157 protein-coding genes and 4 pseudogenes (1 of these 161 running past the window's edge) are annotated in these 205459 nt (G+C 70.3%); 83 read left to right on the top strand and 78 right to left on the bottom strand.

The features are described from left to right. Together AB0O48_RS17480 and AB0O48_RS17475 are read left to right on the top strand one after the other, a co-directional pair. Positions 1–1311 (top strand): arabinofuranosidase catalytic domain-containing protein (locus AB0O48_RS17480; RefSeq protein ID WP_365066674.1); only part of this gene is annotated, 1311 nt, incomplete at its 5' end. Between the two features lie 64 nt (positions 1312–1375). Further along, entirely contained in the window at positions 1376–1906 is a 531-nt protein-coding gene (locus AB0O48_RS17475; RefSeq protein ID WP_365066672.1) for a hypothetical protein, read from the top strand. A gap of 34 nt (positions 1907–1940) precedes the next feature. Here the strand turns inward: AB0O48_RS17475 and AB0O48_RS17470 are convergent, their stop codons facing one another. Both AB0O48_RS17470 and AB0O48_RS17465 read right to left on the bottom strand, forming a co-directional pair. After that, positions 1941–2894 carry an NAD(P)-dependent alcohol dehydrogenase gene (locus AB0O48_RS17470; RefSeq protein ID WP_365066669.1) on the bottom strand — a complete coding sequence of 318 codons (954 nt, stop codon included), beginning with the start codon at positions 2892–2894 and terminating at the stop codon, positions 1941–1943. A gap of 594 nt (positions 2895–3488) precedes the next feature. After that, entirely contained in the window at positions 3489–4676 is a 1188-nt protein-coding gene (locus tag AB0O48_RS17465; protein ID WP_357256191.1) for a phosphatidylinositol-specific phospholipase C1-like protein, read from the bottom strand. Positions 4677–6075: 1399 nt separating this feature from the next. Between AB0O48_RS17465 and AB0O48_RS17460 the strand changes: the two genes are divergently transcribed. From AB0O48_RS17460 to AB0O48_RS17430, 7 genes are all read left to right on the top strand, one after another. Continuing rightward, the gene (locus tag AB0O48_RS17460) at positions 6076–6327 is read left to right on the top strand and encodes a hypothetical protein (protein ID WP_365066666.1); all 252 of its coding nucleotides are present in this window, start codon (positions 6076–6078) and stop codon (positions 6325–6327) included. Next, entirely contained in the window at positions 6327–6782 is a 456-nt protein-coding gene (locus tag AB0O48_RS17455; protein WP_365066664.1) for a hypothetical protein, read from the top strand. Before AB0O48_RS17460 ends, AB0O48_RS17455 begins: the two co-directional genes overlap by 1 nt. After that, positions 6746–7207 carry a hypothetical protein gene (locus AB0O48_RS17450; protein WP_365066661.1) on the top strand — a complete coding sequence of 154 codons (462 nt, stop codon included), beginning with the start codon at positions 6746–6748 and terminating at the stop codon, positions 7205–7207. The genes AB0O48_RS17455 and AB0O48_RS17450 overlap by 37 nt, the downstream gene beginning before the upstream one ends. Positions 7208–7867: 660 nt before the next feature. Continuing rightward, positions 7868–15151 carry a LamG-like jellyroll fold domain-containing protein gene (locus AB0O48_RS17445; protein WP_365066658.1) on the top strand — a complete coding sequence of 2428 codons (7284 nt, stop codon included), beginning with the start codon at positions 7868–7870 and terminating at the stop codon, positions 15149–15151. A gap of 62 nt (positions 15152–15213) precedes the next feature. After that, a complete protein-coding gene (locus AB0O48_RS17440) occupies positions 15214–15840 on the top strand; it encodes a hypothetical protein (RefSeq protein ID WP_357256181.1) in 627 nt (208 codons plus the stop codon). Continuing rightward, a complete protein-coding gene (locus AB0O48_RS17435; RefSeq protein WP_357256179.1) occupies positions 15816–16400 on the top strand; it encodes a hypothetical protein in 585 nt (194 codons plus the stop codon). The genes AB0O48_RS17440 and AB0O48_RS17435 overlap by 25 nt, the downstream gene beginning before the upstream one ends. A gap of 793 nt (positions 16401–17193) precedes the next feature. After that, a complete protein-coding gene (locus AB0O48_RS17430) occupies positions 17194–17502 on the top strand; it encodes a hypothetical protein (RefSeq protein ID WP_365066654.1) in 309 nt (102 codons plus the stop codon). 52 nt (positions 17503–17554) lie between these two features. On the opposite strand, the gene AB0O48_RS17425 is transcribed toward AB0O48_RS17430, so the two are convergent. The 3 genes from AB0O48_RS17425 to AB0O48_RS17415 all read right to left on the bottom strand — a co-directional run bounded on the left by AB0O48_RS17425 (position 17555) and on the right by AB0O48_RS17415 (position 20099). Then, the gene (locus AB0O48_RS17425; protein ID WP_357570506.1) at positions 17555–18364 is read right to left on the bottom strand and encodes a MerR family transcriptional regulator; all 810 of its coding nucleotides are present in this window, start codon (positions 18362–18364) and stop codon (positions 17555–17557) included. Further along, positions 18357–18902, bottom strand: coding sequence for a hypothetical protein (locus AB0O48_RS17420; RefSeq protein ID WP_365066650.1), 546 nt, complete (start codon positions 18900–18902; stop codon positions 18357–18359). The genes AB0O48_RS17425 and AB0O48_RS17420 overlap by 8 nt, the downstream gene beginning before the upstream one ends. 429 nt (positions 18903–19331) lie before the next feature. Continuing rightward, entirely contained in the window at positions 19332–20099 is a 768-nt protein-coding gene (locus tag AB0O48_RS17415) for an SDR family oxidoreductase (protein WP_365066648.1), read from the bottom strand. 141 nt (positions 20100–20240) lie between these two features. Between AB0O48_RS17415 and AB0O48_RS17410 the strand changes: the two genes are divergently transcribed. Continuing rightward, complete coding sequence (locus tag AB0O48_RS17410; RefSeq protein ID WP_365066645.1) at positions 20241–20798, top strand: TetR/AcrR family transcriptional regulator; 558 nt, start codon at positions 20241–20243, stop codon at positions 20796–20798. A 60-nt stretch (positions 20799–20858) separates the two neighbouring features. Here AB0O48_RS17410 and AB0O48_RS17405 read toward each other — a convergent pair whose 3' ends face one another. Further along, positions 20859–21491, bottom strand: a complete 633-nt coding sequence (locus tag AB0O48_RS17405) for a tyrosine-type recombinase/integrase (protein ID WP_365066643.1) — start codon at positions 21489–21491, stop codon at positions 20859–20861. A 13-nt stretch (positions 21492–21504) separates the two neighbouring features. Next, positions 21505–21807 (bottom strand): annotated as a pseudogene (locus tag AB0O48_RS17400) (hypothetical protein); the annotation flags it as partial. A 251-nt stretch (positions 21808–22058) separates the two neighbouring features. Here AB0O48_RS17400 and AB0O48_RS17395 point away from each other — a divergent pair. Next, a complete protein-coding gene (locus AB0O48_RS17395) occupies positions 22059–22430 on the top strand; it encodes a hypothetical protein (RefSeq protein ID WP_131309512.1) in 372 nt (123 codons plus the stop codon). A gap of 295 nt (positions 22431–22725) precedes the next feature. Here the strand turns inward: AB0O48_RS17395 and AB0O48_RS17390 are convergent, their stop codons facing one another. Beyond that, entirely contained in the window at positions 22726–23199 is a 474-nt protein-coding gene (locus AB0O48_RS17390; RefSeq protein ID WP_357240610.1) for a MarR family transcriptional regulator, read from the bottom strand. A 224-nt stretch (positions 23200–23423) separates the two neighbouring features. Here AB0O48_RS17390 and AB0O48_RS17385 point away from each other — a divergent pair, with 224 nt between their 5' ends. Further along, positions 23424–24356, top strand: a complete 933-nt coding sequence (locus AB0O48_RS17385; RefSeq protein ID WP_365066638.1) for an NADP-dependent oxidoreductase — start codon at positions 23424–23426, stop codon at positions 24354–24356. Positions 24357–25660: 1304 nt separating this feature from the next. Here the strand turns inward: AB0O48_RS17385 and AB0O48_RS17380 are convergent. Together AB0O48_RS17380 and AB0O48_RS17375 are read right to left on the bottom strand one after the other, a co-directional pair. Further along, positions 25661–25978: a hypothetical protein gene (locus AB0O48_RS17380; protein WP_365066634.1), complete on the bottom strand. Its 318-nt coding sequence runs from the start codon at positions 25976–25978 to the stop codon at positions 25661–25663. A 598-nt stretch (positions 25979–26576) separates the two neighbouring features. Further along, positions 26577–26984 carry a lipoyl domain-containing protein gene (locus tag AB0O48_RS17375; protein WP_357570502.1) on the bottom strand — a complete coding sequence of 136 codons (408 nt, stop codon included), beginning with the start codon at positions 26982–26984 and terminating at the stop codon, positions 26577–26579. A 371-nt stretch (positions 26985–27355) separates the two neighbouring features. On the opposite strand from AB0O48_RS17375, the pseudogene AB0O48_RS17370 reads away from it, so the two are divergent. Then, positions 27356–27520 (top strand): annotated as a pseudogene (locus tag AB0O48_RS17370) (PadR family transcriptional regulator); the annotation flags it as partial. A 110-nt stretch (positions 27521–27630) separates the two neighbouring features. On the opposite strand, the gene AB0O48_RS17365 reads toward AB0O48_RS17370, so the two are convergent. From AB0O48_RS17365 to AB0O48_RS17345, 5 genes are read right to left on the bottom strand one after another with little or no spacing between them, the layout of a single operon-like run. Then, entirely contained in the window at positions 27631–30024 is a 2394-nt protein-coding gene (locus AB0O48_RS17365) for an SDR family NAD(P)-dependent oxidoreductase (RefSeq protein WP_365066630.1), read from the bottom strand. After that, positions 30021–31418 (bottom strand): cytochrome P450, encoded by a 1398-nt coding sequence (locus tag AB0O48_RS17360; protein WP_357570501.1) that lies wholly within the window; start codon positions 31416–31418, stop codon positions 30021–30023. The genes AB0O48_RS17365 and AB0O48_RS17360 overlap by 4 nt, the downstream gene beginning before the upstream one ends. Positions 31419–31445: 27 nt before the next feature. After that, positions 31446–34265 (bottom strand): SDR family NAD(P)-dependent oxidoreductase, encoded by a 2820-nt coding sequence (locus tag AB0O48_RS17355; protein WP_365066626.1) that lies wholly within the window; start codon positions 34263–34265, stop codon positions 31446–31448. After that, a complete protein-coding gene (locus tag AB0O48_RS17350; RefSeq protein ID WP_365066624.1) occupies positions 34262–37351 on the bottom strand; it encodes an SDR family oxidoreductase in 3090 nt (1029 codons plus the stop codon). Before AB0O48_RS17350 ends, AB0O48_RS17355 begins: the two co-directional genes overlap by 4 nt. Beyond that, entirely contained in the window at positions 37348–38721 is a 1374-nt protein-coding gene (locus tag AB0O48_RS17345) for an acyltransferase domain-containing protein (RefSeq protein WP_365066621.1), read from the bottom strand. The genes AB0O48_RS17350 and AB0O48_RS17345 overlap by 4 nt, the downstream gene beginning before the upstream one ends. Before the next feature lie 595 nt (positions 38722–39316). Here AB0O48_RS17345 and AB0O48_RS17340 point away from each other — a divergent pair. The 3 genes from AB0O48_RS17340 (at position 39317) to AB0O48_RS17330 (ending at position 41953) form a co-directional block, all read left to right on the top strand. Continuing rightward, positions 39317–39997, top strand: a complete 681-nt coding sequence (locus AB0O48_RS17340) for a class I SAM-dependent methyltransferase (protein ID WP_357570497.1) — start codon at positions 39317–39319, stop codon at positions 39995–39997. Between the two features lie 223 nt (positions 39998–40220). Further along, positions 40221–41153: an ABC transporter ATP-binding protein gene (locus AB0O48_RS17335; RefSeq protein ID WP_365066617.1), complete on the top strand. Its 933-nt coding sequence runs from the start codon at positions 40221–40223 to the stop codon at positions 41151–41153. Then, the gene (locus AB0O48_RS17330; protein ID WP_365066614.1) at positions 41150–41953 is read left to right on the top strand and encodes an ABC transporter permease; all 804 of its coding nucleotides are present in this window, start codon (positions 41150–41152) and stop codon (positions 41951–41953) included. The genes AB0O48_RS17335 and AB0O48_RS17330 overlap by 4 nt, the downstream gene beginning before the upstream one ends. Before the next feature lie 206 nt (positions 41954–42159). Here the strand turns inward: AB0O48_RS17330 and AB0O48_RS17325 are convergent, their stop codons facing one another. After that, complete coding sequence (locus AB0O48_RS17325) at positions 42160–42534, bottom strand: VOC family protein (protein WP_365066611.1); 375 nt, start codon at positions 42532–42534, stop codon at positions 42160–42162. Between the two features lie 125 nt (positions 42535–42659). Further along, the gene (locus AB0O48_RS17320) at positions 42660–44480 is read right to left on the bottom strand and encodes a bifunctional metallophosphatase/5'-nucleotidase (protein ID WP_365066609.1); all 1821 of its coding nucleotides are present in this window, start codon (positions 44478–44480) and stop codon (positions 42660–42662) included. 567 nt (positions 44481–45047) lie between these two features. On the opposite strand from AB0O48_RS17320, the gene AB0O48_RS17315 reads away from it, so the two are divergent. From AB0O48_RS17315 to AB0O48_RS17260, 12 genes are all read left to right on the top strand, one after another. Continuing rightward, complete coding sequence (locus AB0O48_RS17315) at positions 45048–47243, top strand: glycosyl hydrolase family 28 protein (RefSeq protein ID WP_365066606.1); 2196 nt, start codon at positions 45048–45050, stop codon at positions 47241–47243. Positions 47244–47914: 671 nt separating this feature from the next. Next, on the top strand, positions 47915–51427 hold the full coding sequence (locus tag AB0O48_RS17310) for an AMP-binding protein (RefSeq protein ID WP_365066604.1): 3513 nt from the start codon (positions 47915–47917) through the stop codon (positions 51425–51427). Then, the gene (locus AB0O48_RS17305) at positions 51424–54507 is read left to right on the top strand and encodes a thioesterase domain-containing protein (protein ID WP_365066601.1); all 3084 of its coding nucleotides are present in this window, start codon (positions 51424–51426) and stop codon (positions 54505–54507) included. The genes AB0O48_RS17310 and AB0O48_RS17305 overlap by 4 nt, the downstream gene beginning before the upstream one ends. Before the next feature lie 149 nt (positions 54508–54656). Then, on the top strand, positions 54657–58178 hold the full coding sequence (locus AB0O48_RS17300) for an amino acid adenylation domain-containing protein (protein ID WP_357570490.1): 3522 nt from the start codon (positions 54657–54659) through the stop codon (positions 58176–58178). Between the two features lie 14 nt (positions 58179–58192). Beyond that, positions 58193–63664, top strand: a complete 5472-nt coding sequence (locus AB0O48_RS17295) for an SDR family NAD(P)-dependent oxidoreductase (RefSeq protein WP_365066597.1) — start codon at positions 58193–58195, stop codon at positions 63662–63664. A gap of 22 nt (positions 63665–63686) precedes the next feature. After that, a complete protein-coding gene (locus AB0O48_RS17290; protein ID WP_365066594.1) occupies positions 63687–64640 on the top strand; it encodes a TauD/TfdA family dioxygenase in 954 nt (317 codons plus the stop codon). Further along, on the top strand, positions 64640–64828 hold the full coding sequence (locus AB0O48_RS17285) for an MbtH family NRPS accessory protein (protein ID WP_357240545.1): 189 nt from the start codon (positions 64640–64642) through the stop codon (positions 64826–64828). The genes AB0O48_RS17290 and AB0O48_RS17285 overlap by 1 nt, the downstream gene beginning before the upstream one ends. A gap of 55 nt (positions 64829–64883) precedes the next feature. Next, entirely contained in the window at positions 64884–67997 is a 3114-nt protein-coding gene (locus AB0O48_RS17280; protein ID WP_357570488.1) for an amino acid adenylation domain-containing protein, read from the top strand. After that, a complete protein-coding gene (locus AB0O48_RS17275) occupies positions 67997–73561 on the top strand; it encodes an amino acid adenylation domain-containing protein (RefSeq protein ID WP_357570487.1) in 5565 nt (1854 codons plus the stop codon). The genes AB0O48_RS17280 and AB0O48_RS17275 overlap by 1 nt, the downstream gene beginning before the upstream one ends. A gap of 272 nt (positions 73562–73833) precedes the next feature. After that, positions 73834–78753: a caspase family protein gene (locus AB0O48_RS17270; RefSeq protein ID WP_365066588.1), complete on the top strand. Its 4920-nt coding sequence runs from the start codon at positions 73834–73836 to the stop codon at positions 78751–78753. Further along, positions 78743–79054, top strand: a complete 312-nt coding sequence (locus AB0O48_RS17265; RefSeq protein WP_365066585.1) for a hypothetical protein — start codon at positions 78743–78745, stop codon at positions 79052–79054. Before AB0O48_RS17270 ends, AB0O48_RS17265 begins: the two co-directional genes overlap by 11 nt. After that, positions 79051–79644, top strand: coding sequence for a hypothetical protein (locus tag AB0O48_RS17260; RefSeq protein WP_365066582.1), 594 nt, complete (start codon positions 79051–79053; stop codon positions 79642–79644). Before AB0O48_RS17265 ends, AB0O48_RS17260 begins: the two co-directional genes overlap by 4 nt. 33 nt (positions 79645–79677) lie before the next feature. Here the strand turns inward: AB0O48_RS17260 and AB0O48_RS17255 are convergent, their stop codons facing one another. Genes AB0O48_RS17255 through eccCa form a run of 3 tightly spaced genes read right to left on the bottom strand, consistent with a single transcriptional unit; the run spans position 79678 to position 84284 of the window. Continuing rightward, complete coding sequence (locus AB0O48_RS17255) at positions 79678–79959, bottom strand: WXG100 family type VII secretion target (RefSeq protein WP_365066579.1); 282 nt, start codon at positions 79957–79959, stop codon at positions 79678–79680. Continuing rightward, entirely contained in the window at positions 79956–80288 is a 333-nt protein-coding gene (locus AB0O48_RS17250) for a WXG100 family type VII secretion target (protein WP_365066577.1), read from the bottom strand. Before AB0O48_RS17250 ends, AB0O48_RS17255 begins: the two co-directional genes overlap by 4 nt. Positions 80289–80345: 57 nt before the next feature. After that, positions 80346–84284 carry a type VII secretion protein EccCa gene (eccCa, locus tag AB0O48_RS17245; RefSeq protein ID WP_365066574.1) on the bottom strand — a complete coding sequence of 1313 codons (3939 nt, stop codon included), beginning with the start codon at positions 84282–84284 and terminating at the stop codon, positions 80346–80348. A gap of 162 nt (positions 84285–84446) precedes the next feature. Between eccCa and eccD the strand changes: the two genes are divergently transcribed. The 6 genes from eccD to AB0O48_RS17215 all read left to right on the top strand — a co-directional run bounded on the left by eccD (position 84447) and on the right by AB0O48_RS17215 (position 90783). Then, on the top strand, positions 84447–85844 hold the full coding sequence (gene eccD / locus AB0O48_RS17240; RefSeq protein WP_365066571.1) for a type VII secretion integral membrane protein EccD: 1398 nt from the start codon (positions 84447–84449) through the stop codon (positions 85842–85844). 10 nt (positions 85845–85854) lie between these two features. Continuing rightward, complete coding sequence (gene eccB, locus AB0O48_RS17235; protein WP_365066568.1) at positions 85855–87240, top strand: type VII secretion protein EccB; 1386 nt, start codon at positions 85855–85857, stop codon at positions 87238–87240. Positions 87241–87353: 113 nt separating this feature from the next. Beyond that, positions 87354–87710: a hypothetical protein gene (locus tag AB0O48_RS17230; RefSeq protein ID WP_365066566.1), complete on the top strand. Its 357-nt coding sequence runs from the start codon at positions 87354–87356 to the stop codon at positions 87708–87710. A gap of 3 nt (positions 87711–87713) precedes the next feature. Then, the gene (locus AB0O48_RS17225) at positions 87714–88412 is read left to right on the top strand and encodes a hypothetical protein (protein ID WP_365066563.1); all 699 of its coding nucleotides are present in this window, start codon (positions 87714–87716) and stop codon (positions 88410–88412) included. A gap of 295 nt (positions 88413–88707) precedes the next feature. Beyond that, positions 88708–90444 (top strand): biotin carboxylase N-terminal domain-containing protein, encoded by a 1737-nt coding sequence (locus AB0O48_RS17220; protein WP_365066559.1) that lies wholly within the window; start codon positions 88708–88710, stop codon positions 90442–90444. A 111-nt stretch (positions 90445–90555) separates the two neighbouring features. Then, positions 90556–90783, top strand: a complete 228-nt coding sequence (locus AB0O48_RS17215) for an acyl-CoA carboxylase epsilon subunit (protein ID WP_357570477.1) — start codon at positions 90556–90558, stop codon at positions 90781–90783. On the opposite strand, the gene AB0O48_RS17210 is transcribed toward AB0O48_RS17215, so the two are convergent. From AB0O48_RS17210 to AB0O48_RS17190, 5 genes are read right to left on the bottom strand one after another with little or no spacing between them, the layout of a single operon-like run. Next, positions 90767–92404, bottom strand: coding sequence for an ABC transporter ATP-binding protein (locus AB0O48_RS17210; RefSeq protein ID WP_365066555.1), 1638 nt, complete (start codon positions 92402–92404; stop codon positions 90767–90769). The genes AB0O48_RS17215 and AB0O48_RS17210 overlap by 17 nt on opposite strands. After that, positions 92401–93255, bottom strand: coding sequence for an ABC transporter permease (locus AB0O48_RS17205; RefSeq protein ID WP_357240497.1), 855 nt, complete (start codon positions 93253–93255; stop codon positions 92401–92403). Before AB0O48_RS17205 ends, AB0O48_RS17210 begins: the two co-directional genes overlap by 4 nt. Further along, the gene (locus AB0O48_RS17200) at positions 93248–94210 is read right to left on the bottom strand and encodes an ABC transporter permease (protein WP_365066551.1); all 963 of its coding nucleotides are present in this window, start codon (positions 94208–94210) and stop codon (positions 93248–93250) included. Before AB0O48_RS17200 ends, AB0O48_RS17205 begins: the two co-directional genes overlap by 8 nt. Then, entirely contained in the window at positions 94198–95793 is a 1596-nt protein-coding gene (locus tag AB0O48_RS17195; RefSeq protein ID WP_357240491.1) for an ABC transporter substrate-binding protein, read from the bottom strand. Before AB0O48_RS17195 ends, AB0O48_RS17200 begins: the two co-directional genes overlap by 13 nt. A 46-nt stretch (positions 95794–95839) precedes the next feature. Next, the gene (locus tag AB0O48_RS17190) at positions 95840–96553 is read right to left on the bottom strand and encodes a response regulator transcription factor (protein WP_357240488.1); all 714 of its coding nucleotides are present in this window, start codon (positions 96551–96553) and stop codon (positions 95840–95842) included. Between the two features lie 476 nt (positions 96554–97029). Here AB0O48_RS17190 and AB0O48_RS17185 point away from each other — a divergent pair, with 476 nt between their 5' ends. The 15 genes from AB0O48_RS17185 to AB0O48_RS17115 are packed head-to-tail and all read left to right on the top strand — an operon-like array spanning position 97030 to position 111104. Then, positions 97030–98517: an FAD-dependent monooxygenase gene (locus tag AB0O48_RS17185; protein ID WP_357240485.1), complete on the top strand. Its 1488-nt coding sequence runs from the start codon at positions 97030–97032 to the stop codon at positions 98515–98517. After that, positions 98517–98846 (top strand): TcmI family type II polyketide cyclase, encoded by a 330-nt coding sequence (locus tag AB0O48_RS17180; RefSeq protein WP_357240482.1) that lies wholly within the window; start codon positions 98517–98519, stop codon positions 98844–98846. Before AB0O48_RS17185 ends, AB0O48_RS17180 begins: the two co-directional genes overlap by 1 nt. Then, the gene (locus AB0O48_RS17175) at positions 98843–100117 is read left to right on the top strand and encodes a beta-ketoacyl-[acyl-carrier-protein] synthase family protein (protein ID WP_357240479.1); all 1275 of its coding nucleotides are present in this window, start codon (positions 98843–98845) and stop codon (positions 100115–100117) included. Before AB0O48_RS17180 ends, AB0O48_RS17175 begins: the two co-directional genes overlap by 4 nt. Further along, positions 100114–101361, top strand: coding sequence for a ketosynthase chain-length factor (locus tag AB0O48_RS17170; protein WP_357570472.1), 1248 nt, complete (start codon positions 100114–100116; stop codon positions 101359–101361). The genes AB0O48_RS17175 and AB0O48_RS17170 overlap by 4 nt, the downstream gene beginning before the upstream one ends. Before the next feature lie 16 nt (positions 101362–101377). Then, the gene (locus tag AB0O48_RS17165) at positions 101378–101650 is read left to right on the top strand and encodes an acyl carrier protein (protein WP_365066544.1); all 273 of its coding nucleotides are present in this window, start codon (positions 101378–101380) and stop codon (positions 101648–101650) included. Next, a complete protein-coding gene (gene fabG / locus AB0O48_RS17160; protein ID WP_357240473.1) occupies positions 101647–102426 on the top strand; it encodes a 3-oxoacyl-ACP reductase FabG in 780 nt (259 codons plus the stop codon). Before AB0O48_RS17165 ends, fabG begins: the two co-directional genes overlap by 4 nt. A gap of 20 nt (positions 102427–102446) precedes the next feature. After that, the gene (locus AB0O48_RS17155; protein ID WP_357240470.1) at positions 102447–103382 is read left to right on the top strand and encodes an aromatase/cyclase; all 936 of its coding nucleotides are present in this window, start codon (positions 102447–102449) and stop codon (positions 103380–103382) included. After that, complete coding sequence (locus AB0O48_RS17150) at positions 103379–104581, top strand: FAD-dependent oxidoreductase (RefSeq protein WP_365066540.1); 1203 nt, start codon at positions 103379–103381, stop codon at positions 104579–104581. The genes AB0O48_RS17155 and AB0O48_RS17150 overlap by 4 nt, the downstream gene beginning before the upstream one ends. Continuing rightward, positions 104578–105345 (top strand): SDR family oxidoreductase, encoded by a 768-nt coding sequence (locus AB0O48_RS17145; protein WP_357570467.1) that lies wholly within the window; start codon positions 104578–104580, stop codon positions 105343–105345. The genes AB0O48_RS17150 and AB0O48_RS17145 overlap by 4 nt, the downstream gene beginning before the upstream one ends. Beyond that, complete coding sequence (locus AB0O48_RS17140) at positions 105342–106892, top strand: acyl-CoA carboxylase subunit beta (RefSeq protein WP_357240461.1); 1551 nt, start codon at positions 105342–105344, stop codon at positions 106890–106892. Before AB0O48_RS17145 ends, AB0O48_RS17140 begins: the two co-directional genes overlap by 4 nt. Before the next feature lie 11 nt (positions 106893–106903). Beyond that, entirely contained in the window at positions 106904–107875 is a 972-nt protein-coding gene (locus tag AB0O48_RS17135) for an LLM class flavin-dependent oxidoreductase (RefSeq protein WP_357240459.1), read from the top strand. After that, positions 107872–109059 (top strand): MFS transporter, encoded by a 1188-nt coding sequence (locus AB0O48_RS17130; protein ID WP_357240457.1) that lies wholly within the window; start codon positions 107872–107874, stop codon positions 109057–109059. The genes AB0O48_RS17135 and AB0O48_RS17130 overlap by 4 nt, the downstream gene beginning before the upstream one ends. Continuing rightward, positions 109056–109646, top strand: a complete 591-nt coding sequence (locus AB0O48_RS17125) for an NAD(P)H-dependent oxidoreductase (RefSeq protein ID WP_357064840.1) — start codon at positions 109056–109058, stop codon at positions 109644–109646. Before AB0O48_RS17130 ends, AB0O48_RS17125 begins: the two co-directional genes overlap by 4 nt. Next, positions 109639–110280 carry a hypothetical protein gene (locus tag AB0O48_RS17120; protein ID WP_365066534.1) on the top strand — a complete coding sequence of 214 codons (642 nt, stop codon included), beginning with the start codon at positions 109639–109641 and terminating at the stop codon, positions 110278–110280. The genes AB0O48_RS17125 and AB0O48_RS17120 overlap by 8 nt, the downstream gene beginning before the upstream one ends. Further along, a complete protein-coding gene (locus tag AB0O48_RS17115; RefSeq protein WP_365066531.1) occupies positions 110277–111104 on the top strand; it encodes an NAD(P)H-binding protein in 828 nt (275 codons plus the stop codon). Before AB0O48_RS17120 ends, AB0O48_RS17115 begins: the two co-directional genes overlap by 4 nt. A gap of 52 nt (positions 111105–111156) precedes the next feature. On the opposite strand, the gene AB0O48_RS17110 is transcribed toward AB0O48_RS17115, so the two are convergent. The 3 genes from AB0O48_RS17110 to AB0O48_RS17100 all read right to left on the bottom strand — a co-directional run bounded on the left by AB0O48_RS17110 (position 111157) and on the right by AB0O48_RS17100 (position 113943). Then, entirely contained in the window at positions 111157–112380 is a 1224-nt protein-coding gene (locus AB0O48_RS17110; RefSeq protein ID WP_357570461.1) for a cytochrome P450, read from the bottom strand. A gap of 84 nt (positions 112381–112464) precedes the next feature. After that, positions 112465–113211: a response regulator transcription factor gene (locus AB0O48_RS17105; RefSeq protein WP_357240446.1), complete on the bottom strand. Its 747-nt coding sequence runs from the start codon at positions 113209–113211 to the stop codon at positions 112465–112467. A 75-nt stretch (positions 113212–113286) separates the two neighbouring features. Then, positions 113287–113943, bottom strand: a complete 657-nt coding sequence (locus tag AB0O48_RS17100) for a TetR/AcrR family transcriptional regulator (protein ID WP_357240443.1) — start codon at positions 113941–113943, stop codon at positions 113287–113289. 137 nt (positions 113944–114080) lie between these two features. Between AB0O48_RS17100 and AB0O48_RS17095 the strand changes: the two genes are divergently transcribed. The 6 genes from AB0O48_RS17095 to AB0O48_RS17070 all read left to right on the top strand — a co-directional run bounded on the left by AB0O48_RS17095 (position 114081) and on the right by AB0O48_RS17070 (position 120301). Next, on the top strand, positions 114081–115538 hold the full coding sequence (locus AB0O48_RS17095; RefSeq protein WP_357240440.1) for a DHA2 family efflux MFS transporter permease subunit: 1458 nt from the start codon (positions 114081–114083) through the stop codon (positions 115536–115538). Next, positions 115535–116395, top strand: coding sequence for an SDR family NAD(P)-dependent oxidoreductase (locus AB0O48_RS17090; protein ID WP_357570460.1), 861 nt, complete (start codon positions 115535–115537; stop codon positions 116393–116395). Before AB0O48_RS17095 ends, AB0O48_RS17090 begins: the two co-directional genes overlap by 4 nt. A gap of 112 nt (positions 116396–116507) precedes the next feature. After that, positions 116508–117200 (top strand): hypothetical protein, encoded by a 693-nt coding sequence (locus tag AB0O48_RS17085; protein ID WP_357570459.1) that lies wholly within the window; start codon positions 116508–116510, stop codon positions 117198–117200. Positions 117201–117621: 421 nt separating this feature from the next. After that, positions 117622–118191 carry a WHG domain-containing protein gene (locus AB0O48_RS17080; RefSeq protein WP_357570458.1) on the top strand — a complete coding sequence of 190 codons (570 nt, stop codon included), beginning with the start codon at positions 117622–117624 and terminating at the stop codon, positions 118189–118191. An 84-nt stretch (positions 118192–118275) separates the two neighbouring features. After that, positions 118276–119451, top strand: a complete 1176-nt coding sequence (locus AB0O48_RS17075; RefSeq protein WP_357570457.1) for a GDSL-type esterase/lipase family protein — start codon at positions 118276–118278, stop codon at positions 119449–119451. 319 nt (positions 119452–119770) lie between these two features. Next, complete coding sequence (locus tag AB0O48_RS17070) at positions 119771–120301, top strand: hypothetical protein (protein WP_357570456.1); 531 nt, start codon at positions 119771–119773, stop codon at positions 120299–120301. A gap of 191 nt (positions 120302–120492) precedes the next feature. On the opposite strand, the gene AB0O48_RS17065 is transcribed toward AB0O48_RS17070, so the two are convergent. Continuing rightward, a complete protein-coding gene (locus tag AB0O48_RS17065; protein WP_357240420.1) occupies positions 120493–121806 on the bottom strand; it encodes an aspartate aminotransferase family protein in 1314 nt (437 codons plus the stop codon). 84 nt (positions 121807–121890) lie between these two features. Here AB0O48_RS17065 and AB0O48_RS17060 point away from each other — a divergent pair, with 84 nt between their 5' ends. Further along, positions 121891–122778, top strand: coding sequence for a LysR family transcriptional regulator (locus AB0O48_RS17060; RefSeq protein WP_357240417.1), 888 nt, complete (start codon positions 121891–121893; stop codon positions 122776–122778). Positions 122779–122983: 205 nt separating this feature from the next. Here the strand turns inward: AB0O48_RS17060 and AB0O48_RS17055 are convergent. The 3 genes and pseudogenes from AB0O48_RS17055 to AB0O48_RS17045 form a co-directional block, all read right to left on the bottom strand. Then, a pseudogene (locus AB0O48_RS17055) lies at positions 122984–123221 on the bottom strand (IS5/IS1182 family transposase); the annotation flags it as partial. An 88-nt stretch (positions 123222–123309) separates the two neighbouring features. Continuing rightward, positions 123310–123882, bottom strand: coding sequence for a GNAT family protein (locus tag AB0O48_RS17050; protein ID WP_357240414.1), 573 nt, complete (start codon positions 123880–123882; stop codon positions 123310–123312). Positions 123883–124113: 231 nt separating this feature from the next. Next, positions 124114–124374 carry a hypothetical protein gene (locus AB0O48_RS17045; RefSeq protein ID WP_357570455.1) on the bottom strand — a complete coding sequence of 87 codons (261 nt, stop codon included), beginning with the start codon at positions 124372–124374 and terminating at the stop codon, positions 124114–124116. A 406-nt stretch (positions 124375–124780) separates the two neighbouring features. On the opposite strand from AB0O48_RS17045, the gene AB0O48_RS17040 reads away from it, so the two are divergent. After that, entirely contained in the window at positions 124781–126043 is a 1263-nt protein-coding gene (locus tag AB0O48_RS17040) for an alpha/beta hydrolase (RefSeq protein WP_357570454.1), read from the top strand. 277 nt (positions 126044–126320) lie between these two features. Here AB0O48_RS17040 and AB0O48_RS17035 read toward each other — a convergent pair whose 3' ends face one another. From AB0O48_RS17035 to AB0O48_RS17020, 4 genes are all read right to left on the bottom strand, one after another. Then, the gene (locus tag AB0O48_RS17035) at positions 126321–126827 is read right to left on the bottom strand and encodes a methyltransferase domain-containing protein (protein WP_365066520.1); all 507 of its coding nucleotides are present in this window, start codon (positions 126825–126827) and stop codon (positions 126321–126323) included. A gap of 63 nt (positions 126828–126890) precedes the next feature. Further along, positions 126891–127196 (bottom strand): GNAT family N-acetyltransferase, encoded by a 306-nt coding sequence (locus tag AB0O48_RS17030; RefSeq protein ID WP_357570453.1) that lies wholly within the window; start codon positions 127194–127196, stop codon positions 126891–126893. A 185-nt stretch (positions 127197–127381) separates the two neighbouring features. Continuing rightward, positions 127382–127792, bottom strand: coding sequence for a (4Fe-4S)-binding protein (locus tag AB0O48_RS17025; protein ID WP_357570452.1), 411 nt, complete (start codon positions 127790–127792; stop codon positions 127382–127384). Next, positions 127785–127937 carry a hypothetical protein gene (locus tag AB0O48_RS17020; RefSeq protein WP_357570451.1) on the bottom strand — a complete coding sequence of 51 codons (153 nt, stop codon included), beginning with the start codon at positions 127935–127937 and terminating at the stop codon, positions 127785–127787. The genes AB0O48_RS17025 and AB0O48_RS17020 overlap by 8 nt, the downstream gene beginning before the upstream one ends. Positions 127938–128080: 143 nt before the next feature. On the opposite strand from AB0O48_RS17020, the gene AB0O48_RS17015 reads away from it, so the two are divergent. Continuing rightward, a complete protein-coding gene (locus tag AB0O48_RS17015; protein WP_357570450.1) occupies positions 128081–128746 on the top strand; it encodes a hypothetical protein in 666 nt (221 codons plus the stop codon). On the opposite strand, the gene AB0O48_RS17010 is transcribed toward AB0O48_RS17015, so the two are convergent. Further along, on the bottom strand, positions 128670–129485 hold the full coding sequence (locus AB0O48_RS17010) for a MerR family transcriptional regulator (protein WP_357240382.1): 816 nt from the start codon (positions 129483–129485) through the stop codon (positions 128670–128672). The two genes, AB0O48_RS17015 and AB0O48_RS17010, sit on opposite strands and share 77 nt — an antisense overlap. A gap of 179 nt (positions 129486–129664) precedes the next feature. On the opposite strand from AB0O48_RS17010, the pseudogene AB0O48_RS17005 reads away from it, so the two are divergent. The 3 genes and pseudogenes from AB0O48_RS17005 to AB0O48_RS16995 form a co-directional block, all read left to right on the top strand. After that, a pseudogene (locus tag AB0O48_RS17005) lies at positions 129665–130118 on the top strand (LLM class flavin-dependent oxidoreductase); the annotation flags it as partial. Between the two features lie 348 nt (positions 130119–130466). Then, positions 130467–132599, top strand: a complete 2133-nt coding sequence (locus AB0O48_RS17000; RefSeq protein WP_357570449.1) for an alpha/beta fold hydrolase — start codon at positions 130467–130469, stop codon at positions 132597–132599. An 89-nt stretch (positions 132600–132688) separates the two neighbouring features. Next, positions 132689–133525, top strand: coding sequence for a type II CAAX endopeptidase family protein (locus tag AB0O48_RS16995; RefSeq protein WP_357570448.1), 837 nt, complete (start codon positions 132689–132691; stop codon positions 133523–133525). A gap of 102 nt (positions 133526–133627) precedes the next feature. On the opposite strand, the gene AB0O48_RS16990 is transcribed toward AB0O48_RS16995, so the two are convergent. From AB0O48_RS16990 to AB0O48_RS16955, 8 genes are all read right to left on the bottom strand, one after another. Then, positions 133628–134332 (bottom strand): GPP34 family phosphoprotein, encoded by a 705-nt coding sequence (locus tag AB0O48_RS16990; protein ID WP_357570447.1) that lies wholly within the window; start codon positions 134330–134332, stop codon positions 133628–133630. 37 nt (positions 134333–134369) lie between these two features. Beyond that, positions 134370–135119, bottom strand: coding sequence for a MerR family transcriptional regulator (locus tag AB0O48_RS16985; RefSeq protein ID WP_357570446.1), 750 nt, complete (start codon positions 135117–135119; stop codon positions 134370–134372). A gap of 719 nt (positions 135120–135838) precedes the next feature. Continuing rightward, positions 135839–136492, bottom strand: a complete 654-nt coding sequence (locus AB0O48_RS16980; protein WP_357240368.1) for a response regulator transcription factor — start codon at positions 136490–136492, stop codon at positions 135839–135841. Further along, entirely contained in the window at positions 136489–137643 is a 1155-nt protein-coding gene (locus tag AB0O48_RS16975) for a histidine kinase (RefSeq protein ID WP_357570445.1), read from the bottom strand. Before AB0O48_RS16975 ends, AB0O48_RS16980 begins: the two co-directional genes overlap by 4 nt. Before the next feature lie 14 nt (positions 137644–137657). After that, a complete protein-coding gene (locus tag AB0O48_RS16970) occupies positions 137658–138407 on the bottom strand; it encodes an ABC transporter permease (protein WP_357240362.1) in 750 nt (249 codons plus the stop codon). After that, a complete protein-coding gene (locus AB0O48_RS16965; protein WP_357240360.1) occupies positions 138404–139300 on the bottom strand; it encodes an ABC transporter ATP-binding protein in 897 nt (298 codons plus the stop codon). Before AB0O48_RS16965 ends, AB0O48_RS16970 begins: the two co-directional genes overlap by 4 nt. Positions 139301–139448: 148 nt before the next feature. Continuing rightward, positions 139449–140354 (bottom strand): LLM class flavin-dependent oxidoreductase, encoded by a 906-nt coding sequence (locus AB0O48_RS16960; RefSeq protein WP_357570444.1) that lies wholly within the window; start codon positions 140352–140354, stop codon positions 139449–139451. Between the two features lie 110 nt (positions 140355–140464). Continuing rightward, entirely contained in the window at positions 140465–141484 is a 1020-nt protein-coding gene (locus tag AB0O48_RS16955) for an aldo/keto reductase (protein ID WP_365066508.1), read from the bottom strand. A gap of 152 nt (positions 141485–141636) precedes the next feature. Between AB0O48_RS16955 and AB0O48_RS16950 the strand changes: the two genes are divergently transcribed. Then, positions 141637–142215, top strand: a complete 579-nt coding sequence (locus AB0O48_RS16950) for a TetR/AcrR family transcriptional regulator (protein ID WP_357240676.1) — start codon at positions 141637–141639, stop codon at positions 142213–142215. Between the two features lie 215 nt (positions 142216–142430). Here AB0O48_RS16950 and AB0O48_RS16945 read toward each other — a convergent pair whose 3' ends face one another. Beyond that, positions 142431–143198 (bottom strand): SDR family oxidoreductase, encoded by a 768-nt coding sequence (locus tag AB0O48_RS16945; RefSeq protein WP_357240352.1) that lies wholly within the window; start codon positions 143196–143198, stop codon positions 142431–142433. 108 nt (positions 143199–143306) lie between these two features. Here AB0O48_RS16945 and AB0O48_RS16940 point away from each other — a divergent pair, with 108 nt between their 5' ends. Next, positions 143307–143906: a TetR/AcrR family transcriptional regulator gene (locus AB0O48_RS16940; RefSeq protein ID WP_357240349.1), complete on the top strand. Its 600-nt coding sequence runs from the start codon at positions 143307–143309 to the stop codon at positions 143904–143906. Between the two features lie 145 nt (positions 143907–144051). On the opposite strand, the gene AB0O48_RS16935 is transcribed toward AB0O48_RS16940, so the two are convergent. The 6 genes from AB0O48_RS16935 to AB0O48_RS16910 all read right to left on the bottom strand — a co-directional run bounded on the left by AB0O48_RS16935 (position 144052) and on the right by AB0O48_RS16910 (position 150230). Further along, positions 144052–144981: a serine hydrolase gene (locus AB0O48_RS16935; protein ID WP_365066504.1), complete on the bottom strand. Its 930-nt coding sequence runs from the start codon at positions 144979–144981 to the stop codon at positions 144052–144054. Next, positions 144974–145558, bottom strand: a complete 585-nt coding sequence (locus tag AB0O48_RS16930; RefSeq protein WP_365066501.1) for a hypothetical protein — start codon at positions 145556–145558, stop codon at positions 144974–144976. Before AB0O48_RS16930 ends, AB0O48_RS16935 begins: the two co-directional genes overlap by 8 nt. Before the next feature lie 249 nt (positions 145559–145807). Further along, on the bottom strand, positions 145808–146308 hold the full coding sequence (locus tag AB0O48_RS16925) for a SigE family RNA polymerase sigma factor (RefSeq protein WP_357240339.1): 501 nt from the start codon (positions 146306–146308) through the stop codon (positions 145808–145810). Continuing rightward, entirely contained in the window at positions 146301–147179 is an 879-nt protein-coding gene (locus AB0O48_RS16920; RefSeq protein WP_357240336.1) for a hypothetical protein, read from the bottom strand. Before AB0O48_RS16920 ends, AB0O48_RS16925 begins: the two co-directional genes overlap by 8 nt. Before the next feature lie 412 nt (positions 147180–147591). After that, positions 147592–149496, bottom strand: coding sequence for an FtsX-like permease family protein (locus AB0O48_RS16915; protein ID WP_357570442.1), 1905 nt, complete (start codon positions 149494–149496; stop codon positions 147592–147594). Continuing rightward, on the bottom strand, positions 149496–150230 hold the full coding sequence (locus tag AB0O48_RS16910) for an ABC transporter ATP-binding protein (RefSeq protein WP_357240331.1): 735 nt from the start codon (positions 150228–150230) through the stop codon (positions 149496–149498). Before AB0O48_RS16910 ends, AB0O48_RS16915 begins: the two co-directional genes overlap by 1 nt. 108 nt (positions 150231–150338) lie before the next feature. Here AB0O48_RS16910 and AB0O48_RS16905 point away from each other — a divergent pair, with 108 nt between their 5' ends. The 3 genes from AB0O48_RS16905 to AB0O48_RS16895 all read left to right on the top strand — a co-directional run bounded on the left by AB0O48_RS16905 (position 150339) and on the right by AB0O48_RS16895 (position 152635). Continuing rightward, entirely contained in the window at positions 150339–151565 is a 1227-nt protein-coding gene (locus AB0O48_RS16905) for a histidine kinase (protein WP_357240328.1), read from the top strand. A gap of 17 nt (positions 151566–151582) precedes the next feature. Beyond that, positions 151583–152224, top strand: coding sequence for a response regulator transcription factor (locus AB0O48_RS16900; protein ID WP_357240673.1), 642 nt, complete (start codon positions 151583–151585; stop codon positions 152222–152224). A 75-nt stretch (positions 152225–152299) separates the two neighbouring features. Next, positions 152300–152635: a hypothetical protein gene (locus tag AB0O48_RS16895; RefSeq protein WP_365066496.1), complete on the top strand. Its 336-nt coding sequence runs from the start codon at positions 152300–152302 to the stop codon at positions 152633–152635. Between the two features lie 38 nt (positions 152636–152673). Here the strand turns inward: AB0O48_RS16895 and AB0O48_RS16890 are convergent, their stop codons facing one another. After that, entirely contained in the window at positions 152674–153381 is a 708-nt protein-coding gene (locus AB0O48_RS16890) for an SDR family oxidoreductase (RefSeq protein WP_365066493.1), read from the bottom strand. Positions 153382–153672: 291 nt separating this feature from the next. Here AB0O48_RS16890 and AB0O48_RS16885 point away from each other — a divergent pair, with 291 nt between their 5' ends. Continuing rightward, complete coding sequence (locus AB0O48_RS16885) at positions 153673–155817, top strand: MMPL family transporter (RefSeq protein WP_365066491.1); 2145 nt, start codon at positions 153673–153675, stop codon at positions 155815–155817. A 204-nt stretch (positions 155818–156021) separates the two neighbouring features. Here the strand turns inward: AB0O48_RS16885 and AB0O48_RS16880 are convergent, their stop codons facing one another. Both AB0O48_RS16880 and AB0O48_RS16875 read right to left on the bottom strand, forming a co-directional pair. Further along, positions 156022–157395 (bottom strand): ATP-binding protein, encoded by a 1374-nt coding sequence (locus tag AB0O48_RS16880; protein WP_357570437.1) that lies wholly within the window; start codon positions 157393–157395, stop codon positions 156022–156024. A 74-nt stretch (positions 157396–157469) separates the two neighbouring features. Beyond that, positions 157470–158162 (bottom strand): response regulator transcription factor, encoded by a 693-nt coding sequence (locus AB0O48_RS16875; protein ID WP_357240316.1) that lies wholly within the window; start codon positions 158160–158162, stop codon positions 157470–157472. 591 nt (positions 158163–158753) lie between these two features. On the opposite strand from AB0O48_RS16875, the gene AB0O48_RS16870 reads away from it, so the two are divergent. Together AB0O48_RS16870 and AB0O48_RS16865 are read left to right on the top strand one after the other, a co-directional pair. After that, positions 158754–158957: a cold-shock protein gene (locus AB0O48_RS16870; RefSeq protein ID WP_357240313.1), complete on the top strand. Its 204-nt coding sequence runs from the start codon at positions 158754–158756 to the stop codon at positions 158955–158957. Between the two features lie 379 nt (positions 158958–159336). Beyond that, positions 159337–159801 carry a hypothetical protein gene (locus AB0O48_RS16865; RefSeq protein ID WP_357570436.1) on the top strand — a complete coding sequence of 155 codons (465 nt, stop codon included), beginning with the start codon at positions 159337–159339 and terminating at the stop codon, positions 159799–159801. Between the two features lie 141 nt (positions 159802–159942). Here AB0O48_RS16865 and AB0O48_RS16860 read toward each other — a convergent pair whose 3' ends face one another. The 5 genes from AB0O48_RS16860 to AB0O48_RS16840 all read right to left on the bottom strand — a co-directional run bounded on the left by AB0O48_RS16860 (position 159943) and on the right by AB0O48_RS16840 (position 166115). After that, entirely contained in the window at positions 159943–162423 is a 2481-nt protein-coding gene (locus tag AB0O48_RS16860; RefSeq protein ID WP_365066485.1) for an FtsX-like permease family protein, read from the bottom strand. After that, positions 162417–163154, bottom strand: a complete 738-nt coding sequence (locus AB0O48_RS16855; protein ID WP_365066482.1) for an ABC transporter ATP-binding protein — start codon at positions 163152–163154, stop codon at positions 162417–162419. Before AB0O48_RS16855 ends, AB0O48_RS16860 begins: the two co-directional genes overlap by 7 nt. A 128-nt stretch (positions 163155–163282) precedes the next feature. After that, the gene (locus tag AB0O48_RS16850) at positions 163283–164248 is read right to left on the bottom strand and encodes a hypothetical protein (protein WP_357240301.1); all 966 of its coding nucleotides are present in this window, start codon (positions 164246–164248) and stop codon (positions 163283–163285) included. Positions 164249–164388: 140 nt separating this feature from the next. Beyond that, entirely contained in the window at positions 164389–165594 is a 1206-nt protein-coding gene (locus AB0O48_RS16845; RefSeq protein WP_365066478.1) for a hypothetical protein, read from the bottom strand. Beyond that, positions 165591–166115, bottom strand: coding sequence for a SigE family RNA polymerase sigma factor (locus tag AB0O48_RS16840; RefSeq protein ID WP_357240295.1), 525 nt, complete (start codon positions 166113–166115; stop codon positions 165591–165593). The genes AB0O48_RS16845 and AB0O48_RS16840 overlap by 4 nt, the downstream gene beginning before the upstream one ends. 291 nt (positions 166116–166406) lie before the next feature. Between AB0O48_RS16840 and AB0O48_RS16835 the strand changes: the two genes are divergently transcribed. Beyond that, positions 166407–167240: a hypothetical protein gene (locus AB0O48_RS16835; RefSeq protein ID WP_365066474.1), complete on the top strand. Its 834-nt coding sequence runs from the start codon at positions 166407–166409 to the stop codon at positions 167238–167240. 28 nt (positions 167241–167268) lie between these two features. Here the strand turns inward: AB0O48_RS16835 and AB0O48_RS16830 are convergent, their stop codons facing one another. Continuing rightward, positions 167269–170367 carry a hypothetical protein gene (locus tag AB0O48_RS16830; RefSeq protein ID WP_365066471.1) on the bottom strand — a complete coding sequence of 1033 codons (3099 nt, stop codon included), beginning with the start codon at positions 170365–170367 and terminating at the stop codon, positions 167269–167271. A gap of 186 nt (positions 170368–170553) precedes the next feature. Between AB0O48_RS16830 and AB0O48_RS16825 the strand changes: the two genes are divergently transcribed. After that, positions 170554–171228, top strand: coding sequence for a hypothetical protein (locus AB0O48_RS16825; protein WP_357240286.1), 675 nt, complete (start codon positions 170554–170556; stop codon positions 171226–171228). Positions 171229–171596: 368 nt separating this feature from the next. Further along, a complete protein-coding gene (locus tag AB0O48_RS16820; protein ID WP_365066467.1) occupies positions 171597–172451 on the top strand; it encodes a hypothetical protein in 855 nt (284 codons plus the stop codon). 232 nt (positions 172452–172683) lie between these two features. Here AB0O48_RS16820 and AB0O48_RS16815 read toward each other — a convergent pair whose 3' ends face one another. The 3 genes from AB0O48_RS16815 to AB0O48_RS16805 form a co-directional block, all read right to left on the bottom strand. Next, the gene (locus AB0O48_RS16815; protein ID WP_365066465.1) at positions 172684–173259 is read right to left on the bottom strand and encodes a hypothetical protein; all 576 of its coding nucleotides are present in this window, start codon (positions 173257–173259) and stop codon (positions 172684–172686) included. A gap of 203 nt (positions 173260–173462) precedes the next feature. Further along, positions 173463–174341 carry a hypothetical protein gene (locus AB0O48_RS16810; RefSeq protein ID WP_365066461.1) on the bottom strand — a complete coding sequence of 293 codons (879 nt, stop codon included), beginning with the start codon at positions 174339–174341 and terminating at the stop codon, positions 173463–173465. A gap of 125 nt (positions 174342–174466) precedes the next feature. Continuing rightward, the gene (locus AB0O48_RS16805; protein ID WP_357240275.1) at positions 174467–174964 is read right to left on the bottom strand and encodes a sigma-70 family RNA polymerase sigma factor; all 498 of its coding nucleotides are present in this window, start codon (positions 174962–174964) and stop codon (positions 174467–174469) included. Positions 174965–175331: 367 nt separating this feature from the next. On the opposite strand from AB0O48_RS16805, the gene AB0O48_RS16800 reads away from it, so the two are divergent. Beyond that, the gene (locus AB0O48_RS16800; RefSeq protein ID WP_357570428.1) at positions 175332–175505 is read left to right on the top strand and encodes a hypothetical protein; all 174 of its coding nucleotides are present in this window, start codon (positions 175332–175334) and stop codon (positions 175503–175505) included. A 99-nt stretch (positions 175506–175604) separates the two neighbouring features. Here AB0O48_RS16800 and AB0O48_RS16795 read toward each other — a convergent pair whose 3' ends face one another. The 3 genes from AB0O48_RS16795 to AB0O48_RS16785 all read right to left on the bottom strand — a co-directional run bounded on the left by AB0O48_RS16795 (position 175605) and on the right by AB0O48_RS16785 (position 177236). Further along, complete coding sequence (locus AB0O48_RS16795; protein ID WP_357570427.1) at positions 175605–176144, bottom strand: RNA 2'-phosphotransferase; 540 nt, start codon at positions 176142–176144, stop codon at positions 175605–175607. A 289-nt stretch (positions 176145–176433) separates the two neighbouring features. After that, on the bottom strand, positions 176434–176568 hold the full coding sequence (locus AB0O48_RS16790) for a hypothetical protein (RefSeq protein WP_357240266.1): 135 nt from the start codon (positions 176566–176568) through the stop codon (positions 176434–176436). Between the two features lie 239 nt (positions 176569–176807). Then, a complete protein-coding gene (locus AB0O48_RS16785) occupies positions 176808–177236 on the bottom strand; it encodes a DUF4440 domain-containing protein (RefSeq protein WP_357240263.1) in 429 nt (142 codons plus the stop codon). A 66-nt stretch (positions 177237–177302) separates the two neighbouring features. Here AB0O48_RS16785 and AB0O48_RS16780 point away from each other — a divergent pair, with 66 nt between their 5' ends. Then, complete coding sequence (locus AB0O48_RS16780; RefSeq protein ID WP_357240670.1) at positions 177303–177644, top strand: helix-turn-helix domain-containing protein; 342 nt, start codon at positions 177303–177305, stop codon at positions 177642–177644. An 81-nt stretch (positions 177645–177725) separates the two neighbouring features. Here AB0O48_RS16780 and AB0O48_RS16775 read toward each other — a convergent pair whose 3' ends face one another. The 3 genes from AB0O48_RS16775 to AB0O48_RS16765 all read right to left on the bottom strand — a co-directional run bounded on the left by AB0O48_RS16775 (position 177726) and on the right by AB0O48_RS16765 (position 184318). Continuing rightward, positions 177726–178238: a hypothetical protein gene (locus AB0O48_RS16775; protein WP_357240260.1), complete on the bottom strand. Its 513-nt coding sequence runs from the start codon at positions 178236–178238 to the stop codon at positions 177726–177728. After that, the gene (locus tag AB0O48_RS16770) at positions 178228–180027 is read right to left on the bottom strand and encodes a RyR domain-containing protein (protein ID WP_357240257.1); all 1800 of its coding nucleotides are present in this window, start codon (positions 180025–180027) and stop codon (positions 178228–178230) included. Before AB0O48_RS16770 ends, AB0O48_RS16775 begins: the two co-directional genes overlap by 11 nt. 76 nt (positions 180028–180103) lie before the next feature. Further along, positions 180104–184318 carry a HEAT repeat domain-containing protein gene (locus AB0O48_RS16765; protein WP_365066454.1) on the bottom strand — a complete coding sequence of 1405 codons (4215 nt, stop codon included), beginning with the start codon at positions 184316–184318 and terminating at the stop codon, positions 180104–180106. 292 nt (positions 184319–184610) lie between these two features. Here AB0O48_RS16765 and AB0O48_RS16760 point away from each other — a divergent pair, with 292 nt between their 5' ends. Next, entirely contained in the window at positions 184611–185567 is a 957-nt protein-coding gene (locus AB0O48_RS16760; protein ID WP_357240251.1) for an SCO2521 family protein, read from the top strand. 6 nt (positions 185568–185573) lie between these two features. Here the strand turns inward: AB0O48_RS16760 and AB0O48_RS16755 are convergent, their stop codons facing one another. From AB0O48_RS16755 to AB0O48_RS16740, 4 genes are all read right to left on the bottom strand, one after another. Continuing rightward, on the bottom strand, positions 185574–186530 hold the full coding sequence (locus AB0O48_RS16755; RefSeq protein WP_357240248.1) for an SCO2522 family protein: 957 nt from the start codon (positions 186528–186530) through the stop codon (positions 185574–185576). A 5-nt stretch (positions 186531–186535) separates the two neighbouring features. Then, complete coding sequence (locus AB0O48_RS16750) at positions 186536–187465, bottom strand: SCO2523 family variant P-loop protein (protein ID WP_357240244.1); 930 nt, start codon at positions 187463–187465, stop codon at positions 186536–186538. Then, positions 187466–189307, bottom strand: coding sequence for an SCO2524 family protein (locus tag AB0O48_RS16745; RefSeq protein WP_357240242.1), 1842 nt, complete (start codon positions 189305–189307; stop codon positions 187466–187468). 130 nt (positions 189308–189437) lie between these two features. Further along, on the bottom strand, positions 189438–190229 hold the full coding sequence (locus AB0O48_RS16740) for an SCO2525 family SAM-dependent methyltransferase (protein ID WP_357240239.1): 792 nt from the start codon (positions 190227–190229) through the stop codon (positions 189438–189440). 382 nt (positions 190230–190611) lie between these two features. On the opposite strand from AB0O48_RS16740, the gene AB0O48_RS16735 reads away from it, so the two are divergent. The 4 genes from AB0O48_RS16735 to AB0O48_RS16720 are packed head-to-tail and all read left to right on the top strand — an operon-like array spanning position 190612 to position 194610. Then, positions 190612–192153: a phenylacetate--CoA ligase family protein gene (locus tag AB0O48_RS16735; RefSeq protein ID WP_365066447.1), complete on the top strand. Its 1542-nt coding sequence runs from the start codon at positions 190612–190614 to the stop codon at positions 192151–192153. Next, positions 192150–192596 (top strand): DUF4188 domain-containing protein, encoded by a 447-nt coding sequence (locus tag AB0O48_RS16730; protein WP_357570424.1) that lies wholly within the window; start codon positions 192150–192152, stop codon positions 192594–192596. The genes AB0O48_RS16735 and AB0O48_RS16730 overlap by 4 nt, the downstream gene beginning before the upstream one ends. Further along, positions 192593–193690, top strand: coding sequence for a hypothetical protein (locus AB0O48_RS16725; protein WP_365066444.1), 1098 nt, complete (start codon positions 192593–192595; stop codon positions 193688–193690). Before AB0O48_RS16730 ends, AB0O48_RS16725 begins: the two co-directional genes overlap by 4 nt. Further along, entirely contained in the window at positions 193687–194610 is a 924-nt protein-coding gene (locus AB0O48_RS16720) for a hypothetical protein (RefSeq protein ID WP_365066441.1), read from the top strand. Before AB0O48_RS16725 ends, AB0O48_RS16720 begins: the two co-directional genes overlap by 4 nt. Before the next feature lie 118 nt (positions 194611–194728). On the opposite strand, the gene zwf is transcribed toward AB0O48_RS16720, so the two are convergent. Beyond that, positions 194729–196222 carry a glucose-6-phosphate dehydrogenase gene (gene zwf, locus AB0O48_RS16715; protein ID WP_357240225.1) on the bottom strand — a complete coding sequence of 498 codons (1494 nt, stop codon included), beginning with the start codon at positions 196220–196222 and terminating at the stop codon, positions 194729–194731. Between the two features lie 341 nt (positions 196223–196563). Between zwf and AB0O48_RS16710 the strand changes: the two genes are divergently transcribed. Further along, positions 196564–196857 (top strand): NIPSNAP family containing protein, encoded by a 294-nt coding sequence (locus AB0O48_RS16710; protein WP_365066437.1) that lies wholly within the window; start codon positions 196564–196566, stop codon positions 196855–196857. Positions 196858–196871: 14 nt separating this feature from the next. On the opposite strand, the gene AB0O48_RS16705 is transcribed toward AB0O48_RS16710, so the two are convergent. Then, positions 196872–197714: an aminotransferase class IV gene (locus tag AB0O48_RS16705; RefSeq protein WP_365066435.1), complete on the bottom strand. Its 843-nt coding sequence runs from the start codon at positions 197712–197714 to the stop codon at positions 196872–196874. Positions 197715–197874: 160 nt separating this feature from the next. Between AB0O48_RS16705 and AB0O48_RS16700 the strand changes: the two genes are divergently transcribed. Next, entirely contained in the window at positions 197875–198963 is a 1089-nt protein-coding gene (locus tag AB0O48_RS16700) for a DUF1611 domain-containing protein (RefSeq protein ID WP_365066432.1), read from the top strand. 4 nt (positions 198964–198967) lie between these two features. On the opposite strand, the gene AB0O48_RS16695 is transcribed toward AB0O48_RS16700, so the two are convergent. Next, positions 198968–202537 (bottom strand): WD40 repeat domain-containing protein, encoded by a 3570-nt coding sequence (locus AB0O48_RS16695; RefSeq protein ID WP_365066429.1) that lies wholly within the window; start codon positions 202535–202537, stop codon positions 198968–198970. A 192-nt stretch (positions 202538–202729) separates the two neighbouring features. Next, positions 202730–203503 (bottom strand): gamma-glutamyl-gamma-aminobutyrate hydrolase family protein, encoded by a 774-nt coding sequence (locus tag AB0O48_RS16690; RefSeq protein WP_365066427.1) that lies wholly within the window; start codon positions 203501–203503, stop codon positions 202730–202732. Between the two features lie 122 nt (positions 203504–203625). Here AB0O48_RS16690 and AB0O48_RS16685 point away from each other — a divergent pair, with 122 nt between their 5' ends. Beyond that, complete coding sequence (locus AB0O48_RS16685; protein ID WP_365066424.1) at positions 203626–205101, top strand: hypothetical protein; 1476 nt, start codon at positions 203626–203628, stop codon at positions 205099–205101. Beyond that, on the top strand, positions 205098–205459 hold the start of the coding sequence (locus AB0O48_RS16680) for an SDR family NAD(P)-dependent oxidoreductase (protein WP_365066421.1). Its footprint extends 499 nt past the window's final position; 362 of the gene's 861 nt are visible here — the first part of the coding sequence; it begins with the start codon at positions 205098–205100; its stop codon lies beyond the right edge, outside the window. Before AB0O48_RS16685 ends, AB0O48_RS16680 begins: the two co-directional genes overlap by 4 nt.

Raw genomic sequence — 205459 nt, 5'->3', positions numbered from 1 at the left:
GCCGCGCACAGCACCACCCGTGCGCTGTACGGCGCGTACAACGGCCCGCTCTACCAGGTCCGGCGCTCCTCGGACAACACCACCCGCGACATCGGCGTGCTGAGCGCGGGCGGCTACGCCGACGCCGCCACGCAGGACACGTTCTGCGCCAACACGAACTGCGTCATCACGATCATCTACGACCAGTCCGGCCGCAACAACCGCCTCACCCAGGCCATGGGTGGCGGCGTGCCGGGCCCCGGCCCTGGCGGGTCGGACAACCTTGCCGACGCGAAGGCGGCGCCGATCACGATCGGCGGCCAGAAGGCGTACGGGGTCTACATCGCTCCCGGCACCGGCTACCGCAACAACAACACCAACGGCATCGCGACCGGCGACCAGCCCGAGGGCATGTACGCCGTCCTCGACGGCACGCACTACAACAACGGGTGCTGCTTCGACTACGGCAACGCGCAGACGAACGCCATGGCCGACGACATCGGCATCATGGAGACCATCTACTTCGGCAACAACAAGGTGTGGGGCTACGGCGACGGCAACGGCCCCTGGATCATGATGGACATGGAATGGGGACTCTTCTCCGGAGTGAACCCGCGATACAACCCCATGGCGCCCATCAACCACCGCTTCGTGACCGCCATCGTCAAGGGCGAACCGAACCACTGGGCCATCCGGGGCGGCAACGCCCAGGCCGGCGGCCTGACGACCTACTTCGACGGACGCCGCCCCAACGGCTACCACCCGATGAAGAAGGAAGGCGCCATCCTGCTCGGCATCGGCGGCGACAACAGCAACACCGCCCGAGGCACCTTCTACGAGGGCGTGATGACCTCCGGCTACCCGACCGCGGCGACCGAGGACGCGGTGCAGGCCAACATCGCCGCCGCCGCGTACGCGCCGTCCGGTGGCGGTAACCCGACACAGAGCGTCCAACTCGTCGGTGCCCAGTCCAACCGCTGCGTCGACGTGCCGAACGGCACCACCACCAACGGCACCCAGGTCCAACTCTGGGACTGCGTCGGCAACACCGCCCAACGCTGGACCCACACGGCCGGCAAACAACTGCAGGTGTTGGGCAACAAGTGCCTCGACGCCAGCGGCCAGGGCACCACCAACGGCACCCAGGCCATCATCTGGGACTGCCACGGTGGCACCAACCAACAATGGAACATCAACTCCAACGGCACCATCACCGGCGTCCAGTCCGGGCTCTGCCTCGACGCCAGCGGCGCTGGGACCGCGAACGGCACCAAGCTCCTCCTCTGGGCCTGCAACGGGCAACAGAACCAGCGGTGGTCCACCCGCAGCTGATCCGTAGCACCACCCGATCGGCGGTGCCGCCTCCGCGAGTCTCACGGAGGCGGCACCGCCGGCGGTGCCGGCACCGGTCAGCGCGCGCTGCATCCCGGGCAGCGCGGCCTCGTTGATGGTGGCGACGGCCGTGACCTCGGGATGGGTCACGAGCAGCTGTTCCACGCACGCCTCGCCGGAGGCCGTGTCGTCGCCGCAGCAGACCTCCACCCCGGTCCGCCGCCGCCCGGAAACCGGTGAGCGCTCGATGGCTGGGGCCGTAACCCGCGGCCACCAACTCGGCGGAGCGGTTGACCAGGGCCACGTGCCGGTGCCCCAGATCGGCCAGGTGGTGCACGCAGCGGGCGATCAGCCCGGAATAGTCGATGTCGATCCAGCTCATGTCGTGCGGCTCGGCGATCCGCCCGATCGTGACGAACGGCAGACCGGCCTTGGTCAGGCGGGTCACCCGGCCGTCCTCCAAGCGGATCTCCATCAGGACCACACCGTCCACCCGGCGCCCTGTGACGATCCGCCGTTCAGCTCGTTCAGCTCGTTCAGCTCGTTCAGCTCGTTCTGCGCGTCGAGCGCACCGCACGGCCACCGCGCAACGTGACGCTCGCTCCGCGGCAGATGTGCGCAGTCGCTGGTCAGTTAACGGTCACGATGACCTTTCCGAGGGCGCGTCCCTCTCCAACGTGGGCCAACGCCTCGGGTACCTCGTCGAGGGTGAAGGCTCGGTCGATGTGGATGGCGAGGTCGCCCGTGGCGCAGAGGTCGGCCACCGGTTCGAAGTGGGTCGGCCCTTCCTTGACGGCGAGCACGCCCAGCCGGCGGTGTGTGAGTCGGCCGGCCGCGGCGCCGATCGTGAGTATGCGCAGCAGCGCCGAGACCGATCCGCCGACGCACCGGTAACGGCCGCCGGGGGCCAGTGCCCGGCGGTAGGCGAACACCGACCGGTGCGCGACCAAATCGAGGATGAGGTCGTACGGGCCGCTGCGGGTGAAGTCCTGGCTGCGGTAGTCGATCACCTTGTCCGCGCCGACCGAGCGCATGAAGTCGAGCTTGCCGGCGTTGTCGACGCCGGTCACCTGGGCGCCGAGTCGCTTGGCGAGCTGAATCGCGAATGAGCCCGATCCTCCGCCGGCACCGTTGATCAGGACCCGTTTCCCGGCTGCGGCGCCTTTGGTCCCCTGCCACGCGATTACGCCCGCCTGTGGGATCGCCGAGGCCTCGGCGAAGGTAAGGGCGGCGGGCTTGCGGGCCAGAACCGACTCGGGAGTGATCGCGTACTCGGCGAAACCGCCCTTGAGCATGAGGTTGTCGCCGTACACCTCGTCACCGGGTCGGAACCGGGTGACGGCCGGGCCCACCGCCTCAACCCATCCGGCAATGTCCGAGCCGAGCGTCCGGCGTGCCGGTGAGCGCAGCCCACCGATGCGCGAATACAGTGGTGAGCCTCGCAGGGTCTCCCAATCGCTCAGGTTGACCGAGGTCGCCGCGATCCTGACGAGCACCTGCCGGGCAGCGGGAGACGGCTTGGGGACTTCCTCGATCCGCAACACATCCGGGGACCCGTACCTGTCGTACACGATCGCTCTCATCCGCGTACCCCTAGCCCTTCGTGGAAATAGTCCAGCCGCAGTTACGTCCAAGGCCAGCAGGCTACGGCTCCTTGGTAGCACAGAGAGACGAGCGACTGACCGACAGAGGCTGCCGGCGACGGCGGGGTAGGTGTCCGAGGGCTCGGGGTGGTGGCGGGTCCAGGATGGGCGTTGAGTTCCGGTGCCGGAATCGTTTCTACTCCAGAACCAGCGCTGTGTTCGGGTACACGAGGGCGGCAAGGTGCTGGCCACCGTCGGCTTTGATCGCGGAGCCTTCGCCTGCGTGCTCAGCCGCGGGCGGGACCCGCGGCTGTTCGTCGTCGGCCAGGCGTGGGGTGGACCGGAGCCGTCGCACCCTAGCGGGAGGATGGTGGCGTTCCCGGCGCCCACACCGGGAGCCGGGAGACCTTGACCCGGACGCTACGCACACTCGGTCGGCGGCAGATCCGGATGTAGTCGCCGCCGTTCAGGTTTCCTGGCGTTTTGCCGCTGCTCCGGTAGAGCGCCTTTTACACGTCGCGCCCCACGACGACGGCGACGGATCGCGTCGATCGCCCGCGAACCAACCACCCGTCGCGCTGGTGGAACTGGGCGTCAACGCTCCAGCTTGGCATCCCGGCAGGTCTGTGGGGCGGACACCGGGTTGCAGCGTACGGCGATGCCACCGGGGAGCTCCGCCACGAAGTCGCTGTCGTACCGGGCAGCCATGCCCACGGTCGGAAAATCGGTCGTCACCAACTGGGCACCGCTGGCCAGGGCGACCTCCACCCGGCTGAACTCCTCGCTCTTCACCGTCCGCAGCGGCTCGTCCGAGCGGGTACGCACCAGATAACCCCGCTGAACGAGGTCCTGGATGACTGCTCCGTTGGCGCCCCGCGGGTCGTTCACCATCGTGACCGCCGCGTCCGGCGACCCGGGCGGCCCCTGGGTGAAGACGGCGCGGCCTTCCAGGCTGGGCCGGCCCTGCGTGTACATGTTGCGGATGCCGCCGGGGCCGCCGTTGTCGAAGAAGAACAGGACCTTCCCGCGCGCCCAGTCCAGTTTCGGCCAGCCGTACCGCAGCACCGACGCTTCCAGGGTCCTACCCGGTCGGCGCAGGTCGTCGGCGGTGATCAGCTGGTCTTCCGGGAAGACGGAGCGGATCTCGTCGTCGACGGCGTCCAGCAGGGTGGGGCTCCACGCCGGGCTCACCGCTCCGCCGAGGGCCTCCCACCGCTTGTCGGTTTGCTTCAGTTCGAGCTGGAGGATGATCGGCACGTGGCTCGGGTTGGCGGCGGACCAGGTCCGCACCTGCTCCAGACAGCTGACCAGGGTGCGGCAGCTGGTTCCGTAGTCCTGGTCGGCGACGTGAAGCACCTTCATGCCGGGCTTCGCCATGGCCGGATCGTCGATCGGGCCGAGCCCCGCCCGCTTCCGCGGGAGCGGGTGCCGGTAGAGCCCGCCCTCGGGGTCGGGCAGCAGGTCCAGTTCCAGGCCACGGACGCTCTGGCGGCCGAGCAGGTCGGGAATGGACGCGTGCGAGTAGAAACCCCACGACGGGTACCCGGGGTCGATCTTGAGCGATTCCTGCAGTTCGACGTCCTGTAGCTCACGGTGGTACGCGTTGTGCGCCCCCATGTATTGGATCTGGTTCATTCGCACGCCACCGGCGCCCCCGGCGCTTGACAGGCCGGCGGCTCGCACGTCCCCGAAGGTCCGAACAGCCAACGGCACGGCAGTGACGGCGATGGTGGTGACGACGGTCGCGGCCAGCGCGGCGACGCTCCTGGTCCTGACTCTCATGCAATCCCCCTCGACGGATTGCGGCAAGGCTAGGAAGCGAGGGTGTCCGGGCCGTAGCTGAGGCTCGCCAACGGCCATCGATACGATGAACCCTGCCAGAACGAGCGGCGCCAGTGATCCGGCCGCGTCACCTGGCACTCATGGCGCGCGCGGCGCCGCCTCGGCCAACACGGCGCCGAGCAGGGGGCGGCGGTGATGAACATGCCAACGGATCGCAGGTCCGGGGGCCTGCAGGCGCAGTCGAGTGCTTCTTCGGCGCTACCGGCGGTATGGCCGCTGGGCAGGAACGAGTCCTCGTGGCCGTTCTTGCTGGCTAGCTGGCGGCAGTAGCTCGGACGCTTGCCTGATTGGCGGTCTGGTCGGAGCATGAGGGAGCCTCGATCCTCCGTAGCGTGACGCTCGTGGAGGCGTCGAATATGACGACTCGGTTTGTGGGATTCGTCAGGGTAAGTCTGGCCGTGACGGTGCGATGATCAGTGGCGTCCTCTGAACCTGCGGTCAGCATTGGTGTGTCGATCCGTGATGGGCTGTCGCGGGTTACGCAGCGATCGTCCATGCACGCCCGGATCTCAGTCGGGCCAGGAAGGTGGCGTAGGTCTTCCAGATGGAAGACCACGCCGGCAGGGGCGTAGATGAGCGGGCAGGCGGCAGGTGGGGCCGGATTACATACGGTCACCGTGAGCAGTGATGTACTCGCGGCGACCAGGGGGCGATCTTCTGAACCTTGGACGTTGCCACGAACCCGCGGGTTGCGGCTGAGCCGCGGTTCCCGGGTTCGCACCCCCAGTCGGCACGTGCCCGTCCCGTGCCTCATCAGCACACGGGATCAACATGGTGCAGGGGAGTGGGCCTGGCGCAGGGGGAGTCGCTCGTACGGACCCGGCAGTACAGCAGCGATGTACAGCAACCGACGGAACCACACGGGGCCGCCACGACACCGACCGGGCTGTTGTGCAGCCGTGCCAACCGCACCCGACCACCTTGCCGAGGTCTGGGGGTCAAGGGGTCGTCGGTTCGAATCCGGCCGTCCCGACGCAGGTCAGAGGCCATTCGGATTCTTCCGGATGGCCATTTCTGATCTTGTATAGCAGCGAAGTACAGCAACGGCTCATTGGTCGAGGCTTTCGCCGAGCCGCGATGCTCCAGGACAAGGAGGCGCCCAGCCCGGTGCGGGCGGCACTTCGCGTCCAGCATGCCCATGCGCTCGCGACCGTCGGCGAGCACCGCAAGGCTATGCAGCTTCTGGACAGGGCGCACGACGGGGCGGCGGATCGCCGTCCGGGTAAGCCTGAAGGCGAGCACACCTCGTACTCCATGGGTGGCTACATCGAGGTTCACCGAGGCACCTGCTTGAGGATTGGGGCGCCGGCCGGACGAGGCGAATCGCGGTTCTCGATGCGTGCTGCCGTCGATGCCGTCGCTTCACCGCCAGGACTTCACCGCAGCCCTTCTGACCAAAGCCGCAGCCCATGTGGCGGCTGACCAAGCTGAGCAAGCGGCTGCCACGGCTCACATCGCGCTACCGATCGCCCGCCAAGCAGGCTCGCGCCGGATCCTGCACCAACTCGGCCAGATCGGCTCCGCTGGTGACGAGCACCGTCACCTGGCCGACGTTCGTGTGTTCCTCGACGACCTCATGGATGCCGCCTGATGGCGTCAGACCTCGAACTGTGTGCGATGCGGCAGGCCAGCACCCTCGCCGTTCTCGGGCTGGGCACGACGAGCCCGAACCCGCCCGTCGGGTGTGTGATCCTGGATCAGCGTGGAACGGTGGTGGGCGCGGGATCTCTCCGCCGTAAAGGGGAGCCGCACGCTGAAGCACACGCTCTCGACGCAGCGGGCGGTGCGGCTCGCGGCGGTACAGCCGTCGTCACGCTTGAACTATGCAACCGCGTCGGAGTCACGCCGGCTTGTCGTCATGAGTTGATCGACGCCGGCATCTCTCGGGTGGTCATCGCCGTCATCGACCCAACGTCTCGCGGCGACGGTCCTGCCGCAATGCTCATTGCCGCAGGCATCGAGGTCGAGACAGACGTGTTGCGCGGCGAAGCCTTGACCGTCCTTGAGCCGTGGTTGACGCGACGGTGCGCCGTAGGCCGTTCTTGACGTGGGCGTTTGCATCAGATGCCGGGCATCAAACGGCGGCGGAAGGACGACTCCTGCGCGACCTCCGCGCTAACGCGGACCTTGTCGTTGAGGGCAAGACCGTCGTTGGGGGCATTCCGGGAGGCCACGCTAGCGCGCACTTCGCGCTGCCCGGTGATGCCGACATCGGCACCGGCCTACCCAATTGGCTGTCAGCCGCCTGTGAAGCGGGCGTACGACGCGCGCTCGTCGTCGGTTACGAACACGACGCCGAGATGCGATCGCAGTTGCACGCGATCGACGAGCTCGTTGTCGCTGTGCCGCGAACCGACCCGTCTCGAGCGTTGCAAGTGGTCCACTCCGACCTCATACCGGCCGGTTTTGAACTGGTCGAGCTCGCTGCTGACGCGGACTCGTTGACGATCCGCATGCGCCGCTTGATGTAACGCCGAGCGTGGTGGCGACTCCGAATACCGGTGCCATGGGCGGCTCGCGGAGCCAGTGATAATTTTCACACCATCGTTGGATGCCGACCGCCTCCGGCTCGTGCCCCCTCGATCCGGCAGCATCACGCAGCGTGAGATGGGTCGTCGATCCGGTGAAGCCTGGAACCCGGCCGCCTCGCAGGCGGACGGCGGTGGATGCGGTGTCGGTCACGTTGCCCGTTCGACCTCCCTTCGATGCAGGGCATCCCACGGTGACGATCGCCGGTTTGGCAAATACGACTGGTCCGTCTCGCCACTTAGATCACTTATCGGTGTCAGACGTCCTCAAAAGATCAACGGTTCTACGGGCTGATGATCTCCCTGTCAAGACATTGAACGTCCACTCAGGATCTACGTAAGCTGCGCCGACTTTCTGATGGGGACACGGGGGTTTCGATGGATGAGCCGTTGGGCACGGGTGCGTTCGTTCCACTGACGCATGGAGCGTTCGCTCGTTGGGCGCGGCGGCTGGCGATGTTGTTGGCGTTGGTCCTGGCGGTGTCCATGTCGGACATACCGGCTCGGGTCGAGCAGCCGGCCGTGGCGGCACCAAAGGTGACAGCCCAGCCGACGCCGAAGCCAGCCTGTCCAGGCGACCGCCCAGACGAGGTGTCTGCGGCGGTGGCGGCTCGGTTCTGTGGCGGACGGGTGGAGGTGGCGAACCGGCGCTCGGAGACGACTCAGGTATTCGCCAACCCGGACGGCACGCTCACCGCGGAGCAGGCGCTGGCGCCGGTGCGGGTACGTCAAGGGGACAACACCTGGGTGCCGGTCGACCTCACCCTGCAGCGTCGGGCCGACGGCGTCGTCGTGCCGAAGGCGCACCCGCGTGGCCTGACCTTCGCCGGTGCCACCCCGGGCGCCGGGGAGCACGGGGTCGCCTCGCTCGGCAGCGGTGCCGAGCGTGCCGAGCTCGCGTGGCAGGGCCCACTGCCCGAGCCGGTGCTGAACGGGCGCACGATCACCTATCCGGATGTGCGGCCGGGCGTCGACCTGGTCTTTCACGCCCACGCCACCGGATATGAGCAGCACGTTGTGGTGAAGGACCGTGCCGGTCTGGCGCACGTGCGCACGCTGCAGCTGCCGCTGAGCACCGGGAAGCTCACCGCGGCTCGCGACGGCATGGGTGGCCTCGTCTTCAAGAATTCCCGCGGCGGTCAGGTCGGCCGGGCACAGACGCCGTTGATGTGGGACGCGGAGGTCTCCGCGCTCTCCGGCGAGCACGTCAACCGAGCTCCGGTGGCCCTGAGTACGACGGCTTCCGGTGGACGCACCGTCATGGAGTTGACCCCGGACAAGAACTTCCTCGCCCGGCCCGACCTGACGTTCCCGGTCACGATCGACCCGCCGACGTCGCTGTCGCCGTCGTTCGACGCGTTCGTGCAGAACGACTACGCCAGCGACCAGTCCGGTTCCAGTGACCTGAAGCTGGGTTACTCGAACGACGGTGGCACCTTCTACGCCCGGTCGTACCTGCGGTTCAACACCACCGGCTTCGCCGGCAGTCAGATCGCCAGCGCGAAGTTGCGGCTGTGGAACTACCACTCATGGTCGTGCAGTGCGGCGTCGTGGGAGGCCTGGCGCACTGACTTGGTTGACTCCTCCGTGCGGTGGACCAACCAGCCCGTCGCTCGGGAGAAGGTTGGCACCTCCACGGAGACCCGTGGCTACAACTCGTCCTGCGGCGACGGCTATGTCTACATTGAGGTCGGCGGCGCGCTACAGACTAGCGCGAACCTTGGCTGGACCACCGCAACTGTGATGCTGCGGGCCACCTCGGAGACCTCCACGGCGGGTTGGAAGCGCTTCGATTCCGCCGAGGGCACCCATCCGCCGCTGGTGAGCATCACCTACAACAGCGCCCCGTCCGCGCCGTCCGCCCTGGCGGTCGCTCCCTGTTACACCGCGTGCGGCTCCGGCGCGCAGACCTCGTCGCTGCGTCCGACGCTCTCGGCGAAGCTCGCCGACGCGAACGCCGGTCAGAGCTTGCAGGCCGAGTTCGTGGTGCGTAACAAGGTCACCCAGGCGGTGGTGAGTTCGTCTGGTCTGCGTTCTGGCAGCCCTGCCTGGTCGAACGGTTCGACTGCCTCGTGGCCCGTGCCGGTCGACCTCGCCAGCGGCTCCCAGTACGAGTGGCAGGTCCGCGCCAAGGACCCGTGGAACTACGGCGCATGGACGGCGTGGACGCCGTTGACGGTGGACACCGAGAAGCCGGGTGTGCCGTTCGTGGCCGCGACGATCTACCTCAACGATGGGCAGCCGCACGCTGGCGCTGCCCAGCCCGACACGTTCACCTTCACTCCTGCCAGCGGTAGCGCTGACCTCGCCGCGTTCGTCTACAAGTTCGATTACGACAGCGCGGCGACCACCGTGGCGGCGACCGGTGCGAAGTCGGTGACACTCGCACCCCGTGATGGCCACCGGACGCTGACCGTTCAGGCGAAGGACTCCGCCGGCAACCTGTCCAACCCCAACCTGTACGTCTTCGACGCGGGTAACGCCGCGCTCGCCGAGCCGCTGCCCGGCGCGACCGTCGTCAAGCGCACCAAGCTGCGGATCACCACCCCGGTCAGCGGCTACACCCGGACGTACTTCGAGTACCGGCGCGGGCCCGGCGGGGCGGCCCTGCCGGTGCCGTCGGCGAACCTGACCTCCGCCACCGGCGCGCCGGTCACGGCGACGGCCGCCAGTCCGGCCGCCCTGTCGGCGCTCGGCGGGTACGCGATCTGGAACGCCAGCGACACACTCGGCCTGATCGGCGGCGTCGTCGAGGTCCGGGCACACCTCTACACCGCCACCGGCACCACGCCCGCATACACCATCCCGTGGGTGCGGATTAGTGTCGACTCCAACGGAGACGGCGGCGCCGACGAGGAAGCCGGCCCCGGCTCGGTCAACCTTCTCACCGGTGACTATCTCCTTTCTGAAACCGACGTCGACGAGATGGGCCTGTCTGTCCGCCGCTCGTCCTCGTCGCGTAAGACGGCCGACGGTTACCAGCCGATGGCGCAGCGGCTCACCGCCAACCAGCAACAGGTCTCCGCCGACCTGACCGGCTTCGCGATCCCGGGCACCACTTCGGCAGCGCGCTCCACCACCCGCGGTCAAGGTGAGACCACGCCAGCCGACTCGTTGGAGATCACGCCGGTCACCGCGACCAGCAACGACACCTACGTCGCAGTCGGCGGAGACGATGGCGGCGGGCTGCGGCTCGGCATGACCGCTGGCAAGACGTACCGGATGACCGGCTGGATCAATGTGCCGTCCGCCACCGGGCTGGTTCCCGCGCACGTGGATCGGGGCTTGCGGATCGTCGGCTTCCACCGGGTGGGCACCACGTATAGCGAGGTCGCCTCGCCGATGGCCGGCTACACCGACGGCTGGCAGGAGTTGTCGGTAGATCTGACCGTCCCCGCCGGGGCGAACGAGGCGTTCTTCCGGCTCTACAACGGCATGCAGGGCGGCTCCGGCCGCAAGGTCTACTGGGACAACCTCTCCGTCACCGAGATCATTGCCCCGTTCGGCCCGTCCTGGACGGGCGGCGCCACCGGCGCCGTCGCCGAGGTGGACTACACCACACTCACTCTGCCCGAGCCCTCGCTCGTCCAGGTGCACACCGCAGACGGGGACTGGACCACCTTCGCCCGTAGCTCTGACGGGGTCACCTTCACCACTGAGCCCGGTGCCGAGGACCTGACGTTGAGCAAGGTCGGCAGCACCGCGTACCGGCTGACCGAGGTGAGCGGCACGGTCACCGAGTTCACCCAGCAAGGCGGTACGTGGGCAGCGACGTCGAGTTGGACGGCAGAGACGGGCACCACGGCACGGTATGTATACGACACCGCCGGTAGCCGCCTACTGCTGAAGAAGGTAATCAATCCGGTTGAACCCGGCGTCGGTGATTGCACTACCGCTACCCCAGCACGCGGCTGCGAGGTTCTGGAGTACGAGTACGCCACGACGACCACCTCCGGGCTGAGCCAGAGCGTCTTCGGCGACGTCGTGGACCGCATCACCGCAATGAAGCTGTGGCTGTGGGACAGCGAAGCCAGCGCGATGACGGCCGTCACGGTGGTGCGGTACGCATACGACAACCTGGGCCAACTCCGCGAGGTGTGGGATCCCAGGATCTCCCCGGTCCTGAAGACTGCCTACGAGTACTCGGCCGGCCGTGTCGTCCGGACGACACCCGCAGGCCAACTCCCGTGGAACTTCGACTACGGCAATCCGGACGTCGACTCCGCCGCACTGCGCTGGGACCTCGACGCAGGCTCCGGCACCAGCGCCGTCGACTCCTCCGGCGCAGGTCGTACCGGCACCATGGCCTCCGGGGTGTACTGGACGCAGGGCAGCCACGCGGCGGACAACCCGGGTGACCGGAGCGCCAGCTTCACCGGCGGCGCCGGTCAGCAAATCAGCGCCACTGGTACTGCTCTCTCCAATACCTCCTCCTACACCGTCTCCGCGCGGGTGCGCCTGACCGACAAGTCCGTCAACCGCACCGCCGTCTCCAAGGACGGATCGCGCACCAGCGGTCTCTTCCTTAATTACGTCGCCGCCGACGATCGGTGGGCGTTCTCGCGGGTTAGCGCCGACAGCGACAGCGCCACGCCGATACGGGCCAGCTCGAACACCGCACCGGTACTCGGGAAGTGGACCCATCTGACCGGCGTCTACGACACCGCCAGCGGCCAGATGAAGCTCTACGTGGACGGTGTGCGGCAGACCACCACTGCCGCGGTCGGTGGCTGGAACGCCGCCGGGGGGTACGTGGTTGGCCGCGCTAAGTGGGCTGGCGCCGCCTCGAACATCTGGCACGGCGGTATCGACGACGTCCGCATCTACGGCAAGGCGCTCACCGACGCTCAGGTCGCCGACCTGGCCGGCGACGAGAACGCCGGCCGCCTGCTCAAGGCACGCCGGGCTGCGCTGCAGCAGGGATCTAAGACGGCCACTGACGGAGAGACCGCCACCAGCATCGTGTACCACGTGCCGCTCACCCAAGGCACCGGTGGCCCCTACAACCTGGATGCTGCCAGCGTCGCGACCTGGGGGCAGACGGACGTGCCCACCGACGCGACGGCCGTCTTCGAGTTGCAGGACGACCCGGGTCGCCACAGCGCGACTCCTTCTGCTCCCGGGTCGGGTGGCTACCGCTACGCCAGCTTGTTCTACCTCAACGCAGGGGGCCGTGAGGTAAATGCGGCCACGCCCGGCGGGCACATCGACACACAGGAGTACGACCGATTCGGCAACGTCGTCCGCACGCTGGAGGCGACGGACCGAGAACTAGCCCTCGGCACGCTGCCCAACGCCGCCACCTACCTTGCGGAGCTGGGACTGGCTGCGTCCGACTCGGCCAGCCGGGCGCTGGCCCTTTCGACCGTGAACAAGTACAGCGCAGACGGTCTGGACCACGTCGACACCCTGGGGCCGACCTCGACGATGATGCTGGAAAGGCCGGTCGCGGACCCGGACGGTGCCGGGCCGCTCACCGCCATCTCCGCCAGATCCACGGTGATCGGCCGGGTGCACACGGTGAAGAAGTACGACGAGAACAAGCCCGACGGCGCCACGTACCACCTCTTGACGACCGAGACGGAGAGCGTTCAGGTTGTCGGCTACCCGGACAGTGACACGCGGACGAGTCGCAGCGGGTATGGCGCGGAGTTCGGTGGTGCCTCGGGCTGGACGTTGCAAAAGCCGACGAAGGTCGTAGTGGAGGGTGGCGAAGGCGAGGAACTCGCCTCGTACACCGTTTACGACGCGGCCGGACGTGTCACGCGTACGCGGGGCATCGGCTCCACTGGCTCGGACGCGTATGCGCAGGAAGAGATCTACTACACCGCGGGAGCAAATCCACAGGACAACTTGTGCGGCAACCGGCCTGAGTGGGCAGGTGAACTGTGCGTCAGTCGTCCGGTCGGTGCGGTGACGGGGCACGATCCAGCTCGGATGAGCGCGACGCTGCCCGTGCGGCGGGCCACCCGCTATAACTCCTACCGCAAAGAGGAAGTGGTTACGGAGACCGTTGGCAGCGCGATCCGGACGACCACCACTAGCTACGACGGCGCCAGCCGAGTGGTCGGTGTCGAGGTCACCAGCAACCAGGGCGTGGCGGCCGGGAGGTCGGTCACCAGCTACGACGCGACCAGCGGTGCAATCGCCAGCACCACGACGGATAGCTCCGTCATCTCCCGCGAGTACGACATGCTCGGCCGGTTGGTCCGCTACGCCGACGCCGATGGCGGCGTGACGATCAAGGAGTACGACCGGTCCGGCAACACGGTGAAGACGTCGAATCCGACGGGTCACGTCACGTTCCAGTACGACCGGACGGTGGAACCGAGGGGTTTGCTGACCAGCAGTTCGGACAGCGTCGCCGGCACGTTCACCGCTCGCTACGCTCCCGATGGCCAGCTCGTCCAGATGACCTACCCCGGTGGTCTGACTCGGACGGACCGGCTGAACGCGAACCTCACGCCAGTGGAACGTACGTACACCCGCGACTCCGACGGTGAAGTGCTGTTCACCGAGTCGGTGAATGAGAACGTCGCCGGCCAATGGGTTGAGCATGCCTACACCGGTGGCAGCAAGGAACACGGCTACGATCGTGCGGGCCGGTTGGTCCGTACCCGCCACGAAAGCCCCATCACCGGTGGCTGTGTAACCCGGGTCTACGCCTACGACGAGCGCAGCAACCGCACCTCCCTCAAGCGTTACGCACCGAATGCCGAAGGAGGGTGTCAGGAGGCGGCGGCGGAGTCGCAGAGTGGGCACAGTTACGACACCGCCGACCGGATGACCGACGCTGGGTACGAGTACGACGCGTTCGGTCGGACGGTACGGATGCCCAGCGGCCTCACTAACAGCTTCCACGTCAACGACCTGGTGCAGCAACAGCAGCTCGGAGATGCACGGCAGACGTGGACGCTGGACCCGGCGCAGCGGTTCCGTGCCTTCACCGCCGAGACGCTTGTCGACAGTGTCTGGGGAGCTGCCACTACCAAGGTCAACCATTACGGTGACGACTCGGACGAGGTCCATTGGGTGGTCGAGAACGCCCAGGGTGTTGTCACCCGGAACGTGTCCGGTCCGGACGGCGATCTGGCGGCGACGACCACGGCCACCGGCGATGTACGGCTGCAGTTGGTGGGACTGCATGGTGACGTCATCAGCACCATCGACCCCGCCCTCACCGAGCCCGAGCTGCTGGACTATGAGGAGTTCGGGGTCCCGATAGCGGGGCAGGCCGACCAGCGGTACGGCTGGCTCGGCGGCAAGCAACGCTCCGGCGATGGGCTCGACGACGTCATCCTGATGGGTGTCCGCCTGTACAACCCGCACACCGGCCGCTTCCTGTCCGTCGACCCTGTGCAGGGTGGCTCGGCAAACGACTACGACTACGCCAATCAGGACCCCGTCAACGTCACGGACCTGGATGGACGGTGTCCAATGTGTGTACCCGTCGCCATCCTCGGCGTTCGGGTGGCAGCCCAGTACGCGGCACGACGGGCGGCGCAGCGCGCCGCAGCACGGTCGACAGCCCGGAACAAGCGGATCCGAAAGGTAGCTGGTCGGCCACCGGCCCGGCCCAACGGCTCGTCGGCCCACCGCAACAGCAACAATTACCGAGGTCGTAGCTGGGGTTATCAGATCAACCACACCGATTCGCGGGGTCGCGAGCGGGTCTACAAGTACGGGATCACCAGTGCTTGGCCGCCCATCCTTCGGGCCAGCATCAGCCGGTACCAGTGCGCCAAGAAGTATCGAAACTGCCGCATCCGGAAGATCAAATCGTTCCCCACCCGCTATCACGCCCGCGTATGGGAGTATCGCAGCTGCCTGACCTACGTGATTCGCTACGGCTCGCGCCCGCCGGGCATGTCCCGGTCCTGCCGGTAAGGTCGGCCCCTGTGAACTTCTGGTTGTCCGTTCAGCCCCGCGACGCACCGCGCGATATTGGCGTGGACGTCGCGGGGTACCAGGACCGCGTACACAATCTCGCTGCCTTGATCGAGGTGGCGTTGCAACGGACGGTCGACGGTGGAAAGTGGCTGCGGCGATCCTTCCCGGCCCGCAGCTACCTTCGGCTCGACATCACCGTTCACGGCGGGCCGGGGCCGTCGGTCCAACACGTACGGACACGGGGGCACGGTGGCGCCAAGGAAATCGGCTACCTGGTACAGGTGCCGGTGGCGTGGTTCGACGTGCCCGGGGACGGCTTGCTGGCGATCCGGATGATTCGGGCGCTGCTGGGCGCCTTGACGGCCGTCGGCGCCGAGCAGGGCCTCGGAGCGCCACCGGTGCGCTCCCCGGAATCCGACCCGGGGCGGCCGGAACTTGTGGATCTCTTCGCGCCGCCCGCCGACCGACCCGCAGGCGCCGGGGCGGCCGCCGACCAGGTCCGAGAGATCATCGACGGGATCGAGCCGGACCAGTTGGTGCTCGCTGCGACCGTGCCTGCGACGCGTGCGGTAGGGCGCGACCGGGAAACGGTCGTCCGGGCGCTGGGCAGTGTGGTGCGGGAGACCGAGGTACGAACGGCCGGAGAGGAGGGGGTACGCATATGGGTGATTCAACGGGACGGTTGAACTGGCGAATCGGGTCGGAGAGTCTGGACCTGGCGGCGGCGGGGCCACTACGGGACGCCGTGACGGCGGCCGATCACTGGTTCACGGTGCTCGGCAGCATCGTCAACGCGACGCTCTCACAGGACCTCACGCTCGAGGTGGTGACGGGTGACGATGATGGGGTGTTGACGGACGTTGTGGCACCGGGCACCACACGAATCGTTCTGCCCCGTTCGATGGTCGACACCGAGCAGCTGCGGGTGTCCCTCCTCGACAGCGTCCTGGCCGTCGTGGCCGCAGCAGCCGAGACGGCTGGTCGGACGTCGGAGATCTGGAAGCGCCCGGATGATTACGCGGACGACGATGAAGACAATCTCGCCGTGGAGCTGGACAGCCTCGAACCAGAGGATGTCCTCCTCGCCGGCCGCCTGGACGGCACTGCTGTGGACGAGCTGGCCCGGTTCCACCAGCTCGACGACTACGTGGTCGAGCGGGTCGACGCTTCGGGGGTAGCCGAGGTCACCGACACCGAGGCCGGCTGTGCCAGCGTCTCCTGGCAGATGCGTCTCACCGACTGCTGATCCTCCCGGCCCTCGCCGACGGGTTTGGTCGGCGGGACGCTCCAGTTGGTTGCCGAGCGTCGCGACGGTCGGTGGCGCCGTCGTCACAGCGGATCCTCGGCAATCTTCTACCGGGAATTTGGGTTTCTCCGGAGGGTGGCCGCGGGGTTCGATCCCCGCGGCCACTGAACTCTCCCGGGTTTCAAGCCACCAGGCGGATCACTGGGTGGTCAGCCGCGTAATCCGGCAACCTCGCCCCACGGCGATCGGAACATCACCACCGACGAGGACCGCCCCGCCGGTGCGCTGTCGTGCCCCACCGTGCAACGGGTTCGGGTGGGTCCAGCCGTTCGAGGTGGGGTCAGGTGCAGTAGTCATGTGCGGGTGGCTCCCGCGCTGATCGACCGTGTTCGCACCTACGAATGGCCCCGCCAGCCCGGCGCAGAGCGGCCCGTTCCGGGGCCGATGACCCAACGGCGCCCAACAGTGGTGGGACTGGTCGCGCGAACACCCACCCTGCTCCTGTTCGGCCCCCGCGCACCTGCAAGGCCCCGGGTCTGGTCGTCCACGACTCGCGGATCTTCCCTGGCCAACAGCATCCAACAGGGCCGTGAGCTGGGCTGCTGGTGTCCTGCGCTCTGCCAACGCCGGCTCCGGCCTGGTTGTTGGGTGTTGGGTGGTGGTGCCTTGTGAGCAGGCGCAACAGGCGCCCGCCCCCGATCGTGTCGTCCCGGACTGTTCGGTGGCTGTGCGCGGATGAACGTCGCGCGCCGCCGTCACGGTGCCGCGCCCGAGAGCTTCGCGAGGGGTGTCTATGTCTGCTCGATCCTGGCCGTCGTCGCCGCTGGCCGCGGCCGGCCGTGCCTTCGCCCTGCTGGTCCAGCCACCCACTCATGTCGGATTCGACGCTCGAGGATTCGACGGCCTGCCGGACGAGATCCTGTCGTTGGATCGGTTGCGGGCGCTGCTGCTGGAGCCGCGTACCAGCGTCGAGTTCCGCGATGCGGTGTGGCGTGAACTGATTGTCCGCGCTCGTCGGGACGGCCCGGCCTGGGTGGTGGTCGCGGTCGGAGTCGCGCTGCCCGAGAGGCTTACGTCCGGATCTGTGGGGGACGGCGGGTGACATCCCCGCCGTGTACCCGGCAGTGGGTTACGAGCATTTCCGCGTTACGGGGTCACTGCCAGGTGGCTGTCTCCGGGTCGATCCCGTGAGTGCGAGCGCACTCGTCGATGCTCTGCCGAAACCAGGAGGCTAGCCCGACCCGGATTCCGTCGTAGTGGGCGGAGAAGCCGGGGTCGGACTCGAACATTCTTCCCAGACACACCTGCATCTGTCGCGTGAGCGGGAAGAAGTTCGAGAATACTTCGCGGTGGCGTTCGATGAGCGAGTTCGCTTCTGGGGTGCCCGGAATGACCCCCTGATCAAGGGCGTTGCCGAGATCGAGCTGCAACGTGGACATCGCCGCGGAGAGCGACTGCCATTGCTCCCGGGTGCGAAAAGCTGCCCGCTCGGCGAACTGCGCCCATTGCACAGTATCCCCCCACACAGTGCGGGCATGTCGGGCTCGATGGGCGCCCCAGTCCGCCCCGAAGACCTCCGACTGCGCTTCATCGCTGAGGAGGATCCCCCGCTCGTGAGCCTCGGTCATCCGTTCCAGGCGCGCGTCGAGCTGCTGCAGTTCCTGGATGCGCTCGGCGAGCTGGGCACGCTGCTCACGCAAGGTAGCGCTGATCTCCGCTGTCGCGTCATCGAGAATCTCACGCACCGCGTCCAGCCCGAGGCCGGCCTCCCGGTATGCGACGATTCGATCCAGCCGTTGCAGGTCCGCGTCGGTGTACTGGCGATAGCCGGCGGTGGTGCGCATGGACGGCGACGCCAAGCCGATCTCGTCCCAATGATGAAGCGTGCGGACGGTCACCCCCGCCAGCTCAGCGGCCTCGCCGACCGTGACACAGTCAGGGATGTCTCGTTCGCGTTCACCCATGGACACCATTGTGACCCTTCTCTTCCGATCCTGGTGCGACGATTCCGACCGAGGCGAGATCACGCGCTTCTTGGCTGTCGGGATCGAACTCCAGCGCCGCGGTGAACACGACCCGCGCACCCTCGGGGGTGATCACCTCGACGTCGCGAGTACGCCACGGCGTATCCCGCGGCCCGGTAACGCTGCCCGGCACGAGATCCGAACACGCCTCGGCGAGGGCATCGACCTCGCTCAGCACGCACAAGAAGCTCACGCTCATCGCCGGCACTCCGGGCGCCTCGGCACCGGCCGCCGCAGGAACGAGCAGCACATCCTGGAACGCCCACCGGCGCAGGTGGACCACCTGCCCCGGGATGCTGAACAGCTCGACAAAGCCGAACCCCCGCACCCAGAAATCCGTCGACGCCGCCAAGTCCGACGTCGGAACCGTCACGAACACCGGCATCGCGTAGATGCCGCGGAACACCTCTGGCGCAACCGCCTTCGGTCCACGCTCGGATACGGGGCCCATCTCGAATGCGTTGAAGAAATCATTCACGCGGGCTACCGTCCCCCCTCACGCAGCGTGAGGGTCAAGCCCAATCCGAGAACAACAAGCTGTGCGTGTCCGGATCTGCCGCAGACAATGCGCGCTGCCGGCTGGTACCCCGGTGACTGCCCGTAACCAGCCCTCACCGCCCTGGACGTCCTACCTCGCGGAGAAGGTGACTCGGGTCGCGCTGTCGGCCTCTTTCCCCATGCGCACATCCTGCTGGACGACCGCTCATCGGCCAGTCTTGGCGCCGCCTGCCCTTCCTCGCGTGACGCTGCCTAGCGGACGGATCGCGGCAGATGTGCGCACCTGATCGAGCGTGCGTCTGGACGCAAGAATCACGGGTGTGCCGGGTCAGCACCGAGGGCCGGCCGGACGTGCTGGCCGACGGGTCTCCACAGTTCCCGCAATGCGGCTTTTCCGCATAGGGATGCGTCACAGGTGTGCGCCGCCGGTGGCGTCGAGATGTTGGCCGGTGACCCAGCGGGCCTCGTCGGAAGCGAGGAAGGCCACCACGTCGGCGATGTCGGCGGGTTGGCCGACCCGGTTGAACGCGGAGAAGGAGCCCCAGAAAGCGAGTTGTTCAGGGTTGTCCCGCAGCCAGACGGCGTTGCTGTCCACGTCGACGATGCCGGGGACCACCGAGTTGACCGTGATGCCGCGTTCGCCGAGCTGCTTGGCGAGGGTGAAGGTGAGAGTGTGGATGGCGCCTTTGGTCAGCGAGTAGGTGATCATCGCCGGTGCGGCGATGCGGGTGACGCCGGAGGAGATGTTGATGACCCGGCCGCTGTTCCGCAACTGTTTCAGGGCCTGCTGAAGGATGAAGAACGGGGCTTTCACGTTCACGGCGACGATCTTGTCGAATTCGGCCTCGGTCGTGCGGGCCAGGTCGTTGGAGTTCGCGATGCCGGCGTTGTTGACCACAATGTCGACGCCCGGTTCGGCGCCGGATTCGGTGAGGCCGGCGTCGAAGGCGGACCACAGCGCCTGTGCGTCGCCGGGTACACCCAGTTCAGCGCGGACCGCGAACGCGAGGCCGCCGGCTCGGGTGATGGCGGTGACGGTGTCGTTCGCGGCTGCCTCGTTGGTGCCGTAGTGGACGGCGACGAGGGCGCCGTCCGCCGCGAGTCGTGTGGCGATTGCCCGACCGATGCCTCGGCTGCCGCCCGTGACCAGAGCGGTCTTGCCGTTGAGCAGTGCCATGATGCCCGCGTTACCTTTCTGTAGTAATCACTATGTATTGTCTGGGCATCAGGCTAGCGAGCGCTATAGAATGTGTCAATGGCCAATGATCGTCCCCGCCGGCGTGGCCGGCCCCGAGCCTTCGATCGGGACCAGGCCCTGTTGACGGCGCTGCACGAGTTCTGGCAGCGCGGCTTCGAGCCGGTGTCGGTGGCCGAACTCACCGCGGCCATGGGCATCACGCCACCCAGCCTCTACGCGGCGTTCGGCGACAAGAAGACTCTGTTCCGCGAGGTGGTCGAGCGCTATCAGCAGACTCACGGCGCGTTCTTCGCGACGGCACTCGCGGCGGAGAAGTCCGTGCGCGACGGTGTCGCCCGCGCGCTACGCGCCGCTGCGGTGGAGTACACCCGGCCCGAGCATCCACCCGGTTGCCTCGTCATCAGCGCGGCCGTCAACTGCACCGCAGCATCGGCTGACATCACCGAACTGCTGCGCGCCCAACGGACCGCCAACATCACCGCGCTGCGAAAGCGGATCGAGGCCGATGTCGCCGACGGCCGGCTGCCCGCCGGCACCGACGCCGGCCGTCTGGCCGTCCTCGTCGGCGTCATCCTGCAAGGCATGTCCCAGCACGCGCGCGACGGCGCCGGCACGGATGAGCTTCTCACCGTTGCCGAAGCCGCCATGCTCGCCTGGCCCGCGAAGATCGACGCGTAACCGTTGCTTACACGCCGCGCATGATCCGATATCCGCTCATCGGCAAAGGCGCGAGCCTGGCTACGTCCCGGAGGCCATGTAGGCGGCGAGGATGTAGTTGGGATGCCGGTCGAGGTTCTTGCGGGCTCGGTCGTAGCGCATGGTGGTACGCGGGTCGGCGTGACGAGCGGCGATCTGCACGTCGCGCAGGCTGACGCCGGCGTCGAGCATGGTGGTCACGAACGTGTGGCGCAGCATGTGGGGGTGCATCCTCGGCATCCGGATCCCCGCGATGTGGGCCAGGTGCTTGAGCCGACGAGTGGCGGCGTGTCGGTCCATTCGCCGACCTTGGGTGTTGCGCAGGAGTGGCCCGCTGGTGCGCTCATCGACGGCCCGGTCGATGGCTCGGGCGACTGCGGGTGGCAGCGGGACGAGCACGACCTTGCCGCCCTTGCCGCGTACCCGTAGGACCCGGTGGCCGTGTTCCTCTCCCAGGTCGGCGATGTTCGACCCGCAGGCTTCGAAGATTCGTAAGCCGAGCAGGCCCAAGAGGGCGACCAGGGCGAAGTCGTTCGGGTTGGCCGACAGCCGGGCGGCGATGATAAGGGCCTCGAACTGCAGGTGGCCCAGTCCCGAGTGTCGGTGACTCGGCCGGCACTGTGGGCCGGCGAACGTAATCGGCTGGCGAGTGCTCCAGGATCGCGTCGATAACACAGGCCCGATAGAACCCGACCACGACCGACAGCCGACGGGACACCGTCGAGGGCTGGTACCGGCGAACGTCTTGCAGCCAGCGCAGGTACCGCTCGATATCCACCCGAGCTGCGGAGAGCGGGTCAAGTTCGTGGTCGCTGCACCACCGGAGGAAGACCCGTAGGTCGGACTCGGTATGCACGCGGGTCTGCCCACGGTAGCGGCCCAAGAAGGCGGACACCGCGGCGCGCACGACAAGTTGGTTGGCAGGTACGACACTGGAAGCCGAAGCCGAAGCCGAAGCCGAAGCCGAAGCCGAAGCAGGAGAGGTAGCCATACATCACCGTGCGTCACCACCAACGATGAACGCCAGCCCTCCCGGAGCGGCATTTCCGGGCGTCGCGGGACAGCATGGGTAACACCGAGCGTGACGGCCCGCAGGCGCGCGAATAGCTCACCGAAGAGTTGCGGACTTCCGCGCAGCGGTCGCAGTTGTCGGCGCCGACAGTCGGCCCCAGTGGCCCGCACGGCGGGCGCAGGATCCGCCGACCGAAGCGGGGGTTACGGTGGATAATTAACAATCCGACGATGAGGCTGCAAATGATCAATGTCCAGGAGTTCGCGCGACGGCTGAGTACTCTCGGAGCTGATGCGTTCACCAGCGACGACGTCGTGGACCTGGCGACCGCGGCCGATGTTCGCATCAGCGCAGACGTCGAGATCGACGCCACCCTGGCGCAGCGCTTGCTCGACCAGATCTCGCCCACCCTGCCGGTCACCGGGGCCCAGATCGCGGCGTCGCAATGGCCGCCACCGAAGTCTTCCCGTCCTGCAGCGCCTTCGGTGTCGTTCTCCAGCCCTGGTGCCGTCGACGGACCGGCTGATCAGCCGACCCGACCCCGCAGTTCTGGGTCTGCGGGTAGCGGTCGGCGACCCGGCTCCCGACGAACTGGCAGGTGAAACTGCAGTCCCAGCTTTTTCAGCAACCGCCAGACTGCTCGCCGCAGCCCTCGACTACGACGCGAGCTGCGAACCCAACTCTCGCCGCCATCATCGGCTGAACTTCGTCCTCCTGTCCGGCTCCGTACGCCCGGGCAGTCGACGCACGATGATCCCGGTAAAGCATGCGGATCGGCGGCAGATGAGGATGCCGAGGGTCGTACCGTTCCGCCATGCCGACCGCCTGTATCGCCGTTGCCAGGACGGAACTCTGGGGACCCGGCTGAGGTGTCGAGCTCAGTTCGGTGGGCGTCGTTCACCGGCCGTCGAGTTGCTCGCGTACCAGAGCGGCGATGCGGGAGAGCGCGACGCCGAGGTGGCGTTGCTGTGCAGCGCTGAGTGGGTCGAACACCAGTTGCCTGACCCGCTCGACGTGAGCTGGGGCGCTGTCCTCGACCTTATGCAGTCCGGCGTCAGTCAGGGTCGCGAGGGTGTACCGACCGTTGTTTGGGTCAGGGAACCGGGTGACCCACCCCTGCTGCTCGAAACGGACCATCAGCTTGGACAGCCGTGGTTGCGTGCTGTCGCACTGCGCGGCCAGGTCGCTGAGCCGCATCGTGTGCGTCTCGGTCATGGACAGCCGAGCCATCACGCTGTACTCGAAGTTCGAGATTCCCTCGTCCCGCTGCAACTGGCGGTCCAGCAGCGTGGGCAGCGCGATGACCACGGTGCGCAAGTCCTGCCACAGCTTCTGCTGCTCGTCGTCGAGCCATTGGGGGGTGCCGGTCATACGCGCAGCTTACTTGACTGGGCAACCCTGGCAGCCGGATGCCTTTCGCTGCTCAGAGGCAGGCACTGACCTGGTCGGCCTCTGTGATGCCGCGCACCTTGACTTGCCTAGGCAAGTCAAGCACACTCGTTCACAGTTGCCCAGGCAAGTGTGGCGGCGGCGCGGCGTCCGGAGATTCCCCGATCGCCACGGATCCGACACCCCGAAACCATGAGGAGAGTGCAGTGAAGGCTATTCGCTACCACGAGTTCGGCAGCACCGATGTCCTGCGCCAGGAGGAGGTGGAGCGTCCGGTCCCCGGCGCCGGCCAAGTGCTGGTGAAGGTGGTGGCCACCTCGTTCAACCCCGTCGACGACCACATCCGGCTGGGTGTCCTCGCTGAGATGATCCCCACCCCGCTGCCGATCACCCCCGGCCTCGATGTCGCGGGCACCGTTGCCGAGCTCGGCGACGGAGTCAGCGGACTGCAGGTCGGCGACCCGATCATCGCCATGTTCCCGCTGCATGAGCACGGCGGAGCCGCCGAGTACGCGGTCGTGGCGGCCGACCTGGTGACCGCCGCGCCCCGCAGCATCCCTCTGACCGACGCCGCCGCACTACCCCTGACCGGGCTGGCCGCTCGCCAAGCAGCCGTCGAACTCGCCGGGATCAAGACCGGCCAGACCGTTCTCGTCAACGGGGCAGGCGGCGCGGTGGGAGGCATCGTGGTCCAGCTCGCCGCCGAAGCCGGCGCTAAGGTGACCGCCGTCGACGGCCCCCAGCATGCCGACCGCCTGAACGGCTACGGTGCGGAGAAGGTCGTCGACCCGCTGGACCTCGACGCAGGCCCGGCCCCTGTCGGTGGTCCCTTCGACGTGGTGGTGAACCACGTACGCCTGGCCCCCGAGGACCTCGCGAAGCTGACCCCCTACGTGGCCGACGGCGGCATCGTCGTCAGCTCTGCCGGCCCGGTGCCGGCCGACGACGCACGCTCGGTACGCACGGCCGGCGTGTGGGTCGGCCCCGACGCCTCCCACCTGGCCGACCTCGTCTCCCGCATCGACAGCGGCGTACTCGAGCTGCACATCGCCGACCGCCGGCCGCTGGAGGAACTGCCGACCATCCACCAGGATGCAAGCAACGGCAAGCTGCTCGGCAAAACAGTCATCGTCGTCTGACGCCACGCCGCGTCCACCATCGAAGCCCCTCTTCGGTGGTGGGCGCCGACGTATCCGGAGTAGTCCGGCCGGCTGGTCGGAGCCGCGGTCAACTCGGCGTCGTTTGTAGTCGTCAGGGGCGCGGTGCTCGCAGCCGCCCGGCGACCGACACTCCGTCTTTCCCGTTCGGAAGGCTGCCATCGGTGACTGCGCGAAAATCACGTCGCACTCAGCGCGCAGTCGACCGCGGAAGCGAATGTCGTTCGGCGCGAAGGGGAATGTGGTCTGGCCGGTCGAGGCAGGGATCGCATATGCACTCATCGACATGACCGGACGTTGCGGCACCGGGTATCCGGTCACGGTCCGTAGGGTCCGGACCGGCAGATCCGGATGTAGGCGGAGGTGCAAGCCGGCCACGGACTTTCGAGCTCGGGGCTCGTGATCGCGTCCGAACGGAGCAAAGGCGTAGGTCGTTTCCCGCGCAACACCGGCAGCGACATATGAATGACCGTCGCGACAGCCGTAGCCATCAGCTCCCACCGAGGTCCCCGATCAGATGCCGCCAAGATGCGTTGACGCGATGGAGAGGGCCTGCCCGCTGGAGCAACATTGCGCCGCCAGCGACAGTGCCGAGGCCGGTGCCGACGACGGCAACAGTCAAGACATGGCTGACGTTGCACGGAACTTCTGTGTGTCGCGACAGGGTCAGCAACCCTCCGACCACAGTAACCACACCTAATGCGATGGCGCCAACCCCCTGTGAGGTCGGTCCGTGGGTGGTTGCGCAGGCCCACCCCCGCCTGCCACCGACCCGGGCAAGCCGAGCGGGCCGCCGCCCAACCCGCCGGCGTCCGACCGTGCGTCACGGTGGTTTTGACGTGGCGGGCTGGGCGGCGGCCCGCTCCCCAGGAGGGCGGGTCGACAGACGGGATGGCAGTCGGGCCGCGTTCTAGTCGAGGAGCAGCGCCAACAACCCGGTCAATGCAGCGGTGAACGTCGACAGATGGCCAGGAGTTGCGTTCACGAGTAGGCCACTTCCACGGGCGGTTCGGCGAGCGTACGGTTCTACCGTGGCTCAAGACGTTGTTGCCCGCCCCGATGTGGAGCGCCTACCCGTGTCTGGTCGGGATGCGTTGTTTCGGTCGGCCACGGGTTTCGGCGTTTCCGTGGCAATAGTCTCCTTTGTTGCGCTGGTATGGCCCGACGCAGTCGAACTAGCGCTCTCCTCGATACTTATTTCCTCAGTCGGTTGGCTCCACGAGTCGAAGGACCATCGCCACAGAGTGGCTGCCGTGGTGTCCGGCGGGCTGTCGGCCGTCGTCGCGCTAGGCGCGGTCATACTGCTCGGCGGCGGGCCACCGGACTTCTCTCGTGATGTCGCTTGTGCTGCGCTGGGTGTACTGGCTGGCAGCCAGATCTATGCCGCCATTACCCGCCGTTAGTGACAAGGTGCAGGCCGTGCCCGCTGCGTGTCCGACAGGGCGGTCAACAAAGGTCAGCAGCGGGTTGCCCTGCCGCCTTCCCTGCCCCGTCAGCGGAGAATCATCCTTGTCACCAGCACAATTACGGTCGCCCACGTCGAGATCGACGCGCCGTCCAAACTGATCGTGCACAGCTGCGACGATCGCATCATGACCAGTCACGATGGCGAGCCCTGTCCCGAGTGCGGACACGCGCCCCAGGTGCACCCGAGGCCGGACGGTCGGGACCTCTCTATCTGTGCGACCTGCATCTACGAGGAGGACGAGGGGCTGCGCGATGTCGAGGCCATGTGTTCGAGGATCTTTCCGGCAATGCGGATGAGTGGCTAACCGGGTGACGACGGGCACGGCGGCGGTGGACAACCACGGACGCTGGCGGACCGCTCGGCCAGCTCAAACGAGTCGCCAGCGCAGCTCACAAGCCGGTGGTTGTTTCTTCCGGACGAAGGGGTCAAGCTCCGCCAGGAGCCGGTCGACGGAGCTTGACATCCATAGGAGCATCGGGGTGGCAACATCGCGCAGGGTTGCTGCCGCCAGCTAGAGCAGGGTGAGGGCGGCGTCGTACCCAGGGCTGTTCTCTGGTGGGCGGCACAGCGAGCACCGCCGGTGGCGTTGCCGCAACGCTGAGGACCAGGAACGCCACCGGATCTCGGCGGACAGCGTGTTCAGAGCTTACAAGTGAGGGGTCAAGACTCGGGCGGGCAGCTGGCTTCATGCTGGTCGATGAGGACCACCTCTGCGACGCAGAGGGTAAGCCGGCTCAGCACTTCATCTGCTGTTCGGCCACCGCTGACGGCCTTACGGCGAGCAGCGGGTATCCGACCGGAACCTCATCGCCCTCGCCAACGAAAACAGCCGCAACCGTTCCGGCGGCCGTGGCCGGGATTTCTGTATCGACTTTGTCGGTCGATACCTCCGCTGCCGCGTCACCAACCTGTACCGGCTCGCCCACGTGCTTCATGATCCGAATAACTGTTGCGGTCGTGATTCCCTCGCCCAATTGAGGCATCTCGACCGCCACTGTATCCCTGGGCAGATCTGGCCAAGCCGATGCGTCCACGGCGGCTCGCGCTAGGCGACGCCTGCGAGCATCAATTGCCAGGGCGATCACCGCCGCGAGGCCGACCAGTGGCGCGACGATGTTCCACACCTCGTGCAGCAACCTCATGCCGCAGATTATGGCTGGGGCCTCGCAACCGCTGACAGTTCAGCGAGGGTGCGCCTGCCCCTGCTTGTGGCCTCCGGGGTCGGGCCGATCGACGAGGACCAGGTCCAGGCCGTCAAACGCAATCTGGCAGCATCAGCGCTGGTCTGAGCCCATCGACCCCAGACCCTGATCGGTGTGCTCTTCCTCGTTCGTCGGGTTCCCGGTACTGGCTATTCCAGGGCATCGAGACCGGCATCTTCGTCGCCGTCGCCGCCCTGCTGCTCTACCTCGCCGTCCGCCGCATCCGCCGCGTCGCGTGACCGCGAAACCATCGAAGGGAGGCGCCATGCGCACACGCACCCACATCGCCGCGGCCGCACTGGCTGCCGGCGCGGCGGCTGCGTGGCGAACGGGACGAGGAGACGTTCCTGCGCGAGGGTGAGCGCATCGGGCCGTACCTGACGTGTCTGCGCGGCCGCCGGTTCGAGCAGGAGAACCGTGAGTGGTGCGAGCAGGTCGCGGTGCTGCTGCGCGCCCGGGCGGCGCTGTCGGACTGACCCTGCTGTCGGTGTCATCGGCGGGTCGGTCCCGGCTGGCCGACGAGAGCCGGCGGTCGGGCCGACCGGATCGGCCCGACCGCCGGCGTCAAGCAGTTTGGTCGGCCCGCTCAGCCGCCCGTCACGCAGAGACCGGTCAGCTGCAGGACGGGCTCGTCAGCCGCCAACCCGGTCCAGTGGCGTCCGTCGGACGAGCCGAGGAGCCGGTCGACGCGCTGCGCCCCCGGGCGGGCGACGATCCGTTGCACGCTCACGCGGCGTCCGGTGCCAGCGGCGGCGGCGGTCGCCACGGCGGCCTCAAGGGCGGTCGGGCAGATCGCGGCCGTCGGTGGAAACGGCATCGTCCACAGGTCGGCGGCCGTCCCGGCCGACAGGTCGGCCGAGTACCCGCCGTCGTGCCCGACCCGCCACCGCGGTCGGCTGATCGCCAGGCCGGACCAAAGCAGCCGAGGTCCACCGGAGCGGGGTGGAGCGTCAGCGGCTGGCGGGAAGGTCGCCGCCAGCGCCGAGGGCTCGGGCGGATCCTCGGCGTACCGCAGGGTGGCCGTGGCCGCCGGTTCGCCACCGTCGCCGAGCACCGCCACGGTCACCGTCCAGCCGTTCGGGGTGTCCGCGCCGACCGCGTGGTTGACGAAGCGGGTTCCCTCCTGCCGTAGCCGCAGCGCGTCGATCTGCACGGACACGTCGCTCAGTTCGACCAGGTGGCGGCGGGGCCAGCCCGGCGGGGCCACCCAGTCGGCCACCGAGCACATCTGCTCGATCAACACGCTGACCGGCAGGGCGGGGACACCGTCCACGGTGAACTCGCCGGCCAGACACGGTTGGTCCCCGGCGCGGTGGGTGACCGCGCTGCGGAGCTGGACGAACGGCTCGAACAGTTCGACCTCACCCAGGAAGTGGGCCAGCGAGTGCAGGCGTGGCAGGTCAGGGTGACCGGTGAACCGCCAGAACCCGCGCAACATCGAGGGGACCAGGGCGACCCCGATCCGACCGATGAACATCACCTCGCTGGTCGTACCCGCCCGCATCTCGTCGGTCCAGCGCCGGACGCCGTCGTCCGGCGCGATGGTGGAGACGTACCGCACAGCGTTGTCGTAGTTGGTGATCACCCCCAGCCGTTCCCAGGTCGGCCAGCACAGCGTCTGTGCCGGTAGGCCGTGGGTGCGGTGCGCCCAGAAGCCCAGCCGGGCGAGGGCTTCGTTACCCGCGGCGTAGTCGATCTGTCCGACCATGCCGCCCAGCCGCCCGGCGAGTGACCCGACGTTGCAGAACATCTTCAGCGTCGCGCGCCGGCGGTCGTCGGCGAGCACCTGGTTGACCAGGTTGGCGAAGCCGGTGACCTTGACGTCGACGGTGTCGACGACCTCTTCCGGCCGTTTCTCGGCCAGCCTTTTGGGCAGGTCGATGCCCGCGTTGTGGACGATCACCGTCGGCGCGCCGACGGTGTCGAACAGGGCCTCGACCTGGGCCTCGTCGGCGCAGTCGCACGCCTGGTAGGTGATCCGGAGACCGGCGTCCCGGGCGGCGGTGACATTGTGGTGCACCGCGCGCAGCTCCGCCTGTCGCCGCAGCACCTCGCGCACCTCGCGCAGTCGCGTCGCCGAGGTCGCCGCCGCGACCTCGGCGCGCCGGTATTCCTCGAAGGCGGCGTCGTCGAGGGCGAGCCAGGGCTCCTCGACGGACATGGCACTGCGTCCGGTGACCACCACGTGGCAACCGAACTCCCTGGCCAGATGCTCGGCGAGCGCGAAACCCACGCCCCGCGCGCCGCCGGAGATCAGGACCAGGTCGTCGACGCCGAGGTCGAGCCGGGGTTCGGGTACGTCCTGCCGGCGTGCCTCCAGCACGTAACGCTCGTCGCCGGCGTAGCCGACCTCGAACTGGTCCCACGAGCCGAGTTCGGCGTGCACCACGTCCGCGATGCGGACCGCTTCCGGCCGGTCGAGGTCCACCACCTTGATCGCCAGGTTGGGCAGCTCCCGGACCAGGCCCTTGGCGAGCCCCGCCCAGATGCCGCCCAACGGTTGTTCGATCGGAACGTCGTCGTACCCCATCTTGCCGCCCATGACGGTGACCACGAGGTACCAGCAGCCGTTGGCCAACGGCTGGGCCGCCCAGTCCGGATAGCGGTGCGCGAGCATCCGGACGCTGCGGTCCAGCGCGGAGCGCCAGTCGCCGTCACCGGGGGAGTACCGGGCGCCAGCCACGTTGAGGTCGACGATGCCGCCCCAGGCCGCCGGGGCCGGCTCGACACCGCGAGCGGCCACGTCGACTGCGAGACCCCGCGCCCGTAAGCGCGCGGCGACGCCCTCCGCCAGCGCCACGTCGTCTCCGACGACCAGCAGCGGTCCCACGTCGGCTACCCGGGCGGTGACCGGCCGAGCCGCCGGGACCGGTGTCCACACGAAGCGTTCGACGGGCCGGACGAACGATTCGGTGGTGAACGAGACCAGGTGCGGCCGGAGGGCGGGAGCACCCGGTGGGGACACCGTGGCAACGGTCACGACCGCTCCTCGAGGTACGCCGGCACTCCGCCGGTCGGGAACAGGGTGATGTACGTGCCCGGCCGGATGTCGTGACGCACCAGGCGGAGCCGGAACCGTTGACTGATCATCGCCACCGCGAGGACGCAGGTCGCCAGTGCCAGAGCCTTGCCGATACACATCCGTCGTCCGCCACCGAACGGGAGGTACGCGTACCGGTGTCGGCTCGTGGTGGCGGTGCGGAACCGGGCGGGGTCGAAGGCGTTCGGGTCGGTCCAGAGCTCGGCGGAGCGATGGGTGCCGTAAACGCTCATCAGGAGCGTGGTGCCGCCCGGCACGAACCGCCCCGCGACCGTGTCGTCGGCTATCGAGTCGCGGGGGAACTGCCACACCGGCGGGTAGAGCCGGAGCGCTTCGTCGACGGCGGCGGCGACGGCGGGCAGCCGGTCCACGTCGTCGATGGTCGGTGGGTTACCGGCCAGCACCCGGTCTACCTCTTCCTCGACCACCCGCCGCTCGCCGGGATGTCTGGCCAACTCGTACAGGGTCCAGATCATCGCCTGCCCGGTGGTGTCCGAGCCGGCCAGGAGCAGCGTCCGCAGACTGTCGGCGACGCCCTGGTCGGACAGGTCGGATCCGAGCAGTCGACCGGCGGGGTCGTCGCCGGTGTCACCGGTGCGTCCCCGTGACGTGACGGCGTCCCGCACGATCGCGTCGATCTTCTGATGGGCCCACCGGCGCTCCCGGTGGTATCGGGTCGGCAGCGCCTTGGGCAGCAGCTCGTTGATCCCGAAGACCGTCTTCGTGTACATCACCTTGGACGCGATCGCGGCGGCCTCGGAGTAGCCCGTCTCCGGCTTCGAGAGATCCCGACCGACCACGGCCGCGCCGATCACCCGGGCCGAGATGCTCATGACGTCGTCTGCGATGTCGACCGGTTCCCCTCGGTGGGCCAGCTCGGCCCAGCGGTCCAGCACGGCGCTGGTCGCGGTGATCGTTTCGACGGCGTCGTTGCGGGTCCGCTGCGGGGTGAACGCCGGTTGGACGACCCGTCGGTGCGTCTTCCACTCGGCGGTGTCGAGGGTGAGCAGGCCACGACCCATGTACGGGGCGAATCCCCGGTACAGCTTGCCCCGTACGTAGTTGTCGGGGTTGGTACGCAGCACCCGCTCGATGGCGTCGGGTTCGGTGACCTGGATGAACGGCACCGGCAGCTTGACGCCCACCATCGGGCCGTACCGCTGCTGGGTGTCGAGCGTGTACCCGAGCGGATCGCGGAAGTAGGGACCCGCGTCGCCGATGAGAGGCAGCCCCTTCGGGCCGTGCGGCACCGGGCACACGTTGCCCCGCTGCCCGCTGACCGGGCACGCCGCCGGCGGGCTGGTCGTATTCTCCGACTGCTGTTCGATGGACATTGGCCTGCTCCTGTCCTTGTGCCCTGATCAGGGCCGAGTCGCTGGGGCGGGAAACATCTCGTCGAACGTCTTGCGGTCGACGATCTCGCCGGTGGACTGGTCGAGGTAGCCGACGATCGCGCCGATGATGTCCTTGACCTGGAGTAGCACCTCACCGTCGCGGGACACCGCGATGGCGCGATTGTCGGGGTTCGGGTCTTCGAGATCGAGATCGACCGGAGTCACGTACAACTCCACGTCTTCGCCGCGGGTAGCCAGGCTGGCGTCCGTGTGACCGCCGTACAGGTCGATGCGCCGGACGTACCGGGGGATCGCCACAGGCGTCCAACGGCCGTGCGCACGTTCCAACACGGCCACGCGGACCAGCCCGTCGAGCAGGACGGACGGCACCAGCAGGTCGGGGAACCAGCGGTGGATGCCGGCGGTGTCCAGGGCCAGCCGTCCGCGGCGACCCAGCGGGTGCACCCGGGTGTCCGTCGTGGAGCGGAACACCTCGCGCAGCAGCACCGGCGAGCCCGGCGCGTGGTAGGGGTCGATCAACGCCTCGCTGCCGTGTTCGTCCCAGTGTGTCCAGCGAGGCCCGGGCGTCGGTCGGTCGCGTAGCCGCACCACGACGGAGAAGTGCAGCCGGTCGCGTACCAGGACCCGTCCGCCCGGCCCGAGCACGTCGCCGGAGATCCGCACCTGCACCACCGACTCGGTGTCGTCGCTGCTCAACAGTCGCGCGGTCAGCCGCTTCGTCCTGCTTCGGCCGTCTCGGTAGACCCGCAGGAAGGACTCCAACCGGAGATCCTCGAAGACGACCGGCACTCGGTCGGGCACCAGCATCACGGCCACCTCGGCGGCCAGTTCTGGTACGAACGTGCCGGGCAGGGTGGGGAACTCGAAGACCTGGTGGTGCTCCAGGTAGCCGTCGCGATCGAGGTCGAAGGTGCGTACGGCGGTCAGCGACGTCGCGTCCCGGTGCACGACATCGTCGATGAACGGTAGCCGCCGCTCGGCCCGGGGTGCCGGTCCCGCCAGCGGCACCGCGGGCTGCGGTGGTATGGCGGACCGGGGCGCTGCGGCGGGCACCTGCCGTGTCGTGGGCTCGGGTGGTGCCGCGGCGCAGAAGTCGAGCAGACCGGGGAGCACCGTGGAGAGCGCGCCCGCCTCGCGGTCACCGAACAGGACGGTCGTGGCCGGCGGCCTCGGACACGCGAGTTCGGCCAGGAAGTGCGCCACGCCCTCCTCGGTCGGGGTGGCCGTGAACCAGCCGGTCCGACTGAGGAACTCCTGCATCACGGTGCTGGCGCCCAGGCCGGTGTCGCGCCACAGCGTCCAGCCGATGGTGTGCTCGGTCGAGCCGTCGTCACGGGCGGCGGCTGCCGTGTTGAGGAAGTCGTTGGCGGAGGCGTAGTCGGTCTCGCCCCGGGTACCGCTGAAGCCCACGAACGATCCGAAGTTGCACCACCGGGCCGGTGGCCGCTCCCGCAGGGCGTCGGCCAGGTTGAGGTAGGTGCGGACCTTCAGGTCACGCACCGTGCGGAAGTCGGCCAGGCTCTTGGAGCGTAGGTCGGAGGCGCGGTTGATGCCGGCGATGTTGATCAGCAGGTCGATGTCGCCCTGTTCGGCCAGGACCGCACCGATGGTCTCCCGCACCGCGGCGGTGTCGCGCAGGTCGCAGCGCAGGTACTGGACCCGGCCGGGTCCGCAGTGCAAGGCGAGTTCGGTCAGCGTACGGCGCATGTGGGCCGCGTCGCGTAGCCGGTCGAACCGCGCGTTGGCCGCCGCGACCGATACCCGGTCCGGGCCGGTGACCTGTTCCCGGATGTACCGGCTGCGCTGCTGCGGGTCGTCGAAATCCAGCACCGGATCGTCGTCTGCCGGTGGCGCGGAGCTGCCGAGGAGCACGATCCGTGGCGCGTAGTGCCGGGCCAGGGCGAGCAGGATCGGCGCGCCGATTCCTCGCGCACCACCCGCCGCCACCACCAGCGACGAACCGTCCAACGGTGGCGGCGCCGCGTCGGGCTCGTCCACCTGCTCCGGACGGGCTCGCGGGGTCGTCCGACGACCGTCGACGTGGTACACGCACGGCAACAGCTGCTCGGCACCGAGTTCTGCCACCGAGGTGGCGAGCGTGGCCGGTACCGGCCCGGCTGCGTGGACGGTGGCGACCACCAGCGCACCGGGACAGTCCAGCGCCAGGCTCTTCGTCAGCCCGGTGAACAGCCCGGTGAACGGCCGCGGCGTGCCGTCGGCGGTGATCCCGTCGAGGACGGTGACCAGATAGCTGCCGCCGTCGACCAGCCGGTCGGCGCTCTCCTGCGCTGCCAGGAACGCCCACTCGTGCAGCCGGAGCAGATCCCCGGACCGGGTCGACCAGCCCGCCACGTGCAGCTCCGGGTCCCGGGTGTCCACGATCACCCGTACGTGTCGGGGTGGCGCCTCCCGTGGTGCCCGCGCCTCGGGCCAGTCCGCCGGTGACAGGTGGCGCACTCCGCCGGACGTGCGTACCTCGACCGTGTCGTCCGAGACGACCAGGACGGTACCGTCGGCCGGCAGCGAGAGTTCCGCGGCGGCGGCGGTCGTGTTGGTCAGCACCAGCACACCCGCCGGCAGCAGTTCCGGCACCGGCCGTATCGCCCGGTAGGGCAGCTCGGCCAGTTCCAGGACGTGCCGGCGCAGCAGCTGTTCGGTCGGTGCGTCGGTCGCGGCCGGACCGGGCCGGCGCAGCCGCAGCGCCCGTACCGAGCCGGCGGCATCGGCGCGTACCGCCACGGTGCCGTACTCGACGCGGCCGGACAGCATCGCGGCGAGCCCGGCGGCGCCGCTCGCCCCGGCCAGTTTCGTGCCGAGCCCGCTCATCGGGTCACCTCCGCTACGGACAACCGGTCCAACTCGGCGAGGATGGGCAGCCCCTCGGCCTCGGCCACCGACCGCCGGGTCAACGCGAACAGGAAAGCGCCCTCGGCCAGTTCGCCCTCCGAGGCGAACACGGCCCGCCACGATGCCAGGGTGTTGCCGTTCACCCCGGCGACCAGCGCCAGGTCGAGGTCGCCGAAGCGCAGGTAGTGGGCGGCGACCTCGAACGCGTCCGCCAGCGAGGCACCGCCGCCGTCCACGGTGATGTTGAGGCCGCGCAGATCGAAGTAGTTGCAGAGCCGGGCCGCGATGACGTTGGGCATCTCGCCCGGGAAGGAGTCCTCGGTCGGCGCGGCGATCCGCCCGGTGACGTCCTGCCGGAGCTGCTTGAGCAGCCGGGCCAGAGCCTCCGGATCGCGGGCCTCCGTACCGACGCGGTCCAGCTCGTCGAGGTAGCAGCGCAGCGCGAGCAGGACCGCGTTGCGGGTCGGACCCGCGTGCGCGACCACCACTCCGGTCCGCTCGCGGCGACGCTCGCAGGCCTGGCGTACCTGCCCGTCGAGGCGCTGCATGCACTCGACCAGCATCAGTTGGGTCCGGTCGGTGGCCCTCGCCGCCGGCGGCGGCATCTGGAGCTTCGGGAACGGCGGATGGGGATAGACCGGACCGAAGGTGTGCGGGGCACCGGCACGGCCGACGGAGCAGTCCGCGACCGCTTCGGTGTCGTCCACTCCGGGCAGGTGTCCCGACCAGCCGACCAGCACCAGCGGATCGGTGTGCGGCTCGCCGTAGCCGTAGGCGCCCTTCACGTCCGGGCGGTACTCGCTGACCAGCAGATGGGCGTTGGTGCCGCCGAATCCGAAAGCGGAGACCGCCGCGGTGCGACACCGGTCCGGCAGGGGCGGCCAGGCGACCGGCTCGCTGGGTACGGCGAGGTTGGAGGTATCCGTTCCGAACGACTCGGGGGTGCCGGTGAACCGGTACTGGGCGGGTATCACCCCGTGCCGCAGGGCCAGCAGCGCGTGGATGACCGACACCACGCCGGCTGCCCAGCCGGTGTGCCCGATCAGCGACTTGTTCGACGTCACCTGGATCGGCGCGTCGCCCGCGTAGGCGGCCCGCAGGGAGAGGAACTCCGCTTCGTCGCCGGCCGGGGTGCCCGTCGCGTGCGCGATGACCATGCCCACGTCGCCGGGGCGGACCGTCGAACGGGTCAGCGCACGGTGCACCGCCAGCTCCTGCCCGCTGCTGGACGGCGCGTAGATCGCCTTACCCTTACCGTCGGCGGAAAGCCCGGAGCCGGCCAGGATGCCGTGGATCTGGTCGCCGTCGGCGAGCGCCCGGGAGAGCCGCTTGAGCGCCACCACACCGGCACCGTCGGAGAAGAGCACCCCGTCGGCGGCACGGTCGAGCGCGCGTACCGCGCCGGTCTTGGACAGGCCACCGAGCTTGGCGAAGAGCACCGAACCACTCGGCATGAGCGCGAACGAGCCGCCGCAGAGCGCGATGTCCGCATCCCCCGTGAGCAGGTCGCGTATACCCAGATCGATCGAGTACAGCGAGGACGAGCAGGCGGTGTCCACCATCGTCACCCGAGCGTCGTCCGGCAGGATTCCGGCCACCGCGGCGCGCCCGACCTGGTGCGGCAGGGCCGCCGGCCGGTCCGGGGACTGGTGCGGCAGCACCCGGTCGAGCAGGATACGCAGGTCGTCGCGTACCGCGGGCTCGTCCGCCGCGGTTCCAGCCATCGCGAGAAACTCTCGGCTCGCCAGCGCCTCGAACAGGTGCTGGCTGCCGTCCGGCGTGTACCCGACCCAGACGCCGTACCGGTCGCCGGGGCGCCGTTTGACGCCGTCGAGAGCCTGGTGGACGCAGTGCCGCAGCCACCGGATCGTGAAGTCCGTGGTGTCGTCGTCGACGATCGGCTCGCCGGCCATCGCCGGGTGTGGTCGCAGGTCGGTGATGAACCCCGACCTGCGCTGGTAGGTCTTGTCCGGCGCGGTCGGGTCCGGGTGGTGGAAGCCGTCCATCCACCAGCGCTCCGGAGGCACCTCGACGAACAGTTCGGCACCCTCGTTGAGCAGCGACCAGAACCCGTCGGGGTCGGACGCGCCGGGCACCGCGATCCCCATCCCGACGACGACCACCGGGTCGTACGTGGCGTCGTGACCGGTTGGTACGGGGATGGCATCGCTCGTCGCCTCGGGTGGTGCGACAGCCGCTTGCTCGGGAAGCGTGACAGCCGCCTCCTCGGACGGTGCGACAGCCGCTTCCTCGGGGGGCGTGACAGCGGTCGACGGGGCGGGGGCCGGAGGGGCCGCGTCGGGTGACAGCGCCCGATGATGCAGGCTCAGCCCGCCGTCGGCCAACACCGTCTGCCCGGTGATCCAGCCGGCCTCGGGCGACGCGAGCAGCAGGACCACGCCGGCCAGATCCTCTGGCGTGGCGAGTCGCCGCATCGGCGTGGCGTCCACCAGATTGTCCCGCAGCGAGGGAAAGCCGGGAAAGCGGCGACCGACGTCGTTTTCGATCAGGCCGGCCGAGGCGGTGTTCACCCGGATGTCGTCCGCCGCGAACTCGGCCGCCAGATACCGCGTCAGGCTTTCCAGGGCCGCCTTGGACACCCCGACGGACAGATAGTTGGCCGGGGCGTGCGTGGCGCCCATGGACGAGACGTTGACGATGCACGACCCCGGGGTGGCGGCAAGTAGCGGGCGGGCGGTGCGTGAGCACCACAGCGGTCCCTTGACGTTGATGTCGAAAGCGCGGTCCAGGTGCTCGTCGGTGATGTCGTCGATCGTGGCGAAGGTCCCGGTGGCGGCATTGTTCACCAGCACGTCGAGCCGGCCGTACTCGTCGCGCACCTGGTCGAACATCTGCTCAAGTTGCGCCGGTCGGGCCACTGATGCGCGCAGCGGCTTCGCCCGTCCGCCCGCTGCGACCACCTCAGCGGCCAGTTCCTTCGCCGCTGGCCAGGAATGGAAGCAGTTGATCAGGACGGTGGCACCGGTCGCCGCGAAACCTCGGACGATCTCCCGGCCGACGCTGCCGGCCCCGCCGGTGACCAGGACCACCCGTCCGCCCGTCATCGGACCTGCCCGCTCGCGAGGTTCCCGTGCACGAGGTCGACCACGTTGCCGAAGGTGCGGTACTCGCCGATGCGCATCCCCTCGGGGCGCATACCCAGCGCGAACGTCTGGCCGATGCGGTTGAGCAGTTCGGTCTGCTTGACCGAGTCCACACCGAGGTCCGCCTCCAGTTGCGCAGCGTCCTCGAAGACCTCCTCCGGGTATTCGAGAGCCTGGGCGTACATGGCGCGCAGTTGCGCGGCGATCTCGGACCGGGGTAGCGCCGACCGACCGGCCGCTTCCCGTACGTCCGGGGTCGCCGCGGCCGGCGTGGGGGCTGGCGGAGCGGGCGGCGCAGTGGGCGTCGCGGTCGGCGGGACGGGCGTAGCGCGCACGGTGGCGGCCGGCGGGACGGCGACGGTCGACGACGGTACGAGGAAGGCAGCGGCCTCCGCGATGGTCGTCGCGGTCTCGGTCACCGGCGTCAACACCGTGACGTCGGGGTGGAGCGAACGGACCACGTTGGTCAGCGCCCGACCCGCGCCGAGTTCCACCCAGACCCGAGCGCCCGCCCGGTGCAGCCGGCCAACGGTGCCGGCAAAGTCCACGGGCAGCACAAGGTGCGCGGAGAGCATCGCGGCCAGGTCGTCGTCCGCCCGATAGAACCGGCCCAGGATCGGGGAGAAGACCGGGGTGTGCATGGGCGCGGCACGCAGCCCCGTGAGCCGCTCCGCGAGCGCCTGTCGGGCGGTCGTCAACATGGTGTGATGAAACGGGTACGCCGAGAGCAGCGGTGTGGCCGGCACTCCGATCGCGGCGGCGATCGCCTTGACCCGGCGCAGCGCGTCGGCGGACCCGGAGACCACCACCTGTTCCGGCCCGTTGTCGGACGCGATCACCGGGCCGGCGTGGTCGAGTAGCGCGAGCACGGCGTCCATCCGGTCCCGGCCGCAACCGACAGCGACGAGCCCGCCTTCGGCCGTGGCGTGCTCCCGCAGTACGGCGATCCGGTGGCAGAGCACGGACGCGCCCTGCTCGACGCTGAGGGCACCTCCGGCCACCAGCGCGGCGATCTCGCCCATGCTGTGGCCGATCAGCGCGCCGAACGCGCCGCCACGGCGGCGTAGCGCGTCGTGTGTCGCGACGGTGGTGGTGAAGATCGCGAGCTGCATGGTGTCGGGCGAGTCGGCGAACAACTGTTGGGTGCTCGGCGGCTCACCAGCGCGTAGGCCGGCGATCGGATGGTGGCCGAGCATGGCCGCGCTGACCCGATCGACCTGCTCGACGAGCTTTTCCAGTTCCCGGTCGGCACCGATGAAGTCCAGGCAGCCGGGGAAATAGGCACCCTGTCCGGGGAAAACACCGACAGCAATCTCTGGTTGATCGAACATCAGATCTCCTCCGCTATCCCCTCGTGTGGTGTCACCGACGCTGAAGCGCCGCCACCGGCCGGAGGTCTGGCGAGCCGGCCCTGTCCTCCTGTCCTCCGCTCCTCGGCCGTGCCGAGGCCAGCTCCCGACCCCTTGGTCCAAACACAGGAGACGGTCGGCCGGTGGGAAAGACGTTAGGTCGTCGACTGCGATGCACGTTAGGTCGTCGACCGGGATACATCAGGTCCGCGACCTCTCGCCGGCGGCCGTAGCCCACCTACGAAGGAGCCGAGTGCCCACCCTGGACGTGTACTTTCTCGCCCTGCACGAGCCGTACTCGGCGCCGACGCACCTGACTGACCGTCCTCAGCAGGCAGACGTCGGGTTACGAGACATCTCTCAGCTAGTGGGCTGTCCACGAACGTTTCCGGGTTCAGACACGTCGGACGGCTTGTGCCGGCTGGCACCAGCCGGGTGCGGGATCAGTCGACGAGGACGGCCGAGGCGCCCAGGACTGTTGACCTTGCCCAAGGGTGAAGGCCGACACTGTCTGTGGCGAGCGAGCTTGGCGAGGTGTGCGCTTGTCGCTGACCGGACACCAATGAGAGGGGCTTACATGGATGAGGACGGTCTCCTGGCAGAACAGATGGCCTACTACCGGGCCGGTGCGGCCGAATACGACCGGCCCTATACAGAGTACGAAGACCTGCAGAGGTTGTTGGCTGTCGTCGATGACCTTCCGATCGCCGGGGATGTGCTCGAGTTGGCCTGCGGAACAGGTCAGTGGACCTCTCTGCTCGCTGCGCGGGCACATTCGGTGACAGCTGTCGATGCGGCATCCGAAGTGTTAGCCCTGGCTCGGGCGCGCACCGCATCCCCTACCGTGCAGTTCATTGAGGCCGACTTGTTTGAGTGGCAGCCGCCACGACGCTACGACACCGTGTTCTTCGCCTTCTGGCTCTCCCATGTACCGCCGGCACGCTTGCCCGACTTCTGGAACGCCGTCGCCACCGCGCTCGCGCCGGGCGGCAAAGCAGTCTTCATCGACGACGGCCCCGCCGTAGCCGCCAGCGAAGAAGTCCTCGCGAACCAGCCGACCCCGGCGGTGCTGCGCCGGCTCGATGACGGCAGCCAGTACCGCATCGTGAAGGTATTCCATGATGCTCAGACCCTCACGGACGTCCTCACAGCGCTGGGGTGGTCGGTCGGCATCCGGCCCATGGGCGGGAACTTCGTCGGCATCGCAGAACCCCCGACCACCCCAGGCGAAGAGCCCGCAACCGTGCCAGCATCCTGAGCCAGGCGGTGCCGTACCGACACGGCCACCCGCATTCTCCAAAGGTCGTGCGCTGACGAGAGGACACCGCGTCCGGACGGGCCAGTCCTGGCCCGGATGACCGCGCGGGAAAGGACCACGGCCTGCGGCGGGTTCAGTGCACGGGTGACCCGTGCAAACGACACGGTCGAATCATGACAGCACGGGGATCGGCATTGTGTTCCCGGATGGGCAGGCTGAGGTCATGGAAGACGTCGTCATTGAAGTGAACCAGCTGCGTCGTAGCTATGGGGAGTTCGAGGCGGTCCGGGGGGTGTCTTTGGCCATCGGCCGGGGCGAGCTGTTCGCCCTGCTGGGCACCAACGGCGCCGGCAAGACCACCACGATCGAGGCGCTCGAGGGGTTGCAGCGGCCGACCTCAGGCGAGGTGCGGGTGCTCGGCCTGGACCCGATCGCCGACCGCTCCGCTGTACGTCCGCGGACCGGCGTGATGCTCCAGCACGGCGGTTTCACCGGCGCCCTGACCGTACGCGAGACGATCGAGTCCTGGCGGGCGCTCACCGTTCGTCCGCGCACCACCCGCGACATGCTCGAGACGGTGGAACTGGCCGACCGGGCCGACGTCGCCGTCGAGCAGCTCTCCGGCGGCGAGGGCCGGCGGCTGGAGCTGGCGCTGGCCGTGCTGGGCCGGCCGGAGGTGCTCTTCCTCGATGAGCCGACCACCGGTATGGATCCGGCCTCGCGGCGCCGCACCTGGGATGTCGTCCGCGAGCTGCAGGCGGGCGGGACCACCATCCTGCTCACCACGCACTACCTCGAAGAGGCGGAGGTGCTCGCCGACCGGGTGGCGATCATGCAGGGCGGGCACATCGTGTCTCGCGGGACGCCCGAGGAGGTGGTGCACACGCTGCCGGCGCGGATCACGTTCCGCTCACCGGAGGGGTACGACCTGCCCGATCTGCCGCACGGCACGCTCTCGGTGGACGGCGACCGCGTCGCCTACGAGACCCGCGACCTGCAGGGCGACCTCTCCCGGCTACTGGACTGGGCCAAAACCACCGGAGTGCGGCTGTACGGGCTCTCCGCGCGCCCCGCCACCCTCGAGGACGTATTCCTGGACATCGCCGGCGAGCACGCTAACGCCGGTCAGCGACCGGAACGTGAGGAAGTTCGATGACCACCGTCACGACGGATCGGGCGGCGCGGCCGTCCTGGCAGATGCTCGCCCTGCTGCGCATAGAGCTGCTGGCGCTGCGGCGCAACTGGACCGCCACCGCCCTCTCCGTGGTCACTCCGCTGCTCATCGGGTTGCTGTTGACCAGCGGATACGGCGGCCAGGCCGTCCCCGGAGTGCGCCGGGTGGTCAGCGTGACCGCGCTGATCATGGTCTTCGTGGTGCACCACCATCTGACCACCGTCTACGCCTCGCGCCGGCAGGAGAACGTGCTCAAGCGGATGCGTGTGGGTCTGCCGTCCGACCGCACCATCCTGCTCGGCACCGCCAGCAGCACGGTGCTCACCTTCCTGGCACAGACCGCCGTCCTGGCGCTCTACGCCATCCTGGCGCTCGACCTGCCGGTGCCGCGACACCCGCTGGTGATCCTGCTTGCCTTGCTGCTGGGCGCCGCGGTGATGGCAGCCTTCGCCGCGGTACTGTCCGCGGTCACCCGCAGCTCCGAGGCCGCGATGCTGACCACCCTGCCATCCATGGTGATCTTCTTGGCCGCCCCGGGTGCACTGCTGCCGCTGGGCGCGCTGCCGGAGCCGATTGAGCGGGTGCTGTGGTTCCTGCCGACCGGCCCGTTCACCGAACTGCTGCGCGTCGGGTGGCTGGCACAGACCGACGGGGGCCGGGCGCTCGGCTTCTGGGACAGTCACCTGCTCGCACTGCCCTCGGCCGGTGTGCTGCTGGTGTGGCTGGTCATCGGCGCCTGGCTGACCCGCCGCTTCTTCCGGTGGGAGCCCCGGCACGTCTGATCCGACGCCGGCCCATCATGCCTGCTCCGCTCGGCGCCCGACATCCAGGTGGTGGCTGGTATCCGACGGGCGCGGCGCGGTGCCCTGCGCGCCGGTCGGTGTGTCGACGGCTCCCACTCTCACGGCCGCTTGTGATCAGTGTGCAACGACGACGGTGCGTACGACGCCATCAGCAGTCTCGGATGCTCGTCGAAAACCCCACCAGATCACACCCGGTAGTACTGCACGACGCAGAACTCGTTGTCCTCCGGGTCGGTCATGACGAGGACTGCGCCCTCTTGGTAGTCATGCCGTTCACCTGTCCACCGCCCGCCCAACATCCCGATCCGCTCGACCGCTTCGTCGACGTCGGTAACGGCGATGTCGAGGTGTAGTCGCGTCTTGCCGGCCTTGGGCTCCGGGACCGGCTGGAATGTCAGCACCGGGCTGCCCTCGGCGACAGTGACGCGCCGCCAGCCGGGAAGAGACTCCGTCACGCGGCCTCCAAGCACGACGGACCAGAAGTCAGCCAGTCGCTGCGGATCCCGGCAGTCGACCGTGACTCCGGCAAGTCGGCCCAGTGTCTCCACGACACCGACCATAGCGACGATGTGCAGCCCGCTCCCAGGGCCCGATGAGATGGACGTACCCGAGAGTTGAACCCGAACCCGGGTGCGGGCGGTGCCTGGCCGCCCGCACCCGGTTGGTCCGACGTCGTCGACCCGCCTTAGCGGGACACCGGGGTCGCCCGGTCCAGCGCGGGCGGGCGGACCGGGGACGCGTTCTCCAGGTAGCGCCACAGAGCGTCACCGCCGTTGTACAGGCTGCGGTCCTGCTTGCGCGCCTCGAACAGCGCGGTGAACCCGGATGTGGCGTTCTTGGCGAAGAAGTTGTTCGCCAGGGTCGCAATCCGATACGTCGACTTGAGCCTCAACGGCTTGCCGCCGATCCGCACGCTGCCGGGTTCCACCCGGTCGCCGACCGGCCTGGACAGGTCGTAGCGATACCGGACGTTGCCCGACACCGCCATGTGCCGGTACGTCACGGTGCCGTCCGCCGCCTGCTGCCACTGGCTCTCCAGCAGTTGGTCGAGCTGGGCGCCTGTCACGTCGCCCCGGACGAGCCCCACCCCGATGCCGCTGTCGTAGACGGTGCCCAGCGCGAGCTCGGAGAAGAGCACCCGGCCCGGTGCGTCGGCCGGGTTGGCAGGGTCGGCGGCGTACCGGACGTCCCGGCGCAGGATGCCGGGCATCGCGACCGCCAGATCGGCCTTGCCGTCCCGGTTCGCGGCCCAGAGGAACGCGTCGGCGGTGGCGTCATACATGGTCGACTCGGCGCTGTCACCCGGGGCCCGGGTCAGGTCCGCGGTCACCCGCGCGACCGGCAGGTTCGCCCGCTTCGCCAGCTCAGTCCGCCAGTAGTCGGCGATCCGCAGGGTCTCGGGGTCCGGAGTCACGTCCTGGGTGTTGGCGTGGTTGACCGAGGTCGTCCGGTCCCGCAGCACCTCGCCGGTACGCGGGTCGAGCTGGAGGTTGATCTCGTTGAACAGTCGGCCGTGGTTGGCCGCCTCCACCACCGGACGCGGGTTGCCGGCCGGGTCGGGGAGCATGCAGTTCACCAGGGCGTGCCAGTGGCCGGTGACGATCGCGTCGACGTCCGCGCTGATCCGGGCGTTGGCGTCGTACATCGGGCCGAACGGGTTGACGCACTCGTCGTACCCGGCACCGGCCTCCTGGGAGAAGCCCTCGTGGATGACCGCCACGATGGCCTTCACGCCCTGCCGGCGCAGCTCGGCCGCGTACTTGTTGACCGTGTCAGCCTCGTCGAGGAAGTCGAACCCCTTCGGGGTGTAGGACATCTGCTCCTCGGACATCAGCTTGGTGGTGGCGTGCACGAAGCCGACCGGCAGCCGACCGCCGTGCCCGTCGCTGACGTACTCGACGTGGTACGGCGGCAGCTTGGGCTTGCCGCTGCGGTCGTCCACGACGCTGCCGGAGTAGTAGTCGTAGTCCGCGCCGTGGAAGCGCCGGCCGGTGGAGTCGGTGAAGCAGATGTCGTTGTCGGGCCGCCACCGGCAGGTGCCATCGTCCATGTGCCGGAGGAACTCGTAGCCCCGATCCATCTCGTGGTTGCCGACCGTGGAGAATTCCAGCCCGATCGAGTTCAGGTATTCGATGGTCGGCTCGTTCCAGAACCACCCGGTCTCGTTCGGCCAACCGCTGAAGTCGTCCCCGGCCGAGAAGAGGATGGAGTTCCGCTGGCCGGCTTGGCGCTGCTTGAGGTGTGCCGTCAGGTAGGCGCCGCCGCCGACCTGACGGGCCGGCTCGCCGGCCCGGGCTCCGGGCACGGTCGTGGTGTAGTCGCCGAAGTAGCCGTGCAGGTCCGTGATGGACAAGAGTTGCACCGGGACCGGCGTACCCGGCCGGGCGCCGGCCGGCGAGGCCGAGGCAGCCGGCGACGCCGCCCCACCGGCCAGCAGCAAGCCGGCGGCCACCGCGGCGGCCAGGGCGGTTCGGCCACGCCGGAGCAATCGAGCGCTGTCAAGCATGTGTCGGGCTCCCAAGGGTGGTACGGGTTGGTTCGCCCGGACAGCCTCTGCCCAGTTGATCAACATTGTGTGAACTGCCGTGGTGCTCGGCCTGACCACGCACTGACGATGCGCCGCTGAGCCGGCAAGGCCGCTCGCCGTGCGGGGTCACCGGAGTTATTCATCCTGGTAACTTGCTGCGCTATGCGGAGCACCACCCTTCTGATGGCGGCGTGGCTGGCCACCACCGTCGTGGTTGCCCCCGAAGGGGTGCAGGCGGCGAACACCGGCCCGGGTGCCACGTCGGCTGTCATGGAGCACTTCAACGATGCTGAGTTCGGCACCGTGCCAGCCGGCTGGGGTACCGATACGTCCGGCGGGACCGTCGGGGTCGCCGCCGTCCCAGACGCGGTGGACCGCAGCCTCCGGCTCACGAAGACCGCGACTGACGCAGCTTCGTCGACGATTGTGGAGCGGCGGACGACAGCCGGTCTCACCGGCGTCGTCGAGGCGGAGGTACGCGTCCGCGTCGACTCGGCGGTAAGTGCGTTCAACGTGCTCTACGTGGCCAGCCGGACCGGCGTGCCGGTGGCGAGCATCGGCATCCGCGCCGGGCGCTACTACAACGCCGGCCCGAATCAGACGCTCGCGGCCGCGTCGCAGGGCTGGCACGTCGTGCGTGTCGAGCTGCGCACCGACGACCAGACCTTCGACCTGCACGTCGATGGTGCCAAGCTGCTCGACGCCGCGCCGTTCCGCACTCCGGCCGCCGATGTCGGCCGGCTCACGTTCGGCCTCGGTCCCGGCGCCACCAACCTCGGCACGATGTGGGTCGACAACGTGAGCCTGCGAAGGGTGCCCGAGGACACCGCGGCGTACCAGGCCAAGGACCTGTTCGACGACGTGCCGGTCGGTACCGTGGCGCCGGGCTACGTGGTTGCCGGTGGCGGGGGCACCGTCGATGCGCAGCCCGTGCCGAGCGACGCCGACCGCAGCCTGCGCATCACCAAGACCACCAGCACTCAGGAGTTGACCGCCACCCGTGCGTTGAGGACACCACAGAAGGGCGTCGTGATGGTGCAGGCCAACTTGCGGACGGAGTCGACGACCGGTGTCAAGATGGCGCTGTACATCCGCAGTTCCACTGGCAGGATCTCGGCCTCGCTACAGTTCAGCAACTCGGTTCTGCAGTACGTATCCGGCGGGGTCAGCCATGTCCTGCTCTCCGGTGTGCAGCCCGGCGAGTGGTACACGGTCCGCCTCGTGCTCGACGTCCCGGGCCGACAGTTCGTGGCCTACGCAGACGGCCGGCGCTTTCCGGCGGTGAGCACCACGGCAAGACCCACCCACTTCCCGTTCCGCGACCCGGCCGCGGCCGATGTGGCGCAACTCGTCCTCGGCGTCGGCGCCGGCCAGGTCGGCACCCTGTACGCCGACAAGGTTCTCGCGTATCCGGTTCCCGACCAGACGCCGACCGGGCCGGTTGTGGACGTGCGCTCGTTCGGCGCGACCGGGAACGGCACCACCGACGACACCGCAGCGGTCCAGGCGGCGGTGAACGCGACTCCCACTGGTGGTTCGGTCCTGCTCAGCGGCGGTGTGTTCCGCACCGGGACGATCATGTTGAAGTCCGATATGACGTTCTTCGTGGCACCCGATGCCATGCTGCTGGGCACCTGGGATGACGCTGCCTACCCCTCCGTTGCGAGGATCGCCCCGAGCCGCCCTTTCGTCGGCGGCGTGCTCACCAAGGCGCTGCTCTTCTCCCACCGGGCAAACAATCTGACCATCGAGGGCGGCGGAGTCATCCACGGCAACGGCACGAATCCCGCCTGGGCCGGCGGCCAGCCCGGGCCCGCCGAGAACCACCGTCCGGCCGGCATGTTCCTCACCTCCGGCAGCAATGTCACCATCCGTGACATCTACCTGAAGGACGCCGCGTTCTGGGGCATCGTGCCCGCCGAAATCGACGGCCTGACCATCACCGACGTCGCGGTCGACGGCAACATCGACGGAAACCGTGACGGCATCGACGTCGTCGACGGTCACGATGTCCTCATCGAACGGGTGGACGTCTACAGCGATGACGACTCGATCTGCTTCAAGAGTCACTTCTCGACCAGCCAGCGCGTCTCCAGCCGCGGAGTCGTCGGGGCCGTCGTCCGGCTGTCGAGCGTGTCCGCCTCCGGACGGGCGAACGGCGTCAAGCTCGGCACCGCCAGCGACGGCGCCTTCGCCGACATCACGGTCGAGGACGTCCTTGTCAAACGACCGCGCAACGCGGGGATCGTCGTCACCGAGGTTGGCGGCGGGACGGTCACCAATGCCCGGTTCCGGCGTGTCACGATCGACCAGACCCAGCGGGCGATCTTCGTACTGATCGGGCGCCGAACCGGAGCACCCGACCCCCGGTGGATCAGCGGCCTGCGCTTCGAGGACATCACTGCTACCCGCATCGCTGATGCGGCGCCCAACCATCTTGCGACGGGAGCCGTGCTCTCGGGTACCAAGGAGAGCACGGGCGCCACGTACGGGATGTACGACATCCTCCTGAGCAATGTGAAAGTCAACGTCACCGTCGGCGGATCGGTCGCTCCGCAGACTCCGAACGAGTACAACGGCGACTATCCCGAGAGCACCCGCTGGCCCTACCTTGCGGCGTACGGCTTCTCCATTCGACACGCAGACGGGGTGACCCTGCGTAACAGCTCGGCGACGCTTGCGAATCCCGGAGCCCGGCCGATGACAGCCACGGTCGACGTGCTTACGTATGCGACGGGCTGACACGGCAACGGCAGTAGGCGAATCGAGACTCGACTCGCGTTCGTCGGTCTGCGTGTGACGGATGTTGATGTCGATCGGCGGGATCGAGCGGCCTTTTGTCGGCAGCGGCGGGGGGTAGGCGCCCGGCCGCGACCGACACGGCGGGCGACGGCCGGTTTCCGCGCTTCGTCGACGCGGTATCCCGGCGGTGTGGCCTGCCGCCCGAGCAGGCTGCCGCCGTCTCCCGCGCCGTGCTGAAGACGATGGCCGAACGGGTGACCGATTCCGGGAGATGGTGTCGCGGTTGCCGCGCGACGACGACGGTGCTGTCGGCCCCGTCCCGCCGGAACCGTGTACGCGCTCAACCCACGGCGCAGAGCGTGGTCCGCGGCGAGCGACCCGATGTCTCTGGCCGGGAAATTCCTCTACGCAATGAATGCGCGACCGCAAAAATGGCCCCTGATGATCGTTCTAGGTGAAAATCCGCCGCTGCGCCAGGGGGATGATCGGACGACTTTCGTCATCCCTCGTCTGATCACCCGCTAGCCCTTCGGGTCGACTCTAGTCAATGATCTTCCGCGCCAGGCGTTGAGTCCTATGCTCGCTCCATTGTGAATTCCTGGGGGGGATCATGATCAATGTAGCCGGTCGCGGCGTGTCCATCTTGTGTGGAGCGATGTGCGCGTCCTGAGATGGAAAATTCAACGCTGATCCATCGCTTCGGCGATGCCACTACCGCCCGGCCCAACCATCCCGCCGTGCTCGGTGACACCGGCCCGCTCGACTACGCCGGCCTGGCCGGCCTGGCCGGCGGCCACGCCGAGCTGCTGGCCGGGGCCGGCGTTCAACCCGGCGACCGGGTCGGACTGTTGACCACACACGGGGCCGGCACCATCGCCGCGATGCTGGGCACCCTCGCCGCAGGCGCCGCCTACGTGCCGCTCGACCCGGGCTTCCCGGAGCAGCGACTGCGCCAGCTCGTCGACGGCGCCGACGTCACCGTGCTGCTCAGCGGGGGCGAGCACACCGAGCTGGCCCGCCGGCTCGCCACCGACCGGCCCGGCACGCGGGTCGTCCCCGCCGTCGACGTGCGGCCGGCGTCACTGCGGCCGGTGTCGGTGGACCCGGACGCCCTCGCGTACGTGCTGTTCACGTCCGGCTCCACCGGCCGGCCCAAGGCGGTCGGGCAGACCCACCGCAACCTGCTGCACGTGGTGGACAACCAGATCGCCACCCTCGACCTGCGTCCGGACGACCGGCTCAGCCTGCTCGCCTCGTTCAGCTTCGACGCGGCCATCCCCGACCTCTACCCGGCGTTGCTCACCGGCGCCGCCGTCGTCCCGGTCGATCTGCGCCGCCACGGGCTGGCGTACGCCGTCGCGCAACTGGCCCGGCACGCCGTCACCGTCTACCACTCCACCCCGACGGTCTTCCGGTACCTGCTGGACACTCCCGGCGTCGACCGGCTCGACCGGGTCCGGGTGGTGCTGCTCGGTGGCGAACAGGCCAGCTACGCCGACGCCGCCCGCGCCCAGGGTCACTTCGCCCCGGGTTGCGTGCTCGTCAACGGCTACGGTGCCACCGAGATGACCTTCGCGGCCCGGTCCGTGTTGCCGCTGGCCGACGTCGACCGTACGGCCACCGGGCCGCTGCCGATCGGCACCGCCCTGCCCGGGTACGCGCTGCGGCTGACACCGGACGGCGAGATCGTGGTGCGCGGCCGGCACCTCGCCCCCGGCTACCTCGACCAGGTCAGCGACCGGTTCGGGCTTGACCCCGACGGGGTGCCCGCGTACCGCACCGGCGATCTCGGCGAGCTGCTGCCCACCGGCGAGCTGCGCTGCCTCGGCCGCCTCGACCGGCAGGTCAAGGTGCGCGGGTTCCGGGTCGAGCTGACCGAGATCGAGTCGGTGCTCGCCGCCGAACCGAGCGTCGCCGAGGTGCGTGCCATCGCCCGCGACGGCGAGCTGCTGGCGTACGTCCGGTCGACCGGGACACCGGTGGACCCGGCCGCGCTGCGGGCCGCCCTGGCCCGGCAACTACCCGAGTACGCACTGCCCCGCGCCGTCGTGCCGGTCGCCGAGTTTCCGCTGACCGTCAGCGGAAAGATCGACGAACGGGCGCTGCCGGCGCCGGCCCGGGCCGTGCTGGCCGAGGATCGACCGGCCAACCCGACCGAGCGGATCGTGCACGACATCTGGTGCACCGTGCTCGGCCGGGACGCTGTCGGCCGCACCGACAGCTTCTTCGACGTCGGCGGGCAGTCCCTGCTGCTCGGCCAGGTGCAGCAGCGACTGACCGAACGGTTCGGGGTCCGGCCGCCGCTGCTGCGGCTCTTCGACCATCCGACGGTCGCCGCCCAGGCTCGACTGGTCGACCCGCCGCCGTCCGCCGACCTGCCGGCCCCGCCCGTCGCGACCGCCTCGGCGTCCACCGCGTCGGCGTCCACCGGCGGTGCGTACTCCTCGTCGGTCGGCGTCCGCGAGTACACCGGCGAGGAGATCGCCGTGGTCGGGCTCGCCGGCCGGTTCCCGGGAGCGGCGGACGTGGCCACCTTCTGGTGGAACCTGTGCGCCGGCGTGGACGCCATCCACGACCACAGCGACGAGGAGTTGGCGGCGCTGGGCGTCGGCCCCGGGCTGCGCGCCGACCCCCGGCACGTGAAGGCCACCGGGCGGCTCGACGGCATCGCCGACTTCGACGCGGAGTTCTTCTCCTTCGGCGACCAAGAGGCCGCCCGTACCGACCCGCAGCACCGGCTGTTCCTGGAGACCGCGTGGGAGGCGCTGGAGGACGCCGGCCACGACCCGACCCGGTTCCCCGGCCTCGTCGGCGTGTACGGCGCCACCTCCGTCAACCGTTACTTCCTCTTTCACCTGATGGACAACCCGGCCGTGATCGGTGACGTCGATCCGGACGACTGGGAGGCCCGCCTGATCGGCCGGCAGCTCACCGACCACCTGCCCGGCCAGGTGGCGTACCGGCTGGGGTTGACCGGGCCGGCGGTGGCCGTGCAGAGCGCCTGCTCCAGCTCGCTGGTCGCGGTCTGCCTGGCCGCGCAGAGCCTGGCCGACTACCAGTGCGACATCGCTCTGGCCGGTGGCGTGAGCGTCACCTGGCCCCGGCACCGGCACACCCCCGGTGGCCTGGCCTCACCGGACGGTCGCTGCCGGGCCTTCGACGAGGCCGCCCAGGGCGCCGGCTTCGGCTCCGGGGTCGGGGTGGTGGCGCTGCGTCGGCTCGCCGACGCGCAGGCCGACGGGGACCGCGTCCTCGCGATCCTGCCCGGCTGGGCGGTCACCAACGACGGTGCCGACCGGGCCGGCTACGCCGTCCCCGGGCCGGCCGGGCAGGCCGCCGCGGTGACCGGCGCGCTCGCCGCCGCCGAGGTCGCCCCGGGCGAGGTCCGTTTCATCGAGGCACACGGCAGCGGTACGCCGCTCGGGGACGCCATCGAGGTGGCCGCGCTGCACGAGGTGTACGCGGGCGCCGCCCCCGCCGAGACCTGCGCGCTCGGCTCGGTGAAGACCACCATCGGTCACCTCGACGCCGCGGCCGGCATCGCCGGGCTGATCAAGGCGGTGCTGGCCGTACAGCACGGGGTCATCCCGCCGAACCTGCACTTCACCCGTCCGCACCCGGAGATCGATCTGGCCGCCGGTCCGTTCTACGTACCGACGAAGGCGCGGGACTGGCCCGACGTGCCGCGCCGGGTGGCCGGGGTCAGCTCGTTCGGGCTGGGCGGCACCAACGCGCACGTCGTGGTGGAGCAACCACCCGCGGTCGAGCCGGTCGACACCGGGTCGGCCAGCGCCCACCTGCTGCCGGTGTCGGCGCGTACCCCCGCGGCTCTGCGGGCGGCCCTGACCCGGCTGCGGCGGCACCTGGCGGGCACCGCGCCCACGCTGGCCGAGGTCGCCGCGACGTTGGCGCTGGGCCGACGGGAGTTCGGCTGCCGGGCCGCGGTGGTCGCCACCACCCCGGCCGACGCGGTCGCCGCGCTCGACGCGTTACTGGCGACGGACACCCGAGTGGCCGGTCCGGCCGGCCCGCTGCGCGACCTGGCCGCCGGTTGGGTGACCGGCCGGTCCCTGGACTGGACGGCCCTGTACCCGGCCGACGGCGTCCGACGAACCTCGCTGCCCACCTACCCCTTCCAGCGGCAGCGGTACTGGATCGAACCTCCTCAGAAAGGTGTTCGGTGAACTGGTTCCTCTCCGCCGGCAGCCGCGATCCGGCACCGGTGCAATTGTTCTGCCTGCCCTATGCCGGCGCCGGAGCCGGCGCGTTCCGCAACTTTCCGGGCCGATTCGGTCCGGACGTCGAGGTGCTGCCGGTGCAGCTCCCCGGCCGGGAAAACCGGATCAGCGAGGACCCCCGGTTCCGGGTGGTCGACGTGGCGAGCGCCATCGCCGGGCGGGCCACCGGGCCCTACGCCATCTACGGCCACTCGATGGGCGGCCGGCTCGGCTTCGAGGTGGTCCGCGAGCTGCGCCGCGCCGGGCGTCCACTGCCGCTGCGGCTCTACGTCGGCGGCGCCCGCGCACCGCACGTCACCGCGCCCACCATCTTCGACGGGCTGTGCCAGGTGGACGACGACGAGCTGCTGCGCCGGCTGGGGGCCGGCGGCGGCCTGCCCGCCGGCGTGCTGGAGCACCCCGAGCTGGTCGACCTGCTGCTGCCGCTGCTGCGCGCCGACTTCGAGCGGGTGGACACCTACCGGTACCGGCCCGAGGAGCCGCTGCCGGTGCCGATCATCGCGTTCACCGGCCGGCGCGACCCGGCGGTGACCCGGGAGCAGAGCGCGGCCTGGCGGGAGCACACCGCCGCCGGCTTCACCCTGCACGAGCTGGACGGCGGGCACTTCTTCCTGCACGACGCGTTGCCCGAGCTGGCCGACGCGATCCGCGCCGACCTGACCGCGGCGCTCACCGCCGAACCGCCGGCCGCCGCGCCGAGGGCGGCCGCCGCCGCGCACCGGGGCCCGCTGGGCGACACCGGCTGGTCGGTGTGGCGCGACGCGGTCCTGCGCAGCACCGGCTTTCCGGCCGACGGGCTGACCCTGCTGTCCGCGCCGCACGCCGCCGCGGCGGCCGACGAGCTGCTGACCACCGGCGCCGGCGCCGACGTTTTCGACAAGGAGTTCGCCGAGGCGCTGTCCACCGCCACCCGGCGGATCACCGAGCTGGCCGCCGACCCGCTGCTACGCGAGGCGGTCACCTGGCAGAACCGGGGGGTGCTGCCCACCCTGGACGGGCTGGTCCGTGGTGGCCCCGACGCTCCCCGCAACACCCGTAGACGCGAGCGCGAACGGGCCGTCGTCAGGTACTGGCAGCGCTACTGCGGCAAGAACGAGACCGTCGGCTTCTTCGGCCCGAACTGCTGGGTCACCCTCGACCCGGAGCTGCCGGTCGCCGCCGAGGTCCGGCCGGGCGCGGCGCTGACCCGTGACCGCTGGGTGTGGTTCGAGTCCTGGGCGCTGACCGTGTACGCGCAGCGGATCGCCGAGGACCTGGCCGTCCGCCGTTGGTGGGCACCCCAGCTCGCCCCGCACCTGAGCCTCGCCGGCCGGGAGGTGCGCCGGCCGGGTCGACCCCCGGTGCCCCTGTCGCCGGTCGAGGCGGCACTGCTCGGTGCCGCCGACGGCCACCGCCCCGCCCACGAGCTGGTCACCGACCCGGCCGTCGGTCTGCGTCGGCCGGAGGACGGGTACGCGCTGCTCGACCGGCTGGTGCAGCGGGACCTGGCCACCTGGGACGCCGCGCTGCCGGTGAGCCCGGCCGCCGAGGAGGTGCTGCGGCAGCGGATCACGCAGGTCGGCGACGCCCCCGCGCGGGCCGTCGCCCAGGCCGGCTTCGATCGGCTGTGCGCCGCCCGGGACGCGGTCGCCGCCGCGGCCGGCGATCCGGACCGGCTGCACGCCGCGCTGAACGCGCTCGACGAGACGTTCACCGACCTGACCGGGCAGCCGGCGCAGCGCCGGGCCGGGCAGATGTACGCCGGTCGGACGCTCTGCTACGAGGACACCAGCCGGGAGCTGGACGTGGTCTTCGGCGCACCGCTGCTGGACGGGATCGCCGCCCCGCTCGCCGTGCTGCTGCGGGCCGCCCGCTGGCTGGCCGGCGCCTTGGAGGAGGCGTACGCGGTGGTGTTCCGGGAGCTGTACGACGAGCTGCGCGCCGAGGCCGGCGACGCCCCGGTGGCCCTGTCCGACCTGTGGTTCCTGGTCCAGGGCATGTTCTGGGGCAGCGGGCCGCGCCCGGTCGACGCGGTGGCGGGCGACTTCGCGGCCCGCTGGGCGGGGCTGTTCGGGCTGGCCGACCTGCCGCCGGGCAGCACCGACGTCCGGCTGGACGTGGCGGACCTGGCCGCCCGGGTCGACGAGGTCTTCCCCGTTCTCCGGCCAAACTGGTCGAACTCCCGGCTGCACAGCCCCGACCTGCAGATCTGCGCGGCCGACGCCGACGCGCTGGCCCGCGGCGACTACACCGTGGTGCTCGGCGAGCTGCACGCCGCTTGGCCGTCGTTCGACTGTGCGGTGCTCACGGCCGCACATCCGGACGTGGAGCGGCTGCGCGACGCGCTGGCGGCCGACCTCGGCCCGAACCGGATCCGGCTGCTCTATCCCACCGACTGGCCGCGCCGCACCAGCCGGGTCGCCGAGTCGCTGATCGGCCCCACCGACCGGCAGGTGGCCTTCGCGTCCGCGCCCAACGCCGACCCGGACCGGGTGCTGCCCACGGTGGCGCTGACCATGCGGGACGAGGACGGCCGACTGACGGTCGTGGCCCCCGACGGGCAGCGCTGGCTCCTGACCGAGGTCTTCGCCGGGCTGCTCAGCCTGCACGCCGTGGACGGGTTCAAGCTGGTCGCGGCCGCCCCGTACACCCCGAGGATCACGCTGGACCGGCTCGTGGTGGCCCGGCAGACCTGGCGGACCACCGTCGGCGCGTGCGACTTCGGCGCGGCGAAGGGTGAGCGGGCCCGCTTCCTGGCCGTACGGGACTGGCGACGCCGGTTGGGCCTGCCCGAGCAGGTGTACGTCAAGCTCGGCACCGAGACCAAGCCCTGCTTCGTCGACCTGAGCAGCCCCGCCTTCGTTGACATGTTCTGCGTGATGGTCCGGGCGGCCCGGCGTGACGGCGGCGACGACACGACGGTGGTGGTCAGCGAGATGCTGCCCACCGAACAGGACGCCTGGGTGCCCGACGGGGCCGGTCGGCGCTACTTCAGTGAACTGCGACTGCACATCGTGGACGCCGACGAGCCGGAACCGGTCCGATGAGTCACGTGCTGCCACTGGGCGGGACGGGCTGGTCGGTGTGGCGGGACGTGATGCTGCGACAGCTGGGTGACCGACGCGCAGGGCCGCGGCCACGTCAGTGAGCTGCGCCCGCAGATGACCGATCCGAACAGCTATCCCGGGGGGAACGGGTGACCGACCTACTGTTCAGCAACGCCGTACGGGGCGAGACCCTGCCCTGGCCGGACGCGACGATCGCCGAGCTGGTGGTCGCGCAGGCCGCCCGTACGCCGGGCGCGACGGCGGTGCGCCAGTGGGACAGCCGGCTCAGCTATGCCGAGCTGCTGTCCCAGGCCGCCGGGGTGGCTGCCGCGCTGCGCGCCCGCGGCGTCGGCCGGCAGAGTCGGGTGGGAGTGTGCGGCAGCCGCCGGCCCGAGCTGGTGGCGACCGTGCTGGGGGTGTTGCTGGCCGGCGGTTGCTACGTGCCGCTGGAGCCGGGCGGCCCGCGTCGGCGGCTTCGCGGGATCGCCGCCGACGCGGGCATCTCCCTGGTGGTCGGCGACGCCGCCGAGACCGAGTTCGGTGACGCCCCCGGCGTCGAGGCGGTCGGGTTGCCCGGCCCGGCCCCCCTCGCGCCCTGCCCGGCCCGGCCCGGCGACCCGGCGTACGTGCTGTTCACCTCGGGCTCCACGGGTCGGCCCAAGGGTGTGCTCACCAGTCACCGCAACGTGGTGGAGTTCGTGACGGGCGTGGCCGCGTTGAGCGGTGCCGACGCCGGCGTACGCAGCCTCGGCCTGGCGTCGCTCGGCTTCGACGCGGCCACCATCGACCTGTTCGTGCCGCTGCTGCTCGGCGGGACGGTGCAGCTCCTCGGCGCATCGGATCGCGCCGACCCGGTCCGGCTGACCCGGTTCGTCATCGAGCACGAGGTCAACTGGGGTTTCATCACGCCCACCGTGCTGGCGATGTTGGACCCGGCCGAGCTGACCGGCTGGCGTACGGTGCTCTGCGGCGGCGAGGCGGTACCGGCCGCGCTGGCCGCCCGCTGGGCGCCCGGCCGCCGCCTTCTCAACGCGTACGGCCCCACCGAGACGACGGTGCTGGCGGTCAGCGGCCCGTTGAGCGCCACCGAGGCCGACCCGGTACCGATCGGCCGGCCGATGCCCAACCACCGGGCGTACGTGGTGGACGCGGTGCTGGACCCGGTGCCGCCGGGCGAGACCGGTGAGCTGCTGATCGGCGGGCCCGGGCTGGCCGACGGCTACCTGGGCCGGCCGGCGCTGACCGCCGAGCGGTTCGTTCCGGACCCGTTCTCCGGGCTGCCCGGCGAGCGGTTGTACCGCACCGGCGACCTGGTGCGGCAGGACCCGGACGGGCGGATCGTCTACCTGGGCCGGGCCGACCGGCAGGTGAAGATCCGCGGGCAGCGCATCGAGCTGGGCGAGGTCGAGGCGGTGCTCGCCGACCTGCCCGGGGTGACCGGGGTGGCCGTCGAGGCGGTGCCCGGTCCGGCCGGCACCGAGCTGGTCGCGTTCCTCACTCCGGCGGATGCCCCCGACGACGCGCGGCTGCGCGCGTACGCCGGCAGTCGGTTGACCACGGCGATGCTGCCGGCCCGGGTGCTGCGCAGCGCGGCCCTGCCGATCAGCCCGATCAGCGGCAAGCTGGACCGCCTCGCGCTGCGCGCCCTGGCCGCGGCCCGCACCGCCTCATCCGCCGACACCGTCGCTCCGGAGGTGCCCGGTGGCCCCCTCGCGGCGGCCGTGGCCGGCATCTGGACCCGGCTGCTCGGCGCGGCACCCGGGCCGGCGACCGACTTCCTCGCCGCCGGTGGCAACTCCATCGCGGCGATGCGCCTGGTCGCCGCGCTGCGCGCCGAGCTGGGCCGGCAGCTCGACACCCGTGCGGTGTTCACCGAGCGCACCTTCGGCCGGCTCGCCGAGCGGGTGGCCGCCGCACCCGTCGGCGACGACCGGCTGAGCACCGGCAACCCGCCCACTCTCTCCCCACCGCAACGCCGGCTCTGGTTCGTCGACCAGCTCGCGCCGTCCAGCGCGCCGTACAACATCGCGGTGGCGCACCGGCTGCTCGGCCCGCTGGACATCGCGGCCCTCGGCGCGGCACTGCGGACCGTCGCCGAGCGGCACGACGTGCTGCGCTGGCGCATCCCGCAGACCGCCGGGGTGCCCTACGCGGTCTGCGCCGAGCCGACCGACGTGGCGGTGCCGGTGGTCGACCTGACCGGCAGCGCCGAGCCGAAGGCGGAGCTGGCCCAGATGCTCGCGGCCGGTGCCGCGCATCCGTTCGACCTGGCCACCGGGCCACCCTGGCAGGTGACCGTCTACCGGCTCGGCCCGGCCGAGCACGTGCTGGCCGTCACCTGGCACCACGCCGTCTTCGACGGCTGGTCGGAGCGGATCTGCTACGACGACCTCGCCGCCGGGTACGCCCAGGCGGTGGCCGGCACGGCGCCCACACTGCCGGCGCTGCCGGCCCGGTACGCCGACTACGCGGTGTGGCGTGCCGAGCGCGACCGGCTGCGGGGCGGGCCCGACCTGGCCTGGTGGACGGGGCACCTGGACGGCGTGCCGACCGTGCTGGAACTGCCCCGGGACCGGCCGCGGCCGGCGGTGCAGACGTACGCCGGGGCGGAGGCGGCGGTCCGGCTGCCCGCCGACACCGACCGCGCGGTCCGCGAGCTGGCCGAGCGTCGCGGCACCACGGTCGCCGCGGTGCTGCTGGCGGCCTTCGGTGAGCTGATCGCGCGGCTCACCGGTGGCGACGACCACGTGCTCGGGGCGATCGTCGCCGACCGGCGGTTGGCCGCCTTCGACGACGTCATCGGCTTCTTCATCGACACGGTGCCGGTGCGGGTCCGCACCGGCGGGGTGAGCTTCGCCGAGCTGGTCGACCGCTGTGCCGGGGAGTTGCACGAGGTCACCGCCCACCCGGGGGCCCCACTGGAACGCATCGTCGAGGCGCTCGGCGTCGGCCGGGACACCGCCCGCGCACCGCTGGTGCAGGTGCTGTTCAACGTGCTCAACTTCGCGCCGCCCGCGCTGACGTTGACCGGGTTGGCCGCCGAGCCGGTGCCGGTGCCCAAGCCGGGCTCGCCGTTCGACATCACCGTCTACGTGGTGCAGCACGGCGGTCGTACGGGCGTCGAGGTGGTCTACAACCCGGACCTGTTCGACGCCGGGCGCGTCGACGACCTGCTCGCCGACCTGGCCGAGCTGGTGGGCGCGCTGGCCGCGGCGGCGGACACGCCGGCCCGCGAGGTCGCCACCGCGCTGCCCCGACCCACCGTGCGGGTGCCGCAGCTCGGCGCGATGACGGTCGCCGGCGGTGACCCGGTCGGCCCCCCACCCGCGCTGATGCCTGTCGGCCCGGACGGGCTCACCGAGACCGAGGAGCTGATCGCCGGGATCTGGCGGGAGGTGCTGGAGCACGACCGGGTCGGGGTGACCGACAACTTCTTCGACATCGGCGGGCACTCGCTGGCGCTCGCCGCCGTGCACGCCCGGCTGACCGCCGCGACCGGCCGGTCCATCCGAATGCTCGACCTGTTCCGCCACCCCACCGTCCGAGCGCTCGCCGCCAGCCTCGACGGTGCCGCCGACCGGCCGGAGCTGGCCCGGGCCGCCCTGCGGGCCGCCGCACGCCGCGGCCGTACCCGTCGTAACCCACCTCGCCGCCCCGGCGGCTCCGCGTGACGAAGGACAGCCTGATGAGCAACCCGACCGCAGCCGACCAGTCCGACGACGTCACCGAGTCACCTGAGCACGGCATCGAACCGATCGCGATCGTCGGCCTGGCCGCGCGCCTGCCCGGTGCCGCCGACGTCCACGAGTTCTGGCGCAACCTGGTCGACGGCGTGGAGTCCACCACCGAGCTGACCCGGGAGGAGCAGCTCGCCCGGGGCGCGACGCCCACGGAGGTCGACGACCCGGGCTGGGTCAACCGCGCCCCGCTGGTCGACGGCTACGACGAGTTCGACGCCACGCTGTTCGGGATGACCGCCCGGGAGGCGGAGCTGACCGACCCGCAGCACCGCCTGTTCCTGGAGTCCTGCCACACCGCGCTGGAGGACGCCGGCTACGACCCGGCCCGCTACGACGGCGCGATCGGCGTGTACGCGGGCACCGGCGGCAACACCTACCTGCACCGCTACGTGTTGCGTAACCAGCGGGTCGGCGGCAACCCACACGGCACGGTCTCCATCGCCACCGGCAACTCGCCGAACTACGTGGCCACCAACGTGTCGTACCGGCTGGACCTGCGCGGGCCGAGCCTGACCGTACACACCGCCTGCTCCACCTCGCTCGTCGCGTTCCACCTGGCCTGCGAGTCACTGCGCAACGGTGAGTGCGACATGGCGCTGGCCGGCGGTGTCAACATCGAGCTGCCGCACGTCGGCTACCTCGGCATGGAGGGCTTCACCTCGCCCGATGGCCGGTGCCGCCCGTTCGACGCCGCCGCCAACGGCACCGTGTGGGGCAGTGGCGTCGGGGTGACGCTGCTCAAGCGGCTCTCCGACGCGATCGCCGACGGTGACCACATCCGTGCCGTGGTCCGGGGCAACGCCATCAACAACGACGGCGCCGGCAAGGTGGGCTTCACGGCGCCCAGCGTCGACGGGCAGGTGGCCGCGATCGCCCAGGCCGTCGACATGGCCGACATCGACCCGCGCACCATCAGCTACGTCGAGGCGCACGGCACCGGCACCGCGATGGGCGACCCGATCGAGGTCGCCGCGCTCTCCGCCGTCTACGGCCGGGACACCGACGAGCGGGGCTGGTGCGGCATCGGGTCGGTGAAGTCCAACATCGGCCACCTCAGCCAACCCTCGGGCATCGTCAGCGTGATCAAGACGGTGCTCGCCATGGAGCACGGGCTGATCCCACCGACGATCAACTACGAGACGCCGAACCCGGCGGTCGAGTTCGCCGACACCCCGTTCTACGTGGCGAACACCCTCGCCAAGTGGGACACCGACGGCGGGCCGCGCCGGGCCGGGGTCAGCTCGTTCGGCATCGGCGGCACCAACGCGCACGTCGTGCTCGAGGAGGCGCCGGCGGCGTACCGCACCGACCGCCGGGTGCGCCCGGCGCATCTGCTCCAGGTCAGCGCGGCCACCCCGGGCGCCCTGGACGCCGCGGTGCAGCGCCTCGCCGCCCACCTGGACGGTGCCGCGGACGCCGGGCCCGCGTACCTCGCCGACGTCGCGCACACCCTGCGTGCCGGCCGCCGCCCGCACCCGCACCGCCGCGCGGTGGTCGCGTCGGATCTCCCCGGCGCCGTCACGGCCCTGCGCGCCCCGAAACGCGGAGCGCAACCATCGACCGGGGGCCGAGCCCCGAAAGTCGCTCTCCTGTTCTCCGGTCAGGGTTCCCAGTACGCCGGGATGGGCGCGCAGCTCTACGCCGAGCAGCCCCGCTTCGCCGCCGTCGTCGACGAGTGCGCCGAACTTCTCCTGCCCGACCTGGGCATCGACCTGCGTGACCTGATCCTCGGTCGGGATCCGATGGCGGGGGAGAGGCTTACCGAGACCCGCTACACCCAGCCGGCGCTGTTCACCGTCGAGTACGCCCTGGCCGCGCTCTGGCAGGCCACCGGCGTACGCCCGGCCGCGATGATCGGCCACTCGATCGGTGAGTACGTCGCGGCCACCGTTGCCGGGGTGCTGAGCCTGCCGGACGCGCTGCGGGTGGTCGCCGCCCGGGGCCGGCTGATGCAGTCGCTGCCCACCGGGTCGATGCTCGCCGTCTCGCTGGATGAGTCGGCGGTCGCCGACATGCTGCCCGACGGGCTCTCGGTGGCCACGGTCAACGGGCCGGGGACCTGCGTGGTGGCCGGCGAGACCGCCGCCGTCGAGGCGTTCGCGGCGACGCTGACGGCAAAGTCCAAGATGCTGCGCACCTCGCACGCGTTCCACTCGCCGATGATGGAGCCGATCCTCGCCGAGTTCACCGCGCTGATGGGCACGGTGTCGCTGCGCCCGCCGACCGCGCCGTTCCTCTCCAACGTGACCGGCACCTGGATCACCGCCGAGCAGGCCACCGACCCGGCGTACTGGGCGGCGCACCTGCGCCAGCCGGTCCGCTTCGGCGACTGTGTGGCCACCCTGCTGGCGGCGGGCACCTGGCAGTTGGTCGAGTGCGGTCCCGGCCGGCAACTGGCCAGCCTGGCCCGGATGCAGGTCGCCAAGGCAGCGCCGGAGCAGCGACCGCTCATCCCGCTGGGCAGCCTGCCCGCCGCCGGGGAGACCACCGGCGACCTGGCCGCTCTGCTCGGCACCGCCGGCGCGCTCTGGTGCGCCGGGCTGCCCGTACGGTTCGACGTGGACCCGGCGGCGCGGCGGGTGCCGCTGCCCAGCTACCCGTTCGAGCGCCGCCGCTACTGGATCGACCCGGACCCGGAGCAGCAGGTCGCCGCCGCTCCGGTGGAGACCGGGCCGCGTCCGCTGCCCGAGTGGTTCGCGGTGCCGGTCTGGCGGCAGGCCGCGCCGCTGCCGCCGACCGGGTCGCTGGGCCGCTGCCTGGTGCTGACCGCGGGCGCGCGCGGCGACGCCCTGGTCGCCGGCCTGCGGGCCGCCGGTGCCGACCCGATCCCGGTACGCCCCGGCGACGCCTTCACCGCCGACGGCGGCTACCGGCTGCGCCCCGGGGTGCGCTCGGATCACGAGGCGCTGGTCGCCGCGCTCACCGCCGACGGTGGACTGCCGACCCGGCTGGTGCACGCCTTCACGCTGGACGGTGCGCCGACCGGCACCGATATCGCGGCCACCTGGGCGGCCCAGGAGCTGGGCTTCTTCAGCGCCCTGCACCTGGTGCAGGCGCTGGCCGGCGCCGGCCTGACCGGCGAGGACGGCGACGTCGTCCTGGATCTGGTCACCGCCGGCACCGGCGATGTGCGCGGCGACGACCTGCGCCGCCCGGAGCACGCCACCCTCGCCGGGCTGGCCCGGGTGCTCCCGGCCGAACTACCCGGGTTGGCCGTCCGGCTGGTCGACGCGGACCCGGCCGACGACGACGTCACCGCGCTGGTCGCCGAGCTGCGCCGTCCTCGGGAGCCTGAGGTCGCCCTCCGTGGGGGCCGGCGTTGGGTGGCCGACGTCGAGCAGGTGACGCTCGACGCCGAGGGGGAGCCGGGCGCGCTGCGCGACGGCGGCCGGTACCTGATCACCGGTGGGCTCGGCGGCATCGGCATCACCCTGGCCGAGGACTTCGCCACCCGCGCCCGCGCCAAGCTGGTGCTGCTGGCCCGCTCCGGGCTTCCGGAGCGGGAGCGGTGGGACGACCACCTCGCCGTGCACGGCGACGACCGGGCCGGTCGGGCCATCGCGGCGATCCGCCGGATGGAAGCCGCCGGCGCCGAGGTGCTGGTGCTCGCCGCCGACGTCACCGACCCCGCCGACCTGCGCCGGGTCCGCGACGCCGCGCAGGCCGCGTACGGCGGCATCGACGGCATCGTGCACGCGGCCGGTCTGCCTGGCGGTGGAATGGTCGAGGTCAAGGAGCGGGCCGAGGCCGAGCGGGTGCTCGCTCCCAAGCTCGCCGGCACGCTCGCCCTGGCCCAGGTCTTCGGCGACCTGCCGCTGGACTTCGTGGTGCTCTGCTCGTCCATCACCGCGGTGGTCGGCGGCTTCGGGCAGGTCGACTACTGCGCCGCGAACGCGTTCCTGGACGCGCACGCCCGCTCGGGTGCCGGCTGGCGGGCTCCGGTGCTGTCGCAGAACTGGGGCGGCTGGGCCGAGGTGGGCATGGCGGTGGAGACCGCCGCGCCGGCCGGGTTCCGGGCTGCCGGCCGCGACACGGTGACCAGCACCGTCGACCACCCGGTGCTCACCACGAAGGTCAGCGGGCCGACGGAGACCGTGCTGCACGGCCTCGTCTCCGCCAGCACCCACTGGCTGCTCGACGAGCACCGGATCGCCGGCGTACCGGTCGTACCGGGCACCGCCCACCTGGAGTCGGTGCGGGCCGCGGTGGCCGCCGCGATGCCCGCGCCCGACGGGGAAGCGGCAGTGGAGCTGCGCGACGTGGTCTTCCTGGAGCCGTTCGCGGTGCCCGACGGCACCATCGCCCAGTACCGGGTGGAGCTGACGCCGGCCGACGACGGCGGCACCGACTTCGCCGTCCGGAGCCTGGCCAGCGGTCTCCTGCGCACCCACGTACGGGGTGCAGCCGGCTGGACCGACGAGCCCACCCCGCCGGCCCGCCGCGTCGAACCGACCGGTCGGCGGGTGGACGACGACGCGTCCTTCGGCCGGGGTCGCACCAGCATGCTCACCTTCGGGCCGCGCTGGGCAGCCTTGAACGAGCACCATCTGGCCGACGACACCGAGCTGGCGGTGATCGAGGCCCCTGCCGCTGCGCGCGGTGACCTGCCCGCCTGGGGCCTGCACCCCGCGCTGCTGGACGTGGCGACCGCGTTCGGCCGGGGCCAGGGCAGCGGCGCCTACCTGCCGCTGTCCTACGGCCGGATCGTGGTGCGCGGGCCGCTGCCGGCCCGGTTCACCAGCGAGCTGCGACACCGGCCCGGTAACACCGACGAGGTGGTCGCCGCCGACCTGTCACTGCGCGACCCGGACGGCCGGGAACTGGTCGCGATCAGCGACTTCGTGCTGCGCCGGGTCGACCAGGGTGCGGTCACCGGTGGCCTGATCGAGACGTCCACGGTCGATGCCCCGTCGTTGGCCTCGACCGAGGACATCCGGCCGGTGGACGGTGCGGAGGCGTTCCGCCGCAGCCTCACCGCCGGTCTCGGCGCCCAGGTCGTCATCGCCACCCGGACGGTGGCCGACATCCGGCATCGGGCCGGTCGGGTCACCGCCGACGACCTCGCTGGCGACGACACGGTCACCGGCTCGACCCGGTCCGGCCTCGGGGACGGCGGCGCCGCACCGGGCACCGAGCTGGAAAAGACCATCGCCCGGGTGTGGGAGGACGGGCTCGGGGTGGCCGAGGTCGGCGTCGACGACGACTTCTTCGCCCTGGGCGGCAACTCCCTGGTCGCGGTGCAGCTCATCGCGGCGATGCGCAAGGCGACCGGCGTGCGACTGCCGATGCGCAGCCTCTTCGAGACCCCCACGGTGGCCGGGCTCGCCGCCCGGATCGAGGAGCTGCGTGCCGCCGACACCGACGATCCGGCCGCCCCGGCGCCGACCTCCGCCATCCCGCGACTGCCCCGCGCGTAACGAGAATCAGGAGTAGACAGCAATGAGCGACACGATCGCCACGCTGCCCGTGGTCGTCGAAGCCGACGGCCGGGCGCTGACCGAGCTGATCACCGATCGCCGCGCCGAGCTGCGGGCCACCCTGGCCGACCAGGGTGGGCTGCTGTTCCGCGGCTTCGACGTGGGCGGGGTGGACGGCTTCGACCAGGTGGTCCGGGCGTTGTCCGGGGAACCACTGACCTACACCGAGCGGTCCTCGCCCCGGCACGCCATCAAGGGCCGGGTGTACACCTCGACCGACTACCCACCGGACGAGGAGATCTTTCTGCACAACGAGAACTCGTACCAGGCGCGGTGGCCGTTGACCCTGTTCTTCTACTGCATCACCGCGCCGCAGACGCTGGGCGCCACCCCGTTGGCCGACATCCGTCAGGTCTACCGGGAGATCGACCCGGCGGTACGCGAGGAGTTCGTACGCCGGCGCTGGATGCTGATCCGGAACTTCCACGAAGATTTCGGCACCACCTGGCAGCACGTGTTCGGCACCGATGATCGTGGCGAGGTGCAGGCGTACGCGGCGGCGAACCGGATCACGCTGGAGTGGGTGGGCCGGGACGGGCTGCGTACCCGTGCGGTGCGTGACGCCGTGCACCTCCGCCCCGGCTCGGACGTTCCCCGCTGGTTCAACCACGCCACCTTCTTCCACGTGAGCAGCCTGGCGAAGGACCTCCAGGAGGGCCTGCTGGACATGTTCGGCGCCGACGGGCTGCCGTCGAACACCTACTACGGCGACGGTGGCGAGATCCCCGCCGACGTCCTGGACCACCTGCGGGCCGCCTACCGGGCCGCGAGCGTCCGCTTCGACTACCACCGCGACGACGTGCTGGTGGTCGACAACATGACCGCCGCGCACGGCCGGGAACCGTTCACCGGCCCCCGCAGGATCGCCGTCGCGATGGCCGAACCGCACACCCCTGACACCAACGGAGAGCAGTGATGGCCGAGCCCCGATTCCTGGTCGTGCGCAACGACGAGGAGCAGTACTCGATCTGGTCGGCCGAGCGGGACCTCCCGGCGGGATGGCACGACACCGGCTTCGCCGGCACCCGCGAGGAGTGCCTGGCGCACATCGACACCGTCTGGACCGACATGCGTCCCCGCTCGGTACGCGAGGGGGCCCAGTGAGCGCGAGGAGTGCAGCGGAGCGGAGCCCCGCAGTCGCGAACGAAAGGCGGCAACGATGAGCAAGGAGTGGACCTTCCCGGCGTCCTTCGCCCAGGAGCGGGTGTGGACGGCCAACCAGCTCGACCCCGGGTCGCCGGTCTACAACGTCTCCGCGCCGTGGCGGTTCCCGGTCGGCGTCACCGCCGCACAGGCCACCGAGGTGTTCGGCCAGGTCGTCGCCCGGCACGAGTCACTCCGTACGCACCTGCGGATCGTCGACGGCGCGCTGGTGCAGGTGGTCCGGGCCGTCGAGCCGTTGGAACTGCCGGAGTTGGACCTGACCGGTCTGCCCGCCGACGAGCGGGAGACCCGCCACGACGAGACCCTCGCCGAGCTGGCGCGTAGCCCGATCCCGCTGGACACCCCGCCGCCGTGGCGGGCCCGGCTGGTCCGGTTCGCCGCCGACCGGGTCGGGTTGCAGTTCGTGGTGCACCACGCGGTCTTCGACAGCCACTCGGCGGTGCTCTTCTACGCCGAGCTGACCGCGTTCACCCGGGCCGCGCTGACCGGCGCACCCGCCGACGTGCCCGAGCTGCCCATCCAGTACGCCGACTTCGCCGTCTGGCAGCGCGACCAGCTCACCGACACCGAGTTGGAGCGGCAGCTCGCCTTCTGGCGCGGTCACCTGGCCGGTGCGCCGGCGGTGACCGGCCTGCCGCTTGACCGGCCGCGCCCAGCCCAGCTCGGCTTCGTCGGTGACGAGGTGCGCTTCGACCTCCCCGACGGGCTGCTGGACCAGGTCGGGAGGCTCGCCGCCGGCACGTCGACCACCCCGTACATGGTGCTGCTGGCCGCCTTCGCGGCGCTGCTCTCCCGGATCTCCGGTGACCCCGAGGTGGTGGTGGGCGTCTCCACCGCCGGCCGCGACACCGCCGAGCTGACGCCGCTGATCGGTATGTTCGTCAACCCGGTGGCGCTGCGGTGCGACCTCACCGGCGACCCGAGCGTCACCGAGGTGCTCGGCCGCGTCCGGACCGGCCTGGTGGACGCGATGGAGCACGGGCAGACCCCGTTCCAGCGGATCGTCGAGGCGGTCGCCCCGCAGCGCGACCCGTCGGTGCAGCCGGTGTTCCAGACCGCGCTGAACCTGATCCCGGACTCCGGCCTGGACCCGGTGCCGCTGGGCACCACCAAGGACGACCTGGCCTTCGACATCACCGGCGGCACCAGCCGGCTGGTCTACCGCACCGACCTGTTCGACCGGGCCACCGCGGAGGCGGTCGTCGCCCGCTACCTGCGGCTGCTCACCGCCGCCGTGGCCGACCCGGGTACGCGGCTGTCGGCGCTGCCGCTGCTCGACGACGCCGAACGTGACCTGCTGCGCGCCTGGACCGACACCGGGCACGCGGTCGCCCCGATCACCCTGGTGGCCGAGGTGGAGCGGCAGGTCGTCGCCACCCCCGCCGCGATCGCGCTGGTCTGCGACGGGGAGGAGCTGAGCTACGCCGAGCTGAGCGCTCGGGCCAACCAACTGGCCCGGCTGCTGGTCGAGCGCGGTGCCGGCCCGGAGACCCGGGTCGCGCTGCTGCTGCCCCGCTCGGTGGAGTTGCTGGTGGCCATCCTCGCGGTGCTGAAGGCCGGTGCCGCGTACCTGCCGGTGGACACCGGCTATCCGGCGAAACGGATCAGCTACCTACTGACCGACGCCGAGCCGACGCTCGTGCTGGCCACCGCGGAGACGGCCGCGCTGGCCCCCGCCGACGCACTGGTGCTGACCGACACGACCGCCGCCGACCTGGACTCCGCCGACCTCACCGACGACGACCGCCGTACGCCGTTGCGTGCGGAGCACCCGGCGTACCTGCTCTACACCTCCGGCTCCACCGGGCGGCCCAAGGGCGTGCTGGTCGAGCACCGCGCGGTCACCGCGTACCTGGCCTGGGCCCGGGACACCTACCCGGGGCTGGCCGGTGTCGCGCTGCTGCACTCACCGGTCTCGTTCGACCTGACCGTGACCGGGCTGCTCGGCCCTCTCACCGCCGGGGGCACGGTCCGGTTCGCCGGCATCGACACCCCGGCGGCGCGGGCCGGTGGTCGGCCGACCTTCCTGAAGGTCACCCCCAGCCACCTGCCGCTGCTCGACGACGCCCTGTCGCCCACCACCGATCTGGTGATCGGCGGGGAGGCGCTGACCGGCGAACAACTGGCTGGCTGGCGGGCCAACCACCCCCGGGTGGCGGTGATCAACGAGTACGGCCCGACCGAGGCGACCGTCGGCTGTGTCGCGGCCCGGATCGCCCCCGAGCAGCCGGTCTCCGCCGGGCCGGTGCCGATCGGCCGGTCCACCTGGGACACCCGGGTCCACCTGCTCGACGCCGCGCTGAACCCGGTGCCGCCGGGTGTGGTCGGTGAGCTGTTCATCGCCGGGGCGCAACTGGCCCGGGGCTACCTGGGCCGGCCGGCGCTGACGGCCGAGCGCTTCCTGCCCTGCCCGTACGGGCCGCCGGGGGAGCGGATGTACCGCACCGGGGACCTCGCCCGATGGCGGGCCGACGGGGCACTGGAATACCTGGGCCGCCGGGACAACCAGGTCAAGATCCGGGGGATGCGGGTCGAGCTGGGCGAGATCGAGTCGGTGCTGCGCGCCCGCGCGGACGTGGCCGAGGCCGCGGTGGTGGTCCGCGCCGACAACGGCGAGCCGACCCTGGTCGGCTACCTGGTCGGCCGGGTCGACGAGGCGACGCTCGCCGCAGACCTGGCCCAGGAGTTGCCCGCGCACCTGGTGCCGAGCGCGTTCGTCCGGTTGGACGCGCTGCCGCTGACGCCGAACGGCAAGCTGGACACCGCCGCGCTGCCGGCACCGGCCGCCGCCACCGCCGACGGCTTCCTGGCCCCGCGTACCGACGCCGAGGTGCTGGTCGCCGAGGTCTACGCCCAGATCCTGCAACTGGAGAAGGTCGGCGCGCTCGACGACTTCTTCGCCCTCGGCGGCAACTCGCTGCGCGGCATGCGGGCGATGGCCCGGATCCGCGCCGAGGTGGACGTGGAGCTGCCGATGCGGGCGCTGTTCAGCAGCCCGGTGGTGGCCGACCTGGCCGCCCAGATCGAGCAGCGGATCGCCGCCGAGCTCGACGAACTCTCCGAAACCGAGGTCGCCGCGCTGCTCGCGGCGGAGAAAGACATCCCCTGATGACCGACGTGAAGGACTCGGCCCGCGACGCCGCCCGGCAGGCGCTGATCGCCCAGCGGTTGCGCCGCCGGTCAGGCAGCCCGCCCGCCGCGCGGATCACTCCCCGCCCGCCGGACGCCGAGGTGCCGCTGTCGTACGCGCAGGAGCGGGTCTGGTTCATGGACCAGCTCGCTCCCGGCGAGGCGGCGTACCACATCGCGGTGCCCGTGCGAGTCCGTGGCCCGCTGGACGTCGCGGCGCTGCGCCGCGCGCTGGCTGACCTGACCCACCGGCACGAGTCGCTGCGCACCCGGTTCCCGGCCGACTCGGACGGCCGGCCCACCGTGGTGCTCGACGAGGTCGTCGAGGTGCCGCTGACCGTGGTGGACGCCGCCGACGACACCGCCGCCCAGGCACTTGTCGACCAGGCGGCCGTCGAGCCGTTCGACCTGGCCAACGGGCCGCTGCTGCGGGCTCTGCTGATCCGGCTGGCCGCCTGCGACGATAATCCGACCTCCGCGCCGCAAGACGGCACTCCGGACCGGATGAACGTCGACGAGCACGTGCTCTTCCTCGGCCAGCATCACATCGTCGGTGACGGCTGGTCCGTGGACGTGCTGCTGCGTGACCTGATCGCCCGCTACCGCGACCGGGAGCTGCCCGCCCTGCCGGTGCAGTACGGAGACTTCGCGGTCTGGGAGGCACGGGAGCTGGCCGGGCCGGGCGCGCTGCGGCACGTGGACTGGTGGAAGGAGCGCCTCGCCGGGATCACCCCGCTGGAGCTGCCGCTGGACCTGCCGCGGCCGGCAACCCAGACGTACCGGGGTGACTTCGTCGAGTTCACTCTGGACGCCGCCGCCACCGAGGGGCTGGCCGCGCTGACCCGTGCCTACGGCGGCACGATGTTCATGACGCTGCTCGCCGCGTACCAGGTGTTCCTGGCCCGGCACGCCGGGCAGGACGACTTCGCGGTGGGCGCGTCGGTGGCCGGCCGGTCCGCTCCGGAGCTGGAGAACCTGGTCGGCATGTTCATCAACATGCTGCCGATGCGTGCCGAGTTGGCCGGCGACCCGACCTTCACCGAGCTGCTGGATCGGACCCGCCGCGCGGTGCTGGACGGGCTGGAGCACGGCGAGGTGCCGTTCGCCCGGGTCGTGCACGAGCTGGGTCTGCCGCGTGACGTCAGCCGCTCACCGGTGTTCCAGGCGATGTTCGTGCTCCAGAACTACGAGATGGGCCGGTTCGAAGGGGTGGCCGAGGACGCCGACGTCGGCTTCGAGTGGCATCCGATGGAGCTGCGCGCCACCCGCTTCGACTTCGAGCTGCACGCCGTCGAGACCGGCAACGGGCTCTGGGGCAAGTTGGTCTTCAACACCGACCTGTTCACCCGGGCGACCATCGAGCGGATGGCGCACCGGCTCACCACGCTGCTGCGCGCCGTGGTCGCCACCCCGGATCTGCCGGTCTCCGCGCTCGATCTGCTCGCACCCGCCGAGCGGGAGCTGGTGGCCGGGTGGAACGACACCGCCCACGATTTCCCCCGGCAGCAGACGCTGCACGCCCCGATCGAGGAGCGGGCCGCTCGTACTCCGGACGCGGTGGCGCTGCGGTTCGCCGGCCGTTCGGTGACGTACGCCGAACTGAACGCGGCGGCGAACCGGGTGGCGCACCGGCTGCGCGCCTGCGGGGTGGGCCCGGAGACCCTGGTCGGTGTCTGCGCGGAACGCTCGGTGGAGCTGGTCGCGGGCCTGCTCGGCGTGCTCAAGGCCGGCGGCGCCTACCTGCCGTTGGACCCGGAGTATCCGGCGGACCGGCTGGCCTTCATGGTCACCGACGCCGCCGCGCCGGTGGTGCTGGTGCAGGCACACCTGCGCGACGTGCTGCCGACGACCGACGCCACCGTGCTCGCCCTGGACGACGAGGCGGTCTGGGCCGACCAGCCGACGAGTGACCCGACGCCGACGGCCGGCCCGGCGCACCTCGCGTACGTCATCTACACCTCCGGCTCGACCGGCCGGCCCAAGGGTGTGCCGAACACCCACCGGGGCATCGTCAACCGACTGGACTGGATGCAGCGCACCTACCGGCTCGGCGCCGACGACGCGGTGTTGCAGAAGACCCCGGCCAGCTTCGACGTGTCGGTGTGGGAGTTCTTCTGGCCGCTGCGCGAGGGCGCGCGGCTGGTGCTGGCCGAGCCGGGCGGTCACAAGGACGCCGGCTACCTGCGCGACCTGCTGGTGTCCGAGCGGGTCACCACCGCCCACTTCGTCCCGTCCATGCTCACCGTCTTCCTCGCCGAGGACGGCGTCGAGGCGGCCACGGCGCTGCGCCGGGTGATCTGCAGCGGTGAGGAGTTGCCGCTCGCCGCCGCCCGGGACTTCACCGCCCGGCTGCCCGGCTGTGGCCTGCACAACCTGTACGGGCCGACGGAAGCGGCGATCGACGTCAGCTCCTGGGCGTGTGACCCGGCGCTGCTGGTCGAGGTGGTCAGCGTGCCGATCGGTGCGCCCATCAGCAACGTGCGGCTGCGGGTGCTGGACGCCCGGGGCAACCCGTGCCCGGTGGGAGTCGCGGGTGAGTTGCACATCGGGGGGGTGGGGCTGGCCCGCGGCTACCACCGTCGGGCGGCGCTGACCGCGGAGCGGTTCGTGCCCGACCCGTTCTCCGGCGAGCCGGGTGCCCGGCTGTACCGTACCGGCGACCTGGCCCGCTGGCAGGTCGCGCCCGGTGACCGGCCCGGCGGTGTGCTCGAGTTCCTCGGCCGGATCGATCACCAGGTCAAGCTGCGCGGCCTGCGCATCGAGTTGGGCGAGATCGAGAGCGCGCTGCGCGCCCAGCCCGGGGTGACCGAGGCGGTGGTGCTGGTCCGCGAGGACACCCCCGGCGACAAGCGGCTCACCGGGTACCTGGTCGGCGCGGCCGAGCACGACGCGGTCAAGGTGGCGCTCAAGGAGACTCTTCCGGAGTACATGGTGCCGGCGGCGTTCGTCACCCTGGACGCCCTGCCGTTGACCCCGAACGGCAAGCTGGACCGCAAGGCGCTGCCCGCGCCGGTCGTCACCCGCGCCGCGTCGGTGGCGCTCGTGGAGCCGCGCGACGACACCGAACGGCTGCTCGCTGGGATCTGGTCCGAGGTGCTCGGTGTGGCCACCCTCGGCATCGACGACGACTTCTTCGACCTGGGTGGGCACTCGATGCTCGCGACCCAGGTGGTGGCCCGCATCCGCAAGGCCGAGCATGGTGGGCGGCCGGTCGGCGTGATGGACCTGTTCCAGCAGCGGACCGTCCGCGACCTGGCCACGTTCATGTCCGGTGGCGGTGGCGACGGGCCCCGTCGGCTGCTCTACGAGCTGACCAAGCCGATCTCGCCGGCCCAAAGAGTGATCACGTACGTCTGCGTGCCGTACGGCGGTGGCAGCGCGATCGTCTACCAGCCCCTCGCGGACGCGCTGCCGGCCGGGCACGCGCTCTGGTCGCTGGCCATCCCCGGGCACGACGTGGGGCTCACCGAGGACGCGCTGCCCTTCGACGAGCTGACCACCCGGGTCGCCGAGGAGATCATCGAGCGCATCGAGGGCCCGCTCGCCCTGTACGGGCACTGCGGCGTGGGCAGCGCGATCGTCGCCGAAGTGGCCCGCAAGGTGGAGGCCGCCGGGCGGGAGCTGACCGCGCTCCACATCGGTGCGATGTTCCCGTTCGCCCGGCCCAAGGGCCTGTTCGCGGCAGTGCGCACCAAACTGGAGAAGCTGCGCAGCAACAAGCACTACGCGAGCTGGCTCAAGTCGATGGGTGTGGACACCGACGAGCTGGAGCCGGAGCAGGCGGACCGGATCATCAGCAACATGCGGGCCGACTCCCGGGCTTCCGAGGAATACTTCACCGCCCTGCTCGACCGGGGCGCGGTGAAGCTGCGCGCCCCGATCATCTCGGTGGTCGGCTCGGAGGACCCGGTCACCGACTACCACATCGAGCGGTACGCCGAGTGGCAGTTCCTCAGCGACCGCCTCGGGCTGGTGGTGCTCGACCAGGCCGGGCACTTCTTCCTCAAGTACCGCGCGCAGGAACTGGCCGAGATCGTCACCCAGGTGCACCCGGCGCTGATCGCCGGCGACGTCGGCGAGCTGACCCCGCAGGCACGGGGCGAGGACGCCGGCTGGGCGGTGGCCGACACCCGGGGCGTCGCCGCCGTCGTCGTCCCGGACAAGCCGGTGGTCCGGCCCAGCATGGCCCGCTTCGTGTCGGTCACCGTCGGGCAGCTCGTCTCCACCACCGGTTCGGCGCTGACCGCGTTCGCCCTGCCGATCTGGCTGTTCACCCGCACCGGCTCGGTGACCGACCTGGGTCTGCTCTGGGCGTTGGCGCTGATCTGCGGCGTGCTGGTGCTGCCCATCGCCGGGGCGATCACCGACCGGATCAGCCGCCGCAGAATCATGATGATCGCCAGTTGCAGTGCCGGTTCGGTCCAGCTCGTGCTGGCCGCGTTGCTCTGGACCGACAACCTGGCGCTCTGGCACATCTACGGCCTGGTGGCGCTCAGTCAGGTGGCCGGCTCGTTCCAACGGATCGCGTTCCAGTCGGCGGTGCCGCAGTTGGTGCCCAAGCGCTACCTGGGCCACGCGATGGGCATCACCCAGCTCTCCAACGGGTTCGCCATGCTGCTGATGCCGGTCTTCGCAGCCGGCCTGCTGGCCGCGATCGACCTCAAGGGCATCCTGCTGCTCGACGTGGCCAGCTATCTGATCGCGGTGGTGACCCTGTCCGTGGTCCGCTTCCCCGACCTGCTCGGATGGCGACCCCGGGAGCGACTGCTGGTGGCGATCGCCAACGGCCTGCGCTACTCGTGGCGGCACCGTGGCTTCCGGTTGATGCTGGGCTACTTCGCGCTGGGCAACATCTTCCTGGCGCCCGCGCTGGTGCTCACCACCCCGTTGGTGCTCTCCTTCGGCAACGCGACGCAGGTGGCCCAGGTGGCCCTCGCCGAGGCTCTCGGCGCGGTCGCCGGCGGTGTACTCATGTCGCTCTGGGGTGGTCCCCGCAACCGACGCATGATCGGCGTGCTGATCGGCAACCTCGGCACGGCGGTCGGCTGCGTCCTGGTCGGCCTGGACGCGTCCGTGGCGATGATCTGCGTCGGTGCGTTCTGGCTGGCCATGTCGATGACCACGGCACAGTCCATCTACGCCACGATCGTCCAGGTCAAGGTGCCGCAGCGCTATCACGGCCGGGTGTTCAGCCTCAACCAGACCATCTCCTGGTCGACGCTGCCCATCGGGTTCGCGCTGATCGCCCCGGCGGCCACCCGCCTGTTCGAGCCGCTGCTCGCCCCGGACGGGGCTCTGGCCGGGTCGGTGGGCGCGGTGATCGGCACCGGTCCGGGTCGGGGCATCGGCTTCGCGTACGTCTGCTTCGGCGCGACGCTGATCCTGATCACCCTGGGCGGGTTCGCGATCCGGCTGCTCCGCCGCTTCGACCTTGAGGTCGCGGATTCGCTGCCCGACGACCTGATCGGTGCGCAGGAGCGGGAGCGTCGGCTGGCGGCCCGGGCCGCGCAGCGCGAGGAGGAACGGGTGCCGGTCGGCGTGTGACGAGGAAGGCGGCTTGAACGGCGTCGGCGAACACCTGCCGGGTGATGGCGCGGGGGGGCGATGGCTTCGGGGCAGTTGCCCGCGGCATGGTCGACATTGGACGCCGCCAGCGGCACCCTCTCGTACCGCCCGTCCGATCAGCTGCGGGGAGAACACGTCGTGGCGTCGTTGGCGGCGGTGCAAGAAACCGGACAGGGGGCCGTTGGGTCGCCCCTTGTCACGGGCGCTGTGGCACTATGGGGTTCCCCCCGCCACCGCACCGCAGGTGACTCGTGTCAGACCGGTTCGCGTTGCTGATCGGCGTACCGCACTGCGACGACGCTGAGACGTTCGCCCCCATCCCCGAAGACGTGGTGCGGGCCGACATCACCCGAATGCGCGACGCGCTGATGGAATCCGGCTATCAGGTCACGGTGCTTGGCGTAGCGCCGGACGGCCCCTCGGGGGAGGACGAGCAGCGGATACCCGGCGAGGTGACGCGTACCCGCTGCCTCACCGCGATCGACACCGTCTGTCAGCAGGTACCAGCCGGGGGAACCCTGCTGCTGTACTTCAGTGGCCACGGCGTTCGCTTCGGTGATCGCGACTATCTGGTGCCGGAGGACTACCGCGCCACCGGCAACAGCCGGGCCGACGAGGCTGCGCTGATCTCGCTTGACCTGTCTGACCAGGTCGGACGTTGCCAGGCCGGCATCGCCGTCGCCTTCATCGATGCCTGCCGCGACAATCCGGACCAATCTTTCGACATCTCCCAGATGCAGGGCCTACCCCAGCTACCGAACGGTGCCTTCGCGCTGGTCGCCGGCTGTGCCCGCGGAGAGATCTGCCGGTATGACGCTCGCGGCAGTCTGTTCACCCGGGCCTTGGCTGACGCTCTCGGGGTCCGTCATTCTGCCTGTACCGTGTCCGAGGTTGTCACCACGACCAAGCGTGCGCTCGCCGGCAGCGGGCAGACCCCCTCGGCCCGGGCCACCAGCGAGCTGACCGGAACGCCGTTCAGCGAGCCAGTCTGCGACGGCCTGCGGATCTTCGAAGAGTGGCAGGTCGGCGCGACGGACACCGAGCTGTGGGGCCTCGTGGAGGAGACCGCCTCGGCCAAGCGGGACCCGGTCGCCGCCGTGGTGCGCGACCTCGTCGAGGGTTATGCGAACACCATCACCGAGCTGCGCACCGAACGGCCACACGCTGCCCGGCCGCGCGACCCGTGGACCGACGAGGCCTACCCGCAGCGGGTCCTGTCCATCCTGCACGCGCTGCTTCGACCGCAGAACGACGACACCCAACTGACGCTGCCCCCGGCCGAGGTGGCCGTGCTCGTCATCGCCCCGTATCTGCGGGAAGCGGTCCTCGCGCTCGGCATGTTCGACCTGCACCGGTTGACACCGCGCAACGTCAGACCGACGTTTCAGGCCGGGCTGCGGTTCGATCTCGAAGTCGTCTACAGCGCCTATGAGCAGCTCTGCCGTCGGGTGATCCAGCTTGAGGAGGGCAGCGTCGAGCAGGACGCCATCGTGACCTGGATGGCCCACCGCTGGCTGCTCGGCCGGGAGGACCTGTGGTGCGCCGCCACCGTACGGGAGTGGACCACGACCGCGGCGGGGGCGCTGCTCGGCGCCCTCGGCGAGACACCCAGCCGCGGCGAGGTCGCCGAGTACGCCGACCTGCTGCTCAGCGTCGCGCACGCGGTGGGCGGCATCGAGGCGGTCGAGCTGATCGACACCGCCCCGGAGCAGCGCAACTCCCGGGTGCTCGCCCGACTGGTCAGGCTCGCCGGTGTACTGGCCGCCGACCCGCGCCGGGTGCCGCAGGTGGTGCCCGACCACATCGGGGTCCGTGATCCGGTAGCCCTGAACGACCTGCGCGAGGTGCTGGCCACCGCCAGGTGGCGCCGCGTGGCGACCTCGATGGAGCTGGCCGCCGTGTGCCCGCACCCGGCGATCCACGTCGTGTTGGGCGATCTCGCCGCCCAGGCCGAGGAGATGAGGCGACTGATCGTCGGCACCGCCAGTCGCGACGAGCAGCCGATGCTGGCCGGGCTGCCCCCGGCGTTCACGGCGGACGCGGTGCACGCGTTGAGAGTCACCGGCCAGGGGCCGCTCTACCAGCTCCCGCTGCTGCGATTCAGTCTCGCCGCAGACAAGGTGCAGGGCATGCTGATGGGCTCCCAGCTCTATGGCGACCGCTCGGTGGCGATCCGGGAGCTCTACCAGAACGCCCTCGATGCGTGCCGGTACCGCGAGATGCGATTCCGGGCCCACTACCACGACGCACAGCAGGACCTTGACGGTTGGACGCCGCGGGTCGTCTTCCGGCAGGGCGTCGAGGCCACCGGCCGGCCGTATCTCGAGTGCCAGGACAACGGCGTCGGCATGACCGAGTACGTCATCACGCGGGTGTTCGCCGAGGCCGGGACCCGCTTCGTGCAGACCGAGCCGTTCCGACGGGAGCAGGCACGTTGGCAGCAGCTCGACCCGGCGCTGCGGTTGCACGCGAACAGCCAGTTCGGCATCGGCGTGTTCAGCTACTTCATGCTGGCGTCGGAGATCTCGATCACCACCGTCCCGACCTACGAGACGGGATTGACCGGACGTGAGGCGCTCCAGATCACCATCGCCGGGAATGGCAACCTGTTCCGGGTACGTCGTACACCCGACGTGCCCAGTGGCATCCGCAACGGCGGCACGATCGTCCGGCTGCACCTGTCCGTCGACGACGGGGTGTCCTGTGCGGAGGCCCTGCGCGAGCACCTCCACCTGCCCGAGTACCGGGTCGACGTCGAGGTCAGCGGCGAGGTGGTCGACACCTGGCATCCCGGCGAGCTGCGGATGAGCGGGCCGATCGGCTCCTACGTTCGGGCCGCCGCGCACGTCTGGTGGATAGCCGACGAAGGGCGGTACCTCACCGACGGCATCCAGGTGCTTCCCCCTCGATCGGGATCGACGATGGCGGGCCGGTCGACCACAGACCATCCGTTCGGTTTCGTCCTGAACATGACCGGCCGACACCGTCCCCGGATCAGCGTCGACCGGCGTGAGATGTTGGAGTGGGACGCAGAATGGGTGTCCGCGCAGCTACGGTCGGCGCTACCGACACTGCGGACCTGGTCCGGGCTGAGCATGCAGTGGTTGTGGCGCTTGGCGGCCGCCGACCGGGAGCTCGCCGACTGGGTGTTCGACGAGCTCGGTGACCTGGAGCTGCCGGTACGGCCGGTACGGTCGAGCGTCCGGGTGAACCTCGGCCTGGTCGGTTGCCTACCCGAGGACGCCGACCTCCAGCCCGATCGGGACCGCTGGCCGCACCTGCCCGGTGCTGGCCTTCCCCGGTGGATCCACGCCTGGCGGGCCAAGCTGTGGCGGGACGCGCAAGGGCCGAGCGACGGCACCGGCGAGCCGGCGTACCTGCCACCGGACCGGTTGGACGGTTACCCCGTGATCCGCCCGAACCACCTGGACATCCTGCCCCGGCCGGTGATGGACGCCTACACCTTCCGCCGTCGGCGAGACACCCGTGGGCTGTCCAGCGAGGAGTTTCTCCGGATGCTGCGACCGTACGTGATCGCCGGCCTCGACCTGCGTCCGCTGCGCCTGCTGCGTACCGCGCCGGAACACGCGGCGCTGCTGGCGATGCTCCCGCCGGAGTTGAAGGCGGACGAGAACGTCGCGGTGCCGTTCGGGTTACGCGTCGTCGGCGCGGCGTGGCTCTCCGGCCGGTCGGTGGGGGAGGCGTGGCGTGCGTTGATCACGTTTACCGGCTCGGAGCCGATGCCGTCCACGCCCGTCGAGTCGGAGATCGAACCCATCGACGGTTATGTCCCGGACAACATCGACCGGCGGCTGGTGCACCGGGACTTCCGCGACGAGTACTACGACACCCGGTGGCTCAGCGGGATGTCCGTACGGCACCTGCTCGCCGCCGGTGAGGTACTCGGGATCGCCACCCCCGACCTCGTCGCCCGGGTCGGCCGGCTGCGGGCGCTCGGCATCTGGAGCGCGATCCGTCCCGGCTGGAACGGCACCGTACGGCTGCACGAGGACGACCCGGTGCAGGCCTGGCTCCTCGCCCTGGAACGACCACCCAACGCCATGGACCTGTTGATCCTGGCCAGCCGGTCCGGCGAGTCGGTGAGCCAGGTGGCGGACCGGGTTAGCGCTGCCTCGGCCGAGAGCGAACTGTCCGTCCTGATGCCCGAGTTGTCCGGGCTGGCGGACATCACACCCGGCCCCGACGACTGGGCGTTGTTGTCCGCGAGCGAGGTGTGGGACACCGGGGCTCCCCTGGTCCACCGGCTCGGCCGGATCGTCAGCGCGGTCGCGGCCGTCGCGCCCCTCGACGGTGCGGCCGAACGACTCGAGGCCGCGCTCGCCCGGCTGGCGCCGTTCTGGGAACTGCGCGGCGAGGTGACACCGCCGATGCTGGTGGCGATCGCCGGGGCCGCGCGGATCACCCTCGGCGAGGTACGCGACCATCTGCTCCGCTACTTCGCGCCCCATCTCGACCTGGACGCGATCGCGGCCGAACTGCCGAGCGCGCTGCGAAGGCGTACTGTTCGATTCGAGCGGGCCTGGATGCTGTTGACGGACACCGAGACCCGGCCCCGCTGGCAGGCGCCGGCGCCGCTGCACGTCGTCTGGCACGCTCACGTCAGCGGAAAGTCCATCGACGAGGTGCTGTCCGAACTGGCTCCGTACCAGGAACTGGGTGCGATCCTGCCGGCGTGGGTGCCGGACGGCGACCGGATCGTGCCGGACGGGTACGACGTGCTGATGCTCACCGACGACCTGCCGCCCGACGAGGGCCGGGGCTTCTCCAGCCAGAAACCGCCCCGCCATCCGCTCGCCGACAACACGGTCACCCCGCTACACCTGCTGCGACTTGCCTCGCGTTATGGCTGGGAGCCGGGCGTCGCGTACGACCGGCTGACCCGGTTCCAGTCCCTCGGCGTCGTCGTCGACTTCGGCCGCGACGACTGCCCGGAGGGGATCGTGGGTTGGCAGGACCTGATCGTCCTCACCGAGGAACTGGACGGCTGGGCCCCACCGCTGCGCGGCGATGTCACCGCCGAACAGATGGCGCTCGCCGCGGCCGCCGTGGGCGAACCGGTGGACGTCACTCGCGCCCGCCTGTGCCGATACGCCGCCCTGTTCGGACTACGGGTGCCGGACCCGCCGGAGGAGTCGAACGATGCCAGGTGACCACAGGTCGATCAAGTTCCGGGAACTTGAATTCGAGTTCTCCGGTACGCCCCAGGTGGCATCCGGCGACTTGGAGGAGCTCGTCGTCACCCTGGTCTGCCCGGCCTGCCAGGGCGAGATGACCAAGGAGATCTGGCACGGGCCGGTGTACGGCGGCAAGGGCTGGCTGCGCCGACGGCCGCCGGCCCCGCCGGACGGGCCGCAGGTCTTCATCTGTGCCTGCGGCTACCCGCACGCCGGTCGTCCGCCGGAGTCACCGGACACCGGCTGCGGCGCGTTCTGGGCGGCGGCACTGCGATGAACATCGAGGACAAGCGCTGGGAACAGCTCGCCGAGCAGCAGAAGTTCGGCCAACTCGATGGTGCCCGGCGGCAGGCGGAAGGCTGGCGCACCGGCCTGACCGGGCTGACCGCGCTGCTCGCCGCGGCCACCATCATCAAGGGGCCGGACAACGTGGTGGACCTGACACCCGATGCCCGGCTCATCGTCGTCAGCTCCCTCGGGCTGGGCTTCGCCGCGCTGGTCGCCGGCTCGCTGGTCGCCGTACGGGCGGCGAACGGATCGCCGGTGGGCGACACCTGGCTGACCGGAAAGTCGCTCAGGACCTGGACCCGCAACGAGGTCGGTGCCATCCGTAGGGCCATCCGGCTCGCCGCCGCCCTGCTGCTGGTCGGCCTGGCGGCGATCGCCTTCTCGGTGGGCACGACCTGGTTGGCCGGCCCGGCCAACAAGCCGGGGTTCAAGGTGGTTACCACGGACACCCAGGTCTGCGGTGAACTGTTGGCCCTGGACCGGACCTCGGTGACACTGGACGTCGATCGGACAAGCCGGCAACAGCGGGTCGTCGTCCGCTTGGACGGCGTCCTCAGTCTGACGCCGCAGCGCTGCTAGGCCGATGACCCGATCGCCGTACGAGGGGCGTCGTCAGGTCCACAGATCGGTGTTCTTCGCCTCCATCTCGGAGTACTGCTCGGCGGCGTCGGTGAGCGCCCCGGTCAGGTCCCGCAGCACCTCATGCAGGCTTGCCGCCGCGTTCTCCCAGCGGGTTCGCTGCTCCTGAAACGCGACCTGGTCCGGGCCCGACCAGTCGATCTGGTCCAGCTCGGTACGCAGCGCCGCCAACTTGCCGTCGATCCGACCCGCGACGCTCACCAACTGGGCACGCGTGTTCTCCATCGCGCCCAGGTCGTAGCTCAGGTTCGTCACGACTCGGCCTCCGGCGGCGGATTCAACGCGTCCACGACGCGCCGCAGCGCGGTCAGCTCACCCTCGTCGCTGTCCTGTTGGCCGGCGGCGCTCCGGTCGAGCATCTCGGCCATCACGTGGAGTTCCTCAAGCAGGCGCTCGACGTCGTGCCGCCAGCGCCGCACCAGGTCCTGATACCTGCTGGCACCGGCGCCGCTCCAGGTTTCGGCGAGTTCGTCGACCGCGCCACCGACCCGCCGCAGCTCGCTGCCGAGGTCGTCGTGGGTGGCCCGGACGCGGTTGGCGGCGACCCGCAACGTCGCATGATCAGCGTGGTACGGCGTCGCCATGGCATCCCTTACCGGCTCGGAGAGCCAACGTTACCGGGTCCGGCACCGCACCGGGAGTCACGGCTCGTTCCACGCCGTCTGGATCAGCTGTACGCCAGCGGCCCGGGTCACCAACCGTCCCCGACCGGGCGGTTGCGGACTCGGACGTACGGTGCCCAGCAGCGCCCCCTCCTCCCGTTGCCCGGACAGCAGCAGGCCTGGCGTGTCGAGTTCGCGCAGGCGCATCAGGACCGGTTCGTAGAGCGCCCGCGCGGCGCCACCGGCGCGACGGGCCACGATCAGGTGCAGTCCGACATCCCTGGCCTGGGACAGCAGGTCCAGCAGCTCGCCGATCGGATTGGATCCGCTGCCGGCGACCAGGTCGTAGTCGTCGACCAGGAGGTACAGGTCGGGGCCGCGCCACCAACTGCGGTTACGTAGTTCGTCAGGGGTGACGTTCGGTCCGGGAAGGCGGTTCGCCATCGCCGATCGCAGGCTGCCGACCATTTCTGTCATGGTCTTGGCGCCGGTCCCGTACCCAAGGAGGTGCTCGCCCTCGACGGCGCCGAGCAGGCCGCGTCGGTAGTCCACAAGTATCAATCGGGCCTGGTCCGGGCTGTACCGCTGCACGATGCTCCGGGCGACGTGCCGCAACAGGTTGGTCTTGCCGGACTCCGCGTCACCGAACACCATGAAGTGCGGGTTGGTGTCGAAGTCCAGATAGACCGGCGCCAGGCGGTCGCCGTCGACGCCGATGGCCAGCCCGCGCGACGGCTCGGCCATCGTGGCCAACGTGTCCGCGGAAAGCAGGCGCGGCAGCAGTCGTACCGGGGGTGCCGGGGGGCCGGACCACGCCTTCGCGATCATGTCCACCAGGTCGGCTCTCGCCCGCACGGACTCGTCGAAGGGCCCGGCGTCCAGTTGTGGCACCGCGGCCAGGAAATGCAACTTCTGCGGGGTCAGGCCACGACCGGGCGACCGCTCCGGCACCGACGCCGCGGCCCTGCGATCAATCTCCGATTCGGTGGGATCCCCCAGCCGCAACTCCAGCTTGGTGCCGAGCGCGTCTCGCAGGCCGGGCCGGAGGTCAGGCCAGCGGGCAGCGGTCAGGACCAGGTGGATGCCGAATCCGAGCCCTCGCCCCGCCAGCCGGGTGATCTTCTGCTCCAGCTCCTCGAACTCCGCTCGGAGCGTGCTCCAGCCGTCGACGACGAGGAACACGTCGCCGAACGGATCGTCGGTGAACTCCCCATCCGCGCGACGGCGCCGGTACGAGGCCATCGAGTCGATGCCCAGGCTGGAGAACCGCCGCTCGCGTTCCTCCATGAAAGTGCCCACCTCGGCGACGACGCGCTGCACCTTGTCCACGTCCCGTCGGTCGGCGACCCCGGACATGTGGGGGAGACCCGCAAGCGAACCCAGGCCGCCGCCGCCGAAGTTCAGGCAGTAGAACTGCGCCTCGGTCGGGGTGTGGGTGAGGGCGAGCGCACAGATCAGCGAACGGGCCAGGGTGGTCTTGCCGGACTGCGGACCACCGACGATCGCGAGGTGGCCGCCCGCACCGGCGAGATCGACGAACAACACGTCACGGCGCTGCTCGAACGGCCGGTCCACGATGCCAACCGGCGCGACCAGCATGCCCCGCTGGGACCAGCCGGCCGGGTGCAGGCCCAGGGTGTGGTCCACCTCCAGCGGTGGCAGCAGCTCGGCCAGCGTGGGCGGGTCGGCCAGCGGTGGCAGCCACACCTGGTGCGCCGGCACACCCCGGCCACGTAGCCGGTCGACGACCAGGTCGAGCACCGAGGGTTGGCCTTCCTCGACGACGTCCGGCGACTCGTCGGCCAGCGGAAGCCTCGGCACCGGCACCGGCACCCGTGCGGCCGAGAACGGTACGACCATCGACTCGGCCGCCCGAGCGCCGGTCACCCGCCGGGCCGCGCGGTACGCCCCCGACACGTACGCGGCCCGGAACCGGAGCATGGTCGAGGTGCCCTGCCGTAGATAGCCGTGGCCGGGGGCGCGGGGCAGCTCGTAGGCGTCCGGGACCCCGAGCACGATCCGGCTTTCCACGGCGGAGAAGGTGCGCAGCCCGATCCGGTACGACAGGTGCGTGTCCAGCCCGCGCAGCCGGCCCTCCTCCAGCCGCTGGGAGGCGAGCAGCAGGTGCACGCCGAGAGACCGGCCCACCCGGCCGATCATCACGAACAGATCGATGAAATCGGGCCGGGCGCTCAGCAACTCGCTGAACTCGTCACAGACGACAAGCAGGCTGGGCAGCGGGGCGAGTGGCTCCCCGGACCGCCGGGCCCGCTCGTACTCCTGCCGAGAGATGTAGTTGCCGGCCGAGCGCAGCAGTTCCTGCCGGCGCACCAACTCGCCGGCGAGCGCATCCTGGGTACGCCCCACCAGCGGCAGCTCGTCGGCGAGGTTGGTGATCACCGCGCTGGTGTGCGGTAGGGCATCCAACAGGCTGAAGGTCGCGCCGCCCTTGAAGTCGATGAGCGCGAAGTTGAGCTCCTCGGGCGAGTGCGTCGCGGCGAGCGCGATCACCAGCGTACGCAGGAGTTCGCTCTTTCCGGAGCCGGTGGCCCCGATCACCAGCCCGTGCGGTCCCATCCCGTCCTGCGCCGACTCCTTGATGTCCAGCTCGACCGGCAGTCCGTCGGGGCCGACCCCGATCGGCACCCGCAGCCGTTGGCGGGCGGGCCGGGGGGCCCAGCTCCGCGCCGGGTCGAGGGAACCTGGATCATCGAGGCCGAGCAGTTGGAGCAGACTCGTTTCGCCCGTCAACGGGTCGGCCGCGCCAGGCCGACGCAGGCGGTAACGCGACAACTGGCGGGCCACCGCCTCTGCCTGCGGCAGGCTCAGCCGGTCGGGCCGCCCCAGCACGGTGGTGTTCTTGCCTCGGTCGAGCCTGATCTCCTCGCCCGCCACCCGCAGGCACAGCAGCCACCGCCCCGCGTCTCGCGGCACCGTACCGGAGAGGTCGAGCACCGTGGTGCCGAGCAGACCTGCTCCGGTCAGCGCCTCGGCCCCGTCGATCTCGCCCCCGTCCTGGATGATGAGCAGGTGTGGTGCGCTGGTGAGTGGCTTGCTGTCGACGTTGAACCGGGGCCGGGTGGACAGTTCGTCGGCGAGCGCCGATTCCAACTCGGCCAGACCGGAGAACACCAGCCGAGCCGGGCCGGCACCGTCCCGCCGCGTTTCGTCGTACGTGTGCGGTAACCATTTGACCCAGTCCCACTCCGCGAGCCGGTCCGGCACGGTCACCACCGCGACCCGCAGGTCGTTCGGGGCGTGCAGGACCGCCGCGGCGCAGAGCAGGCTACGCGCCAGGGCCAGGGTGCCGGGCCGGTCGCCGCGGAGCACCACGCGGCCGAACGCACGCAGCGACAGCGCCGTCGGCAGGTCCGCTATGGTGCTGTGGGTCCGGATGAACTGCCGGAGTGCCACCGTGCACAACGGATCGAGATCCTCGATCGGCTTGGTCTCCGGCGGCACCAGGGTGACCGCGAGCGCCTGTGGTCCGGTGGCGAGCCGGATCTCGCCGAAATCGTCGTCGGTCGCCCGCCGTTCCCACATTCGACGGCTGCCGACGAACGACCAGAGCACCTCGGGGTCCGGATGCCGCCGACGCATCGCCGCCCGCTGCTGCTCCGCGGCCCGCCGCGCCTTCCTGCGCACCTGGTCGAGGTAGCGCAGGTAGCCCCGTCGCTCGACCTCCAACTCCGCCTCAGGGTCCCGACCTGGCGGAGTCATCTGCATGCCGAACACCAAGCCGAGGCAGGCGACGCCCAGGATCCCACCGGCAAGGTAGGTGAGCGCCCCGGTGTTGCCGCTGGCGAAAAGCAAGCCCATCGCCACCACGCCGGCGAGCATGGGCAGAATCAGGAGAATCTGGTTGGCGCGGGCAACCCTCTCGGCCGGCAGTTCCGGTGGGGATTCGAGGACGATCTCGCCCCGGGGTAGCGCGGGCGCCGGTGAGCGGGGTGGACGGACGACGACTACCGTACTCACCCGGGCTCCTCCCGAAACGCCGCCGGTCGCCTGCCACGTACCGCCGCTCGTGTCCGCCAGCCACGTGAGGGCGTTCCGGCGTTAGATTAGCGGTGCCGTGGTAAGCGCAATCATAGGTAACCGGAGGCGCGGCCCGGGTGACGGCGCGGACGGAGGGCCATAATGGTGGCAGACAGTTCGGTGGACAGCCTGTGCCGACTGACCCTGGTCGCGCCTCTGCGTCGGGTGGACCTCTCGGTGCCGGCCGACCTACCTGTCGCCGAGTTCGCGTCGCTGCTGTTGCGCTACGCCGGCGAGGACGACGGTGCGCTCGACCACGATGGGTGGGTGCTGTCTCGCCTCGGTGGTGGTCTGTTGGACACCAGCGCCACCCCGCGGGCCCTCGGCCTGCACAACGGCGACCACATCTTCCTCAGCCGCGCCTCGGACGCCGTACCCGAGCCGGCGTTCGACGACCTCACTGACGCCGTCGCCGTCGCGAGCGCCCGGACCGTGCCGCCGTGGCGGTCGGCCACGACCCGGTGGTTCGCGCTCACGACGGTGGTGCTCGCCGCACTCGGCGGCGTCGGCTTGGTGGTGGCCATCGAACCGCGCACCATCGCATACACCGTAGCCGCGGTGATGGCCATCCTGCTCGCCTCCGCCGGCACCGTGGCGGCGCGGGCGTTCGGCGACGGCGCGGTCGGTGCGGCCGTGGCCGCCGCCGCGCTGCCGTACGCCTTCGCCTGCGGTCTGCTGATCCTGGCCGAGCCGAACACGCCGGTTACGGATGCCGTCGGCGCCCCGCAGTTGCTCGCCGGCGCCGCGGCGTTGCTCCTCACCGCCATCCTCGGGCTGGCCGGCACGACAGCCTGTCGGCCGCTGTTCGTCGGCACGATCGCCGCGGCGCTGGCCCTGACCGCCGGCGCGCTCCTGGTGCTGGTGGGGCTCGCCCCGCTGCAAGCCGCCGCCATCATGGTCAGCGTCGGCTCGATCGCCACCCTGGCCCTTCCCCTGGTCGCGCTGCGGCTGGGCCGGTTACCCATACCGGGTGTTGTGTTCATTTCGGAAGACATCCGAACCGACCCGGCGGCGGTGGACTTCGCGGCGGTTACGGACCGCGTCGTCGCCTCGGCCGGCATCCTCGCCGGGCTGCTTGGCGGCACGGCGGTGAGCGTCAGCGCCGGCGCGGTGTTCCTCGCTGGGGACGGTTCGATCGCTGCCCTGGCGCTTGGTGGCTGCGTCGGGCTGAGCCTGCTGTTGCGGGCGCGCACCTTCGACCGGCTGGTCCAACGCCTGGTGCTGCTGGTGGGCGGCACCGTCACGCTCGTCGGTACCGGTGCGGTCGCCGCCGTCGCCGGCGGTCCGGGCATCCGGGTAGCGTTGCTGGCCGTGCTGCTCGTCGTGGTCGCCGGCGGCGCGATACAGGCGGGCACGGCCGGCGCCGGTCGGCGGGTCGGCACGCCGTACTCGAGTCGCGTACTCGACCTGCTCGACTCCCTCCTGCTGGTCGCGCTGGTGCCCCTGGCTGCCGGGGTCTGCGGTCTGTTCCAGTCCGTCGTCGACATCGGCCTGGGTTAGGCGGCCACCGGTGCCCACCCGCCGTGCGCAGTTGCGCGCCTACCAGTTCGCGGTCCGCCGAGTGACAAGCGCGCTGCTCTATGCCGAGCCGAACGCGGACCAGACCCTGTCGCACAGGGTGGTGGCGGTCTTCGCGGGTGTGATGGTCTGCGTGCTGATGCTGGCCGGGTGGGCGGTCATCACCGTGATCGGTCTCGCCGGACCGGACTGGCGCGACCCGGACGCGCTGATCGTCGACCGGGACACCGGCAGCCGGTACATCTACCACGAGGGACTGCTGCACCCGGTGCTCAACTACGCCTCGGCTCGGTTGCTGTTGGGCAAGGCGAGCGAGGACGTCCGGTGGGTACGGCACAAATCGCTGGCCAACGAGCGCTACGGCCCGCCGCTCGGTATCAAGGACGCGCCGGACGACGTGCCGAAGCCCGAGTCCCTGATCCGACTCCCGTGGACGATCTGCCGGGCCAGCGATCCAGCTGGTGCGGTGGTGAGCTGGATGGTTCTCGGTAACGATCCGTCCTGGGTCAACGAGCCGATGACCGACGGGGTGCTGGTCGCCGTCGGGGAGCAGCTCTATCTGATCTGGCAGGGAAATCGGCTGAAGGTGGTGGGCGAAAGCAGTGCCATCCGCGCCGCGCTCAGCTGGGCCTCGGTTACCGCGCTGCCCGTACCCGAAGTGTTCGTCAAGGCCATGCCCGAGGGACCTGACCTGGTCGCGCCGGCGATCCCCGGCATCGGTGAGACCGGCCCCACCATCGCCGGTCGGCAGACGCGGGTGGGCCAACTCTTCGAGGTCAAGGGCGTTCTGGACGAGGCGCAGTACTACGTGCTGCTCCGCGATGGGCTCGCGCCCATCGGAGGCACGGTGTTGGGTCTCCTGCAAGCGACAGGTCTGCCCGGTGTGTACGAGCCCGACGTCCGCATCAGGCCGACCGAGGTTGCCGCCGCCGAGTTGAGCAGGGTGCGGGCCTCCTCCGTCAACCTGCGGCCGCCCGGAATGCCCGACCAACCGCCTACCTTGGCCAGGCCCGATCCCCGCAACACTGTCCTCTGCGCCCGGTTGGGCGAGGGGGCGGGCGGGCAGCCGACGTGGAGCACGTACCTGTCGAACGCCACCCCGACCAGGCCGGAGTTGCGCGGCAGCCGGGCCCCGCAGGGCACGACCACAGTGGACTGGGTGCAGCTGTCCGGCGGGGCGGGCGCGCTCCTGCGTGTGGGCGACGACAAGGTCTTCCTGGTGAACACCCAGGGACAACGCTTCCCGGTCGCGGACCGCGCCGCGCAGGTCGCATTGGGCCTGGGTGACGTCACGCCCCAGCTCATACCGGCGGGGTTGGCCGACGCGCTGCCCGTCGGGCCGACACTGAACGTGCTCGACCCCGATCCACCCGTCTAGGGCTGCCGTTGTCCCCATCGGACCGTCCGGACCCGATCGGTGATCCGGTATCGTGACAGCTACCCTCCGCGCGACTCGGCGGCCGTACGGCAGGAGCGAAGGGAGTCCGTCGGATGACTGATCGCCCCGGAAGCGCTCGCGTCGATCTTGGTGCCCTGCGGCGCTTCGTGGACCGAATGGACAGTCATCTGCGAGATCTCAGCGGCCAGTTGACGGCCCTGACCGCACTCCAGCACCGTCAACTACCGTTGGGCGACACGGCGATCGCCAGGGATCAGGCGGTGCGGCACCAGCGGGTGTGCGAGGCGTATCAGCAGGAGTTGACGCAGCTCATGGAGGCTTACCAGAACGCCATCGAACTGACCGAGGTGCTGTTACGCCGCTACGGCGCCACCGACCAGGCCACTCGCGACGTCATCGAATCGTCGTACGGCCGGTTGGAAGCCGCCAGTCGGATGCTCGGAGACTGACCGTTGACCGAGCACCCTGAGGATCACTCGGAGCAGATCCGCGCGGCGGTCGCCAGCGGAGACCCGCTCGAGGTCGAGGCGGTGGCGGCCGTCTGGACGACGCTGACCGAGGTCACCGCGCAACTCGCCCTTGATCTCGGCCAGGAGATGGAGGATCTCGCGGTCGACTGGACGGGCTCGGACAGCGAGCGCTACCGGATGAGCATCTCCAAGATCGAGAAGTCCTGCCGGGCCATCTCCGAGGGCGCTCATTCCGCCCGCGAGGCGCTGGACATGATGGCGAAGCGCCTGCGCGAGGTCAAAGAGGCGATCGAGCAGAACCACCACGAGCCGGATCCCACCCCCTCCGATCCGCAGTCCCAGCCCCCCGCGGTGCTCGGCGGGCAGCACAGTTACGTGCCGGACGACAGGACAAGGAAGGCGGCCCGACGGCAAGCCGAGCGTCTGCTGGCCGATCTGGACGACTGGCTGCAGGTGCGGGGCGCGAGCATCCAGGTCCCCGGCGGCCACCTCGACACCTCCGACTCCCTCTGGTATCCCGAGGGCCCAACCAGTGGTCGGGTGCCCGACCAGCGTGACAGTGGTTGGCCGGGCCGGCCCGAGCACGGCCACGGCGCCCCCCGCGTCGACCGACCGGCACCACGTTCACCCGGCTTGATCAGCAATGACGAGCCCGACGACGAGGCCTCGGACGCCTACTAGTAGCCACCGGTACAGCACCGCCGGGACGTGTCGATCGCGGCGTGGACCGTGACCGCGATTTGGCGACCGTGCCGAAGGCGATGCCCAGCTTTCTGGTCTTGGGTCCGAGTCCTTCGGTGCGGGCATCGCGCCTCGGGAGATCTTGACGTCCCGCTGACGCGGATCCGAGATCGCTGTGCCGCCGTTGGCAAAGCTGACCGTCTCCTCGATCGCGGCGCCTTGTCCGCTGTCCCGGCGCAGGTCGAAGCTGGTGGGACGGGGGCGGAACGCCGCCCGGAGAGGAGCGGGAACGATCGTGCGTAAGGTGCTCATCGCCAATCGGGGAGAGATCGCCGTGCGGGTCGTGCGGGCCTGCCGGGACGCCGGGCTGGTCAGTGTGGCGGTCTACGCGAATCCGGATCGGAACGCGCCGCATGTTCGGCTCGCCGACGAGGCGTACGCGCTCGGAGGCGACACCCCTGCCGACAGCTACCTGGACGCGGGCGCTCTGCTCGCCGCCGCCCAGCGGGCCGGAGCCGACGCCGTCCATCCGGGTTATGGGTTCCTCTCCGAGAACGCGGCGTTCGCGCAGGCCGTCCTCGACGCCGGTCTGACGTGGATCGGCCCGCCACCGGCCGCGATCCGCGATCTCGGTGACAAGGTCGCGGCCCGGCACATTGCACGTCGCGCCGGGGCGCCGCTGGTGGCCGGCACCGCCGAGCCGGTGCGAGGTCCGGACGAGGTGGTGGGTTTCGCCCGGGAGTACGGCCTGCCGATCGCCATCAAGGCGGCGCACGGCGGCGGGGGCCGCGGCCTGAAGGTGGCGCGCACGATCGAGGAAATACCGGAGTTGTACGCCTCGGCGGTGCGCGAGGCCACCGCGGCCTTCGGCCGGGGGGAGTGCTTCGTGGAGCGCTACCTGGACCGGCCGCGCCACGTGGAGACACAGTGCCTGGCCGATGCGTACGGCACGGTGGTGGTCGTCTCCACGCGTGACTGCTCGCTGCAACGCCGGCACCAGAAGCTGGTCGAGGAGGCGCCGGCGCCCTTTCTGAGCGATGAGCAGAACGCCCAGTTGTACGACGCGTCCAAGGCGATCCTGCGCGAGGCCGGGTATGTCGGGGCCGGCACCGTCGAGTTCCTCGTCGGCGCCGACGGCACCGTGTCCTTCCTCGAGGTGAACACCCGGCTGCAGGTGGAGCACCCGGTCAGCGAGGAGGTGACCGGCATCGACCTGGTTCGCGAGATGTTCCGGATCGCCGACGGTGAGGCGCTCGGCTTTGGCGACCCGGAGCCGAGGGGCCACAGTTTCGAGTTCCGGATCAACGCTGAGGATCCGGGCCGGGGATTCCTGCCGGCACCGGGGACGGTGACCACCTTCGCGCCACCGGGCGGGCCGGGTGTGCGGCTCGACAGCGGTGTGGTGCCGGGCACCGTGGTCGGCCCGGCCTGGGACTCGTTGCTCGCCAAGCTCATCGTCACCGGCGCGGACCGCGGGCAGGCGCTGCGACGGGCACGGCGGGCGTTGTACGAGTTCGAGGTGGGTGGCCTTCCGACGGTGATTCCGTTCCACCGCCGGGTGGTGGCCGATACGGCGTTCACCGGGGAGCCGTTCCGGGTCCACACCCGGTGGATCGAGACCGAGTTCGTCAACGACATCGCACCTCACGAGCCGGTCGCCGTGGGTGGGCCGGAGCAATCGCGCGAGACGGTGGTGCTGGAGGTGGCCGGCCGGCGGGTCGAGGTGAGCGTCCCGTGGTCGCTGAGCGCACCTTCTCCCGCGGCGGTCGCTGCACCACGTCGGGGGAAGCGGACCCACGGCCCGGTGAAGGCGGCCGGCTGGGATCTGGTGTCGCCGATGCAGGGCACGGTCGTCAAGGTCGCGGTCACCGACGGCCAACAGGTCGCGGCCGGTGACCTGGTCGTGGTGATCGAGGCGATGAAGATGGAGCAGCCGTTGCACGCCCACCGCGCCGGCCGGGTCAGCGGCCTTGCCGCCGAGGTCGGAACGGCCATCGCCGGGGGCGGCGTGGTCTGCGGGATCGTCGACTGACATGGCTGGTGGCCCGATCCGCGTCGCCGGCTTCTCCGTCCTGCTGACTGGCCTTGGCCGGACCGCGCCGGCAGCCGTTCGCGGCGCTGGCGACCACCGTGGGGAGGATTCATGACCATCACTGTCGAGTCCGGTGACCTGGACCCGGTCGAGCTGGCCGCGGTCGTCGCCGTGCTGCTGGCCCGTGCCGCCGCGGTCGCGTCGTCGCCGGACGCCAAGCGAGGGCCCAACCGGCGGTCCGCGGTCTGGGGACGGCCCCACCGGTATCCCGACGTCGTGGTGGCGCACAGCTGGCGGACGCTGCCGATGGTCGAGCGCGAGGTCATGCCAGCCGCGTGAACAGATCACCGGCGGCGGCACCGGGGGCCGCGTCGACCAACTCCCGGGTGTACGGGTCGACCGGCTCACCGAGCACATCGGCGACCGGGCCGGTCTCCACCACCCGCCCGGCCCGCATCACCGCGACCCGGTCGGCGATCTCGCGGACCACGCCCAGGTCATGGGAGATGATCAGGTAGCTGAGGCCCAGTTCGGTGCGCAGCTGGTGCAGCAGTTCGAGGATCCGGTTGCGGTTCGACGCGTCCAGCGCGGACACCGGTTCGTCGAGCACCACCAGGTCCGGCTCAAGGGCGAGGGCCCTGGCGATGGCGACCCGTTGGCACTGCCCGCCGGACAGCTCACCCGGTCGCCGGTCGAGCACGGTCGTCGGTAGCCGTACTCGGTCCAACAGTTCTGCGGCCCGGGCGGCGCGGTCGGCACGGTTGCCCACCCGGTAGGCCCGCAGCGGTGCGGTGACGGCGTCGGCGATCGTGAGCCGGGGGTCCAGAGAGGCATAGGGGCTCTGATAGACCATCTGCATGCGGCGGCGCAGCTGGCGCAGGTCGCGTCCCCGCGCCGCGGTGATATCGGCGCCGTCGAAGCGAACTTTTCCGGCGGAGACGGCGGTCAGGCGCAACAGCAGCCGCGCCGTGGTGGTCTTGCCGGAGCCGGATTCGCCGACCAGGGCGACGGTCTCGCCGCGGTCCAGCCGGATGCTGACGTGGTCGACGGCGGTCCCACTGCCAAACCGTTTTACCAGGCCGTCACCGCTGATCAGTGGGGTGACGCCGGGTGTCGCGGGTGGTGGGTTGGTCCGAGGGGCTGGCCGGGCCAGTGCGTCAACGAGGTCCCGGGTGGCCCGGTCGCGGGGCGCGCCGAGCACCGAGCCGACGCTACCCGTCTCGCGGACCATGCCGTCGGCCATCACGACGACCCGGTCGGCTCGGTCGGCGGCGACGGCCAGGTCGTGGGTCACCAGCAGTAGGGCCGTCCCGCTGTCGCGGGTCAGGGTGGCGATGTGGTCGAGGATTCGCCGCTGCACGGTGACGTCGAGGGCGCTGGTCGGCTCGTCGGCGATCAGCAGGGCGGGTCCGGCGGCCAGGGCGATCGCGATGAGAACGCGCTGGCACATGCCGCCGGAGAGTTCGTGCGGGAACCGGTCGAGCAGGGTGTGCGCGTTCGGCAGCCCGGCCTGGTCCAGCAGGTCGGCGGCTCGGGCGCGGGCGGTGCGTCGGTCGGGCGCGAGCCGGTGGATGGCGAGCACCTCGGCGACCTGCCAGCCGATGGTGCGTACCGGGTTGAGCGACACCATCGGGTCCTGCGGGACCAGGCCGATGTGCCGACCACGCCGTTGGCGCAGCACCGGTTCCGGGGCTCGGGCGAGGTCAGCGGCGGCTGGGTCGCCCGGGCCGGTGAACAGGATCCGGCCACCCGTGAGGCGCGCCGACGCCGGCAACAAGCCGATCACCGCCCGAGCTGTGGTGGTCTTGCCGGATCCGGAGCCGCCGACGAGGGCGACGGTCTCACCGGCGGCGACGTGGAAGGAGGCATCCCGTACGGCAGGTACGACCCGCCGCCCGCTCGTGTAGTCGACCGCGAGGTTCTCGACCTTCAGCAGCGGTGATGTGTCGGGCATGCTCATCGACTCTCCTGCGCCGTGCCGGCGGCCTGTGCGATGCGGTTGGCGGCCAGGACGGTGGCGGTGATGACCAGCCCCGGCAGGGTGGTCAGCCACCAGGCAGTGCCCAGGTAGTCGCGGCCTTCGGCGATCAGAGATCCCCATTCGGGTTCGGGGGGCGGGGCGCCGTAGCCGAGGAAGGACAGGGCGGACACCTGCAGGACGACGGCACCGAAGTCGACGGCGGCGTAGAGCAGGACGGTGCCTGCCACGTTGGGCAGCACGTGCTGGAGGATCACGAGCGGCCACCGGGTGCCGCCGGCGCGGGCGGCCTCCACGTACGGCATCCGCACGATCCGGGCCGCCTCCGCGCGGACGACCCGCGCGAACATCGCGATACTGGTCAGTCCGACGGCGAGGGCGACCTTGACGGTGCCGAAGCCGAGCGCGGTGATGAGTGCCAGCGACAGCAGCAGCCCAGGTATGGCGAGCAGCACGTCGACCCCGCGCATGAGCAGTTCCTCGGCGCGTCCGCCCAGACAGCCGGCGAGCAGTCCGAGCACTGTTCCGGCCACCAGGCCCACGGCCACGGCGATCAGCGCGGCCTGCAGGGTGAGTGCGCTGCCGTGCACGACCCGGGCGAACAGGTCGCGGCCCAGCAGATCGGTGCCGAACAGGTGGGTCGCCGACGGTGGGAGCAGCCGGCTGGCGGGCGCCGCGGCCAGCGGGTCGCGGCTGGTCAGGAGCCGCGGTGCGGTGGCCGCGAGCACGACGACCAGGATCATGGCGCCGGACGCGACGAGTGCCGGTCGGGCGGTCCGGCGGCCGACCCGGTCGAGCAGGCGGCCGGGAAGGGGCAGTCGGGTGTCAACCATGGACCACCTCCCGGGCCCCGGTGGCGGTGCGTAGCCGCGGATCGAGCACCGGCATCAGCAGCTCGGTGGCCAGGCTGACCAGCACGAAGCAGGCCGCGCCGAGGATCACCGCGCCCTGCACCACGGGGATGTCCTGGGCGGCGACTGCCGTCGCGGTCAGCCGCCCGATGCCGTGGCGGGAGAACACCGTCTCGACCACCACCGCGCCGGCAAGGATGTTGCCGGCCAGCACGCCGGTCACGGCCAGCGGGGTGAGCGCGGCGTTGCGGGCGGCGTGCCGCAGCAACAGCCGGGCCCGTCCGGCGCCCTTGGCGGCCGCGGTGTCCAGGTAGGGCTGGGCCAGGGCGTCGCCCAGGCCGCGGGCGAAGGTCTGGCCGACGAGTGCGGCGACCGGCAGAGCCAGCGTGATCGCTGGCAGTACGGCCGCGGCAGAGCCGTCGCCGAACGCCGGCAGCAGCGCCCACCGGAACGAGAAGACCTGCAGCAGTACCAGGCCGACCCAGAAGGTGGGCACCGAGACGCCGGCGCCGGGCAGCGAGAGCAGCAGCCTCCGTAGCCCACGGCGGCGGACGTATGCGGCGAGCAGGGCGACGGCGGCGCCCAGCGGCACGCCGAGGCCGAGTGCTCCGGCGGCCAGTTGCAGGGTCGGTGGCAGCGCGTCCAGCAGCATCCGCGCGACCGGTTCCCCGGTCTGCACCGACGTGCCCAGGTCCCCGCGTACCGTGCCCGTGAGTCGGTCCAGGTACTGCTCGGGCAGCGGGCGGTCCAGGCCGTGTTCGGCCCGGAGCGCGTCGAGCTGCCCCGCGGCCACGGTGGTGGCGTCACCACCGCCGGCGGCCATCACGGCCACCGGGTCGCCGGGCAGCACGTAGAGCAGCACGAAGGAGAGGGTGTAGGCGGCCCAGAGCACAAGCACGGCGTGCAGCATCCGGCGGCCGGCGGTCAGGACAGCCATGCGTCGTAGTACTGCAGGCCGGAGGAGGAGGTGAACGCGATGTCGTGCACCTTGCCGGTGAGGGCGAAGACGGTGGTCATTTCGAACACCGGGATCTGGTACGCCTGATCGAGCACCCGCCGCTGTGCGGTGGCGACGAGCTCGGCACGCCGCTTCGCGTCGCCGGCGGCGGCCTGCGCGTCCAGGTCTCGCTGCAGGTCCGGGTCGTTGATCCGGGACAGGTTGAGCAGCTTGTCGGAGAAGGCGGTACGCAGGATGTCCGGGTCGGCGCGTGTCCCGCTGCCCCAGGCGAGGTCGTAGTCGCCGCTGCCGCGCGCCTGCTGGTAGTCGGCGATGGAGAGGATCCGCAGGTCGAGTTCGATGCCGACGTCGCGCAGTTGTTGCTGGATGAGCTCGACAGCGGCCTTGTTGGGTCCGAAGTTGGTGGCCAGGATGGCTTCGAGGGTGAGCCGCTGGCCGTCGTGCGACCGGATGCCGTCCGGTCCGGGCTGCCAGCCGGCGCCGTCGAGTAACCGGCGTGCGGTCTGCGGGTCGTGCCGCAGCAGAGGGCTGTTGTCGGTGAAATTCGCGGTGCTGCTGGACAGCGCGCTGGTGGCCGGGCGGTAGCTGGGGCTCAGGACGGTGTCGACGACCTCGGTGCGGTTGACGGCGGCCTGCACCGCCTGACGTACGGCCAGGTTGGCGGCGATCGGCCGGGCCGTATTGACGCTGAAGGCGACGGGGACGCCCGGATTGGCCCGGCTGAGCAGACTGACGCGTCCGCCACGCAGGGCAGGCTCGTCCTGGGGTGCGACACCGGCGATGCCGTCGACCTGCCCGGAGGTGAGGCTGCCGGTCCGTACACCGGATTCGGGCATCACCAGGAAGGTCACTTTCTCCAGGCGGGCGTCGCCCTGGTGCAGGCTCAGTGGAGAGGGCCAGGCGTAGCCGGTCCGGCGGGTGAGGGTGGTGCTGCGGTTGGTCTCGTAGCCTCCGAGCTGGAACGGTCCGGAGCCGACCAGCCCGCCGGTGCAGCGCTGCTCCGCGCCCTTGCCGAGGCTGGTGGGCGCGAGCAGGCCCAGCGTTGGTGTGGAGGTGGCCTGGAGGAACTGGGCGTTGGGGCCGCCGAAGGTGACCACGGCGGTGTGCGGTCCGGTCACCCTTGTGGCCTTGTAGCCCTGGACGAACCCACTGCCGAGGATGGACTTGGCGCCCAGCGCGGCGACGTCGTCCAGGTTGCGTTTGACCGCTTCGGCGTCGACCGGGGTGCCGTCGGCGAAGGTGGCGTCCTCGCGCAGGTGGAAGGTGAACTCGGAGGCGTCCTTGGTGACGCTCCAGGACGTCGCCAGCCAGGGCACGATCTCACCGGTGGCCGGGTTTTGGTCGGTGAGCGAGTCGACCAGGCCGCGGGCGACGTAGAGGCCCTCGCTGGTCGCCGCCTGGTGCGGGTCGAGGCAGGTCGGGTCGGCGGGCAGGGCGAACTTCAGCTCACCGCCGGATCGTGGCGTCCCGCCGCTGGACCGGCTCTCGGCTGCGGTGCCGCAGGCGACGAGCAGGACTGGGAGCATGGCGGCGACCGTGGTGAGCCCGCGTGGTATTGGCATGGGGATACTCCGTGATGGTGAGGGGGGTGGTGGGCGGCGGGGAAGCTCAGCCGGCCCGAGACAGCCGGGACGGCATCGACCGGCCGAGCCGGAAGCCGACGCCGCGTACCGTGACGATCACGTCGCGGTCCCCGAGTTTGGTGCGCAGGGCGCTCACGTGCGTGTCGATGGTCCGGCTGGTGGTCAGGCTCGGTGTGTAGGTGTCGGCGGGGAAGCCCCAGACCTCGGTGGCGAGGCGGGTCCGGGAGTGGACGACGTCCGGTTCGCCGGCGAGGTGGTGCAGCAGGTCGAACTCCTTGCGGGTGAGCTGGACGGGGTTCCCGTGCACGCGGACCTCGCGGACGCGCGGGTCGATGTGCAGGTCGCCGCGGATGATCACGGCTCCGGATCTGGTGCGCCCCGCTCCGGCCCGGACGCGGCGCATGATGGCCTCGATCCGGGCGAGGAGTTCGCGGACGCCGTACGGCTTGGTCACGCAGTCGTCGCAGCCGGCCTGCAGGCTCAGGACCCGTTCGACGGCCATGTGCTGCTCGGTGAACGCGATCAGCGGGACGTCGCTGGTGGCGCGCACCCGCCGGCATGCTTCCACGCCGTCCATGTCACGCAGGCACAGGTCTATCAGCATGAGGTCGGAACGGTCGAGCGTGCCGATTGCCTCAGCTCCGGTGCCGCATTCTGTGACGTCGAAGCCGTGCCTTTTCAACTGTGCGCTGAGATCTGCGCGCCGGGAATTGTCGGAATCGACCACCAGGGCCCTCATTCGCACTGCTCCCTCGTTGCTACGCCGTGATCTCCGGCGGATCTGCCCGTGTCGTCATGCATGCATACATAACCTATAGGTTTGATAGGTTTTGCACCATGCAGAGCCGCCTCGTCGCCGCCGGTGCTTAGGCTAGGGTCTTGGGTTTGCCCAACGGAAGTGAGTGACGTCACGTCCGGCGATCACGCCGAGGTCGGGGCCGAGCGCCGTCGATGAATTGACAATTCTCTGTAGTTCTTCTGTATCTTCACGAGCTCCCCGGCCGAGTGGCAGCGCTGCGGCGACCGTCCGGCCGACGTCCCGCTGGGGTTGCTGAGGGGGGATTTGACAACCGCTTGACCCAGCTCTGCGGTGAAACTGTGAATGCATGGGTTGAATTCAGGGCGGCGAACGATTGACGATTGTCGGCGTCCACTCCGATGGTGACGTCCATCAATTCGAATGGTGCGCCGCGGCCATCAGTCGGGAGGAAAACCATGGATGCTTCGGTGATCGTCGTCGGCGCCGGCCCGGCCGGTCTCGCACTGGCCGGAGAACTTCGGCTGGCTGGTGCGGACGTCGTCGTGCTGGACCGGCTCACCGCCCGCTCCGGCGAATCCCGGGGCCTCGGATTCACCGTCCGCACGCTGGAGACCTTCGACCAGAGAGGACTGCTGCCCCGCTTCCCTCAGCTGCCGACCACCACCCGTGGTCACTTCGGCGGCATCCCGCTCGACCTGGCCGTCCTCGGCGGGCAGGCCAGCGCCGTGCAGGGCGTACCGCAGTCGGTGACCGAGAAGGTCCTCGAGGAGTGGGTACGCGACCTGGGTGGCGACATCCGTTTCGGACACGAGATGCTCGACCTCGAGCAGGACGAGGACGCGGTACAGGTTCGGGTCCGCACGGCCGGCGGGGAGCAGCACCTGCGTGCCCGCTATCTGATCGGCGCCGACGGCGGCCGCAGCCGGGTGCGTGAGCGCGCCGGCATCGCGTTCCCCGGCACCGAACCCACCACCGAGCTGCTGCTCGCCGACATCCGTGGCGCCGACATCACACCGCGGATGACCGGAGAGGTGCTCGCCACCGGCATGGTGATGGCAGCACCCCTCGGCGACGGCATCGATCGGGTGATCATCTGCGAGCGGGGTGCGGAACCCCGCCGCCGCACCGCTCCACCCTTGTTCAGCGAGGTCGCCGAAGCCTGGAAACGGCTCACCGGCACCGACATCTCGCACGCCGAGGCGATCTGGGTCAGCGCCTTCACCGACACGGCGCGCCTGGCCGAACAGTACCGACGCGGCCGGGTGCTGCTCACCGGAGACGCCGCCCACGTGCACCTGCCCGCCGGCGGGCAGGGCATGAACACCTCCATTCAGGACGCCGTCAACCTGGGCTGGAAACTGGCCGCGGTCCTGCGCGGCACCGCCCCCGAAAGCCTGCTGGACACGTACCACACCGAACGCCACGAGGTCGGTCGGCAGTTGCTGGCCAACACCCAGGCGCAGGCCCGCCTCATCCTCGGCGGAGACGAGGCGCAGCCGTTTCGCGACGTCCTGACCGAACTGATGGCGCACGAACCGGTGCGGCGGCACCTGGCGGCCAAGGTCAGCGGCCTCGACATCCGCTACGACGTCGGCGGCGGCACCCATCCGCTGCTCGGTGCCCGGCTGCCCCGGCTCAGCGTGCTGGCCCGCGACCGCCCGGCCGACACCGCCGCGCTGCTCCGTCCCGGCCGCGGCGTGCTGCTCGACCTCAACGACAACCCGTGGCTGCGCCGGCGGGCCGCCGGCTGGCGCGACCGCGTCGACATCGTCACGACGAGTCCGCGCGACCCGCAGTCCCTTGCGGCGCTCGCCGGCGCCACCGCGGTCCTGGTGCGGCCCGACGGCTACGTCGCCTGGGCCGCCCCGGGCACCCGATACGACCTGCCCACTGCGCTGAACCGGTGGTTCGGACCGGCCCGCGCCCGCTCCGAGGAGAAATGATGACGCACAGTTCCCTGATCGTCGCCCGCATGCAGCCGGGCTCCGCCGACGCGGTGTCGGAGCTGTTCTCCCAATTCGACGACACCGACGTGCCGCACCGGATGGGCACCCGCCGCCGGGAGCTGTTCGCCTACCGTGGCCTCTACTTCCACCTGCAGGACTTCGACCAGCCCGACGGCGCCGAACGCATCCACGAAGCCCGTACCGACGAGCGTTTCGTTCGGATCAGCGCCGATCTCAAGCCCTACATCGAGGCCTACGACCCGGCCACCTGGCGCTCCCCGGCCGACGCCCTGGCACAGCGCTTCTACCACTGGGAAGCCCGATGACCGCCCCCCGCCGCGTGGTCATCACCGGAATCGGGGTCACCGCGCCGGGCACGCCGGGTGCCAAGAACTTCTGGCAGCTCATCTCCGACGGCCGTACCGCGACCCGGCGCATCTCGTTCTTCGACCCCGCGCCGTTCCGCTCACACGTCGCCGCCGAGGTCGACTTCAACCCGGAGAGCGCGGGCCTGCGCCCGCAGGAGATCCGCCGGATGGACCGGGCGGCGCAGTTCGCCGTGGTCACCGCCCGGGAAGCGGTGCAGGACAGCGGTCTGGAACTCCACACCCTCGACCCGGCCCGCCTCGGCGTCACCATTGGCAGCGCGGTCGGTGCCACGATGAGCCTGGACCAGGAGTACCGCGCGGTCAGCGACGGCGGCCGGCTGACCACGGTCGACCACCGGTACGCGGTCCCGCACCTCTACGACTATCTGGTGCCCAGCTCCTTCGCCACCGAGGTGGCGTGGGCCACCGGCGCCGAAGGCCCCAGCACCGTGATCTCCACCGGCTGCACGTCCGGTCTCGACGCGATCGGCTACGCCTCCGACGTCATCCGGGACGGGCTCGCCGACACCATGATCGCCGGTGCCACCGACGCACCGATCTCGCCGATCACCGTCGCCTGCTTCGACGCCATCAAGGCGACCACCGACCGCAACGACGACCCGGAAACCGCCTCCCGTCCTTTCGACGCGACCCGCAACGGCTTCGTACTCGGCGAGGGGGCCGCCGTGTTCGTTCTCGAGGAACTGGACGCCGCCCGCCGCCGCGGGGCGCACGTCTACGCCGAGGTGGCTGGTTACGCCACCCGGTCCAACGCCTTCCACATGACCGGGCTGCGCCCCGACGGCCGGGAGATGGCCGAGGCGATCCGCACGGCCCTCGCCGAGGCGCGGCTCAACCCCTCCGACGTCGACTACGTCAACGCGCACGGCTCCGGCACCAAACAGAACGACCGGCACGAGACCGCCGCCGTCAAGGACAGCCTCGGCGACCACGCCTACCGCGTCCCGATGAGCTCGATCAAATCGATGGTCGGCCACTCCCTGGGAGCGATCGGCTCCATCGAGGTCGCCGCCTGCGCACTGGCCATGGAGCACCACGTCGTGCCGCCCACCGCCAACCTGCACCACCCAGACCCCGACTGCGACCTCGACTACGTACCACTGACGGCCCGCAACCACCGTACCGACGCCGTGCTCTCGGTCGGCAGCGGCTTCGGCGGCTTCCAGAGCGCCGTGGTGCTGGCCCGGCCCGACAGGAGCCCACGATGACCACCCGCACCGTCGTGACCGGACTCGGCATCGCCAGCCCCACCGGCGTCGGCGTCGACCCATACTGGCAGGCCACCCTGCGCGGGCGCACCGCCATCGTCCCGATCACCAGGTTCGACGCGACCGGGTACCCCGCCACGCTGGCCGGCGAGATCACCGGGTTCGCCCCCGAGCAGGAGCTGCCCGACCGGCTGTTGCCGCAAACCGACCGGATGACACGACTGGCCCTGGTCAGCGCCGACCGGGCCCTGGCCGACGCGGCGCTGACCCCCGCCGACCTCGGGCCCTACGACGTCGGCGTGATCACCGCGAGTCACTCCGGTGGGTTCGAATTCGGTGAGAGGGAGCTGCGGGCGCTGTGGAGCCAGGGCGGGCAGTTCGTCTCCGCCTACCAGTCGTTCGCCTGGTTCTACGCCGTCAACAGCGGCCAGATCTCCATCCGCAACGAGCTGCGCGGCCCCAGCGCCGTCGTCGTCAGCGACCAGGCCGGAGGGCTCGACGCACTGGCCCACGCCCGCCGGCAGGTCCGCAAGGGAACACCCGTGGTCGTCGCCGGCGCCGTCGACGCGTCCCTGTGTTCGTGGGGCTGGGTCGCCCAGTTGGCCGGAGGGCGGCTCAGCAACAGCCGCGACCCGCAACACGCCTACCTGCCGTTCGACCCGCGCGCGGCCGGGCACGTACCCGGCGAGGGCGGCGCCCTGTTGATCGTCGAGGACGCCGACCACGCACGGCGACGGCAGGCCCCGCACGTCTACGGCGAGATCGCCGGGCACGCCGCGACCACCGACCCGGCCCCGGGCACCGGCCGCCCCTCCGGCCTGGTCCGTGCCGTCACCCTCGCCCTGGCCGAGGCCGGCGCAGACCCCACCGACATCGACGTGGTCTTCGCCGACGCGGCCGCGGTTCCCGAGCTCGACCAGGTCGAAGCCGCCGCGATCAGCACCGTGTTCGGCCCGCGCGGAGTGCCGGTGACCGCCCCCAAGACGATGACCGGCCGGCTGTACTCGGGCGCTGCCCCGCTGGACGTGGCCGCTGCCCTGCTCAGCATCCGCGACGGTGTCATCCCGCCGACGGTGAACAGCGACCCGGCCCCGGAGTACGAGCTCGACCTGGTCACCGGAGCGCCACGACCCGCCCGGGTGCGTACCGCCCTGGTGCTCGCCCGCGGCCACGGCGGCTTCAACTCCGCCCTGGTGGTCCGCGCGCCACAGCCCGTGCTCGTCAGCACCTCCCACCCCTCCTGACCGGAAAGGCCACACCATGCCCGGATCCACTCCCTTCACCCTCGACGACCTCCGTCGCATCCTGCGAGACGGCGCCGGCACCAGCGAGAACGTCAACCTCGCCGGCGACATCCTGGACACCGCCTTCGCCGACCTGGGCTACGACTCGCTGGCCCTGCTGGAGACCGGCAGCCGCATCGCGCGCGAATTCGCCGTCGGCCTCGACGACGAACTGCTCGTCGGCGACACCCGCCCCCGCGAAGTCATCGACGCCGTCAACACCCAGCTCGCCGCCGGGAGCCCGACGTGAGCGCCGGCCGGACGGCGCTGGTCACCGGCGGCACCAGCGGGATCGGCCTGGCCGTGGTCCGCCTGCTGGCCACCCAGGGACACCGGGTGTTCCTCGGCGCGCGAACCGCCGCCGCGGTCACCGACACCGTCAAGCAGTTGACCGGCGAGGGTCTCGACGTCGACGGCGCCGCCGTGGACGTGCGCGACGGCGCGCAGGTCCACGCCTTCGTGCAGAGCGCCGTCAACCGGTACGGCCCGATCGACATCCTGGTCAACAACGCCGGCCGCAGTGGCGGCGGGGTCACCGCCGATCTCGACGACGAACTCTGGGCCGACGTGCTGGAGACGAACCTGACAAGCGTCTTCCGGGTCACCCGGGAGGTGCTCAACACCGGCGGCCTGCGAGGCAAGGAGCGTGGCCGCATCATCAACATCGCCTCCACCGCCGGCAAGCAGGGCGTCGTGCTCGGCGCACCGTACTCGGCGTCCAAACATGGTGTCGTCGGCTTCACCAAGGCGCTCGGCAACGAGCTGGCACCCACCGGCATCACCGTCAACGCCGTCTGCCCCGGCTACGTCGAGACGCCCATGGCCCAGCGGGTCCGGCAGGGCTACGCGGCGGCGTACGAGACCAGCGAGGAAGCGATTCTCGAAAGGTTCCAGGCCAAGATCCCCCTCGGCCGGTACTCGACCCCCGAAGAGGTCGCCGGTCTGGTCGGCTACCTCGCCTCCGACCCCGCCGCCTCGATCACCGCCCAGGCACTGAACGTCTGCGGCGGCCTCGGCAACTTCTGACCCTCCCGAAAGGACCTGTCATGGCCGACCGCCAGGTCGAACACGAGATCGTCGTCGAGGCGTCCGCCCACGACGTCTACCGCCTGCTCGCGGAGGTGGAGAACTGGCCCCAACTGTTCCCGCCCTCGATCCACGTCGACTACCTGGAACGCGACGGCACCCAGGAACGCATCCGCATCTGGGCCACCGCCAACGGCGAGGCGAAGAACTGGACGTCACGCCGCGTGCTCGACGAGGCCGGCTTGCGCATCCAGTTCTGGCAGGAGGTGCCCGCCCCACCGGTACGCGAGATGACCGGGACCTGGATCATCGAGCCCCTCGCCGAACGCCGCACCAGGGTCCGCCTGCTGCACGAATACTCCGCGATCGACGACGACCCGGAGAAGCTCGCCTGGATCGACCGGGCCGTCGACGACAACAGCCGCGCCGAACTGCCCGGGCTGCGCGACAGCCTGGAACTGACGGCGGCCGGCGAGCTCACCCTGTCGTTCACCGACAGCGTCGAGATCGAAGGCTCCGCCAAGGACGTCTTCGACTTCCTCAACGAGGCCCAGCACTGGGCCGACCGGCTGCCGCACGTGTCCGCCGTGGAGTTCAGCGAGTCCATTCCCGGCCTGCAGACCCTGCGGTTGACGACGCTGACCAAGGACGGTTCCTCGCACGTCACCGAGTCGGTCCGGGTGGCCTTCCCGCACCACCGCATCGTCTACAAGCAGACCACCCTGCCGGCCCTGCTCACCCTGCACACCGGCTACTGGCAGCTGGACGAGGACACCAACGGCCGTACCACGGCGACCGCGGAACACACCGTGGCGATCAACCCGGACCGCATCACCGGCATCCTCGGCGCCGATGCCGGCCTGCCGGAGGCCCGGCGGTTCCTGCGCGAGGCCCTCGGTGGCAACAGCCTGACCACCCTGCGCCACGCCAAGGAGTACGCGGAATCCCGGCGATGACCACCACCGGCGATCCGGGACGCCGCGACGTGGTGGTCGCCGGAGCAGGTCCGGTCGGCCTGTTCCTCGCCGGCGACCTCGCCCGGCACGGCGTCACGGTCACCGTGCTCGAACAGCGGACCGCGCCGCACACCGAGTCACGCGCCTCCACCCTGCACGCGCACACCATGACACTGCTGGCCGGGCGTGAGGTGCTTCCCCTGCTCGGCGACCTGCCCGAGGGCGGGCCTGGTCACTTCGGTGGCATCCGGCTCGATCTCGCCGCGGGGGAGGCGGGGCACCCGTACGCCGGGCAGTGGAAGTGCCCGCAGACCCACCTGGAGTCGGTCCTCGCCACCTGGGCGGTCGCGGCGGGCGTCGACATCCGGCGCGGCGCGGTCGTCACCGGGCTGCGGGAACACGACGAGGGCGTCGAGATCGACTACTTCGACACGCGCACCGGTCCGGCCCGGATCGCCGCCGGTCACCTGGCCGGCTGCGACGGCGAACGCAGCACCGTACGCCAGCTTGGCGGGTTCAGTCTGACCGGGCCGACCACCGGAACCGGACGGGAGCTGCTCCGCGCCGACGTGGACGGCATCAACGTGCCGGGCCGGCGCTTCGAACGCACGCCGCGCGGCATGGCCACGGCCGTGCGGTGGCCGGACGGCGCGACCCGGATCATGGTGCACCGCTTCGGTGCCGCATCCCGGTGGCGCACCGGGCCGGTGCTGTACACCGAACTGGCCGAGACCTGGGCTGAGGTCACCGGCGAGGACATCGGGCACGGCACGCCCCGCTGGGTGAACGCCTTCGACGACGTCGGCCGGCAGGCCGCCGAGTACGTCCGCGGCCGGGTGGTGCTGGCCGGCGACGCCGCCCACCAGCAGCTCCCGGCCGGCGGTCAGGCGCTGAATCTCGGCCTGCACGACGCCGCCGAGCTCGGCCCGCGGCTCGCCGCTCGAGCCAGGGGTGATGCCGGCGACAGCGTGCTCGCCGGCTACGACCGAATCCGGCGTGCGGCCGGCGCCCGCACGCTCACCCACATCCGCGTCCAGGCCGACCTGCTGCTCGGCGACCCGGGCGTGGAGGGCCTGCGCTCGGTGTTCACCGAACTGATCCAGCTCGACGCGGCCCGCGACCATCTGGCCCGTGCTGTCGGCGGCCTCGACCTCACGGCGCTCTCCGACGACTCCGAGAAGAAAGGTGTTCCAGCATGAGCCGACTCACCGGCAAGACCGCACTCGTCACCGGATCCAGCCGTGGCATCGGCCGGGCGACCGCGATCCGGCTGGGCCGCGAGGGGGCACTGGTGGCCGTCCACTACGCCGCCAACACCGGTGCCGCAGAGGAGACCGTGGCGCTGATCGAGAAGGACGGTGGCCAGGCCTTCGCCGTGCAGGCCGAACTCGGCGTCCCGGGCGACGTCCACACCCTGTTCCTGGGCCTGGAGCAGCAGCTCAAGGACCGCACCGGGGAGACGACACTCGACATCCTGGTGAACAACGCGGGGGAGACCACCGCAACCGGCATCCCGTTCGAGGAGGTCACCGGCGCGGTCTTCGACAGGTTCTTCGCCGTCAACGCCCGGGCCCCGTTCTTCCTCGTCCAGCGGGCGCTGGCGCACCTGCCGGCCGGCGGCCGCATCATCAACATCTCCTCGGGGCTCACCCGGGTCGCCAACCCCGACCAGATCCCATACGCGATGACCAAGGGGGCCATTGAGCAGCTCACCCTGCACCTGGCGCGGCTGCTCGCGTCACGCGGCATCACCGTCAACACGGTCGCACCCGGCATCACCGACAACGGCGGGCCGGTGTTCGACATCCCGGAGGCCGTGGAGCAGATGGCGAGCCTGTCCGCCTTCAACCGGGTCGGTCAGACCGGCGACGTCGCCGATGTGATCACCTTCCTGGCCACCGACGAGGCGCGCTGGATCACCGGCGCCTTCCTCGACGCCACCGGCGGGACGTTGCTGGGATGAGCATCCGGCAGAGCACGGCGCAACTCGCCGACCTCAAGGAGACGGTCCGGCTCGGCCCGGACCCCGCCGCCACCGAACGCCAGCACGCTCGCGGCAAGCTGACCGCCCGGGAACGCATCGACCTGCTGCTCGACAAGGACAGCTTCACCGAGGTGGAGGCTCTGCGCCGGCACCGCGCCACCGAGTTCGGCCTGCACCACCGGCGCCCGTACACCGACGGTGTCGTGACCGGCTGGGGCACGGTCGAGGGCCGCACCGTGTTCGTCTACGCCCACGACTTCCGGATCTTCGGCGGGGCGCTCGGGGAAGCCCACGCCCAGAAGATCCACAAGGTGATGGATCTGGCGATCTCCGCCGGGGCTCCGCTGGTGTCGCTCAACGACGGCGCCGGCGCTCGTATCCAGGAGGGGGTGACCGCTCTCGCCGGTTACGGCGGCATCTTCCAGCGCAACACCCGTGCGTCCGGCGTCATCCCGCAGATCAGCGTGATGCTGGGTCCGTGCGCGGGCGGCGCGGCGTACAGCCCGGCCCTGACCGATTTCGTGTTCATGGTCCGCGACACCGCGCAGATGTTCCTCACCGGGCCGGACGTGGTGCGGGCGGTCACCGGCGAGCAGATCAGCCAGAACGACCTCGGCGGCGCCGACGTGCACGCCGGCATCTCCGGGGTGGCCCATTTCGTCCACGACGACGAGGAGAGCTGCCTGGCCGACGTGCGGTACCTACTCTCGCTCCTGCCGGCCAACAACCGCGAACTGCCACCCAACGTCGTCAGCGGTGATCCCGCACAGCGGCCCAGCGACGCGCTGCTCGACCTGGTGCCGGCCGACGGCAGCCGGGCGTACGACATGCGCGCCGTGCTCGCCGAGATCGTCGACGACGGCGAACTGCTGGAGGTGCACGAGACGTACGCCCGGAATCTGGTCTGTGCCCTCGCCCGCCTCGACGGGCAGGTGGTCGGCATCGTGGCCAACCAGCCCGCCGTGCTGGCCGGTGTCCTGGACATACCGGCCAGCGAGAAGGGCAGCCGCTTCGTGCAGTTCTGCGACGCCTTCAACATTCCCCTGATCACGCTTGTCGACGTGCCCGGCTTCCTGCCCGGAGTGGTGCAGGAGCACAACGGCATCATCCGCCACGGCGCGAAGCTGCTGTACGCCTACTGTGCCGCCACCGTCCCGCGGATCTCACTGATCCTGCGCAAGGCCTACGGCGGGGCGTACATCGTGATGGACTCCCGGTCGATCGGCGCGGACCTCGCACTGGCCTGGCCGACCAACGAGATCGCCGTGATGGGGCCGGAGGGCGCCGCCAATGTGATCTTCCGCCGGGAGATCGCCGCGGCGCCCGACCCGGAGGCGGCGCGCGCCGAGAAGATCGCCGAGTACCGCGCGGAACTGGTCCACCCGTATCACGCGGCCGAGCGAGGGCTGATCGACGACGTGGTGGACCCGCGGCAAACCCGGCCGGTGCTGTGCCGCGCGCTGGCCATGCTCGCCAGCAAACACGGCGACATCCCGCACCGCAAGCACGGTAACCCTCCGTTCTGAAAGGACGCACCGTGGATGTCGGACTGCTCTTCGACCTGCGCAACCCCCAGCAATGGCAGCGGCCCCGCGACCGCCACTACGGCCGCATTCTCGACTTTTGCGCCGAGGCTGACCAGCGGGGTGTCGGTGGCCTCTGGTTCACCGAGCATCACCTGTTCGCCGACGGCTATCTTCCGCAGCCACTGACCTTCGCGGCGGCGGCCGCCGCCCGGACCCGGCGGGCCCGCATCGGCACCGCGGTGGTGGTGGCCCCGCTGCACCATCCTGTCGAGATCGCCGAGCAGGCGGCCGTGGTGGACCTGATCAGTGGAGGGCGCCTGGAACTCGGGCTCGGTGCCGGCTACCGCCGTCCCGAGTACCAGCTGTACGACGTCGACTTCGGCCGCCGCATCTCCCGCGCCGGCGAGCACATCGAGCGGGTGCGGGAGCTGTGGCGCGAGCGTGGCATCACCCCGGCGCCGGTGCAGGATCTTCCTCCGCTGTGGGGTGGCTTCTACGGGCCGCGTGGTGCCCGCCTGGCGGGCCGGCTCGGCATCGGCCTGCTGCACCTGTCGCGCGAGTCGTTCCTGGAGTACCAGCGGGGCCTGGCCGAGGGTGGCCACGATCCCTCGGTCGCAAGGGTCGCGGATCTGCTGCCCATCCTGCTGGCCCGGGACCCGGAGCGGGCGTGGGCCCGGGTCGGCCCGCACCTGGTGCACCAGGTCAACTCCTACCGGCAGGGCGCGCTGGAGGGCACCGGCCAGACCTCTCCGCCGCTGACGCTCGACGACCTCCGCGACCCGCACGCCCGCGACACCCGCGGCCTGCTGCGGATCCTCACCGCGGAGGAGGCGGCAGTGGAGATCAAGGAGCTGACCGCCGGGCTGCCGGTCCGCCACCTGATCTTCTGGGCGGACATCGCCGGCATGCCCGACGATCTGGTCGCCGACAACATCGCCCTGGTCACCGGCCGTCTTCCGGCGCTGCTGGCCGCGGCGTCATGACGGCGCTCACCTCGCGCCGCTCGTCAGCCCTGCTGCTCGTCCTGTCCGCCACCATGGTCCTCGACGCGGTCGAGGTGTCGGTGGTGCTGGTCGCGGTGCCGCACGTCGCGGCCGGCCTGGACCTGCCCCTCGCCTCGGCGCAGTGGCTGGTCAGCGGGTTCGCCGCCGGGTTCGCCGTACTGCTGCCGTTCGGACCGTGGCTGGCCCGCCGTTTCGGCCGCCGCCGCACCTATCTGACGGCGATGGCCGGCTTCGCCGTGGCGTCCCTTGCCGGCGGCCTCGCCGACAGCGGTGCGGTGCTGATCGGCATCCGCGTGGTCAAGGGCATGTGCGCGGCCCTGACCGCGCCCGCCGGGCTGGCCATCATCGCGACCGCCTATCCCGACGAGGCCATGCGGCGGCGCGCTGTCGGCGTGTACTCGCTGTTCGGAGCGGCCGGGTTCACCACCGGCCTGCTGCTGTCCGGTGCGCTGGCCGAAACCGGATGGCGGTGGACCTTCGTCTTCCCGGCACCGGTGGCCATCGCGTTGATGCTGCTCAGCCGTCGTCTGCTGCCACCGGACTCGCCGGAGTCGGCACACTCGGACGTCCCTTCAGCCGGACTGCGGATCACCGGCGCGCTGCTCGGGGCGGCGGTGACGGCATCGGCTCTCAACGGGGGCTACCAGACCCTGCTGCTGCTGCTCACCTTCGACCTGCAAGGCCGGTTCGGGTGGACCGGCTGGCAGAACGCCTTCGCTCTGCTGCCGGCGTGCCTGCCGCTCGCACTCGCCGCACCGTGGGGCGCTGCCCTGGTAGCCCGGTTCGGCGGGGACCGCCTGATCGCCCTGGGAGCTGCCGCCGCGCTGCTGGGCTACCTGAGCCTGCTGTGGCACCCCCACCCCGCCCGGTACGTCACCGGCGTACTGCCGGCGCTGTCCCTGGTTGGTCTCGGGTTGGTGCTGTCGTTCGCCGCGCTCAACATGCGTGCGACGACGGCGGCGCCACCCGGCCGAGGGCCTGCGGCGATCGCGTTCTACCAGGCGGCGGTCCAGGCCGGAACCGTGGCGCTGCTGCCCGTCGCCGCGACCGTCACCGCTGCCGGCGAACGGCGTGCCGCCTGGCTGATCCTCTCCCTGGCGGCGGCGGTTGGCCTGCTGGCCGCCGTCGGCGTCTCGTCCCCGCACAGGAAGGCAGTTCCTTGACCGACATCTCGCCGCTACGACTCGCGGTGATCATCGCCAGCGTCCGGGACACTCGGCTCGGCCCGGCCGTCAGCGAGTGGGTGCTGGCCCAGACGGCCGCCCGGCCCGAGCTCGACGTCAATCTCATCGACCTGCTCGACCATCCGCTGCCGCTGGTGCTGCCGGCACCCGGGCGGTCCCCGGAACCCGAGGTGGCCGCGATCCGTGACCGGCTGAGCAGACAGCTGGCCGAGGCCGACGCCTTCGTCATCGTCACGCCGGAGTACAACCACAGCTTCCCGGCATCGCTGAAGAACGTCCTCGACTGGTTCCTCAGCGAGTGGGCCGGCAAGCCGGTCGGCTTCGTCTCCTACGGCGGCCACGCGGGAGGGCTGCGCGCGGTCGAGCAGCTACGGCTGGTCTTCGCCGAGCTGCACACCGTCACCGTGCGGGAGACGGTCAGCTTCCACCACGCATGGCAACAGTTCCCCGTCGGCGCGACGGTGACCGACGCGGGTGCCGCGGCGGCGGCGAAGACACTGTTCGACCAGCTCGTCTGGTGGGCCCGCCCGCTGCGTGCCGCCCGCGCGGAGCACCCGTATGGCTGACCCGGACTCCCCGGAGCCGGACGTCGCGGCGGTCTTCGTGACCCGCTGGCACACCCCGGCGGCGACCGCCGCGGTGCTCCAGGAGGTGACCGCGGCCTGGACCGCGGCCCCGTGGCCGCCGGGTCTGCTGTCCCTGGACGCCTATGCCGGGGTCACCGCCGAGACCGCACTGCTGTACGTGCGCGCCGCCGACCCGGACGCCTACGCCCGGCACGTCAGCACTCTGCCCGGCGTGGCCCGGCGCACCGCCGTCGAGTACCGGCCGCACAGGGCCATCGTGCTCGACGGCGCTCCGACCGCCGGATGCGCGGTCGTCGCCGATTTCGACGTCGACGACCCGCCCCGGCAGGAGCAGATCGTCACGTCCGTGGTGCGGGCGCTGGAGCAGACACCCCCGGAGCACCACCGCGGCATGCTCAGTGCCCGTTTCCACCTCAGCGTGGACGGCACCCGGGTGCTCAACCTGGCGCGGTGGACCGACGACGCGGCCCACGAGGCATTCCTCGCGGGCGCCACCCGGCGGGCGACACTGCGGGCCACCGCCGCGACCCCCGGAGTGCGGCCGATCGGTTTCCAGCGCTACCACCTGTTCCGGAGCCTCGACCCGACCCGAATCAAGGAGAACCAGCCATGACCATTCTGGTGACCGGAGCCGGCGGACGCATCGGCGCCACAGTTCTGCGGCAGCTGTACGAACAGGGCCGGCCGGTCCGGGCGGCCGGCCGGACGCAGCCGGCGGACCTGCCCGGCGGTGTGGAGTGGGTCGACCTTGATCTGGCTGCGCCCACGTCGGCGGCACGGGCGGTGGCCGGAGTCGAGCAAATCTTCCTCTACGCCCGACCCGAGGGCGCTGAGCAGCTTCTGAAAGCGGCCGCCGACGCCGGCCTGCGGCACATCGTGCTGCTGTCGTCGCTGGCCATCGACCACGACGCCGACCAGCCCGGCCCGATCGCGCTCCAGCACCTGCTGGTCGAGCGGGCCATCGAGGCCGCCGGGATCGGCGCGACGGTGCTGCGTCCCGGGGCCTTCGCCAGCAACGCGCTGCAGTGGGCCGCGCAGATCCGGGCCGAGGGGCGGGTGGCGTTACCGTACCCGCGCACCTACAGCGAGCCGGTGCACCCGGATGATCTCGCGGAGGTCGCGGTGCGTGCGTTCGACGACGGCCGGGCCGGTGCGGTGCACCGGATCACCGGCCCGCAGTCGCTGTCGGCACGCGAACAGGTCCGGGCCATCGGGGAGGCCACCAATAGGCCGATCGAGGTACGCGAGATCGACCCGCAGAGGTACGCCCAGCAGTTGTCGGCGCACGTACCGGCGACCTTCGTCCGTTCCCTGCTCGACTACCAGCGCGAACGCGACGGGCAGCCCGGGCCGGTGTACGACGTGGCCGCGTTGCTGGGTCGCCCGGCCCGGCCGTTCGCCACGTGGGCGGCCGAGAACGCCGCATCGTTCAGCTGAGACTCCACCGGCTCGGGCGCGACCTCGTCGGGAGCCGCGCCCGAGCCGCTCGTCACCAGATGACGGGCAGGTGCCGCACGCCACGCATGACACGGTTGCGCTGCCAGCTCACGTCGTCGGCCGGGACCGCCAGCCGCAACCCCGGCAGCCGGCGTACCAGGGTGTCCAGCATGACCTGCAGCTCCAGGCGGGCCAGCGCGGCCGCCGGGCAGTGGTGCGGTCCGTGGCCGAAGGCTACGTGCGGATTCGTGGCACGGCCCAGATCGATGGTCTCGGGGTCGGTGAAGACGGCAGGGTCACGGTTGGCGGCGTCATTCTGGGCAACAACAGCGTCGCCGGCCCGGATCACCTTGCCGTGTAGTTCGACGTCGACGACGGCGATCCGGGAGAACGGGGCCACCGCGGCTGCCAGGGGTGTGAACCGCAGCAACTCCTCGACCGCGCTGGGCACCAGGGTGGGTTCGGCCACCAGTTGCTGCCAGAGCTCTGGCCGCGAGAGCAGGGTGTAGAGGAAGTTGCCGGTCTGGTTCGCGGTGGTCTCGTGACCGGCGGTGAGCAGGTCGACCGCGAAGATGGCGAGTTCCGCGTCGGTGAGCCGGTCCTCGCCCTCGCGCGCGTTGACCAGCTGGCTGAGCAGGTCGTCACCGGGATCGCGTTGCCGCCGGGCGATCAGATCGCGCAGGTAACCGTCCAGGCTGGCGCGGGCGGCCTCGATGGCTCGTGGGTCGTCGGCGGTGAGCGCCATCATCTCGTTCGTCCAGCCCCGGAAACGGTCCCGGTCCTCCGGCGGGACGCCGAACACCTCGCAGATCACCGTGATGCCCATCGGCCAGGCCAGCATGACGGCCAGATCCGCTGGCGGCCCGGCGTCGACCAGACGGTTGACGAGAAGGTCCACAATGCCCTGTACCCGTGGCCGGGTGGCATCGACCTGATGTTTGGTGAAGGCCTTCGCCGCGAGCCGGCGTAGCCGGGTGTGCTCGGGAGGGTCCATGCTCAGCAGCGATTCCGGGTGCTGGATCAGCGGGCTCGAGCGAGGCACGTCCTTGCCGACACCGGCCGCCCGGCTCAGGCGGGGATCGGCGAGCACGGCACGGACATCCTCGTAGCGGGTCACCAGCCAGGCGTCGCCGCCGTGCGGCATGGTGACGCGGGCCAGCGGTTCCCGGTCGCGTAGCTCGGCGTACAGGGGATCGAGGTCTAGCCGTTCGGAGGTGAGGTCCGCGGAGTGGTAGGGGCAGCCGGGTGCGGCCCGATCGGGCTCAACGGTGGTCATGCGGGTCTCCGTCGCTACGAGGGCGGGCATTGCCTTCCGACCGTAGGACCGAGCTGGGAAACGTTGTGCCAGGCGACTTTCGGCTTATCCATAATTGAGTGTCAGATCCGGGAAAAGCAGGGTGCGACGCTGGTGCGGCACGGGCGGGGCCGGCCGTGGCACGAGACAGAAGCCGACGCCGCGGACGGTGTGGATGCGGTCGCTGTCGCCGAGCTTTCCGCGCAGCGAACTGATGTGCGTGTCGACGGTGCGACTGGCACGCGAACTCAACGAGCGCGGGTCGTCCCAGATCTCCGCCATCAGGCGCTGGCGGGTAACCACTGTCTCGGCGTGCCGGACGAGGAAGACCAGCAGGTCGAATTCCTTGCGGGTCAGTTCCACCGCTCGGCCGCCGACGGTGACCTCCCGGGCGGCCACGTTGACGCGCAGGTCACCGGCTTCCAGGACGGATGTGTCGGCCCGGCCCGGCCCGGCCCGCAGTCCGGCACGCCGGTTGATGGCCTCGACGCGGGCGATGAGTTCGCGCAGCTCGATCGGGCTGTCCAGGCAGGAGTCGGCACCCGCCTCCAGCCCCAGCACGCGGTCCAGCTCGGTGCCGGCGTCGGTGAAGGCGATCACCGGGGTGTCGCAGCGCTCGCGCAGCCGGCGGCAGACCTCCAGACCGTCGATGTCCGGCAGCTGCAGGTCGACCAGGATGAAATCCGCTCCACGGAGAGCCCTCAGCGCTGCTGCCCCGGTGTCGACGGTGGTCACCGAGTGTCCCTGCCGTTGCAACGCCGGGACGAGATGCCCGTGGGCGATACGAGGTTTTCCCACCACGAGGACCTGCATTGTCCCCATCCTCTCCTGTCGTCTTCGCGGCGGCCGCGTGCCGGACCTCGTCGACCGGCACACGCCGCTGCGCGATCAGCCGCGCCTGCCGTACGCCATCAGGAAGGTGCGTACGGCGGTCCGGGCGACGCGTTCGAGCTCCTGGTCGTCGACGGCCTTCGTGCCGAGATGCGAGCGGGCCTCCATCGGGCCGGTCAGCAGAGCCAGAAACTGCTCGGCCGCCTCGCTGGGGTCGGGCGTGTCGAGGTGGCCGGCCAGTGACAGCCGGGCCAGCCGGTCGGCGAGGGCCTCCCGCAGGCGGCTCGCGCCGTGCCCCCACACGACCTCGAGCAGGTCGGGAAACTGGTTGATCTCGGCGTAGAGAAGTCGGCGCAGTGCCCACGACCGCTGGTCGCAACATCGATGCAGCAGTTGGCGGGCGGCGTCGTGCAGGGCGCTCTCCGGGTCTGCCGCGGCGCCGGTGCCCAGGGACGTCTCGACGACTGCCAGGTTGCCGGCCATCATGTCGCCGGCGACGGTCGCCAGCGCCTCACGGAACAGGGACTCCTTGTCGCCGAGGTGGTTGTAGACGGTGTGCTTGGCCACGCCGGCGACCTCGGCGATCTCCTCCATGCAGGCCCTCGCGAAACCGCGGTTGGCGAACACGGTGAACGCCGCCGCGAGGATCGACTCGCGTTTGTCAATGCGTCCGCGGGGCGCTGGACGGCTGGTGGGGACGATCGTCGATTCCACGATGAGACCTTACCTCTCTGTGCATTTAACCGCACTATCCGTATCAACTAGTTAACGAAGTGCATTGCGCCACCCTATCCTGCTCCCTAGACTGCACCCGTCAGTGCAATTCGTTGCTCGACCTAGTGGAGATCGTGATGAGTCAAGGAGAGGTGCAACGCCTCGATCCCGCCCTTCGCCGTCTGATCGGCGTGGTGCTGCTGGGCGGGATCATGGGCATTCTGGACGGCTCGATGATCGCCGTGGCCGCCGATCGGCTGGCCCACGACTTCGGCGCATCACTGGCGACCGTCAGCTGGGTATCCGCGAGCTACCTGCTCGCCCTGACCGTGACGATTCCGGTCACCGCCTGGGCCGTCGACCGGGTCGGCGGCCGGCGGCTCTGGCTGGCCGGACTGGTCGTCTTCCTGATCGGGTCGATCCTCTGCGGTCTGGCGTGGAACGTGGAGAGCCTCATCGCCTTCCGGGTGCTGCAGGGCGTTGGTGCCGGGCTGGTCGACCCGCTCATGCTCACCCTGCTCGCCCGGGCTGCCGGAGGCTCCCGTGTCGGCCGGGTGATGGGCCTGATGGGCGTGGTCGGCTCCAGCGGTCCGGTGCTTGGCCCGATCGTCGGCGGCATCATCCTGGAGTCGCTGTCCTGGCGCTGGATGTTCCTGGTCAACGTGCCGATCGGGCTGCTCGCCCTGGCATTGTCGCTGCGCAGCGTGCCCCGCGACGCCGACAAGACGGCCCCGGTCGGCCGGCTGGACGTGATCGGCATCGCCCTGCTCGGCCCTGGCGTCGCCGCCGGTGTGCTGGCCCTGTCCCAGGTCGCCGAGCGCGGCACGTTCACCACCAGCTGGGTGCTCACCCCGCTCGCCGCCGCGGTCCTGCTGCTCGGCGGGTACGCCTGGCACGCCCTTCGCCCGCGCCGCGCCGCGCCGCTGATCGACCTGCGGCTGTTCACCCGGCCCAGCTTCGCCGCCAGCGTCCTGGTCGGTGGCCTGGTCGGGCTCGTTACCTTCGCCAGCATCTTCGCCCTGCCGCTCTACCAACAACTGGTCCGGGGTCACGACACCTTCGAGGCGGCCCTGCTGCTCGCCCCGCTCGGTATCGGTTCAGCGATCTCCATGCCACTGGCCGGCCGCCGCTCCGACCGGGTGGGTGCCCGCCTGCTCGCCCTCGGCGGCGCCATCCTGGCCGGTCTCAGCGCCCTGGTTTTCACGCAGATCGGCCCGCAGACGTCGCAGGTGTGGGTGACGGCGGCCTCCTTCACGATCGGGTTCGGGCTGGGTGCCGTCGGCGCGCCGACCATCGGCTCGCTCTACCGCACACTTCCCGCCGAGCTGGTCCCGCAGGGCAGCTCGGTGCTCTACATGCTCAACCAGCTCGGTGCCTCGATCGGCATCGCCGCCGTCGCCGTGGTCATGCTGACCGCCGGAGACGGCAATCCGCTGAGCGGCTTCCACGCCGCGTTCTGGACGATGGCTGGCGCACTGGCTGTGCTCATCCTCGCGAGCAACCTGCTGCCCGGGCGCCTAGCGCCCCAGGAGCCGCAGGAGCAGCCGCCGGCCGGCAGCGAGACCTCCCTGGCCGGTGCGGAGAAACCAGCATGAGCGTCGTCGTTGTCGCCGGCGGCACCGACGGCATCGGCCGTGCCGTGGCATTGCAACGGCTGGCCGCCGGCCACACCGTCGTCCTCGTCGGCCGCGATCCGGTCAAGGCCGACGCCGTCCGGGCGCAGGCGTTTCAGCTGGGTGCGGGGGAGCGGCTCCACTTCGTGCACGCCGATCTCAGCCTGCTGCGCGAGACCTCCCGCGCCGTCGAGCACATCCGCACGGCGTACCCGTCGGTGGACGCCGTCGTCCTGTGCGCCCGCCACTACCACTCGCGACGCAGCGTGACCACCGAGGGTGTCGAGGAGAACTTCGCCCTCTTCTATCTCAGCCGCTACCTGATCAGCCACGGTCTCGTTCCCGCGATGCGCCGGGCGCCCCGAGCGGTGGTGGTCAACGTGGCCGGTCCCGGCGCCGAACTGAGCGTGGTCCGCTGGGACGACCTGGAACTACGCCGGGACTACCACGGCGGCGCCGCCCTGGGGCAGGGAGGCAAACTCAACGACCTGCTCGGCGTCGCGTTCACCGACCAGCACGGCCCGGCCGGCCCCCGTTACGTGCTCATCCATCCCGGTGTCACCGCGACTGGCTTCTCCGGCACCTACGACACCGCCACGCTGCCGCACATCCGCGCGATGCAGCAGAACGCCAAGCCGGTCTCGGCCGTGCTGCCACCGATTCTCGCCGCCCTGGACGATCCGCCGGCCGATCCGCTGAGCGCCTTCGTGGAAGGCGTCCGGCTCCGCGTCGACACCGCCGGATTCGATCCCCGGGCCGCGCGGCGCCTGGACGAGCTGACCCGGAAGCGGCTGGCCGCCCTGCACCTCGATCTTCACGAGGATTTGGGCGACTCCTGAACCACCGGCCAAAACCTTGCGAACTCCTGACGGTACGACCCTCCGGCCGGTCGGTGTGACCCTGCAGGCTCAAGGAGTCACACCGACCGCGCCGCCAGTTTGGAGCCCCTCGATGACCTCGGTTCAGCCCTCTCCGCGCCCCATCCTGGACGATCCCGGCACCGCCGTCGTGCTCGTCACCGTCGTCAAGGCTCGCAACCAGCAGCACCAGCAGGAGCTCGCGGACAGTGCGATCCGGCACTGGCAGAGCGCCGCCGCGCGGGATGCGGAACGTCGTGGGCAGACACCCCACTCGACGCGACCGGTGGCGCTCAGCGTGTTCGTCAGCGGCGACGGCCACGAGGTGCTGGCCTACGCCCGATACACCGGGGACAGCCCGCCGCCGACCGGGCCGGCCGCCCAGGGCGCGGGCGGACCCCGGTGGTGGACGTACGGACCGGATGAGCCGATGTCGATTCCGTTCCGGCCGTACCGCGTCGTTCGCGGCAGTGCCGAGGATGGCGCGACGTCGCCGGAGTCCTTTCCCGTCGCCTTCTTCACGATGGATGAGCAGACCTCCGCCCAGAGGTGGGTGGACGACATGCTGCGCGGGGAGGAGGAACGCGAGGGCGCCGACCGCGACTATCCCGGTGCTCTCGCCGCTCACCTACAGGTCAGCTTGGACGAGCGGCGGGTGCTGAGCTTCTCCGAGTGGCGCAGTGAGGCCCAGGCCGCAGCGCACATCGCTGAGGTTTGGGCGCCGTTCCTGGAACGGCTCGGTGCCACCGGAGCCCTCTACCGGCATTACCGTACGGTGGCCGCCTGACCCGGCTGGTGCTGTCGGCGGTAACGGCGCGTGGTCGCGGCCGAGGAGGTCGCGGGATGCCGACCTCGATCTCTGGATCGAGGTGGTGATGGAGTTCAACACCAAGGTCCCGGGTGAGAAACCCGCGAAAAAGACACCGACAGGTCGGCGCGGCCCGGGCCCAACGTCCCGGCTTTTCCGATCCCCGGCGGCGCGGGCCCTGGTTGCGCCGCCGCTGGACGGCGGGCGCTGCGCCCGGTGGCGGCGGCGACCTTCCAGCCGCAGCGGGTGACTTCGCTGACCAGCACGAGCCCAAGCCCTCGGGAAGCGCCCGCACGCCTTCCAGATCGCTCATTCGGTCCGTTACTCCCGAGCTGCGGGCTAGTTTGCCTATAACTATTAGGCAGGAGCATAATAGGCATAGGTAGTTAGGGGGAGGGTGATGGAGAGGCTAGGGCTGACGCCGGCGCGTCTGACCCGAGCGGGGGCGGAGCTGGCCGATGAGGTCGGCTTCGACGAGGTCACCGTCTCGGCGCTCGCCCGGCGGTTCGGCGTCAAGGTCCCGAGCTTGTACTCGCACCTGAAGAACTCGCAGGACCTCAGGATCCGCATCGCGCTGTTCGCGCTGGAGGAACTCGCCGATCGCGTCGCCGACGCCGTCGCTGGTCGTGCCGGCAGGGACGCCCTGGCCGCGTTCGCTCACGCCTACCGCGAGTACGCCAGGGAGCACCCGGGCCGGTATGCGGCCGCCCGGCTCCGGCTCGGTCCGGAAACAGCGGCCGCCAGCGCTGGCGGCCGGCACGCCCAGATGGCCCGGGCGATCCTGCGGGGCTACGACGTGGACGAGCCGGACGCGACGCATGCGGTCCGGATGCTGGGCAGCGTCTTCCACGGCTACGTCAGTTTGGAGCTGGCCGGTGGTTTCGAACACAGCGCTCCCGCTGCGCAGGAATCCTGGGACTGGATCGTGGATTCGCTCGACTCGCTGTTACGTAACCGCAGCTCTACCTGACCCGGACAACGGCCGCACCACCGCAAGCGGTTCGCTGCGCGGCGCGCCGATGAACACCGAGATTCGGTCGAAAGGCTTGAGGCAATGACCACCGAACGCCAATGGATCACCCCGGTCACCGCGGATCTCCTGCGCGGCTTTGTCGACCTGGAGTCGACCGCGCGCGGTCTGCTGCCGCATCGGCTGACCACCCAGGCGCGCCGGCAGATCCCCGACGACCAACTGGCCATGGCCGAGGCCCAGCCCTCCGGTGTGCGGCTGGCGTTCCGTACCCGGGCCACCACGATCGAACTGGACACGCTACCCACCAAGCGGGTCTACCAAGGCTTCCCACCACCGGCGGACGGCGTCTACGACCTGCTGGTCAACGGCCGCCTGGCCGCACAGGCATCGGTGCCCGGGGGCAACGTCCGGACCGTTACCGACATGTTCACCCAAACCTCGGTGCTGACCGAGGGGCCGGCCGGCACCGCCCGCTTCGCGGATCTGCCGGCGGGGGAGAAGGACATCGAGATCTGGCTCCCGCACACGGAGATCACCGAGCTGATCGCGCTGCGTACCGACGCGCCCGTTGAGCAGGCCCCGCCCAGTGGGCGCAGGACGTGGCTGCACCACGGCAGTTCCATCAGTCACGGCTCGAACGCCGCTCATCCCAGCGCCATCTGGCCGGCCCTGGCCGCGGCTGAGGGCGGCGTGGAGTTGGTCAACCTGGGGTTCGGCGGGAGCGCGCTGCTCGACCCGTTCACCGCCCGCGCGATGCGCGACATCCCGGCGGACCTGATCAGCCTGAAGATCGGCATCAACATCGTCAACAGCGATGTGATGCGTCTGCGCGCCTTCGCTCCCGCGGTCCACGGTTTCCTCGACACTGTCCGCGAGGGGCATCCGACCACACCTCTGCTGGTCGTGTCGGCCATCCTGTGCCCGGTCCAGGAGGACACGCCCGGCCCCCTCGCGCCCGACTTCGAGGGCGGGACCCTGCGGTTCAGGGCGACGGGGGATCCGGCCGAACGCAGCGCTGGGCGGCTGACGCTCAACGTCATCCGTGCCGAACTCGCCCGGATCGTCGAACAGCGCACGGCCGACGACCCGAACCTGCACTACCTCGACGGACGGGACCTGTACGGCGAGGCGGACTACGCCGAACTCCCGCTACCCGACGAGGTCCACCCTGACCCTGCTGGACATCGCCGCATCGCCGAGAACTTCGCGCGGCTCGCGTTCGGCGAGGGTGGCCCCTTCGCCGCCAAGACCGGCTGACCAATTGGGGTGCGCTGAGCAGCGACGGCCACACGCCGGTGCTGCTCGGCGCAGTCCGTGCCGGGTTGTCCCGATCGGCTCGCGCATGGGAAACAGGCGCGAGCGCGCTGGGATCGGCGGACACAACGTCGATCACTGGCCTTGCTCTCAGTGTGCTGATGGTGCCTTCCATGCCTCGGACAACTCGCGCTTGAACGCATGGACTTGGCACCTCGAAATGCCGAGACTGCGAATACGCACACGTCCTCCTCGGTCGGCCGTATGGTGACCGAGAGACTGCCGTCGGGACATCTTCCATGCTGAAGGGGCGTCGGTCGCGATGCGAGAAATCAGCGACGAATTTTTCTTTACCATGGCAGAGGTTTCTGGTGCTCTTGTCGGCACACTTCTCGTCGGAGTCTTCTTCTACCTCGACTCCGACCTGCACAAGACCCGCAAGGGCTCAGCTGCGGCCGACCGCTACATGCGCTCAGGAGTGCGGTGGATCTTCTTGGTCTCGGCCGTGCCGCTCATCGTGTCGCTCACACTCGCCGGCCTGGAGCCGATCTGGGGTGCTCTTACTTTCATCGCGCTCTCGGTCGTGCTGGTTGCCTCAACTGCCGACACGACCTACCGCACAGTCGCTCGCGGCAGCTCGGCCATATCAACCGCGTTCATTGTCAACGAAGTCGCCACCACGGCGGCGGTTGTCGTACTTGTCACGCTGCCCTGGGTGCTTGGTGGCTGGGTGCCACCGCCAGCTGCCTTCGTGCCCTCGCTTCTGCTGGCCTTGGGATCCGGCTTTTTCAGCATTGTGGCGCTCGTCATGACTCTCTTCGGGCCAGCCCGGCACGACGACGCCCCTGCATAGCACCCGCCCTGCGCTCGTGCAGGCTTCGCCCTGCTCGAAGGGTGCCGCACCGTGCTATGGCCGATTACGGAAGCTGGGGTCCTCGCTGGAGAGTTGCTCATTCACGCCATGGCGGGCGCGATGATCGCGCGAACGGCTCCGAAGATTTGCTCGACGGCCCGGGAAGTGGTCATTCATCCAACCGGGATGTATCAGGGTATGAACTGCGGCACCACGTCGGCGAGTGCATGGTCGAGGATTTCCAGGCCCAGGTCCAGCTCCGCGTGGGTGGAGGTGAGCGCTGGCGCGATGCGGAAGACGCCGCCCATGCCGGGCAGCTGCACCACGTTCATGTGCAGGCCCAGCTCCAGGCAGCGCCCTGTGACCGCGGCGCCCAGCGCGTCGGCCGGTCGTTTCGACTCCCGGTCGCTGACCAGTTCGAGCCCGACCAGCAGCCCGCGGCCGCGCACGTCGCCGACCACGGGGTGTCGTTGGCTGATCTCCTGAAGACCCTTGCGCAGGTACGAGCCCAGGTGCGCCGCCTGTTCGTCGAGCCGGTCGGCCTCCAGCACGTCCAGGACCGTGTTGCCGACCGCGGCCACCAGCGGGTCCGAGACGTGGGTGGTGAAGAAGAGGAAGCCGCGCTCGTGCGCCGTCTGCTCGATCTCCGGGCTGGTGACCACAGCGGCCAGCGGCAGGCCGGCGCCGAGCGTCTTGGACAGGGTCAGGATGTCCGGCACGACGCCGTCGCGCTGGAACGCGTACCACTCTCCGGTGCGGCACAGACCGGTCTGCGCCTCGTCGAGGATCAGCAGCCCGCCCCGCTCGTGCACCTTGTCGCGCAGCGCCAGGAGGTATCCCGGCGGCAGGTCGATCACGCCGCCGGAGCTGAGGATCGGCTCGACGATGCATGCCGCCAGGCTGCCCACCGACTGGGCGTCGAACAGCTCGAAGGCGAACTCCAGCTGATGCCGCCAGTCCAGCTCGCCGCTGGGAGAGGTGAAGTCGGGCCGGTACGCGTTCGGCGTGGGGATCGCGAAGTTGCCGGGCGCCGCGGGCCCGTACCCCTTGCGCCCCGAGCTGTAGGTGGCGCTCGCCGCAGCCTGCGTCATCCCGTGCCAGGACCGGGCGAACGAGATGATTTCGTGCCGGCCGGTGACCAGCTTCGCCATCCGGATCGCCGCCTCGTTGGACTCCGCGCCGGTGGTGAGCAGCAGGACCTTGTCCAGCGGCGCGGGCAGCGAGCCGGCGAGGCGGCGTGCCAGGTCGACCACGGGCCGGCTCAGCATGCCACTGAACAGGTGGTCGAGAGTGGCTGCCTGCCGCTGGATCGTGGCTACGACGGCCGGGTGGGAGTGGCCGAGGATCGCGCTCATCTGCCCCGACGTGAAGTCGAGCAGGCGGCGGCCGTCGGCGGTGAAGACGAAACTGCCCTCGGCGCGGTCGATGATCTCGCGGACGAAGCTGCCCGCGCCGATGTAGCGGACCAGGTGACGATCGGCGTCGGACCAGAAGGAATCAGCCATGGATCGACGCTAGGCAGCCAGGACAGGCACGTCCATCGCACATTTCCGCTGTCGCTGTTAAGCAAAGCCGTACAGTCGGCGGTCATGACGCTGAATCCGTGGCGACTGCGCCTGCTCGCCGACCTGGCGACCTACGGCACCGTCCGGGCCGTTGCGCAGCGCGGCAACCTGAGCCCGTCGGCGGTGTCGCAGCAGCTGACCACACTGGAACGGGAGACCCGGACCGCGCTGCTCGAACGCACCGGGCGGCGGGTGCGGCTCACTGCGGCCGGAATGTTGCTCGCCGGCCGGGCTCGGGAGATCCTCGCTGCCATGGACGCGGCCGAGGCGGAGCTTCGCCGCCTCGCCGACGAGCCAGCCGGCACGGTCACCGTGGCCGCGTTCCAGAGTGCGGTGCAAGCCCTCGCCGAACCGGCGCTTGTCCGTCTCGCGGCCCGACACCCGGATGTGAGCGTGGTGTTGCTGGAGTTGGAGCCGCACGAGAGCATGCCGGCGCTCCGTCGCGGCGACGTCGACCTGATCATCACCACGGCCGACTTCGCCGGCGCCGAGCTCTCCCCGGAGATCCACCTGGTGCCGCTCGCCACCGACCCGATCGTGCTCGTACTGCCACCGGAGCATCCGCTGACCAGCGCCGAGGCGATCGCCCTGGAGGCGTGCGCGCAGCAGCGCTGGACGTTCGACGTCGCCGGCTCGTACATGTCCGAGCTGTCCACCCGGCTGTGCCGGGAGGCCGGCTTCGAGCCCGTGGTGATCTGTCGGTTCAACAACTACATGCTGGCGCTCCAGCACGTGGAGAACGGCCGCTCGATCACCATGCTGCCGAAGCTGGCGGTGGACCCGCGATACCGGGTGGTGACCCGACCACTGAGCCCACCGCTGACCCGGCGCATCACCGCCGGCGCCCGGCGAGCGGCCGCGTCACGCCCCGAGGTGACGGCCGTACTCAATGCCCTGAGAGCAGGTGACTGACCTTGGCCGGACCGTCGGTCGGGCCAGCGCCCGCTCCTCGGCCTCGCGATCGGACCCGGTCAGCCCGCCGCCGTGCGTCTACAGTCATAGACGGCCGGGGGTGATCGGCCTGGGGTACATCGGTACAGCGGTTGACGCTAAACCGGTGGTCGAAGGCGGGTGACTTGCCGCCGTTGCTGGCCATGGCAGCACGACGGGCGATCTGGTCCGAGCGTTCGGGGACGACGTGCCGGATCCCGCGCCGCCGTAGGGCTCGGCGGGTGGAGTCGTGCGCGTAGCCCTTGTCGGCGATCAGCACGCCCGGGGCGCTTGCGGGGCCGTCCGGGTCCGAACTCGTTGACGCGGATCGCGTCCAGCAATGCCAGGAGCTGGGGGTTGTCGCCGGCTTGGCCGGGGCTGAACAGGATCGACAGCGGCCGGCCGCGTCCGTCGACCGCGAGGTGCGCAGCTTCCACAGAATCCCGTTGATGACCTGACGGTGATCACGCCACCGCCCCCGCGCAGCACCCGGGGGGACGCCGAGCCATTCGGTCACAGCGGTGACGGGTCGTCGCGCAGCCGGCTGTAGAGCCACCCGTCGCGCCAGGCGCCGGCCCGGAACTCGCAGGCCCGCACGACCCCCTCCAGTTGGAAGCCGGCCTTCTCCAGCGACCGCTGCTCGGCGGCGTTCTCGGCATGGGTGCTGGCCTGAATGCGCTGCGCCGGGGTGTGGCTGAACAGGTAGTCGCAGAGCAGCGCCTGGGCCCGCCAGCCGATGCCCTGGCCGCGCCACTCGGGCAGCAGCACGATGCCGATCTCCCAGTAGGGCGCCCGCCCACCGTACTGGCCCTGGAGATAGCTGAGGTAGCCCGCCCGGGCATCCGCCGCCGACTCGACCTGCACGACCAGGCCGCCAGTCCGCTCGCCGAGATAGCCGTCCTCGGCGAAGCGGCGGGCCGGCGCGGCCGCGTCCCGGAAGCCGGCCCAGTCGAGCCCGATCAGCCCGGGTTCGACCGCGAACCGGCGCAACATCGCCAGGTCGTCCTCGGCCACCGGGCGCAACCGTACGGTCGAGCCGGGCGCCTGGTGCACAATGCCGGCCACCAGCGGATGGGAACTGTCCATCCTCCGCACCGTAGTGACGGGCCGGGCCGCCCGCTGCCCCGGGCCGGCGGCCGTCACGTGGTAGCGCAGCATTCCCGGAGGGTGACCACGCCAGTGCCGGTGAGGTCGTCGCAGTACACGGCGCAGCCGGCCATCGCCATGGTCAGCGCCAGCATGCTGCCGCTGACCACCGTGCCGGTCGGCGGCGAAGGGCCCGCCCGTCGCCGCCACCCGCAACCCCTTGACGACGCTCTACTGGGCCAAGTCCACCACCTCGGCCACGTAACACGGACATCGAGCTGTGGGCATGCGCTTGACCAGACCAGGCAGAAGGATGCCGGACATGGTCCGCACGCCGCCGGTCCACGCCGGAGCATTGGCCGCGGTCGAGACGTTCTCGATTCGCCCGTCGGCGCCGATGTCGACCACCGCGTCGCGCAACACCGTGCACGTGATGTCGCACGGAATCACGATCGGAGCGCGGAGCCGCAACGGAACGCGTTTCGCTTCCACAGATGCATTGCAGACCGTGTGCCCAGAACAAGGTCAACCCCCATGCCGTACTCCTCGGTCACGGGCAGCGCCGGCGGCGCTCTTCAAGCCCGGCGTGGCGCGGCGGGCGCTGCCCGGGGCGAGACGGCAAGTGCGGACACTCCCTTGACCGTGTGGCGGCGACAGGGTTTTCACTGGTACGGCAAGTCTTGGATAGGGGAGTCAGATGCGAAAAACCTTGTCGGTCGTGCTCGTTTCGGCGGTCGCGGCAATGTCGCTGGTGTCGGTTCTGGGGGCTTCCCAGGCGACAGCGCAAAGCGGGTTGACGTGGGGTCCGTGCCCCGCCGACAGCGCGCTGCCCGGACTGGAATGCACGACGGTCCAGGTCCCCCTGGACTATCGGAAGCCGCAGGGGCGGCAGCTCGACGTGGCGGTCTCCCGTCTGCCGAGCAAGGACCCGTCGCAGCGGCGGGGCGTGTTGGTGACCAATCCGGGCGGTCCCGGCGCCGGGGGACTGATCTACCCGGGCCTGCTCGCCGGCAATCTGTCACCGCAGCCGCTGCCGCGCAGCGTCCAGGACCAGTACGACGTGATCGGATTCGACCCGCGCGGAGTGGGCCACAGCTCGCCGGTGACCTGTGACCTGACGCCGGAGCAGATCGCGCGGCGCAACCTTTGGTACCCGGCTGACGCGGCCGGCGTACGCAAGGACGCCGAGATCGCGAAGGCGATGGCCCGGCAGTGTGCGACATCGGAGACGGCCGCGCTGCTGCCCCACATCACCACCGCGAACACCGCACGGGACATGGACCGCATCCGGGAAGCGCTGGGCGAGCCGAAGATCTCTTACCTCGGTGTGTCGTACGGCACCTACCTCGGCGCGGTCTACACGACGATGTTCCCCCAGCGCAGTGACCGGTTCGTGCTCGACAGCAACCTCGGCCCCGGTGGTTACGACCTCACCGCCATGCGACGGGTCGGCCGCGGCCTGGAGGACCGGTTCCCGGACTTCGCGAAGTTCGCCGCCGCCAATCCCCAGTACGGGCTGGGCACGACGCCGAAGCAGGTGCGCGCGAAGTTCTTCGACCTCGCCGCGCGGCTGGAGAGGTCACCGGTGCAGGGCGTGGACGGTTCGTTGTTCCGGGGGATCACGTTCGACCACCTCTTCAGCGACGTGAGCATGCCCACCCTGGCCGCGGTGTGGAAAGCGCTCGACACGAATCAGCCGATGCCGCCCGAGCCGCCGCCGGCGAATGTCGACAACGCCGTCTCCGGCCGCCTGCATGTCATCTGCGGCGACTCGAAGTGGCCGAGTTCCGTCCGCGACTACCAGCGGGCCGTCGCGGTCCACCGGGTCAAGTACCCGTTGGTCGGTGCCGCCGCGGCCAATATCGGTCCGTGCGCGTTCTGGCCGTCCCCGGTCGAGCGGCCGGTGCGCATCGGTGACCGAGGGCCGTCGAACGTGCTGATGGTGCAGAACGTTCGCGACCCGGGGACCCCGCTGGTCGGCGCCCGCGAGCTCAGGAACGCGTTCGGTGCCCGGGCGCGGATGGTGACGGTGGACCAGGGTGGTCACGGCGCCTACTTGCTCTTCGCCAAGAACATGTGCGCCAACAACACGGTGACGGCCTTCCTCACCACCGGCCAGCGTCCGCGGCACGACGTCACGTGTGCGGCCGAGGCCGGCTGAAGGCTGACGCGTGGCGAGTCGATCAGTCGTACGGGTTCGGGCACCGGACAGCGTGACCGCCGATGCCCGCGACGGTCGCCGGGCGCGTTAGCGCCCGGCCCGCCGATCGGCCCGGTCCACGACGGACATCAGGGCGGCGGCCTCGGCATAATCGGTCACCGCGACGGTGACCGGTTCGGCACTGACGTCGGCGAGACCGGCAGTGAGAAGTCGGCGGCGCAGCGTGCGCCCGGTCGACGTTGCTGCCGGCAACGCGGGAGCGAGCTGTCGGTATGTCTCACTCAGCTGCGGCGTCCCGTCGAACAGCTTGGACTCCCAGTCGGTGTCGATCAGGCACGCCCGGCCGCCGGGACGCAGCACCCGCACCATCTCGGCGATGGCGGCATCGGGGATCGGTGACGTGTTGTAGCACGCGCTCGCACCGGACTCCGTCGAAATGATCGTCCGGGTACGGCAATGCGAGCGCGTCTTCCTGGTCGTACCGCGCTACTGCGGCGTTCGCTCGCTCGTGGGCGAACGCCGCGGCGGCCTCCGAGTTGTCGACGCCGATCACCTGGCCGGCCGGGCCGACCAGTGCTTTGAGGTCGCACACCACCTCACCTGCGCCCGAGCCCACGTCCAGCAGCCAGTTCGGATCCTGGAGGTCCCAAGCCTCCAGCGCCCTTCGGCGGACTCGGCGGATCGTCGGCAATTGGGCGGCCACCTCTAAGTGTCGCAACAGGAAACGCCGGTTGTCGGTGGTCTGTTCGTCCAGAGCGGTGAAGGGGGTTCGAACGTTGTTCACGTCCTCTGCGACGTGTCGGGGAGGCCGCAGTTCATGTCTGGTAAACCTCTCCTGGCTTCTATCTCAGTCGGTGACCTTGCTCCGGGCCTGGTACAGCAGGTCCTGGTACTCGGGGTGCCGGGCGATCCACCCCGTGTAGAACGGGCAGATCGCCAGCACCCGCAGGTTCGCGGCGCGAGCCTCGTCGAGGGAGGCCCGGGCGAGCGCCGCCCCCACTCCCTTGCCTTCGTATTTCGGAGGAACCTCGGTGTGCACGAACGCGATGAGCTCCGCCGTGCGAATGTATTCGGCGATGCCCGCCAGATCGGACTCTCCTTGCCGGGCTTCGTACCGTTTGGCCTCGGGAACGTCTCTCACGTGTACTGCCATATGTCCTCCATGTGTCTACTTCGGAGATCGAAGCCATCCGAGCCGTAGGGTGAGCTTGTGGCCCGCGTCCAGGGGGTTCCGCCAGGCCGGTGATGACATCGACCTCGGCTTCGATCGTCATGTCCGGCTCGAACCGCCGCCGTCAGCTGCCGGGCTGGGCCGGAGCTCCGCGCGCTCGACGGCCGTCAGGTGCTGCGGCACGCGTTGTCGCAGAACGGTCGCTCCAATGATCGGCCGCAACCGCACAGCGTCATCCGGTGTTTCGGGTGAGGTCGCGGGCCGGCGCCGGTCAGCGTCAGGTTGCCGTGCAGCAGGATCTGCCCGCGCTCGTTCGCGGTCACGACGGTGGGGTCGGGCGGTGTCTCCTCGGCGCCCCCGTCGTGCCGGCTGTATTGCAGCGCGCCGCTGGGGCAGCGTTCCACGACGGCGACCAGCGCGGCGCCGCCGGCGTTGTCCGGGGCGATCCAGGGCCGTGCGGCGACATCGAACACCTCCGGGAGCCCTCGCACGCACTCGGCGAAGTGCAGGCACCGGTCGCGGTCGAACGTGACCGTGATGTCGGATCCCGGGTACGACTTCAGATTCGGCTCACTCATCGTGCTCGCCCAGAACAGTGCGGGAGCTCTGGCCGCGACGGGTCAGATCCTGACACTCCGGGTGGATCTTGATGAACCTCGCGAAGAACGGGCACGCCGGCACCACCCGCAGGCCCCTTCCGCGTACGTCGACGTCGTCGTTCATCGTGTCAGCCAACACCGTGTGGTCGGAACACGGTCAAGCACCACCGGTCGGTACGCGGGCGGGTCTTCAGAGGCGGCGTTCTTCGAGGTTCATGGCGATCAAGGTCCGTCCCCTCCGATTGACTGTGTCCCGAGGACACGGTCTTGAATGACCGGGTGTTCGACGATTGGCGGCGGCGCCGAGCCATCCAGCGCATCAAGGCCGGGGACGGGCGCGCGCTGAAGAGATTCCGTTGGTGGCAGTCGCTGTCCCGGTCCCTGTTCTACCTTCCCGCGGACGCCGGCGCGGGCCGGCCGGTGGAATACGCGGTCGACGTGAACCACATGAAGAGCAACGACAACCTCGACACCGAAGCCCACCTGTACCGCGACGGCCGGCGCTTCGAGCGGGCGAGGCTCCCTGCGGTCTTCCCGATCGAGGGCGGCGCGATCGAGGTGAGGACGTCGGCCTTCGGCCTCCGGCGGTGCCACTTCGTCGCCGACGACGGGACCGAGCAGCAGCTCGTGCCGGATCCGCGCTCGGCCGAGGGGCGCCGCGCCCGGCTCGACCGTGAGCGTCCGTTGCTCAGCCGCTGGATCGGCGTGATCTCCCTCGTCCTGATCGTCGTGTCGCTGGTCCTCGGCCTTCCGCAGACCGTCGAGTCGATCTCCCGGTTCCCGCCGCTGGCCGAGCGGTTCGGTGTTCTCGAGTCGCCGATCGACGCGTCGGCCTGGCTCAACATCGCGCTTGCGGTCAGCGCGACGGTGGGTAGCACCGAGCGTGCTCTGCGCCTGCGGTACAACCGATGGCTGGACGCGGTGGCGGACTGACGGCGGATCGGGCTTCCGTCCGCAACTGCTGGCGGGCCAGCTCTTTGGCGCGGTGGATGACGTCGAACTGGGCCTCGTTGTGGAGTTCCCGCAACGCGTCGACGAACGTCTGCCGCGTCACGGCTCCCCCCGACGACACGTGCGCCATCGCGTCGTTGTCCATCCACGGATAGTCACGAAGGGTACGGACCAGGGACGGCGCATACTTCTCGGCGAGGTGCTGCCGCGTCGCCTCGTCGGCGTCCGCGGGCAGCGCGTCGAAGTCGGCGCTGACGTCGTCGTCGTCGCTGTTGTTCTCCACCGCGTGCCGCACGTCGGCCAGGGCCTGGTCGTCGAAGAACTGCGTGTACATGTGGATAAGTGAGCGATCGGCCTCGGACAGGCGGGCAGCGACGGGCTCGAAGCCCGGTGGCGTGTCAGGCGGCGCGTTCTCGCTCAGGATGGCTGCGATGCTCTGCCGGGCCTTTTCCAGCCGTTCGATGGCGGCCGCGTGGTCGACGTCGATCTGCTGGAGCGTCTCGGGGGAGCCCGCGCTCGGCTCGTTGATCCGGGACAGCGGCACGCCCAGCTCGACCAGCCGGCGGATGTGCAGCAAGCGTACGAGATGCGATATTTCGTACTGTTTGTAACCGTTGTGGCGGCGATCGGGCTCCTCGAGCAGGCCCAGACGATGGTAATGCCGGATCGTGTTCACCGTGGTGCCCGCGAGTGTCGCGAGTTCGCTCGTGCTCCAGGCCACGTCGATCCCCTTCCCGGCCCCTCGGGTGCGGACCTCGGCCGCAGGCGACAAGTACCGGGTGGTACTCAAGAAAGCCCGAGGTTAACAGCTGATTGCCGGCCGGCCTGAGCGTTCCCCGTCACTCTCGCGGGTCCTCGGGCAGGGCTCCGCGATGACGTTGACTGTGTGGCCAGCACACGGTGGGCCTCGACGTGTTCACCACCGGCGAGCACCACAACGTGCCCTTCGTGCCGTCCTCGCCGACCACCATGCTCGGCTGGATCGCCGCCCGTACCGAGAAGCTGCTGTTGAGCACGGCCACGACGCTGATCACCACAAACGACCCGGTGAAGATCGCCGAGGACTACGCGATGCTGCAGCATCTGTCGGACGGGCGGGTCGACCTGATGATGGGCCGCGGCAACACCGGTCCGGTCTACCCGTGGTTCGGTAGGGACATCCGGGCCGGCATCCCTCTGGCCATCGAGAACTACGCGCTGTTACGCCGGCTGTGGCGGGAGGACACCGTCGACTGGTCGGGTAAGTTCCGTCGCCAACAACACCCTCTGGCCCACCTCGCATACCCAGCGCATGGTCGGGCTCTACCGCGAGCGTTTCGCCCACTATGGCCACGGCGAGCCCGACCGGGCCATTCGCCGCCCGCAAACCGGCGCACGCCGGACGCCCCGACGCACGAGTCCCTGAAGAAGGCTGCGGCCACGGCGACGAGCACCGACTGAACACCCCCCGGGGTCCACCCGTGAACCGCCACGCCGATTCACGACGACCTGGGCAGACCGTCCTCTGGCAATCCGTCCGGGTACAGAAAATCCACGCTCAGGTGATCTTCCTCGGTCGGGCTGGAGACTGCTCCCAGCGCAAACCGTGTTCCACGAAAACAGTCAAGGCGATAGCGCCGGACGGGCGCGGCGGGCCGACCGCTTGACCCGGTTCCTGGAACAGGGTGTCGCATACGGGAAGACATTCATGGAAGGAGCCGGCATGACACTGGAAGCTGCGATCCGTTCCGACGACGCGGCGGCGGTGGCGGAACTGCTCGAGTCGGGCGCAGACCCGCACCGCCGCGGCGCCGGTGACCTCACACCCCTGATGGTCGCCTCCGGTCTCGGTCGACAACGCCTGGTGGAGCTGTTGCTGGAGGCCGGCGCGGACGTGTCGATGGTCGAGCCGCGCATGGGCGCCACGGCGTTGCACAAGGCGGCGCAGGCCGGTGCCGACGGCGTCATCGGCCTGCTCCTCGACCATGGCGCCTTCGTCGACCAGCAGTCGCCCCGGCTCGGTCACACGCCGCTGATGGACGCGGTGCAGTACAAGCACGAGGCGGCGGTCCGGCTGCTACTGGCCCGCGGAGCCCATACCTCGGTGCGGAACCACTGGCAAGAGACGGCGCTCGACCTGGCGGTGCGCGACGGCTCGGAGGCAATCGCCGCTCTCCTGCACGCGCGGACCGCGGCCGACGCCGACCGGATCCGGTCGCTTCAGCTGACGGCGGCGGTCAAGGCCGGCGACCTCACCGCAGTGCAACGGCTCATCGGGGCCGGTGCGGACCTCGACGAACGAATGCCGGCCGTCGGCGATCACGATGACGACTACACGCCGCTCGGGATCGCCGCTCGCGACGGGCACATCGGCATCGTCCGCGTGCTGCGTGCGGCCGGTGCGGATCCGCGCCGGCTCAACGGGCTGATGGGCGCGACGCCGGGCCATGAGGCCGCCTTCGCCGGGCACGCCGAGGTCGTCCGGGCTCTGACGACGCGAGGCCCCAGCGGTACGGCGACGCTCGAGATCGACGCGCAGGGCGCCTACAACGGCTTCACCGCCTTGCACGACGCGGTGTGGCACGGGCACCGGGAGGCAGCACAGGCCCTGGTCGAGGCGGGCGCCCGCCTCGACCTCACCTCGCACACCGGTCACACACCCCGGCAGCTTGCGGTCCTCTACGGCTACGACGATCTCGCGGCGTACCTGGCCGAGGCCGAGAGCGAAGCCGTACGGCCATCCCCCTTTGCCTTCCCCGAGGCCGCGCTCGACGATCTGCGCGAGCGGCTTCTGCGTACGCGATGGCCCGATCCCGAACCGGTGGAGGACTGGAGCCAGGGCGTGCCGCTGCGCAGGCTTCGAGCGCTGTGCGACTACTGGCGGGACGGCTACGACTGGCGGGCCTGCGAGGCCCGGCTGAACGCGCTCAGTCCGTCGACGACGCGCATTGACGGACTCGACATCCACTTCCTGCACCTGCGGTCGCCCGAACCGGAGGCAATGCCGCTCGTGATGACCCACGGCTGGCCCGGTTCGGTCATCGAGTTCCTGAAGGTGGCGCCGATGCTGGCCGACCCGCGGGCCCACGGCGGCGACCCCCGGGACGCGTTCCACGTCGTCCTGCCCACGATGCCCGGCTTCGGACTGTCCGGCAAGCCGACCGAGACCGGGTGGGGCCCCGATCGAGTCGCGGAGGCTTGGGTCGAGCTGATGCGGCGGCTGGGCTACGACAGCTTCGGCGCGCAGGGCGGTGACTGGGGGCACGCGGTCACGACCGCGCTGGGCGCCATCGGCGAGCCCACCGTGCGAGCCATCCACTCCAACATGTTCCCCACGTACGGCACCGAGGAAGTCACCGACGAGCAGGAGGAGCGCGCGCTGCAACGCTGGCGCGACTTCCAGGCCAACGAGTCGGGCTACCAGCACGAGCAGATCCAGAGCCCTCAGACGATCGGGTACGCGCTCACCGACTCGCCGGTGGGGCAGGCGGCCTGGCTCTACGAGAAGTACGAGCAGTGGACCGACTACGACGGCGATCCGGATAACCTGCTCAGTCGCGACGAGATGCTGGACAACATCACGTTGTACTGGCTGACCGGCACCGCCGCCTCCTCGGCTCGCATCTACTGGGAGAGCTTCCGCACCTACCGCGACCCGAAGGTCGAAGTGCCGGTCGGCGTCAGCCTCTTTCCCCGCGACATCTATCTCGCCAGCCGCCGCTGGGTGGAGCAGCGTTACCCGAACCTCGTGCACTACAACGAGCTGCCCAGGGGCGGGCACTTCGCCGCCTGGGAGCAACCCGAGCTGCTGGCCGCGGAGGTGCGTGCCAGTTTCCGTCACGTCCGCCAGAGATAAGCAATGCAGAGGACCGACGCTTCGTGAACTCGACCCCAACCATCGCTCCCCCCGACAGCACCACCCGTCCCTTCGGTACACACATCCGGATGGCCTGGTGGAAGTCGGTGATCGTCATCGCCGCGATACCCCTGACGTTGCTCCTGCTTCAGATCGTGCTTTACCAGCTGGCCAGTTCGATCGAGGGGAGCGACCCTTCCGAGCCGACGCTCACCCCGCTCAAGCTGCTGGCGGCCAATCTCAGCACCGGCCTGACCGCGCTGCTCGCCGTGGTGCTCGTTTCCCGGTTCGGGAAGGTGCCGTGGCGCACGATTTTCAGCTCGCCACGGCACTTCGACAAACGGCGCCTGGCGCTCTATTTCGGCGGTTCCGTCGTGCTCGTCGGGGCCGGCCTCGCCGTCGGGGCGACCTTTGCGCCCGACGCCATGAACTGGGTGGGTTTCGGGTTCACCGGCACCACCACGGCGCTGCTGGTCGTCGTAGTCGTCTCCACACCGATCCAGTCGGCCGGCGAGGAGATCATGTTCCGGGGCGCGATGCTCCCGGCGGCAGCATCGTGGTTCCGCGCCGTACGGCTGGCGTTCATCACCGGACTCGTGGTCTCCAGCCTCGCGTTCGCCCTCACGCACGCGGCCGGCGACCCTTGGCTGAACGGCTACTACCTGTTCCTGTCGGCCTGCACCGCCCTGATGGGCTTGGTCAGCCGCGGACTCGAGGCCGCGATGGCATTTCACGTCGCGAACAACGTGGTCGCAACAACCATCAACGCCCTCATGGCCGGAGGCGACGCCATCGTCGTCGACCGCACGGAGAGCGCAGGCGGCGGTCCTGCCCTGATCATCCTGGCCGTCGTCAACCTGGCAGTGCTCACGTTCGTCTGGCTACGCGAACGGTCGCGTCGCATCGGTCCGGAGCGAGGGGTGTAGCTCGTTCATCGCTTGGCCGGGACGGCCGCCGCGAGTATCACGTTGTTGACGGTGCTCGCGGCGGAAGCGGGTGGGGTCGGCGCCGGAGAGCGGCTTCAGTCGTTACTGGTTCTGCGGCGGAAGAACAGCCGCAGCGACGATCACGTTGCTGACGATGGTCGCGGTGATGGTGCGGGCGACCGCTTCGGCGGCAGCCTCGGCTCCCCAGTTGTCCTGCTCGAGCTTTCGGGCGCGGGTGATGACCGAAGCGGTCCAGGGGATCTCGGGATCGAACTGCGGAAGCGTACGGCTTCCCGACAGCAACGCCGCGAGCGCGACGACCCGGGGTTGTGGCTCCACACCGTCGACCAGCACCGCCCGCACGTCGGAGAGCAGACCGGCCCGCCGGCCGGATCCGCCGTCCTCGAGGACCTTCATGTCGAACAAGCCGAGCGCCTTGGGGATGGACTCGCGGATGTCGCCGCGGATGATGAGCCGATCGAGCAACGGGCTCCGCAGGGTTGGCCCGATCGCGGCGAGTGTGGCCTGCACACCGCGAGGCTTCACGGCAACGTAGTCCCACGCCGATCGCAGAACGTCGTCCGCGGGGGGACGGTCCGCGACGGCCTCCACCCGGGTCGATCCTCCCCAACCGGGGATGGTTCGCACATGTCCGCCGAGGCCGAGATCGGCGAGCACCGCACCCCCGAGAACGTAGACGAGCGTGTTCTCGCCGGCGATGACACCGGTGCCCCGCATCCCCGCGTTCGGCTGGAACAGAAGCAACAGGAGGTCTTCGCCCAAGGTGGCGGGCCCGAGCTGAGCCATGGTGCCTTCCTTTCGATTCGGGATGCTACGCACGAGGTCAGGCCGGAGGGTCCAGCCCCTGGTCGCGGCGCAGTTGCTCCTGAGCGAGGATGCTGGCCCGGCCCAGCACATCGACCTGGGCGGGGTTGTAGAGACCGACGACGGCGTCGATGAACATCTGGCGCGTGACGTGCTGGCTCTTCGACAGATGCCGGGCGGGGTCGCGCAGCCAGGGATAGTCGACCAGATGCTGCGCCAGGAGCCCGGCGAGCTTCTCGGCGAGGTTCTGGCGGGTCGCCTCGTCGGCGTCGGGTGGCAGGGTGTCGATGTCGTGGCTGATGGGATCCGTGTCGGCGTCCGCCATGCGCCGCAGGTCCTTCATCACGTCCTCGTCATAGAGTTGGGTGAAGACGTGGATGAGCGAGGTGTCGGACACGGTCAGCCGCGCCGCGACCGACTCGAAACCGCCGGGCGCGTCGGCTGGCGCCCCGTCGCGCAGAATGATCGCGATGTCCGAGCGGGCTCGGCGCAGACGCTCGACCTCGGCCGCCAGGTCCGCGTCGACCTGACGCAGCACTTCCGGGGCGGGGGCGCCGCCCGAGGTGATCGCGCCGATCCGGGACAGGGGCACGCCCAGCTCTACGAGCCGCCGGATGCGCAGGAGGACGACGAGATGCTGCACCCCGTACTGCTTGTATCCGTTCGGCCGGCGCTCGGGCTCGTCGAGCAGTCCGAGCCGGTGGTAGTGCCGAATCGTGTTCACCGTGGTGCCGGCGAGTTCCGCGAGCTCACGGGTGCTCCAGGCCACGTCGATTCCTTCCTGGTTCTGACCCGGCGGTCGGCGGTCAAGTGCTGGCTCGCAGTCGACACCGTGTTCCCACCACAGAGTCAATGCGCCGATAACTCGGATCTTGAAACTTCCGCAAGTCGCGGCTGCGCTTCGAACACCGCCGTGTCCAGCTCCGTCGTCCGGGCTGGTGCGTGCCGACGTGCGCAGAATCGGAGGCAACGATGCGAAGGGCTTCCCGTGCCTGACCCGGTATCCGGGTGCTGGCGGCCATCGGCAGGTCGGGTTTCCGGGCATCCCGCGGCGATCAAGCCGCCGGCGCCTTCCCGGGCACCTCGGTGCCGGAGGCCCAGTTGGTCGGCACCACCGGACGGATCCACCACTTCGAGGGACCGGGTGGGCAGTCCACCCGCGACGGCTCGCTCATCACCGAGAAGAAGCCTGCCGAGAGCGCACGGCCGGGGACCATTCCTTCTCGGCGGCCAAGCGCGGCTACCGATCCCGGCATCGCCGGCCGGAAAGGGGCTTGGCGGTCTGGCGGACGTTCGCCTGGACGGCTGCGAAGATCGGTGTCGAGCCTTGAGTGAGCTCGAGAATCTGCCGCCTCAGGCGGGGCTCGTGCAGTAGTTCCAGGAGAGTCGCCGGTCCAACAGGTGGTCGAATTAGCTAAATTACGACATTTATTGGCGACAGCGTAACAAGGATGAATTTTGCCAGGAACATTCCTGCCCTTCCGCCTCTCAGCGAGGCTGGACCAGGCCATTGTCGTACGCGAAGATCACCGCCTGGATCCGGTCACGGGCGCCGATCTTGAACAGGACCCGTCCGACGTGCTTCTTCACTGTCGACTCGGTCAACGTGAAGCGTTCGGCGATCTCGGTGTTGGTGGCGCCCTGGCCGATCGCCTCGAGCACCTCGCGCTCCCGCTCGCTCAGCGTGCTCAGGCGGGGATTCTCGGAGGTGGCCGGCGCCGGTTCCTGCAGGTAGGCGTCCATCAGCTTGCGGGTCAGGCTGGGGGCTACCACTGAGTCTCCGCTCGCGACGGCGCGGATACCGGCGATCAGTTCCTCGGGGCGCGCGTCCTTGAGGAGAAAGCCGCTCGCTCCGGCTCGCAGTCCGGCGTATACGTATTCGTCCAGATCGAATGTGGTCAGGATCAGCACGCGGGTGCGGGAACCGGACGCGGTTATGCGGCGGGTGGCCTCGATGCCGTCCATGCCGGGCATGCGCACATCCATCAGCACCACGTCGGGCCGGGTCTGATCGACTTTTCGCACGGCCTCGGCGCCGGTGGCGGCCTCACCCACCACGGTGATGCCGGGGGTGCCGTCGAGCAGCATCTTGAAGCCCATTCGTTGCAACTGCTGGTCGTCGACGATCAGGACGGTGGTCATGAGGGCTCCTGGAGGACTACGTCAACGAGCCAGCCGTTCTCCACCGGGCCAGCGGTCACCACCCCGCTGTACATGGCGGCGCGTTCACGTATGCCGAGCAGGCCGTGGCTTGGAGGGGCCGGGATGGCACGGCCGTTGTCGAGAACGCGTACCCGTACCTCGCCGCGGCAGGCAGCGAGAGTGACTGTCGCAGACGCGCTGCGCCCCCCGTGTTTGAGGGTGTTGGTGAGCGCTTCCTGGACGATGCGGTAGACCGCGAGCTGCAGCCCCTTGCCGAGGGTGTGCAGCTCACCCGAGGTGGAGTAGGTGACTGGCAGCCCGGCTGCCCGCACGCTTGGCAGCAGCCGGTCGAGATCGTCGATGCCGGGCTGCGGCCTCAGCTGCGGACCAGGGTCACCCTCGCGCAGCACGCCGAGCACCCGGCGCAGCTCCGCGAGCGCCTGGCGGCCGGTCTCGCCGATCAGCCGGAGCGGTTCGGCGGTCTGCTCCTGCCGCGATCTGGCGAGGGCGGCGCTGCCGTCGGCGAGGCCGACGATCACCGACACGTGGTGGCCGACGATGTCGTGCATCTCGCGGGCCACCCGGGCCCGCTCCTCAGCGACGGCCAGGCGGGCCTGCTGATCCCGCTCGATCTCGAGGCGGGCGGCCCGGTCCTCCAGGGCGATGAGGTACGCCCGGCGGGTGCGCACCGCGACGCCGGACGCGACCGCGGCCGCCTCTGTGCCGATCGCCAGGAGCAGGGTGGTGACGCGGTTCTCCGTCACCGGGTTGATCAGGTAGATCTCGGCGACCAGCAGCGCGAGGGCGATCCCGGAGGCCCAGGCCAGCGACCGCCATGCACCTCGGGAGGCCACCCCGAAGAGCATCACGAGCAGGATCACTCCGGCGCCGACGCCGACGTCCAGCAGTCCCTCGATCAGCTCGATGGTCGCGGCGGCCAGGAACGCCGGGAACGGGTACCGCCGCCGCCAGTAGAGCGGTGGCAGCAGCACCAGGGTCGCGATGGTCGCCGACAGGGGTTCCTCGATGATGTTCGGGATGCTGAAAAGCACGATCGGAACGGCTACCAGGGTGTCCATGACCCACGGGTGGCGTCGGTCGAACGCCCGCAGCCGTGCCTGCCGGTCCACGAGCCATCCCTGCGTGCTCATCGCCCGAGTCTCCCTTACGCGTCGGTCTTCTTGAGCCGATAGGCGGTAGCGGCGAGCGTCACGACCACGTACCCGGCGAAGACCGCGAGACCGGCCCACGGACCCAGCGTGCCGTCCGTGGGAGCCAGTGCCATCACGGCGCTGCCCGCGTTGCTGGGCAGGTAGGGGGTGACGGCATCGGCGATCGAGTCCGGCAGCAGCGGGGCCAGACCGGGCACGACCAGCAGCGCGCCGGACAGGATCGCGATGGCGCCGGCGCTGGACCGGACGAGCATGCCGAGCGCGACGCCGAGCACCGCGACCAACCCCAGATAGAGGCCGGCGCCGAACAGGGCCCGCGCGACGCCCTCGGCACCGAGGCCCAGACTGTCGACCTTGTCGTTGAGCACGGCCGACCCCAGGGCGAATGCGGCGAAGGCGGCGATGGTCATCGTCACGAAGGCGGCTGCCCCGGCCACGAGGCTCTTTGACCACAGCACCGGCAACCGGCGCGGCACCGCGGCCAAAGTCGCCCGGATCATGCCGGTGGTGTATTCGCTCGCCCCCAGCAACGCGCCGAGCACACCGACGGACAGGGCTGCCAGGGCGCTGCCCGACAGGGCCAGGTCGATCGGGGTCAGGTTGTCGCCCGAGAAGGACGCCGAGGCGATCATGCCGAAGGCGATGAGGAGGAGGGCGGAGATGCCGGTCGTGATCCAGGTGGAGCGCAGGGAGGAGAACTTGGTCCATTCGGCGGCGGCGACGCCACCAGGGGTGATCTTCATCGGGAGGCCTCGTATTCGACAGCGTCGCGGGTCAGGTCCATGAACGCCTCTTCGAGGGAGGCGTTCTGCGGGGTGAGTTCGAACAGTGGGATGCCGCGGGCGGCCGCGGCCAGCCCGATCTTGCGGGCGGAGGTGCCGGCGACGAGCAGTTCCTCGGCGCCGGTCGAGGTGACGGTTATGCCCGGGCCGGCAATCGTCGTGCGCAGCGCGTCGGGGGCGGGAGTGACGACCCGGACGCCCTCGGCGGTCACGAAGTCGGCCACGGTGGTGTCGGCGAGCAGTCTGCCCCGGCCGATGATGACCAGGTGGTCCGCGATCAGCGAGACCTCGCTCATCAGGTGTGAGGACAGCATCACGGTGCGGCCCTCGGCGGCCAGGCCGGTGAGCAGGTTGCGCACCCAGAGGACACCCTCGGGGTCGAGGCCGTTGACCGGCTCGTCGAGCATCACCACGGCCGGGTCACCGAGCAGGGCGGCGGCGATGCCGAGTCGCTGGCCCATGCCGAGGGAGAACGCACCGACCCGCTTGTGGGCGACGGCCGAGAGGCCGGCAAGGTCGAGCACCTCGTCCACGCGCGAACGCGGGATGCCGTGCGTACGGGCCAGGGCCAGTAGGTGGCTGACCGCCGTCCGGCCGGGGTGTGCGGCCTTGGCCTCGAGCAGAACGCCGATCTCGCGCAGTGGTGCCTGCGACGACGCGTACGGCTTGCCGTTGACCAGCACGTCGCCGGAGGTCGGCGCGTCGAGGCCGACGATCATCCGCATGGTCGTCGACTTGCCGGCGCCGTTGGGGCCGAGGAATCCGGTGACCTGTCCGGGCTTCGCGGTGAACGACAGGCGGTCGACGACCGTCTTCGCACCGTATCGCTTGGTTACTTCGCGTACCTGAATCATGCTCACCACGCTAGGTCCGGGCACAGCCCCCATCGTGGTACCGCGGTCGGCATTTCCGGCCCGCCGTTGGTACCCAGGTTCTACTGGCCATCGCTACGTAAGGGTGTTTCACCGACGCGAACGCCGCCCCGCCCGCCCGGGTCGGAGATCAGTTCAGCTCGACCCGCCGGGGCAGCTGTGCGGTGGACGGGGTGATGAGCTCGTCGGCGACCCAACGCGCGACGCCAGCGGGGTAGGGCGCCGGCAGTGTGAGCACGATGTGCCCGAAGCCGGCACCGATCGCCCTGCCGATGGCGTCCCGGGTGAGCCCGGGCTGGTCGTAGGAGACGGGCAGGTTGATCGAGCGGGTGATCGACGCTGGGTCGCGGCCGATTTCGGCGCAGTAGCGGTCCAGCAGGGCGCTGCGGCTGACGGCGTCGTCGATGTCTCCGCTGGCGATGTTCCAGATGTCCGCGTGCTCGGCGACCACCCGCAATGTGGCGGCGGAGCGGCCACCGACAACGATCGGCGGGTGCGGGCGCTGCACGGGCTTGGGGCTGGCGAAGGCTCCGGTGAGGTCGACGTACGTTCCGTGGAAGTCGAACGGCTCGTTGTCGGTCCAGAGCCGCCGGATGACCGTGAGCGCCTCGGCGAGGCTGCCCACGGCGTCGGCGGTGTCGGCGAAGGGCAGGCCGTGCGCGGCGTACTCCCGCCGGGCCAGGGGGTGACCAGGCCGTGACCCGACGCCGATGCCGAAGTCGAGGCGCCCGCCGGAGACGATGTCGACGACCGTGGCGATCTTGGCGAGCATCGCGGGAGGCCGGAAGCGGTTGCTGGTCACCATCACGCCCAGTCGCAGCCGCTCGGTCTGCGCGGCGAGGGCGGAGAGCAGTGTCCAGCCTTCGTACGCCGGTCCGCCCGGGTCGCCGCCGATGGGCATGAGGTGGTCGAACAGCCACGCGTGCTCGATCTCGGCGATGGCGTCCGCTTCCTGCCATACCCGCAGGATGTCGTGGTAGCCGACGTGCATCGGGGCGGTCATGAGCCCGAAGCTGGGCGAGGGCTTGCTTGGCATGGGTCCGTGCGTCCTTTCGGTGCCGAGCCTGGAAGATCTGGCGGGTCAGGCGGCAGTCGGACGCTCGGGCGCACGTCCGCCTGCCGCCTGGTCACTGGTGTGCCGGGTGGTCAGCGGCGGCGCAGTGTCGGCTCGAGCAGAGCGGGTGGGGTGTCGTTCTTTTCGTGGGCGGCGAGGTCGACACCGGGGGCCACGATCGCGTCGATGGCGTCCAGCACGTCGGCCGGGAGGACCGTGTCGGCGGCGGCGAGCTGCGAGCGGAGGTGGTCCGTCGTGCGGGGGCCGATGATCGCGCTGGTCACGCCCGGGTGCGCGGTGACGAAGCCGAGGGCGAGTTGGATGAGGCTGAGGCCGGCCTCGTCGGCGACTGTGGCGAGTTGCTCGACGGCGTCGAGCTTGGCGCGGTTGGCGGGGATGCTGATGTCGTAGCGCTGCTGCATGAAGCCCGAGCGGTTCGTGCTGATGTCCTGGCCGGCGCGGATCGCGCCGGACAGCCACCCCGATGCCAGCGGGCTCCAGGCGAGTACGCCCATGTCGTACTCCTGGGTCGTGGGCAGCACGTGTGCCTCGATGCCACGCTGCAGGATCGAGTAGTTCGGCTGCTCGGTCACGTAACGGCTCAGACGTCCCTCGCGGGCGGCCCACTGCGCCTGCACTATGCGGTAGGCGGGGAAGGTCGAGGAGCCGAAGTAGCGGATCTTGCCCGCGCGCTGCAGGTCCGTCAGCGCCGACAGCGTCTCGTCATCGCTGGTCGTCGGATCCCACCGGTGCATCTGGTAGAGGTCGACGTGGTCGACGCCGAGGCGGCGCAGGCTGTTCTCCAGCGCGGTGACCAGCCAGCGGCGTGAGCCGCCCCGCTGGTTGCGCTCGTCGCCCATCGGCAGGGTCGCCTTGGTGGCCAGGACGACGTCGTCGCGGCGACCGGCGATGGCCTTGCCGACCATCTCCTCGGACTGGCCGCCGCTGTAGACGTCGGCGGTGTCGATGAGATTGATCCCCGCCTCGAGCGCTGCGTCGACGATGGCGGTGGCGTCCTGCTGGGTGGTGTTACCGATCCTGCCGAAGTTCATCGCGCCGAGTACGAGGGTGCTGACCTGCACGCCGGTGCGGCCCAAGGTGCGGTACTGCATGACTGGTCTCCTTCACGTCCGGCGGTCCACGGTTTGGTGGCAGCCCGTCCGGTCAGTATGGTGAGCAAGCGGAACGCTGTTCCGATAACCAACATACGGAACTGTGTTCCGGTTGCCAAGTGACGTGACGGAGGTAACGCGACGTGGCCGACATCGACAACGGCTCGGCGCAACCGGCCCCGCGCAAGCGAGCCGACGCCCGGCGCAACGAGAGGGCCCTGCTCGACGCCGCCGCCGCGGCGTTCGTCACCTCCGGCGTCGACGTCCCCGTGCGGGACATCGCCGTCCGGGCGGGCGTCGGCGTGGGCACGATCTACCGCCACTTCCCCAGCCGGGCCGACCTCATCGTGGCCGTCTACCGGCACCAGATCGAGGCGTGCGCCGACGCGGGACCGGCCCTCCTGGCCGACAGCGACACCCCGTACGCCGCCCTGGCGCGGTGGATCGACCTGTTCGTCGACTTCCTGGTCACCAAACACGGCCTCGCCGCAGCGCTACAGTCCGACGACGCCACCTTCCAGACCCTGCACGCCTACTTCCTCGACCGGCTCGTCCCGGTCTGCGGCCAACTCCTCGACGCCACCGTCGCCGCCGACGAAATCCACCCCGACCTGGACGCCTACGGGCTGCTGCGCGGAGTCGGCAATCTCTGCATCGGCGCGGGCAACGACCCCCGCTACGACGCACGCCGCCTGGTCGACCTCCTCGTCGCCGGGCTTCGCGTCCGCTAGGTGCGGTGTTCAGGAACGTTCACCGGGTGTCCGCCGCCCGGGCTACGGGTGGCGATGGTGGCAGCCGCGACCAGGTCACGGCGCCCGGAAACCGGCGGTGCGGGCAGTGGTAGAGGTCTCCGGTGTGAAGTTCCAGCTTGGTCGCTGAACCACGCACCGGAGACCTCTCCGCAACATCGACGCCACCGACGAAACGCGACCTGGTCGGCCCGTTCTCAGAGCGCGGTGCCGCCCGAAGCGTCGATGACCTGACCGGTCACCCAGCGCCCCTCGTCGGAGGCGAGGAAGGCGATGATGCTGGCCACGTCGTCCGTCTCGCCGAGCCGGCCGAGGGCTACGCGTGCCGTCTGCTGCGCCGCGAGTTCCGGATTGTCGACCAGGTATTGGCTGTTCCGGGTCATGACGATGCCGGGTGACACCGAGTTGACGGTGATTCCGCGCGGGCCCAAATCCAGCGCCATGTCGTAGCTGAACCAGTTCAGCGCCGCCTTGCTGACGCCGTAGGCCAGCAGATCCGGGCTTCCGACTCTGGCCGCGGTGCTGGAGACGTTGATGATCCGGCCGCCGTCGCGCAGTCGCGGCAGCGCGAGCTTCGTGATGAAGAACGGCGCCTTCACGTTCACGGCCATCACCTGGTCGAACTCGTCCTCGGGGAGGTCGGCCAGCCGGGCGAAGCTTCCCCTGCCGGCGTTGTGGACGAGGATGTCGATCTTCCCGTCGGGCACGACTTCCCGGCCCGCCTTGTCGAAGGTTTCCCAGAAGCGAGCCGCGTCGCCGGGTGTGCCCAGCTCGGTGTGCACGGCGAAGGCACGTCCGCCGTCCTTGCGGATGCGCTCCACCGTGTCGCGGGCCGCCACCTCGTCGTGGCCGTAGCCGACGGCGACCGTCGCCCCGTCACGGGCGAACCGCTCGACGGTCGCCCGGCCGATCCCGTGACTGCCGCCGGTGACGACGGCCACTTTGTTCTCCAGTGCTCCTGACATGACCGCTCCTTTGTTGAATGATCGCTCAAGAGGAACCGTAGCTCGTTCTTGAGTGATCTACCAACAAGTCGCCGACCCACTTTTGAACGATCGCTCTAGAATGGGGTCATGGGCACACCAGAGGTACGGCGAGGCCGGCCGCCGACCTTCAACCGGGCGGCGGCACTGGCGGCCGCCACCCGCCTGTTCTGGGAGAACGGGTACGAGGGGACCTCGATCAACGACCTGACCCGGGAGATGGGCATCCGGCCCGGCAGCCTCTATGCGGCGTTCGGGGACAAGAGGTCTCTGTTCAACGAGGTCATCGAGGCGTACGGTCGCTCCCCGGCCGGCGAGTTCATCTGGGCCGCCATGGCCAGGGAGCCGACGGCCTTCGATGCTTTCCGCCGCATCCTGCTCGACGCGGCGGCGATGTACACCGACGCCGAGACGCCGGCCGGAAATCTGCTCTGCAGCGCGGCCGCGGCCGACACCGATGTCGCCACCTACATGCGCGACCTGCGCAACGCCAGCGTCGGCACCTTCGAGAAGCGCCTGACAACCGCCCGGCACGAGGGCGAAATACCGGCGACAGCCGACCCCCGCAAGCTTGCCGCGTATTTCACGGCCGTCATGCACGGCATGTCCCAGCGCGCCCGGGATGGCGCCACGGCGGCGGAGCTCACCGATACTGCGGAACTGGCCATGGCCGCCTGGCCGGCGCGCTGACCAGGCCGCGTACCGCACGGCCCGCAAGGCCGAGGACGGCATGGGAGCGCGCGGCCGCGGGTGGGCACGGTGGAAAGCACTGATCGTGTACGCCGACTGACCTCGTCAAGGTGGTAGCCGACGTGGGGCAGTTCGGATGTGCGGCCTACCCCTGTGAAGGACCGTCGTCGGCGGTGGCGGCGCGCAACTCCTTGAGCACGTACGTGGCTGCCTTCTCGACGACGCGGATGCCCTCCTTCTGGCTCACGTGATGGTCGGAGAGCACGGCGATCAGCCAGTCGTGACGAGCCTCGACGATCCGCCCGATGCTGTTGACCAGCCAGCGGCCCCCGTCGACGTCGGCGGTGTCCCAGCCGTTCTTGACGTACTCGGAACGACTGCCCGGCTCCCGCGCGGCGGTGACTCCCCATCGCTGCTCGGGGATCACCTTCTTCATGAGGCCCATGACGAAGGTACGGTCCTGCGGGGTCAGCGGTCCCGTCGGCGACGTCAGCGCGGCCAGTAGACGGAGCTGGTCGGCAGCCGTGGTCGTGGTGAGTCCCCAGTGCGTGTTGGGCTTGGTCTCGCGCAGACCGAGCACGCGGTTCGCGGCGGTGAGGCCACGCGAGCCCTCGATGCGCTGCCACAGGGCGACCGCCGCGTCGTTGTCACTGGACACGATCATGACCTCGGCCAACCGCCGGGTGTCAGAGCCCAGGGCCTTGCCCGGCGGGTTCTGGCGCAGCAGAAGGGCCGCGAGGATGTTGACCTTGACGATGCTGGCGGTCTCGAACCGTCTGGCGCCGACCGTCACCGCGGCCGTTCCTTGTCGGTCCAGTGCCGCGACCGCCAGGTGGCCGTCGTACCGCTGCACGTAGGCCTTGATGCGCGTTCTCGCCTGGTCGATCCGGTCGATGGCCGGCGTGGTGGGGATCGGGCTGGCCGGGGATGGACCGTGCGATGCCCCGGCCCCGGCCCCGTCGCGGTCGCGGGCGCGCGTGGCGCCGAAGGCGGCTGTCGCGACGCCGGCCAGTGACATGGTGGCTGCGGAGATGACCCAGCGGCGCGGCAGCTGCCGCCCTGCGCGTTCAGTCAAGGCGGGCCACCGCCCTCGCCGCGATCTCGTCCACCACGACCTGGCTGCCCGGATCGGGCAGGCGGACCGTCGAGACCGTCTCGCCTCGCTTGAGCATCAGGAAGTACGTGACGGTGTTCGGGGTGTCGGCGTGCGCGATGCGACCTCGAACGAGCATGCCGGTACCCCCCATATAGTGCGGGTCGACGACGTCGAACGAGACCTGTGATCCGAGGACCGGGTAGCTCGCGCACCGCAGGAGGACCCGACGGACGTCCTCGACGTTCCGCTCGGCCCATCCAGGTTCGTACGTCTCCACGACGTGGTGGGCCGGCGACGAGCCGTCAGACAGCCGGTAGTAGCGCTGCACGGCAGCGCGCCGATGTGACTTGGCCGGGTAGTCGCTGCTCTTGTAGTTGGGGCAGCTGCCCTGCTCCCACGGCCACTGCGGCAGACCGGTTCGCGCGTCGTCCGCATGCCAGTCCGCTCCCAGATCGCCCGCCACCAGCAGCCGGCTCGGATCGCCCCGTTCCGCGTTTGCGGTGTGCAGCTCGTCGGGGCCGACACCGGAGTCCCCCCGATGGCACCCTGCGGCCATCACCAGCAACGCCGACAGAACCGCGACCGCACCTCGGCCCCTGCCGCGAATCCGGCCTCGGCTCGTCCTGCTGCTCGATACGGACACCGAAAACCTCTCCCACACACAGATACTTGCCACCGCAGCTGGCGCTTCAGCCGACGACGCGTGGCGGCACCTTCGTCGCCGCCGCAGCACCGACGCGGCGGTTGCCGGCCGACGGTTCGACACCATCGGGATCCGCCACACCCCGGCCGCAGACGGGACCGGTCAATGGCGTTCCTCGGCGAACAGCTCGGAACGGGTCTCGCCGAGCAACTCGCGCAGGCGGTTGAGGGAGCGCATGCTCTGGCTCTTCACGACGGCGGTGGAGACGCCCACAACCTCGGCGGTTGCCTCCACGCTCAGGTCGTCCCAGTAGCGCAGGACGATGATCGCCCGGTCCCGTAGTGGCAGGGTGGCGACCGCGTCCAGCAACGTCATGCGCAGCTCGGCAGGGTGTTCCTCGCCCCGCTCCGGCGGCGCCGACATCGCCAACTCGCGGCTGGAGCGACGCCGTTGCTGGTCGATCATGCAGCGCAGCAGGATCTTGCGGGCGTACGCGTGGGGGTCGTCGGCCCGGCGGACCCGCCTCCAGTTGGCGTACACCTTGGCCAGCGTCGTCTGGGTGAGGTCCTGCGCGAGATGCCAGTCGCGGCACATCAGGAACGCGGCGTCGCGCAGCCGGCCGGCGGCCGCCTGCGCGAACTCCACGAAGTCTTCGTCAGCCATTCGACCGGGCCAGCTTCGGGAACCTCTTGGTCCCGTTGATGACGTACTCGGCCGGTAGTGTCGTTCCCCAGATCGGGTTGGCGGCGATCTCGATCGCCTCCTTCACGGAGAGGGCGGGCGGTGCCGGCACGGTTCCCTTGGCGTCCCAGACCAGACAGGTGGAGATCGTGAGATCAACCTGGAGGCCAGCGCGGTGGTGCACGGTGACCATCTGGTTCTGCACGCAGTTGTCGGGTACTTCGGTCAGCTCCACAGTCCCCGGGGCGGGGTCGCCGCCGAGGCGGTCCCGGTAGATGGCGAGCCGCAGCATGCCCGGTCCGTCGCCTCGGTCCAGGTAGAGCTGGACGTACGGCATCCCGGGCCCCGCCCCGCTGCTCTCCAGACTCGCATAGCCGCTGGTCCTCCCCTCGGGCAGCAGCCGGGTCAGCAGTTCCAGGGCACCCTGCGGTGTGGTGGTGAGCAGTTCGCCGTCCGGCCCCTCCCCGATCCTCACCGTGTCGATCACCGTGGTCGACGGGGTCGGCGACACTGATCGAAAGGGGTCTCGTCCGGCGCCCTGCTCGAACCCGCCCGGAGCACCACCGGAGGACCCAGCCGGGGACGGCGTGGCGGTGTCGACCGATCCGCTCGGCAGACCCACGTTCGGACCCCCGGGCTGACCGGCGTCATCCGCTCCGACGCCGAGCGGCCCGGCGGCCAGGCCGATCACGAGCAGCATCGCCAACGCCGATCCGCCGGCGCCGAACTGCGCCAGGCGACGCTGGCGACGAATTCGTCGGCCCTGCACCACCGACTGCTGGACCAGGTCACCCAGTGGCGGGGCGGGATGTTGGGCCAGGTCGTCCCGGAAACGCCCACGCACGTCGCCCATGTCCGTTGTCCCTCCTCGGCCGACCGCCGGCAGTGGCGATCCGTCACTGACCTGACGAGTTGGCCAGCCGATTTGGTTACCGGGTTTCGGCGCGAATTCTCAGCCGCCCGGTCGACTGACCGGGGTGCCTTCAGAACGCGCGCACCCAGCGACACAGAGTCACGTTTTCCCTGCCAGGGGCCGCTACCGCGGAAGGGCGGCGGGCGCGTCACGTCCCGCCAGTGCTAGGCGTCGTATCTGAAGGGATGTGCGGCTTGCCGGGAACAGCGCGCCGGACGTGGCAAGCCCAGCACCCGCCAGGAACTCCGAGCGTGGACCAATCTCACCGCCGACGACGGTGGGAAGTCGCTCGCTCCGACAACGTCTGGGCGAGGAACCACAACACCACCGACAACCCGGTGAACGTTAGTGGTCACAGCACTAGATGTGGAGCCTTGCGCGTACGGATACCGGCCGCTGCTGCGGCCACGGTGAGCAGCAGGCAGGTGACGCCGATGCCGAGCAGCGGGAGCCATGGGATGGTGATGGGCACGGCGACGCCGACCAGGTCGGCGGTGATGGCGCGGCGTACGAGCCAGCCGAGCAGCAGGGTGGTGGCACCGCCCAGCAGCAGGCCGGTGCCGCCGACGAGGGCGGCCTGCCAGATGGCTGCTCGCCGGACCTGGTCGGGGGTCGCGCCGAGGAACCGAACCAGGTCGCGTTGCCGGCGCCGCTGGGATCCGCCGATGAGGGTGGCGTTGACGATCGCGATGGCGGCGTAGAGGCCGGCCGGTCCGAGCAGGATGGTGAGGCCGAGGTTGTTGGCCTGGCGGGTCTGGGCCGTGGTGGCGTCGATCCAGTCGCCGGAGTCGAGCATCCGGCTGTCGGTGCCGGCGAGGGTGCGCTGGAGGGAGACGCGCGCCGCGGCGGCGTCGGCGCGCGGTAGGACGAAGACCGTCCCGGTGGCACGTTCGCTTGCGGGCGGGAGCAGGCCGGCCGGGATGACGAGATCGCCGTACAGGTCGGGTGCGTCGGGGATGACGGCGACGACCCGCAACGGGACCCGCTCGCCGGCGATCCAGACCGGGAGAGTGCCGCCCAGGCCGACGCCGGCGTCAATGACCCCCGAGGCGGTGACCGCCACCACGCGTCCCTGGAAGTCGTCGAGGGTGCCGCGGGTGGCGGTCAGGCCCCGGGCGGCGGAGGCGGTGACGGGGTCGAGGATCTCGACCTGATCGCGCACGCCGGGACGGCCCTCCTCGTCACGCTGGAGCATGCCCTGCCGGCGTACGTCGGCGATCGCGACGGCCTTGTCGGACGCGACCGCCGCCGCCGCGGCCGGACTGTCCGCCTCGACGACGAGCGGTGCGCGCAGCCGGGCCCGGTCCTGCGCGGTCGTCCAGTCGGCGAGGAAGCTGAGGGACAGCAGCAGCGACCCGGCGATGGCGGAGATGGCCACGACCGGGGCGGCGACCGCGGCGGTGGTGCGGGCGGCGGCACGCACCTCGTCGCGGGCCATCCGGGCCGTGACGTCCCGGGCGACGAACGGGCGGGCGAGCAGGGCGGCGAGCCGCGGGATGACGGCGTGGCCGATGCTCATCAGGCCAATCACGACCACCTCGGGCAGCAGGATGGAGGCGATCAGGGCGAACAGCGGCGGCATCTCGGCGACGACGACGACCACCACCACCAGGCCGCCGAAGCACAGCGTCGCGACGGCGAGCTGGAGAATGCTCGGCCGGGTTCGTTCGATCGTGGCCTCCCGCAGGGCGGCGCTCGGGGCGATCCGGGCGGCGCGGCGCGAGGATCGCCAGACCCCGAGGAGCGCGATCACGGCACCGGTGGGCACGGCGACCGCCCAGGCGATCCACGGGCGCGGCGCCCGAAGGTCGAGCGTGGTGATCCCGATGGCCTCCACCAGCCAGAGAACGGCGGGGGCCAGCGCCGTGCCGAGCAGACCGCCAACCGTGGTGGCCGCGGCCGCGACGACGAGGGACTCGCCCAGCAGAAGCCGGCGCACCTGCCCTGGCGTCGCGCCGACCAGGCGCAGCAGGCCGAGCTCGCGCCGGCGGCCGGCCACGACGAAGCCGAACGTGCTGCTGACCACGAACAGCGCCATGAACGCCGAGATCGCCGACATCATCCCGAACACCGCGGCCAGGTCGTCGAGTTGGGCGCGCTGGTCGGTGGTGACGCCGGGCCGGCCGCCGGTGGCGTCGACGCTCCCGAGGAGCGTCACGGTGACGGCGATCAGGACGACGCCGAACAGCAGCGCGACGAAGGCGCCCAGGTAGCCGCGCCATGAGCTGCGCACCGTCTGCCGGCTCAAAGTCAGCATCATCGCTCCAAGTCGGTCATCGTCGCGGCGATCTGAGCGGCGTCGGCGTGCGTGAGGTGACCGACGATCTGCCCGTCGGCGAGGAACAACACCGCGTCCGCGTACGAGGCAGCCAGTGGATCGTGGGTCACCATGACGACGCTCTGGCCGCCGTCGGCCAGCGAGCGCAGGAGTTCCAGCACGTCGCGTCCGGTGCCGCGGTCCAGGGCGCCGGTGGGTTCATCGGCGAACAGGACGTCGGGCCGACCGTGCAGCGCCCGGGCGATCGCGACCCGCTGTTGCTGGCCGCCGGACAGCTCCGATGGCCGGCGCCTGGCGTGTTCGGCAAGGCCGACGTGAGCCAGGGCGGTCTGCACGGCGGCCGGGTCGACACGGCGTCCGGCCAGGCGGGCGGGAAGCGCGACGTTTTCGAACGCGGTGAGCGCGTCGAGAAGGTTGTAGGACTGGAAGACGAACGCCATCGACGTGCGCCGGAAGCGGGTCAGCGCGGTCTCGTCCAGCTTGTCGAGCTGAGTGTCGCCGACGAGCACCCGCCCGCCGGTCGGCCGGTCGAGGCCCGCGGCGAGCTGCAGCAGGGTGGATTTTCCGGAGCCGGACGGTCCCATGATCGCGGTGAACGTGCCGCGTTGGAACACATGGGTGACGCCGCGCAGCGCATGCACCGTGCCGGCGCGCGAGCGGTAGGTGCGGGTGAGGCCGTCGAGCGTGACGGCCGCCGGGGATGCCTGGTTCATGCCCTGAGTACACCTGCCGGCGCGGCCCACCACACGGGCTTCGACGCGACTTCGGGGGTAGCGCGCACGCTACCCCGCCCGGCCGGTGCGAACCGTAGGGTTGGGCACGTGGATGATGCCTGGACAGCCGTACGGGGACGCCCCACGCGGTTTCTGGCGTCGGTGTGGCCGTGGCGCTCACTCGCGTACGTGGCCACCACCGTGCCCATCGGTCTCGGCTGGCTGATCCTCCTGCTCGTCGTACTCACAGTGGGCGTGGCCACGATCGTGGTGGTCGCGGGACTGTTCGTGCTCGCCGGCCTTCCGACGCTCACGCACCTCGCCGCCGCGGGCGAGCGGCGCCGGCTCCAGCTGATCTTTCCCGGGCGGCCGGTGAGCCGGTTACCTGCGCCGCGCGATCGGAAACATGGCGGCGTGGCCTGGCCGGAGACGGGCGCCACGGTCCTGCTGGTGACGCTGTTCTGGCTCGTGGACGCCGCGGTGGTGGTGCTGCTGACGGCTGCGGTCGTGCTGATCCTCGCTCCGGTGCTGGTCCGTCACGACGTGGTCGAGGTCGCCGGGTGGCGGGTGGGCAACACCGGTGAGGCGTGGTTGGCGGTGCTCGCCGGCATCCTCACACTCGTCCTGCTGGCGTACGCGGTCACCGCGCTGGCCTGCGGCCAGGCCGCCCTGGTGCGGCACCTGCTGGACCCGCCCGAAGCCCAACTGGCCGAAGCGGTCCAGCAGCTGCGCCGCTCCCGAAGCGGGCTGGTCGACGCGTTCGAAACCGAACGCCGCCGGATCGAGCGCGATCTCCACGACGGCGTCCAACAGCGCCTCGTCGCGCTGACCATGACACTGGGCAGCGCCGAACTGGACCTGACCGACGGCCCCGGCCTCGACCTCGTGCGCGAGGCCCATCAGCAGGCCGAACAGGCCCTCGCCGACCTGCGCACCACGATCCGGGGCATCCACCCCCAGGTACTGACCGACCATGGTCTCGCCGCGGCCGTGCACGAGATCGCCGGTCGGTCACCGGTCCCGGTCCACCTCGATCTCGCCCTCGACGGCCGGCTTCCCCCGGCCGTCGAGGCCGCGGCCTACTTCTTCGTCAGCGAAAACCTCACCAACGTCGCCCGCCACTCCCGGGCCCGATCGGCACAGGTGCACGCGTGGACCGAGGACCACGCACTCATCGTCTCGGTGGTGGACGACGGCGTCGGCGGCGCTGACCCGCAGGCCGGCACCGGCCTCGCCGGACTGCGCGCCCGGCTCGACGCCCTCGACGGCGACCTGCACATCACCAGCCCCGCCGGCGGCCCGACCCAGGTGAGGATGACGTGCCCGATCCACTGACGCCGCCGCCGAAGGCACTGCGCATCGTGGTCGCCGAGGACGCGGCCCTGCTCCGCGAAGGGTTGGTCCGAATCCTCGAACGCGCTGGCCACGACATCGTCGCGGCCGTCGCAGACGCGCCGGCCCTGCTCACGTACGCGGCCAACTGCCGCCCCGACCTCGTCGTCACCGACATCCGCATGCCACCCACCCACACCGACGAGGGCCTGCGCGCGGCGGCCACCATCCGAGCCGCCCATCCCGGCATCGCGATCCTGCTGCTGTCCGCCTATGTCGCCGACGCCTACGCCGACGAGCTGCTCGACTCCGCCCCCGGCGGCGGCATCGGCTATCTGCTCAAGGACCGGGTCGGGCACGTACGCGACTTCCTCGACAGCGTCGACCGTGTCGCCGCGGGCGGCACGGTCATCGACGCCGAGGTCGTCCGCCAGCTCGTCGTCCGCCGGCACACCGACGGTCCGCTCGCCGGCCTCACCGAACGCGAACTGGAGGTGCTGGCGCTCATGGCCGAAGGCCACACCAACCACGCGATTGCCGGCAAGCTGTTCGTCAGCGAGGCCGCGGTGCGCAAGCACATCGGCAACATCTTCGCCAAGCTCCCCCTCGACCCGCACTCGGACCGCCGGGTGTCGGCCGTTCTCACCTACCTTCGCGGCTGACCGAACGGGATCGAGCACGCCTGTCAGGCGTGCCATCGGATCGGCCGGACCGCGGGTGCCGCGTGCGTCGGGGGCGTGGAAATGGAGCTGGTCGAAGTCGACGTCGACCTGGTCACCGATCCCGTCCTCGGGCGCGCGGTCGAAGCACTCGACGCGTGGCGCATTCGCTGGTTCCTCGACGAGACCGCCGATGACGGCTACAACCATGAGGACATCGTCGAGGCGTGTATCCGCCCTGCCCGCGAGGGTTACCTACGCGAGGTGGTCGAGGGCCGTTGGAGGCGCCAGCTTCAAGACCACGAAGTCGAGCACGATCTTCATGGCTTCGCTCGACGTCCGCACCCCTGCGGCGGTCCGGCGGCAGCCCGGCTTCGTGAGAATCCGGGCTACCGCCGGGCGTACGCCCGTTGACCAGGCCGCTTACTGCGGCAGGCGGATTACCGGTGAAGTCAGGCGAAGAGATTGCCGGTGATGTCGGCGTAGAAGTCGGCGGGATCGCGGGAGAGGGAGGCCTTGACGTTGGCGGTGGGCTTGTCAGCGATGACTTCGATCTTGCCTGCTTCCAGTCCGTCGAGGGCCTGGGCGACCACCTCGTGGGGCGCGAGCTTGGGGATGTCGAAGCCCGCCATCATGTCCGTGTCGGCGATCGCCAGCGCCAAGGCGGTGACCAGAGTCTTCTGGTCGGCCAACTCGAGTCGGATGCCGTTCGTCAGGGACCACTCCGCGGCCTTGGAGGCGGCGTAGCCGTTGCTGCCGGGGCTGAAGGTGTACCAGCTCAGCGCCGAGATGACGTTGAGGATGGCGCCGCCGGCCAGCCTGGGCGCGAAGGCGCGGGTGACGTTGAGAGTGCCCCAGAAGTTGGTGTCGAGGTCGCGGCGGATGTTCTCCGTGGAGGGGCCGAGCAGCGGGGCTTCGGTGGAGGTGCCGGCGTTGTTGATGAGGATGTCGAGGTCGCCCACCTTTCCTGCGGCGGCCTCGATGGACGCGGGATCCGTGATGTCCAGCTGGAGCGCGATGGCACCGGGAATGTCGATGCTTTCCAGGCGGCGGGCGGTCGCATAGACGGTGGCGCCCCGGGCGAGGAGGGCCTCGGCGAAGGCCTTGCCGAGGCCGCGGTTAGCTCCGGTCACGAGGGCTGTTGAGCCGTTGATGTGCATATCGCCACGCTAAAACCTCACGTTGACGTCAGGGGCAAACTTGTGCGAGGTGAATCACGCTCGCCCGTGTCGGCGGCGCTCGGCTCAGGGGAGGGAGGTGGTACCGCGGTACTACTCCCGGAGCGCCGTTCGACACCCGCACGAGAGCCCTGCCGCGTTGCTCACCCGGTCCGACGGCTGTGTCGCCTGGGCCCTGCCGACCGGTCTGATCACCGGATTAACGGTCGTCTCAGATTCGCTCGGTACGAAGTTGGCCTCAGACAAGCGACGCAACCCGCCAGGAGGCTATTGATGTCAGTCAACGCAGCGCCGCCCAGGGAGGCGCCGGCCGGTCGGTTGGCAGGCCGGTGGGTGCCGTGGTTGGTGATTGGCCTATGGGTGGCGCTGGCGGCGGTGATGGTGCCGTTGAGCGGAAAGTTGAGCTCGGTCACCACCGACAGAGCCGTGGACACCCTGCCGGCCAGCGCCGAGTCCACCAAGGTGGCGATGCTGGAGGACAGTCTCCCCGGCGGCGAGGACAGCACGTTCGTGTTCGTGTACCACCGCGCCGGCGGGATGACCGACGCCGACCGCGCGACGGTCGAGCGCCACCACAACACCCTCGCCGAGCGGTACCCGCCGAAGGTGGCGGCCGGCGAGGACGACGAGGGTCCGGCGACGAGACTCTCCACCGACGGCAAGGCGATGATGTTCACCCTCGACGTGAGCACGACCTACGGCGCACCGGAGGCCATCGTCGGCCCGTTGCGTGACGCCGCGAAGGACCGCCCCACCGGCCTGGAACTCGACGTGACCGGCCCGGCCGCGATCGACGGTGACATGGACGCTGTCTTCGACGGCATCGACCTGCAGGTCTTCCTCACCACCGTCGTCGTCGTCACGCTCTTGCTCATCCTCACCTACCGAAGCCCGGTGTTGTGGTTCATCCCGCTCGTGGTCGTGGGCGCGGCCGCACTGACCGCGATGGCGACCGTCTACCTGCTCGTCAAGGGCTTCGGCATCGTGGTCAACGACCAGAATTCGGCGCTGCTGACGATCCTGGTTTTCGGCGTCGGCACGGACTACGCGCTGTTGCTCATCGCTCGGTATCGGGAGGCACTGCACCACCACGAGAACGTCAGGGTTGCGATGGTCCACGCGCTACGCGGCGCGGCGCCGGCCATCGTCGCGTCCGCGGCCACCGTGATCGCCGGCCTGCTCTGCCTGCTCGTCGCGGACCTGAACAGCACCAGCGGGTTGGGCCCGATCGGCGCGGCCGGCATCCTGTGCGCGCTGGTGGCCATGCTGACGCTGTTCCCGGCGGTGCTCGTGGTGCTCGGCAGGCGGATCTTCTGGCCGGCCATCCCGCGGTTCAGCACGGCTGTGGAGCAGAAGCCGGGGCTGTGGGGACGGCTTGGCACCGCCATCAGCCGCCGACGGTGGGTGGCGACGCTCGGCTCGCTCGGAGTCCTCGGCGTGCTCGCCCTCGGGCTGGGGGGCAATACCGGCGCCCTGCGGGAGCAGGACCAGTTCCTGTCCGCGCCGGAGTCGGTCACCGGCTTCACCGTTCTCCGCCAGCACTTCCCGGAGCTCGGCGGCCAGCCGATGACGATCTTCACGCGGCCGGCGTACCAGGAGCGAGTGCTCGACATCGTCAAGGGCACCCGCGGTGTGGCCATGGCCATCCCGGGCCAGACCAAGGGTGGCTGGGCCGACATCTCCGTGTTCCCGACGGACGCGCCGGACACCGTCGCGGAGTACGACACGATCAAGCGTGTGCGCACCGCTGTGCACGCGGTGAGCGGGGCGGAGGCGATCGTCGGCGGGCCGAGCGCGGAGAACCTCGACACCGAGGTGACCACCAGCCGCGACGAGAAGCGGGTGATCCCGCTGGTGCTCGCCGTCGTCCTGATCGTCCTCGGGCTGCTGCTGCGCGCGATCGTGGCCCCGCTGGTCCTGATGGCCACCGTGGTCGTCTCGTTCGCGGCGGCCTTCGGCGGCAGCGTGTTCGTCTTCGACACGATCCTCGGGTTCGAGGGCATCGACTATTCGGTGCCGCTGCTGGCATTCCTGTTCCTGGTAGCGCTCGGCGTCGACTACAACATCTTCCTGGCCAGCCGGGCCCGGGAGGAAACCGTGCGGCTCGGCACCCGAGAGGGCATGCTCAAAGCCCTCTCCGCCACCGGTGGCGTCATCACCTCGGCGGGGCTGGTCCTGGCGGCCACGTTCGCGGTCCTCGCCACACTCCCGCTGGTGATGCTGATCCAGGTCGGGTTCCTGGTCGCCTTCGGCGTGCTGCTCGACGCCCTGCTGGTGCGGTCGGTCCTGGTGCCCGCCCTCACCCTCCTGATCGGCCGGCGGATCTGGTGGCCGAGCCGGCTGTCCCGTGCAGCGGCAGGGCCACCGATCGGTCGACACACGCTCGCCGGCGAGGAGGAGCCCGCGCTGAAACGGTGAGCGCGGCGGCACGGACGAGATCCGGGACGGGCACCCAGCCCGTCCCGTGTCCTTTCGTGGGTCCGACGGCCGCCGCCCTCCGGTCCTGCGCGACGCACCTGGCCTGGGGTCGCGCACTGTGGTGTCCGGCCCCGAAGGTGAACGGCGCGGGGTCATGCCCGAAGGCGGCCGTCTCTTGTCCTGGGCCGCACCGCCGGGACGGGGTCAACGCGCCGCGGTGTCCTCCCCGGCGGTGCGGCGCGCGATCGGGGCGGGCGGGGCCGCGGCCGGAAGGTCGACACGAAGCAGCGCGCCACCGCGTGTGGAACGGGCGACAGCGGCCCGGCCGCCGTGGGCGTTGACGACCCGCTGCACGATCGACAGCCCCAGACCGGATCCCGGCAACCCCCGGGCGCTGTCGGCACGGTAGAACCGGTCGAACACCCGCGGTACGTCGACTGCGTCGATGCCCGGCCCTGCGTCGTCGACCTCGAGCACCGCCGACGCGCCCTCGGCACGCAGCCGGACCTGGACCGGCTGGTCCGCGGGGGACCACTTGCCGGCATTGTCGATGAGGTTGAGCACCGCCCGCTGGAGCGCAGCGGGACGCCCGCTCACCCACACGGAGGTCACGTCGAGCGCGACCTCGATGTCAGGCACGCGGGAACGCGCCCGGGTCGCGGCGGCCACCACCACGTCGGCGAGGTCGAGCAGCTCGGTGCTCTCGTCGCTGACGTCACCGCGCGCCACCTCGGTCAGCTCGGTAGCAAGGGTGCTCAACTCGGCCACCTGGGCGCCGAGATCGTTGAGCAACCGGGTCCGACTCTCCGCCGAGAGTGCGTTGTCCAGGGTGCCGCGCCGATCGAGCCGGATCAGCAGCTCGACGTTGAGGCGCAGGCTGGTGAGCGGGGTCTTGAGCTCGTGGGCGGCGTCCTCGGCGAGCAGCCGCTGGGCCCGCCGGGAGTCCCGGAGCGCGGCGAGCATCTCGTTGATCGACTGGATCAGCCTCCGGATCTCCCCACCGCCCTCAGCCGGGATGTCGGCGTCGAGAACCCGGGTGTGCGCGACACGTACCGCTGCGGCAGTCAGCCGGTCGATCGGTGCCAGCCCGGCCCGCGCCACGGTCCGCCCGACAAGGGCGCCGCCAACCACGCAGAGCAGCCCGATCACCAACATCCCGAACCCGAACCGGTTGATCGGGCTGTCGTCGGCCACGCGGGCCACCTGGACCGCGCCGTCGCCCGCCCGCAGTGTGTAAATGTGGTAGCCGTCCTCGTCGCTGTCGTTCGTCTCCATCAGGTCGGCCGACGCGCCCTGCGCCACGCGCCCGGCGTGCCCGCTGACCGGAGGCAGCGCGGGTTGGCCGACCGGCGTCCGGGTCGAGCCGTCGGGCAGGATGACCCGTACCAGCCGACCGGACCCGGGATACGGCGGTAGCTGAACCTGCGCCACACCGGCGCGCTCCGCGTCCGTCGCCAGGACGCGGGAGTCGGCGCGTAGCTGACCCTCGGCGGTGTCCCGCAGCTCCCAGTCCAGCAGCTCGCTGGCCACCTGGAAGGCCATGAACACGCTGACCGCGATGGCCGTCGCCGCGATCACCGTCAGCCTGGTCCGCAGGGACCGCCGGCGCCACCATCGGGTCAGCCGGCGCGGTACCCGGCCGGCGGGCCTGCTCACGGAGGAGTCTCGCGCAACGTGTATCCCAGGCCGCGCAGCGTGTAGATCAATCGCGGCTCACCCTCGGCCTCCATCTTGCGGCGCAGGTAGCTCACATACACCTGGAGGTTGTTGGCGGTAGCGCTCATGTCGAAGCCCCAGATCGCCTCGAACAGCGCGTCGCGGGTCAACACCCGGGTCGCGTTGCGCACGAGGACCTCCAGGAGGGAGAACTCGGTCCGGGTCAAGCGCAGCGGGCGCCCGCCACGCCACGCCTCGAACCTGTCGGGATCGACCCGGACATCGGCGAACGACAGGACCTGCGACTCCCCGTCGGCCGGCGTGCGCCGGCGCAGCAGGGCCCGCACCCGGGCCAGCAACTCCTCGGTGGCGAACGGCTTGGGCAGGTAGTCGTCAGCGCCCGCGTCCAGCCCCGCGACCCGGTCGGAGACCTGATCCCGGGCGGTCAGCATCAGCACCGGCAGATCCCGACCCGCCGCCCGCAACCGCCGGCACGTCTCCAACCCGCCGAGGCGAGGCATCATCACGTCGAGGATCAGCAGATCCAGTGCGTCACCGCCGGCCCCACCGACCCCGTCGAGCACGGCGAGACCGTTGGCGACGGTGCTGGTGTCGTAACCCTCGACCTGGAGAACCCGCTCCAGCGACTCACGGATGGCCGCGTCATCATCCGCGATCATGATCCGCACGCCGGCGCGCCCCCTTCCAGTCGATGCTTTGCCGCTCATCCTCCCTGATCAACCTGAAGCCAGGATTAGAACCGTCGCCACTCTCGCCGGCAGCGCGCCCTGCGCCACCGGCTGAGTTGACAGCAGGCCGGCCGACGCGATCAGTCGCCCGAATCGGCCACGGTGTTCCCAGGCACGCGGAGTCAGGTTGGTGCGGGTGAGACCGGGGTGGGCCAGGGCGCTGACGATCGGCGTTCCGGCGGCGCGCAGGCGAGCATCGCATCCTCCGTGGATACCTCTTCGGCGGATCCGAAGTGGAGCGCGTCTGGTGCGCTGACGAATCGGCGCTTTTTACCCGGTCAACGTGCCGTCCGAGCGGGATGGGCAAGCAGATGAGGGGCCAGGCCCACGCGCTGCCGTGGGATCGGCGACGGATGTGCTACGGTAGCCGAGTTGCAGTTTTGATTTCCGTAGACGTTATCCGGCGCCTGATGGGGTATCTGAAACCCATCTAGGCGCTTTTCGTTTTTCGTGTCGATTCGACGCGGGTGATCAACGCGGCGGCGTAAGGGTCCGCACATTGCGGTCTCTGACAGCCTGCGAGGAGCAGACATGACTACAGGTACCGTGAAGTGGTTCAACGCCGACAAGGGCTTCGGCTTCATCAGCCCGGACGACGGCGGCGTCGACGTCTTCGCCCACTTCTCTGCGATCTCGGCAAGCGGCTTCCGCAGCCTCGACGAGAATCAGAAGGTGGAGTTCGACGTCACCCAGGGCCAGAAGGGCCCGCAGGCGGAGAACATCCGCCCGCTCTGATCCACATTCTGTGAGCGGCGGCCCGACTGGTTCAGCGGGCCGCCGTTTGGCGTTTAGCCAACCGACGTTGCTGTGTCTCGGCACTAACGGGGCCGACCGACTGCATCTACTCGATCGACTTCAACAACGATGGCCCCCGTACCCCGACCATATGTTCGAGGTCCTGTTCGTGCTGGCCGTTCTGGTCGCTACCGTGCTGGGAATAGTGGCGGTGCGCAGACAAACTGACGGACTCGAAGGTCCAAGGAACCTCGACGTCGGCGGGCGACCACCGCCGATTTTCACGCACGGCACGGACGGCGCGACAGAGTCGTCGGGGACAAACTGACGGTGCGGCACCCCTCCCCGGAGAGCCCAGTGGGATGTACGGTCCATCGCCATGAGCTATGACCTGATCTTCGTGCCCCGAAGCGACGACCAGTCCTGGGATGACGCGTTGGAGGCGGCCGAGGCGGCCGACACCGACGAGCGTCCAAGCGGCGAGGCTTGGGCCCGACTGGTGGCGGCGGCGCGGCAGGTGCTCGGTGAGGTCTCCGTCTTCGAGGGGGCCCACAACTACGAGCTGACTCACGAGCCGACCGGTATCCAGGTCAGCTACTACGCAGAAGAGGCTGGGATCACGGTTCCCTACTGGTACCGAGGTGGAGATGCCCGGGCGATCGTCACGGCGATGTATCGGATCGGCGAAGCCGTCCAGGCGGTCACGGGCCTACCCGGGTACGACCCCCAGCTGGAGCTACCACTGTCGGATGCCGTCGCGCAGCCGGAGCTTGCCGTCAGGGTCTTCGACGACGTCGCTGCGTCCTTTGCGGAACGAGGAATCTCTAGTCCCAGCAACGGCTGAGTGACTATCTGGGTGACGAAGGGAACGAGCAGCGGTGGACGCCTATGACTCCGGTGGAAGGCTTCCGCAGCTAGGTGCTCATGAGGGCGCAGGTCAGCACGCCCTGTTGGTTGCCTGGGGGTCGGGGCCGGGCGGCGGCGTTCACTCACGGGCGCCGGCCAGCTCCACCGGGCGGGTGCGCAGCGCGCCGGCGGCGGGGAGCACGGAGGCGACCACGGCGACCACCACGCACGCCCCCAGCGTCGCCGCGAGCGTCTGCCAGGGCAGCACCACGCTGGACCAGACCGACAGGGCGGCCAGTGAGCCCCAGATGCCCAGGATGTTGACCGCCGTCACGATCGTGCCGAGCACCGCGCCGACCACCACGACGGTCATCGCCTCCACGGCGACCAGGATGAGGATCTGCCGCTTCGTCGCACCGGCGAGGCGCAGCACCGCGAGGTCGCGTACCCGGTCCGAGGTGGCCATCACCATGGTGTTGCCCAGCGCGATGCCGGTGTAGATCAGCGCGATGCCGAGCACCACCAGGTAGCCGACGCGGGTCTGCCGGCTGTTGCTCGGGTACTCCGACCGGATCCACTCCGCCCGGGTCTGCACACCCGCGGCGGTGGGCTGCAGGGCGGCCCGGACCGCCGCGGTCCCGGCGCTCGCGTCGGTGCCCGCGGCCCAGGTGACCTCCAGCCGGTCCGGCGGAACCCCGGGAGCGTTACGCGGGGTCACGTAGACGCCGTTGTTGCCGGTGCCGGCGGCGATCACGGCCGCGATCCGCAGCGACGTCCTGGTGCCGTCGCCGAGCCACACGTCGACCTGCTCGCCGACGGTGTGCTGCGCCCACTCCTCGTTGACGACGATGCTGCTGTCGTCGAGGTCGGCAATGTCGCCGGCCCGCACCGGCAGCTTGCGCGCCCCGGTGAGCTCGCCCGGGTCGACGGCCTGCGCGTCCGAGCGGATCAGCGCCGTGCCCTCCTCGAGGTGGTAGACGGCGGTGGCGGCGCTGGCCATGACCGTGGCTCCGGGCACCTGGCGGACCTGCGCCACCGTCTGGGCGGCGAAACCCCCGGCGGCGTCGTCGGCCTGCACGATCAGGTCGGCGCGGGTCTGCTCCCGGATCTCGGTCGCCTTCGCCTCGTTGATGGTCGCCGTCGCACCCAGCAGCGAGCCGGCCAGCGCCACGGTCACCAGCACGGGCGCCGCGATCGCCGCGGTGCGCCGCACGCCGGCGGCCGCGTTCTCGCGCACCAGCATGCCGGTGGCGCCGGGCAGTTGGGCCGGGAGCCACGCGAGCAGCCGGGTCAGCGGCCGCACGAGGATCGGCGCGAGCAGCGCCACCGCGGTGATCAGCAGCATCGGCTGGGTGGTGTACGTCTTGCGGTGCAGCGCCTCGCCCGGGTCGGTGAGCAGCCGCCAGACGAGCATGCCGAGCCCGGTGGCGAGCAGGCCGGCCCCGAAGATCCAGCGCCCCAGCGTCATGGCCCTGGTGTCCACCGAGGCCTCCCGCAGCGCCTCGACGGGACGGATGCGCCCCGCCCGCACCGTGGCGACCGTGACCCCGCCGAGCGCGACGAGCAGCCCGGTCCAGAACGCCACGTGGTACGGCCAGGTGTACGCCCCGATGGTGAACCACGGGGGTGCGAGCTGTTCGTCGACGAGCAGGCTCGCGAGCCACGGGGCGCCGTACGAGCCCAGCACACACCCGGCGACCGAGGCGAGCACGCCCACCACCATCGCCTCCATGAACAACATCGAACGCACCTGCCGCGGGGTGGCGCCGGCGGTGCGCATCAGCCCGATCTCGCGGCGCCGCTGGGCGACGGCGAAGGCGAAGGTGGACGCCACCACGAAGACGGACACGAACGTGGTGACGCCGCCCGCGGTGCCCAGCAGGGCGTTCATGGCGATGAGGGCGTCGCGGTCGCGGTCGGGCTCCGGGTCGGCCTTGCGCCGGTCGCTGCCGGTGAGCACCTGGACGTCCGAGCCGGCACCGAGCACCGTACGCACCATCTCGGGCGCCGCCTGCACGACCAGGTGGTCGATGCGCGGCGACAGTTTGGCGGCCTCCGCGTCGGCGAAGAAGATCGCCTCCTCGAAGCGGGCCGGCGCGACCACGCCGGCGACCGTACGCGTGCTCAGCCCGGCCGGGGTACGCACCGGCACCGCCGTGCCGACCAGGGACGCGTCGCCGGGCAGCGCCACCTCGGCGGGCCCGCGGGGCTCGTGCCCGGCGGTCAGCCGGTATCCGCCGAATGCGGCGATCGACCACGGGTGCCCGACGAGGCCGGCGTCGTCGCCGTCGGGTCCGGCCACGCGTACGGGGAACGACCGGTCGGCGACCGTGGGGACCTTCGCGGCGAGCGCCGTGGCGACCTCGGGCGCGACGCCGCGCGGTTGGGCGAGGGGCTGGGTGCGGTCACCGATCGGCGAGGGCACCCGCAGCACGTCGGCGCCACGCACCACGACCGGCGCTCCGGCGAAGCGCTCGGGCTTCTGGTCGGGGGCGTCGAGGGTCGACGCGAGCCCGAGGCCCATCGTGGCGATCAGCGCCACGCCCAGCGCCAGCGCGACGAACGTGCCGACGAGCGTCACCCAGCGGGACCGCAGGGTGCTGAGGGTCACGGTCAGCACGCGACGGTCTCCATCTGGGTCATCCGGGCGGCGACGGCCTCGGCCGTGGGCGCCTCGAGCTCGCCGTTGAGGTGGCCGTCGGCGAGGAAGACGACACGGTCGGCGTACGACGCGGCGACCGGGTCGTGCGTGACCATCACGATGGTCTGCCGCTGCTCGTCCACCATGGACCGCAGCATCGTCAGGACCTCGCGGCTGGTGGTGGAGTCCAGCGCGCCGGTGGGCTCGTCGGCGAAGAGCACCTCGGGCTGGGTGATCAGCGCCCGGGCGATCGCGACGCGCTGCTGCTGGCCGCCGGACATCTCGCCCGGCCGGTGCTTGGCCCGGCCCGCGAGCCCGACCTGGGCCAGTACGTCCTGCACCTGCGAGCGGCCGGGCCGGCGCCCGGCCAGCCGCAACGGAAGCGCCACGTTCTGCTCGGCGGTCAGCGCCGGCAGGAGGTTGAAGGACTGGAACACGAAGCCGATGCGCTCGCGGCGCAGCAGGGTCAGCTTCGTCTCGTTGAGCGTCGTCAGGTCCGTCTCGCCGAGCAGCACCGCGCCGGAGGTCGGCCGGTCCAGGCCGGCCGCGCACTGCAGCAGCGTTGACTTGCCCGATCCGGAGGGACCCATGACGGCGGTGAAGGTGCCCTCGGTGAAGGACAGGGAGAGGTCGTTCAGTGCGGTCACCGCCCCGTCGCCCGCGCCATAGGTGCGGGTGACGTTGCGGAGCCGGATCGCGTCACGGGTCATGGTGCAACCTTGGTGTACGACGAGGCTGCGCACAGCCTCGGGGGAGCGAGTCTCTGGGGTAGTGCCAGCGAAACGGGGAAGGGGCACCCGTGTTGGGAGACGCCGGTGCCCCTTCGTGGATGGAACGGTCAGACCCCTCCGGTCTGGGGTCGGGGCACGTTCAGCGCGGCACCCGGTCGCGGGGTCACCAGTTGGGCGGCGACGCGCGCACAGACGCGTGCGCCGTAGTCGAGACCGTGCTGGTCCGGGTAGCGCACCTGCACCGCGAGTACCCAGTTGTTGGTGATGGCCAGACAGTTGACGTGCCAGTTGCCGTCATAGTCGAGCGAGGTCCAGCCGTTCTTGATGCTGACCGGGTCCTTCTCGAGCATCTCCATCGGTAAGCCGTCGATGATGCCCCACCGGCCACCCTCTCGCGCCTCCTGCTGATCCTTCTTGGCGGTGGTGCCCCAGACGTTGCGCATCTCCTTGAGCAACCAGTCGGTCCATTTGGGACCCGCGGCCTTGCCGCTCTTGACACACTCGCCCATTCGTACCGCGTCTTGGGCGGTCATCTCGGTGAAGCTCCACCAGCCCGCGTAGCCAGGCATGGTGCCCGGCCTCGTCTTGGTCAACCGGCACAGGCTGATCATCCGTCTGATCACCGCTGTGCGACCGCCAGCGTTGTAGAGCGCTTCGGCCGAGTCGTTGGAGCTGTAGCGGATCGCTTGGCTGGCCTGTTTCAGGCGTTCGTTCGAGGGCGTCTTGTTCGCCTCCGCCGTTCGGCGCAGGAAGTCCGCGACGATCCAAACCTTGATCATCGATTCGGTGGAGTTGGTCGACTTGGCACTGTTGGCCGAGCCGGCGGTCTGCCCGCTCTCGCGGTCCAGCAGTGCCCACGCGAAGAAGCCGTCCACCGGCACCGATATCGGTGCGGCGGCCAGGGTCGGCGGCGGTGGCGGGGTCAGCGCGGGCGGCGGGGTGGTGGGGGTGGCGGATGCGGAGTCGGTCGGATCGGGGGTGGTGGCGAGTCTGGCGTACGCGGCAGGGACCAGCAGGACCCCGCCGAAAACGATCGCCGCGACAGCGAACACCATAATCACGCGAGGGCGCATAGAAGGCTCCAGGGGGATGGGCCAGGGGGTGTTGCAGATGGGCGGTACGGGGCGGGCCGCGCCGAAGTGACCCGACCCGCCCCGTACCGTTGTCAGCTGGTCTGGCCGACTTCGTTGACGGTGGCGAGGTCCAGCACGGCTCAGAAGGTGATCTTCGCGGCGCTGCTCGGCAGGCCGGCGGAGGAGCCGATGAAGAGGTGGTCGGCCTCCTCGGCCGGTAGGTGCATCGAGTGGGTCACCCGACCGGTCAGGTCGACCACGAGCAGGCGGTCGTACTCGTCATCACCTGGTCCGAGGGCTGGGGCGGGCTGGTCCGATGCCGGTATCCCGCCCGCGTCGTGGTAGACGCGGATCAGCAGGTGCTGGTCGTCCGTCCAGCCGATCAGGCTGCCGGCAAGGGGCACCTTGACGCTGTGCTGGACCGCCCCGGTGACCGGATCGACCACCGTGACCGAGGTCTGCCGCACCCCATCGGAGTACGGCGACAGCGCCAGTTGCCCGCCGTCCGGAAAGAAGCTGACGTCGTCCAGCTGGCCGCCGCTGACGGGAACGGTACGCACCACTTTGCCAGCCAGGTCGTAGATGCGGATCCCGGTCACCGTGGGCTCATCGAGAGATTTGGAGAGCGTCAGCGCGAGCCCGTTACTGTCCGGCGTCCAGATCAGGCCGGTGGCCTGGTCGTTCTGCTCGGCCAGGTCGGGCAGTGGGACGAACGTTGTCGTGAGCGTCTCCGAATCCACCAGCACGAAGCCGGGCGTACCCGTGCGCGGCAGGTGGGTGAAGAGGATGCGCTGCCCGTCCGGCGACCAGCGCCCGTCGGTCGAATAGCCGGGGAAGTGGGCGTGGCTGGTTCTGCCGAGTTCGGCGATCCACCGTACGTTCCCGCTGGTCCGGTCAAGTACGCCCGCCCGGGTGGGATAGCGCTGACTGTTGTCGCCCGTCGCGACCAGCACCTGGCTGCCGTCCGGGGATGGCATGGCATACCGGTACGGCACCCGGTCGTACCGGCCGGTCTTCGCGTTCAGTAGGAGCGAGTACAGAAAGTTCGGGCTCGGATCATCGATTTTCGGATCGCGGATGCCGCTGTACGCGGTCACCACGAGTGGCCTCAGCCCGTTATCGGCGAACTGGTCGCCGGCCGTACCGCTGATCGGGGCGACGACGGCGACCACGCCGATCAGCGCGGCGCAGATCGCCGCGGCGAAGCCACCGCCGACGGCCTGCCGGGTGACCCGTTGCCGGCGGGCGCTGACCAGTGCGGCCTGGGCCAGCCCGACCGGCGCCGGCGCGGTCTCGGCCAGTTCCTCGAATGCGGTCCGGAGCGCTCTGGTGAGGTGCTGGTTCATCGGTCTACCGCCTCCTTCGTGGCGAGGATGTCGAGCCTGGGACAGAGTTCGCGCAGCCGGGCGAGAGCCCGTGCGGCCTGGCTGCGTACCGTGGATTGGGTGCAGCCCAGAATCTCCGCGATCTCGCTGTCCGGCCGGTCTTCGAAGTAGCGCAGCACAAGCACCGCCCGGTGTTTGGGCGCGAGCTGCGCCAACGCCTGCCTGAGCGCCAGGTTGAGGTCGACGGTGGCGGTGGCGTCGCCCGTCGTCGCGACCTCCGGCACCTGTTCAGCGCTGACCTCGCGCCCCCGGCGGAGGCTGCGCCACCAACTCGTCTGCTGGCGGTACAGCGCGGTGCGCAGGTACGCCTCTGGGTTTCCGGTGCGGATCCGCCCCCAGTGTCGGGCGCCCTTGGTCAGTACCGTCTGGAGTAGATCCTCGGCCTGCTGACGGTGCCCAGTCAGGGCGAGCGCGGTCCGGAACAGGGCGTGCGAGCGGGCCGCGACGAAATCGCTGAACTCCCGGTCGAGGTCAGCGTCCATGGGTGTACCTATCCCTCATACCGATAACAACGCCAGCCCCGCGGTGGCTGCTGCTTTGCCGGCCAAGACAGCGCCGCCTGCCCTCGGACGAGCACGATCTCAGACCCGAATCCGGGCCGGGTGGCTGGCACACAGGTTCACGCCCGCGATCGTTGCAGTGGGACGCTTCTGGGGTGGCGACGGCGGCGGTGCGCCCCGGGGACATGGCTTTGTCGACGCTGTGAGCAGCCTTACCACTGATCTCGTCCGTGCTGGCAACCGTCCCTGACACGTACGTCCTACTGTCGTGGGATGAGTTCTGCCGCTCGTCCTCCCTTGCCGCCCGACGTCGACCCGCACCTGTGGTTCGACACTGAGCAATGCGGACGGCACTACCTTCTCGATGGCAACCCGCACACCGGCGCCGGCCGCATGGACGCCTACTGCGCGGAGCGCGGCATTCGTACCCGGGTGTCGAAGGGGGAGATCGGCGACTGCTCCGAGCAGACCCGGTACTTCGTACGCGGGTTCCTGTCCGGCAGTGAGCTGGCCCCGCCGGAGTCGCGCGACGGCACCGATGCGGCCTATCTCGCCTGGCGCGAGGCGGCTGCTCGTTTCCGAGACACCGGTTCCTGGGTCGACGTCGACGCTGCCGGTGACATCGCTACCGCCCCAGCGGAGGAAACCGAGGCGGAGGAACTCCCCGACGAACTGCGGGCCTTGGTCCGAGAAGAGGCGACGGTACGGGTGGCGCTCGTGGTCGACGTGCCGGACAGTGCTGCGGACCGCGCCGTGGAGGTGGCCACGACACTCGCCGGACGGGTCGGCAGGCGGACCTGTGACAGCCCCGGCCCCGTCGAGGTCAGTGGGCCGGTGTCGATCACCCGGGTGTACGCGCTGGTCGGTGTCACCGGACATCGCCCCTGGGTGGCGGTGCAGACGGCGATGACAGCACTGGGCCGCAGCGGCTGGTCTCCCGCGACCGCGGTCGAGGGCGAGCAGTACGTAACAGCGGAGTTCCAGGCGCACCGCAAGCTCAACCGAGGGCTCGACGCGCTGGGAGTGAGCGCGGTGGAAATCCACGCCGGGTATGGACTGGGCCACGACCCGTCGCGCACGCCGGACAGTCGGTGGCAGGGCGAGTGACGACGGCGGTCAGCCCACTACTGGGCGGTCAGGCGGATTGCCGGTGGCGGCCGAGTGACAGGACCAGGCCGACGGTGGCCAGGGCGATTCCGGCGACGGCGGTGTAGGTGGGGAGATCGGCGGGGACGCCGAGGTGAACGGTGATGCCGAGGATGCGGGACAGGCCCCAGGGCAACAGCGCGAGCTGGTCGTTCCACACCGTCAGCGCGCGTTCCAGGCCCACGACCGAGACCAGGGCGGACAGCACGCCGAGGGGCACACCCGCGGCGGTGAGGGTCAGCCCGACGGCGCTTCGGCGGCGCAGGCCGTACCGGTCCCGCAGGACCACGGCGACGACCACGAACAGCCAGCAGAATGCCGCGAACGCGACGGTGACGTACGACGCCCGCAGACTCGGCGCCGTCCAGAAGGCGAACCAGTAACCGCCCGGTCCGCGCCCGGCGAGCGCCCCCAGCAGCAGTACGCTGCGCAGCAGCGCGACGCCGCCGATGACGGCCCACAGGTGGAACGGATCCCGGCGACCGACGACGAGGCGTACGACGAGGGCGAACAGCGCCCACCCACCGAGGGTGACCAGCAGGTGCGCCGGCGCGGCGAACCAGGTCAACACGAGCCGGCTCGCCAACAGCACCACCGCCGGGACGAGCCACACCAACACCCGGTCCGCCCGCGTCGTGGGCGTCGGCAGCGCGGCGACCCGCCACGGCCGGAGCGCGCCGAGCAGCAACCCGCGCGCGGCGGCTGCCCCGAATCCACGCCCGTACCGGCCGAGCAGCACCATCAGCAGGATCGACCCGAGTATCGCCCGGGCCGCCCAGGCCATCGCCGGGTCCCGGTCGGCGCGCCGCGCCCCGAGGTCGGCGGCGGTGAAGTTGTACGCGGGCAGGTCCAGGTCGGCGCCGTAGCGCTGCCGGTGCGCGTCGCGCGCGTCCTGGTACTCCGCAGCGGCCAGTTGCCAGTCGTGGCGGGCGGCCGAGGCACCCGTGTCCAGCCACTGCGCGTGTCGCAGCACCATGGTGCGGTACGCGCTCAGCGTCTCGAACAGGTCGACCTGGTAGTCGAGTGTCGCGGCGAAGCGCCCGCGCAGGTCGGGGTCCCGCCAGGTCGCCGGTTCGGTGGCGGCGACCAGGTCGCGCATGCGCCGGGCCAGCGCGACGGCCTGGGTGCCCTCCTCGATCGCCTCGTCGACGCGGCCGCCGGTCACCGCGTAGATGCTGTCCAACGCGGCGGAGTCGCCGGTCACGATGTCCCACTCGAAGATCCACATCATGGGTGGCGGTTCCAGCCCGAGCGCCCGCACCGACCGGTCGGCGTACGGACCGATGTAGAGGCCGCTGGTAACCGCCTGTCGGGACAGCGCCATGGCCTGCCCGATCGCGGCGACGGTGGCCGGGTCGTCGGAGAACGTGCGGTACGCCCAGTCCGCCGTGACCTGCGCCGGGTCGACGTCCGGGTCCCAGGCCAGCCGGCCGACGGCGTACGTGTTGAGGTCGTAGAGCTGCCAGAACCCCGTGCGCAGGTACAGCGACATGGGTCCGGCGCGCAACGGCCCGCCGTCCTGGGTCCAGTTCCAGACGCCCTCGACGTTCGGGTTGGCGGCAAGGAACGCGCGCAGGGCCTGGCGGTGCAGCGGGCCGAGGTCGTTGGGCAGCGAGCCGAACGCCTCGAACTCGCGCCGGGCCTGGAACTCCACGATGCGGCGATGCCCGCCAGCCAGCAGGGTGGTGTTCAGCGGCAGATGGCTGTAGAAATCGCCAAGGGTGTACTTCGTGGACACGATCAGATGCGGATCATCGAGCCCGCCGAGGACCTGCGCGTACGACACCGGGTTGGTGTGCAGGTCGCCGACGGCGCCGACGCCCACCGTCCACGTCCGGAAGATGATCTCCCTCCCGGCTCGGCCCGCGGTGTCCAACAGCGCCCGCAGCATCGCGCGCACGGACGCTTCGGTGGTGACCGCGAGCCGCGACGAGTAGTCCCAGCCGGTCCCGGCGTACACCTCGCCGCCCTCACCGACGCGGACCATCAGGCCGTCGACGAACGGCATGCTCTCGAACAGCTCGGCCAGACCGGCCTGGTAGACCGCCCACAGCCGGGGGTCGGCCGCGTCCAGGCCGCCGACGGTCCGCGTCAGGTATGCCTCCAGCGGGGGCGACACCGCGAGCATGTCGGTCAGCAGGTAGACCCGCACGCCCATGTCCTCGGCGTACCGGAAGACGGGGCCGAACGCCGCGACCATCGCCCGTGCGCGCTCGACGTGCGGGTCGCCGGGCGGGTAGACCGCGCGCCCGTCGCCGACCTTCACGAACGTGACGTACTCCAGGAAGCCGGGCGCGACGATTCCGTTGAATCCCTGCGCCACCGAGTGGTCGACGAACTGCCGAAACTGCGCGTCGATGCGGGCCACCGCGCCAGCGTCCACCCACGGCGCGCCAGGCAGCACCGCCGACCCGACCACGTCGGTGTTCAGGCCATAGTCGTCACCGGCGGCGAAGACGGCCGGGTCGGGCTCACGCCCCACCGAACCCGCGTCGGTCAGCCGCAGGCCGAGCCGGGGGATGACCACCCGACCCACGTCCGCCGCGGGGAGCGCCTCGACACCGGAGCGGATCCGGTCGGCCAGCCGGTACATCCCGGCTGCCACGCCCGCGACGTCGCCGCCCTGGACGGCCAGCTCGGCGCCGCGCACGTCGAGCCGGTACGACTCGGGCGTCCCGCTGAGGGTGGCCAGCACGCCCGCCCGCAGCGTGCTCACCGCCGACAGGTCCGGGGCCGCGACGCGCGCCGTGCCGGTGCCCGGCGCGGTCGTCGCGGACCTCGCCGGGCTCGACGCGGCCGGGACGAGCACCGGCCGGGGCAGGCCGCGGACGACGACCGCGTCGGCGACGGCGGCTGCGGCCTTCCTGAGACGCGGCTCGTCGGGCACGACGAGGGACGCCAACGGCGGGACCGGCGCGGGCTTCCGCGCCGGCGCGGCGACAGCGTTCTCGTGCGGCACGTCGGCGGGGGTGTGGCTCAGCCCCAACGTGTCGCCGACGCCCCAGGCCGTGGCCGCGCCGAGCGCCACCAGGACCACTGCGGCGACAAGCAGCGGATACGGCCTGCGGACCTGGACAACATGAGCCACGCTCGCATGGTAGTGGCCCCGCCGGCGTCAGTCCTCGACGTACGAAAGCAGGCGGCGAGCGCCGTCGGCTACCGCGAACTCCTCGTACAGCGGGTGGCCGGGTGATACCCACGCCGAGGCGACCCAGATGCCATCCGGACATCTTGCGGAGAGCGGGCCGACCACCGTGGTGTCTACGCTGCCCGGGTGAGCTACGACCTGTACTTCTGGCCGTCTGGGGCTGCCGATGACCCTCGCCGGCTGGCGGACAGGCTCGCGGATGAGAAGGCCGGTGGTCTGGTGCCGGACGAACGCGTTCTGGCTTTTCGCACCGAACTCTTACGTCGATGGCCGGACCTCGCCGACATGATTGCGCCATGGCACAGCGATGTGGGCTGGCGGCAGCCATGGGGCGACACAGGGCTCGCCGATCGATTCGTCGGCCTGACCCTGCCCTACGGCTGGGAAGACTTGAGTGCGCTGCCTGTTCTGGCCGGATCGTTCGGCCTCGACTCGTACGATCCGCAATCGGAACGGTTGGTGCCGCCCGGATCGCTGCCACCGCACAGGGCAGTCCGCGACGACGTGGCGCAGGTCGAGGGATGGGTGACCGAGGAGAACGTCGTTCGGTTGCTCAGGCAGATCAGCGTCTACGTCGGGTATGCGTACGACGATCTGGACGAGGCGGCGCTGGTCGGCGCACTCGATGACACCGACGACGACGCAGCCGACGGCTGGTTCGAGTACCCGCTGGCAGGCACGCCCATGCTGGTAGTTCGGCTGGCGCTGTCACCCGGCAGCACAGTGGTCAGTGTCCGCGTGGAGGGCGCCATGGATCTGGTACTGGCTACACGGATAGAGACGGCGCTGGACCTGCTGTAGCCACTCCCAGGAACAGCAAGCTGTGCGTGTCGGGATCTGCCGCACCCTCTCCCGTAGAGTGCCTGCGTGCCGGACGATGCCAACGCCCTGCGCCTTCGCTGGGCGATGCTTGGGGCGCCCTTGGCGACGGTCCTCATGCTTGGCGTGGTCGTCGTGGCCGGGACGGCCAGGGGTAGTGATCCGGACGTGTGGATGCGTCCGGTGGTGCTGGCTCCGCCCGAGCCTTGCGGCGGCGGTGCGCCACTTCGCACCTGCGGTGGACATCGTTGACATGGGCTGAGGGTTCGTCGCCAAGTGAACGCAGGCCTCAGGCTGGGAGTGGTCAGAGCGCGTCTGTGGTTGGCGACTATGCGTGGCAGGATGCGCCCGTGCGTCCGCGGCTGTTCCTCCTGTCTGCTGCGGCTCTGTGTGCCGCCGTCCATGTGGCAGGCGTCCTGACCGCCCGTCCGGTCTGGCGCTACGCGGAGCTGTTGAGCGTCGGTTTCCTCCTTGCTTGCGCCGTGGTCAGCCGATCGCCGACTTCGCGCTGGCCGCTGGGGGTAGCCCTCGCGGTCCTGCTCGTGGACGCGGTCCGGACGATGCCGGCCGCTGGGGACAGCGATGGCGACGGCTGGAAGGTGCTCGTGCCCGGCTCGGCCCGGGAGGCACCATCCGCCTTCGAGTCGGGGCTCGCCCTCTGTTGGCCTTCGTTGGTCGCGGTGGTGGTGCTGCTCGTTGCGTGGCGCCGCAGTGGCTGGCATCGGCAAACCGCGGTGCCCGCTGGTGTGCTGGCAGCGCTGATCGCCGGCTATGCGGCCTTCCGTATCGTCAGTATCTGGCGTGCCGTTGCTGCTGAACCTCGGCGAACGGCCGGCACCGAGGTGGCCGATCTGGTGATGGCCGTGAGCATGGCGGTCCTGCCGCCCCTGGTCCTCGGGATTACCGCGCTGGCGCTCGCCTCGGCGCTCGCCGGCCACGGTCGACGGCTCGCCTCGATGGGCGCGACGGTGCTGGCCCTCGTGGCGCTGCCGCTGATGGACACAAGCGTTGGCAGGGTCGCGATGCCCCTGTCGGTAGGCAGTGACAGCGGCTTGTTCGCCTGGGCGGGCATCACGCCCACCCTGTCCATGCCGCAACCGATGCTGGCGCTGACGGTGGCGGTCGAACTGACCGCGTACCTGCTGCTGGTCGCCGGCCTTACTGATTCACCCGATCCGGTGGATGCGTCGCCGGCTGAGGCTTGAGAGCGTCGGCGTTGGTGGATGACTGGTGGAGCCGATGACCCCGTCGCTGGCCGGGTCGGCTGTCCGGCGGCCGTGCCGCCGGCATTGCAGTGGCTACGGCCGGAAACGCTTACCGTGGAGCGGCTTCCGGACCTCGGCTCCAACGCGATGCTGACGTAGCCCGGCCCCCTGCACGTGGCGGCGGTGATCTGTGCGCTGGCGCAAGGGCAGGTCACTACGTCCAGCCCGGTGTTCAGCTGTTTGAGGACGCGGGCTTGTGGCTCTCAAAGGAGGAGGCGGCGCGTTGCTGGAGACGGTCGGATTGGGAGACTGATCCACCGCTCACACCAAGGCCGCGCCGGGCGGCATGATAAAAGCCGTCACGTCGCGTGTTGGCCTGCTGAACGAGTTCGGATAGCGGCTCGGAAGTCTCCTCGACGCCACGGGCCCGGTGCTCGAGCCTCCAGACCGCCTCTCGCCAGTCTTGCGCTGCAGCGACGGTGCTGGCATCCCCAAGGAGCAGGAGGTTTTCCCATACCAGGGTGTGCCTGATGTCGGCGTCGGCGAGCCGAGGTAGCGCCGCGGCTTTGTCCAACCCCGAGCGATACCGGTCACCGACCGTCGTGGCCAGGACTTTCAGGGATACCGCCTGGATCTCTTTGAGTACCTGGGCGAACTCGCTGTACGCCTCCATTCGCCGATCGTCCCATCGCACGGCCTGACTGCGTTTCCACTGGCTTCTGCTGGACAGGAAGGTTGCCAGACCTGCGCCAAGGGCACCGACAACGACGCCCAGTAGTGCCGGTAGCTGTGAGACGAAAGCGTCCATCAGCTCAAGGGTGCCATGCAGCGGCAACTCAAGGTCGGCATCAGATCCGCAGTCGACGAGTGGGTTGATGGCCTACAGCACCGGAATGGCATCCACCGGTGTCCGAGTGTCGGATATCCCCGCGGAACCAGGCGCGAATATGGGCGCGGCGCGTGCGCGCCGTCCACGTGGTGCGGACGGCGCGCACGGTGCAGGACCGAGGGTCAGAAGCTGCCGGCCTTGACGTCGGCCACCGTCACACGGGAGACCTCGAAGGTTCCGGCAATGGAGGTTCCCGTCTCCGGGGAGTCCATCTTGGAGCTGATCGGTACCCCGCTCTCGGCGTTGATGATCAGCACCTCTTGGGTGTCGTCAGTCCACACCTTGGCGGTGATGGTCAGGGTGGGCTGCCCGCCGGTCGTCGAATCCACGACGGTGACACCGGGGATGGTGGAGGTCAGGCGAAGCACGCCCGCCCGTACCTTCGGATCGCCTCCCCCTGCGGAGAGTACGTCGACGCTGTTGACCCAGAGGTGATTGGCGGCGATGCGCTCCCGGTCCTCATCCGTAAGCGGAGACGGGTTGGCGACCCCCTTCTGCCGAAGGATCTCCATTCGCCTTTCCTCGGCGCCGGCAGGGGGCTTTCCCTCGTCGTACACGGAGTTGATCATTTGCTCTCGGGCTTCGGCGAGGTCGCCGGTTACCGCGTTCCGCGCCGCCGCCACCCCACGGGTGTGGAAGCCGTTGCCGAGGTTCTCGCCACGAGCGATCACCCGTGGGAGTTCGTTCCTGGCCTCCGTGTAGTAGTACTCGCCGCCGTCGGTGTACAGGTGGTACCGGGTGCGAGATGGCACGGTGCCCCGACGGACATCGACCTTCTCGATGATCAGCGACGCGTCGCCCGGCAGCGAGGCGTTGTCCGCGGTGAGGTTGGCTGCCAGGGACACGAGCTTGATGTTGCCTGCCGGTGCCCCTGAGGCGGCCCCGGCGTGATTGTCCGTGCCGGTCGGAGCCGGGGCCGTGCCGGATCCCGTGGCCATCGGCAGGGCCAGTGCGAGAGCGACCACGGCCGCGACGCCGCCGCCAGCGGCCAGGCCGAGCACCCGGCGGTTGCGTCGCCGGGCCCGGCCGCGCTGCTCGATCGCCTCGACCGGGTGATCCATCTGTACGTCGGAAAGGGTCTGTTTCACCGCGTCCCACACCTCATTGTCATTCATGATCGAATCTCCTAACGGGCTGCGGGCGCGAGCTGCCCCCGCAGGGTTGCGGTGGCACGGGACAGATGGACGGCCACGGTTTGGGCGGAGATGCCCAACGCCGCAGCCACGGACCTGGTGTCCAGGTCGAGCCAGATGCGTAACACGACCACCTCACGCTGCCGCTGCGGCAGCCGGCGAACGGCGGCCAGGAGAGCGTCATTCGGGTCGAAGTCGTCCTCGATGAGAGACGCTCGCTCGTGGCCGTCGAGGGCCACCTCCCGCCGGCGTCGCCGCCACCAGGACACCCGGATGTTGAGGGCGGTGCGCACCACCCACGCCGCCGGTGCCGGGTGCTGGCTCAACTGTCGCCAGGAGGCCCAGGCTCGCGCGTACGCCTCAGCGACCAGATCCTCGGCCAGCGCGCGATCGCCCGTACCAGCTAGTACGGCGCGCAGGCAGTTGTCTCGGGACCGCTGGTAGAAGTCCGCGAAGTCCGTCCGTTCTCGTTCCACACGGGGTTTACGCATCAGCGCCCCGATCCATTTACTTCCACGGAAAAATCTTCAGTTGATCATGAGGTTAGCGGTGACAAATGGGTTGAATCCTACGTGAACGTCCTGATCGACGGGATGTCGATCAGTTGGTGTCGGGCGGAGCAGGCGTCGGGAGACCGAAGCTCTGCGGTCTGCGCCGCGAGGGTGCCGGAGGTGATCAGGGCACGACTGCTGACCAGGTGCCGGGAGGGTCGGCGGGCTCTGGCCGACGCCAAATGAGCACCGCCCGAGGTGACAGGCAGCCACCGATCAGCGCCGCCAGTCGCCCAAGGTGCGGCGAAGGCCGCCCGGCTTGCGGGCCCGACGAGCAGCAGCCCGGAAGACGACGGATACTCGCATGATGACTGAACCGGATCTCGACCCCGAACAGTATCCGCCCATCGATCCGCGTGAACCGGTGCCCGACGACCCGGGCGTCCTTCTGCCTGGCGCGCCGGACGAACTGCCCGAAGCTCCGACCGAACCGATGCCAGACGACGGTGGCAACGCCGGCGGCGTGCGCGAGCCGGCATAGATCCGTCCGCGATCGAGCGGGCGCCGCATGTCTCGTGCCGCATCCCCTTCGAGGCCGCCCGCACCCCGCACCGAAGAGCGGTCCGGGCCAGGCCGGGGCTCAGTCGAGCAGATAGCCGGCCGGGACGGCGTCGGTGAGCCAGACACCGTTGGCACTGCGGTGGAACACGTGCCCGGCGGCGGCCATCGCCGCCGCGTCGATGGTGAGGATCACCACCCGACCGGCCCGTCGGGCGCCGACCCGGTGGGCGGTCTCGGTGTCGGCGGAGAGATGGACGTGATGCCTGCCGCCGCGGTGCAGGCCGGTGGCCCGGATCGACTCCAACGCACCGGCGCTGGTGCCGTGATAGAGCCGGTCCGGTGGGGTCACCGGGGGCAGCCCGAGGTCCACCGGGACCGAGTGACCCTGGTTGGCCCGGATCCGCAGCACCCCGTCGGTGCCGCGCTCGACAGCGAACCGCTGCTTGTCGTTGCCGGCGACGACCGCGTCCAACTCGGCCCGCTCGATCCGTAGGGCGGTGAGCAGAGCGTCGACGGGGGTCCAACCGGCCGGGTCGAGCACCAGGCCGGCCCGGTCAGGGGCGTGCCGGAGCGCCTTCGACATCCGTTTGCTCAACTTCACCAGGCGCTCGCGTTCCACGGTGGCATTGTGGTCGATCCAGTCGTTCGAATCGAGAGGTTTTCCGGCGACACCGCCACCGGGTTTCCCCCCGGTGGGCCTGGCGGGTACGGGCGGCCCGCTCCGACCTGTCTACTGAAAAGGCGGGCCACCCCGAAGGTCCTCGCGTCCCGGACCGCAAGGAGGTCGACTTTGGTGCCCTGAGCGGCCCCTGTCGTAGCTCTACGGCAGCAGCGGCAGGTGGGGATCCGACAAACGTCAGCCCCCACCTTCATCGCCGCATTCTGACAATTGGGCGATGCTGCCGGCGTCAGCGCCCGGTGGACACGATGTTCGAGGATTGCCCGTTCTGCTCTTCGCGCTTCAGGCGCTTCGCAGTCTGCTTCTCCTTGGTCGTCTTACCCTTCTTCTTGACGTTCGCCTTGGTCGTCGAGTCCTTGGACATGATCGAACCTCCTGAAACAGGTCGGTGAACGTGCAGAGTGGTACTCGCCTGATCGCGGCGCGCTGACAGAAGACCCACGCGGCGGGCGCGCAAGTCCTCCACTGCACGCCGACCCTACGCTGTTCCAGCTCCTGCCGACGGTGGGAAGTGCCTCAGCACCAGGCGAACCAAACCACCCCCACGGCGGCTGCGGTCAGCAGCACCACTGGCGCCAGCGGCAGGACGCAGACGTTTTGCCGCTAATCGTGGTGAGTCTCCGGCTCGGCAGTGCCGAACGGGTTGTCGATGATGTACCGCCAGCGGCCGTCGGGACCGCGGCGGGCCACGTCGGTGGCGGTGCCTTCGATGTGTACGGGACGGCCGTCGTGATCGGTGCCGTCAATGGTCCAGTCGACGATGAGCAGGGCGATGTCGTCGGCCACGTAGACGTGGCGGGGCCGTACGTCGATGGGGAGCCCGAGGTCGAGGAGGCGCTGATTGGCGGCGATCCGGGCGGCACCGGTGACGGGCTGACCTGGGACGGTGACGAGTAGGCCTTCGGGTTCGTAGACCTGCTCGACTGCGGCGACGTCCCCGGAATTGAAGGCGCGGGCGAACACCGACGGGTGGTGGGCCGCGCTGTCGCTGAGTGGGACACTCGTGGAGTGGGTGTCGAGATCGCTGGACATGCCGACAGTCAAGGCGCTGGGCGCGTAGGTAACCAAACGGTGAGCGGCGCCTGGGATCGTGACCTGGTGCCGGACCAGCGGGGCGCGACCCGCCGGCCGGAGCCCAGTTGCCCCGTCGAGGTTGCCCTGGCCGCGGTGAGCGGCCGGTGGGCGACCCTGGTGTTGCGGGAATTGATGCACGGCCCGCGATCGTTCGGCCGACTTCAGGCGGCGCTGCCCGACCTGAGCGCCAAGGTGCTCAGCGAGCGGCTCGCGGCGCTGACCCGGCAGGGCCTGGTCGAGCGCGACCGCTCGCGCACCTTCCCGCCGAGTACCTGCTACCGCCTCACCCGCGCCGGTACGGAGCTGCGCCCACTGCTCGTCGAGCTCTACCGCACCGGTGACGCGCTGTTGCGCGAGCGGGCGTGAGAGCTCAGCCACGGGCCGAGTCGAGTCCGCGACGACCGATGGACGGACCGCCACTGGTGGCGCCGACAGCGGACCGGCCCGTCAGCCCTCGGTGGGCGTTCGGCGGGCACCGGCGGGCCAGAGGATCGTGGTCGGTACGCCGTGGTGCCGCGCCCAGTCGATGGTCCGGTCCGTCGACGCGGGGTGACAGCCCGGTTTGCCGTCCCACACCGCCACGAGTCGCTGCACCCGTCGGACCAGCTCCCGGTTGGCGACCACGTAGGCGGCGGTGCCCGAGCGGTCGTAACCGGTGTGCACGACCGCTGCCGCCCGGTCGAGCAGCTCGTCGAAGGCCAGCCGATTCTCCGGCCTGATCACCGCGACCCGGTAGTCGCGGGCCGGCAGGACCACCTCGTAGGTGCCGCCCAGGTCGAGGATCGTGCGCGCGAAGACCTGGTCCGCGCCGGCCGCCAGGCAGGTCACACCGTGTACGGGCCGGTCGCTGATCCGGCCCAACTCGACGCGGAGGGCGTCGGCGACGAGCAGTTCGGTGTCGCGGGTCAGGTTGATGTGCCCGGTCACGCCGACGCGGACCGGGCCGAGGTCAGGCGGCATCCCTCGGGCCTCTCCGCTGCGCGGGCACCGGGGGTGTCAGCCGGATCAGCTCGAACCCGCTGTCGGACAGCACGTCGGGCAGTGCCCGGATCCCCTCGCGGTTCTGCTCCTGCACCTCGGACGGCAGCTCCTCCCACGGCCGCAGGGCGGGATGCCGCCGCTGGACGTCGTCACGCGGGTCGCCGTACGTCCAGCCGTCCCCGCGCCGTTCCCGGCACCACCGGTCGTGCTCCAGGCGGGCGAGTTCCTCGATCCGGTCGTCGATGGCCTGCCCAGCCGCCGAGGCGTCACCGGTGCCACCGTGGCGGGGCGCCACGACGCAACCCAGGTCCAACAGCTTGGCGGCGATGTCCTGCACGTGGGCCCGGTTGGCCCGCCGCAACGACTCGGGTAGTCGTGACCAGTCCACCATCGCCGGGGCACCGCCGAGTCGTACCCCGGCGCGCTGCTGGGCCTGGACGTACCGCTCGTGGATCAGCCGGGCCAGCCGCTCGGTGAGGTCCTCGGCGATCAGCCGGGCGTCGCAGGCGTGGGTGAGCACCGGATAGAGGCGGAGCTTGCCGTGCACCTCGTCGAGCAGGTCGTGACGGGAGTCGCCGTGGAAGGCCGCAGCGAGCGCCGCCTGCCGGTAGACCGGCACGAACACGGCACTCTCGGCGCCCTGCCACAGGGCGGGCGTGTCCAGTACGAACTGCAGGCCGCCGATCTCGTCCGGTGCGCAGACGTAGATGCGGTCGTAGCGGTCGCGGCCGAGACCGACGACACCGTCGAGATCCAGGTCGTACGCGGTCAACTGGCAGACGGTGGCCAGGAACGGGTAACGCGACGACGCCAGCGCGATCTCGGCGGCGGCATCCGGTGCCACCACGTCCACCCGCAGGGGTGGCACGGCGTGGCCCGCGGGGGTGTCGGCTCGGGATGCGCGCCAGTGTCGGGCGGTCTCCACCAGGAGGGCCCGGCGGAAGGTGCCGGTGCCCGCGATGAGGATCCGGGTCGGTTGGTCTCCCGCGCTGGGCAGCGGGTGGTGCCGGTGCAGTGCGCGTGCGGCGACGTCGTCGACGTGGAAGTAGTCCAGCCGCAGCCGGCTGGATCCGGCGGCACCAAGTCGTCGGGCCTGCAGGGACAGGCACATCTCCGAGTCGTGGACCAGGATGTAGACCCGTGGTGGTTGCCGTCGGTCCTGGATGAGCCGGTTGGCGGTGTTGGCGATCGCGTGGTTGCGGTCGTCGTCCTCGCTGCAGGCGTAGATGGTGTGGGCTCGGGGCAGGCCGGCGCCGCGCAACACCTCGGGGCTGGTCGGGTCGCCGACCACGCCGAGGTACCGGCGCCACCGGTACTCCAGCGGCCCGAACGGTTCGGAGCGCACCACCACCACGCGTTCACCGTCGGCGAAGAGCCGGTCGGCGAGCATGTGGGCGAACTGGGAGTCGCCGCAGACCAGGACGTGACCACGTGCCCGCCGGGCGCGCAGGCGGCGACTCTCGGCGGCCAGCAGCAACCGGCTGGCCTCGGCCACGGCGAGGAGCGTGAACAGCGGGGCGGCGAACCGGGCGACCTGCAACTGCCACGGGTAGGGACCGGCGTCCTGGAAGGGTTCGGCGCCGAAGACGAAGAGTTGCAGGTCGTAGTAGAGCAGGTCGTACGGATCGTGGGCGACGTCCGGTCGGGCCTGGAGCAGGCGCTCGAAGCCGACATAGCCGAGGACGAGAGCGGTCAGCCCGATCACTCCGAAGAGGACCCGCAGGCTCCAGCCGGTCGGGCGGGACGAGCCGGCGACCGGATCCGTCATGAGCTCATGGTATTTGACGAGGTCGATCGGATCGTCGCTTGACGCGCACGCGTGTGCACCTACGGCTCCGGGTCGATCACGGAAAGTCGTCGGGTCGGGTGTCGGGCAGCGTGGCCAGCAGTTGTCCGGCCAGCCGCCGCACCGCGCCGTCGTCCTCCTGGTGCGCGAGCCGCACGAGCACCTCCCGGGTCCGGGTGTCCCGGTCGTAGTGACGGGTCAACGCGAGCAGCGCGGTCCGGCGGATCTCCCAGTCATCGTCGTCGGCCAGCCGCAGCAGCAGGTCCCGTACCCCCGTGCGGCCGGCCAGGGTGGCGCCCAGCTGCTCGACGGCCCGGCGGCGGACCTCCAGGGCCGGATCGTCGCGAACCAGCCCGACCAGCAGCACCTGAACCTCCGGGTCGGCGCCGAAGTGCTCGCCGAGCGCGGCGGCGATGCGGGCGCGGATCGCCGGGTCCTGGTCCGACAGGCGGCGCATGAGCCGCAGCGTCACCGCCATGGACGCCGAGCCCTGCTTGGTCAGACAGCGCACGGCCGCGTCGAACACGGTCGGGTCGGTGTCGGACTCGACGCGTTCCAGCAGCACGTCGGTCACCAGTTCCGGGCTCCCGTACGCGCAGAGGGTCTGCACGGCGGCCAACCGGATGCCGACGTAGCTGTCTCGGCGGGCCCGCCGGCACAGTGTCTCCAGCAGGCCCGGGGCATCGCCGTGGCGGGCGAGCGCCTGGGCGGCGGCACACAGCACGTTCGGGTCGGGGTCCCGACTGACCTGGTCGGCAAGGCACTCCCGCACCTCAAGGTCGGGTGGGTCGGCGAGACGGGCCAGGCTGCGGGTGACCCGCAGCCGGACGATCGGGTCCCGCTCCTGGGAGGCGCGGCCGATGAGCAGATCTCGGGTCGCGTGGCCGAACAGCGGTCGCCCGGTGAGCAGGTCGACCGCGGCGAGCCGGACGCTCGCGGTCGGATCGCGTCGAGCGCTCTCCAGCAGCAGTTCCCCGGTGCGGTGGTCGGGGTAGGCCTCGGCCAGCGCGCGCACCGCCGCGAGGCGTACGGTCGCGTCCTCGTCGACGTGAGCCGAGCGGGCCACCACGGTCCACCCGGTGTCGTCGGCGCGGTCCCGGTCGATCAGAGCGGTGACCGCGGCGGCCCGCACGGAGGACTCCTCGTCCTGCTCGATCTGATCGATCAGCCGGGCACGGCAGCGCCCCTCCGGGTCGGGGACGAGCGCCAACCGCTGTACGGCGACCGCGCGGACCCTTGCGGACGGGTCCGAGCAGGCCAGCTTCAGCAGCAGCTCGGTGCTCTCCGGGCTGGGTCGCTCGGGCAGCAGCTCGATCAGAACGCAGCGTCGGACCTCGTCCGGGGCGTCGCCGGTGACCCGCTGCAACGCCGTGCTTCGTGCGGTCTCGGCGTACTCCGGCAGAACCAGCAGACCCTTCAGCACGCACTGCACCACACCGGGGTCGGTGTCGGTGGCCAGCAGCAGCTGCATCGTCTCGGGTGCGTCCGGCAGGTCGGCGCACCGCGCGGTGAGCACTCCGGCGGCGGCTCGCCGCACCGCGGCGGCACTGTCCCCGGTGGCCCTGGCCAACACCTGGCGGACGTCGTCGGAGAGGTCGGACCGGGTGCCGAGGGACTGCACGGCCAGCGCCCGCACCGCGAGATCGGGGGAGTGGGCGAGGTCGCGCAGCACGTCCACGAGGTCGAGGTCGGCGCCGAAGTGGGCGACCAGTGCGCGTACGGCGGCCTGCCGCACCGCGGTGGATACCTCGGCCTGCGCCTGGGCGAGCAGCATGTCCCGGCATCGGCGACTGCTGCCGCCGGTGGCCTCGAGGCGGCCGGCGGCCTCGGCCAGCCCGGCGACCAGGGTGAGGTGGGCCTGCCGCTCGCGACCCTGGCCCAGCTCCCGGACGAGCAGGTCCTCGATCTGCTCCTCGGCGGTGGACAGCACCGCCGCGATCCGGGTGGCGAAGGCAGAGCCGGATCGCCAACTGGTCCGCACCCCACGGCGGCGGTACCAGTGCAGGAAGATCTCCCGGCCGGGCCAACTCGGGCCGAGCGCCCGGATCGAGGACAGCAGCTCCTGCTCGGTGAGATCCACCAGGTTCGGGTCGTCGGCGGAGATGCCGTGCTCGATGAGACGTACGACCTGGCGCAGCACGGCGTCGCCCGCGCCGGCCAGTTCGGCGGGCTGCGGCGCCTCGGCCACGCACTGTGCCGCCAGCACCAGGTTCCACGGCGGCCCGGTCAGGTTCAGCGGCGGCCACGGTTGGGTGGCCTCGGTGGCGAGCAGGGTGACCAGCTCGTTGGCGATCTGGGCGGGCAGGGCGCTGGCGACCAGTCGAAGCACCTCCCGCCACGACGGATCGGCCCAGTGGTCGCGAAACAGCGAACGCAGACGATCGAGGCCCCAGTTGGCCTTGTCGTGTTCGCACCTGTCCACGATCTCTTCGGCACAGAAGAACTCCAGGAACGCGCGGTGCACGAACCCGAACAGTCGCAGTCCGTACCGTTCCAGGATGAAACTTCGCTGCCGCAATTTGTCGATCATCGAGTAAGCCATGGCGAGCGCGCGCTCATTCTCGAAACCGTAGAACGCGACGAGGTGATCCCGGAAGATGCGAGCCAGTTCGTCGGATTCAATGTAGTTACCGGCGGGGCCGGACTCGCGGACCTGCATCCAGTACGCCAGGTGACGCAGCAGCCGACGCTTCGCCTGCAGGTCCAGCGACGGCACGTCGCCGTGGCTCTCGCGCAGTTGCTTGGTCACATCCCACTCGGAGATCAGTACGTCGGTCACGTGGGCGTAGAGCCGGCGTCGGTTGCGCGGCAGCGGGTGACCCCGGCCGACGATCGCCATGAGCATCAGCAGCAGGGGGTTGCCGGCGATCTCGCGCATCGCCCGGGAACTGCCGACCACGTCGAGGATCTGCCGCCGCTGCCGTTCTGCCTCCGCGGCCGGCGTGGGCATCACGTAGCGGTACCAGTTGCCGAGAAACCTCGCGATCTGCTCGTCGTCGAGATCCTCCAGGGTGAAGTGGTCGAAGCCCGCGTTGGCAAGGGTGTGCCTCTGGTAGCCGGCCACCCGCGAGGTGACCACGGTCAGCACGCCCGGGTATTCATTGGCGAACGTGGCGATCTGCGCGGCCACCTCTTCGCGCTGCGCCGGGTCGAACACCTCGTCCAGGCCGTCGAACAGGAACAGCGCCTGGCCGCCCTGGCGCAGGTACGCCTCCAGCACGTCCTGGTCGATACCGGCCAGCCCCTGCTGGTGGCGGTGGCCGACGTAGTCGAGCAAACCGTCGCACCGGCCGTCCCCGTGATGGGTGGCGTAGGAGCGCAGCTCGATCAGGACGGGGAGGTACCGGTCCAGCGCGCTCAGTCGAGGCTCGACGCAGACCCCGGCCAGCGTCAGCGCCAGGTACCGCGCGGCCGCGGACTTGCCCGAGCCGGGGTCGCCGAGCAGCATGATCGTGCGCCGGCCCGGGTCGGACACCACGTCGAACAACGACAGCTCGTCCTTGGCGGCGTACTCCTCCCAGAGCCGTTCCACCTCCGCCGGGTTGACCACCCCGGGCAGCCCGCCGACGTCGTCGCCCGGTGTGGAACCGGCCCAACGCCACCACGCCAGCGGCATCTCCGGTCGCGCGTCCTCGTGGACGCGCGGCTCCACGAACACCTTGGGCAGCCCGACGGTGAGGTAGCCGATGGTGGGACGCGGTGAGACCGCGTCCACCGAGACGGCCTGGTATCTCAGCGACAACTGCTTGTAGTACTGGTTGCGGACGGCCGTCGGCAGGTGGGTGTCCGGGTCGGCGGGTTCGCGCGCCGGGGACCTGCCACTGCGTACGTCGGCCAGTGCCGCGGTCACCTTGGCGGTGAGGTCGTCCACGCCGGAGAAGAAGGCGCAGAGGTGGCGCTCCTTGAGCTCACGGCGCAACGCGACGATCTGCTGCCAGTCGGCATCCCGGTCGATCATGTCGACCGGCCAGGGCGTGTCCTCCGCGAGCAGGAACACCAGGCAGGGCTTTCCCGCCGCGAGCGCCTCCCGGTATTCCAACTCGGTGATCGAGGACTCCTGGCCGGGCGGCCGGAACCCGTACCGCCAGGCGAACAGCCCGACGTAGAGGTCGCACCGGCGCACGTCGGAGAGGCAGCGTTCCAGCGGCGGCCGGATGTCGGCGCCGTACGCCTCCATGGCCACGTCGTCGATCTCCAGACGGCGAGCCACGGCGTGCACGGCAGCGCGGTATTCCAGCAGGTCCTTTTGGGTGGCCGAAATGTAGACCTTCATGAACGGCAAACTCCAGGGGGTGGCTGGCGACCGCACCATTGAAAATATCAGCCGCTGTCACGTCCGTCCGACCGCGAACACTCCGAACGCCGGCCGTACATGGGATTCCCGCCGACCCCAGGCCTATGATGGCCATCAACAGATACGGATCCGGGCGGTCGAATCTCGTAATCGTGTTTCGGTTGTCCGGTGCGGATCCGTGTCCGTGCCGGTCGCGAGGGTGTACGTCAATCAGCATGAGCCGCATACCGCGGGATGAGCGCGGGTCGGTGGCAGCGTTGCGGAGGAAGCCATGCTCACGGTCGGTGAGGTGCACACCAGCCTTCTGCAGCACAGCACGGCGTTGGCCCAGGAGCAGAGCGCCGAGGTGCTCAGCCTGATCGAGGGCGAGGCCGTGCTGACCTCCCGGCGGCCATCGCTGTACGCGGTGTCACCCGATGTCCGCACCGGTGTCGACTGCTGGCTCCCGAGTGCCAGGAAGCGCCAGTTGCGGGGGGTGGGAGCCGTCGTCACCCGGGCCGTCATCACCGGCGGCCGGATCGTGCAGGCCTCCTCGGTCATCCACGTCGTCGCCGGCGAGCGCCGCCAGCCGTGGTCGCACTATCTGGCCAACCCCGGCGTCCTGGAGACGGTCGGCAAGCTGGACGTCGCCGACCTGAGCGCGGGCTTCCTGCAGGGCAACAACGCCGACGTGCTGAACCTGGAGGCGATCACCGGCCGGGTGCTCGACGGTGTGCAGATGTCCGAACTGCTGGATCGTCGCCCGCCCCTGCGCACCGCCCGCACCCGGCTGCGCTGGACCGCGCAGGCCGACGAGCGTCCGAACCGGGACGTCTCGGCGGTGGTCACCGTGGACTCGCCCACCCTGCGGACGGTCGAACTCGTGCTCGACCCGCAGGACGTGCCGGCCGCCGTGGCGGGGCTCTGCGAAGATCTCGCGTTGCACGACTGGCTGCTGACCATGCTGTCCTCGCTGGTGGAGTCCGCGGTCACCCGATCGGCCTCCGGGCAGGAGCACGTCGAGCGGCTGCGGCCGGTGCTGGAGCACCTGTTGCACCTGTGGCTGCCCGGCGCGCGGGTGCACCCGCGGCTGCGGCCGATCTGGGACCAGTTGGAGCAGGTACCCGGGTTCAGCCGTCAGTGGAACTCGTCGGTCAACTGGATCCGGGATCAGATCAGCGTGAGCAACATGGCGCTGCTGCGCGACCTGGCCGGCCGGGTGACCGTCGACGAGCCGTGCGGGCGTTGAGCGCGCTCAGTCGCCGATGAACACGTAGCTCAACCGGTCGACCAGCTCGCTGGGCAGGTGCAGGCCCTCGCCGCCGGCCCGTTTGGCGACCTGCTGCGCGACCGCCGGCGGCACCGCCACCTGGCCGAGGATGGTCCGTACGGCCAGCTCCACCGGCAGGTACTGGGTGCCCATCAGGGTCAGCGTGCGATACGCGCAGAACGGCGCGGCCGCCGGGTTCAGCTGGACGATCGCCGGCAGTTCGTCCCAGTCCGTCGGCAGCTCGCCGGTGAGCCGGCACGGCTGCGTCATCGTCTCGCCCTGGTGCCGGAGCACGCCGAGTCGGGTCATCTGCCAGACCGAGGCGAGCAGAGCGCAGGCCCACACCCGGGCGTCCGACTCGTCGGACCAGAGCTCGATGTCGACGAAGATGGAGTGCCGGGGATCGCCGGACTGCAACGGCGGAGACCACGGACGTGGCAGGGTCATCGCCGGCGCGTCGACGTGCCCGGGGGACCGCTTACCGTTGGACAGCCAGCCCGACTCGATCAGCGGCGGACGACTCCCGGTGGTGTGCCGAGGTGGTTCAACCACCAGTGTGTCGACCACCAACCGAGCCAGCTCGGCACCGTCGTGTCGGGCGAAGCTGGACTCCCGGGCCACGTAGTCCAGGATCAGGCCGTTCTCCGCCGCGGCGCTCTGCACCTGCGGGATCACCTCGCGGGGGGTGCCGAAGCGGTGGAAGTAGTCGTCCAACATGAAGCAGGTGCTGATCCGCGGCTCCCGGTGTGCGGGCAGCCCTCGTCGGGCCAGAGCCGGGATCGCGGCCGACCAGTCCGCGATCCGCTCGAACTTGCGCCTGAGCTCCGCACACCCGTCGCCGAAGTCCTCCGCGTAGAAGTGCCCCAGCTCCACGGACAGATGCGAGTACGCCACGCTCTCTGTACGTCGCACCGCAGCTGCCTCCTGGAACCTGACATCCATGCCGATCACGCCGTGTCCCATGCCGTCTCGTCGAAAAGCTTCTCGGTCAGGTCAACGAAGGCGTCCACCGTCTTGACGTTGGCAATCTTGGCTTGCACGTCGTGATCGGAGATCAGCTGCTCCCGCCACTGCAGCAGAGGATCCAGCGGCACCATGCCGAGCAGCGTCGTACGCCCGACACCCCGTCGTCGGGCCAGCTCCGACAGCTCCACGTCACACTTGCGCAGGAAGGCCTGCTGGGCGAGGCCGAGGTGGCCGACCTCCGGGCCCCGTGAGTCGATCACCGCCGTACGGATGAAGCGCAGCGACTCCCGTAGCTTTTCCGGCTCGTGGCCGTACTCCTTGCCCATGGCCACGATCCCACCCGCCTCGAAGGCCAGGTCCGCCGCTGCGGTGACGTGCTGGGGAGTCCACCTGTGGAAGACCAACCAGCGCACGGCGACCTTGCGCAGGGTCGAGGTCGCGGTGGCGGCCAGCGCGATCTGACTGGCGTACGACCGGCCGGCGCTGAGGTCCACCAGGGTCAGGTCGAACTCCTCCTCCAGGCGGAGGAAGAGCTCGGCGCAGCGCTTGGCGATGTCGTTGGTGAAACCGAACTCGCTGCCGTTGCGTTGCCCCGGCAGGAGCACCAGCGGACCGGACCCGATGGGCCGCTGCCGCAGGCTGGCACGTTCGGAGGTGCCCCACACGTCCAACTGCTCCGGCGACGGGATCTCCCCGCGCAGATACCGGTGCAGGCCGCCACCGTTGGGCCCGGCGCCCTCCACGCCATTGACGGCCTGCGGAATCTGGAACGTGATGCCGGCGGTCGGCGAGCCGAAGTCGTAATCCAGGTAGCAGGTGGGGCGACCGGACAACGCGCTGCGGTAGGCGATGTTCGCCGCGGTCACCGACCGCCCGGTGCCGCCCTTGTGTGACGTGACGAAGACCAGCATTCAGATCCCCTCGCTGGCCTTCTGCTGCCCGGTGGCGACGTCGTTGAGCAGCAACAGGAGAGTGTTCACCAGAGCGGCCGCCGTGCCGGGGCGCTCGTCGACGAGCAGCTGCGCCCGGCCCAGGCTGGCTCGGATGCTGCGCATGCTGCGTTGCATCGCCTCACCGTCGAAGGTGCCGCGCATCAACTCCCGGTCGAACAGGTATTCGGCCTCGTCGATGAGGTCCTGCGCGTAGCCGGCCAGCCGGCCGGCTCGGGGGAACGGCCGCTCCCACAGCAGCTGACCGGAGGTGACCAGCGCCTGCACCACCCGCTCGGTCAGATACCAGGAGGGTGCGTCCGGCTTCGGCGCCAGGCCGGGAAAAGCACCACCGGCGTGGTCCCACAGCCCCTGGTGCCGGCCGTCCGGGATGCGTCGCAGCAGCAGGTGGTCCCAGACCTCGTCGGCCAGCTCGAGCAGTTCACTGCGCCGGCGGGCGTTGCTCAGCAGACCGGCGACGGTGGCCGCCCGCTGGAGCAGCACCGTGGAGAACTCGTTCACGTTCCACGTCATGATCGGCTTTGACGTGTCGTCGTTCAGGGTCACCCGCTTGCCCGGCGCGTGCACGAACAGCGCCGGTTCGCCGGGCGACGCCCGCCGGGTGATCCGCGCCCGCTGCGCCAGTTCCACCAGCACCGAGGCGATCCGCCCGAGCTCCTCGTCACCGCCGCGCCCGACGGCGATCAGGCCCTTCACCGCCAGCGACGTGGCCTGGAGGGTGTAGTAGTCGGTCCGGTCACCGTCGGTCGTCCGCCAGGGGATGTCCTCGATGGGCCACCGCCGTCGGTTGCCGAAGGTCGCCACCGTCGCCCAGTACGTCCGGGTGAGCTCCCAACGCAGTTGCAGCGCTCGGGACAGCCGCTGCTGCTCCTCGTTGAGCAACCCGAGCAGCCGGGTGCGTTCGGAGTTCAGGTCCTCGATGGCGTCCATCGCGATGACCGTGAAGTAGAGGTAGGGCGCGTTCTCCGCCGTGCCCGCACGCTGCCGGCCGATCGGCTCGGTGGTCGGCACCTCCTCGGCCCCGGAGATGAGCCCCCACGACCAGCCGCACTCGAACAGCATCTCGCTGTTGTCCAGGTCCTCGGTCACCCGACCCGACCCGATGATGACGCTACGCAGACTCGCCATGGTGTCCCGCAACTGCTCGCGCAGGGCCGCCACCAGCTCGCGGCGCGGCAGCTCGTCCTGGTTGACCATGTCGCACAGACGAATGCCGTACTCGTCGGTGGAGGTGAAGACGAAGGTGCTGAAGCTGCGGAGCAGGCCGACCATCGCCGCCGTGAGGCGCACGCTCGCCATCGTGTCCAGTTCGTCCAGTTGCGCCAACAGGTCGCGCCGCTGGGTGGAGCCGCGGTAGACCTTGACGAAACCGATCGTCGCCAGCGTGAGGGTGACCGACACCGCGAACGAGTCGACGATGTCCAGGGAACGCTGCTCGTCGGTGAGCTCCGGGCCGCCCTCCAGCGGGGTGAGGTAACTGCCCCCGGCGAAAATCGGAGTGCCGGCGTCGTCGGTGTACCGCCGGAAATAGTCGATCATCACGCTGAGCAGGCGGCGGGGAATCTCGATCGCGCCGCCGAGCGGGCTGAGCGCGTCGATCACCTCTTCGTCGGCACGGTCCGGGTCGTCCAGTGACAACACCGGGACCTTGGCCGCGGGTAGCAACAGGGTCAGCAGTTGCTCCGCGTCGCTGATCGAGTTGCTACCACTTCGGCTGCCCCAGTGCCATTCACCGTTCGCCCAGCAACTGCGAACCGTAGCCCGCCAGATGTCGAGGATCTCCTGGCGCGGCTGCATCCGCATGATCCACCGCCGTCTGTTGTAGTCGTCGACTCGAAACCGCTGGTATTGCCGTGCCCACGATGGCGTACAGCATCATGGTAGCGGGCCAGTCGAGTGCCACTTGAAAGGCTTCGACGGACGCGTGTCGGCGCTATCCGCGGGTACGGCCGGTGGCCAGCAGCATGCTCAGATACCCGTCGCGCAGCGGCGGCTTGGGCCGCACCTCGTGGACGTCCAGGTCGTACGCGCCGGCCGCGATGCTGGCCACCACGTCGGCACGCTGCAGCGCCACCGCCGGGAACATCCGCCGACCGACGCTGTAGCCGAGCGACCCGAGCATGACCGTCACGGCGAAGGGCGACCCGGGCCGCAGTGCGTCCAGAAACCGACCGATCGCGTACTCGGCCTCGGCCCGGTCGGCCGAGATGGAGCAGGCCACGAAGAACATCGTGCCGGCGCTCCAGGCGTGCCTCGGCAGGGTGAAGACGCTGGCCCGCACCACCCGGCCCACCTGCGCCAGGCGCCGGCGCGGGTCCGCCAGTGCGGCGTACGCCGGGTGCTCCGCGCACACCCGCCAGTACGGGTCCCAGAGCTCGTCGTAGCTGTCGACCTGGGTGCGCAGCCAGTCCACGTTCGCCGTCGACCACTCACACAGGTCGACGGCCTTCGCGAACGGCAGAAGCGACAGCGCCGGGTACAGATTCGCTCCCGACCCCACGTCGACGCACCGCGCGTCGGAGAGTTTCGCCTCGGCGAAGAAGTCTCGGATGCGGCAGAGGATCTCCCGATCGTCGGACCGCAGATCCGCGTAGTTGTGCCGGACATAAGCCTGCGGGTCGAAGCTGTCCCACTCGACGTCGGAATTGACCGGCCTCGGTGACTGAATTGGCGAGCGTGGTGTCGACTCACCGCAACCGCCCCCAGTCGCCGGGGTCAACGCCATAGACGGGCCTCCATCGGGTTGGCGGATCACCGTGGTCGCTGAAGCGGCGCTCACCGCACTGCCCATTATGTAGCAGAGGTGGTGTTGGCTCACAAGTGTAGGAACTTCACCATCGGCCGGGAATGACGACGACAGGACGGTGGCCGGATGGCGAGCAGCCGACCAGCACCCCATCCGGCGCACGTACCCAGACCTGTACGACCCGGTGTCCAATATCCGTCACGACGAACAGCGTCGCGGTCGCTACCACTGGGACGGCTATCCGCTGACGCACATCGACACCACTGCCGGGATAGCCGAGCTGTTTGGCGTGGCCCGATACTCAGGCCAGCTGAGTACCCGCCCTCAGGTGGCCGGCTCGACCGACCAATAGTGTTGCCGCGTGGTGACATTCCTGCGTCGGTGGACCCTGCGGGCCGCAAGCTTCGCCCTGACCTGGCTCTACACCCTCTACCGGATCCACCCGGCGGTGTGGAGGCTCACGGCACGTCAGTACCGGCCCTACATGGGCCGCTTCGCCCGGCTGCACGCCTGGATGACCTGCCAGTTCGCCGCGATCGACGTGCCCGCGTACGGCGATTTCCTTCGCCGCCACCACTGGCGGTTCCGCTGGTTCGATCTGTCGTCCTACCCGCCCACCGACAAGCGGTCGTACGTGCAGGCGTACCCGGAGGCGCAGCGTTGTCGGCACGGGGAGATCGAGATCGCCGGCAGCGTGGTCGACGAGTCGTCGGGCTCGTCCGGGCAGCCGTTCAACTGGATCCGCAGCCGCCGCGAGCTGCGCTCGGTGCACAAGAACCTGGCCGGCTACGCGACGATGGTGTTCCCGTCGAAGCGCCGGTTCGTCATCAACGCGTACTCGATGGGCGCCTGGGCCACCGGCACCAACACCGGCATCGCCATGTCGAAGATCGCCATGGTCAAGAACACGGGACCCGACCTGCGGAAGATCGCCGACACCCTGTCGCACTTCGGCCCCGGCTTCGACTACATCGTCACCGCCTACCCGCCGTTTCTCAAGCACCTCCGCGACAAGCTCGACGCCGATGAGTTCCCCTGGGCCGACTACCGCATCAGCGGACTGGTCGGCGGTGAGGGGATGACCGAGGCACTGCGCGACTACCTGGAGGAGCGCTTCGTCAAGGTGCGCTCCGGCTACGGGGCCAGCGACCTCACCATCGGCATGGCCGGGGAGAGCGACTTCAGCGTCTGGGTGCGCCGACAGCTGCGTACCGACGCCGCACTGCGGACCGCCCTGCTCGGCGCCGACGAGCACCGGCTGCCGATGGTCTTCCAGTACAACCCGCTGGAGACCTACCTGGAGACCACAGCGGACCACGAGGTGCTCTGCACGATCAACTCGACGGCGGTGCTCAATCCCCGGGTCCGCTACAACATCGGCGACGAGGGCCGGCTGATCTCGTACCCGGATGTCCTGGCCGCGATCACCGACCCCGCGGCGCGGGCCGCCGCGGACCGTGCCTGGCAGGTCGACCGGATGCGCCTACCACTGCTGTTCCTGTACGGCCGCAAGGACAGCACGATCTCGTACATGGGCGCCAACATCTACCCGCAGGACGTCGAGTACGGCCTCTACGCCGGCAATCCCCAGGCCCACCTGCTGCAGAGCTTCTGCCTCGCGCTGACCGAGCAGGCCGACCTGGAGAGCCGGCCGGTCGTCAACCTGCAACTCCGCGAGGGCCGGACGCTCGACCCGGTGCAGCGGCGAACCCTCACCGACACCTGCCGCGCGGGAGTGCTGCGCCACCTCGCCGAGGTCAGCCGGGACTTCGCCGAATCCCTCGCCGAGGACCCGTCCGCGGCGGACCTGCGGGTGGAGGTCCACGAGTACGGCACCGGCCCGTTCGCCGACGCCGCATCCACAATCAAGAACGTCTACCTGGTGAAGGGCGTGCCGGCATGAGGACGACCGACTTCTCCGCCGCGCCCGCGGTGGGCCAGGCGACAGCCATGTTCGTCGGCGCCACCCGTTACCGGGGGCCACGCTCGATCCTCACGCTCACCCGGACCTGGTTCCGGATGGTCCGGCAGATGAGACGAATGGACGGGTACCGGTGGCACACCGTCTACTACCAGTTCCCGTTCACACTCGGCACCATCGCCTTCTTCAGCGACCGTGACGCGCTCCTGACGTTCGCCCGCAGCCGCCATCACCGTGACCTCATGTGCTGGGTGACCGATCACGGCACGACGAACGCGACAGGCGGCTACATCCGCCTCTACAACGCCGAGCCCGAGGGCTACAGCAACGGCATCTGGCGCGCCGAGTCCGACGGCATGGCGCACATACCGACCTTCACCCCGCTCTCACGCGAGACGTCCGGCCCGCCGGTGCACCGCCCATGAGGTTGGAACCCGTGCAGTCGCGGGCCGACCTGCGGGCATTCGTCGACTTTCCGCTCCGACTCCACCCGGCCGACCGGTACGTACCCCTGGTGTCATCGGTCATCGCGGCCCACCGCGGCGCCGCCGAGCTGTTCGTGGTCCGCGACCGACGCGGCGAGGTCGTGGGCCGAACCAGCATGCACCGCAGTGCCCCCTTCGACGCCAAGGTCGGCCCGCGGCAGCTGTTCGGGCACACCGAGTTCGTCGACGACGACGCCGTCTTCGCCGCCATCATGGACGCGGTGGAGACCCGAGCCGGCGGTCGACCCCTGTTCGGGCCGGTGGCCCTGCTGCCCAACCAGACCGGCGGGGTGATCACCTCAGGCTTCGCCGACCGTGGCTTCGTGGACTCGGCGTGGAACCCCGCCTACTACCCGGACATGTACGAGCGGCACGGCTTCCACCGTCGCTTCGAGGCCGACACCTGGCTCGTCGACCTCGACGGTACGGCCACGGGTGCGGCGCTGGCCGTCGACGCCGACCATGGATTCGCCTTCGATGACGCGCGGATCGGCAGCGAACAGCTCGTCATCCGGCACGGCTCCCGGTGGCACCTGCGCCGCCAGCTGCCGATCCTGCGCCGGATGCTCAACGCGAGCTTCGCGCAGTTGGGCTACTACACCGACATCTCCGCCGAGCAACTGGCGGAGCAGACCGACGGCCTCGCGTTCCTGCTCGACGAGGCGCTGCTGCTCTGGCTGGAGAAGGCCGGCCGACCCGTCGCGTTCGTCGTCACCGTGCCGGACATCTCCGAATACCTCATGCGCGTCGGCGGTCGGCTCGGCGTCCGCAATCAGCTCCGGCTCCTCGCCACCCGCGGCCGGTACCGGCGGGACGCGGTCCTCATCATCAAGGGCACCGTGCCCGACGAGCAGGGCAACGGGTACCTGACGCTGCTGTCCCGCGAGTTGCACCGCAACCTCGCCCGCAACGGCTACCGGACGCTGCGCAGCACCTTCGTCGAGCGGACGAACGTCGCCTCGGCCGCCCAGTACCGGCGCGCGGGTGGGCGGCCACTGCACGGGTACACCTTCTACGAGCGAGGAACCGTGTGAACTGGGTCGAGCAGCTGCGGGCCACCGAGTCGATCTGCCGCCGGGCACCGAGCGCACACAACACGCAGCCGTGGCGACCGGAGTACCACACCGACAAGATCACCATCGACGTCGATCCCGCCTGCCGCCTGCCCGACTCCGACCCGACCGGGCGGGACCTGACCCTCGGCATCGGCGCGTTCGTCGAGACCTGCCTCATCGTCTCCGCCGAACTCGGCCTCGCCGTCACCGTGGCGCCCGGTCCACGACTGGTCCCCGCGGCCCACCGGTACGCGACTCCGTTCACGATCGCCGACATCGAGGCCCGCCGGGTCGCCCGCGGCCCCTACACACCCGGGTACGTCGACGACGCCGTCCTCGCCGACCTCGAACCGGGGATCGCACACGTCCCGACCCGGGATCTCGTAGCGGACCTGGCCGTCGCCGACCGGTGGATGTTCGGCACACCTGCCGTCGCGGTCGAGCTGCGGGACTGGCTGCGCCTGAGCCCACGCCACCCTCGATACCACCTCGACGGACTCACCGACCGAGCGCTCAACCTGTCCCGGACCGAGGCGAGCGTCCTGTCCGCCGCGCTGCGCGCGTACCCGGTCACCCGCCGACTGGGCCTGCCGGCGCTGCTGGCCGCCAGCGGTCGCGGCCTGTTGCGCTACGACGGCAGCGTCCTGGTCCTCCTCGCCGCCGCCGACGACGACCGGATCAGCGCCGGCCGACGCCTGCTGCGGACGTGGCTGACTCTCGCCCGGCACGGGCTGGCGGTCCATCCGCTCAGCCAGCTCATCGACTGCCCCGCGACCGCCGGTCGGCTCGCCGAGCGGGTCGCCGGCCTTCCGCTCGCGGTCTTTCGGGTCGGCCGACCCCGCACCGCCCCGGTCCGGTCCGCCCGACGCGGCGAGCAACCGTCGACCCAGCCGCAATAGCGCCAGTCGTGGGTAGCGGTCACGGTGACAGCAGGTCCCGCAACTGACCGCACGTACGGTGCGGGCGATGCGGTCGGGGTTGGCCGAGGCGCAGGCTGACCCCTGCGGTGCCGTCGGGTCACGCGGAGTTGCGCCACTTGCGGCCGTGCCGGCCGATGAGCCGGTCGGCGTCGGTCGGGCCCCAGGAGGCGGCCTCGTAGGTGGGGATCGGCGATTTGTCCTTCTCCCAGTTGTCGATGATCGGGTCGACGATCCGCCAGCACTGCTGCACCTCGTCGCTGCGGATGAACAGCGACGCGTCACCGATCAGCGCGTCCAGGAGCAGGCGCTCGTACGCCTCCGGGGACTCCTCGACGAACGTCTGGTCGTAGGAGAATTCCATCGTGGCGGTGCGGACCCGGAAGGAGTGGCCCGGCACTTTGGCACCGAAGCGCAGCGAGATGCCTTCGTTCGGCTGGATCCGCAGAATCAGCGCGTCAGCATCGAGGCCGGTGAGCTGGTCGGTCGGGATCGGCAGGTGCGGCGGCCGCTGGAACTGCAGTGCCACCTCGGTGAGCCGGGCCGGCAGGCGCTTGCCGGTGCGGACGTAGAACGGCACCCCGGCCCAGCGCCAGTTGTCCACGTTGAGCCGCATCGCGGCGTACGTCTCGGTCCGCGACAGGGGGTCGACGCCGGACTCCTCGCGGTAGCCGGCCATCAGCTCCTCGCGGGTGCCGCCCCGGGTGTACTGGCCCCGGACCGCGGCCTCGGCGATGTCCCGGTCGGTGGGGAGCCGGATCGCCTGCAGCAGCTTCACCTTCTCGTTGCGCAGGCCCTCAGCCTCGAAGGAGGCCGGCGGCTCCATCAGTGCCAGTGCGAGAACCTGGAGCACGTGGTTCTGCACGATGTCCCGCATCGCGCCGGCGTCCTCGTAGAAGCCGCCGCGGCTGCCGACGCCGAGGGTCTCGGCGACGGTGATCTGCACGTGGTCGACCCAGGAGCGATCCCAGATGGGCTGGAAGATCGAGTTCGCGAAGCGCAGCGCCAGCACGTTCTGGACGGTGTCCTTGCCCAGGTAGTGATCGATACGAAAGACCTGGTGCTCGTCGAACGCGCTGTGCACGACGCCGTCGAGTTCGCGGGCCGTGACCAGGTCGCGCCCGTACGGCTTCTCGATGACCAGGCGGGAGAACGAGCCCTCGCGTGGCTGGTTGAGCCCGACACCGGCCAGTCCGTTGATCACCGGCTCGAAGGCCCCGGCCGGGGTGGACAGGTAGAAGAGCCGGTTGCCGGACGTGCCCCGCTGCGCGTCCAGCTCGTCGAGGGTCTCCACGAGCCGCTTGTAGGTCTCCGGGTCGTCGTAGCCGCCGGCCACGTATCGTACGCCGCCCTGGAGTTGGCGCTTGCTGGCCAGGGTGCGTTCGCCGAGGACGCTCGCGGCGAACTGTTCGTCGGTCAGCGACGTGCGCGCGACGCCGACCAGCGCGAACTGGTCCGGGAGCCGCTCGTGCCGAGCCAGGCTCTCGATTGCGGGCAGCAGCTTGCGCCGGGTCAGGTCACCGGAGGCACCGAAGATCACCAGCGTGGCCGGCGGGGCACTCCGCTCCTGGATGAGTTGAGCTGCGTGGTCCATTGTCTGCGATCCTCCGGGCACAAGGGGTGTGGGTGGCGTTGTCGCGCTGTCCTGCCAGGAATTGTGCGGGCTTTGACGCTAGCGTCCGGGGCCACGCGGCGTGGCCCGTTGGTAACGGAGCTTGAGCGTCGCATGCCGGGCTGACGGCTGGGGAATTCGGGTGCGGTCTGTCGGCGTACGCGGTGGCGGTACCCATGATCGCGGCCAGGCAGCCCGCAGAGGTCAACGGGCTCACCGACGGCCGCCAATTGCAGCTCGGGGACCATTGTGAGCTGGGACGTCGGCGACGGCGTATCGTCAGGGCTCGCGGGTGTCGAGGTGTGCCGGGGTGGCGGTGGGACGTGACGACGCAATTGCGGATCTACACCGTCCGCCCGGGGCGGCTCGATGAGTGGGTGGCGGCGTGGCGGACGCTCGTCGTGCCACTGCGCCGGCGCTTCGGCTTCGAGATCTCAGGGTCCTGGGTCGATGTCGAGCGTCAGCAGCACATCTGGCTCGTGTCGCACTTCGGTCCGCAGTCGTTCGAGGAGGCCAACGCCGATTACTGGCGCTCGTCGGAGCGTGTCGCGATGGGCCTGGACCCCTACGACTACCTGCTGAGCGAGGAGATCCGCACGGTCGAACCGGTGCTGTGACGGCTCGCGGGCCGTCAGATCTCGGGATAGCCGATCAAACGCCTGGCCGCGCCCAGGAGCGGGGATCCCGTCAGCGGACGCCCGTCGATTTCGGTGGCGGCCAGGATCCCGCTCAGCGACCCGGTCAGCCACACGGCGTCGGTGTGCACGAGCTCGTCGGGGGTCACCAGGGCCTCGTCGGTGTCCAGGCCGAGCGCGGCCGCCTGCCCCATGAGCGCGCCCGACGTGGTGCCGGCGATGATGCCCGACCAACCCGGCACGGTGAATATGGTCGAGGAACGGATCCAGACCAGGTTGAAACTGGGGCACTCCAGGGCGTAGCCATCGGAACTGAGCCAGAGCATCTCCTGAGCGCCCCGGCTGGCGGCCCACCGCTGGCTGGCGGTGTGCACCGCGTACGACAGGGACTTCACGCCGCCCAGCAGCCACGGAGCTGTCGCGCGTTCGCGGACCGGGAACCCGACGGTGCCCGTGGCGAGACGAAGGCCGCGCTTCCGGTTGACCGACGTCCAGGGCGGCACGGGCTCCACGGTGGTGAAGATGGTGGGCCGGTCGGTGCCGGCTCGGCCCCGGGTGCACACCAGGCGTTGGACCGCCTCGACATCGCGGGGCCAGGCCGCCGCGACGTCGAGGACGAAGGCGCGCAGCGCGTCCAGCTCCGGTAGCGGCAGCGCCAGGCTGAGCGCCGATCGGGACAACCGGTTCAGGTGGGCGGGCAGCAGTACGGGCTCACCACCGGCCAGGAGCCAGGCCTCGAACGCCCCGTCGCCACGCAGCAGCCCCGGGTCGTCGGCATGGACGATCGGCGTGGCCGGCTCGACCAGGCCGATGCCGAAAACTGCCACAAGCCGATCCATTGCCACACACTCCTTCGCCCCGCTGCCAGGAGTGTGCATACCGCCCTGGCATGCCCTCGACCGGAGCGTCGCCGCCGCCGAATGCGCCGCTCGGCCGCATTGCCGTTGGCCTATGCTATGACAGGCCCCAGCCACGTCGCGCTCAGCAGATTGATGACTGATGGAAGCATCCACCGGGAACATTGCGGCGACTTCCTCCGCTCTGGATCCCGTTGCCGTCTGGACCGATGGTCGGCTGGGTCTGCCCGGCACCAAGACGGCGTCCGGCCTGATCCTGACGGGCACGCGGTGGACGGTCGCCTGCGTGGTGGACGCACGCCACGCCAGCGCCGACGCTGGTGTGGTCCTCGGGGTCGGGCCGCTTGGCGTTCCCGTGGTGCCGGACCTCGCCGCCGCCCGGCGAGCCGGTGCCCGCAGCGTGGTGATCGGCGTCAACTCGATGGACGCGCACACGGTCGTCCCCGCCCGGCTGAAGGCTGTGGCCGTCGACGTGGTCCGGCACGGGCTCAACGTCATCTGCAGCACACACGCCCGGCTGAACGACGATCCCGATCTGGTCGGCCTGGCCGCCGCGGCCGGTGTCGTACTGGTCGACGTGCGGGGCGACGGCCCCCGGGAGACGCTGTCGCCCGACCTGTCGGTTGACGCGACGGTGTTGCTGACGACCGGCACCGACTGTGCCGTCGGAAAGATGACGACGGCCCTCGCGGTACACCGTGAGGCACTTTCCCGGGGCATGCGAAGCGCCTTCTTGGCGACCGGGCAGATCGCGGCCATGTGTGGCGCGGACGCGGTGGTGCAGGTCGACCGCATCTTCGCGGACTTCATCACCGGGGCCGTGCAGCGTGCCGTGCACCGGTTGGCCGACGCAGGGCACGAACTCGTCGTCGTCGAGGGGCAGGCGGCAACGTTGCACCGCGTCTACGGCGGCAACTCGGTCAACCTCCTGTATGGAGCGGCACCGGACGCGATCATCATGTGCCACGACACCGATCGTCAGGTCCGGGCGATGTTCCCCGGCCTACCGGTCCCGCCGGTGACCGACGAACTCCAGACGATCGCAGACCTCTCTCGCCGAGTCGGCATTGCCGCCACGCTGGCCGGCTTCTCGGTCTTCGGTGGCAGTCCGTTCCACGAGGGGGATCGCCATCGGGTGCCGGTGGTCGACACCCGGGCCACCGGTGCCGCCGCCATCCTGCTGGACTCCGTCCTGCGGCTGACTCGGCGCACCGAGCGCGACCGACGATGAGGGCTCACTGCCGCCCGGGCGACTCGTCCGGCAGCGAAAGCATGTGCGACTGTCGCTCTCCCGCGGACAGATTTCGGAACACCCTGTGCCGGGCTCGGCTCCGAAGGTCGTCGATGTCGGGCTGGACCGACCAGAGTCGGGCCGACTTGTCCAGCGAGGCGCTGAGCAGCGTCCGCCCGTCGGCCGACCAGGCGACCGACGTCACCCGATCCACGTGTACGCCGACCACCCGGGGCTCCGCGTCGTCCAGCGCGCTCCAGACCCGGATGGTGCGGTCGTAGGAGCCGGTGGCGATCTGGTCCCCGGACGGCGACCAGGCGACCGCCCGTACCCGCCCCTCGTGACCTTCGAGGGTCCGGATGTGCCGACCGGTGCGGGGGGCCCAGATCCGGGAGGTCCAGTCGGCCGAGCAGGTGACGACGGACTGTTCGTCCGGTGACCAGGCCACGCCGTCGACCCAGTTGTGGTGGCCGCGGAGGACGGCGAGTTCCTCGCCGGTGGAGCTGTCCCAGACCCGGGCGGTGCGATCGTCCGAGGTCGTGGCGATCATGCGTCCACTCGGCGACCAGGCGAGGCGGACCACCCAGTCGGTGTGGCCGCGCAGTTGCAGCAGCCGGCGACCGGTCGTGGCGTTCCAGATCGACGCCGTGCCGTCTCGGCAGGCCGTGGCGATCCGGGTGTTGTCCGGGGCCCACATGAGACCCTCGCAGATCGTCGCCTCGTCCAGCCGGAGGTATGGCTGGACGCTGTCCGGGCGCCACAGTTGCACCGAGCCGTCGTTCGAGCACGAGCCGAGGCGGTGCCCGTCCGGTGCCCACGCCACCCCCCAGACCGTGCCGGTGTGCCCGGTGAAGGTGCTGGCGACTCCGGACGCCACGTTCCAGACCCGGACCGACCCGTCGTCCGAGGCGGTCGCGATCCGGGACCCGCCCGCGGCCCACGCCGCCGCGCGAAGCCCGCCGGTGTGCCCGGTGAACGCCTGTCGCTCGGCGCCGCGGGGCAGTATCGACCAGACCCGGGCCGTGTGGTCGCTGGAGGCCGAGGCGAGCGCGGTGCCGTCGGGCGACCACGCCACGCCCCACACGGCATCCTCGTGACCACGCAGCGCGGCGATCTCCCGGGCGTCGTTGACGTCCCAGATCCGTACGGTGCGGTCGCTGGAGGCTGAGGCCAGCGACCGTCCGTCGGGTGACCAGGACACGTCCCAGACGAAATCGGTGTGCCCACGGATCAGCAGCAGTTGACGGCCGTCGGTGACGTCCCAGATCCGGATCGTCTGGTCGCCCGATGCCGTGGCGAGCCGTCGCCCATCCGGGCACCACGACAGGCCCTCGATGAAGTCGTTGTGCCCCCGCAGCACGGTCTGCTGCTCACCGGTGGCGAAGTCCCACACGATGGCGGTGCGGTCGTGTGACGTTGAGGCGAGCAGCGTGCCGTTCGGCGACCAGGCGAGACCATAGACGTCGCCGGTGTGCCCGCGCAGGGTCGCCGTGTGGTCGCCGGTGTCCGTCCGCCACACGTGGACGTGGTGGTCCTGTGCGCCGGCGGCGACGTGCTCGCCGTCCGGCGACCAGGCGATTCCGCGGATCAGGTCGTCGGCGCCGTAGAGGGTCGGCGGCGGATCGTCCGCGCCCACCCGCCACAACTTGACCGTGCGGTCCCGGGAACCACTGGCGACGCGGCGCGAGTCGGGCGCCCAGGCGATGGCCTCCACCATGGCGTCGTGACCGGTGAACTCGGCGACGGACCGGCCGGAGTCGGGGTCCCACACGCGGATGGAGTTGTCTCGGGAGCCGGTGGCGATCAGGCGGCCGTCCGGGGACCAGGCGATCGACCGTGCGGTGTCGGTGTGCCCGGAGAGCACCCGTCGCAGGTGGCTGAAGGCGAGCGCGGACATGAGGGCGCGTTCGATCAGCGGCGTGATGGGCGCCTCGGCGATCGCCGCGATCGAGAGCAGGATCGACAGCTCCGGAAACCGTTCGGCGTTGGCGAGGACGTACCGGCCGATGTTCTCCGACACGCGACGCAGGAAGGCCAGGTCTCGGCGCTTCGACTGCTCGATCAGGGCACGGACCACCTCGCTGGCCTGGCCGAGCGCCTCCAGACCGGCGAGCCACTGCTCGGCCAGCAGCAGCCGCTGCCCGGTCAGTAGGTAGTCGTCGCTACGCCCGGAGTGCTGCCAGTCGGCCGCCCACCGTTCCAACTCGGAGCGCCGACGGAGGTGCTCGGCCCGCGTCTCGACCTCCTGGCGCATCGGCGCCCAGAGTCGGAACAGCGACTCGTGCGCTACCTCCACGACCGGTTCGCCGTCCTGCACCTTGCTGACCAGCAGCCTCGCGTCCACGAACGCGGCGACGATACGGCGTTGCTCGGAACTCAGCTCCCTCAGCGCCACCGGTCGTTTGGTCGCCTCGCTGGAGTCGAGCGAGACGAACCGCAGCAGGGTCGTCAGGATCGGGGCGATGCCGCCTTCGCCGCGTAGCTCGGTGACGACCTGATCAGCCTGCCGGGTGAGCGCGCCACCGACCCCGCCGGTGGCGAGGTAGGCCTTCAGGCTCACCGCGGTCCCTGGCCGGACCTCGAAGAAGAGCTCCTGCAGCAGGTACGCCAGCAGCGGCAGCGCGTCGGTCGTGCCGACGTCGGCGATGATCCGGTTGACGACGAACGGCTCGAACGTCATGCCGGCGATCCGGGCCGGCTCCTCGATGATCGCGGTCAGGTACTCCGTCTTGATGGCACCGATCGCGACGGGATTCTGGAACAGCGCCGCCATGTCGCTGTCGAGGAACTGCGCGAGGTATTCGATGCGCATGCTCGCGATCACCGACAACCGGGAGTCGGCGGCCAACAGGCGCTCGACGATCTCGAGGAACAGTTGCCGATCGCTCTCGCCGGACAGCGTGAACAGCTCCTCCAACTGGTCGATCACCAGGAGCACGTGGCCGAACCGGCGCCCCATCCCTCGGCGGATCTTGGCGACGTAGTGCGCCGCGCTGGCCGGATCTTCGCGTATCGCCCGGACGATGACCGGCATGGCGACCGGCTCCGGGAGCGCCTCGGTGATGGCCTTGGCCAGATTCGTCACCGGTGCGCTGCCCGGGCTGATCGTGGGCAGGTCGATCCACCGCCGGGTCTTGAGCGTCGGAACGACACCTGCCTGCACGAGCGACGACTTCCCACCGCCGGACGAGCCAACCACCACCAGCAGCCGCTCTCGAGGGTCCGCCGAGGCGGTGAGCATCCGCCCGACGATGTCCGAGATCTGCTGGTCCCGACCGAAGAAGACGGCCGAGTCCTCCTCCCGGAAGGGCTCCAACCCGGGATACGGCGGCCGGCGCGGGTCCCAGTCGGAGCGTTTCGGCTTGGGATTCGCCGCGACGTGGAGAACGACTTGCCCGACGACGAGGAGGATCACGATCGCGACGAACGCCGGAATCGCCACAGACTGCAGGACCCGCAGGTAGGTGGGCGGTTCACTCAGGTTCGTCAGATAGTTGCCGATCAGACCGAGCAGGCTCGTGGCGAGAATCAGCGCGACATTGAGATACAGCGCGAGCGCACGTTGTCTCTTCACGCCGACTCCGAGTCCAACAGAACGTGCCCCGAGGCGGACCCCGTGTCGCCGTCGTCAATGCACGGGGAGCCGAGAATGCGGATGCCTCGCCCATGGTATCGCTTCGATGTCTCAGTGGCGCACGGCGACACGTGTCGCCAACCCGTCCTGGGCGCTGTGGCCGACCCGGCGCCAAGTGGGCCGCGGACCGTGTCAGCGAGCGGGCTCGCCGTCGTGTCGGATCCGGCAGCGCCGGCCGAACTCGGCCAGGAGGGCCAGGTCCAGCGGGCTTCGGGAGGTGTGCTGTTCGAAGTGCCACTGGACGCCGAGCACGAATCGGTGTGGCCGGTCGACGGCGATGGCTTCGATCACGCCGTCGGGTGCGACCGCTTCGATGCGGACGCTGGCCGGCAGGCGGTCGACGACCTGGGAGTGCTGGGAGTTGACCAGAAACTCAGCGGCGGGCGGGCAGCCGAGCAGATCGGCGAGGTGGCCGCCGGGGGAGAGGGTTACCGGGTGGGCCGGTCCCCACCGGTCGTCGTTCTCGTCGGGTAGCCGCCGGTGGCTGCCGGTGGGGTCGGTCTCGCACAGCAGCCCGCCGCTGTGCACGGCGATCTCCTGCATGCCCCGGCAGCTGCCGAGCACCGGCAGGTCGGGCAGGTGCGCCGCGGCGGCGAGCAGGGCGCTGGCGACGGCATCTCGGGCCGGGTCGTAGGTGCGGTCCGGCCGCGTCGGCGTGGTCGTATCGAAACGGGCCGGGTGCAGGAAGGACGGACCGCCGGGCAACACAAGGCCGTCGAGGACCGACAGGATGGCGCCGGCACTGTCCGGTTCGGTGGCCGGGATCAGTACGGCGGCAACGTCGGCGTACCGAGCGAGTTGACGTACGACAGTCCTGTTGACGTGTGAGTAGGTGGTGCCGGTGGCGCTCTGGCTGGTACAGGCAAGCACGCCGACGACGGGTGTGGTGCCTGTTGGTGATCCCACGTGGTCAGCCTCTCGCCCCGGTGCGACCCACGACAAACGACAGCGGCCTCGCCGCGGCGGACCAATCGCTGTCATCGATGGCCCCTCTATCCTCGATGCGACGGGACCAGATAGGAATAGAGATGCGATCATCGCCATCCCCGAAGGGACCGGATCCACGGCAGCTGGCAGCGGACATCATTTCCGGCGACGAGGAACTGCGCGCGCAGAGGGAAGCGACGGTGGATCGCGGGGTGTGGACCACCGCTCGCCGGACTGTCCTGTTTGACGACTACAGCGCGATCCGACTCATGAATCAGATCCCGTACCCGGACGGGTTTCAACTCAGAGCCCGGCTGCGCGCCGGAGACGACGACATCATCGTCTGTCGGCCACGGCCACCAGCCGGATTCGACGAGTACTACTCAGGGCGCCTCGGGCTGGGTGACCCGGTCTGGTTGCATCCCGACTCCTCCTCCGACCTGTGTTCGGCGGCGTGGAGCGACGGCCGTACGGCCGCGGCCCTGGTCGACGCCGCTCGCGGCGGCGCTTTTCTGCATCCCTACCACGCGTCCGAGGCGGCGTGGCAGCTCGCTGATCGCATGTCCCGTGCCGCGCATCGATCGGTGCCGGTGCTCGGGCCGCCTCCCCGATTGTGTCGGTTGGCGAATGACAAGATCTGGTTCCTCAGTACGGTCGCGGACCTGCTCGGCGCCGAGGCGATCCCCCGGCTGCGGGTGACGCGCCGTTTCGCCGATTTCCCGGCCGTGATCGAGGAGATCTCCCGACACTCGCCCAAGCTCGCCGTTCGGATACCGGATTCCGCTGGCGGTCTCGGCATGCGCGTCTTCGCCACCGACGTCCTGTGTCGACTCGATCGGCAGGCACTCACCGCCTGGGCCGTCGACGTGTACCGAGATCTGGGTCTCCGAGACGACTCGGCCGTGCTGGTGACCAGCTGGGAGGAAATACTTGCCGCACCCAGCATCGAGGTGACGATAGCGGTGGAGGAGGCGGCGGCACCGATCTGCGGCAGGGTCATCGATCAGATCTTCACCGACGCCGAACGCTCCCAGTTCGGCGGCGGCGTCGCCGGTGCTCTTCCGCGCGAGATCGTGCGCCGCCTGCGCTCCCACGCCTCGACGATCGCGGTGCTCCTGCAAGCACTGGGATATCTCGGACGTCTGTCGTTGGACTTCATCGTCACCGGTCGGTCCTTCGCGGACGCGCACGTTCGCGTCGTCGACTGCAATGCCAGGTGGAGCGGCGGCTCGGTGCTGGGGGCCATGCTGGACCGCCTCTTTCCGCACAGCTCACGGCCGTACGCCTTCGGCGCCCTGCGGCATCCGCGACTGCGGTCGATTCCGTTCGATGTCCTGATCGCTCGTCTGGAGGGCAGGCTCTGGGATCCGTCCACCAGGCGTGGCGATCTGCTCGTGCACAACGTCGGTCACCTCGCGGCGTCCGGACGTGCCGACGTCGTGGTGCTCGCGGACAGCGCCGAACTGGCCCGGCACCGCCTGGCAAGCCTGTCCCGCTCGGTGGCGGACGGCACCGCCGCCCTGTTGCTCGGTGAAGACGCTGGAGCCGGCCCGGCCGGTGCGGAGGAACCGGCATGAGCGTTGTCGTGATCGCCGGCGGCAGCGACGGCATCGGCCGTGCCGTGGCGCTGCAACGGCTGGCCGCCGGCCACACCGTCGTCCTCGTCGGCCGCGATCCGGTCAAGGCCGATGCCGTCCGGGCGCAGGCGTCGCAGTTGGGTGCGGGGGAGCGGCTCCACTTCGTGCACGCCGATCTCAGCCTGCTGCGCGAGACGTCCCGCGCGGTGGAGCACATCCGGACGGCGTACTCGATGGTGGACGCCGTCGTCCTGTGCGCCCGCCACTACCACTCGCGACGCAGCGTGACCACCGAGGGTGTCGAGGAGAACTTCGCCCTCTTCTATCTCAGCCGCTACCTGATCAGCCACGGTCTCGT

Origin of the sequence: Micromonospora sp. NPDC085948 (assembly GCF_040686315.1) — a bacterium.
GTDB lineage: Bacteria > Actinomycetota > Actinomycetes > Mycobacteriales > Micromonosporaceae > Micromonospora.
The sequence above is the reverse complement of the archived record's forward strand: the minus strand, read 5'-3'. Positions and strand labels throughout refer to the sequence as shown.

Coding starts and splice junctions, on each gene's coding strand:
- AB0O48_RS17375 (WP_357570502.1), bottom strand. CDS start 26,984: ATGAGGTTGCTGCACGAGGTGTGGAACATCGTCGCGCCACTGGTCGGC.
- AB0O48_RS17050 (WP_357240414.1), bottom strand. CDS start 123,882: ATGGACAGTTCCCATCCGCTGGTGGCCGGCATTGTGCACCAGGCGCCC.
- AB0O48_RS16750 (WP_357240244.1), bottom strand. CDS start 187,465: ATGCTGGTCTTCGTCACGTCACACAAGGGCGGCACCGGGCGGTCGGTG.
- AB0O48_RS17310 (WP_365066604.1), top strand. CDS start 47,915: ATGGAAAATTCAACGCTGATCCATCGCTTCGGCGATGCCACTACCGCC.
- AB0O48_RS16700 (WP_365066432.1), top strand. CDS start 197,875: ATGGAAGCATCCACCGGGAACATTGCGGCGACTTCCTCCGCTCTGGAT.
- AB0O48_RS17360 (WP_357570501.1), bottom strand. CDS start 31,418: ATGTCCATCGAACAGCAGTCGGAGAATACGACCAGCCCGCCGGCGGCG.
- eccD (WP_365066571.1), top strand. CDS start 84,447: ATGGTGGCAGACAGTTCGGTGGACAGCCTGTGCCGACTGACCCTGGTC.
- AB0O48_RS17335 (WP_365066617.1), top strand. CDS start 40,221: ATGGAAGACGTCGTCATTGAAGTGAACCAGCTGCGTCGTAGCTATGGG.
- AB0O48_RS16850 (WP_357240301.1), bottom strand. CDS start 164,248: ATGCGCCCTCGCGTGATTATGGTGTTCGCTGTCGCGGCGATCGTTTTC.
- AB0O48_RS16915 (WP_357570442.1), bottom strand. CDS start 149,496: ATGCTGACTTTGAGCCGGCAGACGGTGCGCAGCTCATGGCGCGGCTAC.
- AB0O48_RS16910 (WP_357240331.1), bottom strand. CDS start 150,230: ATGAACCAGGCATCCCCGGCGGCCGTCACGCTCGACGGCCTCACCCGC.
- AB0O48_RS16970 (WP_357240362.1), bottom strand. CDS start 138,407: ATGAAGATCACCCCTGGTGGCGTCGCCGCCGCCGAATGGACCAAGTTC.
- AB0O48_RS17390 (WP_357240610.1), bottom strand. CDS start 23,199: ATGACCGGCACCCCCCAATGGCTCGACGACGAGCAGCAGAAGCTGTGG.
- AB0O48_RS16755 (WP_357240248.1), bottom strand. CDS start 186,530: ATGGATGTCAGGTTCCAGGAGGCAGCTGCGGTGCGACGTACAGAGAGC.
- AB0O48_RS16805 (WP_357240275.1), bottom strand. CDS start 174,964: ATGCGTAAACCCCGTGTGGAACGAGAACGGACGGACTTCGCGGACTTC.
- AB0O48_RS16730 (WP_357570424.1), top strand. CDS start 192,150: ATGAGGACGACCGACTTCTCCGCCGCGCCCGCGGTGGGCCAGGCGACA.
- AB0O48_RS16770 (WP_357240257.1), bottom strand. CDS start 180,027: ATGACGGATCCGGTCGCCGGCTCGTCCCGCCCGACCGGCTGGAGCCTG.
- AB0O48_RS16920 (WP_357240336.1), bottom strand. CDS start 147,179: ATGGGCGACGTGCGTGGGCGTTTCCGGGACGACCTGGCCCAACATCCC.
- AB0O48_RS17175 (WP_357240479.1), top strand. CDS start 98,843: ATGACCGCCCCCCGCCGCGTGGTCATCACCGGAATCGGGGTCACCGCG.
- AB0O48_RS17415 (WP_365066648.1), bottom strand. CDS start 20,099: ATGGCACTGCTCAACGGCAAGACCGCTCTGGTCACGGGCGGCAGCCGA.
- AB0O48_RS16740 (WP_357240239.1), bottom strand. CDS start 190,229: ATGGCGTTGACCCCGGCGACTGGGGGCGGTTGCGGTGAGTCGACACCA.
- AB0O48_RS16765 (WP_365066454.1), bottom strand. CDS start 184,318: ATGAAGGTCTACATTTCGGCCACCCAAAAGGACCTGCTGGAATACCGC.
- AB0O48_RS17000 (WP_357570449.1), top strand. CDS start 130,467: ATGACACTGGAAGCTGCGATCCGTTCCGACGACGCGGCGGCGGTGGCG.
- AB0O48_RS16800 (WP_357570428.1), top strand. CDS start 175,332: ATGACTGAACCGGATCTCGACCCCGAACAGTATCCGCCCATCGATCCG.
- AB0O48_RS16855 (WP_365066482.1), bottom strand. CDS start 163,154: ATGACCCGTGACGCGATCCGGCTCCGCAACGTCACCCGCACCTATGGC.
- AB0O48_RS16930 (WP_365066501.1), bottom strand. CDS start 145,558: ATGGCCGCAGGGTGCCATCGGGGGGACTCCGGTGTCGGCCCCGACGAG.
- AB0O48_RS16840 (WP_357240295.1), bottom strand. CDS start 166,115: ATGGACGCTGACCTCGACCGGGAGTTCAGCGATTTCGTCGCGGCCCGC.
- AB0O48_RS17265 (WP_365066585.1), top strand. CDS start 78,743: ATGCCAGGTGACCACAGGTCGATCAAGTTCCGGGAACTTGAATTCGAG.
- AB0O48_RS16835 (WP_365066474.1), top strand. CDS start 166,407: ATGAGTTCTGCCGCTCGTCCTCCCTTGCCGCCCGACGTCGACCCGCAC.
- AB0O48_RS17250 (WP_365066577.1), bottom strand. CDS start 80,288: ATGGCGACGCCGTACCACGCTGATCATGCGACGTTGCGGGTCGCCGCC.
- AB0O48_RS17025 (WP_357570452.1), bottom strand. CDS start 127,792: ATGAGTGAGCCGAATCTGAAGTCGTACCCGGGATCCGACATCACGGTC.
- AB0O48_RS16705 (WP_365066435.1), bottom strand. CDS start 197,714: ATGGATCGGCTTGTGGCAGTTTTCGGCATCGGCCTGGTCGAGCCGGCC.
- AB0O48_RS17085 (WP_357570459.1), top strand. CDS start 116,508: ATGACCTCGGTTCAGCCCTCTCCGCGCCCCATCCTGGACGATCCCGGC.
- AB0O48_RS16745 (WP_357240242.1), bottom strand. CDS start 189,307: ATGCGGATGCAGCCGCGCCAGGAGATCCTCGACATCTGGCGGGCTACG.
- AB0O48_RS17330 (WP_365066614.1), top strand. CDS start 41,150: ATGACCACCGTCACGACGGATCGGGCGGCGCGGCCGTCCTGGCAGATG.
- AB0O48_RS17340 (WP_357570497.1), top strand. CDS start 39,317: ATGGATGAGGACGGTCTCCTGGCAGAACAGATGGCCTACTACCGGGCC.
- AB0O48_RS17180 (WP_357240482.1), top strand. CDS start 98,517: ATGACGCACAGTTCCCTGATCGTCGCCCGCATGCAGCCGGGCTCCGCC.
- AB0O48_RS17140 (WP_357240461.1), top strand. CDS start 105,342: ATGAGCATCCGGCAGAGCACGGCGCAACTCGCCGACCTCAAGGAGACG.
- AB0O48_RS16925 (WP_357240339.1), bottom strand. CDS start 146,308: ATGGCTGACGAAGACTTCGTGGAGTTCGCGCAGGCGGCCGCCGGCCGG.
- AB0O48_RS16975 (WP_357570445.1), bottom strand. CDS start 137,643: ATGAGCACGCAGGGATGGCTCGTGGACCGGCAGGCACGGCTGCGGGCG.
- AB0O48_RS17205 (WP_357240497.1), bottom strand. CDS start 93,255: ATGGTTGACACCCGACTGCCCCTTCCCGGCCGCCTGCTCGACCGGGTC.
- AB0O48_RS17185 (WP_357240485.1), top strand. CDS start 97,030: ATGGATGCTTCGGTGATCGTCGTCGGCGCCGGCCCGGCCGGTCTCGCA.
- AB0O48_RS17355 (WP_365066626.1), bottom strand. CDS start 34,265: ATGAGCGGGCTCGGCACGAAACTGGCCGGGGCGAGCGGCGCCGCCGGG.
- AB0O48_RS17030 (WP_357570453.1), bottom strand. CDS start 127,196: ATGGCAGTACACGTGAGAGACGTTCCCGAGGCCAAACGGTACGAAGCC.
- AB0O48_RS16845 (WP_365066478.1), bottom strand. CDS start 165,594: ATGAACCAGCACCTCACCAGAGCGCTCCGGACCGCATTCGAGGAACTG.
- AB0O48_RS16685 (WP_365066424.1), top strand. CDS start 203,626: ATGCGATCATCGCCATCCCCGAAGGGACCGGATCCACGGCAGCTGGCA.
- AB0O48_RS17470 (WP_365066669.1), bottom strand. CDS start 2,894: ATGAGAGCGATCGTGTACGACAGGTACGGGTCCCCGGATGTGTTGCGG.
- AB0O48_RS17295 (WP_365066597.1), top strand. CDS start 58,193: ATGAGCAACCCGACCGCAGCCGACCAGTCCGACGACGTCACCGAGTCA.
- AB0O48_RS16870 (WP_357240313.1), top strand. CDS start 158,754: ATGACTACAGGTACCGTGAAGTGGTTCAACGCCGACAAGGGCTTCGGC.
- AB0O48_RS16790 (WP_357240266.1), bottom strand. CDS start 176,568: ATGTCCAAGGACTCGACGACCAAGGCGAACGTCAAGAAGAAGGGTAAG.
- AB0O48_RS17435 (WP_357256179.1), top strand. CDS start 15,816: ATGGGTGATTCAACGGGACGGTTGAACTGGCGAATCGGGTCGGAGAGT.
- AB0O48_RS17325 (WP_365066611.1), bottom strand. CDS start 42,534: ATGGTCGGTGTCGTGGAGACACTGGGCCGACTTGCCGGAGTCACGGTC.
- AB0O48_RS16815 (WP_365066465.1), bottom strand. CDS start 173,259: ATGGACGCTTTCGTCTCACAGCTACCGGCACTACTGGGCGTCGTTGTC.
- AB0O48_RS17275 (WP_357570487.1), top strand. CDS start 67,997: ATGACCGACGTGAAGGACTCGGCCCGCGACGCCGCCCGGCAGGCGCTG.
- AB0O48_RS16890 (WP_365066493.1), bottom strand. CDS start 153,381: ATGCACATCAACGGCTCAACAGCCCTCGTGACCGGAGCTAACCGCGGC.
- AB0O48_RS17145 (WP_357570467.1), top strand. CDS start 104,578: ATGAGCCGACTCACCGGCAAGACCGCACTCGTCACCGGATCCAGCCGT.
- AB0O48_RS17105 (WP_357240446.1), bottom strand. CDS start 113,211: ATGCAGGTCCTCGTGGTGGGAAAACCTCGTATCGCCCACGGGCATCTC.
- AB0O48_RS17070 (WP_357570456.1), top strand. CDS start 119,771: ATGCGAGAAATCAGCGACGAATTTTTCTTTACCATGGCAGAGGTTTCT.
- AB0O48_RS17425 (WP_357570506.1), bottom strand. CDS start 18,364: ATGGGTGAACGCGAACGAGACATCCCTGACTGTGTCACGGTCGGCGAG.
- AB0O48_RS16995 (WP_357570448.1), top strand. CDS start 132,689: ATGGCCTGGTGGAAGTCGGTGATCGTCATCGCCGCGATACCCCTGACG.
- AB0O48_RS17120 (WP_365066534.1), top strand. CDS start 109,639: ATGGCTGACCCGGACTCCCCGGAGCCGGACGTCGCGGCGGTCTTCGTG.
- AB0O48_RS16945 (WP_357240352.1), bottom strand. CDS start 143,198: ATGTCAGGAGCACTGGAGAACAAAGTGGCCGTCGTCACCGGCGGCAGT.
- AB0O48_RS16760 (WP_357240251.1), top strand. CDS start 184,611: ATGCTCACGGTCGGTGAGGTGCACACCAGCCTTCTGCAGCACAGCACG.
- AB0O48_RS17290 (WP_365066594.1), top strand. CDS start 63,687: ATGAGCGACACGATCGCCACGCTGCCCGTGGTCGTCGAAGCCGACGGC.
- AB0O48_RS17195 (WP_357240491.1), bottom strand. CDS start 95,793: ATGCCAATACCACGCGGGCTCACCACGGTCGCCGCCATGCTCCCAGTC.
- AB0O48_RS16980 (WP_357240368.1), bottom strand. CDS start 136,492: ATGACCACCGTCCTGATCGTCGACGACCAGCAGTTGCAACGAATGGGC.
- AB0O48_RS17155 (WP_357240470.1), top strand. CDS start 102,447: ATGGCCGACCGCCAGGTCGAACACGAGATCGTCGTCGAGGCGTCCGCC.
- AB0O48_RS17465 (WP_357256191.1), bottom strand. CDS start 4,676: ATGAGAGTCAGGACCAGGAGCGTCGCCGCGCTGGCCGCGACCGTCGTC.
- AB0O48_RS17210 (WP_365066555.1), bottom strand. CDS start 92,404: ATGAGCATGCCCGACACATCACCGCTGCTGAAGGTCGAGAACCTCGCG.
- AB0O48_RS17060 (WP_357240417.1), top strand. CDS start 121,891: ATGACGCTGAATCCGTGGCGACTGCGCCTGCTCGCCGACCTGGCGACC.
- AB0O48_RS16965 (WP_357240360.1), bottom strand. CDS start 139,300: ATGATTCAGGTACGCGAAGTAACCAAGCGATACGGTGCGAAGACGGTC.
- AB0O48_RS17095 (WP_357240440.1), top strand. CDS start 114,081: ATGAGTCAAGGAGAGGTGCAACGCCTCGATCCCGCCCTTCGCCGTCTG.
- AB0O48_RS16955 (WP_365066508.1), bottom strand. CDS start 141,484: ATGCAGTACCGCACCTTGGGCCGCACCGGCGTGCAGGTCAGCACCCTC.
- zwf (WP_357240225.1), bottom strand. CDS start 196,222: ATGGACCACGCAGCTCAACTCATCCAGGAGCGGAGTGCCCCGCCGGCC.
- AB0O48_RS17395 (WP_131309512.1), top strand. CDS start 22,059: ATGAGGCTGCAAATGATCAATGTCCAGGAGTTCGCGCGACGGCTGAGT.
- AB0O48_RS17455 (WP_365066664.1), top strand. CDS start 6,327: ATGGCGTCAGACCTCGAACTGTGTGCGATGCGGCAGGCCAGCACCCTC.
- AB0O48_RS16960 (WP_357570444.1), bottom strand. CDS start 140,354: ATGCCAAGCAAGCCCTCGCCCAGCTTCGGGCTCATGACCGCCCCGATG.
- AB0O48_RS17130 (WP_357240457.1), top strand. CDS start 107,872: ATGACGGCGCTCACCTCGCGCCGCTCGTCAGCCCTGCTGCTCGTCCTG.
- AB0O48_RS17285 (WP_357240545.1), top strand. CDS start 64,640: ATGGCCGAGCCCCGATTCCTGGTCGTGCGCAACGACGAGGAGCAGTAC.
- AB0O48_RS17350 (WP_365066624.1), bottom strand. CDS start 37,351: ATGACGGGCGGACGGGTGGTCCTGGTCACCGGCGGGGCCGGCAGCGTC.
- AB0O48_RS17260 (WP_365066582.1), top strand. CDS start 79,051: ATGAACATCGAGGACAAGCGCTGGGAACAGCTCGCCGAGCAGCAGAAG.
- AB0O48_RS17080 (WP_357570458.1), top strand. CDS start 117,622: ATGGAGAGGCTAGGGCTGACGCCGGCGCGTCTGACCCGAGCGGGGGCG.
- AB0O48_RS16885 (WP_365066491.1), top strand. CDS start 153,673: ATGTCAGTCAACGCAGCGCCGCCCAGGGAGGCGCCGGCCGGTCGGTTG.
- AB0O48_RS16785 (WP_357240263.1), bottom strand. CDS start 177,236: ATGTCCAGCGATCTCGACACCCACTCCACGAGTGTCCCACTCAGCGAC.
- AB0O48_RS17200 (WP_365066551.1), bottom strand. CDS start 94,210: ATGGCTGTCCTGACCGCCGGCCGCCGGATGCTGCACGCCGTGCTTGTG.
- AB0O48_RS17170 (WP_357570472.1), top strand. CDS start 100,114: ATGACCACCCGCACCGTCGTGACCGGACTCGGCATCGCCAGCCCCACC.
- AB0O48_RS16775 (WP_357240260.1), bottom strand. CDS start 178,238: ATGCCGCCTGACCTCGGCCCGGTCCGCGTCGGCGTGACCGGGCACATC.
- AB0O48_RS17190 (WP_357240488.1), bottom strand. CDS start 96,553: ATGAGGGCCCTGGTGGTCGATTCCGACAATTCCCGGCGCGCAGATCTC.
- AB0O48_RS16725 (WP_365066444.1), top strand. CDS start 192,593: ATGAGGTTGGAACCCGTGCAGTCGCGGGCCGACCTGCGGGCATTCGTC.
- AB0O48_RS17280 (WP_357570488.1), top strand. CDS start 64,884: ATGAGCAAGGAGTGGACCTTCCCGGCGTCCTTCGCCCAGGAGCGGGTG.
- AB0O48_RS16990 (WP_357570447.1), bottom strand. CDS start 134,332: ATGGCTCAGCTCGGGCCCGCCACCTTGGGCGAAGACCTCCTGTTGCTT.
- AB0O48_RS17215 (WP_357570477.1), top strand. CDS start 90,556: ATGACCATCACTGTCGAGTCCGGTGACCTGGACCCGGTCGAGCTGGCC.
- AB0O48_RS17110 (WP_357570461.1), bottom strand. CDS start 112,380: ATGACCACCGTTGAGCCCGATCGGGCCGCACCCGGCTGCCCCTACCAC.
- AB0O48_RS17165 (WP_365066544.1), top strand. CDS start 101,378: ATGCCCGGATCCACTCCCTTCACCCTCGACGACCTCCGTCGCATCCTG.
- AB0O48_RS17075 (WP_357570457.1), top strand. CDS start 118,276: ATGACCACCGAACGCCAATGGATCACCCCGGTCACCGCGGATCTCCTG.
- AB0O48_RS17090 (WP_357570460.1), top strand. CDS start 115,535: ATGAGCGTCGTCGTTGTCGCCGGCGGCACCGACGGCATCGGCCGTGCC.
- AB0O48_RS16865 (WP_357570436.1), top strand. CDS start 159,337: ATGAGCTATGACCTGATCTTCGTGCCCCGAAGCGACGACCAGTCCTGG.
- AB0O48_RS17115 (WP_365066531.1), top strand. CDS start 110,277: ATGACCATTCTGGTGACCGGAGCCGGCGGACGCATCGGCGCCACAGTT.
- AB0O48_RS17320 (WP_365066609.1), bottom strand. CDS start 44,480: ATGCTTGACAGCGCTCGATTGCTCCGGCGTGGCCGAACCGCCCTGGCC.
- AB0O48_RS17430 (WP_365066654.1), top strand. CDS start 17,194: ATGTCTGCTCGATCCTGGCCGTCGTCGCCGCTGGCCGCGGCCGGCCGT.
- AB0O48_RS17345 (WP_365066621.1), bottom strand. CDS start 38,721: ATGTTCGATCAACCAGAGATTGCTGTCGGTGTTTTCCCCGGACAGGGT.
- AB0O48_RS16940 (WP_357240349.1), top strand. CDS start 143,307: ATGGGCACACCAGAGGTACGGCGAGGCCGGCCGCCGACCTTCAACCGG.
- AB0O48_RS17020 (WP_357570451.1), bottom strand. CDS start 127,937: ATGAACGACGACGTCGACGTACGCGGAAGGGGCCTGCGGGTGGTGCCG.
- AB0O48_RS17150 (WP_365066540.1), top strand. CDS start 103,379: ATGACCACCACCGGCGATCCGGGACGCCGCGACGTGGTGGTCGCCGGA.
- AB0O48_RS17065 (WP_357240420.1), bottom strand. CDS start 121,806: ATGGCTGATTCCTTCTGGTCCGACGCCGATCGTCACCTGGTCCGCTAC.
- AB0O48_RS17230 (WP_365066566.1), top strand. CDS start 87,354: ATGACTGATCGCCCCGGAAGCGCTCGCGTCGATCTTGGTGCCCTGCGG.